224 protein-coding genes, 3 tRNA genes, 1 pseudogene and 1 other annotated feature (2 of these 229 only partly in view) are annotated in these 230,686 nt (G+C 49.8%); of the genes and pseudogenes, 109 read left to right on the top strand and 119 right to left on the bottom strand.

The annotated features are described in order from the left end of the window. The 3 genes from A7K98_RS09055 to dld all read left to right on the top strand — a co-directional run. Window positions 1-313, top strand: partial view of a trimeric intracellular cation channel family protein gene (locus A7K98_RS09055; RefSeq protein ID WP_087488255.1) — the 3' portion only. The gene continues 305 nt to the left of window position 1, outside the view; only the last 313 of its 618 coding nucleotides appear in the window; its start codon lies beyond the left edge, outside the window; it ends in the stop codon at window positions 311-313. A 129-nt stretch (window positions 314-442) separates the two neighbouring features. Next, window positions 443-1,087, top strand: coding sequence for an oxygen-insensitive NAD(P)H nitroreductase (nfsB, locus tag A7K98_RS09050; protein WP_087488254.1), 645 nt, complete (start codon window positions 443-445; stop codon window positions 1,085-1,087). Between the two features lie 331 nt (window positions 1,088-1,418). Next, a complete protein-coding gene (dld, locus tag A7K98_RS09045; RefSeq protein WP_087488253.1) occupies window positions 1,419-3,116 on the top strand; it encodes a D-lactate dehydrogenase in 1,698 nt (565 codons plus the stop codon). A 37-nt stretch (window positions 3,117-3,153) separates the two neighbouring features. Here the strand turns inward: dld and pqqF are convergent, their stop codons facing one another. From pqqF to A7K98_RS09005, 8 genes are all read right to left on the bottom strand, one after another. Beyond that, entirely contained in the window at window positions 3,154-5,511 is a 2,358-nt protein-coding gene (pqqF, locus tag A7K98_RS09040; protein ID WP_087488252.1) for a pyrroloquinoline quinone biosynthesis protein PqqF, read from the bottom strand. Window positions 5,512-5,514: 3 nt separating this feature from the next. Then, window positions 5,515-6,654, bottom strand: a complete 1,140-nt coding sequence (gene pqqE / locus A7K98_RS09035; RefSeq protein ID WP_087488251.1) for a pyrroloquinoline quinone biosynthesis protein PqqE — start codon at window positions 6,652-6,654, stop codon at window positions 5,515-5,517. Then, complete coding sequence (gene pqqD, locus A7K98_RS09030; RefSeq protein WP_087488250.1) at window positions 6,641-6,922, bottom strand: pyrroloquinoline quinone biosynthesis peptide chaperone PqqD; 282 nt, start codon at window positions 6,920-6,922, stop codon at window positions 6,641-6,643. Before pqqD ends, pqqE begins: the two co-directional genes overlap by 14 nt. Before the next feature lie 2 nt (window positions 6,923-6,924). Then, window positions 6,925-7,680, bottom strand: coding sequence for a pyrroloquinoline-quinone synthase PqqC (gene pqqC / locus A7K98_RS09025; RefSeq protein WP_087488249.1), 756 nt, complete (start codon window positions 7,678-7,680; stop codon window positions 6,925-6,927). 3 nt (window positions 7,681-7,683) lie between these two features. Next, a complete protein-coding gene (gene pqqB / locus A7K98_RS09020; RefSeq protein WP_087488248.1) occupies window positions 7,684-8,601 on the bottom strand; it encodes a pyrroloquinoline quinone biosynthesis protein PqqB in 918 nt (305 codons plus the stop codon). Between the two features lie 62 nt (window positions 8,602-8,663). Continuing rightward, window positions 8,664-8,735, bottom strand: coding sequence for a pyrroloquinoline quinone precursor peptide PqqA (gene pqqA, locus A7K98_RS09015; protein WP_072055929.1), 72 nt, complete (start codon window positions 8,733-8,735; stop codon window positions 8,664-8,666). A 153-nt stretch (window positions 8,736-8,888) separates the two neighbouring features. Then, window positions 8,889-9,902, bottom strand: coding sequence for a dipeptidase (locus A7K98_RS09010; protein WP_407703110.1), 1,014 nt, complete (start codon window positions 9,900-9,902; stop codon window positions 8,889-8,891). A gap of 64 nt (window positions 9,903-9,966) precedes the next feature. Further along, on the bottom strand, window positions 9,967-10,839 hold the full coding sequence (locus tag A7K98_RS09005; protein ID WP_087488245.1) for an NAD(P)-dependent oxidoreductase: 873 nt from the start codon (window positions 10,837-10,839) through the stop codon (window positions 9,967-9,969). A gap of 328 nt (window positions 10,840-11,167) precedes the next feature. Here A7K98_RS09005 and pqqU point away from each other — a divergent pair, with 328 nt between their 5' ends. Next, complete coding sequence (pqqU, locus tag A7K98_RS09000) at window positions 11,168-13,330, top strand: TonB-dependent receptor PqqU (protein ID WP_198361148.1); 2,163 nt, start codon at window positions 11,168-11,170, stop codon at window positions 13,328-13,330. 43 nt (window positions 13,331-13,373) lie between these two features. On the opposite strand, the gene A7K98_RS08995 is transcribed toward pqqU, so the two are convergent. The 3 genes from A7K98_RS08995 to A7K98_RS08985 form a co-directional block, all read right to left on the bottom strand. Beyond that, on the bottom strand, window positions 13,374-14,429 hold the full coding sequence (locus A7K98_RS08995) for an AbrB family transcriptional regulator (protein ID WP_087490435.1): 1,056 nt from the start codon (window positions 14,427-14,429) through the stop codon (window positions 13,374-13,376). A gap of 5 nt (window positions 14,430-14,434) precedes the next feature. Continuing rightward, window positions 14,435-14,986, bottom strand: a complete 552-nt coding sequence (locus tag A7K98_RS08990) for an isochorismatase family protein (RefSeq protein ID WP_087488244.1) — start codon at window positions 14,984-14,986, stop codon at window positions 14,435-14,437. A 98-nt stretch (window positions 14,987-15,084) separates the two neighbouring features. Then, window positions 15,085-15,654: a helix-turn-helix domain-containing protein gene (locus tag A7K98_RS08985; RefSeq protein ID WP_087488243.1), complete on the bottom strand. Its 570-nt coding sequence runs from the start codon at window positions 15,652-15,654 to the stop codon at window positions 15,085-15,087. A 94-nt stretch (window positions 15,655-15,748) separates the two neighbouring features. Between A7K98_RS08985 and A7K98_RS08980 the strand changes: the two genes are divergently transcribed. The 4 genes from A7K98_RS08980 (at window position 15,749) to A7K98_RS08965 (ending at window position 22,509) form a co-directional block, all read left to right on the top strand. Then, complete coding sequence (locus A7K98_RS08980; RefSeq protein ID WP_087488242.1) at window positions 15,749-16,924, top strand: benzoate/H(+) symporter BenE family transporter; 1,176 nt, start codon at window positions 15,749-15,751, stop codon at window positions 16,922-16,924. 206 nt (window positions 16,925-17,130) lie between these two features. Beyond that, entirely contained in the window at window positions 17,131-18,048 is a 918-nt protein-coding gene (locus A7K98_RS08975; RefSeq protein ID WP_087488241.1) for a DMT family transporter, read from the top strand. 238 nt (window positions 18,049-18,286) lie between these two features. Then, window positions 18,287-19,531 (top strand): SrfA family protein, encoded by a 1,245-nt coding sequence (locus A7K98_RS08970; RefSeq protein WP_087488240.1) that lies wholly within the window; start codon window positions 18,287-18,289, stop codon window positions 19,529-19,531. Then, window positions 19,531-22,509: a virulence factor SrfB gene (locus A7K98_RS08965; RefSeq protein WP_087488239.1), complete on the top strand. Its 2,979-nt coding sequence runs from the start codon at window positions 19,531-19,533 to the stop codon at window positions 22,507-22,509. The genes A7K98_RS08970 and A7K98_RS08965 overlap by 1 nt, the downstream gene beginning before the upstream one ends. Here A7K98_RS08965 and A7K98_RS08960 read toward each other — a convergent pair. The 5 genes from A7K98_RS08960 to A7K98_RS08940 form a co-directional block, all read right to left on the bottom strand. Then, on the bottom strand, window positions 22,427-22,756 hold the full coding sequence (locus A7K98_RS08960; RefSeq protein ID WP_087488238.1) for a barstar family protein: 330 nt from the start codon (window positions 22,754-22,756) through the stop codon (window positions 22,427-22,429). The two genes, A7K98_RS08965 and A7K98_RS08960, sit on opposite strands and share 83 nt — an antisense overlap. 1 nt (window position 22,757) lies before the next feature. Then, on the bottom strand, window positions 22,758-23,252 hold the full coding sequence (locus A7K98_RS08955) for a ribonuclease domain-containing protein (RefSeq protein WP_087488237.1): 495 nt from the start codon (window positions 23,250-23,252) through the stop codon (window positions 22,758-22,760). A 218-nt stretch (window positions 23,253-23,470) separates the two neighbouring features. After that, window positions 23,471-23,818 carry a helix-turn-helix domain-containing protein gene (locus A7K98_RS08950; RefSeq protein WP_087488236.1) on the bottom strand — a complete coding sequence of 116 codons (348 nt, stop codon included), beginning with the start codon at window positions 23,816-23,818 and terminating at the stop codon, window positions 23,471-23,473. A gap of 212 nt (window positions 23,819-24,030) precedes the next feature. Further along, on the bottom strand, window positions 24,031-24,528 hold the full coding sequence (locus A7K98_RS08945) for an RrF2 family transcriptional regulator (RefSeq protein ID WP_087488235.1): 498 nt from the start codon (window positions 24,526-24,528) through the stop codon (window positions 24,031-24,033). A 252-nt stretch (window positions 24,529-24,780) separates the two neighbouring features. Beyond that, window positions 24,781-25,710: an ROK family protein gene (locus tag A7K98_RS08940; RefSeq protein ID WP_087488234.1), complete on the bottom strand. Its 930-nt coding sequence runs from the start codon at window positions 25,708-25,710 to the stop codon at window positions 24,781-24,783. Between the two features lie 222 nt (window positions 25,711-25,932). Between A7K98_RS08940 and tus the strand changes: the two genes are divergently transcribed. Further along, a complete protein-coding gene (gene tus / locus A7K98_RS08935) occupies window positions 25,933-26,850 on the top strand; it encodes a DNA replication terminus site-binding protein (protein WP_087488233.1) in 918 nt (305 codons plus the stop codon). A gap of 28 nt (window positions 26,851-26,878) precedes the next feature. On the opposite strand, the gene fumC is transcribed toward tus, so the two are convergent. Then, window positions 26,879-28,276 (bottom strand): class II fumarate hydratase, encoded by a 1,398-nt coding sequence (gene fumC / locus A7K98_RS08930; protein ID WP_087488232.1) that lies wholly within the window; start codon window positions 28,274-28,276, stop codon window positions 26,879-26,881. A gap of 429 nt (window positions 28,277-28,705) precedes the next feature. Between fumC and A7K98_RS08925 the strand changes: the two genes are divergently transcribed. Beyond that, window positions 28,706-30,199 (top strand): YdgA family protein, encoded by a 1,494-nt coding sequence (locus A7K98_RS08925; RefSeq protein WP_087488231.1) that lies wholly within the window; start codon window positions 28,706-28,708, stop codon window positions 30,197-30,199. 232 nt (window positions 30,200-30,431) lie between these two features. Here the strand turns inward: A7K98_RS08925 and A7K98_RS08920 are convergent, their stop codons facing one another. Continuing rightward, complete coding sequence (locus A7K98_RS08920) at window positions 30,432-30,680, bottom strand: hypothetical protein (RefSeq protein WP_087488230.1); 249 nt, start codon at window positions 30,678-30,680, stop codon at window positions 30,432-30,434. A 230-nt stretch (window positions 30,681-30,910) separates the two neighbouring features. On the opposite strand from A7K98_RS08920, the gene add reads away from it, so the two are divergent. The 9 genes from add (at window position 30,911) to dtpA (ending at window position 40,809) form a co-directional block, all read left to right on the top strand. After that, a complete protein-coding gene (add, locus tag A7K98_RS08915; RefSeq protein ID WP_087488229.1) occupies window positions 30,911-31,909 on the top strand; it encodes an adenosine deaminase in 999 nt (332 codons plus the stop codon). Between the two features lie 187 nt (window positions 31,910-32,096). Then, a complete protein-coding gene (gene rsxA, locus A7K98_RS08910) occupies window positions 32,097-32,678 on the top strand; it encodes an electron transport complex subunit RsxA (RefSeq protein WP_087493479.1) in 582 nt (193 codons plus the stop codon). After that, window positions 32,678-33,256: an electron transport complex subunit RsxB gene (rsxB, locus tag A7K98_RS08905; protein WP_087488227.1), complete on the top strand. Its 579-nt coding sequence runs from the start codon at window positions 32,678-32,680 to the stop codon at window positions 33,254-33,256. Before rsxA ends, rsxB begins: the two co-directional genes overlap by 1 nt. Beyond that, window positions 33,249-35,726, top strand: coding sequence for an electron transport complex subunit RsxC (rsxC, locus tag A7K98_RS08900; protein WP_087488226.1), 2,478 nt, complete (start codon window positions 33,249-33,251; stop codon window positions 35,724-35,726). Before rsxB ends, rsxC begins: the two co-directional genes overlap by 8 nt. After that, on the top strand, window positions 35,727-36,785 hold the full coding sequence (gene rsxD, locus A7K98_RS08895) for an electron transport complex subunit RsxD (RefSeq protein ID WP_087488225.1): 1,059 nt from the start codon (window positions 35,727-35,729) through the stop codon (window positions 36,783-36,785). It abuts the gene before it with no gap. A 3-nt stretch (window positions 36,786-36,788) separates the two neighbouring features. Continuing rightward, entirely contained in the window at window positions 36,789-37,418 is a 630-nt protein-coding gene (rsxG, locus tag A7K98_RS08890) for an electron transport complex subunit RsxG (RefSeq protein WP_087488224.1), read from the top strand. Further along, window positions 37,415-38,152: an electron transport complex subunit E gene (locus A7K98_RS08885; protein WP_087488223.1), complete on the top strand. Its 738-nt coding sequence runs from the start codon at window positions 37,415-37,417 to the stop codon at window positions 38,150-38,152. Before rsxG ends, A7K98_RS08885 begins: the two co-directional genes overlap by 4 nt. Continuing rightward, window positions 38,149-38,781 carry an endonuclease III gene (gene nth, locus A7K98_RS08880; RefSeq protein ID WP_087488222.1) on the top strand — a complete coding sequence of 211 codons (633 nt, stop codon included), beginning with the start codon at window positions 38,149-38,151 and terminating at the stop codon, window positions 38,779-38,781. Before A7K98_RS08885 ends, nth begins: the two co-directional genes overlap by 4 nt. Before the next feature lie 564 nt (window positions 38,782-39,345). Further along, entirely contained in the window at window positions 39,346-40,809 is a 1,464-nt protein-coding gene (gene dtpA, locus A7K98_RS08875) for a dipeptide/tripeptide permease DtpA (RefSeq protein ID WP_087490434.1), read from the top strand. Window positions 40,810-40,880: 71 nt separating this feature from the next. On the opposite strand, the gene A7K98_RS08870 is transcribed toward dtpA, so the two are convergent. Next, complete coding sequence (locus A7K98_RS08870) at window positions 40,881-41,783, bottom strand: LysR family transcriptional regulator (RefSeq protein WP_087488221.1); 903 nt, start codon at window positions 41,781-41,783, stop codon at window positions 40,881-40,883. A 116-nt stretch (window positions 41,784-41,899) separates the two neighbouring features. Here A7K98_RS08870 and A7K98_RS08865 point away from each other — a divergent pair, with 116 nt between their 5' ends. Further along, window positions 41,900-42,658, top strand: a complete 759-nt coding sequence (locus A7K98_RS08865; RefSeq protein WP_087488220.1) for an SDR family NAD(P)-dependent oxidoreductase — start codon at window positions 41,900-41,902, stop codon at window positions 42,656-42,658. A gap of 117 nt (window positions 42,659-42,775) precedes the next feature. On the opposite strand, the gene A7K98_RS08860 is transcribed toward A7K98_RS08865, so the two are convergent. The 7 genes from A7K98_RS08860 to anmK all read right to left on the bottom strand — a co-directional run bounded on the left by A7K98_RS08860 (window position 42,776) and on the right by anmK (window position 51,370). Beyond that, the gene (locus A7K98_RS08860; protein ID WP_087488219.1) at window positions 42,776-44,086 is read right to left on the bottom strand and encodes a c-type cytochrome; all 1,311 of its coding nucleotides are present in this window, start codon (window positions 44,084-44,086) and stop codon (window positions 42,776-42,778) included. A 2-nt stretch (window positions 44,087-44,088) separates the two neighbouring features. Beyond that, complete coding sequence (locus tag A7K98_RS08855; RefSeq protein WP_087488218.1) at window positions 44,089-45,861, bottom strand: GMC family oxidoreductase; 1,773 nt, start codon at window positions 45,859-45,861, stop codon at window positions 44,089-44,091. A gap of 38 nt (window positions 45,862-45,899) precedes the next feature. Beyond that, window positions 45,900-46,619, bottom strand: a complete 720-nt coding sequence (locus tag A7K98_RS08850; RefSeq protein ID WP_087488217.1) for a gluconate 2-dehydrogenase subunit 3 family protein — start codon at window positions 46,617-46,619, stop codon at window positions 45,900-45,902. 545 nt (window positions 46,620-47,164) lie between these two features. Next, window positions 47,165-48,028 (bottom strand): pyridoxal kinase PdxY, encoded by an 864-nt coding sequence (gene pdxY / locus A7K98_RS08845; protein ID WP_087488216.1) that lies wholly within the window; start codon window positions 48,026-48,028, stop codon window positions 47,165-47,167. A 69-nt stretch (window positions 48,029-48,097) separates the two neighbouring features. After that, window positions 48,098-49,372 carry a tyrosine--tRNA ligase gene (gene tyrS, locus A7K98_RS08840; protein WP_087488215.1) on the bottom strand — a complete coding sequence of 425 codons (1,275 nt, stop codon included), beginning with the start codon at window positions 49,370-49,372 and terminating at the stop codon, window positions 48,098-48,100. A 131-nt stretch (window positions 49,373-49,503) separates the two neighbouring features. Then, complete coding sequence (gene pdxH / locus A7K98_RS08835) at window positions 49,504-50,163, bottom strand: pyridoxamine 5'-phosphate oxidase (protein ID WP_087488214.1); 660 nt, start codon at window positions 50,161-50,163, stop codon at window positions 49,504-49,506. An 85-nt stretch (window positions 50,164-50,248) separates the two neighbouring features. Beyond that, on the bottom strand, window positions 50,249-51,370 hold the full coding sequence (gene anmK, locus A7K98_RS08830; protein WP_087488213.1) for an anhydro-N-acetylmuramic acid kinase: 1,122 nt from the start codon (window positions 51,368-51,370) through the stop codon (window positions 50,249-50,251). Between the two features lie 255 nt (window positions 51,371-51,625). Between anmK and A7K98_RS08825 the strand changes: the two genes are divergently transcribed. Beyond that, entirely contained in the window at window positions 51,626-52,093 is a 468-nt protein-coding gene (locus tag A7K98_RS08825) for an outer membrane lipoprotein (protein WP_087488212.1), read from the top strand. A 98-nt stretch (window positions 52,094-52,191) separates the two neighbouring features. Here A7K98_RS08825 and slyA read toward each other — a convergent pair whose 3' ends face one another. Beyond that, the gene (slyA, locus tag A7K98_RS08820) at window positions 52,192-52,629 is read right to left on the bottom strand and encodes a transcriptional regulator SlyA (protein ID WP_087488211.1); all 438 of its coding nucleotides are present in this window, start codon (window positions 52,627-52,629) and stop codon (window positions 52,192-52,194) included. Between the two features lie 143 nt (window positions 52,630-52,772). On the opposite strand from slyA, the gene A7K98_RS08815 reads away from it, so the two are divergent. The 3 genes from A7K98_RS08815 to A7K98_RS08805 are packed head-to-tail and all read left to right on the top strand — an operon-like array spanning window position 52,773 to window position 55,878. Continuing rightward, a complete protein-coding gene (locus A7K98_RS08815) occupies window positions 52,773-53,009 on the top strand; it encodes a DUF1656 domain-containing protein (protein ID WP_087488210.1) in 237 nt (78 codons plus the stop codon). Window positions 53,010-53,015: 6 nt separating this feature from the next. Further along, window positions 53,016-53,870, top strand: coding sequence for an efflux RND transporter periplasmic adaptor subunit (locus tag A7K98_RS08810; protein WP_087488209.1), 855 nt, complete (start codon window positions 53,016-53,018; stop codon window positions 53,868-53,870). Between the two features lie 7 nt (window positions 53,871-53,877). Next, complete coding sequence (locus A7K98_RS08805) at window positions 53,878-55,878, top strand: FUSC family protein (RefSeq protein WP_087488208.1); 2,001 nt, start codon at window positions 53,878-53,880, stop codon at window positions 55,876-55,878. A gap of 19 nt (window positions 55,879-55,897) precedes the next feature. Here A7K98_RS08805 and A7K98_RS08800 read toward each other — a convergent pair whose 3' ends face one another. Then, window positions 55,898-56,137, bottom strand: coding sequence for a DUF1289 domain-containing protein (locus A7K98_RS08800; RefSeq protein ID WP_087488207.1), 240 nt, complete (start codon window positions 56,135-56,137; stop codon window positions 55,898-55,900). A 312-nt stretch (window positions 56,138-56,449) separates the two neighbouring features. Here A7K98_RS08800 and nemA point away from each other — a divergent pair, with 312 nt between their 5' ends. The 3 genes from nemA to rnt all read left to right on the top strand — a co-directional run bounded on the left by nemA (window position 56,450) and on the right by rnt (window position 58,861). Beyond that, on the top strand, window positions 56,450-57,556 hold the full coding sequence (gene nemA / locus A7K98_RS08795; protein WP_087488206.1) for an alkene reductase: 1,107 nt from the start codon (window positions 56,450-56,452) through the stop codon (window positions 57,554-57,556). A gap of 96 nt (window positions 57,557-57,652) precedes the next feature. Continuing rightward, window positions 57,653-58,060, top strand: coding sequence for a lactoylglutathione lyase (gene gloA / locus A7K98_RS08790; RefSeq protein WP_087488205.1), 408 nt, complete (start codon window positions 57,653-57,655; stop codon window positions 58,058-58,060). Between the two features lie 117 nt (window positions 58,061-58,177). Continuing rightward, on the top strand, window positions 58,178-58,861 hold the full coding sequence (gene rnt / locus A7K98_RS08785; RefSeq protein ID WP_087488204.1) for a ribonuclease T: 684 nt from the start codon (window positions 58,178-58,180) through the stop codon (window positions 58,859-58,861). 49 nt (window positions 58,862-58,910) lie between these two features. Here the strand turns inward: rnt and A7K98_RS08780 are convergent, their stop codons facing one another. Beyond that, window positions 58,911-59,243: a Grx4 family monothiol glutaredoxin gene (locus tag A7K98_RS08780; protein WP_087488203.1), complete on the bottom strand. Its 333-nt coding sequence runs from the start codon at window positions 59,241-59,243 to the stop codon at window positions 58,911-58,913. Between the two features lie 362 nt (window positions 59,244-59,605). Here A7K98_RS08780 and A7K98_RS08775 point away from each other — a divergent pair, with 362 nt between their 5' ends. Then, window positions 59,606-60,406, top strand: coding sequence for a C40 family peptidase (locus tag A7K98_RS08775; RefSeq protein ID WP_087490433.1), 801 nt, complete (start codon window positions 59,606-59,608; stop codon window positions 60,404-60,406). Between the two features lie 275 nt (window positions 60,407-60,681). On the opposite strand, the gene cydH is transcribed toward A7K98_RS08775, so the two are convergent. Next, the gene (gene cydH / locus A7K98_RS21310; protein ID WP_156994535.1) at window positions 60,682-60,771 is read right to left on the bottom strand and encodes a cytochrome bd-I oxidase subunit CydH; all 90 of its coding nucleotides are present in this window, start codon (window positions 60,769-60,771) and stop codon (window positions 60,682-60,684) included. 275 nt (window positions 60,772-61,046) lie between these two features. On the opposite strand from cydH, the gene purR reads away from it, so the two are divergent. After that, window positions 61,047-62,072 carry an HTH-type transcriptional repressor PurR gene (gene purR / locus A7K98_RS08770; RefSeq protein WP_087488202.1) on the top strand — a complete coding sequence of 342 codons (1,026 nt, stop codon included), beginning with the start codon at window positions 61,047-61,049 and terminating at the stop codon, window positions 62,070-62,072. A 9-nt stretch (window positions 62,073-62,081) separates the two neighbouring features. On the opposite strand, the gene punR is transcribed toward purR, so the two are convergent. Continuing rightward, window positions 62,082-62,984, bottom strand: a complete 903-nt coding sequence (punR, locus tag A7K98_RS08765; protein WP_087488201.1) for a DNA-binding transcriptional activator PunR — start codon at window positions 62,982-62,984, stop codon at window positions 62,082-62,084. A 104-nt stretch (window positions 62,985-63,088) separates the two neighbouring features. On the opposite strand from punR, the gene punC reads away from it, so the two are divergent. Both punC and cfa read left to right on the top strand, forming a co-directional pair. Further along, complete coding sequence (gene punC, locus A7K98_RS08760) at window positions 63,089-64,258, top strand: purine nucleoside transporter PunC (protein ID WP_087488200.1); 1,170 nt, start codon at window positions 63,089-63,091, stop codon at window positions 64,256-64,258. A gap of 305 nt (window positions 64,259-64,563) precedes the next feature. Next, a complete protein-coding gene (gene cfa / locus A7K98_RS08755) occupies window positions 64,564-65,712 on the top strand; it encodes a cyclopropane fatty acyl phospholipid synthase (protein ID WP_087488199.1) in 1,149 nt (382 codons plus the stop codon). Between the two features lie 111 nt (window positions 65,713-65,823). Here the strand turns inward: cfa and A7K98_RS08750 are convergent, their stop codons facing one another. Continuing rightward, window positions 65,824-66,459 (bottom strand): riboflavin synthase subunit alpha, encoded by a 636-nt coding sequence (locus A7K98_RS08750; RefSeq protein WP_087488198.1) that lies wholly within the window; start codon window positions 66,457-66,459, stop codon window positions 65,824-65,826. 187 nt (window positions 66,460-66,646) lie between these two features. Between A7K98_RS08750 and A7K98_RS08745 the strand changes: the two genes are divergently transcribed. From A7K98_RS08745 to A7K98_RS08685, 13 genes are all read left to right on the top strand, one after another. Further along, entirely contained in the window at window positions 66,647-68,020 is a 1,374-nt protein-coding gene (locus tag A7K98_RS08745) for an MATE family efflux transporter (RefSeq protein ID WP_087488197.1), read from the top strand. A gap of 159 nt (window positions 68,021-68,179) precedes the next feature. Next, a tRNA-Val gene (locus tag A7K98_RS08740) sits at window positions 68,180-68,256 on the top strand. Between the two features lie 2 nt (window positions 68,257-68,258). Continuing rightward, window positions 68,259-68,335, top strand: a tRNA-Val gene (locus tag A7K98_RS08735). A gap of 9 nt (window positions 68,336-68,344) precedes the next feature. Further along, window positions 68,345-68,421, top strand: a tRNA-Val gene (locus A7K98_RS08730). Between the two features lie 140 nt (window positions 68,422-68,561). Then, window positions 68,562-69,518 (top strand): trehalose operon repressor TreR, encoded by a 957-nt coding sequence (gene treR / locus A7K98_RS08725; RefSeq protein WP_087488196.1) that lies wholly within the window; start codon window positions 68,562-68,564, stop codon window positions 69,516-69,518. A 144-nt stretch (window positions 69,519-69,662) separates the two neighbouring features. Further along, window positions 69,663-71,105: a PTS trehalose transporter subunit IIBC gene (gene treB, locus A7K98_RS08720; protein ID WP_087488195.1), complete on the top strand. Its 1,443-nt coding sequence runs from the start codon at window positions 69,663-69,665 to the stop codon at window positions 71,103-71,105. Between the two features lie 31 nt (window positions 71,106-71,136). Then, window positions 71,137-72,810, top strand: a complete 1,674-nt coding sequence (locus A7K98_RS08715; protein ID WP_087488194.1) for an alpha,alpha-phosphotrehalase — start codon at window positions 71,137-71,139, stop codon at window positions 72,808-72,810. A gap of 483 nt (window positions 72,811-73,293) precedes the next feature. Beyond that, window positions 73,294-74,706: a pyruvate kinase PykF gene (pykF, locus tag A7K98_RS08710; RefSeq protein WP_087488193.1), complete on the top strand. Its 1,413-nt coding sequence runs from the start codon at window positions 73,294-73,296 to the stop codon at window positions 74,704-74,706. Between the two features lie 113 nt (window positions 74,707-74,819). Continuing rightward, window positions 74,820-76,142 (top strand): IS4 family transposase, encoded by a 1,323-nt coding sequence (locus A7K98_RS08705; protein ID WP_087488192.1) that lies wholly within the window; start codon window positions 74,820-74,822, stop codon window positions 76,140-76,142. 280 nt (window positions 76,143-76,422) lie between these two features. Beyond that, window positions 76,423-76,659, top strand: a complete 237-nt coding sequence (locus A7K98_RS08700; protein WP_025901922.1) for a major outer membrane lipoprotein — start codon at window positions 76,423-76,425, stop codon at window positions 76,657-76,659. A gap of 334 nt (window positions 76,660-76,993) precedes the next feature. Further along, window positions 76,994-78,082, top strand: coding sequence for an LLM class flavin-dependent oxidoreductase (locus tag A7K98_RS08695; RefSeq protein ID WP_087488191.1), 1,089 nt, complete (start codon window positions 76,994-76,996; stop codon window positions 78,080-78,082). Then, complete coding sequence (locus A7K98_RS08690) at window positions 78,082-79,026, top strand: ABC transporter substrate-binding protein (RefSeq protein WP_087488190.1); 945 nt, start codon at window positions 78,082-78,084, stop codon at window positions 79,024-79,026. The genes A7K98_RS08695 and A7K98_RS08690 overlap by 1 nt, the downstream gene beginning before the upstream one ends. Window positions 79,027-79,179: 153 nt before the next feature. Beyond that, window positions 79,180-79,584: a hypothetical protein gene (locus A7K98_RS08685; RefSeq protein ID WP_157665914.1), complete on the top strand. Its 405-nt coding sequence runs from the start codon at window positions 79,180-79,182 to the stop codon at window positions 79,582-79,584. Window positions 79,585-79,625: 41 nt separating this feature from the next. Here the strand turns inward: A7K98_RS08685 and ydiJ are convergent, their stop codons facing one another. Then, window positions 79,626-82,682 carry a D-2-hydroxyglutarate dehydrogenase YdiJ gene (ydiJ, locus tag A7K98_RS08680; RefSeq protein ID WP_087488188.1) on the bottom strand — a complete coding sequence of 1,019 codons (3,057 nt, stop codon included), beginning with the start codon at window positions 82,680-82,682 and terminating at the stop codon, window positions 79,626-79,628. 187 nt (window positions 82,683-82,869) lie between these two features. Here ydiJ and ydiK point away from each other — a divergent pair, with 187 nt between their 5' ends. Further along, window positions 82,870-84,021: an AI-2E family transporter YdiK gene (gene ydiK, locus A7K98_RS08675; protein ID WP_087488187.1), complete on the top strand. Its 1,152-nt coding sequence runs from the start codon at window positions 82,870-82,872 to the stop codon at window positions 84,019-84,021. 352 nt (window positions 84,022-84,373) lie between these two features. Further along, window positions 84,374-85,420: a 3-deoxy-7-phosphoheptulonate synthase gene (locus A7K98_RS08670; protein WP_087490432.1), complete on the top strand. Its 1,047-nt coding sequence runs from the start codon at window positions 84,374-84,376 to the stop codon at window positions 85,418-85,420. Window positions 85,421-85,436: 16 nt separating this feature from the next. On the opposite strand, the gene A7K98_RS08665 is transcribed toward A7K98_RS08670, so the two are convergent. The 13 genes from A7K98_RS08665 to A7K98_RS08610 form a co-directional block, all read right to left on the bottom strand. Further along, window positions 85,437-86,876, bottom strand: a complete 1,440-nt coding sequence (locus A7K98_RS08665) for a protein adenylyltransferase SelO (protein WP_087490431.1) — start codon at window positions 86,874-86,876, stop codon at window positions 85,437-85,439. A 148-nt stretch (window positions 86,877-87,024) separates the two neighbouring features. Continuing rightward, on the bottom strand, window positions 87,025-87,486 hold the full coding sequence (locus A7K98_RS08660; RefSeq protein ID WP_087488186.1) for a C40 family peptidase: 462 nt from the start codon (window positions 87,484-87,486) through the stop codon (window positions 87,025-87,027). A 264-nt stretch (window positions 87,487-87,750) separates the two neighbouring features. After that, entirely contained in the window at window positions 87,751-88,050 is a 300-nt protein-coding gene (ihfA, locus tag A7K98_RS08655) for an integration host factor subunit alpha (protein WP_038020529.1), read from the bottom strand. A gap of 4 nt (window positions 88,051-88,054) precedes the next feature. Further along, complete coding sequence (pheT, locus tag A7K98_RS08650) at window positions 88,055-90,442, bottom strand: phenylalanine--tRNA ligase subunit beta (RefSeq protein ID WP_087488185.1); 2,388 nt, start codon at window positions 90,440-90,442, stop codon at window positions 88,055-88,057. A 14-nt stretch (window positions 90,443-90,456) separates the two neighbouring features. Continuing rightward, window positions 90,457-91,440, bottom strand: coding sequence for a phenylalanine--tRNA ligase subunit alpha (gene pheS / locus A7K98_RS08645; RefSeq protein WP_087488184.1), 984 nt, complete (start codon window positions 91,438-91,440; stop codon window positions 90,457-90,459). A gap of 73 nt (window positions 91,441-91,513) precedes the next feature. Continuing rightward, window positions 91,514-91,638 (bottom strand) — a sequence feature (Phe leader region). Further along, entirely contained in the window at window positions 91,589-91,633 is a 45-nt protein-coding gene (gene pheM / locus A7K98_RS21305; protein ID WP_156994596.1) for a pheST operon leader peptide PheM, read from the bottom strand. (Overlaps the previous feature by 45 nt.) Window positions 91,639-91,756: 118 nt before the next feature. After that, window positions 91,757-92,113, bottom strand: a complete 357-nt coding sequence (gene rplT, locus A7K98_RS08635; protein ID WP_038020526.1) for a 50S ribosomal protein L20 — start codon at window positions 92,111-92,113, stop codon at window positions 91,757-91,759. A 42-nt stretch (window positions 92,114-92,155) separates the two neighbouring features. Continuing rightward, window positions 92,156-92,353 (bottom strand): 50S ribosomal protein L35, encoded by a 198-nt coding sequence (gene rpmI / locus A7K98_RS08630; protein ID WP_011146889.1) that lies wholly within the window; start codon window positions 92,351-92,353, stop codon window positions 92,156-92,158. 98 nt (window positions 92,354-92,451) lie between these two features. Further along, window positions 92,452-92,994 carry a translation initiation factor IF-3 gene (gene infC, locus A7K98_RS08625; RefSeq protein WP_087488182.1) on the bottom strand — a complete coding sequence of 181 codons (543 nt, stop codon included), beginning with the start codon at window positions 92,992-92,994 and terminating at the stop codon, window positions 92,452-92,454. Window positions 92,995-92,997: 3 nt separating this feature from the next. Continuing rightward, window positions 92,998-94,926, bottom strand: a complete 1,929-nt coding sequence (gene thrS, locus A7K98_RS08620) for a threonine--tRNA ligase (protein WP_087488181.1) — start codon at window positions 94,924-94,926, stop codon at window positions 92,998-93,000. Window positions 94,927-95,720: 794 nt separating this feature from the next. Beyond that, window positions 95,721-96,131, bottom strand: coding sequence for a hypothetical protein (locus A7K98_RS08615; protein ID WP_157665912.1), 411 nt, complete (start codon window positions 96,129-96,131; stop codon window positions 95,721-95,723). 245 nt (window positions 96,132-96,376) lie between these two features. Beyond that, window positions 96,377-96,565, bottom strand: a complete 189-nt coding sequence (locus tag A7K98_RS21300) for a hypothetical protein (protein WP_157665910.1) — start codon at window positions 96,563-96,565, stop codon at window positions 96,377-96,379. A 337-nt stretch (window positions 96,566-96,902) separates the two neighbouring features. Beyond that, on the bottom strand, window positions 96,903-97,592 hold the full coding sequence (locus tag A7K98_RS08610) for a GntR family transcriptional regulator (protein WP_087490430.1): 690 nt from the start codon (window positions 97,590-97,592) through the stop codon (window positions 96,903-96,905). Window positions 97,593-98,100: 508 nt separating this feature from the next. On the opposite strand from A7K98_RS08610, the gene A7K98_RS08605 reads away from it, so the two are divergent. Beyond that, on the top strand, window positions 98,101-98,340 hold the full coding sequence (locus A7K98_RS08605) for a hypothetical protein (RefSeq protein ID WP_087488179.1): 240 nt from the start codon (window positions 98,101-98,103) through the stop codon (window positions 98,338-98,340). Between the two features lie 327 nt (window positions 98,341-98,667). On the opposite strand, the gene A7K98_RS08600 is transcribed toward A7K98_RS08605, so the two are convergent. Continuing rightward, a complete protein-coding gene (locus A7K98_RS08600; protein WP_087488178.1) occupies window positions 98,668-99,429 on the bottom strand; it encodes a DUF481 domain-containing protein in 762 nt (253 codons plus the stop codon). Window positions 99,430-99,881: 452 nt separating this feature from the next. Between A7K98_RS08600 and A7K98_RS08595 the strand changes: the two genes are divergently transcribed. Continuing rightward, on the top strand, window positions 99,882-100,751 hold the full coding sequence (locus A7K98_RS08595; protein WP_087488177.1) for a fructosamine kinase family protein: 870 nt from the start codon (window positions 99,882-99,884) through the stop codon (window positions 100,749-100,751). A gap of 3 nt (window positions 100,752-100,754) precedes the next feature. Here the strand turns inward: A7K98_RS08595 and A7K98_RS08590 are convergent, their stop codons facing one another. Further along, a complete protein-coding gene (locus tag A7K98_RS08590) occupies window positions 100,755-101,297 on the bottom strand; it encodes a YniB family protein (RefSeq protein WP_087488176.1) in 543 nt (180 codons plus the stop codon). A gap of 165 nt (window positions 101,298-101,462) precedes the next feature. On the opposite strand from A7K98_RS08590, the gene hxpB reads away from it, so the two are divergent. The 3 genes from hxpB (at window position 101,463) to A7K98_RS08575 (ending at window position 103,491) form a co-directional block, all read left to right on the top strand. Then, window positions 101,463-102,143: a hexitol phosphatase HxpB gene (gene hxpB / locus A7K98_RS08585; RefSeq protein ID WP_087488175.1), complete on the top strand. Its 681-nt coding sequence runs from the start codon at window positions 101,463-101,465 to the stop codon at window positions 102,141-102,143. Between the two features lie 141 nt (window positions 102,144-102,284). Next, window positions 102,285-102,869 carry a metal-dependent hydrolase gene (locus tag A7K98_RS08580; protein WP_087488174.1) on the top strand — a complete coding sequence of 195 codons (585 nt, stop codon included), beginning with the start codon at window positions 102,285-102,287 and terminating at the stop codon, window positions 102,867-102,869. 226 nt (window positions 102,870-103,095) lie between these two features. Then, on the top strand, window positions 103,096-103,491 hold the full coding sequence (locus A7K98_RS08575; protein ID WP_087488173.1) for a DUF6515 family protein: 396 nt from the start codon (window positions 103,096-103,098) through the stop codon (window positions 103,489-103,491). A 55-nt stretch (window positions 103,492-103,546) separates the two neighbouring features. Here A7K98_RS08575 and osmE read toward each other — a convergent pair whose 3' ends face one another. After that, window positions 103,547-103,885: an osmotically-inducible lipoprotein OsmE gene (gene osmE, locus A7K98_RS08570; protein ID WP_087488172.1), complete on the bottom strand. Its 339-nt coding sequence runs from the start codon at window positions 103,883-103,885 to the stop codon at window positions 103,547-103,549. A 251-nt stretch (window positions 103,886-104,136) separates the two neighbouring features. On the opposite strand from osmE, the gene A7K98_RS08565 reads away from it, so the two are divergent. Both A7K98_RS08565 and nadE read left to right on the top strand, forming a co-directional pair. Further along, the gene (locus A7K98_RS08565; protein ID WP_087488171.1) at window positions 104,137-105,333 is read left to right on the top strand and encodes a multidrug effflux MFS transporter; all 1,197 of its coding nucleotides are present in this window, start codon (window positions 104,137-104,139) and stop codon (window positions 105,331-105,333) included. A 103-nt stretch (window positions 105,334-105,436) separates the two neighbouring features. Next, complete coding sequence (gene nadE, locus A7K98_RS08560) at window positions 105,437-106,267, top strand: ammonia-dependent NAD(+) synthetase (protein ID WP_087488170.1); 831 nt, start codon at window positions 105,437-105,439, stop codon at window positions 106,265-106,267. A 113-nt stretch (window positions 106,268-106,380) separates the two neighbouring features. On the opposite strand, the gene spy is transcribed toward nadE, so the two are convergent. From spy to A7K98_RS08520, 8 genes are all read right to left on the bottom strand, one after another. Beyond that, window positions 106,381-106,872, bottom strand: a complete 492-nt coding sequence (gene spy / locus A7K98_RS08555; protein WP_087488169.1) for an ATP-independent periplasmic protein-refolding chaperone Spy — start codon at window positions 106,870-106,872, stop codon at window positions 106,381-106,383. Between the two features lie 254 nt (window positions 106,873-107,126). Continuing rightward, window positions 107,127-108,107, bottom strand: a complete 981-nt coding sequence (gene astE / locus A7K98_RS08550; protein WP_087488168.1) for a succinylglutamate desuccinylase — start codon at window positions 108,105-108,107, stop codon at window positions 107,127-107,129. A 27-nt stretch (window positions 108,108-108,134) separates the two neighbouring features. After that, a complete protein-coding gene (gene astB, locus A7K98_RS08545) occupies window positions 108,135-109,463 on the bottom strand; it encodes an N-succinylarginine dihydrolase (RefSeq protein ID WP_087490429.1) in 1,329 nt (442 codons plus the stop codon). Window positions 109,464-109,482: 19 nt separating this feature from the next. Further along, window positions 109,483-110,946 (bottom strand): succinylglutamate-semialdehyde dehydrogenase, encoded by a 1,464-nt coding sequence (astD, locus tag A7K98_RS08540; RefSeq protein WP_087488167.1) that lies wholly within the window; start codon window positions 110,944-110,946, stop codon window positions 109,483-109,485. Next, the gene (gene astA / locus A7K98_RS08535; RefSeq protein WP_087488166.1) at window positions 110,930-111,973 is read right to left on the bottom strand and encodes an arginine N-succinyltransferase; all 1,044 of its coding nucleotides are present in this window, start codon (window positions 111,971-111,973) and stop codon (window positions 110,930-110,932) included. Before astA ends, astD begins: the two co-directional genes overlap by 17 nt. Then, window positions 111,973-113,190, bottom strand: a complete 1,218-nt coding sequence (locus A7K98_RS08530; protein ID WP_087488165.1) for an aspartate aminotransferase family protein — start codon at window positions 113,188-113,190, stop codon at window positions 111,973-111,975. The genes astA and A7K98_RS08530 overlap by 1 nt, the downstream gene beginning before the upstream one ends. Window positions 113,191-113,588: 398 nt before the next feature. Beyond that, window positions 113,589-115,016, bottom strand: a complete 1,428-nt coding sequence (locus A7K98_RS08525) for a YchO/YchP family invasin (protein ID WP_087488164.1) — start codon at window positions 115,014-115,016, stop codon at window positions 113,589-113,591. A 180-nt stretch (window positions 115,017-115,196) separates the two neighbouring features. Further along, window positions 115,197-115,865, bottom strand: coding sequence for a gamma-glutamylcyclotransferase (locus A7K98_RS08520; RefSeq protein ID WP_087488163.1), 669 nt, complete (start codon window positions 115,863-115,865; stop codon window positions 115,197-115,199). A gap of 483 nt (window positions 115,866-116,348) precedes the next feature. Between A7K98_RS08520 and chaA the strand changes: the two genes are divergently transcribed. The 4 genes from chaA to A7K98_RS08500 all read left to right on the top strand — a co-directional run bounded on the left by chaA (window position 116,349) and on the right by A7K98_RS08500 (window position 119,663). After that, window positions 116,349-117,440: a sodium-potassium/proton antiporter ChaA gene (chaA, locus tag A7K98_RS08515; protein WP_087488162.1), complete on the top strand. Its 1,092-nt coding sequence runs from the start codon at window positions 116,349-116,351 to the stop codon at window positions 117,438-117,440. 366 nt (window positions 117,441-117,806) lie between these two features. Continuing rightward, window positions 117,807-118,340 (top strand): NAD(P)H-dependent oxidoreductase, encoded by a 534-nt coding sequence (locus tag A7K98_RS08510; protein ID WP_087488161.1) that lies wholly within the window; start codon window positions 117,807-117,809, stop codon window positions 118,338-118,340. Window positions 118,341-118,360: 20 nt separating this feature from the next. Next, the gene (locus A7K98_RS08505) at window positions 118,361-118,897 is read left to right on the top strand and encodes a hypothetical protein (RefSeq protein ID WP_087488160.1); all 537 of its coding nucleotides are present in this window, start codon (window positions 118,361-118,363) and stop codon (window positions 118,895-118,897) included. A 25-nt stretch (window positions 118,898-118,922) separates the two neighbouring features. Beyond that, window positions 118,923-119,663: an SDR family NAD(P)-dependent oxidoreductase gene (locus A7K98_RS08500; RefSeq protein ID WP_087488159.1), complete on the top strand. Its 741-nt coding sequence runs from the start codon at window positions 118,923-118,925 to the stop codon at window positions 119,661-119,663. A gap of 16 nt (window positions 119,664-119,679) precedes the next feature. Here the strand turns inward: A7K98_RS08500 and A7K98_RS08495 are convergent, their stop codons facing one another. Next, window positions 119,680-120,603: a LysR family transcriptional regulator gene (locus A7K98_RS08495; protein ID WP_087490428.1), complete on the bottom strand. Its 924-nt coding sequence runs from the start codon at window positions 120,601-120,603 to the stop codon at window positions 119,680-119,682. Between the two features lie 597 nt (window positions 120,604-121,200). Between A7K98_RS08495 and A7K98_RS08490 the strand changes: the two genes are divergently transcribed. The 9 genes from A7K98_RS08490 to A7K98_RS08450 all read left to right on the top strand — a co-directional run bounded on the left by A7K98_RS08490 (window position 121,201) and on the right by A7K98_RS08450 (window position 129,319). Further along, on the top strand, window positions 121,201-121,980 hold the full coding sequence (locus A7K98_RS08490; RefSeq protein ID WP_087488158.1) for an amino acid ABC transporter ATP-binding protein: 780 nt from the start codon (window positions 121,201-121,203) through the stop codon (window positions 121,978-121,980). Between the two features lie 9 nt (window positions 121,981-121,989). After that, window positions 121,990-122,661 carry an amino acid ABC transporter permease gene (locus A7K98_RS08485; RefSeq protein WP_232461610.1) on the top strand — a complete coding sequence of 224 codons (672 nt, stop codon included), beginning with the start codon at window positions 121,990-121,992 and terminating at the stop codon, window positions 122,659-122,661. 9 nt (window positions 122,662-122,670) lie between these two features. Beyond that, entirely contained in the window at window positions 122,671-123,345 is a 675-nt protein-coding gene (locus A7K98_RS08480) for an amino acid ABC transporter permease (protein WP_087488157.1), read from the top strand. A 247-nt stretch (window positions 123,346-123,592) separates the two neighbouring features. Further along, a complete protein-coding gene (locus A7K98_RS08475; protein ID WP_087488156.1) occupies window positions 123,593-124,885 on the top strand; it encodes a flavin-containing monooxygenase in 1,293 nt (430 codons plus the stop codon). 9 nt (window positions 124,886-124,894) lie between these two features. Then, the gene (locus A7K98_RS08470; RefSeq protein ID WP_087488155.1) at window positions 124,895-125,596 is read left to right on the top strand and encodes an SDR family NAD(P)-dependent oxidoreductase; all 702 of its coding nucleotides are present in this window, start codon (window positions 124,895-124,897) and stop codon (window positions 125,594-125,596) included. A gap of 65 nt (window positions 125,597-125,661) precedes the next feature. Beyond that, a complete protein-coding gene (locus A7K98_RS08465) occupies window positions 125,662-126,447 on the top strand; it encodes an aspartate/glutamate racemase family protein (RefSeq protein ID WP_087488154.1) in 786 nt (261 codons plus the stop codon). Window positions 126,448-126,525: 78 nt separating this feature from the next. Then, on the top strand, window positions 126,526-127,827 hold the full coding sequence (locus A7K98_RS08460) for an NAD(P)/FAD-dependent oxidoreductase (RefSeq protein WP_087488153.1): 1,302 nt from the start codon (window positions 126,526-126,528) through the stop codon (window positions 127,825-127,827). 14 nt (window positions 127,828-127,841) lie between these two features. Then, window positions 127,842-128,372 (top strand): hypothetical protein, encoded by a 531-nt coding sequence (locus A7K98_RS08455; protein ID WP_087488152.1) that lies wholly within the window; start codon window positions 127,842-127,844, stop codon window positions 128,370-128,372. Window positions 128,373-128,485: 113 nt separating this feature from the next. Continuing rightward, window positions 128,486-129,319 carry a substrate-binding periplasmic protein gene (locus tag A7K98_RS08450; protein WP_087488151.1) on the top strand — a complete coding sequence of 278 codons (834 nt, stop codon included), beginning with the start codon at window positions 128,486-128,488 and terminating at the stop codon, window positions 129,317-129,319. Between the two features lie 233 nt (window positions 129,320-129,552). Here A7K98_RS08450 and kdsA read toward each other — a convergent pair whose 3' ends face one another. From kdsA to hemA, 6 genes are read right to left on the bottom strand one after another with little or no spacing between them, the layout of a single operon-like run. Continuing rightward, window positions 129,553-130,407 (bottom strand): 3-deoxy-8-phosphooctulonate synthase, encoded by an 855-nt coding sequence (kdsA, locus tag A7K98_RS08445; protein WP_087488150.1) that lies wholly within the window; start codon window positions 130,405-130,407, stop codon window positions 129,553-129,555. 35 nt (window positions 130,408-130,442) lie between these two features. Next, on the bottom strand, window positions 130,443-131,252 hold the full coding sequence (sirB1, locus tag A7K98_RS08440; protein WP_087488149.1) for an invasion regulator SirB1: 810 nt from the start codon (window positions 131,250-131,252) through the stop codon (window positions 130,443-130,445). Beyond that, window positions 131,249-131,647, bottom strand: a complete 399-nt coding sequence (locus A7K98_RS08435) for a SirB2 family protein (RefSeq protein ID WP_087488148.1) — start codon at window positions 131,645-131,647, stop codon at window positions 131,249-131,251. The genes sirB1 and A7K98_RS08435 overlap by 4 nt, the downstream gene beginning before the upstream one ends. Continuing rightward, window positions 131,648-132,496: a peptide chain release factor N(5)-glutamine methyltransferase gene (gene prmC / locus A7K98_RS08430; protein ID WP_087488147.1), complete on the bottom strand. Its 849-nt coding sequence runs from the start codon at window positions 132,494-132,496 to the stop codon at window positions 131,648-131,650. Next, entirely contained in the window at window positions 132,496-133,578 is a 1,083-nt protein-coding gene (prfA, locus tag A7K98_RS08425; protein WP_087488146.1) for a peptide chain release factor 1, read from the bottom strand. Before prfA ends, prmC begins: the two co-directional genes overlap by 1 nt. 42 nt (window positions 133,579-133,620) lie before the next feature. Then, a complete protein-coding gene (gene hemA / locus A7K98_RS08420) occupies window positions 133,621-134,877 on the bottom strand; it encodes a glutamyl-tRNA reductase (protein WP_087488145.1) in 1,257 nt (418 codons plus the stop codon). Between the two features lie 211 nt (window positions 134,878-135,088). Between hemA and lolB the strand changes: the two genes are divergently transcribed. The 4 genes from lolB (at window position 135,089) to A7K98_RS08400 (ending at window position 139,029) form a co-directional block, all read left to right on the top strand. Then, window positions 135,089-135,715, top strand: a complete 627-nt coding sequence (lolB, locus tag A7K98_RS08415; protein ID WP_087488144.1) for a lipoprotein insertase outer membrane protein LolB — start codon at window positions 135,089-135,091, stop codon at window positions 135,713-135,715. Continuing rightward, a complete protein-coding gene (gene ispE / locus A7K98_RS08410) occupies window positions 135,712-136,566 on the top strand; it encodes a 4-(cytidine 5'-diphospho)-2-C-methyl-D-erythritol kinase (RefSeq protein WP_087488143.1) in 855 nt (284 codons plus the stop codon). The genes lolB and ispE overlap by 4 nt, the downstream gene beginning before the upstream one ends. 126 nt (window positions 136,567-136,692) lie before the next feature. Further along, window positions 136,693-137,640: a ribose-phosphate diphosphokinase gene (gene prs / locus A7K98_RS08405; RefSeq protein WP_025901877.1), complete on the top strand. Its 948-nt coding sequence runs from the start codon at window positions 136,693-136,695 to the stop codon at window positions 137,638-137,640. A gap of 237 nt (window positions 137,641-137,877) precedes the next feature. After that, the gene (locus A7K98_RS08400; protein ID WP_087490426.1) at window positions 137,878-139,029 is read left to right on the top strand and encodes a GGDEF domain-containing protein; all 1,152 of its coding nucleotides are present in this window, start codon (window positions 137,878-137,880) and stop codon (window positions 139,027-139,029) included. Here the strand turns inward: A7K98_RS08400 and A7K98_RS08395 are convergent. Continuing rightward, window positions 139,009-139,275: a DUF2583 family protein gene (locus tag A7K98_RS08395; RefSeq protein ID WP_087488142.1), complete on the bottom strand. Its 267-nt coding sequence runs from the start codon at window positions 139,273-139,275 to the stop codon at window positions 139,009-139,011. The genes A7K98_RS08400 and A7K98_RS08395 overlap by 21 nt on opposite strands. Before the next feature lie 190 nt (window positions 139,276-139,465). On the opposite strand from A7K98_RS08395, the gene pth reads away from it, so the two are divergent. Then, window positions 139,466-140,053, top strand: coding sequence for an aminoacyl-tRNA hydrolase (gene pth / locus A7K98_RS08390; RefSeq protein WP_087488141.1), 588 nt, complete (start codon window positions 139,466-139,468; stop codon window positions 140,051-140,053). Window positions 140,054-140,168: 115 nt separating this feature from the next. Beyond that, entirely contained in the window at window positions 140,169-141,260 is a 1,092-nt protein-coding gene (gene ychF, locus A7K98_RS08385; RefSeq protein WP_087488140.1) for a redox-regulated ATPase YchF, read from the top strand. Between the two features lie 374 nt (window positions 141,261-141,634). Here ychF and A7K98_RS08380 read toward each other — a convergent pair whose 3' ends face one another. Beyond that, complete coding sequence (locus A7K98_RS08380; protein WP_087490425.1) at window positions 141,635-142,621, bottom strand: GlxA family transcriptional regulator; 987 nt, start codon at window positions 142,619-142,621, stop codon at window positions 141,635-141,637. A 267-nt stretch (window positions 142,622-142,888) separates the two neighbouring features. Here A7K98_RS08380 and A7K98_RS08375 point away from each other — a divergent pair, with 267 nt between their 5' ends. Together A7K98_RS08375 and A7K98_RS08370 are read left to right on the top strand one after the other, a co-directional pair. Then, complete coding sequence (locus tag A7K98_RS08375; protein ID WP_087490424.1) at window positions 142,889-143,725, top strand: alpha/beta fold hydrolase; 837 nt, start codon at window positions 142,889-142,891, stop codon at window positions 143,723-143,725. Window positions 143,726-143,949: 224 nt separating this feature from the next. Next, window positions 143,950-144,285 (top strand): annotated as a pseudogene (locus tag A7K98_RS08370) (alpha/beta hydrolase); the annotation flags it as partial. A 116-nt stretch (window positions 144,286-144,401) separates the two neighbouring features. Here A7K98_RS08370 and A7K98_RS08365 read toward each other — a convergent pair. Then, window positions 144,402-144,896 (bottom strand): GNAT family N-acetyltransferase, encoded by a 495-nt coding sequence (locus tag A7K98_RS08365; protein ID WP_157665908.1) that lies wholly within the window; start codon window positions 144,894-144,896, stop codon window positions 144,402-144,404. 212 nt (window positions 144,897-145,108) lie between these two features. Between A7K98_RS08365 and A7K98_RS08360 the strand changes: the two genes are divergently transcribed. The 3 genes from A7K98_RS08360 to A7K98_RS08350 are packed head-to-tail and all read left to right on the top strand — an operon-like array spanning window position 145,109 to window position 147,750. Beyond that, the gene (locus tag A7K98_RS08360) at window positions 145,109-145,960 is read left to right on the top strand and encodes an aldo/keto reductase (protein ID WP_087488138.1); all 852 of its coding nucleotides are present in this window, start codon (window positions 145,109-145,111) and stop codon (window positions 145,958-145,960) included. 26 nt (window positions 145,961-145,986) lie between these two features. Beyond that, window positions 145,987-146,976 carry an aldo/keto reductase gene (locus A7K98_RS08355; RefSeq protein ID WP_087488137.1) on the top strand — a complete coding sequence of 330 codons (990 nt, stop codon included), beginning with the start codon at window positions 145,987-145,989 and terminating at the stop codon, window positions 146,974-146,976. A 39-nt stretch (window positions 146,977-147,015) separates the two neighbouring features. Further along, window positions 147,016-147,750: an SDR family oxidoreductase gene (locus A7K98_RS08350; protein ID WP_087488136.1), complete on the top strand. Its 735-nt coding sequence runs from the start codon at window positions 147,016-147,018 to the stop codon at window positions 147,748-147,750. Window positions 147,751-147,843: 93 nt separating this feature from the next. On the opposite strand, the gene A7K98_RS08345 is transcribed toward A7K98_RS08350, so the two are convergent. Beyond that, entirely contained in the window at window positions 147,844-148,737 is an 894-nt protein-coding gene (locus tag A7K98_RS08345; protein WP_087488135.1) for a LysR family transcriptional regulator, read from the bottom strand. 148 nt (window positions 148,738-148,885) lie between these two features. On the opposite strand from A7K98_RS08345, the gene A7K98_RS08340 reads away from it, so the two are divergent. Beyond that, window positions 148,886-149,677, top strand: coding sequence for an SDR family oxidoreductase (locus A7K98_RS08340; protein ID WP_087488134.1), 792 nt, complete (start codon window positions 148,886-148,888; stop codon window positions 149,675-149,677). Between the two features lie 341 nt (window positions 149,678-150,018). Here A7K98_RS08340 and A7K98_RS08335 read toward each other — a convergent pair whose 3' ends face one another. The 4 genes from A7K98_RS08335 to A7K98_RS08315 form a co-directional block, all read right to left on the bottom strand. Beyond that, entirely contained in the window at window positions 150,019-150,447 is a 429-nt protein-coding gene (locus A7K98_RS08335) for a GNAT family N-acetyltransferase (RefSeq protein WP_087488133.1), read from the bottom strand. Between the two features lie 120 nt (window positions 150,448-150,567). Further along, window positions 150,568-151,134 carry a histidine phosphatase family protein gene (locus tag A7K98_RS08330; protein ID WP_232461609.1) on the bottom strand — a complete coding sequence of 189 codons (567 nt, stop codon included), beginning with the start codon at window positions 151,132-151,134 and terminating at the stop codon, window positions 150,568-150,570. 931 nt (window positions 151,135-152,065) lie between these two features. Continuing rightward, window positions 152,066-152,857, bottom strand: a complete 792-nt coding sequence (locus tag A7K98_RS08320; protein ID WP_087488130.1) for a PhzF family phenazine biosynthesis protein — start codon at window positions 152,855-152,857, stop codon at window positions 152,066-152,068. Window positions 152,858-152,913: 56 nt separating this feature from the next. Next, on the bottom strand, window positions 152,914-154,365 hold the full coding sequence (locus tag A7K98_RS08315; RefSeq protein ID WP_240004751.1) for an aminotransferase-like domain-containing protein: 1,452 nt from the start codon (window positions 154,363-154,365) through the stop codon (window positions 152,914-152,916). Window positions 154,366-154,455: 90 nt separating this feature from the next. On the opposite strand from A7K98_RS08315, the gene A7K98_RS08310 reads away from it, so the two are divergent. Both A7K98_RS08310 and A7K98_RS08305 read left to right on the top strand, forming a co-directional pair. Further along, window positions 154,456-155,223 (top strand): arylamine N-acetyltransferase family protein, encoded by a 768-nt coding sequence (locus A7K98_RS08310; protein WP_087488128.1) that lies wholly within the window; start codon window positions 154,456-154,458, stop codon window positions 155,221-155,223. A gap of 233 nt (window positions 155,224-155,456) precedes the next feature. Next, window positions 155,457-156,185 (top strand): MerR family transcriptional regulator, encoded by a 729-nt coding sequence (locus A7K98_RS08305; RefSeq protein WP_087488127.1) that lies wholly within the window; start codon window positions 155,457-155,459, stop codon window positions 156,183-156,185. 34 nt (window positions 156,186-156,219) lie between these two features. On the opposite strand, the gene A7K98_RS08300 is transcribed toward A7K98_RS08305, so the two are convergent. Then, entirely contained in the window at window positions 156,220-156,858 is a 639-nt protein-coding gene (locus tag A7K98_RS08300; protein ID WP_087488126.1) for a TetR/AcrR family transcriptional regulator, read from the bottom strand. Window positions 156,859-157,023: 165 nt separating this feature from the next. Here A7K98_RS08300 and A7K98_RS08295 point away from each other — a divergent pair, with 165 nt between their 5' ends. Next, complete coding sequence (locus A7K98_RS08295; protein WP_087488125.1) at window positions 157,024-158,514, top strand: MFS transporter; 1,491 nt, start codon at window positions 157,024-157,026, stop codon at window positions 158,512-158,514. Window positions 158,515-158,773: 259 nt separating this feature from the next. After that, window positions 158,774-159,949: an MFS transporter gene (locus tag A7K98_RS08290; protein WP_087488124.1), complete on the top strand. Its 1,176-nt coding sequence runs from the start codon at window positions 158,774-158,776 to the stop codon at window positions 159,947-159,949. Window positions 159,950-159,980: 31 nt separating this feature from the next. Here A7K98_RS08290 and A7K98_RS08285 read toward each other — a convergent pair whose 3' ends face one another. Beyond that, a complete protein-coding gene (locus A7K98_RS08285; RefSeq protein WP_087488123.1) occupies window positions 159,981-160,889 on the bottom strand; it encodes a LysR family transcriptional regulator in 909 nt (302 codons plus the stop codon). Between the two features lie 443 nt (window positions 160,890-161,332). Here A7K98_RS08285 and A7K98_RS08280 point away from each other — a divergent pair, with 443 nt between their 5' ends. Genes A7K98_RS08280 through A7K98_RS08270 form a run of 3 tightly spaced genes read left to right on the top strand, consistent with a single transcriptional unit; the run spans window position 161,333 to window position 165,179 of the window. Next, window positions 161,333-162,064, top strand: a complete 732-nt coding sequence (locus A7K98_RS08280) for a gluconate 2-dehydrogenase subunit 3 family protein (RefSeq protein ID WP_087488122.1) — start codon at window positions 161,333-161,335, stop codon at window positions 162,062-162,064. 24 nt (window positions 162,065-162,088) lie between these two features. Further along, entirely contained in the window at window positions 162,089-163,858 is a 1,770-nt protein-coding gene (locus tag A7K98_RS08275; RefSeq protein WP_087488121.1) for a GMC family oxidoreductase, read from the top strand. A gap of 10 nt (window positions 163,859-163,868) precedes the next feature. Continuing rightward, on the top strand, window positions 163,869-165,179 hold the full coding sequence (locus A7K98_RS08270; RefSeq protein ID WP_087488120.1) for a c-type cytochrome: 1,311 nt from the start codon (window positions 163,869-163,871) through the stop codon (window positions 165,177-165,179). Window positions 165,180-165,244: 65 nt separating this feature from the next. On the opposite strand, the gene ydfG is transcribed toward A7K98_RS08270, so the two are convergent. The 5 genes from ydfG to A7K98_RS08245 are packed head-to-tail and all read right to left on the bottom strand — an operon-like array spanning window position 165,245 to window position 167,722. Then, on the bottom strand, window positions 165,245-166,000 hold the full coding sequence (gene ydfG, locus A7K98_RS08265; RefSeq protein WP_087488119.1) for a bifunctional NADP-dependent 3-hydroxy acid dehydrogenase/3-hydroxypropionate dehydrogenase YdfG: 756 nt from the start codon (window positions 165,998-166,000) through the stop codon (window positions 165,245-165,247). A 15-nt stretch (window positions 166,001-166,015) separates the two neighbouring features. After that, window positions 166,016-166,201, bottom strand: a complete 186-nt coding sequence (locus A7K98_RS08260; RefSeq protein ID WP_087488118.1) for a tautomerase family protein — start codon at window positions 166,199-166,201, stop codon at window positions 166,016-166,018. 12 nt (window positions 166,202-166,213) lie between these two features. Beyond that, on the bottom strand, window positions 166,214-166,762 hold the full coding sequence (locus A7K98_RS08255) for a YbhB/YbcL family Raf kinase inhibitor-like protein (RefSeq protein WP_232461608.1): 549 nt from the start codon (window positions 166,760-166,762) through the stop codon (window positions 166,214-166,216). A 38-nt stretch (window positions 166,763-166,800) separates the two neighbouring features. After that, window positions 166,801-167,097, bottom strand: a complete 297-nt coding sequence (locus tag A7K98_RS08250) for a putative quinol monooxygenase (RefSeq protein WP_087488116.1) — start codon at window positions 167,095-167,097, stop codon at window positions 166,801-166,803. 40 nt (window positions 167,098-167,137) lie between these two features. Next, a complete protein-coding gene (locus tag A7K98_RS08245; RefSeq protein WP_087488115.1) occupies window positions 167,138-167,722 on the bottom strand; it encodes a cupin domain-containing protein in 585 nt (194 codons plus the stop codon). 123 nt (window positions 167,723-167,845) lie between these two features. On the opposite strand from A7K98_RS08245, the gene A7K98_RS08240 reads away from it, so the two are divergent. Further along, window positions 167,846-168,178 (top strand): PadR family transcriptional regulator, encoded by a 333-nt coding sequence (locus A7K98_RS08240; RefSeq protein ID WP_087488114.1) that lies wholly within the window; start codon window positions 167,846-167,848, stop codon window positions 168,176-168,178. 2 nt (window positions 168,179-168,180) lie between these two features. Continuing rightward, window positions 168,181-168,819 (top strand): hypothetical protein, encoded by a 639-nt coding sequence (locus A7K98_RS08235; RefSeq protein ID WP_087488113.1) that lies wholly within the window; start codon window positions 168,181-168,183, stop codon window positions 168,817-168,819. 21 nt (window positions 168,820-168,840) lie between these two features. On the opposite strand, the gene A7K98_RS08230 is transcribed toward A7K98_RS08235, so the two are convergent. From A7K98_RS08230 to A7K98_RS08190, 9 genes are all read right to left on the bottom strand, one after another. Then, entirely contained in the window at window positions 168,841-169,677 is an 837-nt protein-coding gene (locus A7K98_RS08230) for an aldo/keto reductase (protein WP_087488112.1), read from the bottom strand. Beyond that, entirely contained in the window at window positions 169,674-171,023 is a 1,350-nt protein-coding gene (locus tag A7K98_RS08225; protein WP_087488111.1) for an NTP/NDP exchange transporter, read from the bottom strand. Before A7K98_RS08225 ends, A7K98_RS08230 begins: the two co-directional genes overlap by 4 nt. Window positions 171,024-171,370: 347 nt before the next feature. Then, a complete protein-coding gene (gene lptG, locus A7K98_RS08220) occupies window positions 171,371-172,459 on the bottom strand; it encodes an LPS export ABC transporter permease LptG (protein WP_087488110.1) in 1,089 nt (362 codons plus the stop codon). Continuing rightward, a complete protein-coding gene (lptF, locus tag A7K98_RS08215; protein ID WP_407703109.1) occupies window positions 172,456-173,478 on the bottom strand; it encodes an LPS export ABC transporter permease LptF in 1,023 nt (340 codons plus the stop codon). Before lptF ends, lptG begins: the two co-directional genes overlap by 4 nt. A 123-nt stretch (window positions 173,479-173,601) precedes the next feature. Next, a complete protein-coding gene (locus tag A7K98_RS08210) occupies window positions 173,602-174,165 on the bottom strand; it encodes a YtfJ family protein (protein ID WP_087488108.1) in 564 nt (187 codons plus the stop codon). 25 nt (window positions 174,166-174,190) lie between these two features. Continuing rightward, on the bottom strand, window positions 174,191-175,021 hold the full coding sequence (locus A7K98_RS08205) for a hypothetical protein (RefSeq protein ID WP_087488107.1): 831 nt from the start codon (window positions 175,019-175,021) through the stop codon (window positions 174,191-174,193). A gap of 1 nt (window position 175,022) precedes the next feature. Then, window positions 175,023-176,357, bottom strand: a complete 1,335-nt coding sequence (locus A7K98_RS08200; protein ID WP_087488106.1) for a lipopolysaccharide biosynthesis protein — start codon at window positions 176,355-176,357, stop codon at window positions 175,023-175,025. Window positions 176,358-176,479: 122 nt separating this feature from the next. Beyond that, on the bottom strand, window positions 176,480-177,181 hold the full coding sequence (locus A7K98_RS08195; protein ID WP_087488105.1) for a nucleoside/nucleotide kinase family protein: 702 nt from the start codon (window positions 177,179-177,181) through the stop codon (window positions 176,480-176,482). A gap of 59 nt (window positions 177,182-177,240) precedes the next feature. Continuing rightward, window positions 177,241-177,966, bottom strand: a complete 726-nt coding sequence (locus tag A7K98_RS08190) for a nucleoside/nucleotide kinase family protein (RefSeq protein WP_087490423.1) — start codon at window positions 177,964-177,966, stop codon at window positions 177,241-177,243. 274 nt (window positions 177,967-178,240) lie between these two features. Here A7K98_RS08190 and A7K98_RS08185 point away from each other — a divergent pair, with 274 nt between their 5' ends. Then, window positions 178,241-178,972 (top strand): nucleoside/nucleotide kinase family protein, encoded by a 732-nt coding sequence (locus A7K98_RS08185; RefSeq protein WP_087490422.1) that lies wholly within the window; start codon window positions 178,241-178,243, stop codon window positions 178,970-178,972. A 53-nt stretch (window positions 178,973-179,025) separates the two neighbouring features. On the opposite strand, the gene spt is transcribed toward A7K98_RS08185, so the two are convergent. The 4 genes from spt to A7K98_RS08165 are packed head-to-tail and all read right to left on the bottom strand — an operon-like array spanning window position 179,026 to window position 183,123. Then, complete coding sequence (gene spt, locus A7K98_RS08180) at window positions 179,026-180,198, bottom strand: serine palmitoyltransferase (protein ID WP_087488104.1); 1,173 nt, start codon at window positions 180,196-180,198, stop codon at window positions 179,026-179,028. Beyond that, entirely contained in the window at window positions 180,185-180,445 is a 261-nt protein-coding gene (locus tag A7K98_RS08175) for an acyl carrier protein (protein ID WP_038020331.1), read from the bottom strand. The genes spt and A7K98_RS08175 overlap by 14 nt, the downstream gene beginning before the upstream one ends. 30 nt (window positions 180,446-180,475) lie before the next feature. Continuing rightward, on the bottom strand, window positions 180,476-181,390 hold the full coding sequence (locus A7K98_RS08170) for an NAD-dependent epimerase/dehydratase family protein (RefSeq protein WP_087488103.1): 915 nt from the start codon (window positions 181,388-181,390) through the stop codon (window positions 180,476-180,478). Further along, window positions 181,387-183,123, bottom strand: coding sequence for a fatty acyl-AMP ligase (locus tag A7K98_RS08165; RefSeq protein ID WP_198361147.1), 1,737 nt, complete (start codon window positions 183,121-183,123; stop codon window positions 181,387-181,389). The genes A7K98_RS08170 and A7K98_RS08165 overlap by 4 nt, the downstream gene beginning before the upstream one ends. Before the next feature lie 642 nt (window positions 183,124-183,765). On the opposite strand from A7K98_RS08165, the gene A7K98_RS08160 reads away from it, so the two are divergent. Both A7K98_RS08160 and A7K98_RS08155 read left to right on the top strand, forming a co-directional pair. Next, on the top strand, window positions 183,766-184,890 hold the full coding sequence (locus tag A7K98_RS08160; RefSeq protein WP_087488101.1) for an N-acetyltransferase: 1,125 nt from the start codon (window positions 183,766-183,768) through the stop codon (window positions 184,888-184,890). 198 nt (window positions 184,891-185,088) lie between these two features. After that, entirely contained in the window at window positions 185,089-185,454 is a 366-nt protein-coding gene (locus A7K98_RS08155; RefSeq protein WP_087488100.1) for a diacylglycerol kinase, read from the top strand. A gap of 110 nt (window positions 185,455-185,564) precedes the next feature. On the opposite strand, the gene A7K98_RS08150 is transcribed toward A7K98_RS08155, so the two are convergent. Continuing rightward, window positions 185,565-185,948 carry an EthD domain-containing protein gene (locus A7K98_RS08150; RefSeq protein WP_087488099.1) on the bottom strand — a complete coding sequence of 128 codons (384 nt, stop codon included), beginning with the start codon at window positions 185,946-185,948 and terminating at the stop codon, window positions 185,565-185,567. A 72-nt stretch (window positions 185,949-186,020) separates the two neighbouring features. On the opposite strand from A7K98_RS08150, the gene A7K98_RS08145 reads away from it, so the two are divergent. Then, window positions 186,021-186,392 carry a MerR family DNA-binding transcriptional regulator gene (locus A7K98_RS08145; RefSeq protein ID WP_087488098.1) on the top strand — a complete coding sequence of 124 codons (372 nt, stop codon included), beginning with the start codon at window positions 186,021-186,023 and terminating at the stop codon, window positions 186,390-186,392. A 180-nt stretch (window positions 186,393-186,572) separates the two neighbouring features. Here the strand turns inward: A7K98_RS08145 and A7K98_RS08140 are convergent, their stop codons facing one another. The 7 genes from A7K98_RS08140 to A7K98_RS08110 form a co-directional block, all read right to left on the bottom strand. Continuing rightward, window positions 186,573-187,805, bottom strand: a complete 1,233-nt coding sequence (locus tag A7K98_RS08140; protein ID WP_087488097.1) for a Zn-dependent hydrolase — start codon at window positions 187,803-187,805, stop codon at window positions 186,573-186,575. Further along, complete coding sequence (locus tag A7K98_RS08135) at window positions 187,802-188,293, bottom strand: L-2-amino-thiazoline-4-carboxylic acid hydrolase (protein WP_087488096.1); 492 nt, start codon at window positions 188,291-188,293, stop codon at window positions 187,802-187,804. Before A7K98_RS08135 ends, A7K98_RS08140 begins: the two co-directional genes overlap by 4 nt. A 22-nt stretch (window positions 188,294-188,315) precedes the next feature. Beyond that, the gene (locus A7K98_RS08130) at window positions 188,316-189,473 is read right to left on the bottom strand and encodes a branched-chain amino acid ABC transporter substrate-binding protein (protein ID WP_087488095.1); all 1,158 of its coding nucleotides are present in this window, start codon (window positions 189,471-189,473) and stop codon (window positions 188,316-188,318) included. Then, window positions 189,460-190,218, bottom strand: coding sequence for an ABC transporter ATP-binding protein (locus A7K98_RS08125; protein ID WP_087488094.1), 759 nt, complete (start codon window positions 190,216-190,218; stop codon window positions 189,460-189,462). Before A7K98_RS08125 ends, A7K98_RS08130 begins: the two co-directional genes overlap by 14 nt. Next, entirely contained in the window at window positions 190,211-190,978 is a 768-nt protein-coding gene (locus A7K98_RS08120) for an ABC transporter ATP-binding protein (RefSeq protein ID WP_087488093.1), read from the bottom strand. Before A7K98_RS08120 ends, A7K98_RS08125 begins: the two co-directional genes overlap by 8 nt. Next, window positions 190,975-192,006 carry a branched-chain amino acid ABC transporter permease gene (locus tag A7K98_RS08115; RefSeq protein WP_407703108.1) on the bottom strand — a complete coding sequence of 344 codons (1,032 nt, stop codon included), beginning with the start codon at window positions 192,004-192,006 and terminating at the stop codon, window positions 190,975-190,977. The genes A7K98_RS08120 and A7K98_RS08115 overlap by 4 nt, the downstream gene beginning before the upstream one ends. 69 nt (window positions 192,007-192,075) lie before the next feature. After that, a complete protein-coding gene (locus A7K98_RS08110; RefSeq protein ID WP_087488091.1) occupies window positions 192,076-193,026 on the bottom strand; it encodes a branched-chain amino acid ABC transporter permease in 951 nt (316 codons plus the stop codon). A gap of 166 nt (window positions 193,027-193,192) precedes the next feature. On the opposite strand from A7K98_RS08110, the gene A7K98_RS08105 reads away from it, so the two are divergent. Continuing rightward, a complete protein-coding gene (locus A7K98_RS08105) occupies window positions 193,193-194,125 on the top strand; it encodes a LysR substrate-binding domain-containing protein (protein ID WP_087488090.1) in 933 nt (310 codons plus the stop codon). A gap of 79 nt (window positions 194,126-194,204) precedes the next feature. Here the strand turns inward: A7K98_RS08105 and A7K98_RS08100 are convergent, their stop codons facing one another. After that, the gene (locus tag A7K98_RS08100; protein WP_087488089.1) at window positions 194,205-195,107 is read right to left on the bottom strand and encodes a LysR family transcriptional regulator; all 903 of its coding nucleotides are present in this window, start codon (window positions 195,105-195,107) and stop codon (window positions 194,205-194,207) included. 62 nt (window positions 195,108-195,169) lie between these two features. Next, complete coding sequence (locus A7K98_RS08095) at window positions 195,170-196,615, bottom strand: MFS transporter (protein WP_087488088.1); 1,446 nt, start codon at window positions 196,613-196,615, stop codon at window positions 195,170-195,172. A gap of 107 nt (window positions 196,616-196,722) precedes the next feature. Here A7K98_RS08095 and A7K98_RS08090 point away from each other — a divergent pair, with 107 nt between their 5' ends. After that, window positions 196,723-197,631, top strand: a complete 909-nt coding sequence (locus A7K98_RS08090; protein WP_087488087.1) for a helix-turn-helix transcriptional regulator — start codon at window positions 196,723-196,725, stop codon at window positions 197,629-197,631. 126 nt (window positions 197,632-197,757) lie between these two features. On the opposite strand, the gene A7K98_RS08085 is transcribed toward A7K98_RS08090, so the two are convergent. Genes A7K98_RS08085 through cbpA form a run of 3 tightly spaced genes read right to left on the bottom strand, consistent with a single transcriptional unit; the run spans window position 197,758 to window position 199,966 of the window. Next, a complete protein-coding gene (locus A7K98_RS08085; protein ID WP_087488086.1) occupies window positions 197,758-198,657 on the bottom strand; it encodes an SMP-30/gluconolactonase/LRE family protein in 900 nt (299 codons plus the stop codon). 59 nt (window positions 198,658-198,716) lie between these two features. Further along, entirely contained in the window at window positions 198,717-199,028 is a 312-nt protein-coding gene (cbpM, locus tag A7K98_RS08080; RefSeq protein ID WP_087488085.1) for a chaperone modulator CbpM, read from the bottom strand. Beyond that, window positions 199,028-199,966, bottom strand: coding sequence for a curved DNA-binding protein (gene cbpA, locus A7K98_RS08075; RefSeq protein WP_087490421.1), 939 nt, complete (start codon window positions 199,964-199,966; stop codon window positions 199,028-199,030). The genes cbpM and cbpA overlap by 1 nt, the downstream gene beginning before the upstream one ends. Before the next feature lie 586 nt (window positions 199,967-200,552). On the opposite strand from cbpA, the gene A7K98_RS08070 reads away from it, so the two are divergent. The 3 genes from A7K98_RS08070 (at window position 200,553) to gss (ending at window position 205,353) form a co-directional block, all read left to right on the top strand. Further along, window positions 200,553-201,488, top strand: a complete 936-nt coding sequence (locus A7K98_RS08070) for an AEC family transporter (RefSeq protein WP_232461607.1) — start codon at window positions 200,553-200,555, stop codon at window positions 201,486-201,488. A 47-nt stretch (window positions 201,489-201,535) separates the two neighbouring features. Further along, window positions 201,536-203,200, top strand: a complete 1,665-nt coding sequence (locus A7K98_RS08065) for an acetolactate synthase large subunit (protein WP_087488084.1) — start codon at window positions 201,536-201,538, stop codon at window positions 203,198-203,200. A gap of 275 nt (window positions 203,201-203,475) precedes the next feature. Continuing rightward, the gene (gene gss, locus A7K98_RS08060; RefSeq protein WP_087488083.1) at window positions 203,476-205,353 is read left to right on the top strand and encodes a bifunctional glutathionylspermidine amidase/synthase; all 1,878 of its coding nucleotides are present in this window, start codon (window positions 203,476-203,478) and stop codon (window positions 205,351-205,353) included. A 49-nt stretch (window positions 205,354-205,402) separates the two neighbouring features. Here gss and A7K98_RS08055 read toward each other — a convergent pair whose 3' ends face one another. After that, window positions 205,403-206,278 carry a LysR family transcriptional regulator gene (locus A7K98_RS08055; RefSeq protein ID WP_087488082.1) on the bottom strand — a complete coding sequence of 292 codons (876 nt, stop codon included), beginning with the start codon at window positions 206,276-206,278 and terminating at the stop codon, window positions 205,403-205,405. Between the two features lie 105 nt (window positions 206,279-206,383). Here A7K98_RS08055 and budA point away from each other — a divergent pair, with 105 nt between their 5' ends. From budA to A7K98_RS21295, 3 genes are all read left to right on the top strand, one after another. Further along, window positions 206,384-207,166 carry an acetolactate decarboxylase gene (budA, locus tag A7K98_RS08050; protein ID WP_087488081.1) on the top strand — a complete coding sequence of 261 codons (783 nt, stop codon included), beginning with the start codon at window positions 206,384-206,386 and terminating at the stop codon, window positions 207,164-207,166. A gap of 33 nt (window positions 207,167-207,199) precedes the next feature. Beyond that, window positions 207,200-208,876, top strand: a complete 1,677-nt coding sequence (gene alsS, locus A7K98_RS08045) for an acetolactate synthase AlsS (RefSeq protein ID WP_087488080.1) — start codon at window positions 207,200-207,202, stop codon at window positions 208,874-208,876. Between the two features lie 186 nt (window positions 208,877-209,062). Further along, window positions 209,063-209,233, top strand: a complete 171-nt coding sequence (locus tag A7K98_RS21295; protein ID WP_157665905.1) for a hypothetical protein — start codon at window positions 209,063-209,065, stop codon at window positions 209,231-209,233. Between the two features lie 2 nt (window positions 209,234-209,235). On the opposite strand, the gene A7K98_RS08040 is transcribed toward A7K98_RS21295, so the two are convergent. Next, entirely contained in the window at window positions 209,236-211,023 is a 1,788-nt protein-coding gene (locus A7K98_RS08040) for an SgrR family transcriptional regulator (protein WP_087488079.1), read from the bottom strand. Between the two features lie 153 nt (window positions 211,024-211,176). Here A7K98_RS08040 and A7K98_RS08035 point away from each other — a divergent pair, with 153 nt between their 5' ends. Together A7K98_RS08035 and A7K98_RS08030 are read left to right on the top strand one after the other, a co-directional pair. Further along, window positions 211,177-211,995 carry a shikimate 5-dehydrogenase gene (locus tag A7K98_RS08035; RefSeq protein WP_087488078.1) on the top strand — a complete coding sequence of 273 codons (819 nt, stop codon included), beginning with the start codon at window positions 211,177-211,179 and terminating at the stop codon, window positions 211,993-211,995. Window positions 211,996-212,073: 78 nt separating this feature from the next. Beyond that, window positions 212,074-213,453: a fructose-specific PTS transporter subunit EIIC gene (locus A7K98_RS08030; RefSeq protein ID WP_087488077.1), complete on the top strand. Its 1,380-nt coding sequence runs from the start codon at window positions 212,074-212,076 to the stop codon at window positions 213,451-213,453. A 38-nt stretch (window positions 213,454-213,491) separates the two neighbouring features. Here the strand turns inward: A7K98_RS08030 and eco are convergent, their stop codons facing one another. From eco to A7K98_RS08010, 4 genes are all read right to left on the bottom strand, one after another. Then, window positions 213,492-213,983, bottom strand: coding sequence for a serine protease inhibitor ecotin (eco, locus tag A7K98_RS08025; protein ID WP_087488076.1), 492 nt, complete (start codon window positions 213,981-213,983; stop codon window positions 213,492-213,494). Window positions 213,984-214,051: 68 nt separating this feature from the next. Continuing rightward, complete coding sequence (gene feoB / locus A7K98_RS08020) at window positions 214,052-216,361, bottom strand: Fe(2+) transporter permease subunit FeoB (protein ID WP_087488075.1); 2,310 nt, start codon at window positions 216,359-216,361, stop codon at window positions 214,052-214,054. Beyond that, entirely contained in the window at window positions 216,358-216,606 is a 249-nt protein-coding gene (locus A7K98_RS08015) for a FeoA domain-containing protein (RefSeq protein WP_087488074.1), read from the bottom strand. The genes feoB and A7K98_RS08015 overlap by 4 nt, the downstream gene beginning before the upstream one ends. Before the next feature lie 169 nt (window positions 216,607-216,775). Further along, window positions 216,776-217,723 (bottom strand): aminoimidazole riboside kinase, encoded by a 948-nt coding sequence (locus tag A7K98_RS08010; RefSeq protein WP_087488073.1) that lies wholly within the window; start codon window positions 217,721-217,723, stop codon window positions 216,776-216,778. Between the two features lie 337 nt (window positions 217,724-218,060). Between A7K98_RS08010 and A7K98_RS08005 the strand changes: the two genes are divergently transcribed. Next, complete coding sequence (locus A7K98_RS08005) at window positions 218,061-219,293, top strand: SLC5/6 family protein (protein WP_087488072.1); 1,233 nt, start codon at window positions 218,061-218,063, stop codon at window positions 219,291-219,293. Between the two features lie 38 nt (window positions 219,294-219,331). Here the strand turns inward: A7K98_RS08005 and A7K98_RS08000 are convergent, their stop codons facing one another. The 3 genes from A7K98_RS08000 to A7K98_RS07990 are packed head-to-tail and all read right to left on the bottom strand — an operon-like array spanning window position 219,332 to window position 221,903. Beyond that, entirely contained in the window at window positions 219,332-220,123 is a 792-nt protein-coding gene (locus tag A7K98_RS08000) for an ABC transporter ATP-binding protein (RefSeq protein WP_087488071.1), read from the bottom strand. Beyond that, the gene (locus A7K98_RS07995) at window positions 220,123-220,893 is read right to left on the bottom strand and encodes an ABC transporter permease (protein ID WP_087488070.1); all 771 of its coding nucleotides are present in this window, start codon (window positions 220,891-220,893) and stop codon (window positions 220,123-220,125) included. The genes A7K98_RS08000 and A7K98_RS07995 overlap by 1 nt, the downstream gene beginning before the upstream one ends. Further along, window positions 220,890-221,903, bottom strand: coding sequence for a taurine ABC transporter substrate-binding protein (locus A7K98_RS07990; RefSeq protein WP_087488069.1), 1,014 nt, complete (start codon window positions 221,901-221,903; stop codon window positions 220,890-220,892). Before A7K98_RS07990 ends, A7K98_RS07995 begins: the two co-directional genes overlap by 4 nt. Window positions 221,904-222,310: 407 nt before the next feature. On the opposite strand from A7K98_RS07990, the gene A7K98_RS07985 reads away from it, so the two are divergent. Next, the gene (locus A7K98_RS07985; protein WP_087488068.1) at window positions 222,311-222,877 is read left to right on the top strand and encodes a class I SAM-dependent methyltransferase; all 567 of its coding nucleotides are present in this window, start codon (window positions 222,311-222,313) and stop codon (window positions 222,875-222,877) included. A 53-nt stretch (window positions 222,878-222,930) separates the two neighbouring features. On the opposite strand, the gene A7K98_RS07980 is transcribed toward A7K98_RS07985, so the two are convergent. From A7K98_RS07980 to A7K98_RS07960, 4 genes are all read right to left on the bottom strand, one after another. Then, complete coding sequence (locus tag A7K98_RS07980; RefSeq protein WP_087488067.1) at window positions 222,931-223,518, bottom strand: TorD/DmsD family molecular chaperone; 588 nt, start codon at window positions 223,516-223,518, stop codon at window positions 222,931-222,933. 191 nt (window positions 223,519-223,709) lie between these two features. Further along, a complete protein-coding gene (locus A7K98_RS07975; protein ID WP_087488066.1) occupies window positions 223,710-224,450 on the bottom strand; it encodes a phosphatase in 741 nt (246 codons plus the stop codon). A 466-nt stretch (window positions 224,451-224,916) separates the two neighbouring features. Beyond that, window positions 224,917-225,165 (bottom strand): GlsB/YeaQ/YmgE family stress response membrane protein, encoded by a 249-nt coding sequence (locus A7K98_RS07965; protein WP_038020237.1) that lies wholly within the window; start codon window positions 225,163-225,165, stop codon window positions 224,917-224,919. 268 nt (window positions 225,166-225,433) lie between these two features. After that, the gene (locus A7K98_RS07960) at window positions 225,434-226,072 is read right to left on the bottom strand and encodes a transglycosylase SLT domain-containing protein (protein ID WP_087488064.1); all 639 of its coding nucleotides are present in this window, start codon (window positions 226,070-226,072) and stop codon (window positions 225,434-225,436) included. Window positions 226,073-226,235: 163 nt separating this feature from the next. On the opposite strand from A7K98_RS07960, the gene ldcA reads away from it, so the two are divergent. Further along, window positions 226,236-227,174 carry a muramoyltetrapeptide carboxypeptidase gene (gene ldcA, locus A7K98_RS07955; protein ID WP_087488063.1) on the top strand — a complete coding sequence of 313 codons (939 nt, stop codon included), beginning with the start codon at window positions 226,236-226,238 and terminating at the stop codon, window positions 227,172-227,174. Between the two features lie 11 nt (window positions 227,175-227,185). On the opposite strand, the gene A7K98_RS07950 is transcribed toward ldcA, so the two are convergent. Continuing rightward, window positions 227,186-227,605 (bottom strand): hypothetical protein, encoded by a 420-nt coding sequence (locus A7K98_RS07950; RefSeq protein WP_232461606.1) that lies wholly within the window; start codon window positions 227,603-227,605, stop codon window positions 227,186-227,188. Between the two features lie 139 nt (window positions 227,606-227,744). Between A7K98_RS07950 and A7K98_RS07945 the strand changes: the two genes are divergently transcribed. The 5 genes from A7K98_RS07945 to A7K98_RS07925 form a co-directional block, all read left to right on the top strand. Beyond that, window positions 227,745-228,128 (top strand): DUF4186 domain-containing protein, encoded by a 384-nt coding sequence (locus A7K98_RS07945; RefSeq protein WP_087488062.1) that lies wholly within the window; start codon window positions 227,745-227,747, stop codon window positions 228,126-228,128. A gap of 98 nt (window positions 228,129-228,226) precedes the next feature. After that, window positions 228,227-228,571, top strand: a complete 345-nt coding sequence (locus A7K98_RS07940; protein WP_087488061.1) for a hypothetical protein — start codon at window positions 228,227-228,229, stop codon at window positions 228,569-228,571. A gap of 88 nt (window positions 228,572-228,659) precedes the next feature. After that, window positions 228,660-229,679, top strand: a complete 1,020-nt coding sequence (locus A7K98_RS07935) for a Ppx/GppA phosphatase family protein (RefSeq protein WP_087488060.1) — start codon at window positions 228,660-228,662, stop codon at window positions 229,677-229,679. Window positions 229,680-229,803: 124 nt separating this feature from the next. Continuing rightward, complete coding sequence (locus A7K98_RS07930) at window positions 229,804-230,052, top strand: DUF883 family protein (protein ID WP_038020224.1); 249 nt, start codon at window positions 229,804-229,806, stop codon at window positions 230,050-230,052. A 178-nt stretch (window positions 230,053-230,230) separates the two neighbouring features. Continuing rightward, on the top strand, window positions 230,231-230,686 hold the 5' portion of the coding sequence (locus A7K98_RS07925) for a DUF523 domain-containing protein (RefSeq protein WP_087488059.1). The gene runs 51 nt beyond the window's last position; 456 of the gene's 507 nt are visible here — the first part of the coding sequence; the start codon lies at window positions 230,231-230,233; its stop codon lies beyond the right edge, outside the window.

Below are 230,686 nucleotides of genomic sequence, written 5' to 3'. Positions count from 1 at the left end.
TGCCGCCTTTGGTGCCAATAAAGCCTGGCTTTATACCGGAAATGTCGAATTCTCAATTCTGATGGGCTGTATTAGTGCCGTTGGCGGCGGTTGTTTGCGTGATGTGCTGGTCGGAAAAACTCCGGTGATTTTCACCAAAGAAATTTATGCCAGCGCTGCATTGATCGGGGCAGGAATCGAACTGCTGGGGTCTGCGGGAATTATCCCTGAGCAATACAGTATCTGGATCTCTATCGTGGTTTGTACTCTGATCAGACTACTGTCGCTTAAGTACAACATTACGCTAAAGACGATCGCCAATAAATATTTCTAGCCCGGGCGGCTGGCTTTAACCTTTAGTGCCGGAGCGGCTAATTAGACTGGTCGTCTTGTTTTGAAGTTGTTAGTTTAGCGCCACTATTTTTATCCCTTTCAGATATTTGAAATTTAAGAGGTGGTTCAGATGAATATTGTTGAGGTTGCTAAACAGCGTTTCACCACAAAAGCCTACGATTCAGAGAAAAAACTGACGGCAGAACAACACCAGCAACTGCTGGACCTGTTACGTTACAGCCCTTCATCACTGAATCTGCAACCCTGGCACTTTTTTGTCGTCACCAGCGATGAAGGTAAAGCGCAGATTTTACCAGGCATTCGTGAATTTAACGCGGCCAAAGTACAAAATGCCGCGATGGTCGTGGTGTTTGCGACAGTTGACCAGTTAGATGAGCAACACCTTGCTGCCGTTCACTCTCAGGAAACCAAAGATGGCCGGTTTAAAGACCAGGCCAGTGGCGATGCTAATGATAATGGTCGCCGTCAATATGTTGCTGCCTTTACCGGCAATGAACAGTACCAGCGCCACTGGCTGGAGCGCCAGGCGTATATTTCTCTTGGTTTTCTGCTGCTGGGTGCGGCCTCCCTTGGGCTGAATGCAACTCCGATTGAAGGTTTTGACCCTGAAAAAATGGATGAAGTGCTGGGACTGAAAGAGAAAGGTCTGCACAGCCTGGTCGTGGCTTCAGTAGGTTTTAACAGCGAAAAAGACTTCAATGCGTCACTGCCTAAATCTCGTTTCAGTGAGCAGGATGTGATTACTGAACTGTAATCCTGTTTCCCCTGCTTCCTGCAGGGGAATTCTGCCGCACTTCCTCTCCGGTTCTCCGCTCAGAAATGTAAACAAGTTGTTTTAATCTCCCCCCGTTGGCATCACCATTTGCACACTTTTGTGCTATCTCAGAGATATTCTGTCAGCCTGATAAGTTTTTTTTATTCCGCCCCTTTCTTCCCGGTGAAAAAAGCGCTTTCATATATTGGTGATCCATAACGCTATCGCACTGCATCCGCAGAAACGTTATGGGCCGCTGCTTTCCGCAGTATCACCTCAATCCGTCCACAGGCATCAAAGCAAAATGAAGAATAAAAGGCAGAAAGGATAGATGAATAACCGTCAGGAGCTGATCCGCAAGCTGCATGAAATCGCGGGAGAGAAACAGGTTTTAGTCAGTGAAGATGACAAAGCGTTTTACACCAAAGGATTCCGTATCGGCCAGGGCGAAGCACTGGCTGTCGCTCTTCCCCAGACATTATTACAACTCTGGCAGCTGCTGGAAATCTGCGTTGCAGAAGATGTAATTATTCTGATGCAGGCTTCTAATACCGGCGTTACCGGTGGTTCAACTCCGGACGGTAATGACTATGATCGTGATATTGTGATCATCAGCACCCGGTTGCTTAAAGGCGTCCAGATTATTGACAACCACCAGCAGGTGATTGCGTTCCCGGGCACCACGCTGACTGAACTTGAAGATGCCCTGAAACCCCTGCATCGTGAACCCCATTCGGTCATTGGTTCCTCATGTATCGGTGCATCGGTGATCGGTGGTTTGTGCAATAACTCAGGGGGTTCGCTGATCCGTCGTGGACCAGCCTTTACCGAAAAATCACTGTTTGCCCGCATTACTGAAGACGGCAGGCTGGAGCTGGTCAATCATCTGGGTATTCACCTGGGGGATACGCCGGAAAGAATGATTAATGCCCTGGAAACCCGCGAGTATACCACCGGCGATGCTGATGACTGGCAGGGTAAAATCTGGGCAGATGACTACGCCGAACAGCTGCGTGACACTGAATCGGCCTCTCCTGCACGGTTTAATGGTGACAAACGCTATCTGCATGACAGCGCCGGTTGCGCCGGAAAACTGGTGGTATTTGCAGCGCGTCTGCCCACGTTTGAAGCCAGTGAAGCTACCAAAACTTTCTATATCGGCAGTAATGATGAAACCGAGCTGGTTGCACTGCGTAAATTCCTGCTGGAAAAAATGGAAGAGTTACCTCTGCAGGCTGAATATATCCATGCCGGTGCTTTTGACCTGACACTGCGTTATGCCAAACATATGTTCCTGGCGATTCGTAAACTTGGACCGCAGGCTCTGCCGGGCTTGATGGCCAATAAGGCACGCTGGGATGTGCGGGTAAAACATGCCCGGGTACTGCCACATAATTTTGTCGACAAACTGATCCAGGGATTTAACCAGATTACTCCGGCTTTTGTCGCCCCACGAATTATGGCCTATCGCCAGCGTTTCGTTCATCACCTGATGATCAAGGTGGAAGAACGCCAGTCCGCGCAACTGACAGCCCTGCTGGAGGAGTTTTTCAGCCATCGTCCCGGTGAGTATTTCCTGTGTGATGAACGGGAAGCGGCGGATGCCTTCCTGGTCCGTTTTGCGGTCGGTGGCTGCACAGTCTCTTACTGTGATTATCTGGGTTATAACACCAATGAACGGCTGATTGCTTTCGATGTTGCTTTACGCCGGAATGACACTCGCTGGCGTATTGATCTGCCGCCACATCTTGCAGCCCAGGTTCAGGCTGACTCCTGCTGCGGCCATTTTTTCTGCTTCGTCAACCACCAGGACTATGTGCTTAAAGCGGGAGTTGATGCGAAGAAATTTAAACAGGACGTGATGGATTACCTGGAAAAGCGTGGTGCCCGCTACCCTGCAGAGCATAATGTTGGTCACCTTTATCATGCCTCCTGCGACCATGCACAGCACTGGCGTGAGCTGGACCCGACCAATACCTGCAACCCGGGCATTGGTAAAACCAGTCGTAAAAAATTCTGGGCAGAGTAAGTAAACACTCCGGGCACTCTGACGGGTGCCCGAATGTTTATTCCTGCGGCAATAAACCGCAACTCAGTTGAATTGCCTGGCCGGTATGCGCCATCCAGTAATTATGCAGTTCCAGAAGCCGGGTCAGCGCCGGAATTTCTGGCTGCTCCGGTTGCGCCGCACTGCGAATTTCCGGACAGAGTTGTTCCATTGCCTGCAGAATTAACGGCTCAGAGTGTAATGGCATGGGAACATTGACCTGAGGCGCCTTCTTAAGCGTGGCTAACGCTGAATTCATCCGGCTGAAAAATTGCTGGCACCACAAAGAAAGCTGGTGGCAATCGTACTCCGGAGACTGTAACGCACACAGAATCCCCGGAATATTGGCAAACTGCTGATACTGGCAGGAAACAACATAACCTACCGAACGTTCCTCACGTAGCCAGTGATAAAATGCCGGCTGATAAAGCGCGGCCAACGCTTTGGCTGCCACAATGTCACCCTCTGCTCCACCAGGCAATGGCAAAAAGAACAACAGGCCATTATCGCCCTGCGTGTCAGGCTGATGCTGGCAACGCCCGGTACTGACGGTTAACGGATATGTTTCGGCCAATGTCGATACCGGCAGACTTTGCTGTAAAATATCACTCAGCCGTAGAAACAGTTGCTGGTCGCTACACTGTATGACGCCGGACCAGTCCGGGTATTCAGCTGTGGATGCCAGCATCGCCGGAAACTCAGAAAGCAACCGGCGGATGAGAATCTGCTGTGGATCCGTACCGGTAGCAGAGAAAGCTGTCGGCCACAGTTTTGCCAGCCAGCAGCAAACGGTTTCGGCTTCAGTCGCATCAGCTAACGAGACGGTTAACCAGCACACTCCATGCAGGGTAATAACGGCAGCCTCACCCCCGGCATGGCGTACCAGGCTGAATACCGGTTGTAAGGCTTGTTCCAGCTGTGCTGTCTGCGCCGGAGTCAGAACAGTTCCCTGTGCCGGGCGCATAACGATTTGGATTTGAGGCCCCGGGGCACGAAGATATTGCCATCCATGTGGAGACTGCCTGGTGTTAAGTACGGCCGTAACAGGAGCCGCGGGAGTTTGCGGATAAAAGATAAAGTCGCTGTCCGCTAACCGGCCAGATTCACTGCCATTAGTCTGTAATTCTGTCACACAGGGAAAACCGCAGACACTGCGTGGCACGCTGTTTAGTTGCTCGCAGGTCTGTAATTCATTGGGTACCTGCGACAGTAACGCCAGAGCCAGCGCCCTGACGGGCTGTTCAGAGACTGCCTGGCCGCTGACAATCCTGCGAATTTGTTCCATCGGGCTTAGTAAACAGAACTGACGTTGTGCCAGTTGCCGGTAGTGAGCTACCCGTTCGGCAGATAATTCCGTCAGTTGCTGCAGCCATCGCTGCCAGGCGGCTGTCAGTAAACCGGCCGGCAGAGGAAGTGACGCCGGACGTATCAGATGGACCATCAGCCACAAGCTGCCAGCTGCGGCACTCACCAGCTCTAAGGACATCTCCCGGCAAAGCCCTTGCTTAGTCCAGTGATAGCGAAGAGAGCCGGGAGCGGCATCTTCTATAAACGCCCGCAGCAACGGAACCGCCGTCAGCAATTCACCATCAGGATCAGCGACGACGACCGCCAGGCAGTGGTGCACACCTCCGGACAGTTGCAGCAACTGTGCAGGGCAATCTGTCCGGGACAACACGGGTAAACGAACAGTAGTGACAGCACTGTCAGAACTACCCGGGGGTTCCGCCACCGCCAGTGGCAGCAGACGTTGCAGCATTTGTTGCATCACAGCGTGTGAGAGTGGCGCACGTATCGTCAGAGTCAGTTTATCCGCGCGGTAATGCTGCCGGAAGAAATCATTCAGTGCCTGCAACAGTGCCGGTAAATCCCCGGACAGGCTGTGACGATTACCGACAATAAATCTGCGATAAACTGCAGGTGAAATAACCAGATCATGAAAACTGGCAGTGATTAACGTGCGGGCTTGCTGGCTCAGTAACCGGTATTCTGCATCAATAACACCGATCTCACGTTCGGCGGTTTCCGTACTGAACAATGGCGAACTCACCATATCCAGTAAACGGGCCAGCCCCCCCTCTAAATCATCTGTCACACAGTCGAAATAGTACAGTGTCTGACAGAGTCCGGTGGTTGCATTGACTCTGCCCTGACGGGCAGAAATCCACGGCATCAGCCGCTGATCACCCTGAAATTCCTGGCCACACTGAAATAATAGGTGCTCCAGCAAATGGGCAAGTCCGGGCCAGCGGTCAGGTTCATCAAAGCTACCGGCACCGGTGCTCAGGCAGGCAGAGGCTGCAGACAATCCGGGGGATTCGATCAGGCGAACCGTCATTCCGTGACTGAGAACCTGTGTGATGCAATGCTCTGCCATCGGTTAACCCTGAGAAGTAAAAATCACTTTAGAGTTTCTCTGATTACGAAAACGCAGCTGGGAAACCTTAATATCACTGCAATCCGCTTCGCGGCGGGCCTGCAAAATTTTGTCATGATGGGCCGATTTACTGCATACCGGGTCTGCATTATCAGCATTACCGGTCAGCATAAATGCCTGGCAACGACATCCGCCAAAATCTTTCTCTTTTTCATCACAGGATCGGCAAGGTTCCGGCATCCAGTCATAGCCACGGTAGCGGTTAAAACCAAAGGAGTTATACCAGATATGCTGCAGACTATTATCCAGCACCGAAGGAAACTCAATCGGCAACTGTCGGGCACTGTGACATGGCAGCGCCATACCGTCCGGGGTGACATTCATAAAGATAGCCCCCCAGCCACCCATACAGCCTTTTGGCCGTTCTTCATAATAGTCTGGCGTGACAAACAGCAGATTGGTCAGATTCCCCTCTGCCCGCATCTTTTCACGGTAACGCGCGACCACGGCTTCGGCTCTGGCAATCTGTTCACGGGTTGGCAGCAGACCTTCACGGTTAAGCTGTGCCCAGCCATAAAACTGACAGGTTGCCAGTTCAACATCATCGGCTTCCAGCTGAATGCACAGTTCGATGATCCGGTCCATCTGGTCAATATTGTGACGGTGTAACACAAAATTGAGTACCATCGGATAGCCGTGCGCTTTGATAGCCTTTGCCATCTCAAGTTTCTGATGAAACGCCTTTTCTGAACCGGCGAGAGCCGCATTCAGGGTTTCATCACTGGCCTGGAAACTCACCTGAATATGGTCAAGTCCGGCTTCAGCAAAGGTATCCAGTTTTTCATGAGTCAGACCAATACCCGAAGTGATCAGGTTGGTATAGAAACCCAGTTCGCGCGCGCCGGCAATCAGCTCCGCCAAATCTTTACGTACCAGAGGCTCGCCGCCGGAGAAGCCCAGCTGCACACTGCCCATTTCTCTGGCCTGGCGGAAAACCGTCAGCCATTGTTCGGTGGTCAGTTCTTCTTTCTGTCTGGCAAAATCCAGCGGGTTTGAACAATACGGACATTGTAACGGACAACGGTAAGTCAGTTCTGCCAGCAACCACAAAGGGGCTTTAATGTCAGATTTACTCAGACTCATGCATCATTATCCATTTCTGTTTCACCGCAGCCTGCAGGAAATCGGTTACATCGTCGTCTACCCCACCGGCTTCAGGAAAACGCTGATTCAGTTCAGTAATTATCTGCAACACACTGCGCTGACCGTCCACCAGTTCGAGGATCATAGCCGCGGTTTCGTTGAGTTTCGCCATGCCTTCCGGGTAGAGGATCACATGACAGTCCTGTGCGGCTTCCCACTGTAACCGGTAGCCGCGCCGAAATTTAACCACCGAAGATTGAGTAGTCATTATTACACCAGACGGGTTGTGTGCCAGGCCTGTTGGTCTGTCACTGTGTGGTACGGAGGTCTGTCAAGCGCATAGGCCATTGTCATGGCATCCAGCATGGTCCAGAGAATATCCAGTTTGAACTGTAGTATTTCCAGCATTCGGTTCTGTTTTGCCGCAGTATCAAAGTAATCCAGTGCCAGTTCCAGGCCATGTTCTACGTCACGGCGAGCCTGACTAAGACGACTGCGGAAATAGAAATATCCCTGCTCTTTGATCCACGGATAATGTTGTGGCCAGCTGTCCAGCCGCGACTGGTGAATTTGCGGAGCAAACAATTCGGTCAGCGAGCTACAGGCAGCCTCTTCCCAGCTAGCCCGGCGGGCAAAATTCACATAAGCATCCACCGCAAACCTGACACCCGGTAATACGTGCTTATCAGACAACAGGTCTTCGCGGGATAACCCCACCGCTTCACCCAGTTGCATCCAGGCTTCAATACCGCCTTCATGTTCGGCATCACCGTCATGGTCAAGAATACGTTGTACCCATTTACGTCGCGTCGCCGGGTCCGGACAATTCGCCATGATGGCCGCATCTTTTAACGGGATATTGGTCTGGTAATAAAAGCGGTTAGCGACCCAGCCACGGATCTGTTGCGGCGTGGCTTCGCCGTTATGCATCGCAATATGATAAGGATGATGAATATGGTAGTACGCACCTTTATCACGCAGAGCCTGTTCAAACTGCTCACGATTCAGTGTTGATGTAATGATCATCGTTTAATCCTGCAGCTGGATAGCCATTCCGTCAAAGCTCACTTCAATTCCCTGTTGTTGCAGGAACCGGCGTTGAACTGAGTCCTCATTGAGGATTGGATTGGTGTTATTAATATGAATAAGAATTTTTCGGCTTGCCGGTAAGGTTGCCAGCAGGCTCATCAGCCCCTGTTCTTCAGAGAGCGCCAGATGCCCCATGGCACGACCGGTGTTTTTACCCACGCCGGTGCTTAGCAACTCATCATCCTGCCACACTGTGCCGTCAATCAGCAGGCAATCTGCTTTTTTCAGCCACGGCAAAATCACCTCATCCGGTTCACCCAGCCCCGGGGCATAAAACAGGGTTTTCCCATTGGCACTGTTTTCTACAAACAAAGCCACATTATGACCAGGCAGCGGTTTATCGCGATAAGGGGAATACGGTGGCGCATTACTGAGTATAGGTACAGCAGTAAACTGCAGACTGCTGCATACCGTAGTTCGAAACGGTTGCAACGGGCTGACCGGATGGTGTTGCAGGCCGCCGTTCCAGTGTTTCAGCATGGGGAAAACCGGAAAGCCGGTGCTTAAATCCTGATGGACTTCATCGGTACACCACACACGGTGCGGACAACCTTCACGCAGACTGAGTAAACCCGTGGTATGGTCTATCTGACTATCAGTCAGAATAATATCGCCAATAGCAGTCCCGCGCAGAACATCCCGTTTAATCAGCTCCGGGGTCTGGAAGATTTGTCGTGAAATATCAGGGGATGCGTTACATAACACCCAGTCTTCACCATTATCACTAATAATTATTGAAGACTGGGTGCGGGCATGGGCGTTCAGTGAACCGTCACGCAGCCCTTTGCAGTTGGTGCAATTACAGTTCCACTGCGGGAAACCACCGCCGGCAGCAGAGCCAAGCACTTTGATAAACATAGATTACTCTTTGACTTAACGATAACGGCCGCCCACAGGCGGCCATCGGGGAACCGAAATAATTAACGGTTAGAAATGTACAGAGTCACTTCCATGCCCAGACGCATATCGATAAATTCAGGTTTTTTCCACATAATGTTGACCTCAATGTTGCATAGTAAAAGATACAAAACCGGCTAAAATACCGGCTATCGGCAGCATAAGCCACCAGCCATTTGCATTTCAGCCAGACAAATGTTGCGCCAATGTCAAACCAAGGTCAATGAAAAGATGGCTGGTTTTACACATTACTGCAGAAAATGATTAAGAATTCGTAACCAGTTACCGTGGCATACTTTACCGACCACCGTTTCACTAACCCCTTCATCATAAAGGCTTTGTTCTATAAGGGTCATTCCGGTGACATCTTTAAGAGAGAACGGTACCGCAGTACCGTCGAAGTCGGAACCGAACCCGACGTGGTCTTCTCCGGCGATATCGATCAGATAGCATAAATGGCGGGTAATCTCTGTCAGAGGGGTACTTTCATCTCTGCGGCCATCTGCCCGAAGAAAGGCGTTGCCGAAATTCACGCCCACCATTCCACCGCTCTGTGCGATGACTTTTAACTGTTCATCGGTCAGGTTACGTGGTTGCGGACAAAGAGCATGGGCATTTGAATGGGTCGCCACCAGCGGCTGCTGACTGTAATGAGCAGTATCATAAAATGCCCGCTGATTCATATGTGATACATCAGTTAACATTTTCAGGGATTGCAACTGACGAATCAGCCTGATGCCATCAGCTGTCAGCCCCGGTCCGCTGTCCGGGGAACCCGGGAAACTTCCGGTAATACCTTCACCAAAAGCGTTCGGGGTATTCCAGAACGGGCCACAACTTCGCACTCCGGCTTGCTGAAAAGCCTGCAATAACTCACCATCAGTATCCAGCGCATCAGCCCCTTCGATATGCGCAATCATCCCGAAAACCCCATTCTGCAGGCACTGTTGCAGATCGGCTGCGGTCCGGCAGATCTTCGCCCTGCCCGCGGAAAAACGCTCCAACCGCTCAAGAATAGTCAGTTGTTGCCACATCACCTGCACTTTATCCTGCAAGGCAGGCAAGCGATGGGGAAAATGTTGTGCAACGTAGCTTTCGGGAGGAACAAAGATAGCAAATAACGCAGCGCCTAACCGGCCACGCATTATCCGCTGATAATCCAGATGCCCTTCACTATTGTGACCGAAAAAAAATGCTTCCGGTTGATCGGGATATTTCAGCCATAACTGCATCAGCAGATCATTGTGACCATCGATATACATATTCATTCGCTATTAAATTGCTGCTGGCACTGGCGAAGCCGTTACCGGCTTCGCCAGAGTGCTATTATTTACTGCGGTTAGCCAGAAACTGACTAATAACGGCCAGATCCTGCTCACCAAATCCGTCATCCACTGCCTGCTGCCACAGACTGGTGATATTGGTCAGGGCGGGCAATTGTTTCGCATTACCCGCTTCTACTGCCAGCTGTGCATCTTTTAGCGCCCAGATCAGCTGCATTTGAGGGGTAAAATCACCGCTACTGATCATCTGCAACTTCACTTTGGCATAACCCGGGGCCAGTGGTCCGCCCTCCAGCGCCTGCCAGAGGTCGTCCGGAGTAAAACCGAATGACTCAGCCAGTAACTCACTTTCGGCCAGGCTTTGCATTAAACCAATCAGCCAGCTGTTTACCACCAGTTTCATTTTAGACCCGGCGCCAGTGTCGCCCAGCCACAACGTCCCTTTACTGATAGCTGCAAAAACTGTTTCAGCCGCTGCGGCACGGCTGCGATCACCGCTGGCGAAGATAGTAATCTGTGCATTTTCCGCCGGAGCTTTGGTCCCTGAGACGGGTGCATCCAGCAGCAATACGTCCGGGCGGTGTTCAGCCAGATAATCCTGAATTTGTTGGGTCGCTTCCACCCCGATAGTTCCCATCTGGCAAAGCGTCGCTTTCGGTGGCAGAGCCGCTGCAGCCTGTTTAACCACCGCTAATGTCGTTTCACCGTCAGAAAGCATCGCAATGACTACCTCTGTATCACTGACTGCCTCGCTGACGGATGCCGCCTGCAGTAATCCACTGGCGACCAGATCATCACCCTTACCCGGGCTTCGGTTCCATCCGCGAACAGCAAAGCCTTTTTTCAGCAGGTTCGCGGCAAATGCATGCCCCATCGCGCCTAATCCCAGTACGGATACTTTCGGTTGTTGACTCATCTGACCCCCGTTAATGGATAATATTTCCCGATAATGTCCGGAAATGTTTATTACATGTTACCTGTGGGATATTTATCCGGCAAATACATATAATTAGTGTGTCTTAATATAACCATACATTTATTATTAATAAGAACTTTCTTTCTGAATCAGGTTGGTAAAATTTAATAATATTCAGCCAGATGCTGACAATCCTGTTTAGATGTTCGCCGTTTTTTTTAAATAAAACCGATTACACTTTAACAAGTGTAATAAAAAGAGGTAGCATTCCCTTTCTTTAGGGGGAATTTTTCCTGCTACGCATAAACTTTTTGCGAGCCTTTCAACAATGAAAATTATTAAATTACCACAGCTTAAAGCCACGCTGATGTTACCGGTATTATTACCGGCCAGCGTTATGGCGGCGACTACCACAACCACGACGTCAGTCAGCCAGACAAAACATGATAAGTCACCGACGATGATTGTCACGGCGATCCCCGGGTCGACCGGGTTGTCTGAACTGGACACTCCGGCGGCCGTCAGCGTGGCCTATGGCGACGAGATGCGCCAGGCAGCACCACAGGTGAATTTATCTGAAGGGCTTGCCGGCATTCCGGGTCTGCAAATCCTTAACCGGCAAAATTATGCACAGGATCTGCAACTATCGGTGCGCGGTTTTGGCGCCCGTTCGACGTTTGGTGTCCGCGGCTTGCGTATTTATGTCGATGGTATTCCTGCGACTATGCCGGATGGCCAGGGACAGACATCTAATATCGATATCACCACTATCGACCATGTTGATGTGTTGCGCGGCCCGTTCTCTGCCCTGTATGGCAACAGTTCCGGAGGAGTGATTAATGTTGTCACTCAGAAAGGAGAAAAACCGGATACCATCTCAGTAGGCAGTTGGTATGGCAGCTATGGTAGTTGGCGTAACAGTATGAAAGCCAGCGGTTCGGTAGGTGACGGAACCCATGCCGGGGATGTGGATTACACGGCTTCGGTTTCCCGCTTTACCACTCATGGTTATCGAAATCACAGCAGTGCATCGAAAAATCTGGCGAATGCCCGGCTGGGAGTCCGGATTGACGACGATAGCACCCTGACCCTGCTGTTTAATACTGTACATATCAACGCTTATGATCCGGGCGGACTGACCCCCGATATGTGGAAGGCTAATCCAAAACAGGTCGCCTCTAATGTGGACCTGTACAATGCCCGTAAGTCAGTTGACCAGACCCAGGCAGGGCTGCATTACGTACGATCCTTTGGTGATAATGATGATCTGAGTGTGATGACTTATGCGGGCATTCGTAGCACCGTACAGTATCAGTCTATTCCAAAGAGCACCAAAACCGACTATATAGGTTACCCAGGTAGCGTTATTGACCTAACCCGCCATTATCAGGGTATTGATACCCGCTGGACGCATCGCGATACATTATTCAGCATCCCGTTAAGTATTACTGGCGGGCTGGATTATGAAACCATGACAGAGTTACGCAAAGGTTATAACAACTACACCACTACATCCACCGGCATCCAGGATTACGGGGAAGAAGGTGATTTGCGGCGTAACGAAAATAACAAGATGTGGAACCTCGACCCTTATCTGCAAACAGCCTGGCAGCTTTCCAGTCAGTGGTCGCTGGATGCCGGATTGCGTTATAGCAGCGTCAGTTTCTCTTCTCATGACCATTATCTGTCGAATGGCGATGACAGTGGCAGTACCCGTTATCACCAATGGCTGCCGGCCGCTTCCCTGAAATACGCCATTGATGACAGCTGGAATACCTATCTGTCTGCCGGTAAAGGCTTCGAGACTCCGACTATCACCGAACTTTCTTATCGCCCTGACGGTAAGAGCGGTCTCAATCTCGGTCTTAAGCCCTCCACCAATAAAACGATTGAATGGGGAACCAAAAAACGGATTGGCTATGGTCTGTTAACCGCTGCGGTGTTCCAGACCGATACTAAAAATGAAATTGTGGCCGATACCAATACCGATGGTCGTTCCACTTATACGAATGCTGGTAAAACCAGGCGTCGTGGTCTGGAACTGGGCTTAGAACAGCAGCTTGCCGAAAACTGGCAGCTGAAAATGGCCTGGACCTTGCTGGATGCCCGTTACCTGAGTAACAGCTGTACTAAAGCAGACTGTACCGGTAACCGGATTCCGGGAATTGCCAAAAATATGGCTTATGCAGGTCTGGAATATGCGCCTGAATCGGGCTGGTATGCGGGTGCCGATATTCGCTATATGAGTCATATTGAAGCCAATGACCAGAACACAGTCAGTGCTCCGGCGTATACCATTACCTCACTGAACACCGGCTACAAGTGGCTGGTACAGAACTGGACCATCGATGTTTCCGGGACCGTCGATAACCTGTTTAATAAGAAATACGTAGGTTCAGTCATTGTCGATGAAAGTAATGGCCGTTACTACGAACCTGCACCCGGTCGTAATTACGGTGTCGGGATGAACGTCAGTTACGCATTTCGTTAATGCCACCTTCCCCCGGACGTGCTGTGTCGTCCGGGGGACTCTTCTACAGCCAGCGAACCACCAGCCGTGACATCGCGGGCCCCATAATCAACACCACAATAAAGCGCCCTGTCTGCATCGACATCACAAAAGGCTGATCGACATGCGTTGATGAGGCGATAATCGCCACCGAATCGGCTCCACCAGGGCTGGTTGCCAGGTAGGCGGTCAACGGATCGATACCGGCATAATGCACCAGCATCCAGGCAAAACCACAGCATATCGCCAGTAATGTACAGACTGACAATAAAATCCCCGGTAAAGCATGTACTGCGTAACGCAAAATATCCGCCGTAAAACGCAATCCAATACTCCAGCCAATGCCTGCATAGGCAAGCGCCAGGAACCATAACGGCAGTTCAATATGCAGGCCACAAAAGTTCTGCAATAAACAGCCAATCACCAGACTAATTAACATCGGCCCCGCCGGAATGCGGACCACTCTGGCCAGCAAGGTACAGGCCAGAATGACTCCCAACGTCATCAGGAAAGCCGGATAATTTATCGCCGGAAACAATATCAACGGAGGGGGTTTCTGACTGGATCCGACAGTAAAATAGTGGCTGACCAGTGTTGCCAGCAACGCCACCATCAGCACCCGCAGGTACTGCATAAACGCCACCAGCCGGGTATCAGCTCCAAAATCCCCGGCCATCAGCGTCATCACGGTGGCTGCCCCCGGTGACGATCCCCACAGAGCGGTACTGCCTGGCAACACATTTAGCTTTGCCAGCAGCCAGCCCAGTAAGGTACTGGCAGCAATAACACTCACCACACTCAGAATAAATAATGGCCAGTTATGCTGCATTTCAGTGAATACGCTGGCCGGCATCGCCCTGGCAATCATCGTTCCCACCACAGCCTGAGACAGCTGCTGGGTAATTTTGGGCAGCCGGACAGGATGGCGGGTTGCCGAAAATACGATGGCCGCAAACATGGGCCCCAACAGCAGTGCTGCCGGCAGATGGAAGTGTTCGAGAAATGCGACGGCCAGTACCGAGCAGACAATCAGTAACAGCCAGCGCGTCACGCCTGCAGGTTTAGGTTGGGTTTCCTGCATGCCGGTCATGCCAGCAACTGTAATAATTGACTGGTTGTCGCGGATTCACCGAGTCGTGGAAAAATTCGGGTCAGGCTGTTGTGATGCGCTTCTGCATTCAAATCCAGCATGGCATCCGTGGCCAGACAAACATTGTATCCCAGTTCGTAGGCCTGACGGGCAGTAGACTCCACGCCGATACTGGTGGCAATGCCACAGATCACTACCTGCGTGACACCTGCAGCGCGTAGCTGCTCATCCAGAGTGGTATGGGCAAAGGCTCCCCAGCTGCGTTTAGTGATTAACCAGTCTTCTGGCTGTGGCACCACTTCCGGAATAAAATCACTCCAGTCAGACGGTAGTGCGGCAGTGTGTTTTGGCAATTCATTCCGTCCCGGTGCTCCTCCGCGGACATTTACCAGCACGACGGGTTTCTGACGTTTACGGAAAGCACTGATCAGTTTTCCTGCCTGGTGAATTACCTGCTGTGGTTCGTCCATCAGTGGCAATGCAACAATGCCTTTCTGTAAATCAATCACAATCAACGCTACATTTTCATCAAGCGGGGTAACGGCCATTAATATCTCCTTAATTAACAAGCGGATTTTCAGTCACAACTATTCGGTGATGACACTATAATTCACGGTTTTAGGTACGTCGCATGTTGTCTGCAACATCACAGCAGTCCGGCCTGTTCAACAACAGGCTCCACCGGACGTGGATAATGTATCAGGCTATGAAAGCAGCAGAGTTCGGTGCCCGGGTTGATATAGCTATGAGGCTGGTCACCGGCAAACTGGTAAGCTTGTCCTGGTGCCAGTAATTGCCGGGAATTTTCACAGACCAGTAACAATGTACCAGAAATTACAATGACCTGTTCAGTCACTCCGGCGACATGCGGCGAAGAATGACTGGATACCCCACCCGGCAGAGTCACGAACAGCAAATCAAAAGCCAGTTGCGGATCATATGGCAGCAATGGCCTTGCCTGCATCTGTGAGGGCTCCTTTAACGCCTGCGACCTGTCCGGAATCTCTTCCCGGGGAATAAACCAGGAGAACGGTAATTTCAACCCACTGGCAATTTTCCACAATGTTGCCACCGTAGGGCTGGACTCACAGCGCTCTATCTGTCCGAGCATCGTTTTACTCACTCCGGTCTTTTCGGCGCATTGCGCCAGACTCAGCTGTCGCTGTTTACGAACCTCTTTCAATGCTGTCGCCAGAAAATCCTCGACAGTTTCCATACAAACTCCCTGATAAAGATGCTGTCTGCGTCTCTTGTGCGTTATAACGCACGATGCTATGTTGTGCGCCATTTGTTACAGCGGAGTTTAGCGGATGTCTTTTCGTTCCGACATACGGCAGATCACACTGCCAATGGTCATTTCCGGAATGGTGGCCGTTCTGGTCGGATATACCAGTTCTGCCGCCATTATTTTCCAGGCAGCGAGTGCAGCTGGTGCAGACACGCAACTCACCGGCAGCTGGCTGGGAATGCTGGGATTTGGTATGGGTATCACCTCTTTCTGGCTTTCAGTACGCTACCGTATGCCGATTCTGACAGCCTGGTCTACCCCGGGCGCTGCTATGCTGGCGACCAGCCTCTCCGGCGCGACTCTGCCCGAAACTATTGGTATTTTTGTTTTCACCAATCTGCTGATTGTTATTTGCGGTGTTACCGGGCTGTTTGCCCGACTGATGCGCTATATTCCGGTATCTATTGCTTCCGCTATGCTGGCAGGAATTCTGCTGCACTTTGGCTTACAGGCATTCAGTGGTCTGAGCCAGGATCTGCCATTATGCCTGACGATGTGTGTTTGCTACCTGGTGGCCAGACGCCTGCAACCGCGCTATGCAGTATTTTATACTCTGCTGGCAGGGTTAGTGATTGTCGCCTGGCAGGGAAACAGCCAGCTGTCAGAAGTCCACTGGACATGGTCGCCTCCGGTATTTATTACCCCGTCATTTAATCTGTCACTGTTACTTGGCGTAGGAATCCCCTATTTTCTGGTCAGCATGGCCTCGCAAAATGCTCCGGGGATAGCCACCCTGAAAGCTCATGGCTATGACGTCCCGGTCTCAAAGGTAACCACCGCTACCGGTGGCGTTGCACTGTTATTGTCGCCATTCGGTGGGTTTTCGGTGTGTATCGCAGCCATTACTGCAGCGATTTGTATGGGTGAGGACGTACATCCTCAGCCGGAGAAACGCTGGATGGCGGCGGCCATTGCCGGTATTTTTTATCTGATCACCGGGGTATTCGGTGCAGCCATTGCCTTGCTGTTCAGCGCCCTTCCACCAGTGTTTATTCACACAATTGCCGGTCTGGCATTACTGACCACACTGTCGGTCAGCCTGCAACGTAGTCTGGAGAATCCCGGTGAACGTGATACCGCTATCGTCACTTTCCTGATCACTGCGTCCGGAGTCTCTATCGCCGGAATAGGTTCTGCATTCTGGGGGATGGCTGGTGGCATTTTTTGCCATTTGCTGCTCAGCCGACGCAAAGTTTAGCCTGATTTCTGTCTTCGCCTGTCCGGTATTCCGTGGCAGGTCCGACAGACGGAGATATTCATTGGTCAGACGCTACAATCTGCCCCGCAAAAATCAGTAAATAAGTATGACAGTCAGCCACAACCTGGTATTATCGCAGACCAGTTTCAGCCTGACTGCCGTGGCACAGCGCCCGAAAATCTAACCTTACAGGTTTCTGTTTAACCATGAATAACTCTGAGCGCCGTTCACGCGGCATATTTAATATTTCCCGCCAGGAAATAGCCCTGATCATCGTCACAATGGTCTGGGGAGGAACATTCCTTACCGTACATCTTGCCGTTGAATATTCGCCGCCGTTCTTTTTTGTTGGATTTCGCTTTGTTACTGCGGGGCTTATCAGTGCGCTGGCGTTTCGCCGTTATTTGCCCGGGCTGACTTTACGGGAGTTAGCGGCCGGAATAGCCATAGGTGCGGCCATCAGCCTCGGGTATGGTCTACAGACCTGGGGTTTACAGACAATCCCTGGCAGTTTGTCCGGTTTTATCACCGCACTGTATGTACCGATGGTTCCGCTGCTGCAATGGCTGGTATTAAAGCGTGCACCGCATATTATGAGCTGGCTGGGGGTATTACTGGCCTTTAGCGGTCTGGTACTGTTATCAGGCGCGGGAACCGGTGCGGGCAGCCTTAGCCCCGGAGAAATTGCCACCCTGTTCAGTGCACTGGCCATTGCCAGTGAAATTATTCTGATCAGTAAATTTGCCGGTCAGGTAGATCTCCGGCGGGTGACCGTCGTGCAATTATTTGCGGCGGGTATTCTATCTCTCGCCGCCATGCCATTAACCGGAGAACAGTTACCTGCCTTCTCATGGTACTGGTTTATCTGTGGCGTATCTCTGGCGACAGCCAGTGCCATTATTCAGTTCACCATGAACTGGGCGCAGAAATCTGTCTCTCCCACCAAAGCTACAATTATTTATGCCGGTGAGCCTGTCTGGGCTGGTGTTTTTGGACGGATAGCCGGGGATGTGCTGCCAGGTCTGGCGATTGCCGGTGCAGCACTGATTGTCACCGGGGTGATTGTCAGTGAAATTCGCCCGGGGTTGCCCCGTCGCAAGCGTCCTGCCAGTTCATCACTGTAATCAGCACTGAAAGCCCCGGAGATGCTGCAGGTAAAGCCTGGCAGTTTCTCTGTGTGGTTTATTGCAGGGCAAAGTATTAATCTTACCTTTTCATTCTGTAACAGCACTCCGTCAGCCACTATTCACGGGTTAACCGCCAGTTTTGCCGGTTAATTTGCCGTTATCTGTCGTCTGCTCCTGAGTAACATCTGTTTCCGGTCGCCGGGATTTCTGCCGGCATTCGGTTTGAGGCTTTCAGATGATACAAACATTTCTCACCGGGCACCCCGTGGCTGGTTTGCGTGCTCAGGGGGTACGTGGATTACCGGTGACTGATTACAGCGAACAGATTCATGCGCTGTTATGCCTGCGTGGTATGCACAAAATTGCCGATTGTTTTGCGGTTCCTCTGCGCAGTCGCCCGCAACACGAGCTTCAGTGGTACAGCCCGCTGCGTGGCGTCGTTATCCGTTGGTCTGAGGCGGATATACAGCAAAAACAGCGGGCATTATTGATGCTGGAACAGGCATATGCCGCGATTGAACAGTTATCAGAACTTTGCCAGGCCGCGAAAACTCCCGCGGGTGTCTTTTTCGCCAGACTACTGGAGAAGATGGACAGTTTCCCGGGGGAAGAAGCGATTTACCTGGTCAACAATGATCCGGTCATTACTTTCTGGAGCTACCGCCAGACCGATCGTCCGCTTTCCGGGCGTGAGATTACAAAGAGGTTATCGGCAACCCTGCCACCACAGCCAGAACCCCCTGAAAAAAGCCAGTCTGTTCTGCAACCCGTATCGCTGTTTTTACCGGCTGAGGATAACGGACTGCCGGTGCCTGCAACAGATCAGACCATAAACCCACCACGATCAGCCGCCTGGCTGGCCACCGCTTTAATTGTCGGTGCAATGCTGGTGGCGGTCGGAGGTTACTTTTCAGGTGGTTTGCTGCAAACAGCTCACCAGCTCCCGGAGCCAGCCATCCCTGCACTCTCTCCGGAGATAGTTGTGACACCGTCACCTATTACATTGCCTGACATCCGGTTGCCTGTGCAGTTTTCTACCCTGCAAAAGCCAGTCACGCTCAGTCCATCCCCGGTGGTGATCAGGCCCATACCGCAGGTACCAGAACATCTTCTGCAACTGCCTGCCAGTGCAGTAAAAATGGGGGATATCAGTGTGATGGACGGAGACTGGCGGGCTGTTATCGCTGATCCGGCAGGAAATTCGCAGGTGCTGTTATTTCACTTTCAGCAAGGACGTGGTGAAGTCCGGACTAATATTACAGGCCACGGGCCGTGCAAAGCCGAAAGCCGAAGCGGTTTTTTGCCTTCAGGGACACTGGCAATCCGCAGCCGTTTCCGGGCTTCCTGTCACGATGGCAGCCGCACCCGTGTGCCACCGGTTAACTGTACTCTGACTGCCACAGGTACCCTGTGTAAAACCACTACAGATGCCGTTCCACCCGGCCAGACAGTGATACTTTCAGCTGCCGGGGGCCGGTAATGTATTCTGACCTGAAAAACCAACGCTATTCTCTGCTGGCTGACAGTGGCATCCAGTTTCTCGACTGGAGCATTCAGCAGACGGCAGATAATCCAATGCGCTATTTTGTCCGCAGCAAAGCCAGCGGGCCACTGGTTCATGCTGTTGCCGATCAACTGTCTGGTGCCTTTCATCTGCCTTCGGTTAACGGTGGTGATGATGAAGTTGTCAGACCTGAGTATCAGTATCCGCTTTATGACTGCCTTAATTTATATGCCGGAACCTGGCTACCGGTACCCTTTCTGCGATTGTCGCCAGAAGGCCGGTACGATAGCGGCCCCGATAACTGGGTACGGGTATTTATCTCAGCACCCACATCCGCTAACGAGTCACGGGCAATGACACTCGCTTTCGATACAACCACCGGAAGTGCTGCCACCAGACATTTACAACCCGACGATTGTGATTGCGATGACGGTCAAAGTTTTGTGGCTGGCTGGCAGGTCGGGCAAATTGCAGGGTTTCTGGAGCCCGGCTGGCTGAATGACTGGATTGCATCCGCATTTCTCCGGCAGGAAGAAGAGAATCTGACAAGTGCCACGCGCTTTACCTATCAGGCACACTATCTGAATTTGCTGGAGCTGATCGCCAACACGTTACCCTGTCACGAAATTACCCTACTCCCGGCTGACGAAACTATTCAGCCGGTGAATGTGGATCTGTTTCTCGACCTGGGTAACAGCCACAGCTGTGGCATCATCAGCGAGCAACACCAGAGCGACAATAATCCTCTGCTACACAGTCGCGAGTTAATGCTGCGTGATTTGTCGATGCCAGCAGAAAAAGGGAGCTTACTGTTCAGCAGCAATATCGCTTTCGCACCCTGTCCACTGGATATTCGTGACTGTTCGGTAGCCAGTGGCCGTTCTTCCGCGTTTCTCTGGCCATCGCTGGTCAGAACCGGTGATGAAGCTGTGCGGCTGACGCGAAAGCTTAACCGTAGCGAAGGAATGCAGGGAGTCAGCAGCCCGCGTCGTTATCTGTGGGATGACAATGCATCCGTTTCCCGCTGGTATTATCCGGCCGGTGATGGCGATGAACCGGTTCCGGCGGTTCTCTCGCCTTTTACCTTACTGATTAATGATCAGGCCGAATTACTACGCGAACTCACACAGGAACAGCAATTTCCGGTATTCCATGCCAGTTATCCACGCAGCAGCCTGCTGATGTTTATGATTTGTGAACTGATAAGCCAGGCATTCAGCCAGATGAACAGCCATCATCATCGACTGCTGATGCCCGAATACTCAGCCCCCCGGCAGCTTCATTCGGTGGTGATGACTTTACCGGCGGCCATGAGTGCCATAGAAAAGCAACGAGTGTTGCAGCTAACCCGCCAGGCACTGTCGCTTATCAGGCAATCAATGACCTACAGTACCGATGCATCAGGCAGACGCTCAGTGGCGGATTACTGGCGACAAATGCCGCAGGTTCGTGCTGATGTGGATGAAGCCAGTTGTGGCCAACTGACCTGGCTATACCAGCAGCTTTACGGGACTCTGGTGACTGGCGATCCCTGTAGCCGGCTACTAAGTCGCTGGCAACGGCCTGATCATAACTTCCCGCCCAACGGGTTAAGGATTGCCCTGATTGATATTGGCGGTGGCACGACTGATGTGTCGGTCACAGATTATCTGCCAGTAGCGTCGTCAACTCCGACGCCTGCAGCGCTGCGGCCCGGACTCGTATACCGTGCGGGTTATCCGTTGGCGGGAGAAGATCTGCTTTATGACATCATCAGGTTTTTCCTGCTACCGGCATTAGAGCTCCATCTGACATGCCAGGGCTTTGACCGGAGTCCGGCGATTATCCGCCAGTTGTTTGCCCCGGGAGCCAGTTGTGAGGGAGATACTCCCTGGCGACTGCAATTTACCCGGCAATTTTTCCGGCCGTTAGCAATAAGCCTGCTGGCGTTTTCACAGCAGGCGGCTTCCGGCAAGATGGAGCATAAAGAAGTAGCAGGAACGGCACGCGACTGGTTATCCACCCTCCCTGAATATCAGGTAATGAACTATTTTGCACTTCGGGTGGCTGAGATTTCCGGAAGCAGCGCTGAGTGCCGGTTGCTGGCGATGCCTCTGGCGGTTACCCGTGAAGAGATCGACGCTTTCTTTGCCTCAGAACATTTCAGGTCAGGTAAATTACTGCAAAACATATGTGACAACGTCACAGAAAAACATCCTGATATACTGCTAATTAGTGGCAAAACTGCAGCGCTTCCGGCTATCCGTCGTGTACTTACCCGTCATTCTGCCCTTCCCGACAGTCATATCATCACGCTGGGGGGGATGACTGCCAGTGAAAGTATCCCATTTTGTCGTGAAGGTGTACTGGCTGACGGAAAATGCAGTGCCATTACGGGTGCATTAATTCACCATTTAACCCGTACTCAACGGCTCTATCCACGCTATCTGGTCGCCGGACAACTGCGCCCGGCAAACATTATTTGCGAGCTGGGACGGCTAAATACAGATTTATCTCTGCCTGCCTCGCAGGTAGTTCTGCAACTGCCGGGAATTATCTCTGCAAATGCACTTTTCAGCTTCAGCGTATTTTTACAACTCAGGCTGTCACTGGGTTATCGCACCAGTCAGGATGAGCAACTGCCGGCCAGCCCGCTGTTTAACTTATTTATAGACCCGGAGTTAAGGAGTGAATATGAGTGTGATGACGGAGTCACCGTCACTCTGTGCTGGCAGGCAGATAGTGACGGCCAGTTCAGCACACTGCCGGTTGTAGAACAGGTCACGGGTAGCCGACAGGATAAACTGCCCACCCGGCTGATTGGCATCAGACTAAACAGTCTTGCCACTCACGGTGAGCAATTTCCGGCATACTGGACTGACGACGGGCGTATTACTGTGATGGAGGATGTTTATCTGCCAGCCATTGCTGCCAGTCAGAAGCAGGCTGAGGATTTCCGTCAAAACTCAGGATAATTTGTCCTGGTAACTCCGCCGCTGCCTGAACTAATACCGGCAAAATACGCTGTAGCATGTGATGTGGAAAAGCGGGCAACTGGTTAAGCTCCAGCACAACGGGCAACGCCATTCCGCCGGTTAACCAGTCCCACAGGGCATCCAGATTATGACCGAAACTGTCAGGCCCGTGTGTTTGTTTCAGCAGTTGCTGGTAAAACCGGGACTCCTGATGAATTTTCCGGAAATCAAAGACCGCAGTCAGCATATCAGGGGATCCTTGTGAAAGTCCGGTAATGGTCGGTAGTTACAAATACCAGGCCGTCTGAAGAGTAAAGTAAACGGTCAGCATTGCGGTGTCCGCACTGGTAGTTCACATCAGCCTCAAACCAGCGCCGACCACTGGCATCCGGCAGGCGTCCTTCACGGTTAGAAAAGTGATCGCCGCCAATCGCCTTACCTGGCAGGACATCACATAAATTGGCACTGGAGGGATCCCAGCCTTCTCTGCGCGCCTGCCCCTTGGTCAGATAATAGTCCGGCAGACGATGATGCTGGTGTATCCACGCAGCGACCTGATTCGGCGAGGTCAGTGCAGTAATATCAGACGCAGATTGCCCCGTTCCCGAAGAACGCGGTGCGTCAGAAGAAGAGTAACCGGAGGTGTGCCCGGAAGAGTGATGAGTACCAGTAAGCGAAGGTTTAATTCCAACCCAGCAGGCAATCAGAGCGATAATTAACGCGCCCCAAAGTTTTTTCGACATAATAAATTCCTTAGATAAGCGAATTTACTATACCTGTTTTTTGTCATTCTGGCAGTGTGAAACACTGTACAGGCTGATATTCAATACGGGTACTGGCAGGATCAATAACCGACCTGCAATGTTGCTGTGACAGGCACTGTTGCGCAATGTTCACTGTCTGACCGAAGGCCATAGGGTAAGTTATGGCCATCAGACAATTTACACTGAGAAAACAGTGATTAGTGCAGGGTCGGTTGTACCGGATCACCGGATGAACGACGCCAGGTTCCCGGAGCCATACCAAATTCACGTTTAAAGCTTCGGTTAAATGACTGCTGAGAATCAAAACCCATTGAAATGGCAACACTCAGGATAGGCTCATCTGTAGTTGTCAGGCGCGCCGCCGATTTTTCCAGTTTTTTCTTGCGGATGTATTCACCCAGCGCATAGCCGGTATGCTCTTTGAACATACGCTGTAAATGCCACTTGGAATACCCTGCCCGCTCAGCCACCAAATCCAGGTTCAGGCGACTTTCAATATGATTATCAATCCAGCTGATTAAATCATGGAAAAAGGCATTGTTCATTGGTCTCTCCATCCGGACTAAAAGAAATAGTATCTGTTGCAGTTGCATTTAATGTTGCGCCAATTTCGTATTAAATGCAAACATTATTGATACATTAAATGCCTTACAGGTTAAGGGGAATTACTCAGGCCAGACAGGCTGCGGAAAATCAGGGAAAGAAAAGCTTTACGGAGTATGCCGGTGCGATGGCACCAGCAATGATGATTGTTGAACTATGCGCGCCCGGTTTCTTCGGCAGGAACCTTGTCACAGACGTCATCGGTGCGTTCTGCAGAGGCGTGCGCTGCTCTGTCAGTTATTTCAGCCAGCGCGTCGGCAACTGAACGGGTTGCCAGAACATTCAGCGAAGCCTGTTCGGCCTCATCGGCCAGAGATTTAAAGTACCAACAGACATTAGCACTGACAACACAGCAGGGTTTTTTAACGTCCGGACGAGAGTTAAGCAATTTCTTCTCTTCGGTGACGGCTAAATAGATATCACGCAAAGAGATTTCAGCCGCCGGGCGACCAAGATGAACTGAGCCGGTGCGACCCAGAGTCGTTGCAATAATTCCGTCACGGGTCAGCGGTACCATCAGCTTACGGATTAAACTGGGATTAGATTCCAGGCCCTGAGCAAGGATTGCACTGGTGGAGCGTTTTCCCAGTTGCTCTGCCATAGCAACACTGAGAACCATCTGTAGTGCTGTAGGAAAGCGATAATCTAACATTTAAGTTCCTCTGCGAGGTAAAATCCGGTAACAAACAACATCTGACTCCGATATCCTAGCAAAAATTCCCCAGAGTGAGAAGCAAGCCCCGCCCTCTACCGCAACTAAGGTTAAGTCCGCCAGCCTTTACGGCCGTATCGACGCGCAGCAGCAACAGCCTGGTTTTGGCAACAGACCCTCCATTCGCGCTCAGTGTAAACAGAAGAACAGTGAGCAGTGCATTTACTGCGCTGCCAGACAACTTTCACCGGGTTAATTCAGACTTCGCCCGAGCATAGCAGCGCCCATCAACCCGCCCTGCTGATGTAAGGTGGCTGGCACAATCAACGGCTCATCACTGCGGCGCAGAATTTTGGCCCTCACTTCACTATCCAGCAGTGCTATCAGCGCAGCATCCGAAGCCAACCCGCCTCCGGCCACAACTTTGCCAGGCCCCAGTGTATTAACCACGACTGAAAGCACGTCACTCACCAACTGACTCCACAGCCAGACAACCTGCTTTGCCGCAGGATCTTCACCATGCCAGGCGTCGATAATGTAACGGCTATCTTTTTCCTCTGAAAAACAGTGTTGCCAGATTCTTTCCAGACCGCGGGCTGCTCCCAGAGTATCCAGGCAACCTTGCTGCCCGCAGCCACATTTGAGCCTTGGCAGATGAATCTGTTGCCCCTGATAACTGAATTCTGTCGCCGTGACCGGCCCGTGTCCCCACTCACCGGTCAGCCCCCCGGTCCCACGAATGATTTGTTGCTGAAATACCAGTCCGCCACCCACTCCGCTGCCGAGAATAATGCCCAGTACCAGCGGCGTTCCTTGTCCGCTGCCCAGCATGGCTTCCGCCAGCGTGAAGCAGTCAGCATCATTGGCAATCACCACCTGTCGGTTAAGTAGCGCGGCTAGTTCTGTGCTGACTAAATGGCCATTAAACGCAGGAATATTTCCGGCAAGAATTCGGTCAGTTTCGTTATCGACCACCCCTGCGGCAGAGATAGCAACCGGCGAATCACTATCCAGCAAGTGGGCAGCCCCGGTGATTAACTGTACCAACGCACGACAAAAAGCATCCCAGTCGCTGGCCGGCATTGGCAAGCTGCCGGTCATATGCAGCTGATCGACTGTCGTCATCACGGCACTTTTTATAAACGAACCACCAATATCAAAGCACATTACTGCTGATTTCATTGCCCAACTCCGTCGCCAGCCCTGTTTTATTACCAGGACAGTATAAAGCGATTTCCGACGCGGGAACATGCTGATTCGCTGAAGGATTAATACGTCCTTCTGGCAATCTGTTCGGCTTCCCTCGCCTTTGCTGCCTTACAAATCACCGCACTATTATCAAAGCTGGCTTTCTGTCGCAATAATAGAGTATGTTGTAACTAGTTTATCTGTCAGGAACACACCATGCGCTATACACTGGTCTCTGAGATGCGTGATTGTATTGACCGAATGGAATGGCTACTTGGCCAGTTATCACAGCAATTGCAGCAACTGCCGTTATTATCCGCCAGAGTTTTTGCTTTGCCTGCAGTGATGAAGGGCGATGAACAGCAGGCCGTGGAACGAATTTCGGTCCGACAAATCACTGGTGAAACGGCCCTGAAGCTGTCGGTCAAACATCTCAGCCGACTGTTTATGCAACAACAATCAGAGTCTGTCAGTACCCGTTCCGCCGTCAGGCTGCCCGGCATGTTGTGTGTGAAAGCAGATGCTGCCTGTTATCAGCAGTCAGAGCAGTGGGTAACGGAAATTAATCAGTTAAAAAAATTGCTGGAACAACTGATAACCCGCGATTCCGGGCTTTCTTCTGAAGCACGGTTTCCGTTTGTCCACCAGCACTTCCCCGGGCTGATTACACTCAATGCCTACCGTTCAGTGACATTGCTGCCGGCACCGGCATCGGTCCATTTTGGCTGGGCCAACAAACATATAATAAAGAATGTCAGTCGTGATGATATTTGTCGCCAGCTGGAGAAAAGCCTCAGTGCCGGGCGCGCCAGGGCACCCTGGACCCGGGAACAATGGGCTGAAAAGGTTACACAGGAACTGGAGATAATTACCGCATTACCGACGGATGCCGTATTGAAGATAAAACGGCCAGTGAAGGTTCAACCGGTTGCCAGGATCTGGGATGCGCAGCAGAAGAAACAGCGCCAGCTATCCTGCCCGACGCCATTAATATTTTTTAGTCCGGATAACCAGATTCCGGTTACCGGGGAACTGTCAGATTACGATCAGGAAAGCATAAACTATCGCTATAAACCCGAAGCCAGACCGATGAATCTGCTGATCCCACGTTTGTGGTTATGGCAGGCCTTATAAAACTGACAGCCTGCCCGGCAAACCCTAATTACTGCTTCATACTGCCAACCATATCTTCCGGCCGCACCCACAGGTCGAACTCTTCGGCAGTCAGATAGCCCAGTTTTAACGCTGCATCTTTCAGCGTTGTTCCCTGTTTATGGGCGGTTTTGGCAATTTCAGCGGCTTTATCGTAGCCAATATGGGTATTCAGCGCGGTTACCAGCATCAGCGACTCATTAAGCAGCTGACTGATGCGTTGGCGATTTGGCTCTATACCACTGGCACAATGGTGGTTAAAACTGTCCATACCATCAGCCAGCAGCCGGACTGATTGCAGGAAATTATCGATAATCATTGGCCGGTAGACATTCAGCTCAAAATTACCGGATGCGCCGCCAATGTTCACCGCCACATCGTTGCCTATCACCTGGCAGCACACCATGGTCAGAGCTTCACACTGAGTCGGATTCACTTTACCAGGCATGATTGAACTGCCCGGTTCATTTTCCGGAATCGAAAGTTCACCAATCCCGCAGCGCGGACCGGAAGCCAGCCAGCGAACGTCATTGGCAATTTTCATCAGCGATGCTGCCAGACCTTTCAGTGAACCATGAGCATGAACCAGAGCATCACAGCCAGACAGCGCTTCAAATTTGTTCGGGGCGGTAACAAAAGGCTGGCCGGTATAATCCGCCAGTTCAGCAGCAACCCGCACCGCGTATTCAGGGTGAGTGTTCAGCCCGGTACCCACCGCCGTACCGCCTAATGCCAGTTCTGCCAGATGAGGAATACTCTGTTCCAGGTGGCGCAGGTTATGTTGCAGCATGGCAACCCAGCCAGAAATCTCCTGGCCCAGTGTCAGCGGCGTGGCATCCTGCAAATGAGTACGTCCAATTTTAACAATATCGTTAAATTCCCGGGATTTGTCGCTCAGTACACCGCTCAGTGAGTTAAGTTGCGGAATCAGATGCTCACGCAGGGCTATCACAGCAGCGACATGCATGGCGGTCGGGAAAACATCATTGGAACTCTGGCTCTTGTTAACATCATCATTGGGATGCACCAGCCGTTCCATGCCGCGCTCTCCTCCCAGAATCTCACTGGCACGGTTGGCCAGCACTTCATTCATGTTCATATTGGTCTGAGTGCCGGACCCGGTTTGCCAGATGGCCAGCGGAAATTCTGTGGCATGTTTTCCGTCCAGCACTTCGTCTGCTGCCTTAATGATTGCCTGGCTACGTTGTTCCGGTAACAGCCCCAGTTGCTGGTTTACCACTGCGGCTGCTCGTTTAGTAATGGCTAATGCGTCGATCAGTGCCACCGGCATTTTTTCTGTTGAAATCCGAAAATGCTCCAGTGAACGTTGGGTCTGAGCCCCCCACAGTTTATCGGCCGGAACTTCAATCGGCCCCATAGAATCCTTTTCGATACGATGAACTGCCATTTCACTCTCTCCTGACGATTGTCGTGATAAACAGACCGGCAAATGCCACCTGCAAGGGTCAGTTGCCGACGGGTTGAAATGCTACAATATTTTAACATTATGCGCCGTGCGTAACTGGAATGCATTCTCATTTAGCATCATTTATTGTTTTTAATTGTTCCCGGATGTTGGGCATGCCATTTCCTGGCCCCTGAACAGTTTTTTCTGCGTAAATAATGGCAAATAGCTGACATCTTCTGTTCGGTTTATTGACAAAACAGTGTTATCTTTTGGGTGTTTAACGTTTTTTCCGCGAATACTGAACCGTCTGCAGACACAACAGGCGGCACAGACAATAATGACCGGCAAATGTTACCTCTGCCTTCGCCGGTGTCTGCGGCCCGAACAATGCCGGCGGTTACTGATAAGAGATAAAAGGACAACTCACAGATGAAAAAAGCCAATGTTGCCCTGGGTGTAGTTATTGCACTGGGTGTAGTCTGGACCGGCGCGTCATGGTTCACCGGTAAACAAGTGGAATCGAATATTGATCAACTGATTGATCAGGCGAACCAGCTCATTGCCAAAAATTACCCTGGTAGCCACCTGCAGCTAAGTAAACAAAATTACCAGCGCCATATCTTCAGTTCAGAGTTACAACTGGTGTTGCAGGGATCTTCTGATGCCACCGCGGACAGTCTGTTACCTCCGGGTAAATCAGTTATTCTGAATGAAACTATCGATCACGGTCCGTTCCCGCTGTCACAACTGAAGCAGTTTAACCTGCTGCCCGCAGCGGCCTCGGTACATTCCGAACTGGTGAATAACGATACCCTGAAAGGCCTGTTTGATCTTTCCGATGGTCAGTCACCGGTCACCGCCGACACCCGTCTGGGTTACGGTAAATCTACCGCTACCCGTCTGAACATCCGGCCTCTGCATTACTCGGATGATACCGGAAAAGTTGCTGCAGAGCCGTCAGTCATCGATATTGACGCTGATGGTGATCAGAACCACATTACGTTCAATGCGGTGATTGGTAATCTATTGCTGAATTTCACCAATGATCAAAAGCTTCCTGTCGAGATGGCACTTAACGGGCTGAATTTCTCTGGCAATACCCACCTGACCAGCGAAGGATTACGACTGGGTAGCCAGAAACTGACCCTGACATCACTGGATACCAAAGTTAATGCCCAGCCTGCAGTGTCCCTGAAAGGGGCAACTATCGACAGCAACTTTGATGACAAGCAAGGTAAAACTGATGGTAAACTGACCTATAACGTTGATGATTTACAGCTGAAACAGCAATCCATTGGCAGCGCTGCGCTGTCTGTCACGCTGAGCAATTTTGACACCCGGTCAGTGAAACAGTTTTATGACAATTACAACCAGGTGGTAAAACAGAATATTGCAGAAGTGGCGTCAGGTGGCCAGCAGAGCCCGCAACAAATGCAGCAGTCCGTCAATGCCGCTGTGTTGCAGAATCTGCCGCTGCTTCTGAAAGGTGCGCCTGTGGTCTCGGTCGATTCTCTGACACTGAAAAACAGCAAAGGCGAAAGCAGTTTTTCTCTGAAAGCTGATTTTAATGACCCGTCAACGGTGACTGCAGCTCCACAGTCTGATGGTCAGGTAGCTGACAGCTATATGAAAGATCTGAATGCTACCCTGTCAATCAATATGCCGATGGCTCAACAACTGGTATCAGTGATTGGTCAGACTCAGGGTTACAGTGCCGATGATGCGCAAAAATCTGCTGAGCAGCAGATTAAAGGCCTGGCGGCGATGGGGCAGATGTTCCGGCTGACGACGGTTAAAGACCAGAATATTGTCAGTGAAGTGCATTACGCTCAGGGTGAAGTGTCAGTCAACGGGGATAAAATCCCGCTCGACCAGTTCATCCAGCAATATATCCCGCTGCTGCAGGGTGGAGAGGCTCAGTAATATCTGGCCTCAGCACTCCGGGGGCGCTGCTTTGCAGCGCCCTTTTCTTTGGCAGCGGCAAAAAAAAACGAACCTGTTAAGGTTCGCTTATTCCGGCAACTGTGTCCTCCGGATTCCGACAATACACTGTAAAGGTTTATTGTTAATCTTCAGTATTGCGGCTTGTGACGATAACCGGACAACAGGCACAGAGACCCGGTGAATGCTGCACTCAGCAACAGGCTGAACAGAATTACAGAACGTCGGTTAAGCGGTCAACAACAATCCGGCCCTGCAGGTCACGCTGAGTAACCCGATAGTTCGCTGAGTAAGAACGACGGCAGTTGAGCTTATCGGAAAGATTTACCGTACCTTTATGCTGACCATCTTTCCCGACAATGATCCATTGATTCACTTCTTCCTGACCACGATTTTTATGCTGTACACGGTGAGCATGCTTAAGCTCATCACCTTCTTCAATTTTCAGATAATCTGTTAACATTTTGCTGACTCCCGATTGACTTCGCTCATCATATTGCGAAACATTTATCCATTCAATCGAATCTGTTAATCGAAATGACCTTACTAACATGATGGAATTAAAAAATAAAAAACCAGTCTATTCATTCACCTGGCCATTTATACTGCCCCACCAGAGGGTAAAATACTGGTGTTTTACCCCCGGATATTTTTATACTATTACGCACTTTTTTTAGAATTAATGAGTGCACGATGATAGATACCACTTTCCCCCTCACAGACCTCCACCGGCACCTCGACGGTAATATCCGTGCGCAGACCATTCTTGACCTGGGCAGAGAATTTAACATTGCCCTGCCGGCCAGTGATCTTTCTGCTCTGCTGCCTCACGTTCAGGTAATGAGTACTGAACCAGATCTGGTCAGTTTTCTGCAGAAACTGGACTGGGGCGTCAAGGTACTGGGATCGCTGGATGCCTGTCGCCGGGTCGCTCTGGAAAATGTGGCCGATCTTGCGGCAGCCGGCATTCATTATGCTGAGTTACGTTTTTCACCGGGATATATGGCAATGACCCACCAGCTACCCGTCGCCGGAGTAGTTGAAGCTGTGGTTGAAGGTGTCCGCCAGGGATGCGAGAAATACGATGTGCAAGTGAATCTGATAGGTATTATGAGCCGGACTTTTGGCGAAGCTGCCTGCCAGCAGGAACTGGATGCATTACTGGCCCATCGCGATCATATTACTGCTGTGGATCTGGCGGGCGACGAGCTCGGTTTTCCCGGCAGCCAGTTTCTGAACCATTTTAATAAAGCCCGTGATGCCGGTTTTCGTGTAACCGTCCATGCCGGTGAAGCTGCTGGTCCGGAAAGTATCTGGCAGGCGATTCGTGAACTGGGTGCTGAGCGCATTGGCCACGGCGTTAAAGCTATCGAAGACCCGGCTCTGATGGATTATATGGCTGAGTATGGCATTGGTATCGAATCCTGCCTTACCTCGAATATTCAGACCAGCACAGTGCCGTCACTGCAGGTCCATCCACTGAAGCGTTTCCTGCAACATGGCGTTATGGCTTGCCTGAACACTGATGATCCTGCGGTACAGGGCATTGAATTGCCACATGAATATCTGGTCGCCGCACCGGCAGCCGGCCTGACAGCAGATGAAATTCGTCAGGCCCAGGAAAACGGTTTGTATATGGCATTTCTGAGTCAGGCCGAAAAACAAGCCTTACGACAGAAAGTCAGCGGTTAAACGACGATTACCGGCCAAAGTCTCTGTAAAATGCACAGGCTGTCTGGCCGGTTTTCAACTATCCCGATTCATTTCTGCGCATTAAATTTAATTCTGAGTGCGAAACCCCGCGACAATAAAACCGGCATGGTTGTTATACAGGGTCTAATCCCTGATAATACTACCTTTCAACCCCCATGGCATGACAATGACTGACTATCTATTACTCTTTGTTGGCACCGTATTGGTAAATAACTTTGTGCTGGTAAAGTTTCTAGGCCTCTGCCCTTTCATGGGTGTTTCCAAAAAGCTGGAAACCGCTATCGGAATGGGTCTGGCGACAACATTTGTAATCACTCTGGCTTCGATCTGTGCGTGGCTGGTGAATCACCTTATTCTGGTTCCGCTGGATCTGGTCTACCTCAGAACCATGGCGTATATCCTGGTGATTGCCGTTACCGTTCAGTTTACCGAGATGGTGGTGCGCAAAACCAGTCCGTCTCTATACCGGTTGCTCGGTATCTTCCTGCCACTGATTACTACTAACTGTGCAGTGCTGGGTGTGCCATTACTCAGTGTTAACCTGAAACATACCTTTCTGCAGGCTGCTCTGTATGGTTTCAGTGCATCGCTCGGTTTTTCTCTGGTAATGGTGCTGTTTGCCGGAATCCGCGAACGTCTGGTGCTGGCGAATGTCCCGGCTCCATTTAAAGGTTCATCTATCGCACTGGTGACCGCTGGCCTGATGGCTCTGGCATTTATGGGCTTTACGGGGCTGGTGAAATTCTGATGACCGCTATCTGGATTGCTATTGTTTCACTAAGTATTCTCGGGTTAGTGTTTGGCGCCCTGCTGGGCTATGCTTCACGCCGTTTTAAAGTTGAAGAAGATCCGATTGTTGAACAGATAGATGAGTTACTGCCTCAAAGCCAGTGCGGGCAATGTGGTTACCCCGGTTGCCGTCCTTATGCGGATGCAGTGGGTAATCATGGCGAAATGATTAATAAATGTGCCCCTGGTGGTGAGCAGACCATGCTGAAACTGGCTGCACTGCTGAACGTTGAACCGCAACCTATCGACGGCGATGAAGAAGCTAAAACTCCTGAGCGCAAGGTTGCCTGGATCGACGAAGCTAACTGTATTGGCTGTACCAAGTGTATTCAGGCATGTCCGGTGGATGCGATTGTCGGTTCAACGCGGGCAATGCACACTGTGCTGACGGATTTGTGCACGGGTTGTGATTTATGTGTCGCCCCTTGCCCGACGGACTGTATAGAAATGCGCCCCGTGGCAACCACCACTGCTAACTGGAAATGGGATTTAAACACCATTCCTGTCCGTGTTATTCCGGTAGAACATCATGCTTAATCTGTTTTCTCGTTTTCGCAGCGAAAAGATTTGGGACTTCAAAGGGGGAATTCACCCGCCGGAAATGAAGACTCAGTCTAACGGCACACCGCTGGCAGAACTGCCGTTACCGGCACAGTTTATTATTCCGTTAAAGCAACACTTAGGTCAGGAAGGTGAAATCCTTGTCCAGCCAGGCGATAAAGTGCTGCGTGGCCAGCCACTGACCTTTGGCCGGGGCCGGATGTTACCGGTGCATGCGCCAACATCCGGTACAGTGACTGCAATTACCCCACATATTACCGCCCATCCTTCCGGGTTATCTGAAGCCTGTGTGTTTATTCGTCCTGATGGTGAAGACCGCTGGACAGAGCGCCAGCCAATAGCTGACTATCAGCAGCACGATCGTCGTGACATTATCCGTATTATCCATGAAGCAGGTGTTGCCGGACTCGGCGGCGCCGGATTCCCGACAGCCACCAAACTCAATGGCGGCCTGCAGGGAGTTAAAACCCTGATTATTAATGCGGCTGAATGCGAACCCTATATCACCGCCGATGACCGGCTGATGCAGGATTATGCTGATGAAATTCTCACCGGATGCCGGATACTGAGCTGGTTGCTACATGCCGACCAGGTGCTGATTGGTATTGAGGATAATAAGCCGGAAGCGATCCGCAGTCTGAAACAGGCTCTGGGAAAAAACACGGATCTGATAATCCGGGTGATTCCTACCAAATACCCTTCCGGGGGCGCCAAACAGCTGACCAAAATTCTTACCGGACTCGAAGTTCCTCACGGTGGACGCTCAGCAGATATCGGCGTTCTGATGCAAAACGTAGGTACAGCTTTTGCCGTAAAACGCGCGGTCATTAACGGTGAACCACTGACAGAGCGTGTTGTGACACTGACCGGTGAAGCCATGGCCCGGCCGCGTAATGTTTGGGGACGTATTGGTACTCCTGTCAGTCATCTGCTGCAGCAGGGTGGATTTTTAGCCAGTGATCAGCAACTGGTGATTATGGGCGGGCCTCTGATGGGCTTTACCCTGCCATCGCTTGATGTTCCGATGGTGAAAATCACCAACTGCCTGCTGGCACCTTCGGCCTCCGAAATGGGCAATAACGAATCAGAACAGTCCTGTATTCGTTGCAGCGCCTGTGCTGATGCTTGTCCGGCTGGATTGTTGCCACAGCAATTGTTCTGGTACTGCCAGGGCGCAGACCATGACAAAGCCCGTGCTTATAATCTGAATGACTGTATCGAATGCGGTGCGTGCGCGTATGTCTGCCCAAGCAATATTCCGCTGGTGCAGTATTATCGCCAGGAAAAGGCTGAATTACATCAAATTGACCTGGAAGCACAACGCACTGCCGAAGCGAAAGCCCGCTTTGAAGCTCGTCAGCAGCGACTGGAACGTGATAAACAGGCCCGTGAAGCTAAACATGCAGAAGCAAAACGCCGGGTCTCTTCCAGCGAGTCGAATGAAATTAATGCAGCAATCGCCAGAGTAAAAGCTAAATCAGCTGCTGCCGGTGAAGAAGTTGAAGTCAAAGCCGGTGCAGTACCTGACAACACTGCTGTTATTGCTCAACGGGAGGCCAGGAAAGCCCAGGCCAGAGCCCGCCAGGCTGAAAAGGCCGCTCAGGCAGAAGCAGTACCTGATAGTGTTGACGATCCTCGTAAGGCTGCTGTTGCCGCGGCGATAGCCCGTGCTAAAGCTAAGAAAGCAGATCATGCTGAACCGGTGGCTGAACCCGCGACGGTTGCTACTGATAGCGAAAATGATCCCCGTAAAGCGGCTGTCGCCGCGGCGATTGCCCGGGCGAAAGCCAAAAAAGCCGCTCAGGCTGAACCAGCGAGTGAGCCAGAACCGGTTGTCGCTGATACCGAAGTTGACCCGCGTAAAGCGGCTGTCGCTGCGGCGATTGCCCGGGCTAAAGCCAAAAAAGCCGCTCAGGCTGAGCCGGTGAATGAGCCAGAACCGGTTGTCGCTGAAACCGAAGTTGATCCCCGTAAAGCGGCTGTCGCTGCGGCGATTGCCCGTGCTAAAGCCGAAAAAGCCGCTCAGGCTGAACCGGTTGCCGCTGATACCGAAGTTGACCCGCGTAAAGCGGCTGTCGCTGCCGCGATTGCCCGGGCGAAAGCCAAAAAAGCCGCTCAGGCTGAACCGGTGAATGAACCTGAACCGGTTGTCGCTGATACCGAAGTTGATCCGCGTAAAGCGGCTGTCGCTGCGGCGATTGCCCGTGCTAAAGCCAAAAAAGCGGCCCAGGCTGAACAGCCTGACGAACCGGCTGTAGCGGAAGATGCTCCTGTCATCCGTGAACCAGAAGTTGACCCGCGTAAAGCCGCTATCGCCGCTGCCATTGCCCGTGCGAAAGCCAAAAAAGCAGGCCAGCAAGGCAATGCATTAGCGACCCCGGCAACACATTCAGAATCACAACACCCCGCGACGCCTGTGTTGCAGAATACGACATCTGAGGAATAAATGGCTTTTCGTATTGCAAGTTCTCCTTATACCCATAACCGGCGCAGTACCAACCGGATTATGACCCTTGTGCTGCTGGCGGCAATTCCGGGTCTGGCAGCACAATGGTATTTCTTCGGTTACGGAAACCTGATTCAGGTGGCCATTGCCGCGCTGACTGCATGGGTGGCTGAAGGATTAGTATTGCGTCTGCGTCGCCAACCGGTACTACCGGTGTTAGCAGATAACTCAGCCTTACTGACAGCGCTGTTACTTGGCGTCAGCCTGCCACCTCTTGCCCCCTGGTGGTTGATCGTACTGGGCACAGCATTTGCCATTATTATTGCCAAACAACTGTATGGCGGACTGGGTCAGAATCCGTTTAACCCTGCAATGGTGGGTTATGTCGTGTTGCTGATTTCATTCCCTGTACAGATGACCAGCTGGCTGCCACCGGAAACTCTGCAAACCGTTAAACCTGGTCTGCTCGACAGCCTGAGCATGATCTTTACGGCTCACACCAGTGGTGGCTTGTCGATGCAGGCACTGCAAATCGGTGTAGATGGTATCAGCCAGGCAACCCCGCTGGATGGCTTTAAAACCGGTCTGCGTGCCGGTCACACCGCCGCCCAGTTACTGGAACAGCCAATTTTCCACGGCATTATCGCCGGGCAAGGTTGGCAATGGGTGAATGTCGGCTTCCTGGCGGGTGGCTTGTTTATGTTAGCTACCGGCACAATTCGCTGGCAGATACCAGTCAGTTATCTGGTTGCTCTGGCCTTCTGTGCCTGTCTTGGATGGTGGCTATCCCCGGGCAGCCTGGCGTCGCCGATGATGCACCTGTTTTCCGGCGGCACAATGCTTGGCGCGTTTTTCATTGCTACTGACCCTATTTCTGCCTCTACCACCGATAAAGGGCGGCTGGTTTATGGTGCACTGATAGGCCTGTTGACCTGGCTTATCCGCAGTTTTGGTGGTTATCCGGATGGTGTAGCATTTGCCGTATTACTGGCAAATATTTGTGTTCCGTTAATTGATTATTACACTCAGCCTCGGGTGTATGGCCATCGTAAGGATTAACCGATGCTCGATGCTATCCGAAAAAATGGTGTGACTCTGGCAGTGTTTGCTGCGGTCACTACCGGCATGACCGCAGTGATTAATATGGTGACCAAACCCACCGTTGAACATCAGATGGCGCTGGAACAAAAAGCACTGTTCGACCAGGTCATTCCTCCGTCGTTGTATAATAATAAGCTGCAACAGGAATGTTATGTGGTTCGGGACAAAGCCCTTGGGAATATGGACCCGCACCACCTCTACCTGGCCCGTAAAGACGGTAAACCGGTCGCTGTCGCACTGGAAACCACTGCACCTGATGGCTATTCCGGTGCAATCCAGATGCTGGTCGGCGCCGATTTTCACGGTAAAGTGCTTGGTGTCAGGGTTGTTGAACAACACGAAACACCGGGCCTGGGTGATAAAATTGAATTGCGCATCTCGGACTGGATCACTCATTTTTCCGGAGTGGTATTACATGGCCCTGATGACACACATTTTGCGGTTAAAAAAGATGGTGGTGATTTTGATCAGTTCACCGGTGCGACTATTACACCCCGGGCGGTCGTGAATGCCACAAAACGTACTACCCTGTATATTGAAACACTGCCATCGCAGCTGTCATCGCTGCCTGATTGTGGAGAAACTCAATGAGTGAAGCAAAAAAACTACTGATTGGCGGCTTGTGGAAAAACAACTCCGCACTGGTACAGTTACTGGGATTATGCCCGTTACTGGCCGTCACATCGACAGCGACCAATGCTCTGGGGCTGGGTCTGGCGACCACACTGGTACTCACTATTACTAACAGTGCCATTTCGCTGTCCCGCCGCTGGATGCCTACGGAAATTCGTATCCCGATTTATGTCATGATCATTGCCTCAGTGGTCAGTTGTGTTCAGATGCTGATCAGTGCCTATGCTCACAGCCTGTACCAGTCACTCGGAATCTTTATCCCGTTGATTGTGACGAACTGTATTGTGGTGGGTCGTGCAGAAGCCGTTGCTTCCAAATCTAATGTGGCACTTTCTGCGCTGGACGGATTTTCTATCGGAATGGGTGCGACCTGTGCCATGGTAACACTGGGATCTATCCGTGAGATTATTGGTAACGGCACCATCTTTAACGGAGCCGATCAGCTGCTTGGTCCCTGGGCTAAAGTGTTACGGGTTCAGGTGTTCCACTTTGATTCTCCGATGTTACTGGCAATGTTGCCGCCAGGCGCCTTTATCGGCCTCGGTATGCTGCTGGCATTAAAGTATCTTATTGATCAGCGCACCCGGCAGCATGCGGAACGTAAAGCCGCTATCGCAGCCAGTGCTGCCAAAACTGTCCCTCAGAGCGCCTCAGTTGCGTCTGCCCCGCTGCCGGCCGGGAAAGTGTCGTGAATAAAGAGAAACGTTATCAGATTCTTAGCCGGTTGCGGGACAACAATCCGCATCCGACGACTGAATTAAATTTTTCTTCCCCGTTTGAACTGTTAATAGCGGTGCTGTTGTCTGCTCAGGCAACAGATGTGAGTGTAAATAAAGCCACTATAGGGTTATTCGCAAAAGCGCCTACACCGGAAAAAATGCTGGAACTCGGTGAAGACGGTGTCCGTGAATGTATAAAAACTATCGGTCTGTTTAACAGCAAAGCCGCAAATGTAATTAAGACCTGCCAGATCCTTGTCACTCAACACCAAAGCCAGGTTCCGGAAAACCGGGAAGCGTTAGAAGCGTTGCCAGGTGTTGGCCGGAAAACGGCGAATGTTGTCCTGAACACAGCCTTTGGCTGGCCGACTATCGCGGTAGATACTCATATTTTTCGGGTATCAAACAGAACAGGCTTCGCACCGGGTAAAAATGTCGACCTGGTTGAGCATAAATTACTGAAAGTTGTCCCTGCTGAGTTCAAAGTAGACTGCCACCACTGGCTAATTTTACATGGACGCTACACTTGCATTGCCCGTAAACCTCGTTGTGGTTCCTGTCTTATTGAAGATTTATGCGAATATCGCGAAAAAACTGACTAAATCTGCCAGAAAATTCTCTTTATTTCCCTCTTTTTATGCAGATGTACTTATCAGTGCATCTGACTTATTTTTTACATTAAATCATAAAGTTGCACCGCCACTTAATTTTAATCGTAAACTATCCCTGCTTTGTACGCTGATTTAATCAGCGAACAACGGTCTTTCCCCATGATGAAAAAAACCTCAAAAATATCCTGCCAACTAACCTTACAATAACTTTTAAATCCAAATAAAATCCAATCATGTAGTACATAGGACTATTTATAACTAATTTAATAGCAATTTATCCTAAACCACCCATCATTGCATTAACTGTCAACATTCATTATCCTTTGAGACAGGCAGTGAGAATTTTTCGATATATAATTATACGCATCACATCATTAACAAACTTAAAATCTATATAACGCACTTCGTCACATATTTTATGATGTCGTCGTTATATTGTTTTTGTTGTCTGCTTTTGTCGTCCCGCAGCCTGAAAAAATGACGATCATGCGCAACCAGACGCATGGCACACACTTAATTCCTGCCGTAAAACAGGGTAAAAACACCGAGGTACAAGTGTCTACTGCAAATAATCCGGAAAACCAGCCCAGCCTGAATGCTTTCAGGCAACCCAAAGCCTTCTATCTAATCTTCACCATCGAACTGTGGGAGCGTTTCGGCTATTACGGTTTACAAGCCATTATGGCTGTTTACCTGGTCAAACAACTGGGCATGTCAGAAGCTGATTCCGTCACCCTGTTCTCCTCATTTAGCGCCCTGGTCTACGGCCTTATCTCCATTGGCGGATGGCTCGGAGACAAAGTCCTCGGGACTAAGCGGGTGATAACACTTGGCGTGATTGTACTGGCGCTGGGCTATGCCATGATTGCCTACTCAGGACATAATGTCAGCATGGTCTATATCGGCATGGCGACCATTGCTGTTGGTAGCGGTCTGTTTAAAGCTAACCCTTCATCGTTATTATCTACCTGCTATCAGAAGGATGATCCGCGTATTGATGGTGCTTTCACCATGTTCTACATGTCGATTAATGTCGGCTCACTGTTCTCGATGATGCTTACCCCCTGGCTGGCAAGCAAATATGGCTGGAGTGTTGCTTTTTCACTCTCGGTTGTCGGACTCGCCATTACTCTGATTAACTTCCTGAGTATGCAATCCGTGGTTAAACAACAGGGCTCTGCTGCTGACTTCCGTCCACTGCATTTTGGTAAACTGCTGACCACTCTGGTTGGTATTGTAGTGCTGGTCGCCATCGCTACCTGGTTACTGCACTACCAGCACATCGCGCGTATCGCGTTACTGGTGATTGCTATTGCGATTGTGCTGCTATTTGCTAAAGAAACCTTTGCTCTGCAAGGCAATGAACGGCGCAAAATGATTGTTGCCTTTATCCTGATGCTTGAAGCGGTGGTGTTCTTTGTTCTGTATATGCAGATGCCGACTTCGCTGAATTTCTTTGCTATCCGTAACGTCGGACACCAGATTTTCGGCATCACCTTTGAACCTGAACAGTTCCAGGCCCTGAACCCTTTCTGGATTATGGTTGCCAGTCCGTTGCTGGCGATACTGTACAACAAAATGGGTGACCGGCTACCAATGCCGTTTAAATTTACTATTGGTATGTTCTTGTGTTCTGCCGCGTTCCTGGTGCTGCCACTGGGTGCAATGTATGCCAGTCAGCAAGGCATTGTATCGGTCAACTGGTTGATTTTGAGTTATGCACTGCAAAGTGTCGGTGAGCTGATGATCTCCGGACTTGGACTGGCGATGGTCGCGCAACTGGTTCCCCAGAGACTGATGGGCTTTATTATGGGTTCATGGTTCCTGACAACCGCAGGTGCGGCAGTAATCGCAGGGAAAATCGCTGCACTGATGGCAGTACCTGATAATGTAAATGACCCGCTGATGTCGTTGCAGGTATATGGTCATGTGTTTAAACAGATTGGCATCAGCACGCTGGTGATTGCCGTCATTATGCTGCTTTCAGCACCGTTGCTGAACAGAATGATCCGTAACTAACTTATCCGGATATCAAAAATCCTCGCCAGGCAACTGACGGGGATTTTTTTTACCCTGGTTATCCGGTGACCTCATGGCTGAAGATAATCAGCCACAGTACGACTTAGCCACTCCATAAACACCCTGACCCTGCGTGGTACGTTGCGCCGGTTTGGATAGAGCAATGAAACTGGCATCGGCTTTGCTGGCAACAGCGGAAGTATTTCCTGCAATTGCCCGCTCTTCAACAGTGGCCGGACGCCACTGGCAGGAACCTGGATAATCCCTAACCCTGCCAGGCAGGCAGCGCGATAGGTTTCCGTACTGTTGACGGTGACTGCACCTCCCACCGGGTAATAGTGATTCTGTTTACCATCAAAATATTCAAATCCCGGGGAAGGCTGTCCCAGATGCTGGCTATAGTGCACCATCGCATGCTGCGAAAGCTCCTCTGACTGCACAGGTATACCAAAACGCGCCAGATAACCCGGACTGGCACAGTTAATCATCTGATGAACGCCAAGTGGCCGGACTATCATGCCGGAATCTTTGAGTTCTCCGGCTCTGATAACACAGTCGAATCCTTCACCGACAATATCAACCTGACGATCACTGCTGCTGAGTTCGATCTCCACTCCCGGATATTGCTGCAGGAATTCTGGCAACCTCGGCAGAATAAATCCGGTCGCCATCGCTACTGACATATCAACCCGCAGTTTGCCACTGAGGGTGGCAGGCTCCATCTGAAACAGGCTGTCCATATCATCCAGCATCGACAACAGTTCAATACAACGTTCATAACAAACCTGCCCGTCATGGGTCAGTTGCACCTGACGCGTCGTGCGATGCAACAACCGGGTTCCCATCTGATTTTCCAGCGTCTGGATTTGCCGTGATACACTGGCTTTAGGCAACCCGAGGCTTTCGGCTGCCCGGGTAAAACTTCCCATCTCAGCCACCCGGACAAATACCTGCATTGCCTGAATTTTATCCATCGCCCACCCTTATTGTTGTCGTAAATGAAACACTGATATCCGCAGCAGCCGGTTTATTGTTTTATTATTGATGAATATCATCTGTCACGTCATGTTAATTAATCAGCGGAGTTATTATGAGCCAGAAAATTGCATTAATTACCGGTGGAAATCGTGGTCTTGGCAGGAATGGGGCCTTAAAACTGGCTGCCCGCGGTACAGATATCATTTTTACCTACCGCAGTCACCCCGAAGAAGCTCAGGCGGTTGTGAAAGAAATTGAAGCGCTGGGTGCCCGTGCAGCCGCATTACAGCTGGATGTCGGTGACAGTTCACAGTTTGCAGCCTTTACGCAGCAAGTTTCGAAATTGCTGAAAGATCACTGGCAACGTGACAACTTTGACTATTTAGTGAACAACGCCGGCCATGGTCATTACAAACTGTTTAGTGAGACAACTGAGCAGGAGTTTGACGCACTGGTGAATGTGCATTTTAAAGGCCCCTACTTTCTTACGCAGAAATTGCTGCCACTGATTATCGATGGCGGGCGGATTCTGAATATTTCCAGCGGGCTGACCCGAATGACCCATCCCGGATCATCTACTTATGCGGCAATGAAAGGTGCGATGGAAGTTCTGACCCGATACCAGGCAAAAGAACTGGGAGAGCGTCGTATCCGGGTTAATATTCTGGCACCAGGTGCTATAGAGACTGATTTCGGTGGCGGACGGGTTCGTGATACCCGCGACATCAACGATACGATTGCATCGCTGACCGCATTAGGCCGTGTTGGCTTACCCGATGATATCGGCGATGCCATCAGTGCCATACTGAGTGATGAAACAGGCTGGATTACTGCACAACGTATTGAAGCTTCAGGCGGCCAGTCTCTGTAATCACAGGCTCAGGGAAATCAGCCCGTGTTAGCGTCAAAGCTTTTATAAAAAACGGGTTTATACCAGAAGGTATAAACCCGTGATTTCATCTGACAGAGCGTTGTTATTTCACGATCATCAGTTTGCCGCTGGATTATGCAATGCCGGTGAACCTGACAGCAGTTTCCGTGCAGCCGCCGCCTGTGATGCGGTGACAGCTGGCGCCTTATTTCCCCAACTGTTACGGACATAAGTACTGACATCTGCCATTTGCTGGTCAGTCAGTTTCCAGCCAAACTCTGGCATCGCCGCGCTGGTAGGATTGCTGGCGGTGGCTGCGCCCTGTGCCCCAATCATCAGTACATGCAACACGTTGGTCGGTTCAAATGCCTGTAGCCCGTTGTTACCCCTTAACGCCGGCACCATATCCCGGACACCAGCACCATCCGACTGATGGCAGGCAGAGCAGTTCGCCTGATAAATACTCTGTCCGCGGGCCATCACATCATCCATTCCACTCAGAGCAACTGATTTGTCTTCACTGCCTGGCAAGCTTTTCAGGTAAGTTGCCATTGCCGTTAAGTCCTGATCGTTCAAATGTTGCAGTGAATTATGAACCGCTTCAGCCATTGGACCTGCAGCAACCGTTTTATCGTTTGCTCCGGTTTTCAGGTAATGCACTAATTCATCATCACTCCAGCCACCGATTCCCTGACGCGTGTTGCCGGTAATTTCCGGAGCCAGCCACCCTTCCAGCTCACCACCTTGCAGATGAACCCCCATTTTATCCGCACCCAGCATATTCTTTGGTGTGTGACAGGAAGTACAATGCCCGAGCCCTTCAACTAAGTAAGCGCCACGGTTCCACTGGGCAGATTGTGCAGGGTCAGCTTTGAACGCTGCGGTATTCAGGAACAGCAGGTTCCAGCCCATCATCATCAGCCGGATATTATACGGAAATGGTAAATCTGTTTTTGGTCCGGTGTAATGTACTGCCGGTACGCTGTCCAGATAGGCTTTAATATCTTTCAGATCCTGATCGCTGACCTGAGCATAAACATTATAAGGCATTGCCGGATAGAGATTCTCACCGTTAGCACCTTTACCGTTACGAACAGCGTTCATAAACTGCTGATCAGTCCAGCCGCCAATTCCGGTCTCTTTATCCGGGGTGATATTGGTCGCATAGATGGTACCAAACGGCGTATTGAGTCCCAGTCCACCCGCATAAGGCTTACCGCCAGGCGCAGTGTGACAGGCAACACAATCCCCGGCCGTGGCCAGATATTTACCACGTGCAATCGCCGTGCTGCCGGTATCCCCGGCAGATGCAGGGGCTACAAAACTGTGATCCTGATGAGCGTTATGCCAGCATTTCCAGCCAGTGAATCCGAGTCCGGCCACTACAGCCACTCCGACAACTGAAGCAATATATTTTTTAATCGTCATGGTCAGATCCTCACCAGCGGGCCGGGAGATTTGAGGTACTGATTTTTGATGGCTTCAGCAGCCCATAAAGTTAACGCGCCTACGGTACCGGTTGGGTTGTAACCGCCATTATTCGCGAAAGCAGAGGCACCACAGACAAAAACGTTATGCACATCCCAGCTTTGGAGGTAACGGTTAACCGCACTGGTCTTAGGATCATCTCCCATGCAGGCGCCTCCGGTGGTATGCGAAGAAAGATTGTCCATTGGCGAGAAATTACGGGCCGTAGGTTCCTGACGTACTACGGTTTTTGCTCCCATCGCATGGCCAATTTCTACCGAGCGATCGGCCATAAAGTGGCCTGAGCGCTTATCATTTTCGATCCAGTCGAAGGTAACCCGGAGCAGCGGTTGTCCGTGGCGGTCTTTATATTCGGGGTCGAGATCGAGGAAAACATCACGATGTGGATAGCTGTTGCCCATCACATAGACGGAGTTGTAATTCTGGTAACTCTGCTGAGCAGCCTGCTTCCATTTAGAACCCCATTTTGGTGTTCCCGGAGGCACCGCACCGGATAATGCAATCGGGCGACCATTGCTGGAGTGAACCAGGGCCACACCGCCTCCGATAAAGTCCAGGTTTGAGTGATCGAAGTTATCGCTGTTGTAATCATCCACTGCCTGAGCCAGTGCACCAGCACCAATAAATGGATTCAGATTTTCATTTTCAAAGAATACACCTGCACCAGAGATAGTCTGATAAGCGTAATTACGGCCAACCACACCAGTGCCGGTTTTATAGTTATAAGGCTCGCCAATTCCTGACAGTAACATCAGACGGACATTATCAAACTGGTAGGCAGAAATGATCACGATATCGGCAGGTTGTTCCCACTCAACACCATCGCTTCCGATAAAAGTGACACCGGTGGCGGTCTTGCCGTCTGCCGCTTTATTCACCCGTAACACTTCCGACTCGGTGATCACTGAGAAATTACTGCGTTGCATCACTGCTGGCAAAATACAGGCGTTCGGACTACTTTTCGACCAGTTACCACAACCGAAAAATTCACAGAACCCACAATAAGTACAAGGGGCCATATTAATGCCCAGAGTATTGGTATAAGCCCCTGAAGTATTTCCGGCAGGTACCGCAAACGGGTGTAGCCCCATTTCGCGGGTCGCTTTGTCAAATATCATCGATAACTGAGTGCGTTTCAGTGGTGGCAACGGATAGTCCCTGCTGCGCGGTCCTTCAAATACATTTCCGCCGTCGATTTTTTCGCCTTTAATATTTCCGGCTTTTCCTGAAGTTCCTGCAAAGCGCTCAAATTTATCATAAAAAGGTTCAAGGTCATCATAGGTCACGCCCCAGTCCTGAACCTGCATCCCTTCCAGGAATTTGTTTTTACCGTAACGTTCAACAGTATTGGTGTATGTCTGGAAGTCATTAGGTAAAAAGCGCCATGTCATGGCGTTCCAGTGTGTACCGGCACCGCCGACATTCATACCAAACTGATAGGTATTAAACTCACGCAGTGGAAGAGCCTGCTGCAGAGGATTATTCCTGAAGGTCATAGTTTCTACAGCAGTGGGCTGCATTATTGCTCTGCGGCTGACGAAACGTAATTCGTCAGTATCAATTGAGGTTGGGAAATCGGTACTGGTGTCACGCCATGACCCCCTTTCAATGGCAACAACATTTAACCCGGCCTGGGTCAGTTCATTTGCCATTAACGATCCTGCCCATCCCAGGCCCACAATCACTGCGTCGGCCTTTGGCCTGATTTTGCTCATAATTATCTCCAATAAATAGTGCGTACTGCGGTCTGGTATTAAGATTGATCGTTGTTAGTTACCATGCTGACCGGCTTGATATTCAATTCTTCGCCTCGTTTATCAATCACATCACGGAAATCATATTGCGCGCCGGGAAAACCGAGCATTTTCCAGCCAGCCATATCTTTATTTCCGCCATATAATGGATCGGCAAAAAATCCTTCACGCATATTTATGACCAACTGATCAAAAAATAACTTACCGTCGACTCCGGTGAGTGGTAATACTCCCGATTCGATTTTACCCAGTAAATCATCCTGTTGTTCTTCACTGATTTCATTGAACTTTTTACCATTGTATTTGGCCTGGCTGATTTCATTTACTGACGCCAGACCCAACCGGTAACGTTCTGCAGGGACATCTTTATATTGCGGGCCCGCCTCCGGTAAACCATTCTGAATAAACGGTCCAAGACGATATATACTGACTGCTTTGCCGTAATCTCCCGCTAACTGGCGGTCGAGAAATAATGCGCAACCCGCTTCTTTTCCGCCAATACTCAGTTCATCCTGAGGGATTATCCGGTCAGCAATAGCTTCAATTATCGCCACTTCTTCTGGTGTAAAAAACTGCCATTCCCCCGCGACTACTGGTTGCGGTGGCTTAACAGCATGCACGACCCACGGCATACCGCCGGAAATAATCTTTGCTTTAACTTTCAGAGCAGTGCTGATAAGCAATACTCCGAGAGAAGCCAAAAAACGCCTGCGCTTCACTCTATATTTCTCCTGGATATCTGAAAAAGACGAATATATAAACAAACCAATACCCGCCCAAGAAGTGGGGCATTATACGAGTATGTTTAAATAAAGTAACCAGGCAGTGAATTTTAATAACAAATTAATTACTTCACCAAAATCAATATCTTACATATTAATGATACGTTATTTTATTGTTAATAACATTGAATTACATTTAGTCATTAATTAACAAGATCATTTTAGGGGTGCTGAATTTAAATTTAACTGATTTATAAACAACCAATAATCACCTATTTAATTTCGAATAATGAGAATAATAATCAATCGGGTTCGATGACAATATGTAAGTAAATACCTGGTGATTGTTATTAATATTTATTTTTTACGGCATTGCTATTCATAGAACGATGAATAATAGTTATTAATGGACGCTGGCAATTTGACTGATAAAATTATTAATGTGGATTGCAGGAAGTGAAGTGAAGTGAAAAGCAGTGGCAGTAGATTTTTCGTTGCCGGACAGAGCCTCACTGAGGCAACTGCCCGGCGATTAAGGTCGCTTAACTGAGTCGTTCAGCGACAAAGTGATGCTCAGGACGAGCAATCTGATCCTGAGCGGCCACCAGTTGTAGCTCGTATTCACCCATTTCATGAGTTTTAATCATCACTTCATAGACTGCCGCAGTCACATGCTCAAGAGCATCCTGAAGTGATTTTCCGTGCAGCAGGTCCACCAGCAGCAACCCGCTGGTTAAATCACCCACGCCCACCGGCTGACGGACACCAAAATCGACCAACGGACGACTGATATGCCAGGCTTCTGTGGCAGTCACCAGCAACATTTCGAACTGATCACTGCGCCTGCCTGCCCGGGAGAGATGCTTAACCAGAACAATGCGTGGCCCGCGGGCAATCAACTGACGACTGGCATCGACACATTCATCGATATTGCTCAACTGGCGTTCACTGAGCATTTCCAGTTCCAGCAAATTTGGGGCAATGATATCGCTGGCAGGCAGTGCCAGACGGCAATGGAATTCCGCGACGCCCGGAGCAACGATACAACCTTTTTCCGGATGTCCCATCACCGGATCACAAAAATACCAGGCCTTTGGATTGGCTTCCTTCACCTGACGGACGATTTCGAGTATTTTCTCACCCTGCTCCGCAGATCCCAGATAACCGCTCAGTACTGCATCACAGGTTTTCAGCCGATCAATTTCTGCAATACCTTTGACGATATCGGTCAGGTGAGATGCCGGCATAACAGTGCCGGTCCAGTGCCCGTACTGGGTATGGTTAGAAAACTGGACGGTATTAAGAGGCCAGACATTAGCCCCCATTCGCCGCATCGGAAATTCTGCGGCAGCGTTACCTGCATGTCCGTAAACGACATGGGATTGAATTGCGAGAATATTTTTCATTATTGAACGACGTCTTTGCTGTAATTTGACCTAAAAAAAAGGCCGGAGACCGGCCTTTTCATCTGTTGTTTATTGCCAGTTAATCAGGCAGTAATGTTTTTTACCCCGACGCAACACGGTGTAACGACCGAACAGCTTATCCGCATCACTGAAATGATATTCAGCATCGAACTGTTTTTCGCCATTTATCGCTACTGCATTTGAAGAGATTAAAGTACGAGCCTGACCACGGGAAGGTACCAGTTCTGCAGCAACCAGAGCTTGTTGCAGATCATCCCCTTGTGAAAGAGTGACTGCCGGCATACCATCCTGCGCCAACTGAGCGAAATCTTCTTCAGTCAGTGAACTCAGTGCACCTGAGAACAGGCTTTCTGTGATACGTCTTGCAGCAGCCAGACCTTCTTCACCATGCACCAGCTGTGTTACCTGTTCGGCCAACACATACTGAGCACGTGGAGCTTTACCACTCTGCTGGTCTTCTTCCTGTAGCGCATTGATCTCATCAATACTCATAAAGGTGAAAAACTTCAGGAAGCGATAAACATCTGCGTCCGCGGTGTTAATCCAGAACTGATAAAATTTATACGGGCTGGTTTTCTTCGCATCCAGCCACACTGCTCCACCTTCGGTTTTACCGAATTTGGTGCCATCCGACTTGGTGATTAACGGTACTGTCAGACCAAAGACCTGGTTCTGATGCAAACGGCGGGTCAAATCGATACCAGAGGTAATATTTCCCCACTGGTCAGAGCCACCAATTTGCAGACAAACATCATGTAATTTGTTCAGACAGGCAAAATCATAACCCTGTAACAGGTTATAGGAAAATTCGGTGAACGAAATTCCCTGGTCATCACGGTTCAGACGTTGTTTGACGGCTTCTTTGTTGATCATCTGATTAACCGAGAAGTGCTTACCTATATCCCGCAGGAAGGTGAGCACATTCATGCTGCCAAACCAGTCGTAGTTATTCGCCGCAACTGCGCTGTTAGCACCGCAGTCAAAGTTCAGGAACGGGGACACCTGATGACGAATTTTTTCCACCCACTCACCGACAGTTTCGGAAGTATTAAGCTTACGCTCACTGGCTTTAAAACTCGGGTCACCGATTAAGCCTGTGGCACCGCCGACCAGTGCAACTGGTTTATGGCCAGCATCCTGAAAACGTTTCAGGCAAAGTAACGGTACCAGATGGCCCAGATGGAGGCTGTCTGCGGTAGGATCAAAGCCGCAATACAGTGCAACGGGACCTTTGGCCAGTCGCTCTGATAACGCATCTTCATCCGTTACCTGGGCGATCAGGCCCCTTTCCTGCAATTGTTGTATCAGGTTACTGCTGGTCATTAACGACTCCAAATTGAACAGACTGCACCTTCGCTGGTACACAGCTTTTCGCCAACGGCGAAAAAATAAGGTGCATAGAATAAAACGCACGGGCCAACTGTTCCAGTAGAGAAACAGCTTATTTCACAAAATCAGGGTGCCAGACGATCAATTTTCCAGCAGTTATCTTCTAACTGGTAAATAAAACGATCATGCAGACGCCGGGCACCACCCTGCCAGAATTCCATAGTATGGAATCTGACCCGATAGCCGCCCCAAAAATCAGGCAACGGAACTTCACCGCGCATAAATTTCTGGCTGATTTCGAGGAATTTACCCTCCAGAATACCGCGGGCTGAAATCCGGCTCGACTGCTTAGAAACCCAGGCCCCTATCTGACTGTCACGCGGACGGCTGTGAAAATATTTAATCACCTCACCCGGACTGAGTTTTTCGGCTTCTCCCAGCACCATTACCTGCCGCTCCAGCATATGCCACGGAAAATGCAGCGAGATTTTAGGATTGTGGGCCAGATGCTGAGCCTTGCGACTGCCAAGGTTGGTATAAAAAATCATGCTGTTATCGTCGTATTGTTTCAGCAATACAATCCGCTGATATGGCTGTCCCTGTTCATCGACCGTAGCGACGCACATCGCTGTCGGATCAGGTAACCTGGCTTCGCAGGCCTGATTCAGCCACTGACCGAACAACGCCATAGGATGTTCCGGTAAATCCTTGCGCCTCAGTCCACCCTGGGTATACTCCCGCCGCAGATCAGCTATATTTTGTAAAAGATCATTCTCATTCGCCATTTTTTCAGACTCATTAACTATACAATCTATACTACTGATGACCGTCGCCGCCCTGTTATTCAGGTTATTGCGACTACGGGCCTGACTACTTACTGGCTGCCAGATTCGCAGGGAAAATGGCTCCCAGTGTAGTGAAATCACGGGCTCCGGTAACCGCCGGTAAGTTGCCTGGTAATCCGGACAACGTGCGGAATGCCAGCCAGGCAAAGGCCAGCGCTTCCATATCGTCGCTACTGATACCGACATCGTCGGTTTTACCCACTTCGGTACCCGGCAATAAAGCCGAGATACGCTGCATTAATTCAACATTATGATTACCGCCGCCACACACCAGCAAACGGTCACAGTTGCCGTTAAGCTGGATTTGCTGAACGATACTGACTGCAGTAAGTTCCAATAATGTCGCCTGAATATCCTGTGCTGCCAGACCCGGAAACTGCATTAGCTGTTTTTCTATCCAGGAGAGATTAAAATATTCACGCCCGGTACTTTTCGGGGTCGGTAGTGCAAACCAGGGGTCATCCAGCATCTGCTTCAACAGCACCGGAATCACCTGCCCGCTTCGGGCCCAGCGCCCGTCTCTGTCAAAACGTTGCTGCCGGTTGCGCCACACCCAGGCATCCATCAGAATATTTCCCGGCCCGGTATCAAACCCACGTATTGTCTGACCTGGAAACAGCAGGGATAAATTGGCGATACCACCAATATTCAGGACTATCCGCCGCTCTCCCGGATGCATCAGAATGGCACGGTGAAACGCCGGGACCAAAGGAGCCCCTTGTCCGCCCAGAGCCATATCACGACGACGGAAATCACCGACCACGGTCACCCCGGTGCGGGCAGCAATCTGGTTATTATCACCCAGTTGCATACTGAACGGTGCATCACTGTCCGGTTCATGCCAGACCGTTTGCCCGTGGCAGCCAATCCCGACAATGTCCCGGGCAGTCAGTGACTCCCTGCGCATCAGGGTTTCTATAGCCTCACTAAACAAGCGACCCAGTCGTGAGTCAAGGCGGCCCAGTTGTGACAACGTCACTGGCTGTCCCTGACACACATCCAGTATTTGCTGTCGGATGTCGAGTGGCATCGGATGGCAATAGCTGGCTTGCTGCGCCACGATATGTTCATCTATGGCAGCCAGTACCACATCCACCCCGTCAAGGCTGGTGCCTGACATCACTCCGATATAGCGTCCCGACTTCATATTGACCTCAATTTTGCGGCTTCGCAGACTGTCAGTAGTCTGCTTAAGTGGCTAATACTATGAATAGGATAACAATTGATCATCAATTAAATGAATACATTTTATGGCTGATTGAATTATCGTTTATTACTGTAGTCCCACAATGGCGCTTAGGTGTTTGCAAAAATCGCCTCAATATGCACAAATTGCTTTATAATAGGATGATAACGTTGTCAAGAGTGCGCACATTGCGCCGGTTTTTGAAAGGAGTTTCTGATGATTAAACGTTTAACTGCTGTCGCAGCAATCGCGCTGGCACTGACCGGATGTGTTAACAATAACGATCTGTCGGGCGATACATACAGCGCCAGCGAAGCCAAACAAATCCAGAGCGTTTCTTACGGGACACTGGTTTCTGTTCGTGCGGTTAAAATCCAGGGCGACGATAACAGTAACGTTGTTGGTGCCATTGGTGGTGCTGTACTCGGTGGTTTCCTCGGAAATACTGTCGGTGGTGGTGCGGGTCGTAGCCTGGCAACTGCCGGTGGTGCAGTACTGGGTGGTCTGGCCGGACAACAGGTTCAGAGCGGCCTGAACACCTCACAGGGTGTTGAGCTGGAAATCCGTAAAGATGACGGCAACACTATTTTAGTGGTCCAGAAACAAGCTGCTACCCGTTATTCTGTAGGTATGCGCGTTGCCATCGCCAGCAATGGCAGCCAGGTGACCGTTTCTCCACGCTGATCATCCTCTCAGTATAAAAAACCCGTCCTGAGACGGGTTTTTTATTATTTATAATACTGTGTTCATTCAACCCCTAAAACCAGCCAGTAAACTCCCGGCTAACTCTCTTTTCCTTGCAGTTCGACAATGTTTTTTTCCAGCCTGCTGATAAGCTTTATCAGTGTGCCGATTTCTTCTGCGGACAAACCGCTAAGAATATCTTCACGACTACGGTCAATAACACCTTCCAGCTCAGAAATGACCGGTGCCGCGGCATCTGTCAGAGTGATGCGTTTTGCACGCCGATCATCTGCGCACGGGATCCTGCTGATAAGCCCCTTATGTTCCAGCTGATCAAGTGTTCTGACCAGCGAAGGCTGTTCGATACCTATCGCTTTAGCCAACTGAATCTGCGACTGTTCCGGAGGTAACTGATGTATATTGTGTAGTGTCACCCAAAGAGTCTGGGTCAGGCCAAGGGGTTTCAGTCTGTTATCAATGACTGCCCGCCACATACGCACCAACCTGGCAAGATCGGTGCCTAATGAAGATTCCATATAACCTCCTTATAATTAGCTTGCTAAGCATCATTGTCGATCTTACACTATTTTGCGGCTTTCAGGCAGTAAATACAAATGCCTGATGCAGAAATCATTTTCATAATTCTCACTGTGGATATTACTGACAAGGAATGCCGGACATGGATATAAGTAACCATCCCCCGTTATCCTCACTGACCGAGCTGGTGTTCGGCGATTCACTTTTCTTCCCGCCAATGTTTAAGCCCGTGTTGCTGGGTTTTTTTCTGTGGTTGGTGATTCATCCGTTGATTCGGACAAGGATGTACTCAGGGGTTTTCTGGCATCCGACCCTGATGGACCTGTCACTGTTTATTCTGTGCGTTGTTGCCTCATTTGGCCTGCTCAGTCTGGGATAATGAATAATGAAAGTAAATCTTCTGAAGTACTTCACCACGTTGTTTGTCTTCGCTATTGCCCTGATTGCCGGTTGGTGGATGTGGAACTATTACATGCAGTCGCCCTGGACCAGAGACGGCAAAATCAGAGCCGAAATTGTCAATATTACCCCTGAGGTATCTGGTCGGGTCGTCACGGTTCACATCAGTGATAACCAGTTTGTTCATAAAGGTGATCTGCTGGTAAATCTGGATACTGTGCCACTGCAAATCGCAGAAGATAATGCTCAGGCGTTACTGGCAAAAGCGCAGGCCGATTTATTAAAAGCACAGCATGAACAACAGCGCCGCGCGAAATTGCCACGCACCGTCATTTCCGCCGAAGATATGGATATTGCGAGCCAGACTGCGGCGGCGATGGTAGCCAGCGTAAAAGCCGCTCAGGCTACCCTGGATAAAACACGCTGGGATTTGCAGCATGCAAATATCTATGCCCCAACGGATGGCTGGATCACAAACCTTTCACTCCGTACCGGTGACTATGCCACTGAAGGCACTCCTTTGTTTGCGCTGCTCGACAGCCATTCTTACTACGTCATGGGATATTTCGAAGAAACCAAATTACGCCATATTCATGAAGGAGCACCGGCCAAAATTGTGCTGTACAGCAACAACACCCCTCTTACCGGTAAAGTACTGAGCATCGGGCGGGCTATCTATGACCAGAATGTGGAATCTGAGGGCCTGATCCCGGAGATTAAACCTACTGTTCCCTGGGTCAGACTGGCACAGAGGGTTCCGGTAAGAATCCAGCTGGATGCTCTGCCGGCCGGAATTCCTCTGGTTGCAGGCACCACCTGTACCATTATCATCAGCCAGTGAGTCGCTAATGAATCTTAACTGGCTGGAATGGCAGCAGTTGCCATGGATAAAAGCAGACAATCAACAGTGGCGTTATGCATTACGTAATAGCCTGGCCATGTGCCTCGCCCTGAGTTTTGCTTACTCTTTTCAACTGGACCAACCCTACTGGGCGATGACCTCTGCCGCTGTGGTCAGTTTTCCGACCATTGGCGGCGCCATCAGCAAAAGCCTCGGCAGAATCTGTGGCAGCCTGATAGGCGCGACTGCCGCATTGATTGTGGCGGGACATACGCTGAACGACCCCTGGCTGTTCGTGTTTACCATTGCTGGTTGGCTGGCTTTCTTTACCTGGATCTCCAGCCATTACCAGAACAATGTCGCTTACGCCTTCTGCTTATCCGGATACACAGCAGCCATTATTGCTTTCAGCACCGTCAATGTGACCGATGTTAATCAGGTCTGGGATATTGCACAGGCCAGGGTTTGTGAAGTTATCACAGGTATTCTTTGCGCCGGACTGATGATGATGATCCTGCCCAGTACCTCAGATGGCGACAAGCTGATGGTGTCATTACGCCAGTTGCACCATGAATTGTACAATCATGCAGCATCTCTGTTAAACCGTGACAGCGCTGCTAACGCCAGCACTGCTCATGAGCGGGTGATCTCGCAGATTCTGACGATGAACCTGTTGCGGGTTCAGGCCTTCTGGAGCCATTACCGGTTTCGGCGGCAAAATAATGTGCTGAATTATGTACTGCACCAGCAACTGAGGCTGACCAGTGTATTATCAGGACTGCGCAGGATGTTACTGAACTGGCCGGAAGCCCCTGACAGTCTGTATCAGGGAATTGAGCAGATGTTCGATGAACTGGCCCGTCCTGACGCAGATAAATACCGGCTGGCAGTGATTCTCCGGCAGATGATGGTGGATGGTGGTAGAGATTATCGCCAACAGGCATTTTGTGACCGGTTACGTTATTTTTGCTGGCTGTATCTTAATGTCAGTCGCTGGATTCATCTGCTGGAAACAGCAGATGCAGATACCCGGTTCCAGCCGCCACGAGTGCCCTCTCTCGCCCGCGAAAATGACAGCACGGAAGCGGCATTAAGTGCTCTGAGGACCTTTACGGCCATTGTTATCGGCGGCACTTTCTGGATTAACAGTCACTGGGAAAACGGCGCAGCAGCGCTGACTCTGACATCCATTGCCTGCGTCCTCTATTCGTCGTCTCCTTCTCCGGCAGGGACAATTCTCGGACTTCTGAAAACCCTCTTGGTGCTGGCATTCTTTAGCCTGGCACTGAAATTTGGTCTGATGATTCAGATTAGTGCTCTGTGGCAGTTTATGCTGTTCCTGTTCCCTTTACTGATTACCTGCCACTTGCTGAAACTTCAACAGCCCGCCAATGCGGGTTTCTGGGGACAATCGGTCGTATTTATGGGCTCGTTTATTTCGGTAACCAATCCGCCAGAATGGGATTACAGTGATTTTCTTAATGACAATGTGGCGAAGATTTGCGGAGTGTTGCTGGCATGGCTGGCTTTTCAGATGCTGCGCCCCACCTCTGATGACCGCAAAGCTCACAGAAACATCCGCGCATTACGCCATGTGTTTCTGGATCAGTTACGTTTACGTCCGGCGCTCAAAGAAAGCGTATTTGAATCCCGGGTTTATCACCTGGTCAGCCAGTTAAAAAGTAGCAATAATCAGCAGGCCCGGCTATGGCTGTTACGCTGGGGTGTGGTGTTACTGAACTGTTCACATATCGTCTGGCAGTTGCGAAGCTGGCGTTCAGACTCCGCCAGTCTGACTTTAGTCAGAGATCAATGTTTTCATTCCCTGCATGATGTGATGAGCCTGCATGGAGTGAGGCATAATGCACTGAGTACTACCCTGGCTGAGCTGGAAGAGATGATAAAACAGTTGCTAAGTGTCGGTGAGCCCGATGCCAGACAACTGGCAGGCATATTGTGGCGTTTACAATGTTCTCTGGCACAACTGAGTGCAGCCGTGCCGGAATAATGCTATATCGCTGCGGGTTTCAGAACAGAGACGGTTGTTGCGGGTCTTCACTTTCCGGAGTTTTTTGTACCCGTTGCATTCGTAATCGCCGTTGATGGCATATTCGAATCACATCCCGTTTTTGCCCGTCACTTAGTGACATCCAGTTAAATCGCTCTTCACGGCTTCGCAGGCAGCCAAGGCAATAGCCCCGGCTGTCTGTCCGGCAAATCCCCCTACAGGGATTCGGAACAGGGAAAAACTCCAGTTGCTCGGCCATAATCCCCTCAGTGCGCTCTCCTGATCCACCAGCCCGTTTGGCGGTAACTCCACGGTACTGGCCTTGTTTATTGAATAAACTTTAGCCTCTCACTCTGTAACTGGCAATCCCTCAGTCTGCCGGGCGGAATCCGGTTACCCGTTTGTGCGTTGATGCCGTTGTTGCATTGTCATCCGCAGGACAGGTCATTACTCTGCATTGCATGAGTGTTTCGTTACATTCCGGGTTTAACTTCCGCTATGGTCAGGTAAAAACCCTGACATGACACTTTTCGTCCGGGTTATCCCGGTCACCTTTTTCCAGGAGAATATTATGACTGACAGCACGCTTTTTACTCCGTTAACCGTCGGTGCCATTACTGTTCCAAACCGCATTTTTATGGCTCCCCTGACCCGTCTGCGCAGTATTGAGCCGGGAGATATCCCTACTGAACTAATGGCAACCTATTATCGCCAGCGTGCCAGTGCCGGTTTGATTATCTCTGAAGCCACTCAGGTCTCATTTCAGGCAAAAGGCTATGCCGGAGCCCCGGGACTGCATACTCCGGAACAAATTGCCGGCTGGAAAGCGATAACCTCTGAAGTCCACGCTGCCGGTGGCCATATTGCCGTACAACTGTGGCATACCGGACGTATTTCCCATACCTCCCTGCAGCCGGGAGAACTGGCGCCGCTGGCACCTTCTGCATTAGCCTCCGGGACCCGTACTTCACTGAAAAATGCTGAAGGTAAAGTCTACCGTGAAGATACCTCACTGCCCCGTGAAATGAGTCTTAGCGATATCCGCCAGGTCGTTGCAGATTATCGCCAGGCTGCAGTTAATGCTGCAGAAGCAGGTCTGGACTTAGCGGAAATTCATGGTGCTCATGGCTATCTGATTCATCAGTTTCTGTCTGCACAGTCAAATAAACGTACCGACGAGTACGGTGGCAGTCTGGAAAATCGTGCCCGGCTGGTTCTGGAAATTGTCGATGCTATGGGAGAGGCCTGGGCGCAAAACCGGATCGCTATCCGACTGTCGCCGGTAGGTGAATTTCAGGCTCTGGGCAATGGCCCTGATGAAGAATCAGAAGCACTGTGGCTTATCAGTGAACTGGCGAAACGTAACATTGCTTACCTGCATTTGTCTGAACCAGACTGGGCCGGTGGTGCTCCGTACAGTGATGAATTCCGCCGTAAAGTTCGCGCAGTATTCCCGGGAGTCATTATCGGTGCCGGAGCCTACACCAGGGAGAAAGCCGAAGATTTAATTAAACGCCGGTTGATTGATGCCGTAGCGTTCGGCCGTGATTATATTGCTAATCCGGATTTGGTAGAACGTTTGCAGACGAATGCCCCGCTTAACCCGCAGCATCCGGAGACATTTTACGGTGGTGCTGCTCAGGGATACACCGATTACCCTTTCCTGAACGATAACTAAGCACACCCACATCAATTTCCCTGTTACACTAATGGCCGGTTAACTTTCCGGCCATTGGTGTTTTATTGATGGCTGACCTGAATTATAGAGGATGATATGCGTCTACTTCATACCATGCTGCGTGTTGGCTCTCTGCAACGCTCTGTTGATTTCTATACCCGTATTTTCGGCATGCGCCTGTTACGTCAAAGTGAAAACACTGAATACAAATACACTTTAGCCTTTGTCGGTTACACAGAAGAAAGCGAAGGTGCAGTGCTTGAACTGACCTATAACTGGGGCGTCGATAGCTATGACCTGGGAAATGCTTACGGGCATATCGCCATTGAAGTGGATAATGCAGCGGAAGCCTGTGAACGTATTCGCCAGGACGGTGGTAAGGTATCCCGTGAAGCCGGTCCGGTTAAAGGCGGCACCACAGTGATTGCCTTTGTTGAAGACCCGGATGGCTATAAAATTGAATTAATCGAAAAAAAACATGCAGGTCAGGGACTCGGTAACTGACAGGCGATGTCTGCCTGCAACAGGCAGACTTTTCCTGCGGGAGTGATATTTTCCGCTATTGTTTCACGGTAGTTTTAGTCACACTACCGACTGCTCTTTTTGTCCAATGAGATACTGATGTCCGAAACTTCTTCGCTCAATGCACTGAATCAACGTTTCCGGGGCTTTTACCCTGTCGTGATTGATGTCGAAACCGCAGGTTTTAATGCCGGCACTGATGCGTTACTGGAAATTGCTGCAATAACCCTGAAAATGGATGAGGATGGCTGGCTGCAGCCTGACCAGACCCTGCATTTCAATGTTACGCCGTTTGAAGGAGCCCTGTTGCACCCGGAAGCACTGGCTTTTACCGGTATCGATCCCAATGATCCTGAGCGGAATGCGGTCAGTGAACACGATGCTCTGCACGCTATTTTCAAGATGGTACGCAAAGGCATGAAAGGCAGTGACTGTGCCAGAGCGGTTATCGTGGCGCACAATGCCCATTTTGACCAAAGTTTTGTCATGGCAGCAGCTCAGCGCAGCCTCCTGAAACGCAACCCTTTCCATCCGTTTGCGACTTTCGATACCGCCGCGCTCAGCGGGCTGGTTTTGGGTCAGACGGTGCTTGCGAAAGCCTGTAAAGCGGCAGGCATGACCTTCGATAGCCACCAGGCCCATTCCGCACTGTATGATACCCAACAGACGGCAACCCTGTTCTGTGAGCTGGTTAACCGCTGGAAAAGACTGGGAGGCTGGCCGCTGCCTGTCGGCGCAGATGACGAAGCCGGGGAATCTGCCGGTTCTGAGGAACACGCATAAAAAAATGCCCGCGTAATTACGCGGGCATCAGAATCACCATCCGTGACAGTTATTCTGCCGCAGGGAATTTCTCTGCAGTTTCTTTAATCAGCTGCTGCAATTCGCCGCGCTGATACATTTCAATAATGATATCGCAACCACCTACCAGCTCCCCGTCAACCCAAAGTTGTGGGAAGGTTGGCCAGTTTGCATATTTTGGTAATTCGGCACGAATGTCCGGATTCTGCAGAATATCCACATAGGCAAAACGTTGCCCGCAGGCAGAAAGCGCCTGAACTGCCTGAGCTGAGAAACCACAGCTTGGTAATTTAGGAGAACCTTTCATGTACAGCAGAATAGGGTTTTCAGAAATCTGAGTCTGAATTTTTTCGAGAGTGCTCATAGTACTTCCTTCGGGACAAAACGACATGTTTTGTTATTGTAGCGATATCAACCCGCCAGTGAAAACGACATTTTTCATCTGCTACATAAAAGTTCAGTTATATGGCATTTAGCGTTAAACCAGTAACAACTGCGGGATGAAAAAAACAGTCGCCTGAAACTTCATCAGTAAAATGTGACTTAATTAACTGTTTACGCTCAATTTTACGTCAAAAAACTTCTCGTAACAGATTCCGGAAAAAAGACCTTAACATTTCATAAATTTCTGGATTAGAATGATTTTGGGGCTGACTGAAAGGTCAGATGTTATTTTTTTATTTTGTCCGTATTTTTTCAGGACATTTAACCTGTAACCTGACAACTATGCGTCTACTGATCACGCTTTTTATTTTGGCTTTAGCACAGCTTTTTTTCAATGTCGCAGAGGCTTCGCCTCGAACTGCGGTTAATGCCACTTTTCATAAAACCACCCGTAAAGCAGTGACTGAAGAAGATGCCCGCCGTAAACGAAGGCCTATTAAGACGACCAGTACCCGACATAAAGCCCGCCAGCCCCTGATTCACCGGGTTAAACACTTCACCAGTCAGCGTAAAGTTAAAAACAGTCGTACGGCTAAAGAATCCCGTCATCTGGCAAAGAATCACACGCCGGAAACTAAAAAATATGGTCGTCATCGCCCCGCAGCTAAAAAGACGACACGCCACCCTTCTGCCACACTGGCCGCTATCCGGATGAGCAAACAGCACCGTCTGCGTTATCAGAAAGCGCGTGCAACAGCGATGGTGAAACTGATGGATCAGTTAGGGAAGCCTTATCAGTGGGGAGGAACTTCTCCAAAATCCGGATTTGACTGCAGTGGTCTGGTTTATTATGCCTACAAAGACCTGGTAAATTTCAAAATACCCCGTACCGCCAACGAAATGTACCATCTGCGTGATGCTGCACCGGTAAAACGTGATGAGCTGGAAAAAGGTGATCTGGTATTCTTCCGTATCCACCGCCATGGCGCTGCAGACCATGTAGGCGTTTATCTGGGTGATGGCAAATTTATTCAGTCACCACGTACCGGTAAAGACATCCAGATTACGGCTCTGAGCAATGAATACTGGCAACGTCACTACATTGGCGCGCGCCGCATGGTAACCCCGAGTACCGTCCGTTAATTAGTCATCCTGCTCGGTACAGACTGCACCCCAAACGCTGGTTATCCTGCGAACTAAGGTGCAGTTTTTTTATGCTGACAGATATCTGTCATGCCACTGCCCTTATTCTGCTGGCTTACCCAAAAAATCGTAAATCTCTCCTGGTCCTCACACGTATCCGTTAATTGCATTTTTTGTAGCTTAAAAGCAAAAACCGGCGCGGGAAGTATCCGGTACCGGTTTTGATAACAGCATATGGCTGACCGGGCGCGGTCAGTCGGGCCAGCAGGCTAACATTAATGCAGGATGGCGGTAAAACTGAAGGCCATAATCATCAGCAACGCTACAACTGTAGTGGTCAGTGCAAGCTTAAGATCGGTATCCATCAGAACTCCTTTAGGCACACTAATTGTGGGGTAATAGTTATATTCCCATACTGCTGCGCAAAAATCTCGTTTTATTGCAGCAGCCTTGTTAGAATTGCCGGTCTTTGTTGCGCAACCTCCTCAGCTGCTGGTTTTATATCCGGCTTTCTTCGCAGGACTCTCCTCTGGCCTTCGGGTTCATTTTAATGACGAGACAGTGAAACGCTGAGCTGACGCAAACGATTAACCTATAAAAAATCAATATCTTATTTTTTTAAACCAGGAGTACTCACTGAATGGCAACTATTAAAGACGTGGCAAAACGCGCCGGTGTTTCAACCACCACCGTGTCCCATGTCATTAATCAGACCCGTTTTGTTGCGGAAAACACACGGAAAGCGGTCTGGGAAGCAATAAACGAGTTGCACTACTCCCCCAGTGCAGTCGCCAGAAGCCTTAAGGTCAATAACACCAAGACGCTGGGCTTACTCTCGACAACACTCGAAGCGCCTTACTTTGCTGAAATCATTGAAGCTATCGAAAAAAAATGTTTTGACCATGGCTACACACTGATTCTGGGTAATGCTCATAACGATTTGCAAAAGCAACGCGCATATTTAGCCATGATGGCGCGCAAACGTGTTGATGGATTACTGGTGATGTGTGCCGAATATCCGCAGGAGTTGCTGGATATGCTGGAAGAAAACCGCAATATCCCGATGGTCGTGCTGGACTGGGGAGTTTCACAGGGTGACTTTACCGACACCGTGCTGGATAACGCTTTTCATGGTGGATATATGGCCGGTCGCTACCTGATTGAGCGCGGTCATCGTGATATTGGTTGTATTCCGGGACAAATGGAAAGAAACACCGGTGGTGGCCGGTTGGCAGGCTTTCTGAAAGCTCTGGAAGAGGCTGGAATCTCACATCGTGAGGAGTGGACTGTTCAGGGGAATTTCGAACCAGAGTCCGGTTATCAGGCGATGCAGAAAATACTTGCGCAACCGCAACTCCCGACAGCCGTTTTTTGTGGCGGGGATATTATGGCCATGGGAGCCATTTGCGCCGCCGATGAACAGGGACTGCGCGTTCCCCAGGATATTTCTATTATTGGTTATGATAACGTGCGCAACTCGCGTTATTTCACCCCGGCACTGACTACAGTTCACCAGCCAAAGAGTGAGTTAGGCGAAAAAGCGCTGGAGATGTTACTGGATCGTATAGTGAATAAACGTGAAGATCCGCAAACCCTTGAAATCCATCCGACCCTGATTGAACGTCGTTCGGTCGGCGACGGTCCGTTCCGTGACTATCGCCGGTAAGTCCCCGGTTCACTCCCTGAGCCATTCATGGTTCAGGGTGGCAGTGTCCCCCAGGTAATCAAGTAACCATCGCAATGCCGGAGAAATACGCTGTTCTGCCCAGCTTACACAGCAGGGACTTTCCGGAAACGGCGCCGGCAGTTTTAGTTCTTTTACTTTTTCGCTCTCTAGTAACGGCCGTGCCAGATGCCCTGGCACCATTGCCACGCATAATCCTGCCCGAACGCAATCCAGACCGGTTTGCCAGTCCGGCACAGTCATTCGCCGTTGATTATCCAGTGTCCAGGTCATCCTTCGTGGCAGTTCCCTGGAGGTATCTTCCAGCACCAGTGATGGCCATGCCCGAAGCTGCTCCTCTCCCGGATGGGTTTCAGCTGCCAGTGGATGATCAGCACTGACAATACACCGCCAGTTCAGACGCCCCATATCCTGGAAAGCGAAACGTCCGGCGACCGGGATTGCCTGGGTCGCACCAATCGCCATATCAACGCGTCCTGCGGCCAGTGCGTCCCAGACACCGTTAAACACCTCTTCGCGAATATGCAGCTCTACATCGGGAAAGTGGCGATAAAAATCGATGGTCAGTTGCTGCATCCTGGAACGTTTTACAATACAGTCCACCGCAATACTCAGTTCACCGCGCCAGCCATTTGCCAGTTGTTGGCACTGACGTCGGGTTTCCTGCATTTTTTTGATAATCCCCCGACCTTCACGAACAAAATGTTCACCTGCGGCCGTCAGTATCACATCGCGGTGTTGTCGTTCGAATAACTCAACTGCCAGCCACTCCTCCTGTTGTCGGACGGTATAACTGATCGCAGATGGCACCCGGTGCAACTCCCTGGCTGCTGCACTAAAGCTGCCATTTCTTGCCACTGCATCCACGACTTCCAGTGCATATTCTGACCACATAGCGACCTTTCAATTTTTTTCACAGTTGATTGCAAATATTAACGGTTCACAACTCCCGGTGCACCCTTTTAAACTCTTTGCGCACATTTTCACAGGGAGGAGCAATGCGTCATCCGGTCATTTTTTTAGTTTATCTGTCACTACTGAGTATGCTGGGATTCCTGGCTACAGACATGTATCTGCCCGCTTTTGAAGCGATGAAACAGGATCTGAATACTGACGCAGGAGTCATCAGCGCCAGTCTTAGCCTGTTCCTGGCTGGCTTTGCCTGCGCACAACTGTTCTGGGGACCGTTGTCGGATAAGATTGGCAGAAAACCAGTGCTGGTCAGTGGTCTGGCGATATTTGCCATCAGCTGTCTGGCGATGTTGTGGGTAACCACGCCACACGCACTGCTGGCTCTGAGATTTATTCAGGCCGCCGGAGTCTGTGCCGCCGCAGTCAGCTGGCAGTCTCTGGTGCTGGATTACTATCCGGCTTCGCGTAGCCAGAAGATTTTCGCCACGATTATGCCAATGGTTGCTCTGTCTCCGGCGCTAGCTCCGTTGCTGGGTTCATGGTTGCTGGCTCATTTCCACTGGCATTCAATATTTTTGGTACTTGCTGCACTCACCTGCGGATTAATTGTGGCTACCCTGGGTTTACCGGCCAGACCACCACAAGTTCCCCTGTCAGCGAGCACCGTTCCCCCGGGATTTTTGCAGTTACTGTCTGAGCGCCAGTACAGCGGTAATGTACTGATCTATTCTGCCTGTTCCGCAAGTTTCTTTGCCTGGCTGACCGGTTCTCCCTTTATTCTTTCCGGCCTGGGGCTTTCTGCCGGAGATATCGGACTGAGCTATATTCCGCAAACTTTGACGTTCCTTGCTGGCGGCTTTGGCTGTCGTGCTCTGCTGAACAAATTTAGTGGTCGTCAACTGCTGCCCTGGTTATTAGTGCTTTATACGTTGAGTATTGGTGGCGTTGTTGTGGTGAGTTTCCTGGGGCAGCCCGGATTATTTAGTTTATTACTGCCCTTCTGTGGCATGGCGATGGCTAACGGGGCTATTTATCCAATTGTGGTCTCTGCAGCGCTCCGGATGTTTCCGGCTGCCAGTGGCAAAGCCGCAGCTCTGCAGAATGCATTGCAGCTGGGGTTATGCTTCGTATTCAGCTTACTGGTGTCTTATCACCTGTCCCAGCCACTACTGACAACTGCGACCGCGATGGGAATAACAGTTCTGCTCGCTCTCGCCGGTTTTTGTCTCCAGCATCGCAAACATTCCTGTCAGTAATTTCACCCGCTGTTAAACCGGCGGGTTAATTATATCTGCACAATTAGCGACCTAACCATCAGTCATTGAACATTCAGATTGTCAGGCATATAATCACTCTGGTGACAAATTTTTTATTATAAGTCACCACGTATGCTGACTAATTTGGTTTGTGCTTTCTCTGCAGAACCGCATTTTTCGATATTTACTAGCACCTCTGTTTTGTCTTTACTTATAAATGCACGTTTTTTGTGAGTTTACTCACGAACCAACGAAAGTTGTCTATTCTTTCTTCAGGTTCAAATAGAACAGGTGATAAGAAGCGTATGAGTTCATCATGTGTAGCAGAAGTTAGCCTTAAGGAAAATCATTGGTACCGTATTGCCAATGAAATGCTGTCGATGGCCGATATTGCTATCAATGGTGATCGCCCTTGGGATATTCAGGTTAAAAATCCTGATTTTTTTAAACGGGTTTTGCAGGAAGGCTCTCTGGGATTAGGTGAGAGTTATATGGATGGCTGGTGGGAATGTGAACGGCTTGACCAGTTTTTTTATCGGGTGCTGAAAAATAAACTTGATAAACAATTGCCGCATCATTTTAAAGATACCCTTCGTATTGCTACTGCCCGCCTTAAAAATCTGCAATCTAAAAAACGCGCCTGGATAGTCGGTAAAGAGCATTACGATCTGGGTAATGATCTGTTCAGCCTGATGCTTGATCCTTTTATGCAGTATTCCTGTGGTTACTGGAAAGACGCAACCACTCTGGAAGCTGCACAGGAAGCAAAACTGGATATGATCTGCCGTAAGCTGCAACTGGAGCCAGGCATGACCCTGCTGGATATCGGTTGTGGTTGGGGTGGATTATCTGAGTTTGCAGCCCGTCGTTATGGTGTCAGTGTTCACGGAGTTACCATCTCTGCAGAACAACAGAAAATGGCCCAGGAACGGTGTAAAGGTCTGGATGTCACTATCCTGCTACAGGATTACCGTGACCTGAATCTGAGCTTTGACCGGATTGTTTCTGTCGGAATGTTTGAACATGTCGGTCCAAAAAATTACGCAACCTATTTTGATGTGGTTGCCCGTAATCTGAAACCGGACGGTATATTTTTACTGCATACCATTGGTTCAAATCATACTGATTTAAATGTCGATCCGTGGATTGATAAATATATTTTCCCAAATGGTTGTCTGCCGTCTGTGACCCATATTGCACAAACCAGCGAACCTCATTTTGTGATGGAAGACTGGCATAATATTGGTGTTGATTACGACAGAACACTCATGGCCTGGTATGAGCGTTTCCTCGCCAGCTGGCCACAGCTGGAACATAATTATAATGAACGCTTTAAACGCATGTTTACCTATTATCTGAATGCGTGTGCCGGAGCTTTCCGCGCTCGTGACATTCAGCTATGGCAGGTTGTGTTTACCCGTGGGGTAGATGGCGGTTTACGGGTCGCCCGTTAACCGTAACAGGATGGTGTAATACTGCATATCTGACCCGGAGCTTTTGCCTGCAAAACTCCGGGTTTGTTTTTGGAAAAAGGGTTATTAACAGCCTGCAGTCACAATGCTGTTTTACGCCTCTTCTGTCCCCTTCGCCACTTCACGTGCAGCCAGTACCCGCTCAACGGTATCCACTACCGCCTGAGTCTGAGGGTCAATTTCGATATTCACCCTGGCACCAATTTTTTTCTCACCAAGTAATGTCCGTTGCAGGGTTTCCGGAATCAGGTGCACACAGAACTTACTTCCGACGACATCACCGACGGTCAGGCTACAACCATCAATTCCGACAAAGCCTTTATGCAAAATATATTTAATTAATGAACTGTCCTGCAAACGAAACCAGACTTCGCGGTTATTTTCTGACTGAATTATCTTTGATATTTCCGCCGTCGTCATAATGTGGCCTGACATCAGATGCCCGCCAATTTCATCAGAAAATTTAGCTGCACGTTCAATATTGACCCGACTGCCCGGAGTAATATCATTCAGATTGGTAACCCGTAATGTTTCTTTAATCAGATCAAAGCTGACCAGCTCATCACGGATTGCGGTGACTGTCAGACAACAACCGTTATGAGCTACAGATGCACCAATCTCAAGACCTTCGAGCCACTGCGGAGGAAACTTCAGTGTATGGGTGCGAAACAGTGGTTTTTCTTCAACAGCAACCACTTCTGCCGTCCCCTGCACAATACCTGTAAACATAATTAAACTCCCTGAGCATTTAGCCGCAGATTACCACAACCGCTGACGGCTGTTTATCGATTAATGTGGCTTGATAATCGCAAAAATAGTTTGTTTTGCCGGGTTGCTAACTTTTTATACCTCGTTACACTAGGCGCAGATAAGGATTTATCTCCTCCCACTTTCCCGTTCTTAAACAGGTGTATTTGTGCAGAAGTATTTTACTGAGGCGCGTCAGCTTCTCGGGCTTGCTATTCCGGTTATTCTGGCTCAGGTCGCTCAGACTGCTATGGGATTTGTTGACACCATTATGGCTGGTTCTGTCAGTGCAACTGATATGGCCGCTGTAGCTATTGGTACCTCAATCTGGCTACCCGTGATCCTGTTTGGACAAGGATTATTACTGGCACTGACTCCTACGGTCGCACAGCTTAATGGCTCTGGCCGCCGGGATAAAATTATCTACCAGGTCCACCAGGCATTGTGGCTGGGTGTATTTTTATCGGTATTTACAATAATTCTGTTATGGAATGCCGGGGTACTTATTCGCTATATGCCTGCCATTAATCCGGAACTGGCAGATAAAGCAGAACGCTATCTGCATGCATTAATGTGGGGAGCCCCGGGCTATCTGCTGTTCCAGACCCTGCGTAACCAGTGTGAGGGGTTATCGAAAACCAAACCAGGAATGGTGCTGGGTTTTATCGGGTTGTTATGTAACATCCCGCTTAATTATATTTTCATCTATGGCCATTTTGGCATGCCGGCGCTCGGCGGAGTCGGCTGTGGTGTGGCTACCGCCACAGTGTACTGGGTGATGTTCCTGATTATGCGTTTCTGGGTGAACCGGATGCCCGTGATGAGAGATATTCACCACATTACTCACCGCTCTGCCCCTGATTTACAGATACTCAAACGACTGGTGGGCCTTGGTTTACCGGTTGCACTGGCGTTATTTTTTGAAGTCACGCTGTTTGCTGTTGTCGCATTACTGGTATCACCGTTGGGTATTGTGGATGTTGCCGGTCATCAGATTGCGCTCAATTTCAGTTCAATGATGTTTGTACTGCCGATGTCTATGGGCGTGGCAGCCACCATCCGTGTCGGCTACCGTTTAGGCCAGGGAGATGCTGATGCAGCTAAAGTTGCGGCATGGACCTCACAGGGGGTCGGGTTATCGCTGGCCAGTATAACCGCTTTATGCACCGTGGTTTTTCGTCATAAAATCGCCCTGTTATACAACGATGATCCGCAGGTAGTAATGCTGGCAGCTCATCTGATGCTACTGGCTGCCATCTATCAGTTTTCCGACAGCGTTCAGGTTATTGGCAGTGGCATCCTGCGTGGCTATAAAGATACCCGGGCTATCTTCTTTATCACTCTGGTCTCGTACTGGGTACTTGGATTACCGTTTGGCTATACCCTGGCGCTGACCAATATTCTGGTCCCTGCTATGGGGCCGGCGGGGTTCTGGTGTGGCTTTATTATGGGGCTCAGCGCTGCTGCAATAATGATGAGCTGGCGAATCCTTCGGGTACAGCGCATGCCGCAGGGTGTAATTTTACAACGGGCGGCCAGATAAGGGCTGATGGCGGGGGGTTCACCCCCTCCCCTGATTAAAATTAGCGCGCTTAGCGCAGTTGCTGCTCAGTTAGTCATAAAAAACAATTATTCTCCTTGCCAGTAACAGTTTGTGCCGTTAATATTCGTCCCCGCTGTCAGGCACTCACTGACAGCAAAAGCGTTCTTAGCTCAGTTGGTTAGAGCACCACCTTGACATGGTGGGGGTCGGTGGTTCGAGTCCACTAGAACGCACCAGTGCGTCCGTAGCTCAGTTGGTTAGAGCACCACCTTGACATGGTGGGGGTCGGTGGTTCGAGTCCACTCGGACGCACCATTTCGTTATGCGTTCTTAGCTCAGTTGGTTAGAGCACCACCTTGACATGGTGGGGGTCGGTGGTTCGAGTCCACTAGAACGCACCATTCAGTTTCAGTTCCTTCTGCAATGCCTTCCCGCTTAACAAGCTGATGTACAGTCCCTTTTAAGCACAATATCGGTTACTATAAGCCATTATGTTTCAGGCCACCGCAAGGTTGCTCCGGACAGCTTATGGAAAACATCTATGCCGAAACGTCTGACCATTAAAGATATTGCCCGCCTGAGCGGTACGGGTAAATCTACTGTTTCGCGGGTTCTTAACCAGCAAGGTGATGTGCATCCGCAAACCCGTGAACGGATTGAGGCTGTGATCAAGGAGCATCAGTTTGTGCCGTCACGCTCGGCACGTTCCATGAGGGTTAACGAAAGCCGGGTGATTGGAGTTATCCTTGCCAGGCTGGATTCAGCTGCCGAGAACCAGGCTGTCAGTGCCATGCTGCCTCTCCTGTATCAGCATGGTTATGACGCCATCGTGCTCGAGAGTCGTTTCAGTACCGATAAAGTCTCGGAACATTTACGGGTATTACAACGGCGTGAGGTCGATGGAGTCATTCTGTTTAGCTTCACAGGATTAACCGCCGATATGCTCAGTGGCTGGGAAAATAAAATGGTCCTGATGGTCCACCCCTGTGAAGGGTTCTCATCAGTCTGTTATGACGATGCCGGGGCTGTCAATCTGCTGGCCAGCCACCTTTATCAGCTCGGCCATCGTACTATCAGTTACCTGGGGGTAACCGAAGACGATAAAACGACCGGGGGCGATCGTTACCGGGCCTACCTTGATGCCTGCGACAAACTGGCCCTGACTCCTCACTATGCACTTGGCAGCCTGGATTACCACAGCGGCTACACCCTGGCCTCGAAGGTATGCACCCCGGAAACCAGTGCCGTGATTTGTGCAACCGATACCCTTGCCCTTGGGGTCTATAAATATCTGCGCCAGAATCCCGACATTACTATGCAGGTTGCCGCAATCGGTAATACCCCGTTGCTGGGTTTCTTATTCCCGGATGTGGTGATGCTGGAGTTTGGTTATGCCACCGCCGGCAAACTGGCTGCCAGACAGCTGCTATCCCACCTGTCACGGGCAGTCCCCGGCCAAAACTTTCTGCTGAAAGGTAAACTTATCTCCGATTCCTGAAGATAAAATGCGGCGAATTTGTGATCAACATTCAGTTCCGGGAACGTTCCCGACACTTTTTGCTACAATTTGAATTATTATTTTTCATGGCGAGGCCAGTCGGCCTGAAAATGTTTCGTCAGGGACAACCATTAAGGATTTGCCATGAGCAAAGTGCAACAGCAGGATATTGATAATCTGATTGAATTCCTGGGTGGCCGTGACAATATTGTCAGCGCCACCCACTGTATAACTCGTCTGAGATTAGTGCTTAACGATCCCTCAAAGGCCAGTACTCCTGACCTGGAATCGCTGCCAATGGTGAAAGGCTGTTTCACCAATGCCGGCCAGTTCCAGGTGGTAATTGGTCCTGAAGTTGATGACTACTATAAGGCGATGATGTCCACTATCGGCCTGCAGGGTGCTGATCGTAGCCAGCAACGCGAGGCTGCACGCAAAAATATGTCCTTTGGCGAGCGCGCCTTATCACATATTGCCGATATCTTCTTTCCGTTACTCCCTGCCCTGATTAGTGGTGGTTTGATCCTGGGCTTTCGTAATGTCATTGGTGATATTCCGTTTGGCGATGGCAAGACACTCGCCCAATCCTCGCAGGTGTGGCAAACCATCTATGACCTGTTATGGTTGCCAGGTGAAGCTATCTTTATGTTCTTACCGGTGGCCGTTTGCTGGTCTACCATGGTGAAGATGGGCGGCACCCCGGTGTTAGGTATTATTCTCGGGATTACCCTGGTTTCTCCACAACTGATGAACTCTTATCAGTTAGGACAACACGCCGCTGAGGTCTGGAATTTTGGCTGGTTTACGGTCGAAAAAGTCGGTTATCAGGCCCAGGTGATTCCTTCCATACTGGCCGGAATGGCGCTGGCAATTCTTGAACGCCAGCTAAAACGAATTGTTCCCGCTTCACTCACTCTGGTGATTGTTCCGGTCACTTCATTGTTAATCGCAATTCCACTGGCTCATGGCCTGATTGGACCGTTTGGCCGTTTACTGGGTGACGGTGTTGCGCATGCCGTACAACTGGCGATGACCGGTAGCTTTGCTCCTATTGGTTCAGCACTGTTCGGCTTCCTGTATGCACCGCTGGTAATTACCGGTATCCACCAGACCACCCTCGCGATAGATATGCAGATGATTCAGAGTATGGGCGGTACCCCGGTGTGGCCGTTGATTGCGCTGTCGAATATCGCTCAGGCATCTGCCGTACTGGCGATGATCATTATCCATCGCTCCCCTAAAGAACGCTCTGTTTCGGTTCCTGCCGCCATTGCTGCCTACCTCGGAGTTACCGAGCCGGCCATGTATGGTGTGAATCTTAAATTCCGCTATCCGATGCTGTGCGCAATGATTGGATCTGCGCTGGCAGCCCTGTTCTGTGGCCTGAATCATGTGCTGGCTAACGGAATTGGTGTCGGTGGTCTGCCAGGCATTCTCTCTATTCAACCTAAATTCTGGAGCGTCTACGCCATCGCAATGATGATTGCGATCGCCGTCCCGCTGATTCTGACCATGATTATGGCCCGGATTCATGCACGTAAAGAAAGCAAAGTACAGGCGTCTGTTGCAACGCCGGTAGCTGACTGATCATTTTGATATTACAAGGCAGGTTGCAGTCATGGAAAAACCATGGACACAGGACAAAGTCGTTTATCAGATTTACCCAAAAAGTTTCCAGGACACTACCGGCAATGGCATCGGAGACATTCCCGGCATTATCAGCCGCCTGGATTACCTGCAGTTTCTTGGGGTTGATATTCTCTGGCTGACACCGGTGTACCCTTCACCTCAGGTCGACAATGGATACGATGTTGCCGATTACTGTGCAATTGAGCCAGGCTACGGAACCATGGAAGATTTCGAACGCCTGGTCAGTGAAGCCAGAGCGCGTGGAATGTCAATTATGATGGACATGGTGTTTAACCATACCTCCACGCAGCACCCCTGGTTTATTCAGGCGTGTGACCCTGACAGCCCTTACCATCCCTATTATATCTGGCGGGACTCCCCGCCGGATCAACCACCCACTAACTGGTTATCCAAATTTGGTGGTCCGGCTTGGCAATGGCAACCGGAATGTGGTCAGCATTATTTGCATCTGTTTAGTCGTGAGCAGGCTGATCTCAACTGGGAACATCCCCCGGTAAGAGAGGCGCTGAAAGAGGTTTGTCGTTTCTGGGCTGCTAAAGGGGTGGAGGCTTTGCGGTTAGATGTCGTAAATCTTATTTCCAAACCAGAGCAGTTTATCGACGATCCTGACGGCGACGGAAGGAAATATTATACCGACGGGCCCCGGGTACATGAGTTTCTGCGGGAAATGAACCGGGATGTATTTACTCCACTTAAACTGATTACTGTCGGGGAAATGTCGTCAACTACCCTGCAACACTGTCTGCAGTACGCATCACTGGATAATGCTGAACTGTCGATGGCGTTTAACTTTCATCACCTGAAAGTCGATTACATCAATGGTGAAAAATGGACGCTGGCGAAACCCGATTTTGTGGCACTAAAAAAGCTGTTTACTGACTGGCAACAGGGCATGCACCAACGGGCTAACGGCGCATTATTCTGGGGAAATCACGATCAGCCGCGGGTAGTGTCACGCTTCGGGAATGATTCCGCGCAATACCGCGAAATCTCAGCCAAAATGCTTGCTCTGGTGCTCTACGGAATGCAGGGTACTCCTTATCTCTATCAGGGAGAAGAAATCGGCATGACCAATGCCGGGTTTACCGACATTCATCAGTACCGGGACGTCGAAAGCCTGACAATGTTCGATCTGTTACTGAGTGGCGGTAAATCTCTGCAGGAAACCCTTGCCATTCTGGCATCGAAGTCCCGTGATAACAGCCGGACGCCAATGCAATGGGATAACAGCCAGCATGCCGGATTTACCCGGGGTACTCCGTGGATCAGTTGTGTGGCTAACAGTCACGAAATTAACGTTGCTGATGCTCTGGCGGACCCGCAATCCATTGTTTACACCTATCGCGAGCTCATTCGTCTGCGTAAACAACTGCCGGTACTTCAGTTTGGTGATTACCAGGACCTGTGCCCTGCTGATCCTGAACTGTGGTGCTATTCCCGTCAGTGGCAAGGCCAGCTGTTACTGGTTGTTGCTAACCTCAGTGACCAGGTTATTGACTGGCAGCCACCTGCCGCTCCGGGTGCCGGTGAGTATCAACTGATTATCACCAATTCCGACAGCACGCCAGCATCCCCGGAGCACCTTCAGCTCAGCCCTTATCAGGCAGCATGGTGGTTATTTACACCGCAAAAGAGCCACTAACCGGCATCCGGCACCACCGGTAGCCTGTTGCTGTAACAGGTTGCCGGCGGTTTCCGGTCGCTGAGCAAGGAAACGAAAAAAGGTTGTTTGCCATCATCAGTTTATCCCCGGAGCCCGCGCCCGTAGTACAACATGAAATATGACTGTCTGTTGCGCAATATCATTCTTTAACCGTTCAGTCAGCCCCCCCACCGATTTCTGTTTGGTTTCCGCTCACTTAGTGACTATAATAACCTCGTTGTCCACTTGAACGGTGTCCGCGAATAACGTGATAAGAGTATTAACGGCTGAAGTTTGCGCAACATCCTTTTCTGATCTGCCTGTGTGTAATGCAGTCTGTTACGCATTACCCCCCTTTTATCCGTCTTATTATCGTATTCGCCCCTGTGAGTTTGTGCTGTCCAGGACCAAATTTCGTGCCGCTGGCGAGCCTCGCCGGCGGTCTCTGTATTCTCATCCATTACAACTTATAGATAACCCGTCATGAAAAAAACCAAAATCGTCTGTACCATCGGTCCAAAAACTGAATCTGAAGAGATGCTGACCCGCCTGCTGGATGCAGGTATGAATGTGATGCGTCTGAATTTCTCTCACGGTGATTACGCTGAACATGGACAGCGTATTGCCAACCTGCGCGCTGTCGTAGCTAAAACCAAACACAGTGCTGCTATTCTGCTGGATACCAAAGGCCCTGAAATCCGCACCATGAAACTGGAAGGCGGAAATGACGTGTCCTTACAGGCTGGCCAGACATTCACTTTCACCACTGATCAGACAGTGATTGGTAATAATCAACAGGTTGCTGTTACCTATCCTGGTTTTGCTGCTGACCTGGCTGTCGGAAATACCGTGCTGGTTGACGACGGTTTGTTGGGCATGGAAGTAGTTTCAGTGACTGAGCAGACTGTTGTCTGTAAAGTCCTGAATAACGGAGACCTGGGTGAAAATAAAGGGGTTAACCTGCCTGGCGTTTCTATCCAGTTACCGGCGCTGGCCGAAAAAGATAAACGCGACCTGATTTTTGGTTGTGAGCAGGGAGTAGACTTTGTTGCTGCCTCATTCATCCGTAAACGCTCTGATGTTCTGGAAATTCGCGAGCATCTGAAACAGCATGGCGGCGAACATATCCAGATCATTTCTAAAATTGAAAACCAGGAAGGCCTGAATAACTTCGATGAAATCCTCGAAGCTTCTGATGGCATCATGGTAGCCAGGGGCGACCTTGGGGTAGAAATTCCGGTTGAAGAAGTTATCTTCGCCCAGAAAATGATGATCAAAAAATGTAATAAAGCACGCAAAGTGGTTATCACTGCCACTCAGATGCTGGATTCCATGATTAAGAACCCTCGCCCTACCCGTGCTGAAGCCGGTGACGTGGCGAACGCCATCCTCGACGGAACTGATGCGGTAATGTTATCCGGTGAAAGCGCCAAAGGTAAATATCCTCTGGAAGCCGTCACCATTATGGCCACCATTTGTGACCGTACCGACCGTGTAATGGGCAGCCGTATTGATACTCTGCACGATAGTCACAAGTTGCGTATTACTGAAGCCGTCTGTCGCGGTGCAGTAGAAACGGCCGAGAAACTGGAATCCTCACTGATTATTGTTGCCACTCAGGGCGGTAAATCAGCTAAATCTATCCGCAAATATTTCCCTGCGGCCAGGATTCTGGCGCTGACTACCAACGAAACTACTGCCCGTCAGCTGTTAGTGACTAAAGGTGTCGAAACACATCTGGTGAAAGAAATTGCTTCAACCGATGACTTTTACCGTATCGGTAAAGAAATTGCCCTGAGTTCAGGATTTGCTCAGGAAGGTGATGTTGTGGTGATGGTTTCCGGTGCATTAGTACCAAGCGGAACAACAAACACCGCTTCAGTTCACCGTATTTAATCTATTTGCGTTAAAAGGCGTCCTGCGGGGTAATGCCGATCGTTTAAGGATCATTTGACCGATCCGGTGGTTGGTGTAAAAAGGGTTCATGTGCAGACATGGACCCTTTTTAAATGGAACTTTCGCAAGCTCTCGGCATTATTAATCTCACTGCTCCCGAAGAAGTACAGAGCCTCTCTGACCTGCTCTCTCCTGACCTCATCCTACAGGCGTTTTCCCTCACTGATACCGTCACGCTGCGTAAGCGTAAACTTCCCCTTGAGTCGATGGTCTGGCTGGTTATCGGTATGGCCATATTCAACAATAAGCCCATGAGCCATATCGTGAATTTGATGGATATTGTTGACCGGACCGGACGGTCATTTACCGCACCCAGCTCTGTGATTGCCCGCCGAAAAACACTGGGCGAAGATGCCATCCGGGTCCTGTTTGATCTCACTCAACAACACTGGCACGAAGAAGCCAGACATCCTCTCTGGCACGGGTTGACGCTTAATGCTGTTGATGGCGTTGTCTGGCATACCCGGGACACTCCTGAAAATGCAGAGGCCTTCGGCAAAGCATCTAATCAGCATGGTGAACGCGGTTATCCTCAGGTTCGTATGGTGTGTCTGATGGAACTCAGCAGCCATCTGCTGCGTGCAAGTGTGTCAGGTCGCTACGATATCAACGAAATGCGGCTGGCCGCTCAGCTGGCAGAAAATGCACCGGATAACAGTATTACGCTGTTTGATAAGGGCTTTTACTCTTTAGGGTTGTTACATGACTGGCATAATGCAGGTGAAAATCGCCACTGGCTAACGCCGCTGAAAAAGAACACTCAGTATGAAGTGGTACGAAAGCTCGGCAGGCAGGACGAACTGATACGACTGAAAACCACGCCTCAGGCCAGAAAGCAATGGAAAGGCCTGCCGGAAGAACTCATAGTGAGGCTAATCAGGCGGAAAGTGAACGGGACGGAACGGCAGGTAGTCACTTCCATGACAGATGCGATGCGTTATCCGGCGACTGACGTGGCAGAACTTTATAAGCATCGCTGGGAAATCGAGCTGGGATATCGTGAGGCAAAGCAGTTTTTACTGGGAAACCGCTGGACGCTGAGAAGCCGGTTGCCCGATCTGGTGAAGCAGGAGTTATGGGGAATACTGCTGACGTATAACCTGGTGCGTTACCAGATGATTAAAATGGCGTTCAGCCTGAAAGGAAATTACCTGCCTTACCAGTTGAGCTTCAGCGGTGCAGTATCAGAGATATTACGGCTACTGATCGGTCTGCCGTGGGCTTCACCGGGAGCCATCCCGGGTCACCTTAAACACTTTTACAGTAATGCCGGGATGCTGAAACTGCCACCACGACGAGAACGGGAATATGTGAGAGAAGTGAGGGAGAAAAGGTCGAAATATCCCTTTAAAAACAATGCCGGTCACCTTAAGTGACCGGCATTATCCTGCGGGGCGCCTTTTTTATTCCTTTTTATTTTAATTCAGAGCTAAAAAAAATAAAAATCTACTAAAAATGCGATTTTAGATTAAGGAAAATCCGATTAAAACCTAATGTTTTTACTAAAAAATTTATCATAATTTTTTAATCGCTGTTTCTTTGACCGAATAAGCAAAATTAAGCATGTTCTCATAAAAAATATATTCTCAACTCAAAAAGCTTTGTGTAATACTTATCGGGCTACATGGAGATTAACTCAATCTAGAGGGTAAAATAATGAATCGTACTAAACTGGTACTGGGCGCGGTAATTCTGGGTTCAACTCTGCTGGCTGGTTGTTCTAGCAATGCTAAAATCGACCAACTGTCAAGCGATGTTCAGACTCTGAACACCAAAGTTGACCAGCTGAGCAACGACGTGAACGCAGTGCGTTCTGACGTTCAGGCTGCTAAAGACGACGCAGCTCGCGCTAACCAGCGTCTGGATAACCAGGCTCACGCATACCGTAAGTAAGCGTCCTGGTAATGAAAATGGCGCCCCAGGGGCGCCATTTTTTTTGTTCCGGCTTCCGGTTCAGATTTTCCTGCGCCCTATTTTATCTGCCATCTTCTTCCTGGTACCTCCCTGATTGCTTACCGCTGTCTCTGTCTGACCTGACTTTTCCCGAATGCCTGCCATGTACCTGCTGCACTGAGTTCAACACCCTGCCACCATTAAATCACATTTTCGCATATTCATTATCCTTATAATGAATTTAATGAATATTACCAGTTGCGTTATAGTCTGCCCCACTTACTAACCCCGGTCAGCGGGTTACCTGTCAGAAGATGATTTGTCGGGAGTTTTCATGAGTGCGGAAATCATTGGTATGGTGACAGCCACACCATCCACAGAAGTTGATCAGCCCATCGCCGGGGCGGTAGATCCGGAGTATGTCAGCCGCTTTGCCAAAGCACACGAGGCTGCAGGATTTGACAAAGTTCTGGTCGGTTATTTTTCAAATGGTGCCGAAGGCGCAGTAGTGAGTTCATTTATTGCAGCTGCCACCGAGAAGCTGGGCATTTTACTGGCCTACCGCCCGGGAGTTATCGCTCCGCCACTGGCCGCTCGTCAGTTAGCGACCTTGGATCATTTCAGTCGTGGTCGTTTATCTCTGAACGTTATTACTGGCGGTAGCGACACCGACCAGCAACGGGACGGTGATTTTCTGAATCATGACCAACGCTATCAGCGTACCCGCGAGTATCTTGAAATCCTGAAAACGATCTGGACTTCATCGACCCCGGTCGATTATCACGGAGAGTTTTACCGCTTTGTCGGCGCACTGACAGACGTGAAACCTCTGCAGCACCCCCATATTCCTGTGTACTTCAGTGGCGCCTCAGCTGCCGCTGTTGAAGTAGCCGCTGACCATGCTGATACCTATATGCTGTGGGGAGAGCCACTGGCCGATTTTACCAGACATACGCAGCAGGTACGTCAGGCTGCCAGAGCAAGAGGCCGTGATCCGCGCTTCTCAGTCTCTTTCCGGCCGATAGTTGCAGATACCGAACAACAGGCATGGGCACGGGCCCACGAAATTCTCGAACGAATGCGCGAAAATCGCCAGCGACTAGGCCTTCCGGTCAGTAACCATGCCCCTGCCAACGCTGGTTCGCAACGGCTGCTTGCCGCGGCAAAACGCGGGGAAGTTCTGGACGAGCGCTTATGGATGGGAATAGCTCAACTGACCGGTGCCCAGTGGAACTCTACCGCACTGGTCGGCACACCGGAACAGGTTGCCACAGCACTGGGTAAATATTATCAACAGGGAGCCTCTGCCTTCTTACTGCGCGGTTTTGACCCATTAGAGGACACTATCCGTTACGGTACCGGGCTTATTCCTGCATTACGCGATCACCTTTCCAGCCTTACACCTCTTGCGGAGCAGCACTGATGAAACTGAATGTTATATGGCGCAGCCTGTTGTTAGCATCTCTTGCGGCAGTTGCCGCTCAGGCCAGCGCACAGACCACCCTGAATATTGGTGATCAGAATTACTATAATGTAGAAGCCTCTGTGGAAGCGTCCGGCGTACTGAAGGGAGCGCCCTATACCGTATCATGGAAACACTTCCAGTCGGCAGCCCCGCTGGCAGAAGCGCTGGATGCCGGGGCGCTGGATATCGGATTTCTGGGTGATTCAGGGTTTACTTTTCTGGCCGCCAAAAATGCCCCGGTACGGTTAATCGGTGTTTCACGTCAGAATCCGGACACCATTGCACTACTGGTGGCTAAAAATTCACCGGCAAAAAGTATTCGTGACCTCAAAGGAAAAAAAGTGGCGTACTGGCCAGGTGCCTGGAGCCAGCAATTGATCCTGCGGGCACTGGCGCAGGCCGGGTTGCCGGATGACTATGTCAAATTCGTTAAGCTGATGCCGCTGGATGCTTCTTCGGCACTGATTAACGGCAGTATCGATGCTTTTCCGGTCTGGGAACCTTATGTCTCTCAGCAGATTGTATTTTCCGGGGCAAAAACGCTGCTTACTGCCCGGGGACTCATGCCGGGAATTTCAGCGATTGCGGCCAGCAATCAGGCTATCGATAATCACCGGGCGGAAATCAGCGACTTCCTGAAACGGCTGGTTCTGGCCCGTCAGTGGGTAGCAACCCACAAAACTGAATACGCGGCTATCTGGGCGAAAAAGGCAAACCTGGATCCCACAGTGTCACTGCACTGGATCAGCAATGCCAATATGACCGTCGGGCCTGTTGACCCTCAGGCAGCGCGCGATTTCCAGCAAACCGCCGATTTTTTACATCAGACCGGGACCCTGCCGTCAGCCTTTGATATTCAAAAGGTCACTGACCCTTCCTTTGCGGCAGCATTTACCCAATAGCCTGCCGGCAGTCGAACTGATTAATCACCTGACCCGTAGCCTGCCACTCAGGAACAGAACGCCCCGGATAAAATGATTATCCGGGCATTTTATACTTGCAATAGCCCCGACAAAGATATGATAATGATTATCATTATTGTTAAAGGGTTTGTTATGATGATCTCATTTTCCGGTTGGATAAATCAGCACCTTGAAGAATATCATCAGACACTCAGAAATATGTGCAGGGAGTTTCACACCAGTAAAGCCGAATTAAAAGCCGCAGACAGTTCACTGGCGGTATTACGCGGGTTTAATGATCTCTGCCTGAGTATGGCTGATAAATGTCAGATGCAAGGGGATGATGCGCGTTATACCTCAATACTGCTGGATCTCCACCAGCAATTAATTCATGAAATGGCCGATGAGCAACGTGAGACACTGTTTCGTTTACAGGCATTGCAACTGGCACGCTATTCACTTAGCAGGCTGAGCCATCTGCTGATGCAGGAAGGGGAATGGGAGCAGGTGTGTAGTTTGCAGGAACAGTTCTTTTGTTACTCCGAACAACTTCCCTGAACAGTAGCAGAGGGACGCAGCGGTCCCTCTGATACCAGGGTTTAGCGGACGATTTCCAGTAACGCCTGTACCGGATGACGTACGGCCTCGCCTTCAATCCTTTTCACCTGACTACGGCACGAATAGCCGGTTGCCAGACAGCGGTTGCGTGAACGTTTCTCCATATGTGGCTGCCAGGACAACTGATAAATACCCAGCGAATTCTCCAGGTTTTTGGTTTCATGACCATAGGTCCCTGCCATACCACAACAACCGGCATTCACGGTTTCCAGATTCGCACCAAAACGACTAAAAATAGATTTCCAGCGCGGTGCTGCCATCGGTAGCGCGGTGTTTTCAGTACAGTGCGGGAACAGATACCAGGCGTCGCCGTCCGGTTGCTGCTCGGCCCTGTCAGCAGTCACCTGATCCAGCCATTCATGGGCCAGCAGAACCTTAAAGTCGCCCCGCTTATCCCCCAGTACCTGCTGATACTCATCGCGATAACAGAGAACCAGTGCCGGATCAGTGCCCACCATGGGGATGCCCAGCTCCGCGATCTCATTCAGAAAGTCGGCACTTTTTTGTGCAGTTTTGGCGAAACGCTGCAGGAATCCTTTAACGTGCTGTGCCTTACCGTTAGGGGTAAAGGGTAACAATACCGGCTTAAAGCCCAGCTTGCTAATCAGCCGGATTAAATCGTTTACCAGACTGGCTTCGTAATAGCTGGTAAACGGATCCTGCACCACCAGCACATGTTCCTGCCGTTGAGCCGCAGTCATACCCCGTAAATCCTGAGGTGTTGTCTGTAACGCCTGATGACCTGCCAACTGCTGTTTCAGGGTTGGCGAGGACAATGCCGGCAGATCCACCATCCCGATATGTTTCCTGCTTAACGCCTGCACCTGAGGATTGGTCAGGAAGAAGTTAAACAGACGCGGCGCTTTAGCCATTAATGGCGTATAACTCTCTACCGCTGCAACCAGATGGTCACTGACCGGACGCAGATAACGGCTATGATAAAGTTGCAGAAAGCGTGAGCGGAATGACGGCACATCAATTTTAATCGGGCACTGGGTCGAACAGGCTTTACATCCCAGACAGCCGGACATTGCCTCTTTCACCTCATGCGAGAAATCATAGCTACCTTTCGCAGCCTGACGGGTATTTTTAAGCTTGCTGATAAAGCCCCGCAGACTCAGTACATTTTGCGGTAAGGTTTGTTCCAGTTGTTGTGGATTAATTCCCTGGTCAGCCAGCAAACGCAGCCATTCACGCGTCAGAGTTGCACGCCCTTTAGGGGAATGGAGACGGTTACGGGTGATTTTCATCGACGGACACATCGGGCTGTTTACATCAAAGTTAAAACATAACCCGTTACCATTACACTCCATCGCCCCGCGCCACTCGTCACGCACAGTCACCGGAATCTGCCGGTCAAAGCTGCCCCGGGTCGGACTTTCTATCGGTTTCAGCTGTTCATTACTGCCCAGCGGCGTACAAATTTTTCCGGGATTTAGTCGGTTCCGCGGGTCAAATGCCCGTTTGATACGACGGACCTGGTGAAACAGTTCAGGACCAAAGAAATCTGCCGTATAAGCGCCACGATACCCTTTTCCGTGCTCCCCCCATAACAGGCCGCCGTAGCTGGCCGTCAGAGCAACCACCTGGTCAGAAATACGTTTCATCAACACTTCCTGCTGCGGATCGCACATATCGAGCGCCGGACGAACATGCAATACCCCGGCATCCACATGGCCAAACATTCCGTAACTGAGCCCATGGCCATCCAGCAACGCCCGGAAATCGGTAATGTAGTCTGCCAGGTGCTCCGGAGGTACGGCAGTGTCTTCTACAAACGGGATAGGCTTGGCATGCCCTTTGGCATTGCCCAACAGTCCGACCGCTTTTTTACGCATCGCATAGATGCGTTCCACTTCATCCAGCTGCGTACATAACTGATAGCCAATAATACCGGCCTGTTTGTCAGCCATCAGTTGGTCAAGACGCTCACACAAGTCACTAACCTGGCGGTTGGCCAGTTCAATATCATCACCGGCAAACTCAACCAGATTCAGACCGAGCATCTCCTCACCGGGAACATCGGTAATCAACTCACTCACTGAATGCCAGACAATATCTTCACGGGCGAGATTCAGCACTTTCGAGTCGACCGTCTCAACCGATAACGCTTTCGCCTGAACCAGGAACGGTGCATTGCGCAGCGCTGAGTCAAAACTGTCATACTTGATATTGACCAGCTGGCGGATTTTCGGGATTCGTGTGATATCCAGCCGGGCTTCAGTAATAAAAGCCAGCGTTCCTTCTGATCCACAGAGTATTCTGGTCAGATCAAAGGTCTGTAAATCATCACTCAGCACATGCCGCAGGTCGTAACCGGTAAGAAAGCGGTTTAGCTTAGGGAATTTATCAATAATCAGCTGCCGGTTATCGCGACAGGCACTCAGTACTTCGCTATAAATATTGCCTTCACGGGTCTGCTCTGCAGCAATATTTTCCGCCAGACTCACCGGCATAGCACGGGTATCAATCAGCTCCCCGCCTTCAAGAACTGCCCTTAACCCCAGGACATGATCTGAAGTTTTACCGTAAACCAGCGACCCCTGTCCGGAAGCATCGGTATTAATCATGCCACCAATGGTGGCACGGTTGCTGGTGGATAATTCCGGTGAAAAGAAGAAACCATAAGGCTTCAGCCACTGATTAAGTTGATCTTTAACCACTCCGGCCTGAACCTTAACCCAGCCTTCTTCGGTATTGATTTCGAGGATATGGTTCATATGCCGGGATAAATCGACAATCACCCCCTGATTCAGCGACTGACCATTTGTACCGGTTCCCCCGCCACGGGCAGTAAAAGTCAGCCCGGCAAACTCTGCCTGACCCGCAATCCGGCTGACCAGTGTGACATCAGCCACAGATCGCGGAAATACAATGGCATCAGGCAGGCACTGATAAATACTGTTGTCGACAGACATGCTCAAACGTGCGCCGTAATCGGTCGCAATATCACCGGTAAAACCCTGCTTTGTGAGTGTCTCAATAAATGACAGCACCTGAGGACTCAGCCCCGGTGCCTGGCTTATTTGTGGGATCATGTATTAAAAACCAGGATGTTGTGTTGTTGTAATAGTTACCATAATTGGTTTTACCATATTTTCGCCGTAGCTGCTTTTGTTACTGTGTGAAAAAGTTTAGCGACTACCTCTGTTGTAATGGAGCGAAATACCGCATCATTAGCGTGATCCCCGATGTCGGGTGAATTAATTGAGGTAAAAGGTTGTTATGAGAGCACTGCCGCAGGACAGGGACTTACCGCAAAAGTTATTTACACTGATGTTTTTTATTCTGATGACTGCTGCCAGCTTTTGGGTGGTAGAGCCATTTATTCTCGGTTTTGCATGGGCCGGCATGGTGGTGATAGCAACCTGGGGATTAATGCTGCGTATCCAGAAATATCTTTGGGGACGTCGGTCACTGGCAGTTCTGGTAATGACACTGATTATATTGCTGGTATTTATTCTGCCCATCGCCCTGCTGATAAGCAGCGTCATCGATAACATCGGACCGGTGGTTTCCTGGGCGACTTCGGGACATATCGAAATCCCAAAACTGGAGTGGTTAAGCAATATCCCGCTGATTGGCGATAAGCTCGCAGAGTACTACCAGAAAATGGTCGCCGGTGGTGGCAGCGCTATGATGGCAAAAATACAGCCCTATGTCGGACAAACCACCAGCTTCTTTGTTGCCCAGGCCGGGCATTTTGGCCGTATTGTGGTTCACCTGGCTCTGATGTTGTTGTTCAGCGCCCTGCTTTACTGGCGAGGAGAGCGGGTCGGCCAGGGCATCCGTCATTTTGCATACCGGCTTGCGGGTCGACGCGGTGATGCGGTGGTTCTGTTGGCCAGTCAGGCTATCCGGGCCGTGGCACTGGGCGTGGTAGTTACCGCGCTGTTACAGGGCGTGGTGGGCGGTGTGGGTCTTGCCATATCCGGCATCCCTTACGCGACCATCCTGACTGTGGTGATGATCTTCTGTTGTCTGATTCAGATTGGTCCGTTGCTGGTGCTGATTCCGGCAATTATCTGGCTTTACTGGAGCGGAGATACTACCTGGGGTACCGTGTTGCTGGTATGGAGTTGCGTGGTGGGTACGATGGACAGTTTTGTCCGGCCGATGCTGATTCGCCTTGGAGCTGATTTGCCAATGCTGATTATCCTCTCGGGAGTTATCGGTGGATTAATCTCTTTCGGGATGATTGGCTTGTTTATTGGTCCGGTCGTGCTGGCAGTATCTTACCGTCTGGTATCCGTCTGGATGCATGAAGCGCCTGAGCCGCATGATGATCCTCATCTGGTGGTAGAAGAACTGATAGAAGATGCCCGTAGAACCGCCGAAGAAGCGCGGAACGCCCGTTCCCCGTCGGCCTCTGAATAAGCGTTGTTTCTGCCCCTGAAATCGTTCAGGGGCATTGTTGCTTCCTCTCTGCAATATCCCCTGTCCGGTAATGGGATGATTCCTACAGACCATTAATACAAATAACCATATGATAACAATTAACATTTTCACTACGGCACCCTATTGTGCTGGGTCCCTGAATTGCTGTGTGTAGTCTTTGCCCTTCTCCGAATGGGCATTTTTTTTATCTTCTACTCTCTGAACCCTGCCTTTCAGTCAATAACTCGTATCTTTTTGCTTCTTTCAGTTGAAATCATCCACTGTTCGGTTATCTTTTGTCCCATATCTTCCCGGTATTCTGCCGATGAGAAGCAAAAATTTTGAGACCGAAATGAATAAAACAGATGAACTACGAACTGCTCCGGTGGCGCAGTTAATTACTCCGGCGGAACTAACCAGCCGCTTTCCGTTACCCCCGTCTGTCACTGAAAATATTCTGGCTACCCGCCAGCGGATTAGCCGTATATTACAGGGCAATGACCACCGACTGCTGGTGGTTATCGGCCCCTGTTCACTTCACCATCCGCAGGCTGCTACTGACTATGCGCAGCGCCTGATGGCATTGCGTGAGCGTTACAGTGATCAGTTAGAAATCGTCATGCGTGCTTATTTTGAAAAGCCCCGTACCGTAACCGGCTGGAAAGGACTGATTAATGATCCTGGCCTTGACGGCAGCTATGACATCAATCGGGGCCTGGCTATCGCCCGAAAACTGCTGGTGGACATCAACACTCTTGGAATGCCAACCGCAACAGAATTCCTTGATATGGTGAACGGACAGTTTATTGCTGACCTCATCAGCTGGGGTGCAATTGGTGCACGGACGACGGAAAGCCAAATCCATCGTGAAATGGCTTCAGCACTCTCCTGTCCTGTCGGCTTCAAGAATGGTACCGACGGCAATGTACGCATTGCTATTGATGCTATCCGCGCTGCCCGTGCCAGCCATATGTTTCTTTCTCCGGATAAACAAGGGCAGATGACGATTTACCAGACCAGCGGCAATCCCGACGGTCACATCATCCTGCGGGGAGGTAAGCAGCCTAATTACACCAGCGAGCATATTGCGGCAACACGTCAGTCACTGGAAGAGTTTCATCTGACCCCCAGGCTGGTGGTTGATTTCAGTCACGGTAACTGCCTGAAACAACACCAGCGTCAGTTACTGGTTGCTGAAGATGTAGCACAACAGCTAAAAAGCGGGGAAACGGCCATCGCCGGGGTAATGATTGAAAGCTTTATTGAAGAAGGACAACAAAGTGTAGTGCCAGGCCAACCGCTGGTCTATGGCAAGTCGATCACCGACCCTTGTATTGGCTGGTCAGATACCGAAAGCGTATTAGCACTACTGGCAGACGCAGTGGCTGCCAGCAGGTAACATCACTGACCGGAAGTTAGCTTGAACAGCTGACTTCCAGGGTTTTACCCCATTCCGGTGGACGGTTAAACAGGGCCAACTGATGGTCCTGCAGCTGAAAGGGATTTTGCAAAGCCTGATGCAATGCAGCCAGTGCACTGCTTTCTCCCTTCTCAGTCTCTTCTATCACCTGTTGCGCCAGGTAGTTGCGCAGAATAACCGCCGGGTTAGCCTGCAGCATCGCTTCACGGCGCTGCTGATCACTGATTTGATCGTCAGCCAGACGCTGGCGGTACTTAGCAAACCAATGGTCAAACGAAGCTCGATCAATAAACTCATCACGCAACGGAGAATAAGACTGAAGTTGTTCCGTTTCAGAAAGCAGGCGGAAAGTCCGGCTGTAATCACTTCCCTCGCCCGCCATCAGTGCCAGAAGCTCACTGAGCAGGTCATTATCCAGTGACTGTTGACTGAACAACCCGAGCTTACCGCGCATCAGAGTACCCCAGGTTGACATCAGAGCCCCTTCATAGCCCGCCAGTGCCTGTTTAAGCTGCTCAGCACTCATCAGTGGGGATAAGGCATGGGCCAGTCGGTTGAGGTTCCATAATGCGGCCATAGGCTGATTTTCAAAGCTGTAGCGTCCCTGATAATCGCTATGGTTGCAGATAAACTCCGGGTTGTAGTCATCCATAAAGCCGTAGGGACCATAATCCAGCGTCAGTCCCAGTAACGACATATTATCGGTATTCATTACCCCGTGAGAAAAGCCCACCGCCTGCCAGTGAGCGATCATTACTGCGGTTCGTTTCACCACATCGCTAAACCATAACAGGTAGCGATCCGCCTCATTTACCAGCGACGGCCAGTGATGGCGGATAGCATAGTCTGCCAGTGCCCTGACCTTCTCCGGCTGATTACGATAGAAAAAATGTTCGAAATGACCAAACCGCAGATGGCTTTCAGCAATACGTACCAGCATAGCGCCACGTTCAGTCTGTTCGCGATAGACCGGCTCGTCACTGATTGCCAGACTGAGCGCGCGACTGGTGGGTATTCCCAGCCCCTGCATTGCTTCTGAGGCCAGAAACTCTCTGACCGTAGAACGGATCACCGCCCGTCCGTCACCACTGCGGGAATAAGGAGTCAGCCCGGCACCTTTCAGATGCCAGTCATATTTCTGACCATTAGCCAGCTGTTGTTCACCCAGAAGTAATCCGCGCCCGTCACCTAATTGCCCGGCCCAGACACCAAACTGATGACCGCTGTACACCTGTGCCAACGGCGCCATACCTTCAGCCAGCCCTGCACCATAAAACAGCGGGTGACCGTCACCGGCAAACAACTGCGGGTCGAGTTGCAAGGCTTGAGCCAGCGGCTGATTATGATAGAGCAGACGGCCTTTTTGCAGCGGCGTCGGGGTGACTGCACTGAAAAAATCAGGCAACTCATTGAACCAGGTATTATTAAACTGCATAGCAACTCCGCAGGTCATCCGGTGAAAAATCAGCATCTGTAGTGCTGTCGGGCGGGCATTTTACCCTGTCAGTTAAGAGTATGACAGCGGCAACAGATTGTCCCGCACACAGGGCTACTTCTGTACCGGAATGCAGTGCCTCAGGCGATTAAATCCGTCTCGCCTGCCAGAACACCTTTCGCCAGTAAACATTGTTGAGAGAAGAACGCATCACTCCCCGACTGGTCGAGGCATGAATAAATAAATTGTTATGATCGTAAATACCGACATGCAACCCGTCTTCTCCCCAGCCGGTTTTGAAAAATACCAAATCACCGGGTTTAAGATCTTTTTTACTGATGCGGGTGCCGATTCGGCTTTGCTGACTGGTGGTACGGGGAAGCTGGATATCAAAACGGTTACGGAAGGTCAAAAGAACAAAACCAGAACAATCAATGCCACGACGACTCATTCCCCCCAGACGATAAGGGGTACCATGCCATTCGCTCAACTGAGCATTAAGCTGTGTCATCACCCTGCCAGGGTCAGATAAGCGTGCATCGGGGGAAGGCGCATGGCTACTACAACCGGCCAGTATTAATACCAATAAAGCAACTGCAATACGTATCATACCCGGGGCTCCGAATAAGCAATCCAGCGAACACAGACGCCGCTTTGTGGCCTGCTCTGGCCAGCTACAGTGCCTGTCGGTTAACGGTCATTTCCCCCTGACGGATAACCATATCCGATTACCGGGGATTAATCGTGTCATTCAACTCCGGGGGTGTTTTCAGCAGCTGGTTTTAGCCATCGTTAGTTGCTTAAACCTGCCCGATATTCCCGGAAAAAAAAAGGCCGCAATTGCGGCCTTTTTCACATTGCCTCGTAAAAGAAATTAACCTTTCTTCGGAGCGGCGTTTTCTACACGGCTTTTCAATTTCTGCCCCGGACGGAAAGTCACAACACGACGGGCCGTAATCGGGATATCTTCCCCGGTTTTCGGATTTCTTCCCGGACGTTGGTTCTTATCACGTAAGTCAAAATTGCCAAAGCCTGACAGTTTAACCTGCTCACCATTCTCTAATGCCCTGCGGACTTCTTCAAAAAACAGTTCAACAAGATCTTTCGCATCACGCTTGCTCAGACCAAGTTTTTCAAACAGGTACTCTGACATTTCAGCTTTTGTAAGCGCCATAAGTTCAATCCCTCAAGGTTGCCTGGAATCGCTCTTTTAATGCCGCAACACAGTTAGCAACAGTCGCGGCGATTTCGTCTTCTTCGAGTGTCCGGCTGGTATCCTGCAAAACCAGGCTGATCGCAAGGCTCTTATAACCCTCGCTCACACCCTTACCGCGGTACACGTCAAACAAGTTTACGCCAACTATCTGATTTACGCCAACTTTCCTGCACTCTGCAATTATATCGGCTGCAGGCACGTTTTCGGCCACTACAACAGCGATATCACGACGGTTTGCCGGGAAGCGAGAAATCTCCTTCGCAGCAGGCAGGACGCGGTCTGCGAGGCGATCCCACTCAACTTCAAACACGACTGTCCGGCCATTGAGTGAAAGCTTACGTTCCAGCTCCGGATGCACTACTCCGATAAAACCAATGTATTGATCCTGCAAATAAATCGCAGCACTTTGTCCCGGATGCAGTGCCGGATGTGCTTCAGCCCGGAACTCAGTTTGTGCCAGTTTGCCGGTCAGTTCTAAAACTGACTCAAGGTCGCCTTTCAGATCGAAGAAATCGACCGTTGCACGTTCCTGATCCCAGTGCTCTTCATTACGGGCTCCGGTGATCACTCCAGCCAGCATTGTTTGCTGTTTAATTCCAAGATCAGCACTGCTGTCCGGCACAAAACGCAGACCGCTTTCAAACAACCGGACCCGGCTCTGTTGGCGGTTTTGGTTATACACCACCGCGCCCAGCAGACCTGTCAACAATGACAGACGCATTGCTGACATTTCACTGGAAATCGGGTTAGGCAGAATCAGAGCTTCCTGTCCCGGGTGAACCTGTCCCTGCAGTTTCGGGTCAACAAAACTATAAGTAATGGCTTCCTGATAGCCTTTATCTACCAGCATCGCTTTAACACGTTTAAGTGGCAGGTTGGCTTCACGGTGAACCGGCATTACCAGATCGGCTTTCACCGGCACATCAGGGATGTTGTTGTAGCCGTAAACACGGGCAACTTCTTCTACCAGATCTTCTTCGATTTCCATATCGAAACGCCATCCTGGTGCTACTGCGGTCCACTGATCCTGGCCGACAGTCACATCACAACCCAGACGTTGCAGGATATCTGTGACCTGCTGGTCAGCAATATGATGGCCAATCAGCCGATCCAGTTTTTCACGGCGCAGAGTGATGGTTGCCGGGACAGGTAATGCATCCTTGTGGGTGCGATCAATGACCGGACCAGCTTCACCGCCACAGATATCCAGCAGTAAACGGGTCGCTCTTTCAATCGCAGTGTGTTGCAGAGTCGGATCGACACCACGCTCATAACGGTGGGAAGCATCAGTATGCAGTCCCTGACGGCGGGCACGACCGGTGATAGCCAGCGGATTAAACCAGGCGCTTTCCAACAGCACATTTTGTGTCTGCTCGTTAACGCCAGAATCAGCACCACCGAAAATACCCGCCATCGCCAGCGCTTTTTGTTGATCTGCAATCACCAGAGTATCACTACTCAGTGTTGCTTCACTGCCATCCAGCAGGGTTAGCTTCTCACCTTCAGTCGCCTGGCGAACCACAATCCCGCCCTGCAGACGATCCAGATCGAAGGCGTGCATTGGCTGGCCAAGTTCCAGTAATACGTAGTTAGTGATATCAACGACTGCATCGATAGAACGGATGCCACAACGACGTAATTTTTCAGTCATCCATAACGGGGTTGCAGCAGCAACGTTAATCCCGGTGATCACACGGCCCAGATAGCGTGGGCAGGCATCTGTCGCCTGAATTTCAATCGGGAAACTGCGGTCAGTAGTTGCGGCTACAGGTTCAATGACCGGCTGATTGAGTGCTAAATCATTCAGTACCGCCACATCACGGGCAATCCCGATAATACCCAGACAATCTGCACGGTTCGGGGTAACACTGATTTCAATGGTAGTGTCGTCCAGTTTCAGGTATTCACGGAAGTTAGTGCCAGGAATAGCATCGGCTGGCAGTTCCATAATGCCGTCAGACTCAACGTTGATACCTAATTCAGAATAGGAACACAGCATCCCTTCTGAAGGCTCACCACGCAGTTTTGCTGCCTTAATTTTAAAATCACCTGGCAGTACCGCACCAACCGTTGCTACCGCAACTTTCAACCCCTGACGGCAATTTGGCGCACCACAAACGATGTCCAGCAGGCGATCGCCACCGACATTAATTTTAGTGACGCGTAATTTATCAGCGTTAGGATGTTGACCACATTCGACCACTTCGCCCACGACCACACCGTGGAAAGCTCCGGCAACCGGTGCGACACCGTCAACTTCCAAACCAGCCATAGTAATCTGACCAGACAGCTGCTCACTGCTCAGGGCCGGATTTACCCATTCACGTAACCAAAGCTCACTGAATTTCATTGGATAACCTGCCCTTATTTAAACTGTTTGAGAAAACGCAGATCGTTTTCGAAGAATGCACGTAAATCTGAAACGCCATAGCGCAGCATGGTCAGACGCTCCATACCCATACCGAAGGCAAATCCGGAATAAACTTCAGGATCAATACCTACGTTACGTAATACGTTCGGGTGAACCATCCCGCAGCCCAACACTTCCAGCCATTTACCATTTTTACCCATAACATCGACTTCTGCTGAAGGTTCAGTAAACGGGAAATAAGAAGGACGGAAACGGATCTGCAAATCTTCTTCAAAGAAGTTGTTCAGGAAATCGTGCAGCGTGCCTTTCAGGTTAGTAAAGCTGATGTTCTTATCGACCAGCAGCCCTTCCATCTGATGGAACATTGGAGTGTGTGTCTGGTCGTAATCATTACGATAAACACGTCCAGGCACGATGATACGAATTGGCGGTGCGCTCTTTTCCATGGTGCGGATCTGCATACCGGAAGTCTGGGTACGCAACAAACGCTGAGCATCAAACCAGAAAGTATCGTGATCAGCACGGGCCGGGTGATGGGCCGGAATATTCAGCGCATCGAAGTTGTAATAGGCATCTTCGATTTCCGGACCAGTGACAGTGCTAAAGCCCAGCTCACCAAAAAAGCTTTCAATACGGTCAATGGTACGGGTGACAGGATGTAACCCGCCGTTCTCAATCCGACGGCCTGGCAGAGAGACATCAATCGTCTCTGCAGACAGCCGCGCATTCAGCGCCGCGGATTCAAGGGTCTGTTTACGGGTGTTTAACAGTTCCTGAACCTGCTGTTTGGCTTCATTGATTACAGCACCGGCTGCAGGACGGTCTTCAGCAGGTAACTCACGGAGTGTCGTCATCTGCAGAGTCAGATGGCCTTTTTTACCCAGGTATTCGACGCGTACAGCATCCAGGGTGGCGATATCCGTCGCCTCGTCTATAGCGGCCCGGGCGCGGGCAACTAAATCTGCGAGTTGGGACATGTTTTCCTCTTCTTCTCAGTTAGTCTGGTGTTCTGTTCTTGTGTGGACCGGAGCCCTGATAGTGTTCGCCAGAAACAACAAAGCCTCCACCAGGGAGGCTTTCAGCGCGATTTTTCGTTTCTTTTCTGCTGCGCAAAAGCCCCCGGGATCAGGTGCTAAAGTAAAAAAAGAAACGGAAAATAGCAGGGTTCATTCTTGCGTTACCTTTGTTTTGTCAGAATTAATCACTGGAACGCTATAATAGCAGATTGAAGTCAAATAGTTAGTATTTATCAGAGATAATAAAAAAGGGAGCAAGCTCCCTTTTTTATCTGACTTATGCCAGAACTGATTTCGCTTTTTCAACTAAAGCAGCAAATGCTACTTTGTCGAATACTGCGATGTCAGCCAGAATCTTACGGTCGATTTCAATTGAGGCTTTTTTCAGGCCATTGATGAAACGGCTGTAAGACAGACCATTCTGACGGGCTGCAGCGTTGATACGTGCAATCCACAGCTGGCGGAACTGACGCTTACGTTGACGACGGTCGCGGTATGCGTACTGACCAGCTTTGATAACGGCCTGGAAGGCAACACGATAAACACGTGAACGTGCACCGTAGTAACCTTTAGCTTGTTTTAAGATTTTTTTGTGACGTGCGCGGGCAATTACACCACGTTTTACACGAGCCATAATAGCTCTCCTGTTTTATATTCTGTGAAAAAAAAAGTTAACTTATGCGTACGGCAGGCAGGCAACAACCAGACCCAGATCGCCTTTAGAAACCATGCCTTTAGGGCGCAGGTGACGTTTACGCTTAGTAGACTTTTTAGTCAGAATATGACGCAGGTTAGCGCGTTTACGCTTGAAGCCGCCAGAAGCGGTCTTCTTGAAGCGTTTAGCCGCTCCACGTACAGTTTTAATCTTTGGCATTTTTTAAAATATCCACTTCGCATTGTTAATAAAATGAATCAGCAGGCGCATCCTTCCGCCCTGCCATTACCGGCCGGACAGAAGGATGACTTGAAAGCCTACTGCTTCTTCTTAGGTGCGAGCACCATGATCATCTGGCGGCCTTCGATCCTTGTTGGAAAGGATTCTACAACTGCCAGTTCAGCCAGATCGTCTTTCACGCGGTTAAGCACTTCCATACCGATCTGTTGGTGCGCCATCTCACGTCCACGAAAACGCAGAGTGATTTTAGCTTTATCGCCCTCTTCGAGAAAACGAACCAGGTTGCGTAGTTTGACCTGATAGTCGCCTTCATCTGTACCAGGACGGAATTTAATTTCCTTAACCTGGACAATTTTTTGCTTTTTCTTCTGTTCCTTAGAAGATTTGCTTTTTTCATAGAGGAATTTGCCGTAATCCATAATTCGGCAAACCGGCGGCTCGGCGTTAGGGCTGATTTCAACTAAATCCACGCCTGCTTCTTCAGATTTTTCTAAAGCTTCACGCAGACTGACAATGCCTAACTGCTCACCGTCAACACCCGTCAGACGTACTTCAGTGGCACGGATTTCGCCGTTGATACGATTCGGACGCGTTGGTTGTACTCGTTTTCCGCCTTTAATACCTTACTCCTCCAATTGATGAAGATGTCTGCTGCGTATTTCTTGCTGCAGCTTATCTATAAATACATCGACGTCCATAGAACCTAAGTCAACGCCACGGCGGGTACGCACAGCAACTTTGCCGGCTTCCACTTCTTTTTCACCGCAGACTAACATATAGGGGACACGACGTAATGTGTGTTCGCGGATTTTAAAGCCTATCTTCTCGTTTCTCAAGTCTGCTTTTACACGAATGCCCGCTTTTTGTAATTTTTGGGTTAATTCGTTGACATAATCTGCCTGGCTGTCGGTGATATTCATTAATACCACTTGTAATGGTGCCAGCCAGCTTGGGAAGAAGCCCGCATATTCTTCAGTCAGTATACCAATAAAGCGTTCCATCGAACCCAGAATTGCCCGGTGAATCATTACCGGAGTCTGGCGATCGTTGTTTTCGCCCACATAAGTGGCATCAAGACGTGATGGCAGAGAAAAATCGAGCTGTACTGTACCACACTGCCACGCACGATCCAGACAATCATATAAAGTAAATTCAATTTTCGGGCCATAAAATGCCCCTTCACCTGGCTGATATTCAAATTCGATGTTATTTGAATTCAAAGCTTCGGCCAGATTTTGCTCAGCGCGATCCCATAAATCTTCGCTGCCGATACGTTTTTCCGGACGGGTAGATAATTTAACCACGATTTTTTCGAAGCCAAATGTACCATACATATCGTAGATCATCCGGATACAGCTGTTCACTTCATCCAGAATTTGCTCTTCAGTACAGAAGATATGCGCGTCATCCTGAGTAAAGCCACGCACACGCATCAGCCCGTGCAACGCACCAGACGGCTCATTACGGTGACAGCTACCAAATTCAGCCATTCGCAGTGGCAAATCACGGTATGATTTCAGACCCTGATTAAAGATCTGTACATGGCCCGGACAGTTCATCGGCTTGATGCAATATTCACGGTTTTCCGAGGAAGTGGTGAACATCGCTTCTTTGTAGTTTTCCCAGTGCCCTGTTTTTTCCCACAGAACACGGTCCATCATAAACGGACCTTTCACTTCCTGGTACTGGTACTCTTTCAGCTTGGTACGAACAAAGACTTCCAGTTCACGGAAGATAGTCCAGCCATCGTTATGCCAGAACACCATACCAGGAGCTTCTTCCTGCATATGGTACAGGTCGAGCTGTTTTCCGATTTTGCGGTGGTCACGTTTAGCCGCTTCTTCCAGACGCTTCAGATAGGCTGCCAGCTGCTTTTTATCAGCCCATGCAGTACCGTAGATACGTTGCAGCATTTTATTATTGCTGTCACCACGCCAGTAAGCACCCGAAGTTTTCTGCAGTTTGAAATGGTGACAGAAACGCATATTCGGCACGTGCGGTCCACGGCACATGTCGATATATTCTTCATGATGGTACAGGCCTGGCCGGTCATCATGGCTGATATTTTCATCGAGAATCGCTATCTTGTAGCCTTCTCCGCGTGATTCGAAAGTGTCACGCGCTTCCTGCCAGCTGACTTTCTTTTTAATCACGTCGTAATTGGTTTCTGCCAGTTGATGCATCCGCTTTTCAAGCAGTTCCAGATCTTCCTGGGTCAGGGTATGATCCATATCGACATCATAATAGAAACCGTGGTCAATCACCGGACCGATAGCCATTTTGGTATCTGGCCACAGTTGCTTGATTGCATGACCTAACAGGTGAGCACAGGAGTGGCGAATAATTTCGATACCCGCTTCATCTTTGGCGGTAATAATGGCAACAGTTGCATCGTCGGTAATCGGATCGACGGCGTCAACCAGTTCACCATTCACCCGACCTGCGATACAGGCTTTCGCCAGACCAGGACCAATATCCTGCGCAATATCCATTACACTGACCGCATGGTCATAAGAACGCTGACTTCCATCAGGAAGAGTAATAACTGGCATTTCATATCCTTAATTGCAGTGGTAACCCACACGAAAGGCTACATACAAAGATTGATTTTAATTTAAATTCAAAAACTTACATCACTTTCCGATTGATGTTTTTAGGATTTGGTACACCAACGGGTACACAAAACATTATCCCTGTTACCTTAAAACGGAAGCAACAGCAGTAATGTTACATGTTAATGGCTGGTACGAAAAGGGAGAGATTCGCTTTAAAATCATTTCAGCAAACGGAGATAACTCTTTGGAAGTCAAAAGCTCTTCTGTACCAACTTAACCACATCCTTCACCTGAGCGGGGGTCCTGATACTGCCACGGACTCACCGGTCCACCGGCAGTGTAATCCTGTTTCGCAAACTTTTCCGCCACAAGTAGCGGGTTCAGTTATCCGGTTACTATTCGGTTTTTTTCGATTTAACCGGCCGGTTTTACGGTGATATGCCATTTTGGGGGAAGAAAAAAAGTCGTTTTTTAGGTCTGATATTTAAATCCCCGGGGATAAAATTAAATGTCAGGAACAGGAAAAATGTTCAATCAAGAAAACGAATCCCCCGGAGAACAAAACAACCTCAAAAATTATTTTCAGGAAATTTAAATAATTAAGGTTTCGCTCACAATTTCAGAAAAAAGTGATCAGCCGATACCCTTCAGACAGTAATGATTAAAAGGCTGAAATAGAACCAGCCCCAAAAAATCAAATGAGGACTCTTTCTTTATTCATTTGGCTGACAAACTGCCCGATGACTAATGACATTTTTATCAGATACTCTTCAGCCTTAGTGACAGGAAATTCAAAAACCACACAATTTTCGACACCTAAAGAGACAAAAAAAGTCATCTGACTCTTTAAATATTTCCACCTTAACACCAAAAAAATCGAGCTTATCATGCACCGTTTTATGGGCCGTGATAATGTTGAAGTGCAAATGCCTGTCGGCACCGACCGGCAAGCCATACAGGTTTACAGACTCGTAGTCGTCGTATCTAAAATCGCTGATGAAAGCTGAATAATTAACAGCTTCGGAAGGAGAGGTTAAAAGGCTTTCATATGAAACAAAAATTTTGTTCCCGAGGTCAACGAGTTCTAAAATATGATTATTTCTTTCAGAATGACTTTTCCTTTTCTCCTGCAATTTTGACGCGATATATCTATATAAATTAGCTATCGCAATTTCCATTTGTCGGGGAATGCCATTCATCATAAGCGCCATAAAGGTTAATTGATAGCTTTTTATAATAAAATTTCTGACAAAAATACAAATTGCAGTCTCACAGGAAAATGGCGCCTGTTATGCTGTCAGAGTTACTGTCTTTTTCGGGAAAATCACAACAGATATTTTTTAAAATTCGACCTTACATCACCAGATTTATCAAATTACGGTAAATCAATTCACAAATATGAAAAAGCCCTCGCACCTTACGAGGACTTATTCCAATAGACTATTTTTCAGCGTTTAGCTACCAACTCTGGTACTTTCTCACTGATGTGTTCATCCGCACGTTCTGAAGTATCAATTATCCGGTAATGAGCCATCGCTCCCTTGTCATTCTTTAGCGGCTGAGGATGAATACCCTCTGCAATTCCGCTGAATGAAACCACCAGCAATAACCCGGCAATTGCCATTCTGTTTAGCACAGTTTATCTTCTCTCTTCAGCTACAGGAGTTGCTATGGTAGAGGGCATTACGTAATGAAATGTCCGTTGAGTCTAAAGTTGGCGGCGAGTTTGTTTCCACTGTCTGCGATGTTGCTGAATCAGCGTTAAAGTACTGCGAAAGATGAAACAGCTAACAGTAAATTCAGCTACCTAATCCATAGGAGAGATAGTGCAGTTTGTTTGCTGACAACCGGAGTTTGCAAGACTCTGCCTGCCGTGTTCATCAGGATGTGAAGATTGAACTCACCGAAAAGTCTGAGGAAATCACCCAACAGAAAACAAACCAGCGGTCGAAACCACTGGCAGATGACAGAAATTAGCTGACTTCATCATCAAAGCCGGTAAACCCCGGAAGATGAGCGTAGAGATCGCGACAGACACCAATAATGTGCTGTTTCATCAGTTCAACAGCCTTATCTGCATCCCTGTGTTTGCAGGCTGCCAGAATTGCACGGTGCTCAATATCAGCATTTGTCAGACCTTCAGCTACCGTCAATTGCAGACGCATATAACGCTCAATTTTATCGTGGATTGAACGTAGCATGTCCATCATAAAAGGACGATTAGCTGCTGCATAGAAGGCTGCATGGATATCCCAGTTTAGTTCAGCCCAACGACTGGGGTCCTGTTCTGCAATAAAGCGGTCACAGGCATCACTGATTCGGACAATGTGACCATCTGTCATTTGTGCTACAGCAAGCTGCATCAGCTTAGATTCCAGTAACACCCTGACTTCAAACATCTGCGCCAGTTCAGGTTCAGTAATGGTCGCCACCACCGCCCCCCGGTTACGATAGAAAATTACCAGCCCTTCCGCCTCAAGCAGTTTTAGCGCTTCACGAACCGGTATTTTGCTGACATTAAATAATCCGGCAATGACATCCTGGCGGATAGGTTCATTTTCACTCATCTCTCCGGAGATGATGGCTTCCCGTAAATATTTAGCAATAATGACTGACGCGGAAGGCGTTGAACCAATATCAGGAATATCTGCTTTCAATTTCAACTCTGTTTGCCTCTGAATCTGACGTAATTTATTGTTCCGCAAACCAGGTGATAACTCACCTGGTCACATTTCCCTGTGGCAGTCCGGACAGGCGGGAAAATGGTCACATTATCCCCTGCCGGTTCCCTGCAACAACCTTTCTGCACATCAGCTTTGAATAACAGACTGTGCGGTAACAAACCAAAAATCACCAGGTTGCTGCAACCGATAGCAGGCAGCTAATCGCCACCCATCGTATACGTTATCCAGATTAGTGGATGGCCGCTGAAATAACAACCTCCGCCTGAACAAAAGGTTAACACAACGAGCGGTCTTCCACGCCAGCCTACAACAGCACCAGCATAACCGAATCAATGATGCAGAATGATTACAGTTTCGCAACAGAGTTATCTGCAGGTTACAAAGTTTCCGTTCTGAAACAATTACTCTATGAAATTAATAAAAACTGTCATAGCAATCGTCAAGGCTGGTGCTACTCTTTGATCAGTTATTGCAGGAGAGTTTTTTAATGAAAAAGTACGTAGTTACACTGGCTCTGGCCAGCGCATTAGTGATGTCTCAGGCTGCTATGGCAGCCGGTTGTATTAAAGGTGCAGTTGTAGGCGGCGTGGCTGGTCATATGGCCCACCACCATGCAGTGCTTGGCGCAGTATCTGGCTGTGTTATCGGCCATCATATGGCGAAAAAAGCGGCAGCCGAGAAAGCAGCTCAACAAAAACAGCAACAGCAACAACAGGCAAACGGTTAATTTTTGCCGCTCTGCGGTCTGAAAATTACTGCCCTTCTGTATAAGAACGGTTGTCGGAAAATCATCCGGCAACCGTATTCAATGCTTTACTCCCATACTGCCCGGCTTACTCTTCCACGCTTGCTCTGTTGCAGCTTAAATACTGTCCTCCTTAACTCCGGAACTTAATCTTTTTACTGCGCGTTGATTTGTGCAAGGTGAATTAGCCGGAAAAAAAAACAGGCCCCCTTTCTGTACGGCCTGTGCGAGATGAAGTTCGCTGGCGACTAAGGGAGCCTGTTTCTGTTAACCATGACACTGCTATGCAGCGCTGCGGTTAGTCCGTTATTACATATTGTAGCTCAGCATAACGGTAGTTTTGGTATCGGTATGATCCGGTGCACTGGCTGGCGGAGTATTGTTCCAGGTCACGTCATACGCCACTTTCAGAGAAAAATCAGTATTGATAGCCACCTGGATCCCGGTTTCGGAGTTCAGAGTAGTATCATCACCTAAGGTACTCAGCGCAGAGACACCCTGAATAAATTTGGTCGTGTCAGTCAGTTGGTACTGATAACTCATAGCACCATAAGCCAGGGCTTTGGTCGCATGGCCTCCGCCCTGGTACTCGTCATAACGTACACCCGGACCGAATTCAACACGCAGTGAATGCACAGGCCCGTTAAGAATCTGACGACCATAACCGGTAGCCAGTGTGTCACGACTTCTGTAACCGTTAAAACGGTCGCTTAACCAGCTGGCCTGACCAAACAGGTAATCACTGCTGTTCAGGTTATAACGGGTACGTCCACCAATGGTATATGTCTCGGATGAACGTTGATCATCAGAAGAGGTGTTAGACGCATTACCCCAAAGACTGTACGCCATATCAGACTTATACCAGGTCATATTAGTCTGAGCAGTCAGTGAGGAACTGGTGGTGTTCCCTGTCTGAGCCAGGTAACCTGCCGCCGCGGTTCCGACAAACGGTTTTTTAGCGGTTGAAGGATCATCCATGGACGTAAAAACGGAGTTATCTGCAAAAGCCTGATGCCCCAAAACCCCTGCAGTCAGCAGTAATGCTGTAGAAATTTTATTGAAAACTTTCATTAATAAGACCTGTAGCGACGACGTTGTTAAAAGCTAAGCCCGAATACTTCCAAACAGCATTAAATGCTTTAAGCCTGCCTTTTGTAAAAAACCATTAGTTGACATTGATTGTCAAAAAAAAGTGACAGGCCTTAACGTTATTCAGATCAATCTGAACAACGCTGCGTATCATATGCCCGAAAAAAAAAATAGGAAGAAAAATTACATAAAACAGCCAGCGGAATGTTTCTAAATATTTCATCGGTAAGGGCTTTGTTAATTTCAGTCGTAATGCTTATCTTTTAGCCGGAATTAATGAGTTTTAATCATAGCCGGCGAATGATTTCAGGTGGCCGCAATGCAATAAAATCCCTGTTACCTACGGTAGATCGCAAATCAGGTTATTACGGCTGGAATTCATTGCCTGACACAGGTTACAATTTGACCACACAGCGAAAAGTGAGGACAACTCCATGTGGTCAGCCATTACTCGACTGTTAGAACAGCAACAACAGGATTTTGCAGGAATATCCCACTATCATCAGTGTCATGGTGGCGAAGTTAACCAGTCCTGGCAGCTGATATGCGGTGATAAACATTACTTTGTGAAATCGAATCACGAGGCGATGCTCACCGCTTTTATCGAAGAAGCTGACCAGCTGGAGCTCCTGCAACGAACCGATTGTGTCAGGGTACCCAAAGTGTATGGTACCGGCACTTCCAGGCACCAGAGCTTCCTGATCCTTGAATATCTTCCCCCCGCCCCCTTATCAGTCAACTCCGCTGTGCTGCTGGGTAAGCAACTTTCTCAGCTGCATCAATGGAGTGAACAGCCCAAATTCGGTCTGGATTTTGACAACTCTGTGACACTGTCACCTCAGCCAAATAACTGGCAGCAACGCTGGGCATCGTTCTTTTCTGAACAGCGTATTGGCTGGCAGTTACAGATTGCCGCAGAGAAAGGACTTCATTTTGGGGATACGGAGAAAATCGTCGCCTGTATTGAGCGCTGTCTGGAGAATCACCACCCTGCGCCTTCATTGCTCCACGGAGATTTGTGGCCAGGGCACTGCGCCGAAGCACATAGCAGTCCGTGGTTGTTTAATCCGGCCTGTTACTGGGGAGACAGAGAGTGTGATCTGGCATTGTGGGAACCCGATAATTTGCTGACTCAGGAACTGATTAGCAGTTATCAGGCGGAAACGCCTTTTCCGGAAGGCTATCAGCAGCGACAACCTGCCTATCGCCTTTACTACCTTTTGAACCGGGCCTGTGCCTTTGGTGACCCCTGGCGGGAAGCTGCACAACAGACGATCAATGCTCTGTTGCGCAGATACGTATAAGGCTTAAACGTAGAGCAAGCCTGTGATTCGCAGGATAAAATAGCCAATCACAATAATAATGATCGGCAGCACATACAACGGGAAATACTGACGGAAAATGGAGTGGTTATGAGCCTGATACTTTTCAGTCAATTGTTGACGCGTCAGGCCGCCAGTCTCCTTAGCCTGTTCAATGATTAACTGATCTTCAATATTCTCCTTCAGGAAACGCGACTGACGCCACATCCGTGCTCCGGATGCCTGCAATGCCAGACCAATAAAAATCACCGCATAAATTATCCAGAACATCACATTTGGCTGGGTATGGAACTCCGGTACCGGAGAGTTGTTCCAGAACATATCCAGGAAATGAGTATTAAATTTAATCATATCAATCATGACATGCAGGAAATCGGATAGTACGGCATCAATACCCGGCTGCTTGTCACTGTGAATGAACAGAAAATTAAGCACCGATACCACGGTGGATATTACAGCCGGAATAAAGAGTACCCAGCCGGCAATTTTTTTGGCTATCGCTATCCGGCCTGTCTGTTGGTAATTCATGCTCTCTCCTGAAGCGGGTTTTATGGTACAAGTCTACCTGTGCCTTGACTATTTTTCCTGTTTTATCCTGTTACAATAGCTGTCGCTGACGAATTTTTCCTCAACCCGGACACTTATAATAGGGTGTCGCGGCCTCACGTGCTGATTTAATCTAATGGAGGATATATGGCTTATCAACGCCCGGTAAAAGCAGCAATATTTGATATGGACGGACTGCTGATTGATACCGAGCCGTTCTGGCAGCAAGCTGAATTAGAGATTTTTTCTACCGCCGGACTGGATATCAGCCTGCGGGACAGTTTTCCTGAAACCACCGGACTTCGTATCGATCAGGTTGTCAGCATGTGGTTCGAAGCCTGCCAGGTGACCCATCTTTCGGAGCAACAGGTCGCGGATCAAATTTTTGCACGGGTTGCAGAGCTTATCGAACAGCAAAAGCCACTGATGCCGGGAGTTCGTGAAGCGCTTACGCTTTGCCATTCCCTGGGCCTGAAAATAGGTCTGGCGTCCGCTTCGCCCTTATCTCTGATTGAAATGGTGCTGGAGTTGTTCTCAATCCGTCACTTTTTCAACGTGGTGGTATCTGCTGAAGACTTACCTTACAGCAAACCTCATCCTCAGGTTTACCTAAATGCCGCCAGCGAACTCAACGTCAACCCGTTGCACTGTGTCGCACTGGAGGATTCTCTGAATGGGATGGTCGCTGCTAAAGCGGCCAGAATGCGGGTACTGGTAGTGCCTGCCGCCAGTGAAGCTGCACTGCCGGTATGGAGCCTGGCTACAGCTCGTCTCGATTCGCTTAACAATTTGACCCCTGCCTTACTTGGAGTTCCGACTCAGCCATAATCCCCGGGCGGGAAGATAGCTCTTCCCGCTGCATTCCTCTGCCTGTCTGCGATAATAATTGTTACAGCGTCACATATACTTTAACTGTATAAATACCTATACTGTATGCATTGACAGTTTATGGGTAGTTGCAGGTATATCATGACGGCCGAAGGCCACATCCTTTTCGCGTTTGCCAGCGCAATCATCGCCAAACGTAGCGCATTAACTCCGGTGATCGCTGCGGCTGACTGGTGGCATCTGATTCCGGCCACATTACTGACCTGTCTGCTGCCGGATATCGATCACCCGGGTTCTTTGCTCGGCCAACGATTACGCTGGATTTCTAAACCGATTGCCAGAGCATTTGGCCATCGGGGATTTACCCATAGCCTGATTGCGATTGTTGGTGGCATCTGGCTGCTGCGGATTAAATTTCCGGAAGTATTGTGGCTACCGGCCGATGTGATGCAAGGGATGATTCTCGGCTACCTGAGTCATATTGTGGCCGATATGCTGACGCCAGCCGGTGTGCCCTTGCTATGGCCTTGTCGCTGGCGCTTCTGCCTGCCGCTGCTCTACTCTCAAAAAAATAACCAACTGGAACGGCTATTCTGCATATCACTGGTAATGTGCGCAGTTTGCTTACCAGGTCAGCTGACTAAACAGTTTATCAATACTACCGGCAGGCAACTCTATACGACGGCCGTATCATGGCAAAAACAAATCAGTCTGTCCTTGCAGTAACCGTAGTCTGGCGTCTCTGACTGACCAGTCTCCAGCCTGCCGAAAGCAAGTACAGGCGTTATTCATCGCTGTTTAAACCAGCAGTTATAAGTTCAGCTTTAACAGAGCGTGACGGGCCGTTAAGAAAGCGTTAAGTAGTGTAATTGGAGGAAAATTCAGAGCCCCGGCACTTGAGTTTTTACACGGCAACGCTATAACTTCACCATGCAATAGTTGGAGATGAAAGATGAAAAAAGTTATCGCGCCTTTGCTGGCATTAAGCCTGGTTCTTCCCGGTGTTGCCATGGCCCATCCGGGCTGGGGTGGCGGTGGTCCGGGCTGGGGTGGCGGTGGTCCGGGTTGGGGTGGTGGTGGCCCGGGATGGGGTGGTCGCGGTAGTTTCCTGCCTGACCTTGCCACGGGTGTTCTGATTGGTGGCCTCACCTATTACCTGCTGAACGGGCAGTACTACCAGCGTCAGGGGAACGAATATGTGGCAGTGAATCCGCCTCCACAGAGCTCACCACAAAGTACCCGGGTACTGGATTACGGCGGCAAACGTTATTATGTGCAGGCCGGTCATTACTATCAGCGCGATATTAATGGCGAATACATTGAGGTTCCGCGCCCTGCCGGACTGTAAAACAGAAAAGGCCAGCAATGCTGGCCTTTTTGTTACGCGCATTTGTTACAGATAATCAGCTCTGAGGGGCCTGTGGGTCTGTATCATATTCGGCGCAGCTCTGGAAACCGTAGTTCATAACGTGTCCGGTATCATTAAAGCTGACAAAATAAGTCAGTGGCTTGCCGTTACTTTCACCAATAATGTAGGTATCACAGGTACCACGGGCATGGATCATCGTGATCTGAGACGCCGGACGGCCGCCTATCTGACGAACCTGTTCACGGGTCATGCCTTTTTTTACATCTTTTACGACAGGCTGGGTGACATAACTTTCTGCCTGGTGATAGGTAGTACAGCCAGAAAGCACCGCCAGAGCCAGACCGGCAGCCAGAAATCCGGTGATTTTATGCATTATTTACCTCACTGTAATTGTAATACACAAGAAATATCCTCTGTAATCTTCAGTGGATATCCTTTAAGTGTAGCCGCTAATCATGATAAAACAAATGGTTAGAATGGACGGATGATTTATAAACCGATATTCTCACAGCCTGTAAAGCCCGGTGGTGAAGGCTCCGGTGCTACAAAAAAGAATAAACATATTAGTTTTCAACCTTATAACTTTCTCACGTTATTATTAGCGGGTTTACTTTCAGAGGAAAAATGTCCAAAGCTCCCCCCCATCGCATCGCATTTGCTATTACCCTCGGCCTGATGGCTGGTCTGGGTCCACTGTGCATTGATTTGTATCTTCCGGCTTTACCACAGCTCGCAGGATCCTTACATATCAGCACCGCTATCGCTCAGCTAAGCCTCACTGCCGGTCTGCTCGGGCTCGGCCTCGGACAATTACTGTTCGGTCCGATGAGCGATAAATATGGACGTACCGGTCCGCTTGCCCTGTCACTGCTGGTACTTTTTCTGGCTTCCATTGGCTGCTCACTGGCACAGAATATCGATCAGTTACTGGTGGCAAGGCTGCTGCAGGGGCTGGGAGGTGCTGGTGGTGCCGTGTTATCGCGCGCCATTGCCCGTGACATGTATCAGGGACATGAACTGACAAAATTCTTTGCACTGCTGATGCTGGTGAATGGTGTAGCGCCAATCGCAGCGCCGGTAATTGGTGGCTCACTGATGAGCATCATGAACTGGAGAGGTATTTTTATGGTGCTGGCAGGTGTTTCGGTACTGCTGTTCATTCTTTCCCGGTTACGAATTCATGAATCTCTGGCCCACGAGCGCCGCAGCCAGGGGTCTATACTCTCAGCCTGGGCGGCGTTAGGTCAGGTCATTACCCATCGGTCATTTATGGGTTTCTGTCTTACCCAGGGCTTTATGATGGCGGGTATGTTTGCCTATATCGGGTCCTCACCTTTTGTTCTGCAACAGCTCTACGGAATGACTCCACAAACATTCAGCCTGTGTTTTGCGCTTAATGGTCTTGGACTGATTATTGCATCACAAACCAGTGCCCGGCTAAGCCGCCATTTTGGGGAATACTCCGTTCTGAAAGGTGGTCTGATACTGGCTTTTGTGGCATCTCTGTGCCTGTTTATTGCCGGGCTTAGCCACGCGCCTTTAGCGATTGTCCTGCTGGCCCTGTTCTTTAGTATTGCCAGTAACGCAGTTATCTCTACCACTGCATCATCGCTGGCCATGCAAAGCCAGGGGAAACGGGCCGGGAGTGCTTCTGCCGTGATTGGTGTAACTATGTTTACCTTAGGATCGCTAAGTGTTCCGGTAACCGGTATTGGCGGAACATCGGTGTTTAGTATGACCGCCACTATCTTTGGTTGTTTTGTGCTGGCCATACTGATGTTTATCTTTGTGGCTAAGAGACCTGTACCGCAGACAAAATAATTGCCGTTGCTGCGTCGGCCAGCCTGGCAGAGTAAACTTATCTGAATTTTTGATGTTGTGACACGGCGGTCTGAAAGGCCGCTTTTGAGCTGAGGAAACTTGTATGGCATTACAACAGGAAATTATCCGGGCACTGGGTGTCAAACCGGTGATTGATGTTCAGCAGGAAATCCGCACCAGTGTAGATTTCCTCAAAGCCTATATGAAAACCTATCCGGGACTAAAAAGTCTGGTGTTAGGCATTAGCGGCGGGCAGGACTCAACACTGACAGGTAAACTCTGCCAGACTGCAATTTCTGAATTGCGCGCAGAGACAGGTAATAACCATTACTGTTTTATCGCTGTGCGCCTGCCCTACGGTAATCAGGCTGATGAACAGGATTGTCAGGATGCACTGGCGTTCATTCAACCCGACCGGTCTCTGACAGTGAATATTCGTCAGGCGGTATTAGCCAGCGAAGCGGCGTTAAAAGATGCCGGTATTGTGTTGTCTGATTTTGTGCGGGGTAATGATAAAGCCCGCGAACGAATGAAAACCCAATACAGCATTGCCGGCATGACAGCCGGAGTTGTGGTGGGAACCGATCACGCTGCTGAGGCCGTCACCGGATTCTTTACCAAATACGGGGATGGTGGTACGGATATCAATCCCATTTTCCGTCTGAATAAACGTCAGGGTAAACAATTACTCAAGGCTATGGGCTGTCCGGAACATCTGTATCTGAAACACCCTACCGCCGATCTGGAAGATGGCCGTCCGGGATTACAGGATGAAGTTGCACTGGGCGTCACCTACCAGCAGATTGATGATTATCTTGAAGGTCAGAGTATCGACCCGGCAGCCGCTAAGATTATCGAAGGATGGTACCTGAAGACGGAACATAAACGTCAGCCACCTATCACTGTTTTTGATGATTTCTGGAAAAAGGCCTGACCGAAATAGCGGCGACAAAATGCCTGTAAGGTAAAACCGCCGGAGCGGCTGACGGGTACTATCACTCGTCAGCCGCAACGGCGGTCTCAATAGGTTTAACGCAGAATTAAAACTTAGTCAGCGTTACGAGGCTGATGATGCTCGCCCTTACCTGGTTTGTCTGTCAGATGCTTCTCAAAATTGGCGTTATATTGCTTTTTCTGATCGGCAGTCAACACGTTATACAGTTTGTTTTCCGTTTCCAGTCTCTGCAGCGCTCTGTCTTTCGCATTTGCGGTCATCTGAGCTGCTTCAGCTTCGGCTTTACTACGGTCAAAGCTGTCTGATGCAATAATCGCATGTGCAGCACGGCGTTGTTCAACGGTCGGACGATGCATCTGATCATGGCTGGCTTTCATAATTTCACGAATCTGCTGTTTCTGAGCCTCTGTCAGGTTCAGACCTTTAAACATCATTGGCCCGTGGTGGCCTTTTTCATGATGAGGATGTTTGTGTTGCTCCGCGGCTGCCGGTAGTGGTGTTAAATTGTCGGCTTCGGCATGAACAACAGACGCGGCTCCGAAAGCCAGAGATGAAGCCAGAATCAGTGAAGTGAGTTTACGCATATCTTTATCCTTACTGTTTTTAATTGTCTGACGACACTGTCGCCGTTGAGATAAAGTCTACCCGCAACAACGTCAATTACTCAGTAACTGCGTAAATGACTGAAAACGAAAAAGCTAAAATCACAGCGATCATGGAGAAATCATGGATGAAGTCACACTGAGGTGATAAGAGCGGTTACCTGTAGTCAGATAATGTACGCAATGTGAAGACGACGTTCCGGCCTGGCAGCAGGAACGTCATGATAATACGCTTATTACTGTTCGACCAGCATCAGCCCCGCACGCAGGCCGTGGGCCACCCGCGGATTAGGGAACAACACCCTTTCTCCACCGGGGTTTTCCACCAGGTATTGTTGTTCACCGTCTTCTGCCAGTAGGGTTCCGGCAGCAAACTCAGTGAAGTTCAGAGTACTGTCAGCCATATGCAACCGGAACTCATCACTAAGCCGTGTGATTTGTTGCGCAACCCGGAAATGTTTAGCCGGCACCGCCGGTGCATCTGGCAGTGCGGTATCACCGCAAATCAATGCCAACAGCGCCTGTTGCGTGCTGGTGAAGTCCGACAAGCTATTACGACCAAATGGCAGTGCCTTGCCGAGCTCCAGCGTGCAGCTTTCTGCCTGCAGCGTATTGCAGCTGAAATGCGTAAATGTACCGCCAGGTGAACGGTGAAAAACCAGAGCCCCGGCACCGGCACGATTCAGCCAGTCAATAAATGGTTCACTCCAGGGACGCGGGCTGACCGGCAGCATTCCAAATTTCTGATACAACGATCCACGAATTGCTGTATGCAAATCAAGATGCCAGCAAATGCCGCTCTCTGTGGCCCCGTCCATAAAACGTTGCACAGCCTGTTCTAACTCACTGGCACGCCGTGACTCGTAGCAAGGCGCTATGGTCTTCCAGCCACTGGAAAACAACCGGTTAAGATCATAGTCGGTGAAACGACTGCCCGCCCGCAGAGCTGCAGGATTACCATAAATTATCAGTAACCGGCTGGTCAGCGGGCGTTCTCCTGCCAGTAGCTGGCTGACAATCGGATTAATAATTTCTACCGGGGCGGTTTCGTTACCATGAATCCCTGCCGAAATAACTAATGAATTACCTGCAACAGGGCCGGACGGCGTCAGTTCCAGAATACCCTCGCCGGTTTCGCGCCAGCTGAGAAACTTGTTTTTACCCTCTGATAAATCCGACGACTGGCCGGACAAAACATGTTGCAGATAATCATTCATAATTTGGCTGTTTCCATTCCAAGAGACTTAGCGCTGAAACTCATAGACACTGCCAAGATTTAACAGTTTCGTTAAATCATCCAGTGCATGGTTATTTTCGCTCAGTAGCTGAGGATCCGCCAGATCTTCCACCGTCAGCCGATCACGATAATACTTTTCGGCCCACTGGTTTAGCCGTGTAAACAGCTGGTCGTTCATCAGTACCGCAGGGTTAACCGCCTGCAACTCCTGCGCATTAAGCGCCACTCTTAAACGCAGGCAGGCAGGACCACCACCGTTGCGCATACTTTCCCGCAGGTCAAATACCTGCAACTCTGCTATCGGGTTATCTTCGGCCAGAACCTGCTGCAGATAACGCCAGACTTCCGGATGCTGCTCTGTTTCCTGAGGTAAAATCAGTGTCATGCTGCCATCGCTGCGGCTCAGTAACTGGCTGTTAAACAGGTAGGTATTTACTGCATCACTTACAGAGACACGATTATCCGGAACCACCACCGGAACAAAATCCGCTAATCGTTCACGAATTTTCCCGAACAACTGTTGCTGGTCAACAAATGCCAGTTCATGACAAAACAGCACCTGACGATGACTGACCGCTATCACATCATTATGAAACACTCCCTGGTCGATCACAGCCGGGGTCTGTTGCACAAACAGTGTTCTGTCCTCCTCCAACTGATGCAGACGGGCCACTGCCTGGCTGGCCTGTAATGTCTGTCTGGCCGGATAACGAACCGGTCCCTGTCCCGGATAACGCTCATCACGGCCGTAAACAAACAGTTCCAGTGGTGAAGTACCGTCCCTGGCACACAACCGGTTATGGTTCGCCGCACCTTCATCACCGAAACAGGCAATCTGCGGTAACGCCTCATGAACGGTAAAGTGCTGAGGGTCAGAGAAAATTGCCCGCAGCAGCCGGGTGGTTCCGTCGGCTTCGCTCATCCGGTGCAGTTTATTGTTCAGATTGGCAACCGTGAAATGTACCTTTCCGTCCGCCGTATCTGTTGAAGGGCTGACAGTGGAAGAGTTTGCCACCCACATTGACGACGCCGAGCAGGCAGCAGACAGTAAATCCGGCGCCTGTTGTAATGCTTTTTGTAGTACCTGTTGGTCGTTACCGGAAAAACCGAGTTGCCGCAATAATCCGACATTCGGCCGGGAAAGTGGCGGGATCACTCCCTGAACAAATCCCTGGTCCGCCAGCGCTTTCATTTTTGCCAGCCCCTGTTTCACCGCTTTAAGCGGGTTCGAGGGCTGAAACTGATTGCGTGCCGAGGCTTCATTACCAAACGAGAGCCCGGCGTAATGGTGAGTCAGGCCAACCAGACCATCAAAATTCGCTTCTGCTTTCTGAATATCCATACTGATACAGGTCTCATTCATCTGACGTGGAGAAATCAAGGCCGGGAGAGAGTTGTTCCGGCAGAACCAGTTGCTCGCTTTCCATCGAGGCCATAGGCCAGGCGCAATAGTCAGCTGCATACCAGGCGCCCGGGCGGTGGTTTCCGGAAGCACCCACGCCACCAAACGGCGCGTTACTGGCCGCCCCGGTCAGGGGTTTATTCCAGTTAACGATTCCTGCATGAGCTTCATTCAGTAGTTGATCGAATTTCTGACGATCACGGGAGATCAACCCGCAGGACAGGCCGTAACGGGTCTGATTTGCCATAACAATCGCCTGATCAAAATCGTCATAACGAATCACGTTCAGCAATGGGCCAAAGACTTCCTCGTCAGGCTGAGGTGGCAGATCTGTAATATCAATAATTCCGGGAGTAAGCAGCGCAGATGACTTGTCCGGCCAGCGCATTTCCAGCAGTACTTTCGCTCCCTCCGCGGTTAATTTGTTCCAGTGCTGCCAGATAAGCTCAGCAGCATGCGGAGAAATCACTCCCCCCATAAATGGCGCCGGAGTAGCATCCCACGGCGCAGGGACAATTTTCCCCGCCACTTCGGCCAGCCGTTCCAGGAATCTGTCACCGGCTTCTCCGCGTCTGACCAGTAAACGGCGTGCACAGGTACAACGCTGCCCCGCACTAATAAAGGCCGACTGGATGGTCAGATTTACGGCCGCGTCCGTTTGTTCTTGATCGTCAACAATCAATGCATTGTTACCACCCATTTCCAGTGCCAGCATCACTTCCGGACGACCGGCAAACTGGCGATGAATGTGGTAGCCCGTGGCTGCACTGCCGGTAAATAACACCCCTGCCAGTAAAGGATCTGCCAGTAATGCCTGACCAGTCTCCTTTCCTCCCTGTAGCAGGTTAATGACCCCGGCAGGCAGGCCCGCTTTCTGCCACAACTCTGTGGTCAGCTGTGCTGTCGCCGGGGTGAGTTCGCTGGGTTTAAATACCACGGTATTTCCGGCCAGCAGCGCAGGGACAATATGCCCGTTCGGCAAATGTCCGGGAAAATTATATGGCCCAAAAACTGCCATAACACCGTGAGGCCGGTGACGCAGGCTGTTATCCCCTTGTTGCGAGTTGCCGGTACGCTGATGCCATGACTGCTCAGAAATAGTGATCTTATTGATCATTGAGGTCACTTCGGTGAGTGATTCCCACAGAGGTTTTCCCGTTTCACGGCTAATCACTTCTGCCAGAGCAGCTTTGTTTTCTGTCAGTTGTCGGCCAAACTCTGTCACCAGTACCAGACGGTCAGAAAAACTGCGGCGCGACCAGTCACGAAGCGCAGCCGTGGCTGCCTGACAAGCGGCAGTCACATCCTGTTGCAGGGCAGTCGTTCCTTGCCAGACAGGTTGCCCGCTGACAGGGTCATTCTTGCTCAGCAGCGGTCCATGTCCTTCCTGCCACTGACCATTAATTAATAGTGTCATCACTGTTTTCCTTTGCACTGAGGCTGACAATACGCAACGGTTCACCAGCGCCTGTCTGTAAATATTCGGCCTGAGCCGTGGTAAGTGAGACGGACTCAGCCGTTGGATCAGCCGGTATCAGCATCGCCCTGAAATTCTGATAATCCTGATTTGCAACCAGGCACAATGGCCCGTCAGTATTGGCTTTATCAAGAGTGGTGGTAACTAACCGGCTGTCGCGGACCGAACGGATCTCATTAAGATCGCATTCCAGCGTCGGCCCGCCGTCAAAAATATCGACATAATTACGATAGCGAAAACCTTCCGCTTCCAGCATCGCCCGGGCGGGTGCAGTATTAGGATGTACCTGGCCGATAACCGCACGGGCTTCCGGTGACAGGTAATGAACATATAGCGGATGTTTTGGCATCAGCTCGGCGATAAATGCCTTGTGACCAGTGCCGCTAAGAAAATCAGCACGGCTAAATTCCATTGAGAAAAAATGTCTGCCTACACTGTCCCAGAAGGGAGAGTGTTCCTGTTCGTCGCTCACTCCACGCATCTCGGCAACTACACGGGGTGAGAACAGTTTTGGAAAATTCGCCATAAATAACAGCCGCGATTTTGACAGCAACTGGCCATTTTTATTTTCTCTGCGGTCGGGATCGAGGAACAAGGTGCATAGCTCACTGGCACCGGTATGGTCATTACTTAGTGACAGCGTAGCCAGATGGTTATAGACCTCTAACTGGCGGGAAGCATGAACCTGTGAACCCACCCGATAATTGTACCAGGGCTCTTCCAGACCCACCGCAACCTCAATCGCACAAATACCCGCGATTTGGTGGCTGCCTGGCTGCTCCAGTACAAAAACGTAACCCTGATGTGCTGGCGGGCACTCCCCGCGCCAGGTTTTCAGTGAACGCTCTATCCGCTCCGATAAAGTACGCTCATCCTGCGGCAGAGATGTCAGACCGCCGCCGGTTTTTCCGGCAAGCGCCATCAGCCCCGGCAGGTCATCATGGCTCACCGGACGAATCACTGACATTATCCGGCCTCCTGAACAAATGCCCACAGGGCGCGTTGCAACCGGTTCAGCCCTTCATCAATATCAGCAAACGGGATATTCAGTGCCGGTGCAAAACGCAGCACGCTGGCTCCGGCAATCAGGATCATCACCCCTTCCCGGGCTGCAGCCTGACTTATCGCTTTGGCTTTCCCCTGAAAACGCTCTGTCAGCTGGCAACCCATTAGCAGACCTTCACCACGGATATCAGAAAATATCTCCAGCTCACCGGTGATTTCCTGCAAACGCTGACGAAAATAGTCATGCCGCTGGCTGACACCCTCCAGCAATTCAGGGGTATTAATCAGGGAAAATGCTTTGTCCGCCACTGCCGCGGCCAGTGGATTGCCACCATAAGTGGTGCCGTGAGTCCCTACTGTCATCACTTTTGCACAACGTTCTGTAGCCAGCATCGCGCCAACCGGAAAGCCACCACCGAGTGCTTTCGCAGTGGTCATCACATCCGGAACCACGCCGTATTTCATATAAGCATACAAAGCACCGGTACGCCCGACACCGGTCTGAACCTCATCAAAAATCAGTAATGCGCCGTGTTTATCGCATAATTCCCTTAAGCCCTGCAGAAAACTTCGGCTGGCCGGAATCACACCGCCCTCTCCCTGGATAGGTTCTACAATGACTGCGCAGGTATCATCGTTAATCGCTGCGGTTGCCGAGCTCAGATCATTAAATTCTGCGTGACTGATTTGTGGTGGCAGTGGTGCAAAATCTGCGGAATAAGATGGCTGCCCCCCGGCGGTCACCGTAAACAACGTACGGCCATGGAAGGCATTATTAAATGCAACAATACCGCGCTTGCCCGGATTCCCCTGGTCATGAGCATATTTTCTCGCCAACTTTAGCGCAGCCTCATTAGCTTCTGCCCCCGAATTACAGAAAAATACCCGGTCAGCGAATGTGGCATCAATCAACTGTTTTGCCAGCCGTAATACCGGTTCATTGGTATATCCGTTACCGGTATGCCAGACCTTAGCGGCCTGTTCAGTCAGTGCCTGCTGCAACTGTGGATGACAATGTCCCAGTGCGTTAACTGCAATGCCGCCCGCAAAATCAACGTACTCTTTCTGCTGCTGATCCCATAACCGTGAACCTGCGGCCCGCACAGGGATAAAATCTGCAGGGGCATAAACCGGCAGGATCCACTGGTCGAAGTTCTGGCGGGTGATCGGTGCTTGCATAACAACCTCGGTTTTGTGTGTTGTGTTGTGATGTGAATATTATTTTTAAAATAGGCATGCACAGCAGTGCTGGCAGCTACTGTAGATTGCAGACAACGTGCCAGCCAAGAAAAATATTGCATAAAAAAATGCATAGCAAAATAAATCAATAGGTTACATCTTTACACTATTCACTTATTTTGCATAAGTAGTGAATGGCACTCTAAGGTGGGCTGGCGAGGGAGGGTGCAGAAGAGAACAATTATGCAGAAACAGATAAATATTTTATTTTTGTGATAACTCACAAATCTGTTCCGTTCATCAAACACAAAAAGCACCATAAAGGTGCTTAATGTCACATCATGGTGCAACACGCGCCCTGAAACAGGGCGAGGTTATTAAAGGCCGTGAATCAGAGCTCAGGGTGCCATCAGATCAAACTGCGGGGTATCAGAGATTTCAGGCAGAATAAACGGCTGGTCTATTTTCAGGGTGATCCAGTTTGAAGTGGCCTGGTGCTGACTGTTTTCTACAGTGACCGCCAGATGGTATTCGTTCGATGCCTGAGGATCGTTATCCCACGCTGGCAAAATGATACTCCAGCCCTGTAAATCAGTAGGATTCGCCGGGGCTGTCAGGCTCAGTTCACGGGTATCCCCCAGCCAGTGAACACTGCGGATATCGCCCGACGGACTCACCTGTAATTTTAACATGAGTGTTTCCCCGCCGGTTAACTGCCACGGCGGCGTTGCCAGGAACACGCTGAGCTGTGTTTTGGTTCGTCTGGCTAATACCGGAGTACTGCTGCGGGTTACCGCGTCATAACGGCTGCCGCGAAGCGAGTGAGCAGATGCCACTTCATCCGGAGAGAGTTGTTTTGCCAGTGACTCACCAAAATGGTAATTAAAATTCAGACCAAACAGATCCTGGCTTTCACCCCCGGTCCCGGTTTTATGGCTGGCAGAGAGTGTGATTAACGGTATCGGGGTATAAGTGAACCCCAGTGAGAGTGCTGAAGGGTTGTGGTAATAATTCCCGCTGTTAAACGCATCAATATTGTCACCCAGGTACTGCTCCCAACTGACCGTAACTCCCAGCTGACGATAAAATGGCAAATAGCCCTGACTGGTAATGTCATAACCATGGGCCATCCGCGTCATCGTCGTGCTGTCGCTGTCTCTCCAGCCGGAGACCGGCAGATAATAGTTGGCGGAAAAACGCAGAAAATCACCCCACGCTTCAGTACCAAAGGAAGCACGGTCCAGATGCTGTTCAAACAGATGGTCAAGAAACGAGTTATAACCGAACATCCAGCTACCGGCATTCCAGCGTTGTCCCAGACCAAAGCTGCCGGTGGTGCCGGGAACGCTACGACTGATACCTACCTGGCTGAATAACAGATAACGCTTATTATCTTCCAGTGGGCTCAGGAGCCTGGCTGAAGTTCCGTCGAAATTGCCATCGACATCCACATCCAGGTTAACGTTAGCCCTGCCATAAGGTGACAGCAGGCTCTGACTTTCCTGATTGAGTTTATCGGATAATTTATCCCGGAAGTGGTTGAATGCCCATAAACCGGCGCTGTGCCCGAGGCTGGTGTCGGTATCGGTGTCGTTTTGTTCTGCGATAGATTTCGCTATCTCTGCTAACTGCTGGGAGAAATTACTCTGACTGGCAGAACTGCCAAGATCAGGCAATTCACTGTCATCAGAAACAGACTGCCCGGCATCAGTGAACGGAGTTTGCGAAATTGTGTCGGTGATATCCGCCAGTGCTGAAGGCAGCCACCAGCAAGCAGAAATCAACAACGCAGAACAACAGTAAAGACGGGAGCGGTTTAAAGGCATAAGTTCAGTTTAACCGTTTCAGTGCAATTTTATACGACGTCAGGGGCCTGTAGTTAAATGGAAACACGTGTCACTCAGTATAGCATGTCCGGAACTAAATCGCAGACCAGGTGACGATAGCAGAAGTATTCACTAAATGTATGTTAATGGATGGGACAAATCACATCAGAGATCAACAGATTACTTCTGAGGCGATTGTTGTAGTTGTCTGACCTGGCTTGCCAGTGACAGCAGTTTTTCATCCTGTTCGCCCAGCGCGGCCAGGCTTTTGACCAGTTCGAACAAATACTGAGCATTAGACCCGAGCGGCCCCTGAGCCGCAGCAATCAGAGGAGCGACTACTGTCGGGCATTCATCGGCTTCAAATAACGGATGTAGCGTATTAATGGTGAATACCAGTGCAATGATCTGTTGCCCGCAGTCCAGAGTCACCTGTTGCCAGCGAGGGCAGTAACAGCCGGTGAGCATTTCTCTTTTCCACAGCAACTCAAGCTCTTCAGCTTTATTAGCTTCGCTCAGACGAAAGACCAGCCCGCGGGTTTTACCACCCGCCTGCAATGCCAGCATCCTGCCAGGCCGACACTCCGTACCGCGCCCCGCTACCAGACGAATGCAAAATGCCCGATGCCAGCCATCGAGGATCGCCGGCTGTACATCGCTGTAATCAAGCGCAGGGTTCCACATCAGTGAGCCATAGCCAAACACCCAGACAGGTAAGCCTGCGGGCAGTAACGCCAGAAACTCAGTCAGGTTTGCCTTACGTTGTTCCGGAGTTAATAACAGCTCATGATCGATTCGGCCAAACGATGACTGGCAGTCCGCATTAATTAAAAAATCCCGTGTCAGCACACCGCCCTCCTCAACCGCTAAGCAATACTGATGGTGAACACTGCTATCATTACAGCAAACAGTTAATTATGTGAAGAGCCTCACAATCCCAAAAATTGATAATCTTTTACTGCATCCAACGATGACCAGCGAAAACGAATATCTGATAACCCTCAGAAAAACAATGAACTGTAACGATAAAAATCGCAAATAGGTTAAAACAATAGAAATCAGGATTTCATCGTTAAAATTGCATGATAAATAACGATAACGCCACGACAACGCCAGGATTGTTAGCATAAATGAATCATGAAAATCACAATAAAACAGAGTGATAGGTGGGAAGATGCTTAATTAACGGCATTACAATTCTGTGGTAAATGAAAGTAAATAAATGTATCAAAATCAGAATTTAATGATACAGTGTCAACTGTATTGTGTATCTCTATCCTGAGGCAGAACAAAACCGCAAGCAGCCCATTATATAACGCGTGAGGAAGCAGAATGCCAGCGCATGAAAAAACCCGTCATACGGAATACTCGCTCATTTTCCCGATCGTTGCTCTGATCGTCTTATGGTTTTTCAGCCATCAGACCTCAATGCCCGTCGTTATTGCCATTAATATTCTTACGCTGGTCGCCATTTTGTGCAGTGCGTTCAGTGTCGTACGCCATGCCGATGTGTTGGCTCACCGGTTGGGTGAGCCCTTCGGATCACTGATACTGACACTGTCGGTAGTGATTCTGGAAGTCAGCCTGATTTCTGCGCTGATGGCCACCGGCAACGCCACCCCCGGACTTATGCGTGACACCCTGTATTCGATCATTATGATTGTGACCGGCGGTCTGGTCGGTTTTGCCTTGCTGCTGGGAGGCCGAAAATTTGCCACTCAGTACGTCAACCTGGCTGGGGTCAAACAATATCTGATTGCTATTTTCCCGTTAGCGATTCTGGTTCTGGTGTTCCCGGATGCATTACCCGGCGGCAATTTTACCACCGGGCAGGCATTGTTAATCGCCGCGGTCTCTGCTGCCATGTATGGGGTATTTCTGCTTATTCAGACCAAAACCCATCAGAGTCTGTTTATCTACGAGCACGAGGATGAAAGCGATGACGGTGACCCGCATCATGGTAAGCCTTCGGCCCACAGTAGTGGCTGGCATGCCGTCTGGCTGATCATTCACCTGCTGGCAGTTATCAGCGTGACCAAAATGAATGCCCCGGTGCTGGAACAATTGCTGGGAGACCTGAATGCACCAGAGCAGTTTACTGGTTTCCTGATTGCGCTGTTAATTTTATCCCCTGAAGGGTTAGGTGCGATAAAGGCGGTGCTGGCCAACCAGGTCCAACGGGCAATGAATCTGTTCTTTGGCTCAGTACTGGCGACGATTTCATTAACTGTCCCGGTGGTAACACTGATTGCGGTCTTTACCGGACAGCCACTTATTTTCGGGCTGGAAGCGCCTCAGATGGTGATCATGGGCAGCGTGTTATTACTGTGCCAAATCTCCTTCTCAACCGGCCGTACCAATGTACTCAATGGCGCGGCACACCTGGCATTGTTTGTCGGCTATCTGATTACTATCATGCTGTAAAACCGATTTCAGCCCGGAACCCCGCCGGGCTGAACACTTCCTGCCACATATTTTTCATCGTTCCTCAGTCGCGGACTCACCATAGCCCCACACCAGATCACCGTTGATTGCGGTTGGATATCTCTCTGAATTATTGCTGAGTCTGCATTCCCCTATAGGGACAACCTATCTTCGCTATAGCGCATCGGTTATTCATCCTTTTGGCATGAATGTGCAGAATAACTTTATCTCCGGTAAGGAAGATGCCTTTCAGCACAACCGAACCGCGGGCCATTACACAGTAAATATACCGGCCTGAAACGACCGGGGTCAGCATTCCTGTTTCACAGAGCACAGAGTTTAACTGCAATTTAACTAAGGTGTCAGATGAAAAAATTAATTCTGATTGCGCACCCCCGACCCGATGAATCGGTAGTGCATAAACAATGGATGGCCGAAGCAGCTAAACAACCTGAAAATTATACGCTGCATAATATCTGCACAGCCTACCCCGATGGCAATATCGATATCCTCAGTGAGCAGCAACTGATCGAAAATCACGATGAGCTGATTATCCAGTTTCCCTGCTTCTGGTTCAGTACTCCCCCTCTCCTCAAACAATGGCAGGATGATGTTATCCGCAGAGGCTGGGCATTTGGTGGCGGGACAGCAATGCGCGGTAAACGAGTCCGTCTGGCGGTATCCGCCGGGATGAGGGAACAGTCCTATTCAGTTCAGGGCCGGATGGCCTGCACTCTGGCCGGGCTGCTGCTCCCTTTTGAATGCGTATGCAAGTTTATTGATGCGCACTACGACGGATTCCACGCGTTTTACGGCACTCAGGACGATGCTGATGATCCTGAATATCAGGACAAAATCGCATTGAACACCCGGCAATATATGGAATTTCTTAGAAATTAATTTTCTGTGAGGAGACATTTATGGAAATCACGATTCTGGAAACAATCAATGTTGGCGGAATTGAATACAGCATTGTCCCTGCAGAAAGCTGTGTCGACATTGGCCGGCACCTGCACAACAGCCAGTGCAACTGGCATATTCATGTGCTGTCACCAGGCTGTCAGTACAATCCGTATGGCGATCTGTTCTGTATGGTGGTCGAAGATAACACCCACGGAGTTGCATATCTTGGCAAGTCCGCAGCATTTCCTGAAGCAGATAAAGTCCTGGTAAAACTGCTGCATGGTGACGATATTCTGGACGCTTCCTGCGATTGCCATGAGTCATCAGAGGCAGACAGCAGTGCAGTGGCTGTAGTTCAGCAGCTTCATAATCACCATCACGCCTGGCACCATCATATGCATTTCCCTGACTGCCTGCTTAACCCGCAACCCGGACAGTGGGCAATTAGCGTGGAATCGGCTTCAACCCGGCTCTGTGAAGTCTATGAAGCGGAACCCGTAAGTCAGTTATCGGTGATCGAGTCACTCTATTTTTCGGCGCCGGAACACCAGTAAACTACAGACAGGAGTATTGGCGGAAATGAAAAGAGTGCTTGTGACCGGGGCCAGCGGACTTGGGCTGGAGATTGCCAGACGTTATCTTAATGCCGGAGACCAGGTCTGCCTGCTTAGCCAGAGTGAAGCCTCGATACAGAGCGCGCTTGAATCTACAGGGCCCGCGGCTATCGGGGTCACGGGTTCCGTGACCCGAAGTGAAGATATTGAGCATGCAATACAGAGAATGTGTGATGCTTTTGGCGGCATCGATTGCGCAATCTCCTGCGCGGGAATTAATGTTGTTGGCCCTTCTCTTGAGGTCAGTGCACAGACTTTCAGTCATATTCTGGAGGTCAATGTGTTAGGGAGTTTTCTCGTCGCTCAGGCCGCAGGCAGGCAAATGGCCACCCACGGCGGTGGGAGTATTACTTTTATCAGTTCTGTATATGGAGAGTCCGGAGCGCCACAAAGGGCCGCATACTGCGCCTCGAAGGGAGCATTGCATACGCTCACCGAGAGTCTGTCCGTTGAATGGGGCAGATATGGTATCCGGGTGAATGCTGTGGCCCCGACCGGTATCCGCAGCCGGATGGTGCAGTCACTCATCGAACAAGGCCAGTATAATCTGCGTGGTGTCGAAGCCAGAACCCCGTTAGGCAGGCTGGCTGAGCCTGAAGAAGTAGCGAATGCCTGTTATTTTCTTTCCAGTGATCAGGCGGCAATGATTACCGGACATATATTACCGGTTGACGGTGGATGGCTGGCGAACGGATATATTATCTAGTCAGTCAGTCGACATATTACTGTTCAATATGATCGTAAATAGACTGTATTTTTGCCAGGTATTTTCTCATCATGGATATTATTTCCCGGGTACCGCTGGATATTGCAGTATCTGAGCGATAAATAAAGCCAAATACTTCATACACCGGTGGTGTTATTGGCACCCATTTTAATTTCTTTTCGTAGCCTAACTGATGCATTATAGGCCGGGTGGCAATGACATCGCCTATTCCTCTGGCGGCAAGTTCAAATGCGGTCTGCTGATATTCAACTTCAATAATAGGTTCGAGCTGTTTACCGATACTGCTGGCACGTTTTGCCAGTAGTTTTCTGATGGGATCAGTATTTCGCCATTTAACTTCACTCAGAATAAGCGGAGCATCCAGCAGTGCTTCAATAGTTTTCTCCCCTTCCAGGCGTTTTTCACTGGCACTGATATAACCGACCTGTGACGACCAGACCGGTTCACTGGCAATTAAGCTTTTATTATTCACCGGTAACATTACTAATCCGGCCTCTATTTGGCCATCCATCACAGCATCCGCCACTTCACTGGAATTAAGACCGGCAACTTTAAGTTTTACATCAGGGAACGCCTGGTGAAATTCTTCAATCAGGTCTGTCAGAAAATAGAGATAAGAGCTACCAAAAGTCCCAAAACTAACGGCTCCGCCTTTTAACTTTCGTACCGACTGCACCACATTGTGCGCTTCCTGAGCCGCATTCACCGAAATTCTGGCATGTGGCAGCAGACAATGCCCCGCCTCAGTCAGAATCAGTTTACGGTTAGTACGAATAAACAGATGTGTTCCTAAAGAGTTTTCGAGTCGCAGAATCTGATCAGATAATGAAGGCTGAGCAATATTGAGATGCTCTGCTGCTTTCGATAATGTGCCGTACTCTACGGCAGAAAGAAAATATTGCAGTTGCTGTAAAGTCATAGAACCAACATCTCCGAATAGATGAAAACCCTTATTCAACCGGGTGCCGTTAGCGCACAGAACATTTATCATGTTATTTCATAAAATAATCTGACAGGCACCGTCTTTTACTACGGTGCTGCGATTAAACTTAGCATCTGATATTTCCATAGGGTTGTCATATAGGAAATATGAATGATGAGTGGTAAGGCATAGTGTGTATAGGCTGTTTCTGTTCATTTCCTGCCTGCAGTAAAAATACATACCTATGATTCCTAATGAATATTAAGTAATGGCACATATTAAAATGAGGGTTAAACGCCCTTTTTTGCCATAGGAATGTCTGATAAAGCTTTGCAGGTATAGCCAGATCCTGTAAAAAGGAAAGGCATCACCTGCTTCATTGTTTTCCTGATAAACCCTATTAATGTAATTGTATTGTGAAGCACTGGTTATTCGGGGAAATGACCTGGCAGGGTATTCTTAACCATTAATTCCCGCAATATCGGATAACTGCATTCTTTCTGCCAGTTATATACCGGGTGATACCCGTTTATTCGCTGGCGTAAGTATTACGTGCCCGTTTCCGGGAATAACAATGAATTCTGGAGAGTGCTGATGACATCGTCATTTCTGTCTGTACAAAACTTAGTTAAATCTTTTAACAACGGCGTATTACCGATACTGAATGGAATGAATTTTCACATGGAACCCGGTGAGCGGGTGGTGGTTATCGGTCCCAGCGGTAGCGGCAAAAGTACCCTGTTGCGGTGTATTATGGGACTGGAAAAAATCGACTCCGGCACTATCGACTTTTCCGGTCAGCGCTATATCTCTGCAGACGTCAATCTGCAAATGCCGAACAAAATCCACAAAGAATCCCAGCGGAAAATCGGTATGGTTTTCCAGCATTACACTCTGTTTCCTCATCTGACGGTACTCGGAAACCTGATCCTTACCCCGGTGAGATCCCGTGGCGAAAATAAGGCACTGGCGACTCAGCGTGCAATGCAGCTACTGGCGCGTCTTGGCCTGCAAAATCGCGCAGAAGCCTATCCGGGAATGTTGTCCGGAGGCCAGAAACAGCGGGTCGCCATTGCCAGAGCTTTAATGCTAGACCCCGGAATTATTCTGTTCGATGAGGTCACCTCGGCACTGGACCCGGAACTGGTTTCTGAAGTTGAAGGAGTGATGATGGAGCTGGCGGCACAAAATATGTCAATGATGATAGTCACTCATGACATGGGGTTTGCCAAACGTATCGCTACCCGGGTGGTATTTTGCGCTGACGGTCAGGTGGTGGAAGACGCACCTCCTGAGGTAATTTTTACCCGCCCGGCAGAACCCCGAACCGCAAATTTCCTGAAAAAAATACTCCATGTTGAATCAATATCCTGAGGCCCGGTTATGACATCATTTTCATGGGATATGAGCGTTATTATCAACGGCTGGCCGCAGTTACTCAGCGGTCTTATCATGACAATTAAACTGACCCTGATTTCTGCCTCCATCGGCATCGTTGCAGGCTTTTTACTGTGCCTGCTGACGCTGTGTCGCTGGCGGATCGTCCGCTGGCCGGCGGTGGTTTTTATCGAGATATTTCGTTGTACCCCTGCTCTGGTGCAGATTGTCTGGATATTTTACTGCGTGCCTATCTTTTTCAATGTTTACTGGGATGCCTTTACCATGGCAATTCTGGCACTGAGCATGAATGTATCAGCGTTTAATGCTGAGGCTTACCGGGCGGCAATTCAAACTATCCCGCAGTCGCATCATGATGCCTGTGTTGCTCTCGGTCTCAGTCCACTGAAAAAGACGTTGTACGTTATTTTTCCACAAGCATTTATGATTGCGATTCCGGTGCTGCTCACTAATACCATTGGTTTATTACAGCAGACATCCCTGGTGGCTATCGTGGCGATTGCCGATCTGATGTATCAGGGGAAAACTCTGGCGACACAATATTATCGTCCGATAGAGGTCTACACCACCGTCGCTATTATTTACTTTGTGGTGTCATTGCCATTATCACAAATTGTCGGAATGTTTGAAAAACGTCTGCGTAAAATGAGCAGGTAGGAGAGCATAATGGTCGATTTCTCAACCGCATTCAGTTTTATCTTTGCCTATAAAAACGCACTGCTTTCAGGATTATTAAATACCCTCTATTATACCGCAATTAGTCTGGTTCTCGGCCTGGCATTAGGCTTTATTGTCAGCATGCTGCGCCAGTCTGGAAATATATTACTCAAAACAATCTCCGGCACTTATGTGGAAGTATTTCGCGGCACCCCTATTCTGGTCCAGCTGTTCTGGTTCTTTTTTTGTCTCCCGGCGATTTTGGGTATTAATCTGGGGAATCAGGTATCGACCATTCTGACCATGACCTTATATATGGGAGCTATCTCCAGTGAAAGTTTCCGTTCAGCCCTTAAGTCGGTGGGAGAAGAACAAAAAGATGCCTGTGTCTCACTGGGAATGTCACTTCCGGTCATGTTGTTATTTGTTTTCCTGCCACAAATGCTGATTCGCTCAGTACCAACATTGCTTTCCAACAGCGTCACTCTGTTTAAAGAGAGCGCGTTGATATCAGCGGTTGGTATGGGCGATCTGATGTATCAGGGACAAATGATTGCTGATTCCACCGCCCGACCGGTTGAGATACTGACCACCGTAGCACTGATCTATTTTATTATTGCCTTCACGCTCACCCGCGCGGTGACTTATTATGAAAAAATTTTATTAAACAAAATAAAACTATAACCCATGCCGGATTAAATATTATTTACGGCGAGTTATATATATCTGAAAACTTTTCAGTGATTCTGATTAACCACAAAATAAACACACCCGCACAGGCGGCGGAATGGGTATTATCACGTCAATAAAACAGGCATAGGCAACAGCTATACAACGCAATAGTTTTTCGCTCTTCACCACAGAAAATAATCAGCTTATTTATATAAGCACAGCTTGGTGAATATTAAGTTTTATATCAGGAGAAATTACTATGGTATTGCAATATTGTATTATTGGTGCCGGCGCTGCAGGGCTTGCAGCCCTGAAAACACTGCGGGACCAGAATATTGAAGCTGTCTGTTTCGAAAAATCACAACAGGTTGGCGGACACTGGCACGATGACTATCAGGCACTGCATTTAATTACGCCAAAAAGTACTTCCTGTTTTGACGGTTTTCCAATGCCTGATGATTATCCGCTCTATCCGGGCCGGGATCAGGTCAAAGCCTATATTGAAAGTTATGCCACTCATTTTAATTTATATCCGCTGATTCGCTTTAATTCCTGTGTCGAACAGATAGTGCCGGCAGGCAAACAGGGAGAAGATGGCTGGACGGTAACGGTGAATGGCGAAAGCCATCACTTTGCCGGAGTTATCGTTGCCAACGGCCATTTATGGGACCCTGCTTTTCCGGACGGTGCTGAAAATTACACCGGTATTTCATTACACTCCTGCCAGTACAACAATACCGGACAGCTGGCAGGTAAAGTGCTGGTTGTGGGATGTGGAAATTCAGGCTGTGACCTGGCTGTGGATGCTGCACAACACCGGTTTGAGACCGATGTTGTTATCCGTCGTGGTCAGGTATTTCAGCCCAAAGCCTTGTTTGGCCTGCCACGGGCCGAACTTCCGTTTATTAATCAACTGCCGCCGGAATTGCAAAACTCACTGGCTCAGGCTCTGACCCTGGTGTCATTGGGTAACTGGAAGAATTATCCGGGCATGCCGGAACCGGAAACCTGGGATCTTGAAAAGCAACCACCGGTAGTGAACAACCTGCTGCTCTACTGGATTCAGCATGGGCGCATCAAAGTACGGCCCGGCATCGCTGATATTTGCGGTAAGGTCGTGACCTTCACCGATGGCAGCACTGCCGAATATAACTCAGTCCTGTGGGCTACCGGCTTTAATGTCAGCCTGCCATTTCTCGATCAGTCGCAGCTTGACTGGCAGGAAGGCGTTCCTTTACGCACCGCTGCAATGACTCTGCCTACCCGCAGTGAAAATCTCTATTTTGTCGGACTGGCAGCGCCACGCGGTGCACAGTGGCCGGTCTACTGCCAGCAGACCACGTTAATTGCGCGAATGATTAAGTTACAGCAGCGGGGCGTGAGCAATATTGCCGCGCTGATGGCAGAGCACCAACAACCGGACACTCGAATCGATATTGTACGCCGCCTCTGGCAACAAAATTTTGATGACACGGTAAAAACCCTGGATTTGCTGGAAAAAGTGCATCCCGGGTTAGCTGCAGTCCCCTCTTCTGATTTCGCTTCTTTATAAGGAACCATCATGACTGAACGTACTCATCCTGTAGCACTGGTTACCGGCACCGCATCGGGCATGGGCAAGGCCGTAGCCACCCATTTTATGCACTCAGGCTGGCAGGTTATCGGGGTCGATCTGACGGTGCAGGAGAGCAGCGAATATTTTACTGCGGTTCAGGCTGACATTACCGATCAGGAAGCACTGAACGCCGCAATTGCTGATGCGCTGGCAGGTAGAAAATTATCGGCAGTGATCAACGCAGCGGGGATTTTCCCCGTATCCAGTCTCGAAAGCTATACCAGTGCTATTTATCGCCGCATTTTCGATATCAATGTGCTTGGCACCTTAAATGTGGCCCGCACCGGCCGTGATTTCATGGCGGAGTCTGGCGGTTGCATGCTGTTTTTTGCCTCAGTCGATGCCTTTGCGGTATCACGCAATCAGTTACTGTACTGCGCCTCGAAAGCCGCCGTGGTCGCACTGACTAAATCTCTGGCGATTGAGCTGGTTGACCGGGGAATCGTAGTGAATGCCATTGCACCCGGCTGGGTGGAAACCGAAGGCACACTGGCGGGTGGCAGGCTGGAAGCTGGTGTCATGGAAGTACCGATGAAACGAGCAGCCAGAGTTGAAGAGATTGCACAGTGGGTCTGGAAATTGTGTGAAGCCCCGGGGTATGTCACCGGTGAGACCCTGGTGATTTCCGGTGGTGTCTGCATGCGCTAAGCGGTGGTGGCCGACAGACGGCCACCGTGTCACTACACATACTTATTGTTCCGTTCAGGGGTTATATGAAAATTTGCTGGATTCACCCGACTGCCCGCTCAGAATCGCTTAATGATTTATGGCCCACACTGGAACAAAGTATCCGTTCGGTGATGGCCCCGGGCACCACTGTTGACTTCCGCTTTCCGGCATCAAGTGTCGGGTTTACCCGTTCTTTGTATGCCGAACATATGAATTCGGTACTGATACTTGAAGAAGCCCTGCAGGCACGGGATGCAGGCTATGACGGCATTTTTCTCGGTTGCTGGAATGATGCGCTCTGGGAAGCCAGGGAAATTCTCGATATTCCTGTTGCATCAGTCGGGGAGCAATCTCTGCTGGCCTCGCTGGCCATGGCCCGCAAATTTGCCGTGATCACCGTCTCTGATAAAACCCGTGTAGCCATCGAACGCGACATCATGGCTTACGGCTTATCCGCCCGGGGTATTGAGGATCCGGTCCGGACTATTAACCCCTTCTCCACCGCCGACATGCTGAAAAGCGCAGTGACGTCACCCCATCAGCAGTTTATCCCACTGTTTGAAGAGGCCGCCCGTGAGTGTATTGCCGATGGCGCTGAAATCATTCTGGTGGGATGTGCCTACTACGGCCCGTTACTACGTAAAGCAGGTTATCAGTTGGTCTCCGGGACGACGGTTCCTGTGATGGACTCGTCGGCAGTCGCCATCAAGTATCTGGAAGCCATGATTGGCATCCATCAGAACATTGGGCTGGCAAAAAGTCAGGCGCTGACCTTTGCCCCGCCTCCGGGCGAATATCTGAATAAAATTCGCAGCTTATTCAGCAGTTAACCCGTTTCCTGCCGGAAGTTAAATTCCGGGAGTACAGCCCGTAGCTAATGTAAATTTTAATGGTTTCCGGAGTTTACTATGTTCAGCCGACGTGATGGTGACATAAACGACGTTTACTGGTCGGTAGTCAGTAAAGAGAGAATACAACCCACTGACCGGGCGAGCCGTGATAGCTACGACCTGGTAGTGATCGGTGCCGGTTACTGTGGGCTGTCTGTCGCACTTCACGCGGCAAATCAGGGAATGTCGGTATTACTTCTGGAAGCGGCCACCGTTGGCTCAGGCGCCTCCGGAAGAAATGGTGGCGCGGTGGTACCCACGTTTCCGGGCGCCCTGACCGCAGATGATATTAAGCTGCGTATTGGCAATGCCAAAGGTGAACAGTATGCAGCTCAGGTGGTGGCAGCGCCTGAATATCTGTTCCGCTTAATTGAACAGCATCAGATTCAGTGCCATCCGGTTCAGCGGGGATTTATCCAGCCGGGACACTCAGAAAAATCACTGGCCAGAGTGAAACGTGTTTATCAGTCATGGCAGCAACGCGGAATTGATATTCAATGGCTGTCAGGCGACGAGGTTAAACAATCTACCGGCGCTCATGGCTATCTCGGTGGCTGGTTTCAGAAAACCGGTGGCACGGTCGAGCCATTTGCATTAGCCCAGGGGCTGGCCAGGGCAGCTCTGACTGCCGGCTGCGAAATTCTGGAAAATCATCAGGTGACTGCCATAGACAAACAGCAGGCCCAGTACAGGGTGACCACCGAACGCGGTCAGTTCAATGCCACTAAAGTACTGATTGCTACTAATGCCTATACCCGCCATCTGGCAGCGCCTTTGGGCAAGTCAGTCATTCCTGTCCGCCTCTATCACACCATGACCCGCCCGCTAACAGAACAGGAGCGGCGCACAGTGTTACCCGAAGGGATTACCTTTACCGACCTGAGGAAATCTGGCGGTTTTGGCCGGCTCGACTCTTTAGGACGCTTACAGTCAGGTGGCGCAGTTTTTACTCCCGGTGGCAAAAATTACGGTATGGAGCACGCAAAGCTGCGGATGAAAACTCTGTTTCCGTCACTGGCCGGAATTGAGCTGGAATATTACTGGGAAGGCTATTGCGCCATTGCAGATGAATGGATCCCGTCGTTGCAGATTCATGATCAGGGTTTTTATTCCTGTATCGGTTTTTCTACCCGCGGTGTGGCGATGAGTGTCGCTGCCGGAAAAATTATTGCTGACATCCTCAGTGAGCAGATCACTGCGGCAGAATCTCCGCTGTTCGTGAAACAACAACGGGACATCCTTTTCCAGTCAGTTAAACAGTACGCCAGCGGGCTGATTTTCCCGTTATACAAAGCGAAAGACCGGCTGAAACTCTCCTGAGAATAAGGAATACCATGCCTAAGATCATTAGCCACTCATTACTGACGTACCATGAAATTGAAATGGACGAAGTTATTCCGCTGGCAATGTCATTTATTGCTGACGGAAGGCCGTGGCATTCCCATGCCATCTCACCAGGCTGCCATTTCAATCCCTACCCGGATTTGTATGCCGTGGTTGTCGAAGATAACCAGCACAATATTGCGTATATATCCCCCTCGGTCAGTTTTCCTGAGGCTGATAAGCAGCTGGTCAGGCTGCTGCATGGTGACGACATTCTTAACCCGGATATCCGCTTTACGCAGAGTGAACAGGACATCGAGTCAGAATTGTTACAACGAGTCCGTCAACTCAACGAACAGGGTGTTGCCTGGCATCACCATATGAATTTCCCGCACTGTTTAATGACCCGGCAGACGCAGCAATGGATGATCACTGTTGAATCTGATGCGGGAGTATTTCAGGAAGAGTATCCGGGGGAACCTAAAGAGATTCTCAGACAGCTGGAGGTGCTCTATTTCCGCAATCTGGAACAAAGCACCTGACATTTTCACACTACAGAGATTGTGCCGACGAAAGCCTGCTGCCAGCGCGCTGACTCAGCAAACATAGCCCGAAAAACTATCATCCGTCATCACGTTAACGCCGAGGAAAAACAATGAAAACTCATTTCACCCGCATTCTGAAGTACGGTTCACTGCTATGCACTACTTTGATGGCCGGTTATCTGATTGCTGCTCCGGCACAGGCGCAGGGTAACTATGATTTATGGAAGGAGGTAAAAGCGCGCGGGGTACTGAAATGTGCCACAGCCGTAACACCACCGTATATCATTCATGACCCGCTGACGCAGCAATGGGGCGGCCCTTTTGTTCAGCTTTGTCAGGAATTTGCCACTAACGTGTTGCATGTAAAGGCTGAGATGGTCAACACCACCTGGGATACCATGGTCGCGGGTATTCAGGCCAATCGCTGGGATATGGGGATGTCTCTGTCGCAGACCCCTGAACGTGAGAAAAGTATCGAATTCTCTTCTCCGGTTATCTATTCCAGCGTCACCTTCTCGTATGACAAACATAATTCAAAATTATCGAAGCCCGATAGCGTCGCAGATTTTGACCGCCCTGATCTGACAGTTGCAGTAATGTCAGGGTCGATTGCCGACTCAACTGTCACTCAGACATTGAAAAAAGCACATATTATGCGTTTGCCAGGAGCCCAGGAAGCCACAATGGCACTTCTGTCGCACCGTGCTGATGTTTATGCCGATGATATAGGCACCAATATGATTGTAGTGGCGGCGCATCCGGCAAATCTGGCTGTCTATGAACCTAAACCGGCGCTGTCTCCGTTACCAGCTGGCTTTGGTCTGCGCAAAGATATCTCTGCTGCCGACCTGGCATTACTGGATAAATTTGTCGACCAGCAACGGACTTCCGGCAATATCGATAAACTAGTCAAAGAGGCGGCGGCTAAATCCATCGGTCATTAGTCAGTAATGGTTAACGCAGTTGCCCTCCCTCAGCCGTCATTGCTCAAATGCTGTGCTAATGATTGAAGACTGAATACGGGAATCTGCCTGACATTTTCAGGACGATGTGAACAAAGATCAGCGAAGAGGCTCAGAAAAGACTACAGCGACAGACAGGCTGTCGCTGTAGTTAAACAATATAGTTAAACAATTGAGTTGAACAATTTAACTATAAAATCAGTCAGCCAGCGAAATTAGCGGCTGGTATCCAGAGCAGGGAATGATTTCACCAGTTCATCAATGGCTTTCATCTGCACCAGGAATGGTTCCAGCTTATCCAGCGGCAGTGCAGAAGGACCGTCACATTTAGCGTGATCCGGATCCGGGTGAGCTTCAATAAACAAACCAGCAATACCAACTGCCATCCCGGCACGCGCCAGTTCAGCTACCTGAGCACGACGCCCACCCGATGCAGCACCAAACGGGTCACGGGTCTGCAATGCATGAGTGACATCGAAAATAACCGGTGAATTATTGGTCACTTTCTTCATCACATTAAAGCCCAGCATATCCACGACCAGATTATCGTAACCAAAGTTGCTGCCACGGTCGCAAAGGATCACTTTGTCATTGCCGCCTTCGGCAAATTTATCGACGATATTACCCATCTGTCCCGGGCTCACGAACTGTGGCTTTTTAACGTTAATCACGGCACCGGTTTTAGCCATAGCTTCTACCAGGTCAGTCTGACGGGCGAGAAACGCCGGCAACTGAATCACATCCACCACTTCTGAAACTGGCTGAGCCTGTGCAGCTTCATGCACATCAGTAATGATTTTCACGCCAAAAGTACTTTTCAGCTCAGCAAAAATCTTCATTCCCTCTTCCAGGCCCGGGCCACGATAAGAATGGATAGAGGAACGGTTTGCTTTATCGAAAGACGCTTTAAATACGTATGGGATGCCAAGCTTATCGGTGACTTTGACATAGTGTTCGCAGATACGCATGGCAAGTTCGCGGGATTCGAGAACATTCATACCACCGAACAACACAAATGGCAGATCATTTGCTACCCGGATGTCACCAATAGAGACTACTTTCTCTGTCATACCGTTGTTCCTTTAGTTACTGATATCAACACGGCTTAGTGCAGCGTGATTTGTTTATTTTCAATGGCGTGGATCTGCACCTTAATCATTTCACTGACAGGATCTTCAGGACACTGTTCAATAAAATAATTCAAATCACTCAGTGCGATATGTTCACACTCAAGCTGTGCGTAAATCAGTCCACGGTCACGTATTTCGTAAGGGTCTTCGGGGTCCAGTTGCAGTAACACTCCACTGACATTTAACGCCAGTTCAAGCTGCTGCTCATCCATCAGGGAGGCCTTCAGGGTATCGAGCATTTTACGGATCACCAGAGAGACTTCCGATTCATCGAGATCCTCGTCATACAACGCGGAGGTCGGCCCCATACTGCCTTTGACCCAGACATCCAGAGTATGTTCATCCAGAGTATCGCCGTTGAATGGATTGATTAACCACATCTCACCGTCCACCCAGTCTGCGCGCACAATCAGTTGCGTCGGAAAAATCACCGGTAACAACGGCAGTGATAATTCACCGGCAATATAGAGCAACAATGCACCCAGCGACACTGCCGTGCCCTGACGGGTTTTTAGCACATTATCCAGCCACAGCACATCAGATAACCGGTAAATCCCGCTGGCGCCGCCAAAGCCCCACGGCCCGTAGAACAGTTCCATCAGTTGTTCGAGCTGTTTTTCTGCGTCGGTTTCCTGCGCCAGATGAACACGGGCTTCATCCACCATCTGCGCCAGCTGCTGCCGCACGCTTTCTGACGGAAAATCAGTGCGTATCTGCTGCATCACCCTGATCATCGCTTCACACAGTGAGCAGTCGGTAAAATCAAAATCGGTTGCGGAACTCATAACATCCCCAGTAGCGGCACTCTGTTTATCGCCAGCCAGAGAATGATCCCCAGCATTAACAGAGCGGCGCAAAATGCAATTCCGCGGGTAAACTGCGAAAAATCACGACCGCCAAAGGCGATAAATCCTAAGCCGATATACAGAACTACCGCAAATATTTTTTCGGTCAGCCAGCCACCATCTTCAGTAAACGGAAAATAGTGGGTGATAAAAATCAGTGACACCCCGCTCAGCAGCAGCAACGTATCATTAATATGTGGGGTGATTTTCACCCAGCGACGCTGCATCATCGCAGAATTGACGGTTTTCCAGTAAAAACGGCTGACGAACAAAATCACCGTCAGAAAAACGGTGATCATATGCAATGTCAGTACCGGCGTATAAAGAGAGCTCATTTATCCTGCCATCGGTTCGGAAATAAACTGACCATAGCTAACCCTCGGGTTACCTGCATAATCATTACGGGTTGCGACCTGCCGGTAGCCACTGTGCTGCAACAACTGGCGCACTGCCTCACCTTGCTGCCAGCCATGCTCAAGGACCAGCCAGCCGTCAGAGTGCAGCCAGTCGCGGCTTTGTTCAATAATGTGTCGTAAATCTGCCAGCCCCCCTTCTTCAGCCACCAGCGCACTCAGGGGTTCAAAACGCACATCGCCCTGTTGCAGGTGGTAATCATCAGCGTCGATATAGGGAGGGTTGCTGACAATCAGCTGATAGCGGCTGGCGGGTAGTTGGCTGAACCAGTTACTTTGCCTGAAATGGCAATGGTTTAATGCCAGCTGTGCCGCATTTTGTTGTGCCAGTTCCACCGCCTCTGCGACCCGGTCCACACCGGTAACCACACAGTCCGGACGTTCTGAACCGAGCGCCAGAGCAATCGCGCCGCTGCCGGTCCCCAGGTCCAGCACTTCACAGGGTGTTTCCGGCAGTAATTCCAGCGCGACTTCGACCAGTACTTCGGTATCCGGACGAGGGATCAGGGTGCTGTTATTGACCTTTAACGGCAGTGACCAGAATTCACGCTCACCTAATAAATGAGCCACCGGCTCGCCCTGCTGCCGGCGGTTCAACAGCTCATCCAGCTGCGCCAACTGGGAGGCGGTTAAGATGGTATCATCAAACGCGATTAGCCAGCTGCGGGACTTTTCCAGCACATAACCGAGCAGGATTTCGCCATCCCGTTTCGGGCTTTCACTGTGTTGCAAAACCACACGGCTGTGTGCCAGCCAGTCGCGAATGCGCATTAATCCTGGCCTGCCAGTGCAGCTAACTGATCCGCCTGATACTCCTGAACAATAGGTTCAATCAGGCTGTCCAGTTTGCCTTCCATCGTTTCATCCAGACGATAAATCGTCAGGTTAATCCGGTGATCGGTTACACGGCCCTGTGGGAAGTTATAAGTACGAATGCGGTCAGAACGGTCGCCGCTGCCCAGCAGGTTACGTCGTGCTGAAGCTTCTGCTTCGTGACGGCGTGCCATTTCAGCGGCATGGATACGCGCCCCTAACACTGACAGTGCTTTGGCCTTGTTCTTATGCTGCGAGCGTTCATCCTGACATTCCACCACAATGCCGGTTGGCAGGTGGGTAATACGGATGGCTGAATCGGTGGTGTTAACGTGCTGACCACCCGCTCCTGAAGAACGGAAAGTATCAATTTTCAGGTCTGACGGGTTAATTTCCGGCAGTTCTGCTTCCGGAATCTCCGGCATAACCGCGACAGTACAAGCCGAGGTGTGAATTCGCCCCTGTGACTCGGTTTCCGGGACACGTTGTACGCGATGTCCGCCAGACTCAAATTTCAGCCGGCCATAGGCACCATCACCGGCAATTTTGGCAATCACCTCTTTATAACCGCCATGCTCACCTTCGTTGGCGCTGACAATTTCAACCCGCCAGCGGTTGGTTTCGGCATAACGGCTGTACATGCGGAACAGATCACCGGCAAACAGCGCGGCTTCGTCACCACCGGTACCGGCACGAACTTCTACGAAACAAGGACGTTCATCGTCCGGGTCTTTTGGCAGCAACAGAACCTGTAATTCCTGTTCCAGGCTCTCACTGCGACTTTTGGCTTCCTGCAGTTCATCATGCGCCATATCGCGCATTTCCGGGTCATCGAGCATCAGTGTTGCGGTTTCAATATCTTCCTGAACCTGCTGCCAGTGGCGAAAGCATTGGGTCACGTCGGTTAACTGAGCGTACTCACGGGACAGTGCCCGAAAACGCTCCTGGTCGGCAATAACCCCGGCATCCCCCAATAACGCTTCTACTTCTTCATGGCGTTCCTGCAGCGCTTCGAGTTTGGCAACAATTGATGTCTTCATGTATTTGAGGTTTATCCATTCACAGAAAAGGGCGGCCCGGCATTATTCAATGCCGAGACCGTCACGTAAAATTTGCAGACGTTCATCGTCCCCGTCGCGGGCAGCCTGCTGAAGGGATTTCGTCGGGGCGTGAATCAGGCGATTGGTCAGTTTATGGGCCAGATCCTGCAGGACTTTTTTAGCGTCCTGTCCTTGTTCCAGAGCCAGCATCGCGCGTGATTCCAGTTCTTCACGGATTTGATCCGCATGAGAACGATAATCACGAATGGTAGTTACCGCTGACTGCGCGCGCAGCCAGGACATAAACTCACCACTTTCGTAGACCACAATACTTTCGGCTTCAACGGCCGCAGCTTCACGCTGGGCCATATTCTGCTGAATAATCGCCTGTAAGTCATCTACGGTATATAAATAGGCATTCGCCAGCTTACCCGCTTCCGGTTCCACATCGCGTGGTACCGCAATATCCACCAGCAGCATCGGCTGGTTGCGCCGGGCTTTCAGTGCGCTTTCCACCATGCCTTTACCGATGATAGGCAGCGGGCTGGCGGTGGAAGAAATAATAATATCGGCATCCTGTAAGCGTGACGTAATGTCGCCGATTTCGATCACCTCGGCATCCACTTCTTCTGCCAGCCGTTGCGCACGCTCACGGGTGCGGTTAGCAATAATCAGTTTTTTAACCTGGTGCTCACGCAGATGACGAGCCACCAGCTCAATTGTTTCCCCTGCCCCAACCAGTAATACCGTAACTTTAGACAGTGATTCGAAAATCTGCCGCGCCAGCGTACAGGCAGCAAACGCCACTGACACTGCACTGGCACCGATCTCAGTTTCAGTACGAACCCGCTTGGCTACCGAGAAAGTTTTCTGGAACATCCGTTCCAGTTCGCTGTTCAGCACATGGCCGCGTTGTGACTCAGCAAAGGCTTTTTTAACCTGCCCGAGGATTTGCGGCTCACCTAACACCAGCGAATCGAGGCCACTGGCCACCCGCATAAGATGGCTGACTGCGGCATTATTTTCATGCCAGTACAGGCTCTGCCTGACATCTTCCTCTTTCAGCTGATGATAACTGCACAGCCAGCGCACCAGCTGTTCCTGAATATCATCATTTTCATCCACACTCAGGTATAACTCAGTGCGGTTGCAGGTTGAGAGTACCACGCCACTTTGTACTTTTGGCTGTGATAACAGGCTGTCCAGCGCTTTATCAAGTGTGTCCGGCCCAAAAGATACCCGTTCGCGCAACGCGACAGGTGCCGTTTTGTGATTGATTCCGAGTGCTAGAAGCGTCATGGCGATTGTGGTTGGGTTGTCCCAATAATGTCAGGGTTATACAACCATTCTACAAGATGAGTCAGATCAAGAAAAGCCATACAAAAGCTATGACTGTAATAAGATTAACCTGATGCCACACAATAATCCCTGAATAGCATTGACGGTTAAATGCCGGGACGGTAGCGTTTAGCCCATCTGCAGTAAAATCCGGGTCTGAGGAGATGACTACGTGAGATTAACTAATACCCGCCGGTTGGTTCGGCTGTTACCTTTTGCCAGCCTGCTGTTAACCGCCTGTGTAACAACCGCCCCGCAGGGCCCTGGTAAAAGCCCGGATTCCGCACAATGGAAGCAACATGTCAGTGAAGTCAGACAGGTAACCGCGTTCCAGACCAGAGGCGCATTTGCTTATCTGTCTGCACAGCAAAAAGTCTATGCCCGTTATAACTGGCAGCAAACCGCCGGTGATCGCTACCGCTTGCTGTTAACTAACCCGCTGGGCAGTACCGAAATGCAGCTGGATACTCAGGGCGGGACCGTACAACTGGTGGATAACACCGGTAAACGCTATTTCAGCCATGATGCGACCAAAATGATTTCTGAGCTGACCGGGATGAAAATCCCACTGGAGAACCTGCGTCAGTGGATGCTGGGTCTGCCAGGTTCAGCCAGCAGCTATACCCTGAACGATAATTACCAGCTGCGCACTGCCACTTATACTCAGGACGGTCAGACCTGGAATGTGACGATAAATGCGTATCGTCAGGATGTGAAACCAGCTCTGCCAGCAGATCTGGAAGTCACCACCGGAGATTTAACCATCAAACTGCGTATGGATAGCTGGAAATTGCCATGATGACGACCTGGCCCAGCCCGGCAAAACTTAATCTGTTCCTTTATATTACCGGGCAACGCAGTGATGGCTACCACAACCTGCAAACTCTGTTTCAGTTTCTGGATTATGGTGACAGCCTTGAGATTGAAGTTACCAGCAACGGTCAGTTGGTAATGGCACAACCGGTTGACTCGGTGGCCGATGAGGATAATTTAATTATTCGTGCAGCACGTTTACTCAAAGCTGCTGCGCTGTCGGAAAACCGGGTGGCCGAAAGTGCCGGTGCTGTATTTGCGGTGCAGAAAAAAATTCCGATGGGCGGTGGTCTGGGGGGGGGGTCATCGAATGCGGCCACGGTGCTGGTAGCACTCAACCACCTATGGCAATGCGGATACTCCGCGGAATTTCTGGCAAAACTGGGGCTGCAGCTCGGCGCCGATGTGCCGGTGTTTGTCCACGGATTTGCCGCTTTTGCCGAAGGTGTCGGTGAACAACTTCACCCGGCGACTCCTCCGGAGAAATGGTATCTGGTTGCACATCCCGGGGTAAGTATCCCTACCCCGCTGGTATTTGGTGATCCACAGCTGACCCGTGACAGCCCGCACCGGACATTAAACCAGCTAATGAATAGCAACTGGCTGAATGATTGTGAGCCAGTCGTAAGAAAACGTTTTCGTAAGGTTGATGAATTGCTCGTCTGGCTGTTAGAATACGCGCCATCACGCCTGACCGGGACCGGCGCCTGTGTGTTTGCCGAGTTCGACACCGAGGAAGCTGCCCGGCAGGTTCTTGAACTCGCTCCTGAGTGGATAACGGCTTTTGTTGCGCGTGGAGTGAATACTTCACCGCTACAAACAATGTTATCTGAGTGATCAGCGTGTGCGTGACAGTATCAACCTGTTCCAGATACTGCGCGTATCGCATTTATACACCTGTGTGAACCTGCTCTGCGACACCGCGCAGAGGGGTCTCTGGACGTAAAGCCTGAGGTTTTTCTCGTGCCCGATATGAAGCTTTTTGCTGGTAACGCCACCCCGGAACTAGCGCAACGCATAGCCAACCGTCTTTACACTAACCTCGGGGACGCCGCTGTCGGCCGTTTCAGTGATGGTGAAGTCAGTGTTCAGATTAATGAAAACGTACGTGGTGGTGATATTTTTATCATTCAGTCCACCTGTGCGCCAACTAACGATAACCTGATGGAACTGGTGGTCATGGTTGACGCGTTGCGTCGTGCCTCTGCCGGTCGTATTACCGCAGTTATCCCTTACTTTGGTTATGCCCGCCAGGATCGTCGCGTTCGTTCTGCGCGTGTCCCCATTACAGCAAAAGTAGTCGCCGACTTCCTGTCCAGCGTTGGTGTTGACCGTGTTCTGACGGTAGACCTGCATGCCGAGCAGATTCAGGGCTTCTTTGATGTACCGGTAGACAACGTTTTCGGCAGCCCGATTCTGCTGGAAGATATGCTGCAGTTAAATCTGGAAAATCCAATTGTGGTTTCTCCGGATATCGGCGGTGTAGTGCGCGCCCGTGCAGTCGCTAAGCTGCTGAACGATGCGGATATGGCCATTATCGATAAACGTCGTCCACGGGCAAACGTTTCTCAGGTCATGCACATTATTGGTGATGTTGCCGGCCGTGACTGTGTTCTGGTCGATGATATGATCGATACCGGAGGCACGCTGTGCAAAGCGGCTGAAGCACTGAAAGACCGTGGTGCCAAGCGTGTATTTGCTTATGCGACTCACCCTATCTTCTCCGGAAACGCGCTGGAAAACCTGCGTAACTCAGTGATTGATGAAGTCGTGGTCTGTGACACGATTCCACTGTCTCCGGAAATTAAAGCACTGCCGAATGTTCGTACTCTGACATTATCCGGTATGCTGGCTGAAGCGATTCGTCGTATCAGCAATGAAGAATCTATTTCGGCGATGTTTGAGCACTAATTACTGCTTATTCATTGACGAGTAAAGGACCGGGCTTCGTGCCCGGTCTTTTTGATTGCAAATGACTGTGTTACCTGTCTGTTAATAATAAAAAATCTCTTCCGATGCATATATTTTAATATTCTATTGTAATGTCTTGCCGGGAATAACTAAAGAATCCATCTGTCAGATATTAAGTCAGATGATTTACTTATATTAGCGTACGGTTTTATTTAGCGCTTTATTCGGGGAATGTATATGTTACTCGATATTTATACACTGTTTGTTTGTGAATTATATATTCTGGGCTTTCTGACTATTATTTATATTTTTGCCTGGCTTGGCGGAAAACGCCAACGAGAGCTGGGACATATGGCATTAATTCTGGCTATTACTATGAGTGCAGTATTTCTCAGCAGCCTGCGCAACAAAGGTTACCATTTTCTGCCAGTAGTTGTTTCCAACAGCTTACTGTTACTAAGCTATGGCCTGATGGTTAACATCCTGCGTTCGCTGGGGGAACGCCCGGTCGGCTATTTGTGGCTAAGCAGTTGCCTGCTCTGGCCGGTATTCTGTCTGTACCCCGCTTTTTATCATAATTTGCCGTCACGCATTGTCACTATTACACTGCTTTGCGGTCTGTACAGTGCTGCCTTCTTTTTTGAGCTGTGCCGCCTGAGGCAGATAATTAAAACCACTTTCTGGCCAGCGATTATACTGGTCTCTATTCATCTGTTATTTCAGTTCGCCCGTCTGTTGTTTGATCAGTTCGCGCCAGACAACCGTAACGGAGCTATTGCCGGCAGCCATTTTTCTTTATACGTTATTCTTGAGTCTATTTTATTTATTATCGGGTTATCCTTTACTCTGCTGGCAATGGTGAATGAACGCAGCCAGTTGAAACTGGATCGGATGTCGCAGATTGATCCGTTGACTAATACTTTAAACCGGCGAGGGTTATATCTGGTGGCTGCTGAAATTATCAGACGCAGCCAGCAACGGCCCTGCACTGCCATTATTTTTGACCTGGACCATTTTAAATCAATTAATGACACCCACGGTCATTTCAAAGGCGACGAAATACTGCTGGATTTTTGTCAGCGAGTCAGTGAGAAAATCCCTCCGCACCTGTGCTTTGCACGTCTCGGTGGCGAGGAATTTGCGGCAATCGGGTTACTCAGCCAGGAACAGGCTGGTGAGCTATGTGAACAAATTCGTCAGGCGGCAGAACAGTCACTCAGTAGCCAGATCCCATATACAGTAAGTATTGGATTTACCACCGGTTCGATCGTCGATCATCAGAAACCTGCAGTCAACAGCCTGCTGGAAACCGCTGATTTTGCTCTGTACAAGGCGAAAACCAGCGGACGTAACCGTGTGTGTTTCCAATTATTTATGGCGAGGATGTAACTTACAGCCGTTGTAGCGTAACAGAAAATAGCGGTCGCAGACTTTTTCGCGACCGCCTAACTGTGCACCGGTCAGCCACAACAAAGCCCCAAGGAAAATAGCAAAAATAGCCAGTCCTACCACCAAATCCGGCAAGTGAATGGATGGCAGCTGATTCAGTACCGCCACCACGATTCCGGCAAGAATGACCACCAGTCCTGCACCCATTAATGTATTTCCGTACATCAGACACTGTTTATGTTTCATGATGTCTCTCCCCACACTGCGAAACAGTTGAACAATTAAATAAAATTTTAATTAACAACTTTACAACACACTGCTACACAGATCACAAACCGGGAAGTTAATGAACATTTCATGCGATCGTCACAGCCCTTTGTGCTTCTGACAGTCACACAGTAAAATAGCGTTTTGTAATCACGGCAGGAACGACATAGTGAGCAGCATTAAACTGATTGTGGGACTGGCAAACCCTGGTGCGGAATATGCCGCTACACGGCACAATGCAGGGGCCTGGTACCTGGATCTTTTGGCAGAACGGCATAATCAGTCATTAAAGGAAGAGCCTAAATTTTATGGCTATACCGCGCGGCTGAACCTGGCCGGTAATGACGTCCGTCTGCTGGTACCCACCACCTTTATGAACCTGAGTGGTAAAGCTGTTGCTGCGATGGCTACCTTTTATCGTATTGCCCCCGAAGAGATTCTGGTGGCTCATGATGAACTGGATATGCCACCAGGCGTCGCAAAATTTAAGCTGGGTGGCGGACACGGTGGCCATAACGGGCTGAAAGATATCATCAGTAAACTGGGCAACAACCCTAACTTTCACCGCCTGCGCATCGGTATTGGTCATCCGGGCGATCGTAATAAAGTCACCGGTTTTGTCCTCGGCAAGCCACCGCAGAGTGAACAGAAACTCATTGATGAGGCGATTGATGAAGCGGCACGTTGTACCGAAGTGTGGCTAAAACACGATCTCCTGAAAGCGATGAATCGCCTGCACGCATTTAAAGCCGGCTGAACCCTGCCGGAAATCCGCGCCTTCATGGCCGGTTGTGTGTATAATGCGGCGAAATTTTACAGATCCGACGGCTGCCTGATATGCAGCCGCCAAAACGTTATAAGGTAACTCAAGCATGGGATTTAAATGCGGTATCGTGGGCCTGCCAAATGTTGGTAAATCCACCCTGTTTAACGCGCTGACCAAAGCAGGTATCGAGGCGGCTAACTTTCCGTTCTGTACCATCGAACCCAATACCGGTGTGGTTCCCATGCCTGACCCGCGTCTGGACAAGCTGGCAGAAATCGTAAAACCGCAGCGCACCATCGCCACCACCATGGAATTTGTCGATATCGCCGGTCTGGTGAAAGGCGCTTCCAAAGGTGAAGGCCTGGGTAACCAGTTCCTGACCAACATCCGTGAAACCGAAGCTATCGGTCACGTGGTTCGTTGTTTTGAAGATGACAATATCATTCACGTTGCCGGCAAAGTCAGCCCTGCCGACGATATCGAAGTGATTAACACCGAACTCGCCCTGTCTGACCTGGACACTTGTGAGCGTGCGATTCACCGTTTACAGAAGAAAGCTAAAGGCGGCGATAAAGACGCTAAAGCTGAGCTGGAAGTTCTGGAAAAATGTCTGCCACAACTGGAAAACGCCGGTATGCTGCGTTCCCTGGGCCTGGATGAAGACGAAAAAGCGCTGATTCGCTACCTGAGTTTCCTGACCCTGAAACCGACCATGTACATTGCCAACGTCACCGAAGATGGTTTCGAGAACAACCCGTTCCTCGATAAAGTACGTGAGATTGCCGATCAGGAAGGTTCTGTAGTCGTTCCGGTATGTGCGGCGGTTGAATCTGATATCGCTGAACTGGACGACGCTGACCGTGAAGAGTTTATGGCCGAACTGGGTCTGGAAGAACCTGGTCTGAACCGCGTCATCCGCGCCGGTTATGCCCTGCTTAACCTGCAGACCTACTTCACTGCCGGTGTTAAAGAAGTCCGTGCCTGGACCATCCCTGTCGGCGCTACCGCCCCACAGGCTGCCGGTAAAATCCACACCGACTTCGAAAAAGGCTTTATCCGCGCCCAGACCATCGCCTTTGATGACTTTGTAGCCTGCAAAGGTGAACAAGGTGCCAAAGAAGCCGGCAAAATGCGCGCCGAAGGAAAAGAGTATATCGTCAAAGACGGCGATATTATGAACTTCCTGTTTAATGTCTGATTTCCAAAGCTGCGCGAAAGGATAGCTTTTTGCGCAGTCAGGCTGAATTACGAAAATCCACGCTCAGGCGTGGATTTTTTGTTGGGTGTTGCATAGAAAACCGGCACGCGAAGGCTGAATACAACCAAAACTGGAAAGTACACCGGGGACAAAACGGATTCCTTAGCGTCCGCTATGTGCCATGAGCCGACATCACTCAAAGGTGAAGCTTACAACGTGAGCGTTTTGGGTAGTCATAAGAACAGGCGATTCTGAACTAGCGCAATATTACAGTGCTTTGCACACAGGATGGCTGGGAAACCCCGATAAACGATAAGCGCTCCTCGCCTAACCTTATCAGGCTGGCCACCCTGGTTTAAAACAATAGCAACAAATCAATCAGTGCTAAAACGTTGCCGATGCTGGCCAGGCGTCACGCCCACAATTTTGCGGAAGATCTTGCGGAAGGCTGAAGAGTCGGTGTATCCCACTTCCCACGCAATCACATCAACAGGACGCCCTGTAAGCTCCAGCGCGTCCCGCGCTTTCATTATCCTGACCTGTTGTAAATAATCCGTCGGCCTTAATCCCGTCGCTTTCTGGAAATGGCGGAGAAAGGTCCGGGGTGACAAGGACACCCGTGCGGCTAGCGTTTCAATGCTGTGCTGCTCGGAATAGCAGGCATGTAAGTGATGCTGGACAAGCAAAATCTTGCTGTCGCCATGCTCAAAATTAGGGATAAATACGCTATAAGGACTTTGTTCACGTCTTGGGGGATCGACCAGCAAAAATCGGGCAGTGGCAATCATTGTGCTGGTTCCTGATATTTTCTCAATCAACGTTAGCCCCAGATCTATCCAGGCAAGAATGCCGCCAGCGGTAATTATATCGCCATCGTCGATAACCATTTTCTCCGCAACAACGTCTATCGCTGGAAAACGGTCGGCTAATGTTTGCGCAAAGGCCCAGTGCGTTGTTGCCCGGCGGTGATTAATTAACCCGGTTTCTGCCAGAACAAATGCACCTGCACAAACGGAACACAGAACAACACCTTGATCATAGAGTATGCTCATCCAGTCAGCAGGCACCTTCATTGATGTCATCCGCGCGGGCATCACCAGACTTGGCGGTACAACCAGATAGCTTATGCGGTGAGGTTCATCCGGATGGCTGTCCCAGACACATTCCACCGTATCAATCCCTTCATTTACCTGCCAATGCGAAACGCGTATCGCCAGTTTGCGATCCTCTCCAGAAATGCTCTCAGCCCACTCAGCGGCTATCCTGAACATGTCGGTTAGTCCGTACACGGCTGCGAGCTGACAGTCCCGGTAAATTAACAGCCCAATTTCGGCGACTACCGTACTTTTTACAGAATTCATTTTTGTCACTTTTAACACTTATAATGTCATATATGACAAGTGTATCCGCTTACGTATTGCCTGACAATGTGTTCAACAAGCCATCACTAAGATGACCTTAAAAATAGTAAAGGAGCGCATATGTCAGGCGCAGAAATTGAAAAGTTACCTATATCAAGGCGTGAACTGTTGATCCTTGGCAGCACACTGTCGGCAAGTATTGGGCTCTCTCACACATCCCTCGCCCAGGGTATAACCTTATTATCATTAACTTCAGGAGATATTCCTATGAGTAACGGCATCATTACTACCAAAGATGGCACCCGTATTTTTTACAAAGACTGGGGTCCAAAAAGTGCACAGCCTGTCGTCTTCCACCATGGCTGGCCGTTAAGTGCTGACGACTGGGACAATCAGATGCTGTTCTTTTTATCTGAAGGTTATCGCGTTATTGCCCATGACCGCCGCGGTCACGGACGTTCCGATCAAACAGATACCGGTAACGATATGACGACTTATGCGGCGGACGTGGCCGAACTTGCCAGAGTGCTGAATTTGAAGAACGCCATTCACATTGGCCACTCTACCGGCGGTGGCGAAGTGGCGCGTTATGTCGCTCATGCTGAGAAAGGCAGGGTCGCTAAGGCTGTTTTAATGGGTGCAGTACCCCCAATAATGCTTAAAACCCCCGCCAATCCGCAAGGCTTACCGCTGACAGTATTTGACGGTTTCCGTTCTGCTTTGGCAACTAATCGTGCGCAGTTTTATATCGACGTGCCAGCAGGACCATTTTATGGCTTCAACCGCCCTGGCGCAAAAGTCATCCAGGGATTGATAAACAACTGGTGGCGTCAGGGAATGGCTGGCGGTGCTAAAGCGCAGTACGACTGTATTGCTGCATTCTCAGAAACTGACTTTACTGAAGACCTGAAAGCTATCACTGTGCCGGTATTGGTGATGCATGGCGAAGATGATCAGATAGTGCCAATTGACGACTCCGCCCATAAATCAGTCAAATTATTGAAGCATGGCACCCTAAAAACCTATCCGGGTTTGCCGCATGGAATGTTCGCGACCAATCCTGAAAAAATTAACCCTGATTTACTGTCTTTCGCCAGGAGTTAAAGATCAGCCCGGGGCAATGACCTGATATAAAAATAAAGGTAATTCAGCTTTTACCAGTCATAAGAAATGCAGCAGTACTGTTCGTTACCCTGCCATTAAAAGGAAATAGCGTATCTGAGTATGTCAGGGCTGCAACTGCAGCCCTGTGCCAGGAGTGGACATTGTGAAAGTAAAGGCACGTCAGATATCTAAAAGCCCCTGGTTAGTCTGGTTGGGGATTACCTCCCGCTCCTATGCCCGGCGCATTTGATACGCTGGAGGGTGAACCTGTTGGGATAAAGCAGTTTATGGCGCTGACCAAAATCCCGATTCTGATTATATACGGCGATAACATACCAGATAAACCTGTCACCATGCCTGCGCAGGACAGTTGGCGGGGGCGCCTGGCGATGGCTCGTCAATGGCTTGATGTAGCCAATAAACATGGTGGGGATGTCACAGTAACGCATCTGCCTGAGGTTGGGATCAAAGGTAATACCCACTTTCCGTTCTCTGATTTAAATAATGTGCAGATTGCTGATTTAGTGACGCAGTTCCTGAAAGAGAAAAATTTGGAGTAGGAATAGCGAGTATTGAGCCTTCATCAGTAAAGGCACAAGACAACCATCAGTTTTATCAAAAAAAATAAAATGGGGGTGTGATGGTCTGTTTAAAGCAAAAAGCGGACATTAGCCCTCTATGAGTCACGTCTCATCAGAAATTCGTCATAAAACTCCCCATCAACACATAGCGCAGAAATATCAGTCCCCCACTTTGTGAATCCGAAGGAACGATAAAGCGCATATGCAGCCCGGTTAGTTGTAACTACTGACAGTTTTATTGTTTTAGCTGAACTGGCTGCTTCCAGCGCCGTATCCATGAGTCTGGCTGCAAGGCCAGAACCTCTCTTCCCGGCACGAACATACATCCCCCAGATATTCGCGATATGACTCATCTTTGGTAGTGGGCTCCTGTTCACGCCAATCATACCCTGCAAGGTGTTGTGAACATCAAAACCGCCGAAGATATGACTGGTTCGTAGTTGTTCGGCAAAGAACTGCAGTGGTTTCTGGTTGCATTCTTCATAAGATGCGCCAAAGGCATCAGGATGAAGCCGTAAAGCCTCCAACCTCAATTTCCTGAAATCGTCCAGATCACTCTCAACTAAGTGCCGTACTGTAAATGTTTCCACCCATGACTCCTTGCAGTCCCAGATTTATCGTGTCAGAACCTGATTAATCTAGCATAAGAGTTCATATTAAACGTCCGCTCCCGGCACAAAGCCGACCATCCCCCACCCTCTATTAATGAACCCCTTTAATAAACCCTAGCTAATTACCCCGTCTAATCAACTAAATCCCTGTGCGTTATGCTTTTCCTACACAACAGCTAAAGGATAACGCCATGCAAACGGTAACACTGAATAACGGTATTGAAATGCCCCTGTTGGGCTTTGGTGTGTTTCAGATGTCTGATGCCGCTGAATGCGAAAAAGCAGTGACTGATGCCATCGAAACGGGATACCGCCTGATTGATACTGCCGCTTCTTACCAGAACGAAACTCAGGTCGGAAACGCGCTGAAACAGGCCGGTATAGCACGTAACGAACTGTTTATCACCACCAAGCTCTGGTTGCAGGATACCAGTTACGAAGGCGCGAAGGCGCAGTTCGAACGATCTCTGAACCGCCTGCAACTTGACTACGTTGACCTGTACCTGATTCACCAACCCTATGGTGATGTACATGGTGCATGGCGGGCTATGGAAGAACTGCATCAGGCCGGAAAAATCCGTGCTATTGGCGTCAGTAATTTCCATCCTGACCGACTGGCTGATCTTATTGCTTTTAACAAAGTGGCTCCGGCGGTAAACCAGATTGAAGTCAATCCCTTCAACCAGCAGTTGCAGGCCGCTCCCTGGATGCAAAGCCACGGCATTCAGCCGGAAGCATGGGCACCGTTTGCTGAGGGTAAAAATGGCCTGTTCCAGCATCCCGTTCTGACTGCAATTGGTCAGAAGTACGGAAAAAGCGTAGGCCAGGTCGTACTGCGATGGATTTTCCAGCGAGGCATCATTTCGCTGGCGAAATCGGTTCGTAAAGAGCGCATGGAAGAGAACATCAACATCCTCGATTTTGAACTCAGTTCCGAAGATATGTTGCAGATTACCGCTCTCGATACAGCTGCCAGCGCCTTTTTCTCTCACCGTGATCCGGCAATGGTGGAATGGCTGACTGGCCGCAAACTCGATGTTTAATCCACGATAAATGAGGTGTTCATTCAATGAAAAAACGTTATCTGGGTAATTCTGGTCTGGAAGTTTCTGCTTTAGGTCTCGGTTGTATGGGACTTAGCCACGGCTACGGCCCGGCTACTGATACGCGGCAGGCTATTGAGCTTATCCGTTCAGCGGTGGAGCGTGGTGTCACGCTGTTCGATACCGCTGAAGTGTATGGCCCTTTTCTTAATGAAGAAGTGGTCGGTGAAGCCTTAAAACCGTATCGCGACCAGGTGGTTATCGCAACAAAATTTGGTTTTACCTTTGGTGCGGACAACAAACAGCAGATTTTAAACAGCCGTCCGGAGTCCATCCGTAAAGCTGTTGAAGGGTCATTAAGCCGTCTTAAGACTGATGTTATAGACCTGTTGTATCAACACCGCGTCGATCCGGATGTTCCGATTGAAGATGTTGCGGGTACGGTGAAAGACCTGATCGCTGAAGGTAAAGTTAAGCATTTTGGTCTTTCTGAAGCTGGTGCGAAAACTATTCGTCGTGCGCATGACGTACAACCAGTCACTGCACTGCAAAGTGAATACTCTATGTGGTGGCGCGAGCCTGAGCAGGAAATTCTGCCGTTGCTGGAAGAGCTGGGGATTGGTTTTGTTCCCTTCAGCCCATTGGGTAAAGGCTTCCTGACCGGTTCGATTAAGCCAGGAACGATATTTGGTAAGGATGATTACCGCAGCACCGTGCCGCGTATTGCCGAACAGGCCATTGAAGCCAATGAAAAGCTGGTCACATTGTTGGGTGAACTGGCCACAGAGAAAGGCGTGACATCTGCACAAATCGCACTGGCATGGTTGCTGGCTCAAAAATCGTGGATTGTTCCCATACCGGGCACCACTAAACTACACCGGTTAGAGGAAAATCTGGCGGCTGTTGAAATTACTCTTTCGCAGGATGATTCACGGCAGATAACCAAGGCACTCGAAACGATTAAAATCGTCGGGGAACGTTACTCGCCTGAGCATCAGGCTCGCGTAGGCCGTTAATCACTGGCAGCGGTTCCCCGGAATGATAAGGTGACAAAGATGAAAATGCAGGATTTGACAGGCAAGGTTGCATTAATCACCGGTGCTTCCAGTGGGATTGGTGCTGCAACAGCGAGTCTACTGGCAAGTGAAGGCGTTCAGGTAATACTTGCTGCGCGTCGGATTGACGCGATTGAAATGCTTGCTTCTGAGTTAGGCAATGGTTCAATCGCGATAGCCTGCGATATCACTGACCGTTCGCAGGTTGCTGCCCTGTTTTCTGAGATAAAAAACCGTTTCGGCGGTTTGGACCTGCTGTTTAATAATGCGGGTCTGGGTATCTTTAGTCCGTTTGTGGAAAGTCAGCCTGATGACTGGCGTACCATGGTGGAAACCAACGTACTTGGCCTGATGGATTGTACCGCTGCTGCACTCCCCTTAATGAGCGGTCGTACCGGGGCGATGATTGCCTCTGTCTCGAGTACCGGTGGCCGTTATGGTGTTGAGGGCTGGTCTGTTTACTGCGCTACCAAATATGCGGTCGTCGGTTTTCATGAAGCATTACGTAAAGAAGTCGGGGCTGAGGGAATCCGCATCACGCTGATAGAGCCTGGTGCTGTATGGACTGAGTTTGGCCATAATGTGTCCAAAACAGATCTGGATTCCCGTCGGGAAAGTCTGGATGCTCTGACACCAGAAGATGTTGCTCAGTCGTTAGTTTATGCTTTTGCACAGCATCCGCGGGTTCTGGTGCAGGAAATACTGGTCCGCCCTGTGAAACAGCTGGCTCCTTAAGATTTCAGTTATCACTTAACCATCCGTCAAATTAATCCGGCCTTTCTGGTAAAACGGAAAGGCCTTTTTATCCTGAGAGTCAGTTAAGTGTTTTTATTCAGAATGTCTCAGGGCATCAATCATTAATGCAAAAGCAGGAGGATGTTGTTTACGGCTGGGGTAATAAAGATAATATCCGGGGAAAGAAGGACACCAGTCCTGCAAAACCTGAATCAACTCACCCGAATTGATATAATCCTGCACCCTGTCCGCAGGTATACACGCGATGCCAAAACCGGATAAGGCGGCATCAATCCTTTCTGTCAGTAAATTGAAGGTCACCTGCCCTACAACTCTGACCCGTAACGCTTTCCCTTCTTTCTCAAATTCCCAGTGGTAAAGCCCACCAGCAGTTGGCAAGCGCATATTGATACAGCGATGATTTTGTAGTTCGTGTGGTGTTTCAGGGACAGGATTGGTAGCAAAATAGGACGGAGCACCGACCACCGCCATGTGCATATCCGGTCCAATCCGGACAGCTATCATGTACTTATCCACGCTTTCACCCAGCCGGATCCCTGCATCAAAACGTCCCTCAACAATATCGACGAAACCGTTATCCACCAACAGTTCAACATTGATTTCCGGGTATTCCCGCAGAAATGGTTTTAACTTCGGCCAGACCACACTTCGGGCTGCATGCTCCCCGGCAGATAAACGAATATTTCCGGATGCAATACCATTCAACTGAACCAGTGATTCCAGTTCCTGTTCAAGGTCTGCAATACGCGGTTCAAGGCAGGCAATAATTCTCTCACCGGCTTCTGTCGGTGCAACGCTACGGGTGGTACGGGTTAACAGGCGAATATTTAGCCTTTCCTCCAGTGCCTTTATCGCATGACTCAGTGCTGACTGCGAGACACCAAGTTTACCTGCAGCTTTAGTAAAACTTCGCTCTCTTGCCACCACAAGAAAGATTTGTAACTCGTTGAAGTTTTCTTTGAGCATCGGCAATTTCCTTAACAGAGGTTTTCCCTGCGGGGATCATTTATGAAGGGCGTTAATAGGCACAATTATTTTATCCCTATTACTCATAATAATGTTAATTGATATTCTTATTTTTTAGAAATAAGTTCAGACCATCTAAAGGTTTTTTATGAAAATACTCATTGCCGGAGCGACAGGAAGCATTGGCCTTCATGTCGTGAGAATTGCGACTGAAATGGGACACCAGCCGATGGCCCTGGTAAGAAATCGGCGAAAAATAAAATTACTCCCTCGTGGAACTGATATTTTCCACGGGGATGTTTCAATGCTGGAAACACTCACTGGTTTACCGAAAGATATTGATGCCGTTATTTTCACTCTGGGTTCCGATGGTCAGGGTCGTATTGGTGCCAGAGCGATAGATTACGGTGGTGTACGAAACATTTTACGAATTTTCAGAGACAGTTCTGTTCGCATCAGCCTCATGACCACCATTGGCGTGACAGAACGGCTCAGTTCCTGGAACCAAAACACTGAAGTCCATGACTGGAAAAGACGTGCCGAACGTCTGGTCCGTGCAAGTGGTCTGCCTTATACCATCGTCAGGCCTGGCTGGTTCGATTACAACAATCAGGATGAGCAGAAAATCGTTATGCTCCAGGGAGACAAACGCCATACCGGCACACCGGAAGATGGAGTGATATCACGACAGCAAATCGCCCGGGTGCTGGTTGATGCTCTGAGTAACGATGCGGCAAAAAATAAAACCTTTGAGCTGATAGCAATCCGCGGTGAAGCACAACAGGACCTTACCCCACTGTTTTCGGCCCTGCAGAGTGACAGTCCTGACAAAAATGACGGAATTTTAGATATAGATAATATGCCCTTCAGCAAAGAACCAGAGAGCATTATTAATGAACTAAACCTCTATGCAGGAGTAGCCAGCCATCAAAACTCCTGACAATTTTGTTATTTAACAGCCAGAATTTTAATCCCCTAACCCGGATTATTTAAATATATCCGAGGGGATGATTATTTTTAAACACAGCCCGACCCTTGAAAAATTCAGATATAAATACAGTTCGTGCCAGTGACTTGAACAGCGTCAAAGGCACTGAATATGATATTTATCACGCCGAATTTTGGTCCCACAGAATAAGGAGAATAATAAGGGTGTCCTGAATCTAAAATATTGTTCCCCGGCTATAAACCTGAGTTTTTTTGCCGAAAAGCTTGAACGAACCTTTAACCCGCTTACCGTTCTCCGGGCGGTTAGCGCATACCGGTTTTTTTCACACCCGGTCAAACCGACGCTGCGGTGCCCTGCAGCTGATTGATCATCCGGATATACATCAGTCCTTTACGGATAAAGGGTGAGCCTTCGGTGATAAAGCCTGCACGAAGATAGAAAGACAGCGCAGTCTGTCGGGCATCAAGAAATACCTGATCCACACCTTCCTGCTGCAACATGCTTAACACCCCGGTCAATAGCAGCGTTCCAATCCCCTGGCCCTGCAGTGCCTGTCTGGTGGCAAACTTTCTGATTTGCACCCGATCTTTACCGTCCGGGAAAACCGACAGGCAGCTAATCACGATGCCATCTCTGATGATGCCTAAATGGCGGGCAGTTTCATCGCCTGCAACCCGACTTTCATCGCGGGGTAAATCTGGCCATAAAACCTGATGCCGGAGATCCAGACAGTCTTCAATCGATAACTCTGTTATTTTCATCAGTAGCTTCCTTACAGCAGGTAGTAATAACTCAACTATGCAGGCACCGTATCGCGGGAATAACTGACTTAAACAGTTCGCTGGGTAAATAATGCCAGCAGATCAACAAAGTATGGTCAGCTACTTGTCTGCAGGAGACTCAAAAATTCCCACACCCCAGTAGCCTTTAGCTGGCCGGGAACTCTCAGTCCAGCCTTGTGATATCAGCTCTCTGGCAATCAACCGGTTGATAATACCGTGCCCTGCCAGCAGCACTGACTGGTTGTGCTCTGCCGCAGATTGCATCAGCAACTTAGCAGCCTGCCGTGCACGCAACTTTGCCATAGCCAATGATTCAGTCTTCGGAGATAAGCCACAAAGCCAGAGCACACGGAAGAGTGCCGCCCACTGGAAGGGAGATAATCTAAGCATTGGGACATGAAAAACGGGTAACTCAGCCTCCCTGAACAGTTCATCTGTTATTTCAGGTACCAGTTTTAACGCAGCGACAGAGGAAAGCGCCCGGGGTAACGGACTGCTAAAAATCTTTAGTGGCCTGTTCACCCTTTGCCGGCAGGATTCCGTAGGCTTATCATCACCAGTATCTGAAAGATCGTACTGTTTTATCCATTCCGTCATCGCTGATACAGAGATTGTTTTTGCACCGGTTAATGCCGGTTTTCCGTGACGCATCAAAATAATCTTCAAAAGCTAGTTTGTCCCCTGGTTGTTTGTGGTTTGTTAAGCTCGTAAAAGAAGATAACAGACCCTCTCATATTATAACGTTTTAATCCCGCCACTATATTCTTTCGCATATATTCCAACTACGGGTATGTATTATTGAGTATGGTACAGAAGTCATCTGATTTAGATTTAAACTCGTTAGAGGGTGGAACATAGGTATTGAGTTTTTTGCTTATATAGTATATCTCCCAGACGCGGAAAGCCATCCAAAAACAGGCCATGAAAGCAAATATGAAGAGACTCAACGACATCCAGAATTTTATAATATTATGCTGTACATATCCTCTGTATATTTCAGAGCCTGTGAAGAAAAACAAAAAAACCGATAACATGGTGATAAACCAACCATTATTCCTACGAGGGTATATATTCCCGTCGGCTAGTCTGTACAAGCCCTGATAACGTAACACTGTTTTCAGGAATGGTATTAATGATTGCGGGTGAACTGATTGAAAGCAAATTATTTTAAATGAAAAATAAAAATCTCTGTGTAAACCGAACGATTGTAGCCTTAGCTGTTGCTCAACCCTGGCTAACAAATCGGGCGTCGACGCGGTAGTTTCTTTGATCCATTTGACTGCTTTAATCTGCTCAGAAGATGAGCGTGAAAAAAAGTCCCAGCGTTGAAACTGGGCATACTTTTTTACAAGGGGTCCAATGATGCTAATAATAAGTGTCGAAAATAGTGGAATACCAATTATGTATTTTATCAATTCCATCTTGTATTGCCTCCTTTTCATCTGAGAACATAAAAAATACACGCTTATCTAATAATAACTGATAAGAATATTACTAATAACAAGTGTAACTATGCAAAAGCTTAGTTTTAACATTAGCTGTGGGCCCTTCCCTGTATAAATATCGCGGCTGGTTACCACCGCCATTCCCTCTCCCCTCACTCCAGCCACACCTTCCCTACCAGATAGGTTTTTGCCTGACCGCCGATCAGTACACGGTCGCCGCTAAGCTGACAACGAAGCTCACCTCCGCGTTCTGATTTCTGATAAGCCAGTAGTTTTGTTTTACCCAGTTTTTCGGCCCAGAACGGAATAAGCATACTGTGGGCGGAACCAGTGACCGGGTCTTCCGGTACGCCTTCGCCCGGGCAAAAGAAACGGCTGACAAAATCATATTCACCGTCTCCCGGGGCTGTAACGCAGACCATTTTCCCCAGCGGTTTCATGGCAAAAATATCCGGGCGGATAGCTTCCACTTGCTGCTGATTTTCCAGCACTACCATATAGTCCCGCGCTGCCCGCACTTCCTGATAACCGGTGATGCCTAAGCACTCTGTCAGTAGTGCCGGTGGCTGTACCGGTTCACTGAGCCAAGCCGGGAAATCCAGAGTCAGCCACGAATTATCACGGGTCACCTTCAGCGGGCCGACAAACCGCGTGGCAAAGTTAATAGTGTCGTGGGGGTAATTCAGATATTCGAAAATCACATGTGCCGCCGCCAGAGTGGCATGCCCGCAAAGGTTGATTTCACTCTGAGTAGTAAACCAGCGCAGTTCAAAACCATCGTCACTGGCGACAAAAAATGCTGTCTCTGACTGGTTGTGTTGTTTTGCCATCTTCAGCATCAGTTCATCGGGCAGCCATTGGTCAAGCGGGCAAACCGCAGCCGGATTGCCGCCAAAGGTCGCGGAAGTAAAAGCATCTATCATATAAAAATCAATTTGCTGCATCTGGTTATCCTCTGTGTTACTTCGGCTGTGGTCTTTTTAATAAACTACTTCACCGGTTAGCGACTTTCTGGTGTCAATGCTGCCAGTTGGCAGCAGATTTCACCAATCTGAGCTACGGCTTCCAGTAATTGCGGTGTCGGTTCATTGGCACAATTGAGTCTCAGATAGTTATGCAATTCAGCCCCGGGCGAAAACAGCGGGCCGGGGCTAACGCCGATGCCCAGCAGCAGTGCCTGACGGTGAACTTCCAGTGCACTGACCTGCGACGGCAGTTCTACCCATAACAGGAAGCCAGCGGTGGGTATATTCATCCGCGTAGCTGGCGGGAAACTGGTTTTGATCTGACGGATTACCGCCTGAATCCCCTTATGGATCCGTTGTTTAAGACGTTTCAGGTGTCGTTCATAGTCGCCACTGCCAAGAATATCACTGGTAGCAGCTTCCAGCAGTGGTATCCCAGCCCAGTCACCGGCCATTCGCGCCTGTAATACCCGGTCAAAATAACGGCCGGCGACAATCCAGCCGATGCGCCAGCCCGGAGCGAGAGTTTTTGATAGCGAGCTGCAATAAATGACATTACCGGAGTGGTCGAATGCCTTACAGGCCGGAGGTCGTTGCCCTTCACCGGCCAGATCACCATAGACATCATCTTCTATCAGTGGAATACCGGCACTTTCAGCCACTGCCACCAGTTGTTGCTTATGAGCTAGTGGCATACTGGCCCCCAGCGGGTTTTGTACGCAGGGTGAAATCAGTATTGCCGCAGGGCGGTAGCGCTGAATCGCCCCGGTTAGCGCTTCCGGCAGCATCCCCTGTTCCGGATCCGTCGGGATTTGCAAAGCCTGCAGCCCCAAATCCTCCAGCAATAGCAAACTGCCAAAATAGGCGGGTTGCTCAACAGCTACCACATCTCCGGGCTGACAAACGGCTCTCAGGGCCAGCCGCAGTCCCTGAGTTGCCCCGGCGGTAATAATCACTTCATCAGCGCTAAAGCTCGCCCCCCACTGCGCCGCACGCACGGCAATCCTGTTGCGCAGATCGGCACGGCCCGGAGGCAGGCTGTAGCTCTGCCCGTGGGCTTCCAGTCGTCTTGATGCTGATTGCAACGCTCGCTGTAGCAGGTCTGTCGGCAACCAGTCAGGATCAGGCAGTGCTGCACCTAAAGGCACCAGCCGCGCTTCAGAACTGCTGAACAGCGAGCGGGCCACCGCCGAAAGTGTTACCGGCACAGGGCCGTCAGAATGCCGCGTCTGAGTAAGTTGGGTGCGAGGACTCTGCTGGCTGACAAAGTAACCGGAACGAGGCCGGGCTTCGATAAGCCCGTCGGCTTCCAGACAACGCAGCGCTTCCAGCGCTGTCGGCAGGCTGACCTGTTCGCGCTCCGCCAGTTTACGGGCAGAGATCATCCGGTCTCCGGCCCTTAAAGCACCCGAGGACAACGTCTGGCGCAACATATCCGCAATCCGGCGATACTGCGGAGGTAAATGAGTCACAACTGACATAACCATCTGTACAGGTTAATTTTCGATAAATCTGACTATACAGCCAATCTGTAGAGCCATCTATAGTGATGAACATCAACCAGATAAGGAGGCATTATGCATAGCAATAACTTTGATCTTTCAGCTTATTTTCGACGTATTCACTACACCGGCCCGGCCGCTGCGGATACCGCGACCCTGCATGCACTGATGCGCCATCAACTGTTTGCCATTCCGTTTGAAAATCTGGATGTACAGGCCGGTAAAATAGTGTCACTGGTTCCGGAAGAGATCACCGAAAAACTTCTCTATCAACGTCGCGGCGGATATTGTTATGAACTGAACGGACTGTTCGCCATGGCATTACAGGCAACAGGTATCCGTTACCAGTTTGTGGCCGCACGGCCGATGTTCTACCCTGCCCGTCGTCCTAAAACTCATATGGCGCTGGTTGCGGAAACCGAAGGTCGCCAGTGGCTGTGTGACCTTGGATTTGGCAGCTACGGTATCCGGGCCCCACTGGCACTGGATATGACTGACTGCGAAATTAGTCAGGACTTCGATACCTTCAGGCTAACCAGGGATGATCAGGGAGTTTATCTGTTACAGGCAAAGGCGGAAGGAGTATGGGCGAACCAGTACAGTTTTGATCTGTCCCCGACAGAATGGATTGATTTTTTGCCCGCGAATTATCTGAACTCCACCCATCCGGAGACCATTTTCGTACAGAAGCGATTAATCATGATGCATAACCTTTCACAGCGGCTGATTTTACTGGGTAATACCCTAAAAACCATTACCGCCGAAGGTTCTGAAAAACAGCAGATTGATGAGCAGGATATTGCTGCCGTGATGAAAAATCACTTTGCATTATCAGCAGGCTGATTATCCTGCAAGGCTGTAAATCGCCCGAACCCGCTCTGCGCCCCGGAATTTATAACAAACCAGGCGGGTTCATAATACTCTGCAACCATTCCCCCCGGCTCACCGTTATTTTCCGCTTATCCCCTAAAAATACACTTATCTGCTGCCTGTTTCCTGAATAACCCTGAGTTGCATTTCCTCCGTCGGATACAGACGTAGTATATTAGCGTCACTTTAAATTTCAGGCGTATGGCATGGCTTATCCGATTGGTGAATTTTCTAAACGTTGCGGTATCAATGCGACGACTCTGCGTGCCTGGCAGCGGCGTTACGGGCTGTTAACTCCGCAGCGCACCGAAGGAGGCCATCGTCTGTACAGTGATGACGATGTTGAGCTGGCGCTGAAAATTCTCGACTGGATAAGAAAAGGGGTACCGGTTAGCCAGGTCAGACCGTTGCTTGAGCGGCCGGAACACGGCCAGTCCAATAACTGGTTACAGTTACAGGAGAATTTGCTGGAACTGCTGAAAGCGGGCAAAACCGATGCATTGCGTCAGCAAATTTTTGCTGCGGGGCGGGATTATCCACGTTCAGAACTGGTCACTGAACTATTGCGCCCGTTGCGCAGTAAATTTTCAGCCCGGCTCCCGGCAATGATGATGCTGCGCGAAATTCTTGATGGAATTATCATCGGTTATACCACGTTCTGTCTGGATAAAGACCGCAAGAGCCGTGGCGAGAATTATCTGATCTGTGGCTGGCAACTGGCCGACTCCTGTGAAATATGGCTGGAAGCGCTAAAACGCAGCGGCGGGGGTTGTCGGCTGGATGTACTGCCGGGGATACCGGATATGCTGGCGCCGGAGGTGATCTCCGCACGACGCTGGCTACTGGTCACCCACGGTGCACCGACTCAGAGCATGGCCCGGCAGGCCGGACAATGGCAGCAACAGGGCATAATGCTGGAGATTATTACCTTATAAGTTAGCCGTCAGAACACCGGTTGGCCCGCTGGCACTAACTGACAGACACATTAATGGCCTGGTCCGGCTGGCAACTGAGCAACTGCATAAACTGACGTGTCAGCGCTTCACCCAGTCGTTCTGCTTGTAACGGGTCACTCACCACAATATTATCCACCGCACCATGCATACCGTGATACATCAGTATGGCGGTCAGTTGCAGGTCATCAGATTTCCAGCTTCCCGCCTCCTGCCCGGCGCTAAGGATTGCCAGAATCTGACTGAGCACGGCATCGCGATCCCGGTTACCACGGGTATGATAATGGTGGTCGTGATACAACATGTCGTGCAGATCCATTCCTTGCAGATAGGCAGCAACTCCCGCATGGCACCAGGCCCGCAGCCGTCCGATACTGTCTCCGGCCGCGCAGCTATCCACGGCCTGCTGGATCGTGGCAATAAACTGGCGGGTAAAACGTTCACGTAACGCATCCAGCATTTCGTTCTTCGAGGCAAAATAGTGATAAAAGGTGCCTTTGGCAACGCCTGCATCACGCACAATGTCACTCACTGTGGTGGCTTCAAATCCTTTACTGACAAATAACTGTTGTGCCGCATCCATCAGCTCATCCAGCCGGACCTCGGCGGGCTTAGTTCTGGGCTGAGGGTGTTCAGGTAATGCGGTGTTTTTCATGTCATCTTCCCGGGACAAGCAGTTCGCGGTCATCGTAGCGGATGTTACAGAGATTGACCAGCCGCCCTGCTTTCACTCCACAGTTAAAATTCCATTGACCGACGGTCAGTCATAATCTATGTTGATAATCATTCTCACTAACTTTTGATAATCAGGTCATCCGTTATGCAACAGTTTCAGCGTCCGGCGCTGGTGATTGCCGTTTGCCTCGGCACTTTTATGGCTTCACTGGATATCAGTATTGTCAATGTAGCACTCGATACAATGCAGTCCTCTCTGAACACCAACATGGCGGGATTACAGTGGGTGGTCGATGCTTATGCGTTATGTCTGTCCGCACTGATCCTCTCCTCCGGCCCACTGGGGGACCGTTACGGACGTAAACGTATCTGGATGGCAGGTATTGCATTGTTTACCATTGGGTCTGCGGTCTGTGCTCTGTCCGGTTCATTGCCGGTTCTGCTGACAGGTCGGGTGATACAGGGCATTGCCGGGGCGGCAGTGATTCCGGGGGCACTGACATTGCTGGCGCATGCGTTTCCTGAACAGAAAGCCCGGTTAAAGGTGATTGGAATTTGGTCCTCCGTCAGTGCTGTTTCACTGGCTCTGGGACCACTACTCGGCGGCTGGCTGGTCAACAGCTCAGGATGGCCGTCGATCTTTGTGATCAACCTTCCGCTGGGGATAATTGCTCTGTTGCTGGGTGCCTGGGGTTTACAGGAAGACTCACATCCGGAGCATGCTGCACTTGACCCGCTGGGACAATTACTGAGCATTTTGGGCCTGGGAAGCCTGACCTACGGACTGATTGTGGCTGGCGAATATGGCTGGTTAAGCATTGCGGCCTGTGGCTCATTACTGTTGTCTGCGCTGATGTTTGTCGCCCTGATTTGGACTGAACAGCGGGTTGCCCGCCCCCTGCTACCACTCAGTCTGTTCCGTAATATTCATTTCTCGGGTTATACCCTGGCATCGGCAGTTCTCGGGTTTTCCACCTACAGCAGCATTTTTTTAGTTTCTCTGTTTCTGCAACAGGCTCAGGGACAGACTGCCTATGATACCGGCTGGAAAATGGCTCCTCAGTTTATTGCAATGGCGCTCGCTTCATCGCTATTTAGCCGAATTTCTGCCTGGTTTCGTAGTGAATCGCTGGCGATCAGCGGTTTTATTCTGACGGGCGCAGGTTTATTACTGCTGTCACTGTTACAGGCTGACAGTCATTACAGCAGCATGGCCCTGTGGCTGATGATTCTGGGAGCCGGTATGGGCGTGGCTATCCCTGCAGTCAGTGGGCTGGTAATGCGGAGTGCCGATGCCCCCCGGGCCGGAATGGCATCTGCAACCATGAATGCGGTACGTCAGGCAGGAATGACTCTCGGCATTGCATTACTCGGCAGTGTGATGAGTTTACATGCCAGGCACCTGCTGACCGCTCCCCCCATTTATCAGCAGCCTCTGAACATCAGCGTGAGTTCCCGTCCGGTAATAACTGATCACGACGGGCTGGTGACTCTGACACGTCACGCCTATGCCAGCGGGTTTTCACTGGCAGTATTTTGCGCGGGTCTGGTTAGCCTGCTGATGGCGGCTGGTTTGGTGCTGCTCTGCTCCCGACTCTTCCGCGCTGCAAATCCTGCGGACGTTTCCGCCGGATAATATGTTTCAGCCCCGGTGATGCGCTGCTGCGTTTCTGTCAGGCGGCGCATCGCTGACAGCGATACTGGCTGAATTGTTGCATTTTCTTGCAATTAATCAGTTTGGCAAATGGTGTTGCCCGGCTAGTCTTCTTGTATACGTAACGGTCTTTCCGTTACGCGTAAGCGTTAACGTTACCCAACGCACGGCTTCCACAGAGATTTTTCGGTGGAAGAATGTCGCGTACCTGTAGTGCCTCCCCGGCACAGTGAGTAATGTAATGTCATCTGAAACTACCACTCTTCCGCCAACGACTGCCAGCAGCCGCCATTTGTTACCTATTTCTGTTTCACTGTTTCTCTCATATCTGTGTGTCGGGCTGCCGTTACCGGTGGTCCCGCTGTATGTCCACCACCAGCTTGGTCTGAGTAATACCATGGTTGGTATTGCAGTAGGCATTCAGTTTCTGGCGACCGTGTTGACCCGTGCGTATGCCGGTCGTCTGGCCGACAGCCGCGGAGGAAAACGTTCTAATCTCCAGGGAATCAGTGCCTGCATTCTGGCCGGAGCCACTTATATCATTGCCGACCTGCTACCGGTGGATAACATGGTTAAATTCGGGATTCTGGTGGCCGGGCGACTGGTACTCGGGTTTGGTGAGAGTCAGCTGATTACCGGTCACCTGACCTGGGGGCTGGGTCTGGTCAGCAAGCAACAATCCGGAAAAGTCATGTCACTGGCCGGTATGGCGATGTACGGAGCACTGGCAGTTGGTGCACCTCTGGGTATGGCCATCAGCCAGCATTGGGGCTTTCTGGCGCTCGGGGCATCGGTGATTATTTTACCGCTGCTGGGGTTACTGAATAATCTGCGGATTCCGGGGGTCGCCCCGCATCACGGACAACCGGTATCAATGTGGAAAATGCTCGGTCATATCTGGCCACTGGGCATTGCGCTATTTTTGCAGGGCGTCGGGTTTGCGGTGATCGGTACTTTTGTTTCGCTGCTCTTTACCTCTCAGGGCTGGCCGCATGCCGGGCTGGCACTCACCTGTTTTGGCGGTGCCTTTGTCTGTATGCGAATTTTCTTTGGTCACCTGCCAGATAAAATGGGTGGATTACCGGTGGCGCTGGTTTCGTTTGTGATTGAAACGCTGGGTCTGTTGTTAATCTTTTTTGCCTCGCAACCTGCACTGGCGCTGGCAGGAACAGCACTGACTGGTTTCGGTTGTTCGCTGATCTTCCCGGCATTAGGGGTCGAAGTGGTAAAACGTGTCGAACCACAGGTCAGAGGGACCGCAATGGGGACTTTCGCCGCGTTTCAGGATGTCTCATATGCGGCAACCGGACCGCTGACCGGGGTCCTGGCGACTCAGCTGGGTTACTCTTCGGTGTTTGCGGTGGGTGCTGCCTGTTGTGTGGTGGGCCTGGGGCTTATTACCAGGTTACGTCGCTAAGCCTGTAGCTGCAGGGTCGTGAACCCTGCAGCTACAAATCTTTTATCAGTGACTGGATATGTTCTTCCAGCAATTGCAAAAAATCGTTAAGATTATAATCTTCATTCCCTTTCATCCATGCCACGCTCAGTGGCAAACCTACGATATTTTGGGATAGCTCTAATCTGATGTAGGTGACGCCAGGGAAGTGCTGTTGCCTGAGATAAGCGGGCACAACGGCTATCCCTAATCCGGCAGAAACCAGGTTAACAATCGTATATTTCTCGTCTGCGTACTGGGATATTCGCGGCTGATAACCAGCACTACGGAAAATACTCATTGACAAATCATGGCTATGAGGCCGTAACCTCCTTTCAGGCAGGATAAGTGACTGCTGAGCAATTTCATCAACAGTGACTGATTCTCTGGTGGCCAGCGGATGAGATACCGGAACCGCCAGGACAAAGTTTTCGAAGGTAAGATGCCTGAATTCTATTGCTGAATCATACCGTTCCGGTGGCCTGACAAATATAATATCCAACCAGCCTGATTTAAGCCGGGGAATAAGATTAATACTTTTATCTTCCTGTAAATGGATATCCAGATCAGGGTGAAATTTCCTGTAAATATTTAGAATATTTGGTAACAACCCTGCAGCTGCACTGTCAATAGCGCCGATACGCATCGGGTGGTTTATATTGTTCCCGATAGTTTTAAACCGAAGAGTTAGCTGATCTGCCAATGAGACTATTTTAATTGCCTCTTCAAGAAAGATAATTCCGTTCTGTGTCAGCGAAACATTCCGGGTTGAGCGATTAAGTAACCTCTGGCCGAACTCTTTTTCCAACAGCTTAATAAACCGACCAAAAGACGCCGGCATCATATTCATTTTTGCAGCAGCTTTCCCGAAATGCAATTCTTCCGCTACTGCAATAAAACATCTTAGCTGGTTTAACTCCATACAACCTCTGTTCAGCAACAACGCTACTTTCCGACAGCCGTAACATGATTTTAATCAGTTCATCCGAAAAAAACATGCTAATTACTCTACTAAGTCAATTAATGAGCCTGTGGCTGACCATTAATTTAACCCGGTGATCCTTTTGTATTTTTTGGTACAGAATGCTATCTGATGTGCCAGATTTGATTATATCATTTATTTATATAAAAAATCCATATTGAAGGACAATAACAACCTGAAATATCATAAAAGCTCACAAAAAAACAACATTGGGTTGAAATTATAAACATTCCCCCTCTGTGCTCAGTACTGTCAAACCCCGGTGTATTCGTATTCATCAGTAGTGCCGACAGAATAATTTGTGACCAAAGAACCATCAAAAAAACAGGTTAACCAACCCCTGCCAATTGATAAATATAAAACACATGTATAGGTAATACATAATGAAACAAAGTGGTATCGGGAGGCGTCCGTTTATTATCGGATCTCTGATTGGTATTGCTTCATTAGGCATGAAGTGTGGTGTAAGTAGTGTTTTTGCAGCTGTCACCTCCCCACTGGATGAACTTAACAGTTATCAGCCCGTTTTTTTTAAACCCGAAGAGTGGCAATTCATCATGGCTGCCTGCGATCGTCTCATCCCACAGGATGAGGAAGGGCCTGGCGCACTTGAAACACATGTACCTGTTTTTATTGATAAACAGATGCTAACACCTTACGGGAAAGGTGAGGACTGGTATATGGAAGGCCCTTTTAATGCGCATGCCAGCACATTATTTGGCTACCAGTTACCTTTTCCATTGCAGGTTATGTATCAAAGAGGAATTAAAGCCACCAACAGCTATACCCGCCTCCATTTCAATCAGGATTTTGCAGCATTAACTGCGGCACAGCAGGATGCTGTCTTATCAGCACTGGAAGAAAATAAGATCACTTTCTCAGAGTTTTCAGAGCCTGACTTATCAGCCTCATATTTCTTTACCCGGTTGCTGGAAAATACCAAAGAAGGTTATCTGTCTGATCCTAAATATGGTGGAAATAAAGGCATGGCAGCCTGGGTAATGATCAACTTCCCTGGTGCCCGCGCCAGTTTCCCTACATGGATAAAAATTCACAACGTCAAATATCCATTAGGACCGGTAGCTTTGAATGGTGATGTTGCCCAATCCTCTTAATTATCTTTTTTAAGCAGAAAAATAATGAAAATTACCAATGAACCTGTTGATGTGGTCATCGTCGGTCTGGGTTGGACCGGTGCTATTCAGGGTATTGAGTTAGCCAGGACAGGATTAAAGATACGAGCACTTGAGCGTGGGGCCGATCGTACCAGCGCCGAATTTGCATACCCGGTTCCGGCAGATGAACTGGCTTACACCAAGCGCCACAAAATAATGCAAAGCCCGGCGGTTGCCGCATTCACCACACGACATAATCTGAATGAAGTTGCGTTGCCAATGCGAGAACTGGGTTCTTTTAGGCTTGGAGATGGTGTCGGAGGCGCAGGTTTACACTGGACAGCCATGATTACCCGGCCAACTCCGGTTGACCTGAAACTGGCAACCTATGCCCGAGAAAAATTTGAAAAATCTCAGCTGGATAAAGAACTGAGGATTTATGACTTTCCGGTAAGTTGGTCTGAGATTGAACCTCATATGGACTTTTTTGATCAGGTTTGCGGATCATCAGGTCAGGCAGGCAATGTCCGCGGCCAAATCCTGCCAGGGGGTGACCCTTTTGAAGGTCCTCGCTCCAGTCCATTTCCAAATCCACCACTGATCGATACACTGAATAGCAGTATGTTTCGCCAGGCGGCCACTGAAATGGGATATCATCCCTATTCAATCCCTTCCGCTGCCGTTTCTCAGGCATTCACTAACCCCTATGGCCAGCAGATTGCTCCTTGTAACTACTGTGGTTACTGTCAGTTTTATTCCTGCCTTAATTACTCAAAGGCCTCACCTCAGACGGCAATTCTGGATCGCCTGAAGCAGTATGATAATTTTGACTACAAAACTCATGCCAACGTTATCCGTGTAGAAAAACATGCAGATGGCAAAACTGCAACAGGGGTAACCTATATCGATGAAAACGATAATGAAGTTTTTCAGCCAGCAAAAATCGTCATTCTGGCCAGTTTTGGGCTGAACAACGTACGTTTGCTGCTAAATTCTAAAATTGGTCAGCCGTACAATCCAGTGACCGAAGAAGGGGTGGTTGGACGTAACTATACCCACCAGTATGGTGGTGGTATCACGCTTTACTTTAATCAACTTGAATTTAATCCATTTGCAACTGCAGGACCGACCGGAGTCGTTATTACCGATTTTGGTACCGGAAACATCAATACTGCAGACCTTGGTTTTATCGGTGGTGCCAAAATCTATAGTTCGCAGCCGACGGGAACCCCGATGGGCGCGCCGGTGATTGATTCCGCCGCTAAGTGGGGAAGTCGCTGGAAGAAAGGCCTGAAACAAAGCTACGGACATTCAATGGCCATTAAGCTGGAAGGCTCCAATATGGCCACTCAGACCAATTATCTTGATCTGGATCCTAACTATAAAGATAAATTCGGTATGCCTTTGCTACGCGTCACTTATGACTATGTGCAAAATGATTTACGCATGCTGCAATTTATGCGCGAGAAAATGGTTGGTATCGCTGAACATCTAAAACCAGACCATTATTCCGTTGGAATGCTAAAAATGGATAGCCATTTTGCCAGTTCTCCGGCTTATGCTAATACCCATAATGCAGGTGGTGCAATCATGGGAGATAACCCGAAAACCTCAGTCGTAAATCGCTATTTGCAAAGCTGGGATGTGCATAACGTATTTGTCATGGGTGCCTGTGTGTTTCCACAAAATGTCTATGCTAATCCGACAGCATTGGTTGCAGGGCTGACTTACTGGTCAGCTAAGGCCATTCGTGAAACGTATCTAAATAACCCCGGTCCGCTGGTTCAGGCATAAGGCAGAGAAGATGAAAACAATTTTTGTGAAACTTCTGCCTCTTGCCATAATGTCAGTTATTGGCGTTATCGGGCTGAAGCAGGCTTATGCTGACAGCAATGATAGTGCAGACCTGATAAAACAAGGTGCATACCTGGCTCGCGCCGGAGACTGTACAGCCTGCCATACTGAAGCTGGCGGCAAACCCTTTGCCGGTGGTCTGGCTATCAGGAGTCCGATGGGAGTCATTTACTCAACTAATATCACTCCGGATAAAAATGCCGGAATCGGCAGTTACACCGAACAACAGTTTGCAGAGGCGGTTCGTAAAGGAGTCCGTCGGGATGGCAGTAATCTGTACCCGGCAATGCCTTATCCTGACTATAGCGGTATTACCGATAAAGACATTCATGCCCTGTATGTGTACTTTATGCACGGTGTAGCCCCGGTGAGTGTAAAAGCACCACAAACCTCCCTGACTTTCCCGTTCAGCCTGCGGTGGGGAATGAAATTCTGGAATATTGCCTTCGCGTCCGGAAACAGCTATCCACCAGCTCCAACAACTCAGTCAGACAGTGCTGATGCTCAGGCATTAAGCCGGGGCAGATATCTGGTCGATACTTTAGGTCACTGTAGCAGTTGTCATACTCCACGAGGTATCGGGATGCAGGAAAAAGCGTTGAACGACAGTGATAGTCGCTTTCTGTCTAGCGGCATGCTTAATGACTGGACAGTGCCTTCGTTGAGAAATCCTGACGGATGGTCTGTGAATGATATTGCAGAATACCTGTCTACAGGGCGCAATGACTTCGCCAGTGTCGGTGGTGAAATGACGGGCGTGGTGCAACACAGCATGCAACATATGAACCAGGCCGATTTACATGCCATTGCTCTGTACCTTAAATCATTACCTGCCAGTACTAAACAGCAGCATAATGTGAAACCCGATCTGCAGAATGACACTCAGAAAACGGTGGATACTCTGACGCTCGGCAAAAATCTCAACTCTGGTCAGATGCTTTACCTGAACAACTGTGAAGCATGTCACCTGACCGATGGCGGAGGAGCTAAAAAGATTTTCCCACGTCTGAATGGGGCCAGTATAGTGCTTGCTGATAACCCGACAGGGCTGATATCGGTGATGCTTAAAGGTGCGCAGACCCCTTCTACGGCAAATGCACCGTCAGTACAGTTTATGCCCGGATTTGAGCAACGGCTCAATGATCAGCAAATTGCTGAGCTCGCCAGTTTTGTCCGCAGCGGCTGGGGAAATAATGCGCCACCAGTATCAGCAGCAGATGTGGCTAAGGTCCGTGCCAGTCTTAATACCAGTCAGAAATAATAGCGATAAATATTGCTGAACAGGAAACCACTCTGTCCACAGAGTGGTTTTTTACTTTCCGCTAATCAGGCTTTTTGTTTATTAACCGTTAACCCGCCATAAGTCTGGCAGACTGGCATCATTTCCAGCGTATTAATGTTGACATGCGCTGGCAGGTTCGCCACCCACCATATTGCTTCGGTTACATCTTCTGCCGTTAATGGCTCGGTGCCATCATATGTCTGACCAACTTTACCTGCGTCGTGATTAAACCTGACACTAGAGAACTCCGTTCCTCCTACCAGTCCGGGTTCAATGTTAGTAACCCTTACTGCGGTACCGTTTAAATCGGTACGCAGATTTAAACTAAACTGCCGGACAAACGCCTTAGTGGCACCATAGACATTACCCCCTTTATAAGGCCAGCTACCCGCTGTTGAACCAAGGTTTATGATATGACCACGGTTACGGGAGACCATTCCCGGCAGAATGGCATGGGTCAGATACATTAACCCTTTAATATTAGTATCAACCATCGTCTCCCAGTCGCTGAGTTTTGCTTGCTGGGCAGGGTCCAGACCGAGAGCCAGACCGGCATTATTTACCAGGATATCAACCGCCTGCAATTCTGCCGGTAATTCATCGACAAATTTCCCGACTTCGTCTGCCTTAGACACATCAAAACAGAAACAGCTAATATTCTCTCCGCCTTCAACCTGTTTCAGCTCATCCAGCTTATTCTGGCGCCGGCCGGTAGCAATCACTTTGTGACCCTGCCTGGCAAAACGTAGTGCCGTTTCACGACCAAACCCGGCTGTCGCGCCCGTAATTAATATAATCATTTTAATACCCTGCAGTTACAGCTTATCATAAGGGATACCGCCACGGGTTTTGTGCTGCTTAGGCACTTCCACCAATGAAACGACGATAAATTCATCAGCAACACCTAGTGTCTGCCTGACGACCTGATAAATTCCTTGCATCAGTTGCTCTTTTTGCTCAGGCGTCCGGCCTTCCGCAAGGTTAACCACTACTTCAGGCATAATCCCCCCTCGTTATTTTGTATTCAGATTGTATTGTGCGACGATGCCTGCAGAGCCCAAAGCGTGTCCTTTGAGTTTTGCAACCAGACTGTTTTTATCCAGACCTTTTGGCAACGCATGAACATCAAGATTGGTTGCAACAACAGTGAAATTATAGTTGTGTATATCTGCATTTTTTGGCGGGCAGGGACCAGAGTATCCCAGCACACCTTTGAGATTAATTCCCGCAGTATAGAGGGCTGAATCAGCCAGTTCTCCACTCGCAAACTGGTGGCGTGAAGCTTCAATCCCATAACCAATAAAGTGCATTACGCCTAATCCGTTTGCACCCTGCGGATCTTCAATCATCAACACAAAGCTTTTGGTTCCAGCAGGGGCATTGTGCCAGCTAAGTTGTGGTGAAATGTTGGAGCCGGGGCACTGGCCTCCTCCGCCCATATTCAGTGGTGCATTCCCGCCATTTTTAAAGTTGTCTGACGTCAGTTGAAAAGGAGCAGCAGCAGCTACTGAAGAAATAGCCAGTAACCCTCCACAAATAAACCATGATATTGAGCGCTTCACGAAAGATCTCCTGAATATTATAAATGTGAGCATACACATTAAGACAGAGTGACAGACTGGATTTGTGGTTCAGATTTCAGCAACGGCTTGCTGTCTGCAATTAACCGCAAAAAGTGTGGCTGCTTAAAATGAAACTCTATTGCCTCATCCCCTTTCCATTGTTCATGAATGAGAAAGATGTCGTTATCTTCAGTACTACGGTAAAGATCATAATGCTGGTTGCCTTCCTCGTCACGACTAGGTTTTACACAGGCACTGATCACCTTAAACAACGCTTCCGCCTGGCCGGGGTTTGCAATAAATTTCGCAATAATAAGTTTGTCTGGCTGACTCATAATATCCCTCCCGGGAAATAGTTTATGCTGAAATTATCCGTCAGACTGGCAGCTGAACGAACACAGTTGAACTACCAGAGGGTAGCGGTATCTGCGAAAGGCGTTTTAACGCAGTTTGTGAAAGAGTACTGCGACAAATATCCCAGCACTGTCCTTCAGGATAGGCTGCCAGTACTTCAAAGTTACCACTGCTGTTCATCAAACGCTGACCGGTCCCTGCCGGCAGAAAATAGATATCACCTGTTTGCAATGACACAATCTCTCCCCTGTCGCCTCCCAGTTGCATTCTGCCCCGCCCTTTCAATACAGTCAGCAACACATGGCTGGTGCTGTGAAAATGCTGATAGGAATAGAGCGGTGCCTGCCATTGAGTCACCCACCCTGCCTGTTTAAGCATAGCTGTCATTGCGCCAGAGTCAGCTGAAATACCTTCAGCCATAGCGAATTTAATCACAGGGTGCTGCGAATTATTGGGTACCCAGTCGTCCGGCGTTAAATACCAGTGAGTAATAATTTTCAGCGCCGGGGTGCTGTGGTCATCTGCGAATGCTATCGGGGCAAACGGTAATGAGATACCAAGCAAACCGAACATTTGAATAAAGCTTCTGCGGGAAAACTGGCCCATTGATGATCCCCTGCTTTTTTGTTTAGGCTGACAATTTATACCTAGATAAACTAGGCATAAGACTTCTGCATGTCAAGATGCTATAGTCTGTTTTATATAACCAGGCAGTAACAGAGAATTACAATGAGATCCAGTCCCGACGATAACCTTAAAAGCCATGTCGAAATGGTGATCCTTGCCGCACTTGAGCGAGGTCCTTGCCATGGCTATTCTCTGATAGAACTGATTCGACAACTCAGCGGCGGGGTTCTTTCTTTTCAGGAAGGTACCGTTTACCCGTTACTGCACCGCATGGAAATGAAAGGGTCCATTCAATCTGAATGGGAGATTCCGACGACAGGCCGGAAGCGTAAAGTTTATCAGTTGACCCCCGCAGGAAGCCAACAGCTAACCAGACAACGTAACGCCTGGTCACACTATTCAAGCGCTGTATCAACCCTGCTGCAGAGAACATGACTATGTCTGAAATGACCGATCTTCCGGAAGCTGTGCGTAACTACCTCGACTCTCTCTCCTATGAGCTTCGATTTGAACGTAAATACGCGGCTGAAATCTGTGATGAGATTGGCAATCATTTTTATGATGCCCTTGCCTGTTCAACTGCCCCGGACAGTGATAACACCGCAAGGCAGCTCACCAGGGAGTTTGGTTCCCCGCAGTTTCTGGCTGCCGATTTTGCTGCAATCCTGATGACTCGTAAGCTGCGTAACTCCCTGTTTATCGATCTATCCATTATGGTCGCTATCGGACTGGCAGTCATCAATTGCCTGTCTGCCAGCAAGGAAGGACTGGCTGTGCTTTTTGCCTGCATTTCAGGTGCAGTTACCTGGGGTGCACTACTCTGGATTCAGATTAAAGGCCTGAATGGCAGTAAACTCTACCACTGGCTATGTACACCGATGATTGCCAGCCATATAACCTCACTGTTTTTGGCACTCGCCCTGCTCCGGGACTGCTGCTTCACTGTCCACACTTCAATTATCTATGCCAGTTTCGAAGTTGCGGCGACTTTCGTGCTGGCAGGACGTTTCATTTACATTAGAAAACGTAGCAAAATAATGTGTCAGCTATGGCAGAAAGTCGCCACAAATGACTGAAGCCGGCAGGTCAGCTTAATCCTAGCGCGTTTCTAAGGACACCTTTTCTGTTGGGGGAGGAAAGGCGTGATCTATCGCCTGAAGATCCTCTGGCTGCAAAGTAAACGAAAATACCTCAGCATTTTGCCGGATATGTGCCGCTTCTCCAGACTCAGGAATAGCAATTGTTTTTCCGTTACGAACAGACCATGCCAAAAGCACTGTTGCAGGGCTGGTTTGACGTTTTGCAGCAATCTGCGTAATCACAGGGTGTGCCATTAGATGTGCCCCACTGCCGCCCAGTGGTGAATACGCCATGACAGGTATATTGTGCTGGTTGCACCAGGGTACCAGGTCAAACTCTATTCCCCGGCTGGCAACGTTATAAAATACCTGATTTGTAACGCAGTTCTTGCCATTTTCCACCGCTATCAGATCTTCCATATCGCTGGTATCAAAGTTAGAAACCCCCCAGGCTTTGATTTTCCCTTCGGCTCTCAGTTTTTCGAACCCTTCAACAGCTTCACTCAGAATACTACCCGTGCGCCAGTGCAGCAGGTAAAGATCGAGTGAATCAGTTTGTAATCGCTTAAGGCTGTTATTACAACTGCGCTCCATCAAAAGCCGGTTAGCATTCCATGGATAAATTTTCGAGACCAGAAATACCTGGTCCCTGATACCTCGCAAGGCCTGACCAATTAAACTCTCAGAACGCCCACCACCATACATTTCGGCGGTATCAATCACGTCCATTCCCAGCGACACTCCGGTACGTAGTGCATCGATTTCTTCCGCCTGGCTATGCCGCCCCTGCCCCAGGTGCCAGCTCCCCATGCCTAATGGTGCAACAGACTGACCATTAATCGTCACTTTTTTCATGATTTTTTGCTCTCAATTGCTGATTGGTTAAACTCTCTCATAAAACGTTGCCTGCGGCCTAGCCAGACACTGTTAATCCACCATATAACCGACAGCGGAACCGCTACCCAGGCCAGCATGCCCGCAGCCAGGCCTACCGCCCCCATCGCTGCCCAGCTCCAGGCGCCAACCTGATCACCGGCCCGGTATACTGCAGTATCAATAAAACTTTTAGCCTTATACTTATCTTCTCGTTGCAGTACAGTAAACAACACCTCACGGGCGGGCCGGGCTAAAGCAAAATTACCCGCACGACGAAGTATGCTAAACAACATAACCGTCCACAAAGCCGGCCAGACTGAAAGTGCCATAAACCCGGCAATAGTCAGAACAGGCAAAAAGCACAATACCAACGCAATGCCATAGCGGTTTAACAACCGGCTGGTAATAAACACCTGAGTGATCAGTGTCAGGATATTTACGGCTAAATCAGTGGTGGCGAAAAAAGTCGTGCGTGAGTCTTCGCTGCTAAAGGCGTGTCTGACAAGTTCAGCCTGACGGAAATACAACAGCGTAGAAGTTACTGAAAACAACAACATATACAGACAAATATTACGTAAATAGGCAGAGCGGAAGGTATGGGTAATTCCGGAGAACACACTGCCACCCAGTGGCTTATCCTCCTCAACCTCGTGTGTAGAATGCGATTCGGAAAACCCACTGAGTCCAGCTGAGTGGCGTATCAGGCGACCGACACAGAACACGGCGCACTCCAGCAAAATAGCTGAAAAAAGAATCAATCCTGTCGTGTTGAGTAACCGGGCAAATACAGTGGTTAGCAACGAACCACCTATAGCACCTGCAGTGGCTCCTGCTGCCATCAAAGCAAATAAGCGTCTGGCTCGTTCTGTACTGAAAATGTCCGCAACTAATACCCAGAACACCGACACCACATACAAATTAAATACTGATACCCAGACAAAAAATACCCGCCCCACCCAGACCCGTTCACCTGACGGCAACCACGCCATTAATCCGGCGAAGATAAGCAAGTTAGACAGAAAAAAACGATAGGTAATCGGGATAAGTCGTTGTCGTGGTATTGACTGAGATAATGCCGAAAAGGGTAAATTCAGAACCAGCATGCAAATAAGCGTGGCAGTGAACAGCCATTGCAAATTATGCACCCCGCCTTCAATACCCAAAGTATCTCTTACCGGCCGTAGTATGTAATAGGCACACAACAGGAAAAAAATGTAGGCAATACACCACAACAATGGTCGCCATTCTTCGGGTCTGATATTAAGAAACTTTAAAAAACTCACCTTCTGTTCGGACTCTGGCCGCTGATCGTTTGTATTTTCCATACCCACTCACTCTTTCATCACGGTGTTCACCAGCCTGTTCAGGGTAGCGTTACTGGCCATGTCTGCAGTAAAATTATAACTAATACCTATATAATCTAGGTATCATTTATACAACTGTCAATGAATCAGGGATTGAAGAAATGTTTAATATTGTAATTCTGGCAGTAATCATTCTGGCCCTGGTGGGGTGTCACAGAGACGAAACCAGACCCTCTGTGGCAGGTAACAGAAAATTGTTGTGACTGAAGAATGATCGTGAGAACAGCACTGTCAGGGAATAAAACTGCGGGAAAAGGACGTGATATCAGAAATCAGCCTGCCACCCATGAGGGTGGCAGATACGAATACTAACTCGATTGCTGCTGTTTATCAAAGCGCGAAACCAATACCAGCGCGGCTATCAATATTAACAACGGGGGTCCCACTGCCGTCAGTGCGGGATTAAACGACAGCAATAATCCAAGGTTCAGGATTATCTGATAAACAATATAGGTGAGCAGACCCACAATTACGCCCAGGGCCAGCCTGGCCCCGGCCCCGGTGGAACGAGGGGCACTGAAGGTAAAGGGAACAGCCAGCAATATCATTGCAATGATCAATAGCGGCTGCCCCGCCTTTTTCCATAAAGCAATCCGGAACTCATTGTCCGGTTGTCCGGTATTCTGTAAATAGCGGATATAGTGACGCAACTGACTCACGGAGAAGCTGTCAGACGGCTGGGTCAGGTCTTTCAGACGGACATCGGTAAAAATAGATTTCCATTGCAGTTCATCGGAATTATTTACCGTTTCCGAGCCGTTATCCCACTGCTTTTCGGTGACATTATGTAATGTCCAGATTCCCTTGCTACCGATAGTGGCAGTCTGCGCATAAATATAGGAATGCAGGGTCAGATCGGGGTTGTAATCAAAAATCTCGATATCCACCGGCTGATTATCAGAATTCAGATATCTGACAGTAATAAACTCGTTATTATTTCTGGCCCACAGATTGTTACCTGAGTTTTCACCCTCTCCGCCCTGTGCCTGGGCGGTACTTTTGATTTCCTGAGCCCGTTGCTGCAGAGGAGATGCCACCCATTGATCAAAAGCGCCGGATAACAGGGCTGCACACAAGCCAGCCCCAAGAATGACCAGCGCAATATTTCGTACTGAAACCCCGGCACCACGAATAGCCGTGAGTTCGAGGGTTTTGGAAAGCTGTCCCAGCCCGACAATCCCCCCCAATAACGCAATAAATGGCCCCAGATCAATCAGGCTTCTCGGGATTGTCATCACAACCACCAGCAGTGCCTGGGTCCAGTGATAGCCTGTCGGAGTGACATCTTCCAGTTCATTAATCAGGTTGAAGGTAGTAAACAGCGGGATCAGTAGTCCTGCTGCAGCGGCAAAACCTGCCAGCAAATTTCGAATCAGATAACGGTTAATGATGCTCATCGGGCTTTTTTCCGCAGCAACGAAAAATCTCTGACAATAAAACCCAGTAACCCGAGCGCCATCAGAATGGTAACCAGCCAGCCGCCTGGCATTGCCGGCAGTGAGCCATTCGCCACCAGAGTCCGGCTGACATTACCGCCATAGAAGATGGCAATAAACAGTAAGGTCAACGGTAATAATGTGGCATAGCGGCCCTGACGGGGACGGGTACGGCTTAGCGGAATAGCCAACAACACCATCAGCAATGTATTAATGCCACGACTTTCACGCCACTGAAGTTCTGCGGTGTTCGCGGGCGTCGGGTTGTGCATTAACTGACTGAGCGGTGCCGATTTACGCATAATATCGGTGGTATCAGCAGCCGGCTTAAGAGCAATATTCAGATTGTTGTAATTCTGCATATTGTCATCTTTGCCCTGCCTGTCCAGACTGTAAGCGGTGCCGCCTTTTAGCAATACCGTCGGAGTCTCCGGCGATGGATTAGTGACTACCACCGAGTGCGACCGGTACAGATTGGTCTTATTATCTGAACGGGAATAGATCAATGCATCATCCAGCTGATGTGCAGAAGGCTCAATACGCTTAGCCAGTACCATCCTCCCGCTGCCATTGACATTAAATTTGTTAGCCTGCAGATGGGACACATCCAGCGCTGACAGCGATTGTTGCTGCAAGCGGTAGATATTGGCGTAAGCCCAGGGCCTGCCATAGAGTGACAACAGTGCCACCAGAATCGCCAGTGGCACCGCCAGAAACAGCACCGCCTTATACAGCCTCAACGGGCTGGCGCCTGCAGCAAAGATGGCGGTAATTTCCGAATCGGTATATAACTGCCCCAGAGAAACCGCTGTGGCGACATACAATCCCACAGGCAGTAACATCTCCAGGGCAATCAGCACTTTATAGCAGACGACATCGAACACAACCTGCAACGCCAGCGTGCCATTTGCCGCATCTGTCAGATAGCGCTGTGCGGAATAACTGGCGAACATAAAGATCAGAAATCCGACAATAATCATCACCAGCCGGTTGATCCCCAGCATTACGTAACGTTCAATCAGAGACATTGCATTTTCCCGCCAACAACATTTTTCCGGGGGTGATTGTCCGCCGTAAATAGTCCGGAGATCTGTACATAACCATTACTCTTTGGTGGTCAGTGTTTTTACCATGCCGATAACCTGAACAACTTCGCCAGGTGTCAGTGCGCCGTCTTTTGCCCATTGAACCCGGCCAGTACTGTCCAGCACTATAATTGTGGAGCTGTGAGGCAGTAACTGCCAGCGGCTGCGACCTACCCCATTGCTGTCAACAATAAACTGCGCCCAGGGATACTCCCTGAGGTTCTTCTCAATTTTATTGCGGACAAAAAAACCTGTTCCGGGAATGGCATCATCAGTATTGACGATGGTCGTTGCCTGAAATTTACTCCGGGGAAATGCTGCATTTCTTACCGCTGTGATCAGTGCATTATTCAAATCTTTGGCCGAAGTTCGCCCGGCGATATATTGAATAATCCGCACCCGGCCAGGAAGCTGGCTGCTATCCCAACGATGATAACGGACTTCATCGTTAACCAGTGACAGCTCGCCACGATCGCTGATGGACAGCAACGGGACCGGCTGGCCATTGACAAGATTATGCGCAAAAGCCATCGACGGTAGTAATACCGTGACTAACACTATCAGTAACCGGTAAATGTTCATTTCATCTCTCCCTTAGGGTGAGTCGCTATGCCGGAAATATTGCCAGCAGTTGTTCCAGACGGTGACGAATATCACTGTCCAGTGGCGCAGGACGATCATACGAACTCCCCCCGGCCAGTTTGTCGGCAACCATCACATCGTGCCTGTCCCCCATTAAACCGTTAATAGCCGCCATAAAACGTGAAATTTTACGCGCTTCGCTATTATCTGGCTCCAGAGAACGCAGGGTGTCATAGAAGGATACCTGCTGACTGACAATTTTGCGTACATCATGAAACTGTTTACCTGTCAGTTGCGGGTTGGCAATCAGTTGCTGAAGTTTCTGAATCTGGTGGCGACGGTATTCCACAAAGCCTTGTTCAGAATCCATATTGATATGGTGCAGTGAGAAACGCACTTTTGACCAGACAGGTTTACTCAGAAACAGCCGCAGGATATTGCCGTAGAAGCGCAGCTTTTGCTGATTGCCGTTACGGAAAGCATCCTGAAAATGGCCGAGTAATACCGTGGTCATATTAAACAAAGCACCGGACTGATGTTTTTTGCTATACAGTCGTTGAGCAAACCGTAAATGTTTATAGCGCGCGCGGATATATTTATAGCGCATTTTAACCGCCAGCGGTTTATCGCTGTCCTGCAGAAAATCATTAACCAGTCCGAGCAATTCTTCACGGGTGAATCCGTCTTCCCAGAATTGCAGACAAAGGGCATAATTTTTTTGCATTATCTGTTGCGAACAAAACAGATCAATATGCTCCGGCAGTGCATATTCGGCATCAACCACATCGTCTTCATCCACGGCGCTAAATAATAATTCAGTCGATTCTGTGGAAAATTTTTGCCAGTTATTACTCATATTAATGACTCTCCGGGGCCATAGTAAAACGTAGTCCGCTACGCCGCCGGTAAGCACGTAGTGTCGGGATAAATGTCAGCACTACATCCAGACATTGTCCGGCAAAATAGGCATATGCTGCCCCTTGTACGCCATACAGATACGAAATGCTGATTAGCAGGCTCAGATAGCAGACACAACCCAGCATTTGTACTATCAGAAATGCCCGCTGTTTTCCTGCCATAAACAGCAGTGATTCCTGCGGGAAGCCCATCATTGCAACAATGGTGGCACCCAGCATGATTTTAATTAGATCATAGGCTTCAAGATATTCGTGACCAAACACCACCGAGATCAGTGGTTTACCCACCACAAATACCAGTAAAGCAACCGCAACCCCGATTGCGCCGGCAATTAACGCCGAGCGTAAGCCAAGTAACCAGGGCTTCGTTGTCCGGGGATCAAGACGCATAATTTCCGGGTAAAAACTTTTTTCCAGCAATTGTGCGGGAGTACCGGTCGCATCAAAAAATGTCATGGCAATTTTAAACAAACCTGCCGCTGCCGGGCCAAGCACAATCCCGACTAATACCGTACTGCAGGAGTTTCTTGCCGCCCAGATGGTATGCGCAATATTCGTGGTCCAGACAAAATCCCATGCTCCCTGTAACCGACGACCGCTGCTAAATAATGCGGGTTTCAGTGCATTATGGATATCACGACGTTTTAATTCCTGGCCCGCAAACCACCAGAAGAGTGTCCCGCCTACCAGATTAGATAAATACCAGGTAATAATAAAACCGGCAAAGCCAAGGTGGCAGAAATAAGAAATCACGCTACCAATGGCTTGTAAAAAAGGTCTGACGGCCTGCTGAATCGCAATTAAGTCGAAACGATCAAATGCCCGTAAAATACCGGTCGGTGTTGAGGAAGTCATCGACGGAATTAAAGTACAATAGAGTATCGCCAGCCAGAAACTTTCACGATCCAGTCCCAGCGAATGCGCCAGAAATGGCAGCACAGCCATCCCGCCTAATATCGCAATAACACTACTGGCGATATCCAGACCGAATGAAAATGAGATCACTTCACGGAAGCGGGGAATATTTTTTGCTTCAAGTGCCGGGGTGCCGAATTGCACAACAAACTGCCAGGTCTGGAATTTGATCAGATCACTGACAGCTTTAGCATAAGCCTGTATTACCACCAGCACACCGAACAGCTGCGGGGTCATCCCCTTGCCTGCACAGGAGAGTGCCAACAGCCCAAGCAGTGCACTTGCCACACTGCCCGAGCCTAAATAGGCGGCATTCCGCAACATCGAGCGGAACGCACCGTCTGAAAACCAATGCTTCATTGTCTGTTACCTGTCATCGTCACGGCGGGCGACTGAAACCACCCTTAATTTTGGTGCGGTACGGTGCTGACTGCTGTTTTATTTATACTGAGTTGACCGCCCTCGCCTGCAAAATTTCTGCTTTACTGCTGCCGGCTTTCCCGTGCCGCGATGGCCTGTAATGCCTGACTCAACACCTGGTCATAAGCTGCCCGGGCATCCAGTTCGGCAATATTCGCCCCGTTGTACTCAATGCGTACCATCTGCGAAATCTTATCTTTCAGTTCTTCATAACTGTGGTCCGGCTTACGTGACAATGCGGTATCCACATCAATATCCAGCCTGAGAATCAGCTCCGGCCGTATCTTTGCCATTTCGCGATAGAGCTGACGTTCTTTCTCGGCCAGCCGGGTTTTCAGCCGGCCGGTTACCCGCTCAACTCCGATTCCCGGACCATCATAATAAAATCCCGAGATTTCGGCTTGCGGATAACGATCGCTGATCACCAGCACACCACTTTGCGCCAGCTGTACCGCTTTACGCAGATTCGATGCCCGCCATAACGAAAAACCGTACATGATGACCGCAGCCCAGAGCGCCGGACCACCATTACTCATACGCTGAGTTTTATCGGATTTGGCAGCCAGTCGGCGCTCCAGCCAGACTCCGATCACCGGCAATTTCTTGATTTTATCGCCATCTTCACCGGAAATAAGCCCCAGATAACGACGTTCTGTTGGCTGCTGTTGTTGTAATCTTTTTACAATATCATTGGTCAGGGTCGATTTTCCGGTGCCGTCACTTCCGACTACCGCAATCAGTCCCTTTATATAATCTGCCGACAAACTTTACTCCGTTTGTGATTGTTCTGTGTTAACTGGAATTTGGTTCTCAGGTCCGCGGCTCACCGGCCGGACTCTGATAACACCTGATCAATCGCCTGCAAAGACTGGCTTAATATCTGAGCTGCAGGGTCTCTGCCGTCCAGGTCCAGAATCCGGGCCCCGTTAAAATTCAGCTGTGGGATCACCGCTATTTTTTCCCGCAGTGCCGACAAATCATGATCAGGTTTCCGGGCATAAGCGGTCTGTTCATCAACATCGAGCCGAATCAGCAACAACGGTGGATAAGAGGCCATCCAGCGATAAAGTTGTTGTTCTTTACGACGTAACCAGCTTACCCAACGGTTTCCGCCACTGGTTTTTGCCAGCTGAGCTCCGTCAAAACGAAAACCAGCCACTTCAGCCTGTGGGTAACGGTCGGTAATCAGTAACTGGCCCTGGCGACCTTTGGTTAGCATTTTCCTGAACTTATAGCTTCGCCAGCAGGACAGCAGAAAAATAACCAGCGCAGTAGCATTGCCTGGCGGCTGCGACGGACGTTCATGAACCTTGTCGGATTTGGACATCAGAAAACGCCCGAGCACACCACCAATCAGCGGCAGATCACTGATCCATTTACCAATAAACCCGGAGGACTGGCCAAGGTAAAGTAATTCTGTAGGTTCCTGCGAAGAAAAGTGACTAACCAGACTGGCAGCAAGTGTTGATTTTCCGGACCCGTCACAGCCAGTGATCGCGATAACGCGGCCTGCCGTATGAGTTTTTCCGGCGTTTCTCTGTTCTGACACCACTAGAAATCCAATAGCAAAAAACCCATTTTATTCTAATTATTTACAGGTTCAAGAAATTTATCCGACCAGTGACAAATAAAGCCATGACGGTCAAAAAATGGAATATTAGCCTTGTTATTTTTGGTTTTTTCTTAATATTTTGTGCGCAGCCAGACTAATATTTATTGCACTTTTTAACAAGCGGATAAATATCAAATCCCTGCCAGTTGCTGGCGACATTTTACCGACAAAATGGTATATTGGTGACCTTGTGTTATAAGAGCTTATGATCATGAATTCCAGACTCCCACCGCTTATTGCGGTCATTGGCAGCGATGGCTCAGGAAAGTCTACTGTCTGTGAACAACTTATTACCGATATGAACAATTATGGCCCTGCCATCAGGGTTCACTTAGGAAAGCAGGCGGGTAATGTCGGCCGTGCAGTGGCTCAGTGGCCGGTGATCGGCCGTTTTCTGGACAAAGCCATTACGCGTAATACTAAAAAAGTAAAAACCGGAAAGTCTAAGGTTAAGTTTTTACCTTCACTGGTCATTATGGCATTTGTACTGCGTCGGGTATTACGTTTTCGCCGCATGATGAAATATCGTCGTGAAGGGTTAATTGTTTTGACGGACCGTTTTCCGCAGGCACAAATTCCCGGCGCTTATGATGGCCCGGTATTCCCGGTAAATATAAAAGGCAATCCTTTTATTCGCTGGATGGCTGGCCGTGAACGCAAAGCGTTTAAATGGATGGCTGCACAGAAACCCGATTTAGTGATTAAACTGAATGTGGATCTGGAGGTTGCCTGCCAACGTAAACCGGATCATCCAAGAGAGCAGTTGGAAAAGAAAATCGCCACTACCCCGTTGCTGACTTTTGAAGGGGCGCGAATTATTAATATTGATGCTAATCAGCCGATCGCTGACGTTATTTCTGATGCTGAATCAGCTATTCGCCAGTTTATGGATACTCACGGATATCAGCTTCAGACCGCAGAAAATATATCCCAGAACGCCTGACCGATTGTTCGCCGGACAAAAAAAAGGCTCCCGGTTTCGGGAGCCTTTTTTTATTAAGCTTTCAGTTCAGCGAAGGCCTGAATAATTTTATCAATTTCTTCGTCGCTGTGAGCTGAGTTAACACTACAACGCAACAACGTCACCCCGGCCGGAGCTGCCGGTGGTAATACCAGGTTCACATAAACCCCTTTATCGATCAGGGCGCGCCATAATTCCAGACCCGCTTCTTTGGAACCGATAATTACCGGTACCACCGGGCTAATACGTGGCCCTAATTCATAACCGGTTTTCGCCAGTCCCTGATATAAACGGTGGGCATTTTTCCACAGTTTTTCTCTTAATTCCGGCTGGCGGGCAATTTTTGCCAAAGATGCACGCACTGATGCAATACTTGCCGGAGAAGGAGATGCGGTGAAAATATAAGGACGGCTGCTGTAACGTAATACATCCATCGCTTTACTGCCGACGGCAAAACCACCGATGGATGCCAGGCTCTTACTAAAGGTACCAAGGATAATATCAACATCATCCTCAACGCCTAAATCTTCTGCCAGGCCGCGACCTTTGTTGCCCATCACACCAAAAGAGTGCGCTTCATCAACCAGCAGATAGCCACCGAGACGTTTTTTGATCTCTACGATCTCAACCAGTGGAGCCACATCGCCAAGCATACTGTAAATGCCTTCGACAATGATCAGCGCATCTTTAGCACGTTCACCAAGACGTAACATCCGCTTTTCGAGGTCCGCTGCATCGTTATGGCGGAAACGGATAATCTCTGCACCGCCCAGAGCACAGGCATCATAGATACTGGCATGACTGTCGGCATCAATTAATACCACTGAACCGGGGCCCGCCAGGGTGCTGATCACTGCCAGGTTCGCCGTATAACCGGTTGAAAAAACGATGGCCGTCGGACGGTCAAAGAATTCTGCCAGTTCCTGTTCCAGTGCCAGGTGAGAACCGTAGCTGCCGTTTGCCATCCGTGAACCTGTGGTGCCGGTCCCCTGATGCGCCAGCGCTGCCTGACCCGCGGCAACTGCCTCTGAGTCAAAGGTCATTCCCAGGTAGTTATTGGTACCTGCCAGAATAATTTTATGCTCGCCAATCCGCCCTTCTGTCGCTGAATAAATTTCATCGATACAGGTGCCGAAAGGATTAAGACCGGAAGTACTGAATTGTTCGCGTTCAGTCATCAAACGGGAAAATTTATCATAAAGACCCATTTGATTTCTCCAGATAAGGTTGCAGGGCATTCAACAGCTGCTCGGGAGTTCTGACATCCAGCAGAATATTAATCGGGATAGAAATATCCAGTTTATCTTCCAACATCATCAGCAAATCCAATACTCTGATGGATTCAAGGCCCAGATCGTTGACAAGATCGCTATCTGGTTTAATTTCTAATCCGCCTTCGACAATACCTTGCAGACAAGTCAGAATATAATTCATCACAGCGTCGCGATTTAGCATAAGAGCTTTGTACAACCTCTACTCAGTTAATTAAAATAGACCTTCACGCAGCGCGCGTTCCAGACTCACCTCAGGAACCCATCCAACGGCCTTGGTTAGCTGTTGGTTACTGGCAGTCCAGTCCGGGTGGGTTAATTCCCGGATTTTACTCTGTGTCAGCATCGGCTCGGTATTTACCAGCCGGTTCCACATCATACTTAAAGTGGCAATCAGTTTCAGCAGTGACAACGGAACAGGGATTAACCTGACCGGACCCTGTCGTATTGCGGCACCAATCTGCTGCATCCGCGTCCAGCTATAGCCGCCCTCTACTCCATCACAAAGCTCATAGATACCGGCCTGCGAGTTATCGGCCAATACCCACTGCGTTACCGCGGCAGCCATATCAGACACATGGATAAAGGTCAGAATAGCATCCCGGCTTCCCAGTTGCGGAAGCACGCCACGTAACAGGCCATTCAACAAGGGCTTAAGCTCTTTATCCCCCGGGCCATAGACAGCCGTAGGGCGGAAAATGCCCAAAGTCATATCACCCGCTAACTTGTGGAGTTGTTGTTCGGCAACGTATTTAGAGTTTGCGTACCAGGACAATTCAGGATGGCGTGCAGCCAGAGAGGAGATAAATAAAAACTTTTTACAACTACCAGACGCTTGCGCAGCCTGCATGACCGACACACTCCCGGTCACATTACACTCAGTAAACACCGCTTCACTGCTGCCCCTGACCTGCCCGGCACAATGTATCACAGCATCAGCCCCGGTCATCAGTCCAGTCAGTGCCTGCGGATTTTCCAGCGAACCACGTACCCAGATGAGATTTTCACCGGTATTTTGTTTTGCTGCTCTGGTCAGTGCCCGGACCCGGCATCCACGGGCCAGCAGATCTTTAGTGATCTGCCTGCCGATGAAGCCGGTTGCCCCGGTAATGGCAACCGTTAATGTCATTGAACAAAACCAGGCATCTGTACCGGAGTGTAGAGTGAAGAGGTCATCCAGCGCTTTTTAGCTTCTGCACGGGCCGGTTTTCCTGAAGAGGTCCGTGGAATACTGTGCGGAGGCAACAACTCAATATCTACCGCAATCCCGAATTCGCTCTGAATACTGGCAGATAATGAGTGAACCAACTGCTTACGGCGTTCTTCAGAACTGACCCGGCACTGAATTTGCAGAATGATTCTTGCTGATTCACCGTGTTCTTCAGTAACAAAAGCAATGGCATCACCGGCATGAATTTCTGGTTCAGACTCAGCCACATATTCAATATCCTGTGGCCAGATATTACGACCACGAATAATGATTAAGTCCTTCTTACGGCCAGTGACATAGAGATAACCCTCAGACTGGTAGCCGAGGTCACCGGTATCCATCCAGCCGGTAGACTGAATCTGCTTCTGGGTCACCGGATCACGGAAATAACCACTCATCAGGCTCGGTCCGGAAATACAGATATGACCAACCTGCTGTTCAGGCAATGCTTCTCCTGTTTCACTCCGGATTTCGATACGATGCCCTGGCAGCGGTTTTCCGCAATTCACAAATGAAGATACCGCACGGGATTTGCTGGTCGGTGCAACCGCACGACCTTCATATTCCAGAATGTCACGGTCAACTTCATTAACCTGAGCACCTTTGTTCTCATCAGAGAAGCTGACCGCCAGGGTATTTTCTGCCAGACCGTAGCAAGGCATAAAGGCATTGCGGTTAAAACCAATGGCAGCAAAATGCTCACTGAACTGGTTAAGCAGTTCAACAGGAATCGGTTCAGCACCGACACCAGCAACCCGCAGACAGGACAGATCCAGCCCGGCAGTTTCTTTTTCGCTGCTGCGACGCAGTGATAAATCATAACCAAATGGCGGTGCAACAGTGACGCTGCCACGGTTTTTATCGATAAGTTTCAGCCATTGCAGAGGGCGCATGGCGAAATCCTGAGTACGCAGATAGTCGACCGAAAGCTGTGTTGCTACCGGAGTCAGCAGGAAACCTACCAGACCCATATCATGATAAAACGGCAGCCAGGAAACACAGCGGTCACCGGCACGTAATTTAATGCCGTCATGACTGATCACCTGCAAATTCGCCATCACTGAACGCTGGGTAATAATGACACCACGCGGGAAACGGGTACTGCCGGAGGTATATTGCAGATACGCAATGTCATCCGGAGCAGGCTTTTGCAGTTCGACATCAGCTTCCGGCAACGCATGAAAATCGTCATTGCTGAGGATATGCGTCGGCGGAGCATCTTCGGTTGCTGAGGTAATCAACGGTACCCATTCTTCGCTGCTGATTATCGCTGCGGGGGCACAACTGTTGATCAGTCCCTGCAATTTTGTAATGTAGGATGCGCGCTGGCCAATCCCCATCGGGATGGCTAAAGGAACAGCGACCAGACCCGCATACTGACAGGCAAAAAACGATTCAACAAATCCGACGCTGGTTTCAGCAATCAGAGCAACGCGATCGCCTTTATTCAGGCCAAGAGAGAGCAATCGTTTTGCTCCGGCAACCGCATGGTCCCTGAGTTTCCGGTATTCCAGCACGTCGGTCAGCTGATTACGCCGGTCGTAAAAATTCATGCCAGTTTCGCCCCGGGATGCGTAATCTAACGCCTCTACCAGGGATGGGAAATCTGCATAACGCATGGGAAGAGAATGGGTAGAGCTTGTTTCTGACATAGACAAATTAGCCATAAATTCAATTCACCAACCGTGAACCACACCATTGGTGAAAAAGTTGATATTCTATTTTTAAGACGCTCTTTGAATAATCCCTTATTCGGCCCTGTCCATCGCCCGGGTAGGCCAGCTGCCGGGGTCCGGCGATTTATAGTTTCAGGGCTGAAACGTGTAAACCACCATTGACATTCGTCATAAGATCATCACCACGTAAAAATAATTTATTACAGGTTTATGACTCAACTTAAACACATCCTAAACATTAACCGGAAGTTCTGTAAAAGTGAACTACTGATTTACCGTGTTTTAGTTAAAAGCATTAAGTGGTAAAAGAAAGTTCCATTCCGGGACAGAAATATTCTTATACGAAAAGTAAATTGCATTAAATAATAGTTACGTCTTACTTTTAATAAAAGCATCAATTGCTTAACGTTCGATCATATGCTCTGGCATTACTTTGCAGCCCGGGAAGGTTCACGTCAGTACCCCGTCATTAAGTATCGTTTGTTGCTCATTGATATCGCCCTGTGACATTCTCCGCGTACCGGGATGACGTCCCCATAATTATTTGCACGCTACACAGGAATGCCATTTTGTAAAAATGTATTTCTTTAAGCCGGTGCTTAACAATAAAGGTTTTTTATGATTCAGATTGAAAAAGTACAGGGTAAACAAGGTTTTAAAGAATTCATTGCCTTCCCTTCTTCACTTTACGCTAATGACCCTAACTGGATTGACCCATTATTCCTTGAGCGTGAAGAACACCTGTCTAAAAAGAACCCTGCTTCTGAACATGTAGAGTGGCAAGCCTGGATTGCAAAAAAAGACGGTAAGATTGCCGGACGTATCACCGCTCAGATTGATTCGCTGCACCGCGAACTTTATGGCCAGGATACCGGACACTTCGGCATGATTGATGCCATCGACGATAAAGAAGTTTTCGATGCTTTGTTTGCCGCTGCCGAAGAGTGGTTAAAATCTAAAGGCGCATTTAAAATTACCGGCCCGTTCAGCCTGAATATCAATCAGGAAAGTGGTTTATTAATTGACGGTTTTGATACCCCTCCTTCTGCGCTGATGATTCATGGTAAACCTTATTACGCTAAATATCTGGAGCAACAAGGTTATCAGCAGGGTATCGACTTGCTGGCCTACTGGATGAAACGTACTGACCTGCACTTTTCTGAATCATTAAGCAAACTGATGGCGCGGGTACGGAAAAAAGTGACTATTCGTCCTTTGAACCGTAAAAAATTCGCTGAAGAGATGCAGGTATTACGCGAAATTTTCAACTCCGGATGGCAGAACAACTGGGGCTTTGTACCTTTCACTGAACATGAGTTCGCCACCATGGGTGATCAGCTGAAATATCTGGTGCCGGACGATATGATCTATATTGCCGAAGCAGATGGTGTGCCTTGTGCATTTATCGTCGGCCTGCCAAATATCAACGAGGCTATCAGTGATCTTAACGGCAGCCTGTTCCCGTTTGGCTGGGCGAAACTGTTGTGGCGCCTGAAAGTCAGTGGTGTACGAACCGCCCGTGTCCCGTTAATGGGTGTTCGTCATGATTACCAGTTCAGCAGCATGGGTCCGGTAATGGCACTGTTACTGATTGAAGCGCTGCGTGACCCGTTTGCCCGTCGCAAAATTGACGCTCTGGAAATGTCATGGATTCTCGAATCAAATACCGGTATGCGTACCATTCTGGAAAAAATTGGTGCGGTGCCCTATAAACGCTATCGTCTGTATGAGAAACAGCTGTAATTACTGACTGACAGCACCACGCCCCTGCCCGCCGGTATTTGCTGGCCCGAAAAGCTTCTCTGCAACAGAGAAGCTTTTCAGGTACTGCTTTATCAGCCCGGGGGCTTTTTTATGTTACTAATTCATCTGCGCCTGATATCCTGTTATGTGTAACCCATTACTCATGCTGTCAGCAGGCAAAATAATAAGAGTGTTCTCATGCCCCAGGAAAAGAAAAAAGGAATCAGTCGTCTGACCTACAGTATTAATAATTCGCTGGCGGGTTTTATTGATGCCCTGAAGACCGAAGATGCATTCCGGCAATTGTTTTTTATTAATATTGTTCTGTTTGTTATCATATTTTTTCTGCATGCAAGCCTGCTTGAAAAATTAATGTTAATTGGTTGTAGCTTCCTGCTACTGGTTGTCGAGTTGCTGAATACCGCCATTGAAACTGTGGTTGACAGGATTTCAGACGAAATTCATCCGTTATCTAAACGCGCCAAAGATATTGGCGGTGCCGCGCAATTAGTTGCTGTAGTGATGACAGTCATCGTCTGGTTCGGGGTATTGTTCCACCACTAATTCTTGCTTTGCCACTGGCGAATTACCATTTGTGGTGCTGTCGGCCGTCATTCTAATGACGGCACTCATTTAGTGGATCATATTGTTTTTCAGCAGTCAGGTGACCCCGGTTATTCTGTGACAGGGATAATCAACCGCTCTTCTCCATACCAGAGTTGTGATGCGGATAAATCGACAAATCTTTTTTCATCCTCAATCAGTGCCTGTAATGCTTTTAGCCCCTCATTCGTTTTTCGGGCTGCCAGATGAGCCTCCATGCTGTCCCACCATAATTCAGCACAACCGTCGAAATTCACCGCATCCGTTCCCCTAATCTTTTCTAACCCCAGTTGTGCTGCTTCATTGCCGAAGGGAACCGTCTGAACGTACTTTCTTATGCCTAACAATTCAGCGTAACCGGTGACCAGCGGCGCATGTATATTCCGCCAGTGATGATCAAATTCCTGCCGCGTTAATTGCGGCAGCCTTTTTACACACATAATTAATTTCAGCATGATTTCTCTCCTGTATAAGCAACGGGTGTTAGCTTACACTCTGACACTACTGTCAGAGTCAAGGAGCGGGAAATGCAGATAGGTAAGCTGGCCACACTGACCGGAATCAGTATCCGGATGCTGCGCTATTACGAACAACAAGGGTTGCTGCGCCCGGAAAGAACACCGGCAGGGTACCGCCGTTATTCCATCTCTGATATCAATACGGTGAAACAAATAGAGCTGCTGAACCGTGCGGGCCTGACACTCAACACCATCAGCCATCTGACAGATTGTCTGGGTTCAACCCCGGAGCCGGTGCAACTCTGTAGCGCGCTGACTGATAAAATTCGCCAGCAACTGACGCTGGTTGACGAACAAATCGATATGCTGAATCAAAGCAGGCAATTGCTGGTCCGGCTTAGCGAACTAAACAAAGCTGAACCGACAGCGGTCAGTCGATAAACCACGGCTTTCCGTTGTCTGGTCGGGTCATCTTGCCGCCCCGGCTGTTGACCCGACATTTCCAACATGTACTCAGTCTGTATAAGCCCGTCAGTTAGCTGTTACCACTGGCTCCGTACTGCAACAAAGAAACGCTGTACCAGCGTGGTGCACAGACTGTTCTGCCGGGCAGTTCTTCTGTTATTGATTCGCCGACCTGAGCACGGTGTGTAGCAATACATTCGCGCCTTTTGTTGCCCAGCCAGGAGTTATTGCTTCCGCCTCGTTATGACTGATGCCCTTAACACAAGGGATAAAAATCATAGCCGTTGGAGCAACCCTGCTAACAAAACACGCATCATGCCCTGCACCCGACACCATAGGTCTCGACGAATATCCAAGCTCTTCCGTCGCCTGTTGAACGCAGGCAATACAATCTGAATCGAAATGTACCGGTGAGTAATCTGATAATTTTTCAATCTCTGCAGCTAAGCGCCTCTTACTGAGGTCCCTGACGGCCTGGTGTAATTTAGCTTCCATAAGATTCAGCGTTTCGAACTCAGGATGCCGGAGTTCTACACTACAGATAACCTGACCGGCAACCACGTTAGGAGAATCCGGCACTATTTTTGCCCTTCCCACCGTCGCCCTTCCGTCCGGAGAAAAACTGTGGCCAGTTTGTTCCACAGCCAACACCAGTTCTGCAAAACCCGCAACGGCATCCTGGCGAAGATCCATAGGTGTGGTACCGGCGTGCGCCGGAAATCCGTTGATCGTTACCGAAAACCATCGTTGGCCCATTGCTGCGTGTACAACCCCGATGTCAGCCTGTTCGGCTTCGAGGACCGGCCCCTGTTCAATATGCAATTCATAGCAGGCATGCAGTGGTCTGCTTTTTGCCGGAAGATGCCCGCGCCAGCCACTTCGGTCCAGAGCTTCACCAAATGTGACGCCATGGCAATCGGTACGCGAACGGGCATAGTCAGTATTGTAAATGCCACACCAGACTCCGGAGCCCAGCATTGCCGGAGAAAATCGTGCCCCTTCTTCGTTTGTCCAGTTTACCAGCAGAATATCTCTTTCTGTTTCAATCTGAAGATCGTTCAGAGTCCTTAATATTTCCAGACCGGCCAGCACGCCATAAATTCCGTCGTAATTTCCCCCCAATGGCTGCGAGTCGGCATGTGAACCGGTGAGAACCGGCGGTAACGATGAATCTCTGCCGCGCCTGAGAATAAACATATTTCCTGCGTCATCAGACTGGCAGAGGAATCCCGCTTGTTCGGACCAGTTGCGTAATTGTTCTCTGCCCTGCTGATCCTCATTACTGAGCGTCAGACGGCTGACTCCTCCGCCATCTGTCTGCCCAAAACTTGCGAAGGTATTCAGCGTCTCCCACAGACGTGCTCCGTTAATCCTGGCTGTCGTCGTCACACCGTCCCCTTATCGGTCCTGACCTGATAGCGAAAATCACAACAGGCAGCACCTGACATGATGGTGGTCGTTCGGGTTAATTCGACATCCGGTGCATATCCGACAATGAATTTTTCATCACGTGCACAGGATAACAAGTGGCCTATCTCTCCAAGCCCCATCTCCTGATACATTTCGGCATAGCGACAACGTGTCACATCGTAATAATATTTTTGGTCATCATTCTCAATAACCCTGACTTCCAGCGCGTTGTCCTTTTCCCATAAATATTGCAGATTAACAAAACTCCGCAGATCAGCTTCCCCGGCTTCGCCTGCGGCAAATTCAGCACCAGCCTGAACTGCGGCCTGTTCAATGGCTTCTCCGATATACTTTTTAGCCAGCTCACTCCCCAGCTCTCTTTTGAGTATGTCGTAGACCGGTTTAATGATTTCCGCCTCTATTTTTCGACGGGCCAGGATCCCTAACTCTTGTTTTTGACAGCTCATAACATTGCTCTCCCGTTTGTTCTCAGGATTTCTTTCCGCCAACCACATCCACAGGTACCCACTGATTATTAATATCTTTGTAGACAGTGAATGAAGGATTTTTCAGGTTACCTTGTGCATCGAAACTAATTTCACCGGTGACTCCCTGATAATCAATATGGTGTAAGACTGGCAAATATTTGTCCGGATCCACCGAGTTGGCTTTTTCCATGGCATCGATCAATACCCGCGTCGCGTCGTATGAAAATGGGGCATGGAGTTCTATCGGATGGTGATACCGGGCACGGTACTGCTGGTCAAAAGCTTTTCCACCAGGCATTTTATCCAGTGGCAGTCCGGGTTCGAGAGCCACAACCCCATCCCCTTGTTTCTGTGCCAGCGTAAGGAAAGTCTGACTGACAAATCCACCCGCCCCCATCAGTGTTGCTTTAATATCCAGCTGTTTAATTCGCCGCGCCAACAAGGCCGCCTGACTATCCACTCCGCCAAAAAAGATCAGATCAGCATTTTTACTCCGGATAGCGGTCAGTACAGGGCTAAAATCCAGTGTTTTATCGTCAATGTATTCCCGGTCAACAATAGTCACTCCCTGTGCCTTCAGTGATTTAATAAATGCATCAGCCAGTCCCTGGCCGAAGGCAGTTCCGTCATCCAGTACGGCAATCCTTTTTGCCTGCAAATTTTTCACCGCATACAACGCTGCATAATTACCACCATCATCGTCATGCCCCATAACCCGAAAACTGGTATCAAACCCTTGCTCGGTATAAGCATGCCCGGTAGCCACTGGTGCGACCTGAGCAATACCCGCATCATGATAAATCCGTGCTGCCGGAATGCTGGTCCCGGTATTCCAGTGACCGACAACACCCGCAACCCCGCTATCCACTAAACGTTGCGCCACAGTAACAGCGACTTTAGGATCAGACTGATCATCCTCTGACAGCAACTTAAAAGTCACAGCTTTGCCATCGATGACCGGATGTGTTTTGTTAACATCATCAATGGCTAGCTGAGCGCCATTCTCCAGGTCTTTACCGATTCGCGCGGAAGGACCGGTCAACGGGCCTGCCAGCCCGATTAATACACTCTGATCGGCCATAGCGTTACTGACAACCAATGACAATACCCCAGCTCCCAGAATCCGGCGAACCAGAACCGCAACATTACCTTGCTTCATAAATTTCCCCTTGTGTTGACTCATCCACAGGCATCTCGCCCAGATATATTTGTTGTACGATTTCACTTTTTAGTAATTCACTGGATTTGCCCTGCAGGGCTATATTCCCACTGTCCATGACCCAGGCTTGATCAGTCACTTCCAGCGCCAGACGGGCATTTTGTTCAATAAGCAGGACACTGATTCCTGAATCACGTAATCCTGCAATGGTCCGAAAAATATCTTTTACCATCAGGGGAGCCAGCCCCATTGATGGCTCATCGAGGATTAACAGTTTCGGCTGACTTAACATCGCCCTGCTCAGTGCCAGAAGCTGTTGCTCACCACCGGATAACCAACCGGCCAGCTGATTTTTACGTTGTAAAAGCCGTGGATAACGCGCAAATATGGCCTCAGTCTCTTGCCTGACTCTGGCGTGGTCTTTACGCAGCCATGCACCCATTTGCAGATTTTCCAGTACGGTCATATGGCTGAATATTCCCCGGCCTTCAGGCACCATGACGATACCTTTTTTCAGTAATACCTCTGGCCGACAATGAATCAGCGACTCTCCGCTCCAGCGGATATCACCTGTGAACTTTTGCTGCCCGGTTATCGCACGCACTGTTGAGCTTTTACCGGCGCCGTTAGCGCCAATCAGTGTGCCCTGCTGACCGGGCTCCAGCCGAAAACTCACACCCCTGACAGCCTTAATGCCTCCATAAGAAACCTCCAGATTTTCTACTTCCAGCAGATACTCAGGCATGATCATCCCCTCCGAGATAAGCGCGGATCACCCCGGCATGCTGGCGTATCGTTTCCGGGGTTCCCGTTGCAATAACTTTTCCATAGTCGAGAACCGACATTCGGTCACACAGGCTCATAATTAATTTCACATCATGTTCAATAATCAGCAGTGTTTTACCGTCGTCTCTGATTTTTCTTAATAATTCAGACAAAGCGAGTTTCTCCGCTGCATTCATCCCCGCGGCTGGCTCATCCAGTGCCAGCAACAGGGGCTCCGTCGCCAGTGCCCGGGCTATTTCCAGCCGCCGCTGATGGCCATAAGCCAGGTCGCAGGCGCGATAATCAGCAAACCGTGCAATATCGGTGTATTCCAGCCAGTATCTTGCCTGGCGGAGTGTTTCCTGTTCTTCCTGTCGGGAACGCCGGTGCCTGATCAATGCGGCCCACACACCATTGCGGGTACGGACATGCCGGCCAATCATTACGTTCTCCAGCACAGTCATTTCATTAAACAGACGCAGGTTCTGAAAAGTTCTGGCAATACCCGCCAGGGTTACCTTTTCAATGGCATGGGGCGACCAGGGCTGGTCATTGAGAATAAACTGGCCCTTATCTGCAGGTATTAGTCCGGTAATCAGGTTAAAGCAGGTGGTTTTTCCTGCTCCGTTAGGGCCGATAAGTCCGTAAATTTCGCCACGATTGATGGTCAGACTGACATCATCGACAGCCTGGATACCGCCAAACTGTTTAGACAGATGTGATACAGATAACAACGTCATTTCACGCTCCTTGTGTTGCCGGCAGGCCATAAACCATGAGGTCTGAAAATCATGACCAGCAACAATGCCAGCCCGTAAAACAACTGACGTAACACTTCCGGATCGATCACTACCGAGCCAAAAAGAGCTTGCTGCAAAGGAACAGCGACACTGCGTAAGATTTCCGGTAATACCGACAGCAGCACGGCACCCAGAATGACTCCTGGCACATGCCCAATACCTCCCAGTACAACCATTGCCAGCACACTGATCGATTCCTGAAGTGAGAAAGATTCCGGCGATACAAATCCCTGAAATGACGCAAACATCACCCCGGCAACGCCACCAAAGGAAGCTCCCATGGCAAAAGCCAGTAGTTTAAAGTTACGGGTATTGATCCCCATCGCTCGTGCAACGTCTTCGTCTTCACGGATGGCATGCCAGGCACGACCTACTCTCGAAGAACGTAATCTGACACAGATAAAAATGATGCAGACAATCAAGGCTGCCAGCAGGTAGTACCAGAGGTAGAGACTTGTCAGACGATGACCTGCCAGGTGGAAAAATCCAGTGAAGCGAACATCACCCACTCCAAAACTATCGATATTACTGATACCTTTGGCGCCGTTGGTAATATTGACTGGCCTGTCCATATTACGCATCAGGATGCGGATAATTTCACCAAACCCCAGAGTCACTATCGCCAGATAATCCCCTCTTAACCGCAGCGTCGGTGCACCCAGCAAAATGCCACAAACTGCGGCAACCGCGGCAGCCAATGGGATCAGAACTAAAAATGAGGTATGCATCCCGTGAGGGAACAAGGCCATCAGTGCCGGAAACACTGTCAGCAACTGGGGAGATGCCAGCAATGCAGTCAGATAGGCGCCCACGGCGTAAAACGCAATAAACCCCATATCCAGTAATCCGGTAAAGCCAACAACAATATTCAGCCCCAATGCCAGCATGATATAAAGCAGGGTGTTATCCAGAACCCTTAGCCAGTAATTACCACCAGGCAGCGCAATCAGCCAGGGTACAATCACCATGCCGGACAACAGCACCACCAAACGTACTGTCTTATGGTATTTCAGATTAAACAGTTTCATTGTTTCTCCTCAGGCGCGATGAGCAACACGCTCACCCAACAAGCCAGAAGGACGAAATACCAGCACAGTAATCAGTACCAGAAAGGAAAAAATATCCTGGTAATTGCTGCCAATAACACCGTCTGTCAGATCAGAAAGATATCCGGAACCCAGTGACTCAATCAGTCCAAGCAGCAATCCACCTAGCATTGCCCCACGAATATTTCCGATCCCGCCAAGCACTGCGGCAGTAAAAGCTTTGATTCCGGGAACAAAACCCATAGAAAAATCTGCACTCCCGAAATTACTGGCCATCATCACTCCGGCCAGAGCAGCAAAGGCTCCGCCAATGGCAAACGTACGGCGGATAATGGTGTCAGTATTGACCCCCATCAATTGCGCCACTGACGGATTTTCTGAGACGGCGCGCATTCCACGCCCAAGTCGCGTCGTTTCGACTAACAGCCACAACCCGCCCATAGCCATCAGTGCGACTACCAGGGTAACAATGCCGGTTTCAGTGATAATTACCGGTGCCTGAGTGGCGCTGCCGACAGTCAGAGCTATCGGGTCCATAGACAAGATCTGCGGGAACATTTTAGGGTCACGGTTCCAGATGATCATCGCCAACGTCTCCAACACTACCGAGATACCGATACCACTGATTAGCGGAGCCAGCCGGGAAGAATGACGCAGGCGGCGATATGCAAATCGCTCAACTGAAATAGCCAGCAGCATGCAGACAGCCATCGCTGACAGCAACGCAATAACCAACATAAGCAAAGGATTCATTGTAGGGAAATGCAGACTCAGAAACTGAAGAACTGAATAAGCGCTCAGGGTGCCCACCATTAAAATATCGCCATGGGCGAAATTGATGATCCTGAGTATTCCGTAGACCATGCTGTAGCCAAGGGCGATCAGTCCGTAGATACTGCCAGATATCAGGCCATTTATTATTTGCTGAAGAAAAGTGCTCATTGCTCATTCCGGGGGACTCGTCATGGGCATAACATCGTTTAATTGAAATTAATTGTGAAATACGGATATATTATTTCTTATTAGAAAATAGAATCCAAGCAAGTCATTGTATTTATTACTTTTTTAAAAATGTTATTTAATTTCCCGGTAAAAAATAAATAATCATATGAAAAAAACAGAACAATCAGCATTGAGTGACTCTGAGCCCACCACCGCGATGCCCCACGATCCACCTTTGCGGGCGGTCAGAGTATTTGAAGCCATTGCCCGGCTCGGCGGCATTAATGTGGCCGCCAGAGAATTACAAATTTCTCCGTCAGCCGTCAGCCATCAGCTAAAAGTTCTGGAAAATTATCTCAGCAAACCTCTGACAGCTCGTCAGGGTCGCAGGCTCATCTTAAGTACCGAAGGTCGTGAATATTATCGTTCAATCCGCTCGGCCTTCTCGGTGCTGCGTCAGGCCACAGAATCCATATCAGAACAGGGCCGGCATCGCCAGGTGACTATCAGCCTCATCCCTTTATTTGGTATGGGTTGGTTTATTCCACGTTTACCGGGCTTTATGGCGCGATGTGCCGGTACTGAAATTAATGTGGTCTATGCAAATCATCGTAACTACCTCAGTGATGCTTCAGATATGTCTATTCGTTTTGGCAGCGGTCACTGGAAGGGCTATCAGGCCGAAAAGTTAATTTCCGGAAAAATGATTCCTGTTTGCAGTAAACAATTTCTTCATTTACACGGAGACATCGACAGCCCACAACGTCTTGCACAGATGCCGTTACTGCATGACGAAGAGCGCGATACCTGGGCCCGGTGGTTTACTCTTCAGGGAGTGAAGTTCATCCGTCATGGTGGCCCGCTATTTGAGGATGGTTTACTGACTTTGGCGGCAGTACAGGCGGGAATGGGTTGTGCCTTAATGCGTGAACCTATGATTAGTCATCTGCTGGAACAGGGAGTACTGGTCAAAATATTCGATTTACCCATAGATGATGGTCGTGATTATTATCTGTGCACCAGAGAAGATACTGAGCTCAGCAGCGATGCACAATTGTTACAGCAATGGGTCAGAGAGAAAGCTCTGCAGACAAGCTGATTGCAGGTTACACCCGCTCCATTCAGGGAGCGGTTATAGCCTGTAAATATGTTTCTGAATCGCTATTATGATCTGCCGTTTAGCCAGTAACAGGCTGCCAGCGCAGTTCCTCTATCAGCAGGCTGAACGCAGGGGGATGTTGTCGGCGGCTGGGATAGTAGAGGTAGTAGCCGGGAAACGTCGGGCACCAGTTTTCAAGCGCCAGTTCCAGGCGGCCGTCATTCAGTTGTTCTGTAACCATATCTTCCGGAACAAATGCCAGTCCAAGCCCTGAAACAGCTGCATCAATCCGCTCACTCAGCGAATTCAGGATAAGCTGCCCTTCTGTTTTTACCCGCATAAGTTTGCCCTCTACGGCAAACTCCCAGTGATACACTCCACCGACGCTGGGTAACCGCATATTCAGGCAGATATGTTGCTGTAAATCCTGTGGGATCTGAGGAATACCGTGGCTGGCAAAATAGTCAGGGGCTCCGACCACCACCATGCGAAAGTCAGGACCGATACGTACAGCAACCATATCTTTTTCGATGCTTTCTCCGAGCCTGATCCCTGCATCAAAACGACCCTCGACAATATCCACAAAACTGTTATCGGCCACCAGCTCCAGATTAATTTGCGGGTACTTCTGCAGGAAGGGTTTCACTTTCGGCCACAGCAAGGTACGTAAGGCATGATCACTGACGGACAAGCGCAGGCTTCCCGAGGGTTTTCCGCTGACATGCAACAGCATATCCAGCTCACGTTCCAGCTCATCCAGCCGCGGTTGCAGACAGGCAATCAGTTTTTCTCCGGCTTCCGTCGGTGCCACACTGCGGGTCGTTCTGGTCAGTAACCGCAGATTAAGCCGGGATTCAAGGGCTTTCATCGCATGGCTCAGAGCAGACTGCGACACCCCAAGCCGTGCAGCCGCACGGGTAAAACTACGCTCACTGGCCACCACCAGGAACTGCTGAAGTTCGTTAAAATTCTCTTTAAGCATCCACTGTTTCCTTTGAACATCCCGCCGCCAGCTGACGGCGGGATGATAATCCCTTGTTCAGGTCAGTCTGCAGGTACCACCACGGCCTCAGGTACATGTTCTGTTTCATGCAGCAGTTTGCGGTTATACATCGTAGCTGCTGCCAGCAAAAACATCATCAGCATTTCTGCCACCAGAAAACCTGACATTGCCAGTGCATAATTACCGTGATTGTTATGGTGCAGGTGCAGATAAATGGCCCCGGCAGCTGCCGGGCCCAGACCCAGCATCGCCTGCTGCAGCGTACTCAGGATAGCACTGCCTGCCCCTGCATCACTGGTCTGGATTTCCCGCATCCCGATACGATAGAAGCTGTTTACAATTATCGCCTGACCACACCCCATCAACAGTGTCCCGGGGGCAATATCCAGCCCTGTCAGGTTGTTACCGCACCAGTGCAGTGTGGCAATCAGCACCAGAATCGCTATCACCTGAACCGCAATGCCTCCTAATAATACCGGGACAATGGAGTGACGGCGGATCAGTTTTGGCGCCACTAACGCTGCCAGGAAATAAGAAATCCCCAGGATAATAAAACTATTTCCCGACTGCATAGGCCCCAGACCTGCACCGGCCTGCAATGTCAGCGCCATACAGAACATAAAGCCTGACCAGCAGGTAAAAAACAGCAATGCAATCAGTAACGAGAAACGAACCGTCGGCAATTTCAGTAACCGGGGAGGCAGTAATGGTTGTTGTCCGCGAAGTTGCTGTCTGACTGCCCCCTGACGCATCAACAACGCCAGCGGTATCGTCACCAGCAATGCCAGCTGCATCTGCCAGGGCCAGTGCAGTGAAGGGCCCAGTGCCAGGGGAAACAGTAAACAGCAAAGGATCACTGCCAGAAAACCGCTGCCCTGCCAGTCAATACGCGATGGATGCTCATTACGTGTTTCCGGGATATAGCGATGACTTAACAGCAATACCACCAGGCAGATCGGCACATTAATAAAAAAAGCGTTTCGCCAGCCCAGTCCGGCAAAATCAGCAGATACCAGCCAGCCTCCCCCGACCTGGCCGATGATAAAGGCAATACCCCCAATGCCACTGTACAGACTGATAGCACGGGCGTGGGCAGTACCTTTCAGGGTGACATGCAGCGTTGCCAGTATCTGCGGAAGTATCATTGCCGCGCCAATTCCCTGCAAGGTCCGTGACAACAGCAGCAAATGTACATTGCCGGCCAGGCCACAAAACAGTGACGCCAGACCAAACAGCAGCACTCCTGTAGTAAGTACCCGGCGGCGTCCGTAGTTATCACCCAGTTTGCTGCCGACCGCCAGGCATACCGCAAATGCCACCCCGTACAAGGCGACAATCAGTTCCAGGTCTGTCGCCGTGGTGGATAGTGAACGGGTAATTGAATCCAGCGCGACATTAGTAATCGATGTGTCAATCATCGGTAACATTTGTGCAGTAAGCAGTAAAATAAGCCCCGCTCTGCCGGGGGATGCGGGTGAATTGCTCATAGGTGCTCCATTGCTTTATTTATTTTCTGACCGTAGTATTTATGATTATTTAACAGGGTACCAGTACCTGCTTATACTGGTACTGGCACTACTATGCAGGACTCTCTATGACTCTGATTACTGCTCCGTCTGATATAAGAACTCCGCCCAAAAACAGCCGTCAGCTTCTGGCCAGTTTTCTGCGTACCCGCAGAGAAAGTCTGGACCCACAACGACTGGGTCTGCCGCGCAGTGGTCGCCGCCGCACTCCGGGCCTGCGACGTGAGGAAGTCGCGATGCTGGCGGATGTCGGAGTGACCTGGTACACCTGGCTGGAACAGGGACGGGAGATGAAACCTTCTGCTAACGTACTGGCCTCAGTCAGCGAGGCATTACAATGTACCCCGGCAGAAACCCGGCATCTGTTTATCCTGGCAGGTTTACCGGTTCCGGAAACACCAGCACAGGCGGGCTGTCAGCAGGCAGGTCCGGCTTCACAACGGCTGTTACGTTCGCTGATGCCTAATCCCGCGGCGATGCAAAAACCTAATTTCGATATCCTTGGCTATAACCACAGTTTCTGCCAGTTGATGGGAGTGCCGCTGGACGATATCGATCCGGAAGATCGAAACTGTCTGTATCTGTTTCTGACCGATCCTCGCTGGCGCAGTCGCTTTAGTGCTGACGATGAGCAGATGTTGTCGTTCTTTGTTTCTTACTATCGGGCGGGAATGGCCGAACATGGCAGTGATCCGCGCTGGCAGATATTACTGGAACGTTTTTTCTCAGTGTCTGCCTGCTTTCAACGTTTATGGCATCAGAATTACGAAATTCGCAGTATTGAAAACCATATCAAGCAATTTATTCATCCGGCACTGGGGCCAATTACCTTACAGCAAATGAACTGGTTTTCTGCCCCACGTGACGGCTCCCGTCTGCTAGTCTATCTGCCCACGGATGACGCAGGTGAGGCTCAGCTGGAAGCACTGTCAGCAGTTCCACCGGAACCACTGGACGGGCAGCAACTGGCAGGGTAACACGCTGACCCGAAACCCTGCGATTCAGGTCAGTTTCATTTTTGCCGGGTACCACGGCAGGCACAGACAGCCATCTGCCAACAGTGCTGCGCAGAACCCGCCATTTTGCTCTGACACCGGCCGGGATTAGCCGTAAGTAATGCCCGTCAGTGGGCCCAGTTTGAGGATATGTTTTAACGGGCCACCACGGGTCAGCGAGTATTCCCAGACATTACCGCCCAGATCGGTCAGCCACATTCTGCCACTCTCTGCGTCACTGACCAGGGCAATTCCCTCTTCCAGCCCGTCTGCCAGAATCTGATGATCGGTGAACCGGCCATCCACCAGCCGGGCGCAGTTCAGCGAATTTCCACCCTTCGCATCATCGCCACGGTCTGTCCAGTACATCACTCCGGCCGCCGCATCAAATTCCAGATCAATTGGCTCAGGGAGATCCGCCATCACGACTTCAATATCCGGGCGGTTATCCGCTTCGGCACCCTTCGGTAATGTCAGTCCGGCACGCAGAATACGGCCTTTACCACCTTTCGACGGACCTTTCTGTGTCCAGTAAATATGACCATGTTGATGATCGAGTGCGACTCCGACACACTGACGAGTGTAATCACGGGATTGGGCTGGGAATAAACCGGCCTGCACCAGCACCGTAAGTTCACTGCCATCTTCTCTGGCCCGGAATACCCGCATACCTTCGCGGTCACACCAGTAGAGCCAGTGGTTTTCCGCGTCATGTACCAGTTGTTTGCCAGTGACAAACAGCCCGTTGCCTGCCAGCAACCTCCGGTCAGTACCTTCGGTTGTCATCGATTCCAGTCGGCCATCGGCCTGGAAAAATTCCAGCGAGTCAGGGCTGATTTCAGCCCCCATATAGCTGACATACAACCTGTTGGCAGACCGGTCGAGAGCGATACCGTCCGGGTGGGTTTTTAGTCCGTCTACCAGCGTACGCAGCTCACCATTATCCGGATCCAGCTCAAGAATTTTTCCTTCCGGCTGAACCTGCAACAAATACAATTTTTTGGTCATGAAGCATTCCGTGTGGCAATAGTTTCCGGCTCTGCAGACTGCAGGCCGGATAAGTCTCGTTACTGCTCAGCAATAAACCGCAACAACCGCTGATTAAGCTGGCGATTTTCAGTGTTCAGCCGATCAATTTCGTCGAGTAAAGACAATGCCACAGCAATACCGGGCCAGTCCAGTTCCAGTTCCCGGCGTAACCGTTGCGCACGCAGACAGATAGCCAGGGCATCCTCATCAAACAACCACTCTGTAGCCTGAGGCTGTTGGGCGGCAGGCTCCAGGACTCCCAGGCCAATAATTTCGTTCAGCTCGGCGGCTGAAACCCCGGTGTGCAGACAAAACTCAGTGACCGTAAAACGGATATTCACAGTTGCCATTATTTTTTCCCCCAGCCCTGGCGCGGATCATAGCCGGTTTGGGCTTCCGCCAGTTTTTGCCACAACTCACGACTGGCCGCATCGCCAGCCGGTGGCACGACAATCCTGATGATGGCGTACAAATCCCCCTGATGTTTTTTGCCACTCAATCCTTTACCTTTTACCCGCAACCGCTGTCCGGCCTGAGTTCCTGCCGGGATGGTCAGTAAAATACTGTCCTGCAGAGTGGGTAATGATACTTTAGTGCCGAGTACTGCTTCCCAGGGGGCCAGCGGCAGAACCACTTCCAGATCATTTCCCACCACATCAAATAGCGGATGCGGAGCAATACGAATCACCAGATAAAGGTCTCCGGCAGGTCCGCCATCACTTCCCGGAACGCCCTGGCCTTTAAGGCGAATACGTTCACCGTCCCCGACTCCTGCCGGGATTTTCACATTCAGGGTTTTCGGGATTTCCTGAACAACCTGACCAAACAGGTTGTAGACCGGCAGACTATAACGGACAGTTCGTGTTTCCCCGTGTTGAGCTTCTTCAAGGAACACCGCGACCTCAGTCTCTATATCCTGGCCGCGCTCAGGTCGTGGCTGACGGTTCTGTTGTCTCTGCCTCTGCTGGCCAAACATCGAATTAAAGAAGTCTGAAAAATCGGCGTGTTCACCAGCATCACCGGCGGAGTATGATTCTCCGGCAGACTGCTGTGAATTAAAACGAGGGTCATTGCGGTGTTGCCAAAGCGTGTCATATTCTTCGCGGCGCTGGTCATCTTTCAGCACCTCATAAGCTTCAGCAACCTCTTTGAACTGTGCTTCAGCATCTTTTTCACTACTCACATCCGGGTGGTATTTGCGTGCCAGACGACGATAGGCAGTTTTAATTGCCTTCAGGTCTGCACCACGCTCTACTCCCAGGATGGCGTAATAATCCTTTAATTCCATAGTATTATCGTCCGGGTCAGTGATCAGAAAATACGGGATTTGGAGCGGTATCATCAATACCTACTGTAAATATAGCCCCCGGCAATTTTATTTGCAGCATGGAATTCATCCGCAGGTACAAAGTTTTCAGCCTGCCCGGAGCAACCGGTAGTCATTCTCCGCCCAGAGAAAATTATCAATATTATTTATATGGGCAGCATAAAATATCATTAACCACAGCCCATATATATTGAGTAACATAAATTACGTCAGCTATCTGCTACTGAGATTCCGGGGACTCATATTTGTCAGCACATGGCCCTTCCCCGGGAAAAGCACGCAATTTACACAACCCTGCCACATCACAATAAATTTCAATAAAACAATGGTTTAATTTCAACCAGGTAACTATTTTCAAAATTATCTACGTTTATTAAAAGCAGCATAATAATCGACAACAATCTGTTACCGTAAGACATATAACCCCGGTTATCGCTTTTAACAACCATTAACCGTATATACATAATGGTTAATTATGGCTACTGTATACTTCACCTTCAGTCCTGGTCTGAGTGCCAGCGATTTCGCCTGAAAATAGCAGGGAGAAATGGTGATTACGTTAATTATTGCAGCACTGTTACCGATCGTTGTGACGTTGCTACTGGGGTTCCTGGCCGGCTGGCACCATGATTTTGATTCCGGTCAGGGGACAATACTTAACCGGATGGTGATGCTTTATGCTCTGCCACTGACATTATTCGCCGGAATGATGGGACTTTCCCGAACCGTACTGCTCTCTCAGGGTACCATTGCGCTGATATTAATGGCAGGCATGATCGGTGGTTACCTGCTGGTATTTGTGCTGGTGCGTTATGTTTTTCGGCAACCTTCAGGCCTGGCGGCTTTGCTGGCGCTGGCAATAGCCGGTCCGGCGGTTCCTTTCGTTGGGGTGCCGGTGATGGGGCATTTGTATGGCACTATCAGCACCCTGCCCATCGCCTTATGCAGCATTATCATGAACCTGTTCCAGGTCCCGGTAACGTTACTGATCCTCTCCGCAGGTTCTCCGGACAGAAAAGATGCAGGATTTATGCAGCATATTCTGCATACGTTAAAGGAGCCGGTGGTCTGGGCTCCACTGCTGGCCTTAATCTTATTACTGCTCAATCTGCATATTCCTGAACAAATTCGCAGTGCTCTGCAACTGCTTGGGGGAACTACCGGCGGGGTTGCATTGTTTGCCTCCGGAATCATCCTCTACTCCTACCACGTCGTTATTAACCGTACGGTTGTTCTGGCAGTACTCGCAAAAAATATTCTGTTACCACTGGCAATTCTGGCTCTGGCTCTTTGGCTGCATACAGACCGTCAGACACTGCACTTATCGGTGGTCAGCATGGCGATCCCTACCGCGTCGGTATGCGTCATTCTGGCGGTGCAGTACAACACTGCAGAACAGGAGATTGCCTCAATTCTGTTTTTTAGCACCTTATTTTCCATCATCACTATGGGCGGATTGTTGTACTACCTGGGGGGTAATTAATTTCCGTTGCCTGGTGTTATTTCAAAACCGTTTTTTGGAGAAAATGTATGACTCATCAGACGAGAAATGTCGCAGAATTTTTGGTTTCCTGCCTTGAAGCTGAAGGGGTGGAATATGTTTTTGGTATTCCGGGTGAGGAAAATATCAAATTTGTCAGGGCGATCACTGCCTCTGATAAAATACGTTTTATTCTGGTACGCCACGAACAGGCAGCCTCGTTTATGGCCGATATTTATGGCCGTCTGACCGGCAAGGCCGGGGTCTGTACTGCCACGCTTGGGCCGGGTGCTATCAACCTGCTGCTCGGCACCGCGGATGCACAAACTGATTCCAGTCCGCTGGTCGCCATTTCTGCTCAGGTAGGATTAAACCGTATTTATAAAGAATCTCACCAGATAGTTGATCTGCCGGCCATGTTTCGGCCGGTGTCTCAGTGGGCGGAGACGATTTTCACCCCACAATCCAGCGCCGAAATGGTACGCAAAGCCTTTCGTATCGCACAGCAGGAACGCCCCGGAGCGACCTACCTTGCTGTACCACAGGATATCGAAGCCATGCCGGTTCCGGATTCTTTGCAACCCTTGCTGCCGGTAAAATCGCTTCCTTCAGCGCCGGACAGCCAGGCGATTAGTGCCGCTGCTGCAATATTGCGCAACAGCAGGTTTCCCGTCATCCTGGCGGGCCACGGTGTTGCACGTCAGAAGGCATCGGACGCATTGAACCAGTTTGTTGAACAGTTTCAGATACCAACCGCAACAACCTTCATGGGCAAAGGAGTAATCAGCGACCGCAGCAAGCATTCGCTGGGAGTGATGGGTTTCATGCGCCATGATTATGAAAACTTTGCCTTCGATAAGGCGGATGTGATTCTGGCGATAGGTTATGAATTACAGGAGTTTGCCCCGGAACGAATGAACCCTGAAGGCGATAAGCGGATCATTCACATCAATAGCTTTTTGCCGGATACCGACAGCCACTATACGGCCGAAATCAGTGTCATTGCCGATATTTCTCAGAGCCTGCAGGCACTATCTGTCGCCCTCGGAAGTTCGCCACTGCATCAACAACCTGCTGAGAGCAAAATCCGCCAGCTACGTCTGGAAGAGCTGGAAAATGGTCGCCAGGACAATAGTTTCCCTCTGAAACCTCAACGTATTGTTGCTGATATGCGTGCCGCTATGGGGGATAAGGATATTGTGCTGGCAGATACCGGCGCGATTAAAATGTGGGTATCGCGTCTGTATCCGGCATGGCAGCCACTGACCTGTCTGACGTCTAACGGATTATCAACGATGGCTTTTTCACTGCCCGGAGCGTTAGCCGCTAAACTGGCCTGTCCTGAGCGCAAGGTATTAGCGGTGATGGGCGACGGTAGTTTTATGATGAATTCTCAGGAAATTGAAACCGCAGTCCGCGAAAAAATCCCACTGGTGGTGCTTATCTGGGTTGACGGCAGTTACGGACTGATAAAGTGGAAAATGGATATCGAAGAAGGGGCACATGATTCAGTGGACTTTGGTAACCCTGATTTTGTGAAATATGCTGAAAGCTTCGGTGCTACCGGCTGCCTGATTAACCATGCAGAGCAGTTATTGCCAGCGCTGAATCAGGCACTGGATGGCAACGGTGTCACTGTAATCGCCTGCCCGGTCGATTATAGAGAAAATATGGCACTGGTGAATAAACTGGGAGAATTGACCATATCATTGTAAATCTTCCGTAGCCCTTCTCCCGCCGGATCGGGAAAGGTGCTGAAAGCGAAGCGAAAAATTAGTGACAATGTCACTTTACTGCAATCCCCGCCTGCACCAACATCCGGGTAAAACAGTGCTATGATAGTGACACCCGCCCCATCTGCTGAGCGTTCTGCTCAGCATTTTGCTCCGGGCCAATGTTGCAACGAACAGCGGCCATTGGGTCGCTGCGTGCAACCTTCAGCAACAGACAGCCCGTTGGCTGTTATTCTGTATGGCATAAGGCAAAAAGTATGACTGTGGATCTCACCAGTAAACATGCACCGTTTGGCACCCTGCTGGGGTATGCCCCCGGTGGCGTCGCTATCTATTCTTCCGATTATGATTCATTAGACAGTGAAGAATATCCCGATGATGCCTCGATGCGCAGTTTTCTGGGCAGCGAATTTATGGGTTACAAATGGCAGTGTGTGGAATTTGCCCGGCGTTTTCTTTATCTCAACTACGGCATGGTGTTTACCGATGTCAGAATGGCCTATGAAATTTTCTCATTGCGCTTTCTGCGTCAGGTCATCAACGACGAAATATTGCCTTTGCAGGCGTTCGCAAACGGCAGTCAGCGCCCACCGGTATCGGGAGCCTTGTTAATCTGGCAACAGGGAGGCGAATTTGACGAAACCGGGCATGTGGCCATTATTACCAGGGTATTTGCGGACAGAGTGCAAATCGTTGAACAAAACGTGATTCACAGCCCGTTACCCGCCGGTCAGCAATGGACCCGTGAACTCGAGTTACGCCGTGAAAATGGCGGTTTTTATATCAAAGATACTTTCGATGATACCGAAATTCTTGGCTGGATGGTGCAGACCTGCGACAGCAACGACAGCCTGCCACGCCCGCAAACCGATGCTGCACTACTCGATATTCATGCACAACAAGTCAGCCAGCAAGGACAATTTTCGGGGCCGTGGCTGGATGAAAGTGATCCGGTTCAGCACGCCTATATCGTTGCCAACCATGGTCATGTCATCAACGCTGACCCTTATCAGTATTTTACTATTTCACGCAGTGCTGAGCAGGAACTGATCAGTGCTACCAACGAACTTCACCTGATGTATCTGCATGCCACCGAAAAAGTGTTGCGCGATGACTCATTACTGAGGTTGTTTGATATTCCGGAGATTCTCTGGCCACGACTGAGATTGTCCTGGCAACGGCGGCGTCATCATATGGTGACCGGACGGCTGGATTTCTGCCTGGACCACCGGGGCCTTAAAGTTTACGAATACAACGCAGACTCAGCCTCATGTCATACCGAAGCCGGTGTTATCCTCGGGCACTGGGCCCGTCAAGCTGGAGTCACGGAGGGCAAAGACCCCTGCCGTCGGCTGGTAGAGAACCTGGCAGCGGCCTGGAAGCACAGCGATGCGTTGCCGTTTGTCCACATCCTTCAGGATAACGATGTCGAAGAGAACTACCATGCATTACTGATGCAGCAGGCGCTTCGCGAGGCTGGTTTTGACAGTAAGATTCTGCATGGCCTTAGTGAACTGCACTGGAGTGCAACCGGACGTTTAATAGACGCTGATCAGCGGGAAGTGAATTGTGTCTGGAAAACCTGGGCCTGGGAAACAGTACTGGAGCAGTTACGCCAGGAAAGTGAAGCTGACAGCGCTGCGGCCTTACCTATCCGCACCGGCGAAGCAGACCAGGTAAGGCTGATGGATGTACTACTGCGCCCGGAAGTGATGGTATTCGAACCACTCTGGACGGTTATCCCGGGCAATAAAGCGATTCTGCCGATCCTCTGGTCACTGTTCCCTCATCATCAGTATCTGCTGGATACCGATTTTACGGTGAATGATGAACTCAAACAGACCGGTTATGCAATTAAACCGGTGGGAGGAAGATGCGGGAATAATATCGGACTGGTCAGCCATCAGCAGCAGTTACTGGATGAGACCGCCGGTAAATTCGCCCATCAGACCAATATTTATCAGCAATTATGGTGCCTGCCACAGGTGGCCGGTCGTTATATTCAGGTCTGCACCTTCACTGTCGGAGGACATTACGGCGGCGCCTGTCTGCGATCTGATCCGACGCTGGTCATTAAAAAAGAGAGTGACATCGAACCACTAAGAATTGTTAAAGACCGCAATTTCAGGGACTGATGCTATAACGGCTGGCGGCGTATTTTTTCGCCGCCAGCCCCTCAGCTCACTACAACAACGCCAGAAAATGCTCCCCCGCCTTACTCAGATTATGGCGGCGCCATGCCAGTGCCACCTGAGCGGTTAGCGGTGTTCCGTTAATCGGCAGATAACGCACATTCGCCTGATCAATTTTGCCCAGCGAAGCAGGCACCACTGTATAGCCAAATCCTGTCGCCACCATACTGATAGCCGAAGTTGTCTGTGGAGCCTGAGCCACGGTCGGCGGATTAAACCCAGCCCGGGTACAGGCGGTGATGACTGAGTCATATAAACCCGGAGAAATTTCCCGGGGGAAGATAATCAGTGTTTCATCGGCTAATTCAGCCAGTGACGCGAGTTCTGCCTTACCGGCCAGCGGGTGATTCGCCGGCAGAGCCACGACCATTTGTTCGGTATCCATGACCCGGTACTCCAGTTCATGGCTGCGGGCACAGGGTAAACGGATAAAACCCAGGTCGATGCTGCCTTTCAACAGTTCATTCACCAGAGCAGCCATATGCAACTCTCCGGGATACAGATTAATCATCGGATAGTGTTCGCGGAAGCTGTGCAGCAGCGAAAATACCTGAGGGTTGAGCGCGGTGGAGGAAGCAAATCCAATGCGTAATGAACCGCTCAGACCGCGGCCAACGCTCCGCGCTTTTTCGAAGGCGGCATCAGACATTTTCAGTATTTTGATAGCATCTTCATATAGCACCTGACCTGCCGGAGTCAGTTCCACCGTGCGGGTCAGACGACGAAACAGCGGGCTACCTAATTCATGCTCCAGCCGCTGTATCTGCTGGCTTAACGGAGGTTGTGAGATCCCCAGAGTCTCTGCTGCACGGGTAAAGTTACCAGCTTCTGCAACCGCAACAAAATAGCGTAAATGGCGCAATTCCATATCAAAAACGTCTTAAAGTGGACACCCCATCATATTGGTATTGTTAAAGGCTTCCTGTCAACCTGTAGTCCTCAAGGTGATGAACAACATATACAGGAAACCATCATGGAAACAGCCAGTTGCGGTTGTACATGTCTCAGTGATATTACGCGGGCCGCCCTGAAACTACAGCACCAGCGCGGTGAAAATGTTATCTACCAGGCATCATTGATGAGTGCATTACTGAGTGGTGTCTATGAAGGTGATACCACCATCCGTCAGTTACTCGATCACGGCGATTTCGGCCTGGGGACCTTTAACCATCTCGACGGTGAAATGATCGCCTTTAACAGTAACGTGTTCCAGCTTCGCAGTGACGGTACTGCCCGCCCTGCCCGCGCAGAACAGAAAACACCGTTTGCTGTGATGACATTTTTCAACCCCACCCACGAATACACCATTACAACACCGCATACCCGGCAGCAAATTCATCAGATCATTGATGAGAATATCGCCAGCAAAAATCTGTTTTGTGCCCTGCGTATCGACGGGCATTTTGAAAAAGCCGATACGCGGACCGTCCCGCAACAGCACCGCCCTTACAAACCCATGATGCAGGCCGTAGAAGAACAGCCGGTATTTCATTTTGAGCATCAGGACGGCGTACTGGTGGGCTTCCTGACGCCTGAATATATGCAGGGGGTTAATGTGGCGGGCTATCACGAACATTTTATCAACCAGCAACGTAGCAGCGGAGGCCATCTGCTGGATTATGTTATCGGTGAAGGCCGCCTGACCTTTGGAACTATCGATAAACTGGTGATCGATTTTCCTGCCGACAACGATTTCCGTAATGCCGATCTCAATCCCGATGACCTGAGTGCTGCCATTCAGTCTGTCGAAGGTTAAGCCACGCCATACCGGAAAAGTAAGGAGTATATTTTGCAAAATTCAGACAAAAAAACAGCGTGGAAATGTGGCGCAGATTTAGTAGTCGCCCAGTTAGAACAGCAGCAGGTTAAGTATGTATTCGGGATCCCCGGAGCAAAAATCGACCGGGTGTTTGACTCACTGGAAGACTCACCGATTATTACAATACCGGTCCGGCTGGAGGCTAATGCAGGGTTTATGGCCGGAGCCATTGGACGCCTGACAGGCAAAGCCGGAGTAGCACTGGTCACTTCAGGTCCCGGTTGTTCTAACCTGATAACCAGTGCCGCAACAGCCACCTCCGAAGGCGATCCGTTTGTTGCTATCGGTGGTGCCGTCAGCCGGATGGACCACCTGAAACAGGTCCACCAGACGATGGATACCGTGTCAATGTTCCGGCCGGTGACTAAGTACGCAGCTGAAGTCACATCGTCATCGGCGATAGCCGAAGTGTTAGCCAATGGCTTCCGCGCTGCTGAATTCGGACGGCCCGGAGCCTCTTTTATCAGTCTGCCAATGGATATTATTAATGAACCTGCCAGCGGCCAGGTTCTCCCGGCACGTTTACCTTCTGCAGGCAGCGCACCGCGAAAAGCGATTGCTGAGGTAGCTGAACTTATCCGCCATGCTAAAGATCCGGTCCTGCTGCTGGGTTTGATGGCCAGCCAGCCGAAAAATGCTGATGCTGTACGCCGCTTGCTGAATAACAGCCAAATCCCGGTGACCAGTACCTATCAGGCGGCCGGTGTTATTGACCAGAACAATTTTTCACGCTTTGCCGGCAGGGTTGGCCTGTTTAATAACCAGGCCGGTGATCAGTTACTGCGCAACGCAGATTTGATCATCACCGTTGGCTACAGCCCGGTAGAGTATGAACCGGCAAAATGGAATCCCGGTACTGCAAAACTGGTACATATTGATGTGCTGCCAGCCGAAAGTGACAGCCACTATACACCGGATACTGAACTGGTCGGCGATATCGCTGAAACCCTCGATTTACTGACTGAGCAGGTCAGTCAACGCTACGTGCTTAGCAGTGGTGCTACCCGAATCCTGCAGGAACGCCAACAGCAAAGAGAACTGCTGGCGCAAAAAGGCCACAGCCTGCAGCAGTTTGCTATTCACCCGTTGCGCCTGGTCCGGGCGATGCAGGATATCGTAAATAATGACGTCACACTGTGCGTAGATATGGGGAGCTTTCACATCTGGATTGCCCGTTACCTGTACAGCTTCCGTGCCCGTCAGCTGTTAATTTCCAACGGCCAGCAAACCATGGGAGTTGCCCTGCCCTGGGCGATTGGTGCAGCACTGGTTGATCCCGGCCGCAAAGTTGTTTCAGTCTCCGGTGATGGCGGGTTTATGCAGTCGAGCATGGAGCTGGAAACGGCGGTCAGACTGGGTGTCAACATTCTGCATATTATCTGGGTGGATAACTGCTATAACATGGTGGCCATTCAGGAAGATAAAAAATATGCCAGGACTTCCGGGGTTGATTTCGGTCCTATCGACTTCAAAGCTTATGCCGAGGCTTTTGGTGCTAAAGGTTTTGCGGTGACCTCGTCTGACACCCTGGAAAGCACCCTGCGTGCTGCGATGGATGTCCAGGGACCGGCGGTGGTAGCTATTCCTGTGGATTACAGCGCTAATTCACTGCTAATGAGCCAGCTGGATCTTGCTCAGATGTTTTAGCCGGAGATGTCAGCGAGATAGGTCTGACTTTCCCACTGGTGCTCCCCGCCACAACCCGTTTTAGGATTACTCTGAAACGGGTTGTTACCCGCGTTAGCCATTCAAAACACATTACTGACCGAAATATCCCTGGCTTCGGCTACACTGAACTACGCTGATTAATCACAACTTTACCGGAGGTTTCAGATGATAGCCGGATTTGTCGCTTTGATGCTTGCTCACTCCCGGGTCATGCCTGTGTCTGTCGCATTGTATTCTACCGAATCCCGTTGCCAGGCTGCCATCAGCCAGCGGCAGAAGAAGTACCCAAAAAATCTGCTGTTTTGCGGAGAAGTGATGCGTAGCCGCCTGATGTAATGTTATTGCTCCGGTTCTGGCGGTATCATCCAGGCCCGTGTAAAGTCAAACCAGCCAAGATTATTCAGATGGATGCCCTGGGCATGACCGGGGCTTTTCAGCCGCATCCAGTGATGAAACAGCGGCTGTAACCATCCATTACGCAGTACCTCACGGGCAAGTTGTTTGCCGTTCAGTGACTGATCGCGCCAGCCCTGCTGCCATCCAGCGAATTGCCCCATATCGCCACCGGACACCGAGTGTTTCAGTAACGGCATACCTAATAACCAGGCACCTACATTCCAGCTTTCCGGCACTGCAAAGTTCACGGTACCCAGCCACAGATCCGCTTCTGCTTCACCCCGCGCCCACTGTTCATATTCGAGTTCCAGCAGCCGCAGAGTAATATTTTGCTGTTGCAAAATATGTTGCATTTCACAGGCCAGCATCGTGAATTCCGGGTGCTGCCGGTGATATGCAAGAGTCAGAGTGGCTTCGCCGGATGGAAGGCTCAGCAGTGGAGGTCGTTCGGTCGGGCCGTCATCCATCGTATGAAGCCAGTCCGGCAACAGGCTACCGGCAGGTACCCAAAACGGACGGATCGGCGCAATAAAGCGCTGAATTAATGCGTAAGGATTCAGAAGTTCACGGATCCAGCGTCGATATTCCATCTGTTGCCAGTAAGCGGAGCGGCTGTCACACAGCAGAAAATAACCCCCTTTCTCCGGAAACATTTCACCGGAAACATCTGCGGGAGTTCCGCTGAGCCCGGCGGCCATACCTGAGGTATATTCAATATCACTCAGGCTGGAACTGAGCCAGGCCGCTGGTGTAGCCGCGGGGGAAGCAACGGTTTGCCCCTCAGCAGGCAGTTCATCAATGTTCCCGGACAATGGCCAGACAATAACCTCAATTTCATCCAACAGGCCACGATAACCAAAATAATCGTCAAAGGCCTGCATCCTTAAATGCCACTGATCATTTTCGGCCACCAGGTAAGGCCCGGTACCCACCGGTTGCGAAGCAAAATTCTGCCGTGATGCGTAATCAAAAGGCAGAATCAGCGCTGCAATATCACTCAGTAACAGGGGTAACTGAGGGTCCGGCTGGCTGAGCTCAATCCTGACCGTCAGATTGCCCCCGGCAGTTACCCGCCTGATATGGGAGAACAGTGGCATCGCAGCGCTACGAGTCAATGATGCCACCACATCTTTGCTGGTCAGCTCTTTACCGTCATGAAACCGTATGGCAGGACGCAGATGAAACGACCAGTTGAGCTCATCCTGTTGTGACCAGAAATGCGCCAAATCTGGCTGCGGAGCCCCGGTATCTGGGTCAGCGCGAGTCAGGCCACTAAAAATTTGTTTGACCAGATGCGCTTCTGAACGACGTAACGGAGTGCCGGGAAAAAGGTTTGGCATTGTCCGGTAGTAAGGAATACGCAGGGACTGGTGATCCTGGCGAACGTTGTAGCCCAGTTTTTTTCTTAACAGAGAAGCCACCAGTGGTTGTTCATGATCCAGCAACTGCACGGCACTGCCGATATCCCCGCCATCCAGTAACTGTTCCGCTTTTGACAGTAACAACTGTTGTTCACTGCTACGCAGAGTCAGCAGTGAATGATGCCCTCGCCCGGCTGAGGGCTGCCATTCCAGCCAGCCTGCGTCCTGCATTCGCAACAGCAGACCCCGCATATGGCGTTTACTGCAACACAGCTGATCCGCCAGACTGCCCAGGGTCAGGCTGGCCTGACGTGACGGGAATAATTTAAGTAAACGCCGGTAATGTTGCTCAAGTCGTGTTTCAGGCATAAAAGCGGAACTCCTACGGTAAAAACTCAGCCGTTTTTAACTTCCTCTTTTTAGTTCATTATGAGTCATACAGCAAGTATTCACTTTGTTGAATCGCGTTCTGGCCCCACCACCGTCAGTTACCGCGATCACCGACCGCACAAGGAGTCACTAATGACCCGTCATCTGAATAAAGACACCACCATTTGTATGTCACTGGCCGCGCGCCCGAGTAATTTTGGTACCCGTTTTCACAACTTTCTCTACGACGCACTGGATCTGGATTATCTGTATAAGGCCTTCACCACCAAAGATCTGCCGGGAGCGATTGGCGGAGTCCGGGCGTTAGGTATCCGTGGCTGCGCAATTTCGATGCCATTTAAAGAGCAATGTATCCCACTGGTGGATGAGCTGGATATATCAGCATCATCGATTCATTCGGTGAACACTATTGTAAATACCGATGGCTATCTGAAAGCCTATAACACCGATTACATGGCGATTGCTGCCTTACTGAAACAGTACCAGGTGAATAACCAGCTGAGTTTTGTATTACTCGGCAGCGGCGGTATGGCTAAAGCCGTTGCCTGTGCACTTAAAGACGCAGGATTCCGTGACGGACGAATCATCAGTCGCAATACAGAAAGTGCCGAGCAACTGGCAGAGTTTTGCGGTTTTCAGACGGCCACTGAGTTAGGTTCACTCCAGCCACAGTTACTGATTAATGCCACACCTGTAGGAATGGCGGGTGGCAGCGAAGAACACTCTCTGGCCTTCAGTGAAGACAAAATTGGTGCAGCGCAGATTATTTTTGATGTGGTCGCTCTGCCGGAAACCACCCCGTTGATTAACTGCGCCCGTGAACTCAATAAAACAGTGATCACTGGTTCAGAAGTTTTCGCCATTCAGGCGGTAGAGCAATTTGCACTGTACACCGGTATTCGCCCGTCGGATGAACTGTTTAAGCAGGCAGCCGCCTACTCCAGACAATAACATGACGGACTCTGTACCCTGCAACCTACAGGCACCTGTTTACCCAATAACAATTAACGTAATGATAAGGTGTATCCTATGAACCAACGCATCGTGGCTGTCACCGCATGCCCTACCGGTGTCGCACATACCTTTATGGCCGCAGAAGCTCTGAAAACTGCTGCGGAGAAACTCGGCTTCCCCATTCATGTTGAAACCCGCGGCTCGGTGGGAGCACGTAATACTCTCAGTGACGACGATATCCAACAGGCAGACGTTGTTATCGTTGCGGCGGATATTGAACTGGATTTGGCCCGGTTCAACGGCAAACGACTCTACCGGACCAGCACCAGTATGACACTGAAAAAGCCGGAACAGACGCTGACCGAAGCGCTTGAATCCGCCACGCTCTACGGCAGCAAAGTTGACGCCGGTTCCTCTGCGACGAAAACCGAATTACCCTCAGTGTATAAACATCTGATGACCGGCGTGTCTCATATGTTACCGCTGGTGGTGGCCGGGGGGTTGTGTATAGCGCTTTCTTTTGTGTTTGGTATTCAGGCCTTCAAACAGCCGGGAACACTGGCCGCTGCGTTAATGGAAATTGGTGGTAAAGCAGCATTTGCCCTGATGGTGCCGGTGCTTGCCGGATATATCTCTTATTCGATTGCTGACCGTCCTGGCCTGGCGCCCGGGCTTATCGGCGGTATGCTGGCTGCCACCGGAGGCGCAGGATTTTTAGGCGGGATTGTGGCAGGTTTCCTTGCCGGATATACCGCTCGTTTCCTGGCACAAAAAATCCATCTGCCCACTTCAATGGAAGCCCTGAAGCCGGTACTGGTGATCCCGTTACTGGCAACGCTGGTGACCGGCCTGGTAATGATTTTTGTGGTTGGCGGACCGGTGGCACGCGTCATGGAAGGACTGACACATTTCCTCGCCAGTATGACTACCGCGAATGCCGTTCTGCTCGGAGTATTGCTTGGGGCTATGCAGTGTTTCGACCTGGGTGGACCTGTGAATAAAGCTGCCTATACCTTCGGGGTAGGTTTACTGGCATCACAGTCCTACGGCCCGATGGCAGCGATTATGGCGGCCGGGATGGTACCTGCGTTGGGGATGGGTATTGCCTGCTGGCTGGCAAAATCTAAATTTAATACCCAGGAACTGCAGGCAGGTAAGGCATCATTTGTGTTGGGATTGTGTTTTATCTCAGAAGGAGCAATACCCTTTGCCGCACGTGATCCAATGCGGGTGATCCCTTCCACCATGACCGGAGGTGCGCTGGCTGGTGGATTATCCATGTACTTTGGCTGTACTCTGATGGCTCCACATGGTGGTCTGTTTGTACTGGCAATCCCTCATGCAGTCGGCCATGTGGGCATGTATCTGCTGTCAATTATCATCGGCAGCCTGGTGACCGGTGGAATGTATGCCCTTCTGAAACCCGGACTGGCCCTCAATCTGGCGAAATCCTGAATCCCGGGGGCACCGGAAGAACTCCGGTGCCCTTCTGATTAACGAACCTGTGACGGGACAATCTGCTGAGCGGCCTGCCAGACCCGATACCCGACTTCAACATCTGTCGGTGCGTACACCACCAGAGGCAAATTACTGTTATAACGGATTAACTGCTGTGCAGCAGCAGGCAGTGTCACCAGGATGGTTTTTTTCGCGCTGTCGGTACAGGCCATCCGGGTGGAAATCGCGTCTGGCTGTACTGTCGCCGTATAATAACTGTAGCCCCAACCTTTCGCGGTTTCTTCGGTTAACCGGCCAGCCAGTCGGTAATGGTTGCAGTCTGTTTCCATCTTGCGGCCAATCACCAGTTCGACCCGATACTGTTGTTCATTATTCAGAGGGGGTAAAACCATCACATGCCGTTGCATCCCTTCCGAAGCTGCAGGATAAGGTTTTAACTGTGCATCAGTTATCTCCGTTGCCGCCAGAGAAGCAGTACTGGCCATAGTGGCAGACAGCAGGATAAGAGTGGCAGATACTTTGTTCATCAAAATTCCCGGGTTAAGTTGTAGCAAAAAAACCTGCCGGACATTTCCGGCAGAGAAGAAAAAACAATTCAGTGACAAGCCGATTCCGAATCACAGCCACTGCATTTAGCGACAGAGTTCACCGCTTTCAGCGGGGATGGCCGACAACGAGACAAAACAGCAATCAGCAACAGGTTGTACAGTAACACGGCAGCGATTATCAGTGCCGCACTGAGTGGCTGCTGGCTAAAACTGCACAGTTGCCAGCCAAGCGTCGCCACGGACCAGGCAATACTGAGCCCCCACAACACCGAAAACCACATCCAGCGCTTTTGGCTTTCACGGCTGATAGCCCCTATTACCGATGCGCAGGGTACATACAGCAACACAAACAACAAGTAGCAAAATGCGCCACTGCTTCCGGCAAATTTTTGCTGCATCAGTACAGCAGCACCGCTGTCTGCTTCTGCATCCCCCTGGCTGGCCAGAAACAGATTTGCCAGTGCACCGACACTAAAGGTCGATGACAGACTGTCCAGAGTTTCCTGCCAGCCCTCACGCAGTTCATTAAGCGGGTCAAAATCCTGAGGGTTAAAATCTTTCTGTTCAGAAGTATAGAGTGTATTCAGGGTGCCAATAACTACCTCTTTCGCCATAGCCCCCGTAATCAGCCCGACGGTCGCCTGCCAGTTATCAGGTTTCACTCCCATTGGCCCCAGCAATGGTGTCAGAAAACGGCCAACGGTTTGTAATGCGGGGGGATTGCCGGGCCCTGCCAGCTCGCCGTTCAGGGTGAAATTGTTCAGCCCGCTGATTAACAAACTAAACAACACGATAACTCTTCCTGCCCGCCAGATAAATTGCCGTAAGCGTTGCCAGCTTTGCTGCACCAGACTTTTGAGGTGAGGTAAATGATAGAGCGGCAGCTCCATGACAAAGGGGCGCGATTCCCCGCGCAGCAAAGTATGTTTCAACAACAGGCCGGTCAGTATCGCCACTACAATGCCGGTCAGATACAGCAAAAACACCGCCAGTGCACCCTGCTGTTTAAAAAACAATGACGAAAACACTGCAAAAATGGCCAGTCTGGCACCGCAGGACATAAACGGAGCCATCAACATAGTTATCAGTCTCTCGCGGGGAGAATCCAGAGTACGGGTGCCGGTTACCGCTGGCACATTGCAGCCAAAGCCGGTAATCAGCGGGACAAAAGCTTTGCCGGGAAGCCCCAGCCATTGCATCAGCCTGTCCATCACAAAGGCCGCCCGGGCCATATAGCCACTGTCTTCCATAAAAGTCATCAGCAGGTACATGATGCCAATCTGCGGCACCAGTGGCAGAACAGTATTGATCCCACCACCCAGCCCGTAGGCGATAAACTCAGTAACCTGAACCGGGAATGGCAGAAACTGCCCGAGCCATAAAATACCGTGGATGAATATCGTGACCGTTCCCTGGTCGATCACCGGCTGTAATGCTCCACCCACATTAATCGCCAGAAAGAACATCAGGTACATCATCAGCAGAAACAGCGGCAATCCCAGAAAGCGATCCATGGCGATGCGGTCAACAAACTGTGTCAGACGGTGCGGTCTGGCCTGATCTGCCGCGATAACCTGACTGGTAATCCGTGCTCCGGCCTGATGGCGCAAAGCTGCCAGTTGCAACGCCACTGCGTCAGTCGCGAATTCGGCAGCGGATACCTGTTCACTTTCCTGGTTTTGCAGGCAGTCGCGGGCAACAATATCACCTTCCAGAATCTGCATTGCCAGCCAGTCCCGCAAGGGAGGCTTAAACTCCGGCTTAATCTCTGCAGCCAACTGCAACACCTGACGCTGAATCTCCGGAGGCACCGGCATCAGTTCTGGTGGCAGGGGCTGCTCAGCGCCGCGCTGCAAATGATCAATAGCAGACTTAAGCTGGTCTGTTCCCTCACTCCGGGTGGAAATCATGGGAATGACCGGACAGCCCAATAGTTGAGAGAGTAATACTGCATCAGGTGCCATTGCTCGTTGCCCGGCAACATCCATCATATTCAGGACCATAATGCAGGGAATCCCGGTTGCCCTTAACTGCAGCGTCAGCCACAAATCACGTTGCAAACAGCTGGCATCCGTCACATTGATCACTACATCTGCCTGCTGGCTGACAATAAATTGTGCCGCAATTTGTTCATCAACGGCAGCTTCTGACACGCTGATAGTCAACGAATACAGGCCAGGCAAATCCACCAGATGTACCAGTGCATTTGAAGTAACAAAAAAGCCTTCTTTACGCTCAACAGTCACCCCAGCCCAGTTGCCCACCCGTTGGCTGGACCCGGTCAGTTGGTTAAACAGGGTAGTTTTTCCGGTATTTGGATTACCTGCCAGCGCAATGGTTAACGGTTCTCTGATCATGTCCTGTTTTCTCCGGAAAAACCGGCACAGGGTTCCAGAATCAGCAGATTTAAATCACGTTGCCGCAACATCAATGTCAGGCTGGCAGTATGGATTTCCAGAGGATCGCCCAGTGGCGCAATCCGGCCAGCCTGAAAGCGAGTCCCCGGCAACAGACCCAGGGATAATAGTTTTTGCCGGAAAGCCGGAGGCATATGTGGATCAAAAGCACGGATAAGATAATGCTGTCCGGGGAGTACTGGCATAGAAACAGTCCTTATTCAGCCATCAACGTTTAATAGCAGAACTATAATGAGAACTGTTCTCAGCATGTTTGACACAGAACAAGACTTCGGCAGATTGTAGTGTAATACACTACTCTGCCGATTCTTACCGGTATAATCCCCTGAGACGGGTGATTAGTGTTCTGTCCGGTCAGGCACTGGCAGCGGAGAGCAGACCAGCGTCATTTAAAAAATGGTTCAGTTGTACCGGAGTCGGCAATGCCGGGATTGCCCCTTTGCGGGTTGTCGCCAGTGCTCCACAGGCGCTGGCCTGGGAAATCATTGGACTGAGCTTTGAGAATTCAGGCATACCATGTCGCGCCAGCCAGGCAAGCAATCCTGCCATAAAGGCATCCCCGGCACCGGTAGTATCAATACTCTCCACAATGTAGCCCGGGAAAGTGACCGTTTTATCCTGATAAATCACGACACCGCCCTGTTTGCCACGGGTAATAATTTTCAGTGGTGCGGGAAAACGCTGCAACGCTTTCAGTGCCTGTTGCCACGGTTTACTGTCATCATCCGCCAGCCATAACAACTCTTCATCCGACAATTTTAAGATATCGGCATTCATACATTGTTGTTCAATGATTGTACGCATCTGTTGCTTGTCTGCCCACATCTGCTCTCGCAGATTGAGATCAAAACTGACCCATCCGCCTTTGGCTTTTATCCGTGCGACCGCCAGTTGGGTAGTTTCACGGCAGGATGGAGCCGCCAGCGCCAGCGAGCAGAAGTGCAGAATATCGCGGCCAAAAACCGGCAGGTCATCAGTAGTCAGAAACTGATCAGCCGAGGGATTCACCAGGAACGAAAAACTGCGTTCACCGTTTTCAGCTAACTCAACCATTACTGTACTGGTGCGATGGCTGGCATCACGGACAATATGTCCGGCATCCACGCCCTGTTCTTCCAGTGTTTTTTGCAGAAAACGACCAAACTGATCGTCCCCGACACGGCCGATAAAAGCGGTGTCGCAGGCCAGACGCGCAGCACCGACGGCCACATTAAAAGGCGCACCACCAGCACAGGCCTGATAACGCATATCTCCGACAGGAAGCAGATCGACTACGGCGTCACCCAGAGCCCAGATTTTCATGTCATTTCCTCTTCAAATTATGCCAGCTGCACTTTGCTGCCACAGACAGGCCGTTTACTCAGTATCAATTTAAGGCAGGTGCCCGGCTGGCAATTATAGCGGAAATTAAAATAATGGCGTGCCACGACTGGATTTTTTATTTGCCACCATTAATCAATCACTGCCAACAAAAGGCCAGCGTCCGGATAAGTTCATAAAATAACCAACAGAGACCGAATAACAGGAGGAACAGCCATTTTTCTTACATTGTTAGCAGGCCTCTCGGGCTAACATATCAGTTTTTATTATGATAGATTAAGCCACTTTTTTTTACTTACCTGGTGGAAATTACCGCACAATGATTAAATGTTGGTCGAAAGAAGAGACTTTGTGGAGTTTTGCACTATATGGAACTGCCGTTGGCGCCGGTACGTTATTTTTGCCTATTCAGCTAGGCTCAGCAGGAGCAATAGTATTATTTCTGACGGCAATACTGGCCTGGCCTTTAACCTACTGGCCGCATAAAGCATTGTGTCAGTTTATTCTGGCCTCCAAATCCGATCCCCATCAGGATGGTATTACCGCAGCAGTCCGGCAGTTTTTTGGTCAGAAAGTGGGTAATTTAATCTCAGGACTCTATTTCATTGCATTTTTTGTGGTTATCCTGATTTATGCCGTAGCTATTACCAACTCGCTGGCTGAGCAACTGGCAAGGCATATGCAGGTCGGGCAAGGTACCCGGATGTTATTAAGTCTGGGAGTTGTGGCAGCACTGAACCTGATATTCCTGACCGGTCGCAAAGTGACTATCAGGGTCATGGGTCTTTTGGTCTTTCCGTTAATTGCCTGGTTTCTGTTCCTGTCAGTTTATCTCAGTAGCCACTGGCAACCTTCACTCCTTAGCTCCGGTCTGACATATACCCCGACCACGCTGCATGATATCTGGTTCTCTATCCCCGTGATGGTATTTGCGTTTAGCCATACACCGATCATTTCAACGTTTGCCGTGGCGCAACGCGAGAAATATGCCGGTCAGGCTATGGCTAAATGCAAAAAGATCATGAAAGTCGCCTACCTGATTATTGCTTTCAGCGTGATGTTTTTTGTATTCAGCTGTTTTATGTCGATTCCGGCAGCAAATGTGCTGGTCGCTAAACAACAGGGTCTGACCATTCTTTCTGCACTGGCAATGATGCCCTCTTCTGCGGGTTGGCTGAGCGTTGCGGGGATTGTGGTGGCGGTGGTTGCGATGTCAAAATCTTTCCTTGGCACCTATTTTGGTGTTATTGAAGGCGCCAGCCAACTGGTCACTTCTGCGGCTCAGCAAGCCGGATTTACCCCGGGAGCAAAACTAAGCCGCGGTCTGTCAGTCGCTATTGTCTCTGCAATCACATTTATTGTTTGCTGCATGAACCCGAATGCGTTGTCGATGATTTACGCGATCAGCGGACCATTGATTGCGCTGATCCTGTTTATAATGCCGACACTCTCCTGCTGGCTGGTGCCGGCTTTACGCCCTTACCGGTCGGTGGCTAATCTGCTGGTTATGATCGTCGGTATTCTGTGTGTCTCGGTGATGTTTTTTAAATAAGCTCCCCGTCGCCGGTCCAGCCTGTGCTGAACCGGCATTTATTTATTCAACGGATTCAGGTGCTTTCTGACCTCAGTCCGGACCTGATGCAATATCTGGTGACGAATACGCCGGTATTCCTCAGTTTCTGCCAGCGTCTCTATATCCCGCTGACGACCAAAAGGAAGCCGGATATCACTGACAATTTCGCCAGGCCGTGCTGACATAATCAACACTCTGTCTGCCAGAAAAATCGCTTCATCGACATCATGCGTGACAAACAGCAAGGTGGTTTCCGTATCAAGCCAGGCATCACGCAACAGTTCCTGCATCATCAGCCGCGTCTGAGCATCCAGAGCCCCAAAGGGTTCGTCCAGTAACAAAACCTCAGGTTGTGCTACCCATGCCCTGGCCAGGGCAACGCGCTGCTTCATGCCACCGGAAAGCTGCCAGGGATAGTGCTGTGCAAAACCGTTGAGACCGACCTTGTCGAGCCATTCTTCGGCTTTCTGTTTAACCTGCTGGCTGTTGTAGCGGGTTAACCGTAACCCGAAAGTCACATTGTCCAGTACCGTCAGCCAGGGGAACAGGTTGGGTTGCTGAAAAATCATGCCCCGCTCAGGACCAGGTTTTCGTACTGGTTCTCCCCGGTAGAGAATTTCTCCCTGATCAGGCTGGATAAAGCCCGCCAGCAAATTAAGAATGGTGGACTTCCCACAGCCAGAGGGTCCAAGCAGCACCACCAGCTCCCCCTTTTCCACCGACAGGCTCACATCTTTCAATACTGTCAGCGACCGGGCCTGAGTACTGTACTGCAGTGACACGCTGTTAATTTCAATTTGTTTAGTCATTACTCTTTTCCAGCCCACGGCACCATAAACTGTTGCAGTTTCTGTAACAGCAGATCCAGTCCATATCCCACGCCCCCCAGCAATAATATGCCTATCATGACAATATCGGTGCGAAGGTAAGAACTGGCATTAATCACCATCCAGCCAAGACCGGAATCTGCAGCAACCATCTCCGCCGCAATTAGTGATGTCCAGCCAATTCCTATTGATAAACGTACCGTTGTAAACAAATCCGGCAACGTTTCAGGCAGTATCACCCGCATAAAAATTTGCCGGCGCGAGGCCCCAAGCGTCCTGGCGACCCTGATATGTGCCGGGCTGATTTTTTCTACCGCCGAAACGGCGCCCACGATAATACTGAGGACCGTAGCTATAAAAATCAGAAAGAATTTAGAAGCTTCCCCAATCCCCAGCCAGACCACCGCCAACGGTATCAGCGCTATCTTGGGCAAAGGCCTTAGAAACTGAACAAACGGATTAAGAATGGCCGATAACAACGGAGAGATACCCATCATCAGCCCAAGCGGAATGCCAATAACCACCGATGCGGCAAAGGCACTCAACGCTCTGGCAAGACTCACGGTAATGCTCTGCCACAGCGACACCTGCCGGTATCCTTCTGTGGCCAGTTCCCCCGCAGTAATAGCAATATCTTTCAGTGACGGCAGCAGCAGCGGATCTACCCATCCTCTGACAGCTGCCAGTTGCCAAACCGCAAAAAAGACAATCACGGTGGCCAGGCTGATCAGCCGGTAACTGCCAGGTTTCATTGACTGTTCGCTTCCGCTGCCTGACGAATAAATGACGAGTTAATTGCACTGTCCCAGTTCTTCGGAATATCCCGTTGACGGATATCCCCGGTTGTTGACAGGAAATTCGCCGTTTTAGTCAGAGCTTTACCTATTCCGCTGTCTGAAGTATCAGTGCCGTTACCCAGCCATGCAGCAGTGCCCTGCTGTTTTAGCGAAGGATATTCCAGCCCGCCCAGGGTATTTTTGGCCGTAGTAAGTGGTGCACCAACTACCTGAGCAACAATCGCAGCGGCTTTGTCCGGGTCCGCCCGGAATTCATCAACTTTCTGCTGGTGAATCTTTAAAAAGGCGACCACTTCCTGTGGGTATTTTTCTGCGAAGGCTTTGCTCACCACGTAGTTGTTATAGATCAGATACCCTGCTTTCTGAAGGTCTTTGGTCTCATAGACCTGATGACCGCCGGAAGCTTCCAGTTCCTGGGCAAAAGGTGCCCATACATAACCAGCATCAATATCACCACGTTTCCATGCCGCGACCATCTCTGCAGGCCTGAGAGGAATCAGGGTGATTTTACTGCGATCGAGATGACTGACTTTAATCGCAGCCTCCAGCGCATACTGTGATGTCGAATTGGGCGGATAAGCCACACGCTTACCAATCAGATCATTCAGGCTTTTCACATCGGCTTTGCCAATCAGGCGTTCATAACTGGCAATCACACCTGAAACCCCGACAATCTCAACCGGCAGTTTCTGTACGATTCCGGCAGTCGCCGGACTGGAACCAAAATTCGCAATATCAATCGAATGGCTGGCAAAGTAGTTTAAGGCATCGGCTCCTGAGGCAAACTGGACCCATTTCACTTTACTGTGGAGAGCTTTATCCAGTGAACCATCGGCTTTCGCCAGCAGAATAACCTGAGAGCCGCCGCTGTAGGCAACCCTGACTTCTGACGGATAATTATCAGCAGCCTGTGCGACACCCCATGTCCCGCTAAGTATTAATAATGCCGTCAATGTTTTCTTCATCAATTAACCCCTATTCTGTCCGTACTTATCGGCCATCGTTCCGTGTATTTCGTTTCAGGAACCGAAAAAATAACACCAGTAACATGTCGTATAACCGACTGATACTGATGCAGTTAGCCTGGGATTATGCGGGGAGTGACTGGCAAGCCCAACCAAGAAATAAGCAAAACTTATGCATAAAAAGGAATAAAAACTGTCTCCTTTTATCCGGAGATCCAGGCGCAACTACCTCGCGTAAGACGCAATTATTCAGTTTTAAAATAAATAGCAGTACAGATAACAACTAACATCGCAGTCTGAGAAGATGCAGACTATTCTGATAATGTTCTGTTTCCGGATGAAGGCAGGCACTTTATCGACGAATCGGGTACATAGTAATAGTGGTTAACTTGGTCATGGAGGTCTGCATGCTAGCATCTGCCATTAGTCTGGTTCGTTCAAAGGCAGGTTTTGTTCAGCAGTTTATTCGTAACCCACGAAAAGTGGGCAGCATTACCCCGTCTTCAATCGCATTGTGTGAAACCATGGCTTCTGCTGCCAACTGGCAGGATGTACGTCGTGTGGCTGAACTGGGGGCCGGAGATGGCGTGCTCACCAAAGTTTTGCTTAAGCATATGTCTGCGGATGCAGAAATTGATGTGTTCGAAATAAGCCCGCCGCTGGTCAGAACATTACGCATGATTAATGACCCGCGGGTCAGTGTTCATGCGAAATCAGCCGAACGGTTATACGGTCAGTATGATGTGATTTTTTCCGGCCTGCCACTTCTGTCGCTGGACCCACCGGTGCGTCATGCCGTTCTTTCCGCCGTCCATAAAACGCTGGCACCCGGTGGTGTGTTTGTGCAGTTTCAATACACTTCACTTACTCAGTCAGAACTTTCACGGTACTTTACCTGGGAACGCCAGCGGGTACTTAAAAACGTCCCACCGGCCTGGGTTTATCGCTGCACCCATCACTGGACACAACGATAGCCATCTGATCTGGCTCAGGACGGTGCCTCACTATCCTGAGCCGGTTCCCGCAGTTACGGCTGTTCAGTATTTTCCTGTTCGTCCTGCTGCCCACTGGCTTGTTCAGACAACTCTTCATACATCGCCTGAATTGCTCCACGAGTCAGTCCTGCCAGGCTGCGGTAGAATGGGGTACGTGCATTGGCTTCCACCTTCCCCAGAAACGTGCCACACCACGGAAGCAGATATTCTTCAAATAACGTGACCTGAGCCAGGAATTCATCCTGTTGTGACTGATCTTCAAGCCAGGATGTTGCCAGCAGCAATACACCAAACTGATTTGCAGGAGTTTCGCTAAGTGGCATACCGCGCTGTTGCAGGAAGGTTCTGACCTCATGTTCATCCGGGCCGTCTTCCCATTCAGATCCAATCAGTGACGCCGCCGGATGTTCGCCGGTAAACAGTGCACGATAGTCCTCTTCCAGCGCCGGTAAATCACAACTTTTCTGTAAAACAGCCAGCTGTTCGTCCTGCTCCAGTGGCCATTGCTGTTGCAGTTTTCCTTCGCTTATCAGACTCAACAGAGGCTGCATCACCGGATCAGCCGGCGCCCGGTTATATAAAGAGCCGAGAATACGGCAAATCAGCGAAAATTCATTCATCAGACGAGCTTCCTGTGGGAGATGAAATTTACATCCGGCGCTATCAGGAGAGACAGCATGGCAGCGGCGGATGGCAGAGGTTATGGCGCGGTATTTAAAGTCGCTCACTGGTGATTGTCAACCGGACAATCAAAAACAGGCTCCGGCGGCTTTGCCGGATTCACTGTTCTCAGTGGAATCAGCTTACGCGGTCAGCGCAAATCTGCCAGCTCGTCGATACGTTTTCCGCCACGCATTTCCAGGAAATCCAGTAGTTTACGCGGCGAGGTATTGAGAATCTGTTGCTCAGGGAAATTCACCTGTTTCAGAATCCGTAAACTCTGATCAAAGTTGCCCAGAGTAAAAGAAGTGTGTGAATCAGAACCCAGCGCCACCATTCCGCCAGCGTTGCCAACCGCTTCAGCAATCGCCAGACACTGAGGTTCACTGCCTGGCCGTGAGTGAATAAAAGAAGAGTTATTGATTTCCAGAGCCACATTACTGGCTGCTGCCGCTTTTGCTACTTCAGCAATATCGATGGGATATTTCGGGTTGCCCGGATGGCTGATAATATGCACATCCCCGGCAGAGATAGTCGCTATCATGGCATCGGTATGCGTTGTTTTATCAGACGGTGCCATCACTGGCTCATGAAAACCGGCCAGAATCAGATCCAGCGCATCCAGCATCGGGCCTGTGCAGTCAATCTCGCCCTGGCGATTTTTAATGTTCGCCTCAATCCCGCGCAGAATCCCTACCCCGTCAACCATCCTCGGCCAAATTCGCATGTTCATAAAGTGCCAGTAGTGAGGCGCATCTGCCATATCCGGCCCATGATCAGTAATACCAAACAGGCGGATACCGCGCAATTTCGCCTCGTGGATATAATCATGAAGGGTACTGTAAGCGTGGGTACTGGCAACAGTATGCATGTGAAGATCAACAGGGTACATGGCTCACTCCTTTATCAGCACCGGGCATGGCCCGGAAAATAGGTAAAACTCCATAGTCCGGTTGTCCGGAGATATTTCCTTGTCATTGCTATTGTTCACTCCCCCCACCCTGACCACAGAGTTCTGAAATGGCATGCAACACAGCAGATCTGTTCCGGGTGGCGGTCACCGTTACCCGCAGACTAAGACATAACAATGACAGGGAGATTTCATAATGTCCGGACCTCTGTCAGCGACAGCAATACCCTGACCGGCACTAAGGCTATCAGTTATTGTGTTAATTTTCAGCAATAACCGGCGATTATCCCGCCAGAAGGGTAATGAGCGGTGGTGTCCGGCGTAGGAAAGCGGATAAAACAAAGGGGCCTGTGCTTTTGCACAGGCCCCTGATACCTGAGTGACCATAATCCCGGCAAACTCAGCCGTGGCTTTTATGCCTCGTTACGGTATCTTCTCTGGTCAGTGGTTAGTCTCTTACTTTCTTGTAAATCCACAGCACTACCAGAGCACCGATGACGGCAACCACAAAACTGCCGAAATTAAAGCCATCGACTTTGCCGAAACCAAACAGCGTACTGATCCAGCCACCGACTACCGCACCAATAATCCCTAAAATCACTGTCATGATGAAACCGCCGCCATCTTTACCTGGCATAATCCATTTAGCCAAAATACCGGCGATCAGTCCAAAAATGATCCATGAAATAATACCCATAACTGCTCCTTACATTTGATGACGTTAAGTAAATCCGGATAACGTAAAACAGATCAACGTCTGGTGGTTAAACCAGCGAGACAACCTTGAGACTGTCTGTGATTTAGCGTAGTACATTTTTACACACTGTCAGCTTTTTAAGGTAAAAAGCCTGGGAAAAACCTTTAATTCAGGATTTTACTGATCTGGAAACTACTCTACAGACGGGAAAAAAAGGATGGCAGAAGAAAGATGCTACCGGCTGACAGATGTCAGCCGGAGGCTGAAATTAGCTGTCCTGGTAGGCAGTGGTTACTTTCCAGAGATAACGCGGTGCTTGAGTTGCCGGATGTTTGCGTTCGATAAAACGGTAGAATTGCTGAGGGGTCATATCATTAATCATGGCTATTGCTCTGTCACGGTTCGACGAGAACGTTCGTAACAATGCCCCTGCGCCATTAGAATAAGAAACAATGGTCGCGTATCGCAATGTCACCGGATTATGAATTCCGGAAAGGATAGTGTCTTGCAGAATCTTGATATAAGCCGTGCCGATTTCAATATTCACCGCCGGATCACGCAGCTGACTGCGGGACGGTTGTCCTCGCTTCCCCTGCACCCGGTAGACTTCACGTCCTGCAGTTGACGCTTTAATCTGCATTAAACCTATGGCATCAGAATGGCTGATTGCATTTGGATTTCCACCGGACTCGACACTAATAATGGCGCTGATTAAACGTTGATCAACACCATAATGACTGGCAGCGTCTTCGGTGAAAAGTGACCAATCATCATTATTATTGGTCAGTACTTTGGAAGGTGGAGCTTCAATTAAAGGCGTATACTTTTGCTGAACAACCTGCTTCGGCGGCTCACTGGCACACCCTGCCAAAAACAAGGCAGAAAGCACAAGGAATTTTATTTTCACGTTATCTTTATCCTGATAATTTTGCGTCGCCTATGATACAGAACTCTCCTGCCGGTAAAATTACCGTTTGTCTGAATTCGCTGTTCACTGAAAGGCGTGACTTCCGCCGCTGTTTTCGCCATGATTAGTCTACTGTTTTGCTATCTCCTGCAGAGTTAATGTTATGTCTGCCAGCCATACGATTCGACTGATCGCTCCTTCGGGATACTGCATTAACCAACCGGCCGCTGAGCGCGGTGTACAGTTTTTACTGGATGCCGGTCACCGGCTGGAAAACGAATCTGTTATTCGTCGCCGTTTTCAGCGTTTCGCCGGAACAGATGAACAACGACTGTCAGATATTAATCAGCTGGCACACTGCCCGGAATTACCGGATATTGTCCTGGCTGTGCGTGGTGGCTACGGCGCCAGCCGACTACTGTCAAAAATAGATTACCCTGCGCTGGCTGAGAGTCTGGCCGGTCAACCCGTGGCACTGTGTGGCCACAGCGATTTCACTGCAATTCAGCTGGCGCTGTTATCACAATGCGGGTTAGTAACATTCAGTTCACCGATGCTGGCAGGCAATTTTGGTGCCAGTCCGCCGTCGGAATTTACTGTGCAGCACTTTTGGAAAATTCTCGGGCAAAAAAGTTATACCATCCACTGGTCAGGAAATACACAAAAAGATTTCAGTGCTGAAGGCGTACTGTGGGGCGGAAATCTGGCAATGCTGGCATCGCTTATCGGTACCCAATGGATGCCACAAGTCGATAATGGAATTTTGCTGATCGAGGACATTAATGAACATCCTTTCAGAATTGAAAGAATGTTGTTGCAGTTGTGGCATGCGGGAATTTTGCAACGCCAGCAGGCAGTCATTACCGGCAGCTTCAGTGGTGGTTCATTATCTGACTATGATAATGGTTTTAACCTGGACTCTGTCTGGCAATATATGCAGGAAATCAGCGGAGTGCCGTTTATTGATGGTCTGCAATTCGGCCATGAGCAGGAAACAGTCACTCTGCCAATTGGTGCAAACGCCCGGCTGGAAAGCACTGGCCAGCAACGTTCACTGAAACTCAGCGGTTATCCGGTATTACGCCCAGGAACCGGAGAGTAACAGGTACGGCTTCAGCCAGTGGCAGACTGAGCTGATGCCATATCGTTGCTCCAGGGAGTCAGGGTCACCAACGGATCCGGACGCGTGTAAGTTCGCTCGCATGGCACCAGTTCCGAAGTCCCCGCATAGACAAAAAAGGTATTCTGCGTAGCCTTATCTACCATAAGCTGGTCACCATTGCGAAATAAGGTAATGGTCACCGGCTGACCATCCTGCAACCGGGTACGGTCCTCTCCCGCGGCAATCTGAAAATTATCTACGCCCCACATAAGTGTAGATATTCCGTATTCTGCACGGTCAATCGTCATGGTTGGACGCCCGGCACAGGTAATCTGAAATTCATCCCCGTCGTCTGGCGCCGCATAAGCTGCAGCAGTCTGTGAATAAACAATACCGGCTGTGATAGCAATCATGGCAATGAGTGTTTTCATTCCTCATCCTGAGATTTAAATAATGTCGTCTGGTGATAACCGATACTATCCAGGATAATTCACAGAAACTATCGTTGCACGTTACAACATAATAAAATTGATGACTGGTTATACACACAATTCGCAGGGATACCTTCCGATGAACACTCATCAGCAACTGTTCCGCCGACTGGCAGGTTCAGCGTTTCGCAGCCGCTTTCATCTGGGTGATAAAGAGAGGCAATACTGCATGGATAAGGGTGCAGAAGTGATAATGCAACACGCTGCTGACTTTGTCCGCCTGAGGCTGTCAGATGCTGAACCGGTGAATGATGGTAAACAGACACCGATGCGCGGCCATCCGGTTTTTATTGCGCAGCATGCTACGGCCACCTGCTGCCGGGGATGCCTGAAAAAATGGCATAATATCCCGGCCCACCAGCCTCTGGACTCAGCCAGCCAGCAATATATTTGTGGCGTGATTTTTTACTGGTTACAACGCGAGATTACCAGTCCACCGACACCGGGGATGGTAAAAAAATAACTTCAGGTAGCGACAATCTCTCACAAGCCATCCGGCAACAATGCTATGCTTAGCCTTTGTGATGGCCGAAATTACCCGCAATGGATTAAGGTGATGTTATGCGTTATCTGCTGATTGCTGCGCTTCTGGTTCTGATGAATGGCTGTGCGTCGCGCCCGCAGGGACGGCTGTGTGACGGTGAAGTGGCCAGCCTGTACGGAAAAAGCCTGGGTAAAACCAATGCATGGATTTTTGATCAGGTAACCCACTTTACTATCAGTAAACAGTCTGTCCGGATTGACAGTGGTCTGCTCTCATCCAGCGATAATCAACGTTACATCCCCTCCTCCGTGACCACTCAGGGATATTATGCTCAACGGTTAGGCAATAACCGCTTCCGGTTAATCAATGCACCGCAAAACCTGATGATTACCTGGACCTGTCCTGCACCTGGCACTGAATAAATATGGCAACATGGCATTGTGCTCCCATGCAATGCCTGACATATTTTGTAGTAAAATTTTCTGTCTGTGACTCTTCCCGGATAATCAAATGCCAGTACACCGTTGCCGTTCTCTGTTTTTCATTAGCACCCTGATGAGCCTGTTCACTTTTCCGGCACATGCCGGCTGTCTGCAAACCCGTGCTGCACTTGATATAGGTTCAGGTTCCAGCAAAATTGCCGTCGCCGATGTCGATACCTGCCAGCATCAGATTGTGAAGATGCGCTATCAGCAACAAATTGCCGTACCTTATAACGATGCCCTGATGCATTCGCCCGATAATCGTTTGCCGCAGACTGTGATTCAGCAAGGATTATCAGCCCTGCAAACCGAACTGAAAAATATTCGCCGCTTCCATCCGGCATCTGTTTCTGGTGTCGCGACAGCTGTGTTCCGGACAGCAACCAACGGACCGCAGGTCATTGACTGGCTTAATCAGCAGACCGGTGCGGGAATCAAAATTATCAGCCAGCAACAGGAAGCGCTGCTCGGCTTCTCTTCAGCCAAAGCATCTTTACATCAACCAGATCTACGGGATGAAGATATTGTGGTCTGGGATATCGGTGGCGCATCGATGCAGATGACAACCTGGTCGGATGAGCAGGGCAAGAAAATTCCGCATATTTATCAGGGGAAACTGGCTTCAGTCACCTTAAAAAACTATATCGTCAGCCTGCTGAAGAATCAGCCATTAACCGCTGACAGTTCGCCCAATCCTGTCGGAAATTATGCCGACAGTGCCCTGAAATTTGTTCGTTTTTATGCCAGTAATGATGTGGATTCGGCAATGAAGCGGACCATTTCCGGGAAAAAAGTGCTGGGGATTGGTGGTGTCCATGATTATTCAATACGTGATCAACTCCCCGGGAAACCGGGCAGCTATAATCTGCAACAACTTACTGCTCTGGCTAAGCAGCAGGTCAGTAAAACCGACAGCCAGCTTAAAGGTGATTACCGCGCAACCGATGTAAGTAACTTATTACTGGTGCAGGGCTATATGCAGGCTTTACAGATACCCGCGGTGACTATAGTCAGAGCCAGTCTTGTCGAAGGTGAACTTGTGCGCTGAAATCAGCCTGCAGCCCTGTCGTTACAGAGGATGATTCAGAAAAATCTGGTTCCGCACTCACTTAAAAATCCTCTGCTATACTTAAAAACATCTGATAAAACAGTCAATCAAAGGAGAGTTGTGCATGAGTGGTAAAATTCAGGATAAAGCTGAAGAACTGGCAGGTGCAGCACAGGAAGCTTACGGTGATATCACCGATTCGCCTGAGCATTCTTTGAAAGGAGCCGCACGTAAGTACGCATCTCACGCCAGCTATGCGGTACGTGATGCAGCGGATACCATTAAGACGCAGGTCTCTGACAAACCTTACACCGGCGTGGCAATTGCTGCTGCTATTGGTGTCGTGTTTGGTTATCTGTTGGGCCGCAAGTAATTTATCTTGCGCTGCTTAAGATAACATCTTAATACAGCATCTGTTTTATACCTAAACCCCGCAGGTTATCCCGCGGGGTTTTTATTTTGTTCCCCTGTCATCATTAAAAATGGCCTGCCGTTTCCCTGCAAAGCACGGCATAATTCCTTTCCGTTTCGCAAATTGTTACCCGATACTAATGAAGAGTAAAATACTGGTAAGTGCCTGTCTGATGGGCTTCAGGGTCCGTTATAACGGCAGCGATAAGCCGGCGGTCCTCGATGCACTGGAACAATTCAGACGAGAAGACCGACTGGTGGTTTGTTGCCCGGAGCAAGCCGCTGGTCTTCCGACGCCACGCCTTCCGGCAGAAATCTGTGGAGGCAACGGCGATAATGTGCTGGCAGAGAGTGCTGTTATTCTGGAAAGTGGCGGGAATGATGTGACGGCAATCTACCTTCACGGCGCCCGTCTGGCGCTTCAGGTAGCACAACAATCGGGATGTCGTTTTGCCTTACTGACAGATGGCAGCCCAACCTGCGGCAGTCAGACAATCTATCGGGGTGATTTTTCAGGAAAACAAATCAGCGGCAGCGGAGTTGCAGCAGCATTATTGCGTCGCCACGGTATTGAAGTATTTTCTGAGCAACAAGTT

The sequence above is a fragment of the Tatumella citrea genome, from assembly GCF_002163585.1.
GTDB lineage: Bacteria > Pseudomonadota > Gammaproteobacteria > Enterobacterales > Enterobacteriaceae > Tatumella > Tatumella citrea.
The sequence above is the reverse complement of the archived record's forward strand: the minus strand, read 5'-3'. Positions and strand labels throughout refer to the sequence as shown.

What these genes read in the sequence shown, in the direction of transcription:
- nfsB (WP_087488254.1), top strand. Translation starts at nt 443, where the DNA reads ATGAATATTGTTGAGGTTGCTAAACAGCGTTTCACCACAAAAGCCTAC.
- dld (WP_087488253.1), top strand. Translation starts at nt 1,419, where the DNA reads ATGAATAACCGTCAGGAGCTGATCCGCAAGCTGCATGAAATCGCGGGA.
- pqqF (WP_087488252.1), bottom strand. Translation starts at nt 5,511, where the DNA reads ATGGCAGAGCATTGCATCACACAGGTTCTCAGTCACGGAATGACGGTT.
- pqqE (WP_087488251.1), bottom strand. Translation starts at nt 6,654, where the DNA reads ATGAGTCTGAGTAAATCTGACATTAAAGCCCCTTTGTGGTTGCTGGCA.
- pqqD (WP_087488250.1), bottom strand. Translation starts at nt 6,922, where the DNA reads ATGACTACTCAATCTTCGGTGGTTAAATTTCGGCGCGGCTACCGGTTA.
- pqqC (WP_087488249.1), bottom strand. Translation starts at nt 7,680, where the DNA reads ATGATCATTACATCAACACTGAATCGTGAGCAGTTTGAACAGGCTCTG.
- pqqB (WP_087488248.1), bottom strand. Translation starts at nt 8,601, where the DNA reads ATGTTTATCAAAGTGCTTGGCTCTGCTGCCGGCGGTGGTTTCCCGCAG.
- A7K98_RS09010 (WP_407703110.1), bottom strand. Translation starts at nt 9,902, where the DNA reads ATGTATATCGATGGTCACAATGATCTGCTGATGCAGTTATGGCTGAAA.
- A7K98_RS09005 (WP_087488245.1), bottom strand. Translation starts at nt 10,839, where the DNA reads ATGAGTCAACAACCGAAAGTATCCGTACTGGGATTAGGCGCGATGGGG.
- pqqU (WP_198361148.1), top strand. Translation starts at nt 11,168, where the DNA reads ATGAAAATTATTAAATTACCACAGCTTAAAGCCACGCTGATGTTACCG.
- A7K98_RS08995 (WP_087490435.1), bottom strand. Translation starts at nt 14,429, where the DNA reads ATGCAGGAAACCCAACCTAAACCTGCAGGCGTGACGCGCTGGCTGTTA.
- A7K98_RS08990 (WP_087488244.1), bottom strand. Translation starts at nt 14,986, where the DNA reads ATGGCCGTTACCCCGCTTGATGAAAATGTAGCGTTGATTGTGATTGAT.
- A7K98_RS08985 (WP_087488243.1), bottom strand. Translation starts at nt 15,654, where the DNA reads ATGGAAACTGTCGAGGATTTTCTGGCGACAGCATTGAAAGAGGTTCGT.
- A7K98_RS08980 (WP_087488242.1), top strand. Translation starts at nt 15,749, where the DNA reads ATGTCTTTTCGTTCCGACATACGGCAGATCACACTGCCAATGGTCATT.
- A7K98_RS08975 (WP_087488241.1), top strand. Translation starts at nt 17,131, where the DNA reads ATGAATAACTCTGAGCGCCGTTCACGCGGCATATTTAATATTTCCCGC.
- A7K98_RS08970 (WP_087488240.1), top strand. Translation starts at nt 18,287, where the DNA reads ATGATACAAACATTTCTCACCGGGCACCCCGTGGCTGGTTTGCGTGCT.
- A7K98_RS08965 (WP_087488239.1), top strand. Translation starts at nt 19,531, where the DNA reads ATGTATTCTGACCTGAAAAACCAACGCTATTCTCTGCTGGCTGACAGT.
- A7K98_RS08960 (WP_087488238.1), bottom strand. Translation starts at nt 22,756, where the DNA reads ATGCTGACTGCGGTCTTTGATTTCCGGAAAATTCATCAGGAGTCCCGG.
- A7K98_RS08955 (WP_087488237.1), bottom strand. Translation starts at nt 23,252, where the DNA reads ATGTCGAAAAAACTTTGGGGCGCGTTAATTATCGCTCTGATTGCCTGC.
- A7K98_RS08950 (WP_087488236.1), bottom strand. Translation starts at nt 23,818, where the DNA reads ATGAACAATGCCTTTTTCCATGATTTAATCAGCTGGATTGATAATCAT.
- A7K98_RS08945 (WP_087488235.1), bottom strand. Translation starts at nt 24,528, where the DNA reads ATGTTAGATTATCGCTTTCCTACAGCACTACAGATGGTTCTCAGTGTT.
- A7K98_RS08940 (WP_087488234.1), bottom strand. Translation starts at nt 25,710, where the DNA reads ATGAAATCAGCAGTAATGTGCTTTGATATTGGTGGTTCGTTTATAAAA.
- tus (WP_087488233.1), top strand. Translation starts at nt 25,933, where the DNA reads ATGCGCTATACACTGGTCTCTGAGATGCGTGATTGTATTGACCGAATG.
- fumC (WP_087488232.1), bottom strand. Translation starts at nt 28,276, where the DNA reads ATGGCAGTTCATCGTATCGAAAAGGATTCTATGGGGCCGATTGAAGTT.
- A7K98_RS08925 (WP_087488231.1), top strand. Translation starts at nt 28,706, where the DNA reads ATGAAAAAAGCCAATGTTGCCCTGGGTGTAGTTATTGCACTGGGTGTA.
- A7K98_RS08920 (WP_087488230.1), bottom strand. Translation starts at nt 30,680, where the DNA reads ATGTTAACAGATTATCTGAAAATTGAAGAAGGTGATGAGCTTAAGCAT.
- add (WP_087488229.1), top strand. Translation starts at nt 30,911, where the DNA reads ATGATAGATACCACTTTCCCCCTCACAGACCTCCACCGGCACCTCGAC.
- rsxA (WP_087493479.1), top strand. Translation starts at nt 32,097, where the DNA reads ATGACTGACTATCTATTACTCTTTGTTGGCACCGTATTGGTAAATAAC.
- rsxB (WP_087488227.1), top strand. Translation starts at nt 32,678, where the DNA reads ATGACCGCTATCTGGATTGCTATTGTTTCACTAAGTATTCTCGGGTTA.
- rsxC (WP_087488226.1), top strand. Translation starts at nt 33,249, where the DNA reads ATGCTTAATCTGTTTTCTCGTTTTCGCAGCGAAAAGATTTGGGACTTC.
- rsxD (WP_087488225.1), top strand. Translation starts at nt 35,727, where the DNA reads ATGGCTTTTCGTATTGCAAGTTCTCCTTATACCCATAACCGGCGCAGT.
- rsxG (WP_087488224.1), top strand. Translation starts at nt 36,789, where the DNA reads ATGCTCGATGCTATCCGAAAAAATGGTGTGACTCTGGCAGTGTTTGCT.
- A7K98_RS08885 (WP_087488223.1), top strand. Translation starts at nt 37,415, where the DNA reads ATGAGTGAAGCAAAAAAACTACTGATTGGCGGCTTGTGGAAAAACAAC.
- A7K98_RS08870 (WP_087488221.1), bottom strand. Translation starts at nt 41,783, where the DNA reads ATGGATAAAATTCAGGCAATGCAGGTATTTGTCCGGGTGGCTGAGATG.
- A7K98_RS08865 (WP_087488220.1), top strand. Translation starts at nt 41,900, where the DNA reads ATGAGCCAGAAAATTGCATTAATTACCGGTGGAAATCGTGGTCTTGGC.
- A7K98_RS08860 (WP_087488219.1), bottom strand. Translation starts at nt 44,086, where the DNA reads ATGACGATTAAAAAATATATTGCTTCAGTTGTCGGAGTGGCTGTAGTG.
- A7K98_RS08855 (WP_087488218.1), bottom strand. Translation starts at nt 45,861, where the DNA reads ATGAGCAAAATCAGGCCAAAGGCCGACGCAGTGATTGTGGGCCTGGGA.
- pdxY (WP_087488216.1), bottom strand. Translation starts at nt 48,028, where the DNA reads ATGAAAAATATTCTCGCAATTCAATCCCATGTCGTTTACGGACATGCA.
- tyrS (WP_087488215.1), bottom strand. Translation starts at nt 49,372, where the DNA reads ATGACCAGCAGTAACCTGATACAACAATTGCAGGAAAGGGGCCTGATC.
- pdxH (WP_087488214.1), bottom strand. Translation starts at nt 50,163, where the DNA reads ATGGCGAATGAGAATGATCTTTTACAAAATATAGCTGATCTGCGGCGG.
- anmK (WP_087488213.1), bottom strand. Translation starts at nt 51,370, where the DNA reads ATGAAGTCGGGACGCTATATCGGAGTGATGTCAGGCACCAGCCTTGAC.
- A7K98_RS08825 (WP_087488212.1), top strand. Translation starts at nt 51,626, where the DNA reads ATGATTAAACGTTTAACTGCTGTCGCAGCAATCGCGCTGGCACTGACC.
- slyA (WP_087488211.1), bottom strand. Translation starts at nt 52,629, where the DNA reads ATGGAATCTTCATTAGGCACCGATCTTGCCAGGTTGGTGCGTATGTGG.
- A7K98_RS08815 (WP_087488210.1), top strand. Translation starts at nt 52,773, where the DNA reads ATGGATATAAGTAACCATCCCCCGTTATCCTCACTGACCGAGCTGGTG.
- A7K98_RS08810 (WP_087488209.1), top strand. Translation starts at nt 53,016, where the DNA reads ATGAAAGTAAATCTTCTGAAGTACTTCACCACGTTGTTTGTCTTCGCT.
- A7K98_RS08805 (WP_087488208.1), top strand. Translation starts at nt 53,878, where the DNA reads ATGAATCTTAACTGGCTGGAATGGCAGCAGTTGCCATGGATAAAAGCA.
- A7K98_RS08800 (WP_087488207.1), bottom strand. Translation starts at nt 56,137, where the DNA reads ATGGCCGAGCAACTGGAGTTTTTCCCTGTTCCGAATCCCTGTAGGGGG.
- nemA (WP_087488206.1), top strand. Translation starts at nt 56,450, where the DNA reads ATGACTGACAGCACGCTTTTTACTCCGTTAACCGTCGGTGCCATTACT.
- gloA (WP_087488205.1), top strand. Translation starts at nt 57,653, where the DNA reads ATGCGTCTACTTCATACCATGCTGCGTGTTGGCTCTCTGCAACGCTCT.
- rnt (WP_087488204.1), top strand. Translation starts at nt 58,178, where the DNA reads ATGTCCGAAACTTCTTCGCTCAATGCACTGAATCAACGTTTCCGGGGC.
- A7K98_RS08780 (WP_087488203.1), bottom strand. Translation starts at nt 59,243, where the DNA reads ATGAGCACTCTCGAAAAAATTCAGACTCAGATTTCTGAAAACCCTATT.
- A7K98_RS08775 (WP_087490433.1), top strand. Translation starts at nt 59,606, where the DNA reads ATGCGTCTACTGATCACGCTTTTTATTTTGGCTTTAGCACAGCTTTTT.
- cydH (WP_156994535.1), bottom strand. Translation starts at nt 60,771, where the DNA reads ATGGATACCGATCTTAAGCTTGCACTGACCACTACAGTTGTAGCGTTG.
- purR (WP_087488202.1), top strand. Translation starts at nt 61,047, where the DNA reads ATGGCAACTATTAAAGACGTGGCAAAACGCGCCGGTGTTTCAACCACC.
- punR (WP_087488201.1), bottom strand. Translation starts at nt 62,984, where the DNA reads ATGTGGTCAGAATATGCACTGGAAGTCGTGGATGCAGTGGCAAGAAAT.
- punC (WP_087488200.1), top strand. Translation starts at nt 63,089, where the DNA reads ATGCGTCATCCGGTCATTTTTTTAGTTTATCTGTCACTACTGAGTATG.
- cfa (WP_087488199.1), top strand. Translation starts at nt 64,564, where the DNA reads ATGAGTTCATCATGTGTAGCAGAAGTTAGCCTTAAGGAAAATCATTGG.
- A7K98_RS08750 (WP_087488198.1), bottom strand. Translation starts at nt 66,459, where the DNA reads ATGTTTACAGGTATTGTGCAGGGGACGGCAGAAGTGGTTGCTGTTGAA.
- treR (WP_087488196.1), top strand. Translation starts at nt 68,562, where the DNA reads ATGCCGAAACGTCTGACCATTAAAGATATTGCCCGCCTGAGCGGTACG.
- treB (WP_087488195.1), top strand. Translation starts at nt 69,663, where the DNA reads ATGAGCAAAGTGCAACAGCAGGATATTGATAATCTGATTGAATTCCTG.
- A7K98_RS08715 (WP_087488194.1), top strand. Translation starts at nt 71,137, where the DNA reads ATGGAAAAACCATGGACACAGGACAAAGTCGTTTATCAGATTTACCCA.
- pykF (WP_087488193.1), top strand. Translation starts at nt 73,294, where the DNA reads ATGAAAAAAACCAAAATCGTCTGTACCATCGGTCCAAAAACTGAATCT.
- A7K98_RS08705 (WP_087488192.1), top strand. Translation starts at nt 74,820, where the DNA reads ATGGAACTTTCGCAAGCTCTCGGCATTATTAATCTCACTGCTCCCGAA.
- A7K98_RS08700 (WP_025901922.1), top strand. Translation starts at nt 76,423, where the DNA reads ATGAATCGTACTAAACTGGTACTGGGCGCGGTAATTCTGGGTTCAACT.
- A7K98_RS08695 (WP_087488191.1), top strand. Translation starts at nt 76,994, where the DNA reads ATGAGTGCGGAAATCATTGGTATGGTGACAGCCACACCATCCACAGAA.
- A7K98_RS08690 (WP_087488190.1), top strand. Translation starts at nt 78,082, where the DNA reads ATGAAACTGAATGTTATATGGCGCAGCCTGTTGTTAGCATCTCTTGCG.
- A7K98_RS08685 (WP_157665914.1), top strand. Translation starts at nt 79,180, where the DNA reads ATGATGATCTCATTTTCCGGTTGGATAAATCAGCACCTTGAAGAATAT.
- ydiJ (WP_087488188.1), bottom strand. Translation starts at nt 82,682, where the DNA reads ATGATCCCACAAATAAGCCAGGCACCGGGGCTGAGTCCTCAGGTGCTG.
- ydiK (WP_087488187.1), top strand. Translation starts at nt 82,870, where the DNA reads ATGAGAGCACTGCCGCAGGACAGGGACTTACCGCAAAAGTTATTTACA.
- A7K98_RS08670 (WP_087490432.1), top strand. Translation starts at nt 84,374, where the DNA reads ATGAATAAAACAGATGAACTACGAACTGCTCCGGTGGCGCAGTTAATT.
- A7K98_RS08665 (WP_087490431.1), bottom strand. Translation starts at nt 86,876, where the DNA reads ATGCAGTTTAATAATACCTGGTTCAATGAGTTGCCTGATTTTTTCAGT.
- A7K98_RS08660 (WP_087488186.1), bottom strand. Translation starts at nt 87,486, where the DNA reads ATGATACGTATTGCAGTTGCTTTATTGGTATTAATACTGGCCGGTTGT.
- ihfA (WP_038020529.1), bottom strand. Translation starts at nt 88,050, where the DNA reads ATGGCGCTTACAAAAGCTGAAATGTCAGAGTACCTGTTTGAAAAACTT.
- pheT (WP_087488185.1), bottom strand. Translation starts at nt 90,442, where the DNA reads ATGAAATTCAGTGAGCTTTGGTTACGTGAATGGGTAAATCCGGCCCTG.
- pheS (WP_087488184.1), bottom strand. Translation starts at nt 91,440, where the DNA reads ATGTCCCAACTCGCAGATTTAGTTGCCCGCGCCCGGGCCGCTATAGAC.
- rplT (WP_038020526.1), bottom strand. Translation starts at nt 92,113, where the DNA reads ATGGCTCGTGTAAAACGTGGTGTAATTGCCCGCGCACGTCACAAAAAA.
- rpmI (WP_011146889.1), bottom strand. Translation starts at nt 92,353, where the DNA reads ATGCCAAAGATTAAAACTGTACGTGGAGCGGCTAAACGCTTCAAGAAG.
- thrS (WP_087488181.1), bottom strand. Translation starts at nt 94,926, where the DNA reads ATGCCAGTTATTACTCTTCCTGATGGAAGTCAGCGTTCTTATGACCAT.
- A7K98_RS08615 (WP_157665912.1), bottom strand. Translation starts at nt 96,131, where the DNA reads ATGATGAATGGCATTCCCCGACAAATGGAAATTGCGATAGCTAATTTA.
- A7K98_RS08605 (WP_087488179.1), top strand. Translation starts at nt 98,101, where the DNA reads ATGAAAAAGTACGTAGTTACACTGGCTCTGGCCAGCGCATTAGTGATG.
- A7K98_RS08600 (WP_087488178.1), bottom strand. Translation starts at nt 99,429, where the DNA reads ATGAAAGTTTTCAATAAAATTTCTACAGCATTACTGCTGACTGCAGGG.
- A7K98_RS08595 (WP_087488177.1), top strand. Translation starts at nt 99,882, where the DNA reads ATGTGGTCAGCCATTACTCGACTGTTAGAACAGCAACAACAGGATTTT.
- A7K98_RS08590 (WP_087488176.1), bottom strand. Translation starts at nt 101,297, where the DNA reads ATGAATTACCAACAGACAGGCCGGATAGCGATAGCCAAAAAAATTGCC.
- hxpB (WP_087488175.1), top strand. Translation starts at nt 101,463, where the DNA reads ATGGCTTATCAACGCCCGGTAAAAGCAGCAATATTTGATATGGACGGA.
- A7K98_RS08580 (WP_087488174.1), top strand. Translation starts at nt 102,285, where the DNA reads ATGACGGCCGAAGGCCACATCCTTTTCGCGTTTGCCAGCGCAATCATC.
- A7K98_RS08575 (WP_087488173.1), top strand. Translation starts at nt 103,096, where the DNA reads ATGAAAAAAGTTATCGCGCCTTTGCTGGCATTAAGCCTGGTTCTTCCC.
- osmE (WP_087488172.1), bottom strand. Translation starts at nt 103,885, where the DNA reads ATGCATAAAATCACCGGATTTCTGGCTGCCGGTCTGGCTCTGGCGGTG.
- A7K98_RS08565 (WP_087488171.1), top strand. Translation starts at nt 104,137, where the DNA reads ATGTCCAAAGCTCCCCCCCATCGCATCGCATTTGCTATTACCCTCGGC.
- nadE (WP_087488170.1), top strand. Translation starts at nt 105,437, where the DNA reads ATGGCATTACAACAGGAAATTATCCGGGCACTGGGTGTCAAACCGGTG.
- spy (WP_087488169.1), bottom strand. Translation starts at nt 106,872, where the DNA reads ATGCGTAAACTCACTTCACTGATTCTGGCTTCATCTCTGGCTTTCGGA.
- astE (WP_087488168.1), bottom strand. Translation starts at nt 108,107, where the DNA reads ATGAATGATTATCTGCAACATGTTTTGTCCGGCCAGTCGTCGGATTTA.
- astD (WP_087488167.1), bottom strand. Translation starts at nt 110,946, where the DNA reads ATGACACTATTAATTAATGGTCAGTGGCAGGAAGGACATGGACCGCTG.
- astA (WP_087488166.1), bottom strand. Translation starts at nt 111,973, where the DNA reads ATGTCAGTGATTCGTCCGGTGAGCCATGATGACCTGCCGGGGCTGATG.
- A7K98_RS08530 (WP_087488165.1), bottom strand. Translation starts at nt 113,190, where the DNA reads ATGCAAGCACCGATCACCCGCCAGAACTTCGACCAGTGGATCCTGCCG.
- A7K98_RS08525 (WP_087488164.1), bottom strand. Translation starts at nt 115,016, where the DNA reads ATGCCTTTAAACCGCTCCCGTCTTTACTGTTGTTCTGCGTTGTTGATT.
- chaA (WP_087488162.1), top strand. Translation starts at nt 116,349, where the DNA reads ATGCCAGCGCATGAAAAAACCCGTCATACGGAATACTCGCTCATTTTC.
- A7K98_RS08510 (WP_087488161.1), top strand. Translation starts at nt 117,807, where the DNA reads ATGAAAAAATTAATTCTGATTGCGCACCCCCGACCCGATGAATCGGTA.
- A7K98_RS08505 (WP_087488160.1), top strand. Translation starts at nt 118,361, where the DNA reads ATGGAAATCACGATTCTGGAAACAATCAATGTTGGCGGAATTGAATAC.
- A7K98_RS08500 (WP_087488159.1), top strand. Translation starts at nt 118,923, where the DNA reads ATGAAAAGAGTGCTTGTGACCGGGGCCAGCGGACTTGGGCTGGAGATT.
- A7K98_RS08495 (WP_087490428.1), bottom strand. Translation starts at nt 120,603, where the DNA reads ATGACTTTACAGCAACTGCAATATTTTCTTTCTGCCGTAGAGTACGGC.
- A7K98_RS08490 (WP_087488158.1), top strand. Translation starts at nt 121,201, where the DNA reads ATGACATCGTCATTTCTGTCTGTACAAAACTTAGTTAAATCTTTTAAC.
- A7K98_RS08485 (WP_232461610.1), top strand. Translation starts at nt 121,990, where the DNA reads ATGACATCATTTTCATGGGATATGAGCGTTATTATCAACGGCTGGCCG.
- A7K98_RS08480 (WP_087488157.1), top strand. Translation starts at nt 122,671, where the DNA reads ATGGTCGATTTCTCAACCGCATTCAGTTTTATCTTTGCCTATAAAAAC.
- A7K98_RS08475 (WP_087488156.1), top strand. Translation starts at nt 123,593, where the DNA reads ATGGTATTGCAATATTGTATTATTGGTGCCGGCGCTGCAGGGCTTGCA.
- A7K98_RS08470 (WP_087488155.1), top strand. Translation starts at nt 124,895, where the DNA reads ATGACTGAACGTACTCATCCTGTAGCACTGGTTACCGGCACCGCATCG.
- A7K98_RS08465 (WP_087488154.1), top strand. Translation starts at nt 125,662, where the DNA reads ATGAAAATTTGCTGGATTCACCCGACTGCCCGCTCAGAATCGCTTAAT.
- A7K98_RS08460 (WP_087488153.1), top strand. Translation starts at nt 126,526, where the DNA reads ATGTTCAGCCGACGTGATGGTGACATAAACGACGTTTACTGGTCGGTA.
- A7K98_RS08455 (WP_087488152.1), top strand. Translation starts at nt 127,842, where the DNA reads ATGCCTAAGATCATTAGCCACTCATTACTGACGTACCATGAAATTGAA.
- A7K98_RS08450 (WP_087488151.1), top strand. Translation starts at nt 128,486, where the DNA reads ATGAAAACTCATTTCACCCGCATTCTGAAGTACGGTTCACTGCTATGC.
- kdsA (WP_087488150.1), bottom strand. Translation starts at nt 130,407, where the DNA reads ATGACAGAGAAAGTAGTCTCTATTGGTGACATCCGGGTAGCAAATGAT.
- sirB1 (WP_087488149.1), bottom strand. Translation starts at nt 131,252, where the DNA reads ATGAGTTCCGCAACCGATTTTGATTTTACCGACTGCTCACTGTGTGAA.
- A7K98_RS08435 (WP_087488148.1), bottom strand. Translation starts at nt 131,647, where the DNA reads ATGAGCTCTCTTTATACGCCGGTACTGACATTGCATATGATCACCGTT.
- prmC (WP_087488147.1), bottom strand. Translation starts at nt 132,496, where the DNA reads ATGCGCATTCGCGACTGGCTGGCACACAGCCGTGTGGTTTTGCAACAC.
- prfA (WP_087488146.1), bottom strand. Translation starts at nt 133,578, where the DNA reads ATGAAGACATCAATTGTTGCCAAACTCGAAGCGCTGCAGGAACGCCAT.
- hemA (WP_087488145.1), bottom strand. Translation starts at nt 134,877, where the DNA reads ATGACGCTTCTAGCACTCGGAATCAATCACAAAACGGCACCTGTCGCG.
- ispE (WP_087488143.1), top strand. Translation starts at nt 135,712, where the DNA reads ATGATGACGACCTGGCCCAGCCCGGCAAAACTTAATCTGTTCCTTTAT.
- A7K98_RS08400 (WP_087490426.1), top strand. Translation starts at nt 137,878, where the DNA reads ATGTTACTCGATATTTATACACTGTTTGTTTGTGAATTATATATTCTG.
- A7K98_RS08395 (WP_087488142.1), bottom strand. Translation starts at nt 139,275, where the DNA reads ATGAAACATAAACAGTGTCTGATGTACGGAAATACATTAATGGGTGCA.
- ychF (WP_087488140.1), top strand. Translation starts at nt 140,169, where the DNA reads ATGGGATTTAAATGCGGTATCGTGGGCCTGCCAAATGTTGGTAAATCC.
- A7K98_RS08380 (WP_087490425.1), bottom strand. Translation starts at nt 142,621, where the DNA reads ATGAATTCTGTAAAAAGTACGGTAGTCGCCGAAATTGGGCTGTTAATT.
- A7K98_RS08375 (WP_087490424.1), top strand. Translation starts at nt 142,889, where the DNA reads ATGAGTAACGGCATCATTACTACCAAAGATGGCACCCGTATTTTTTAC.
- A7K98_RS08360 (WP_087488138.1), top strand. Translation starts at nt 145,109, where the DNA reads ATGCAAACGGTAACACTGAATAACGGTATTGAAATGCCCCTGTTGGGC.
- A7K98_RS08355 (WP_087488137.1), top strand. Translation starts at nt 145,987, where the DNA reads ATGAAAAAACGTTATCTGGGTAATTCTGGTCTGGAAGTTTCTGCTTTA.
- A7K98_RS08350 (WP_087488136.1), top strand. Translation starts at nt 147,016, where the DNA reads ATGAAAATGCAGGATTTGACAGGCAAGGTTGCATTAATCACCGGTGCT.
- A7K98_RS08345 (WP_087488135.1), bottom strand. Translation starts at nt 148,737, where the DNA reads ATGCTCAAAGAAAACTTCAACGAGTTACAAATCTTTCTTGTGGTGGCA.
- A7K98_RS08340 (WP_087488134.1), top strand. Translation starts at nt 148,886, where the DNA reads ATGAAAATACTCATTGCCGGAGCGACAGGAAGCATTGGCCTTCATGTC.
- A7K98_RS08335 (WP_087488133.1), bottom strand. Translation starts at nt 150,447, where the DNA reads ATGAAAATAACAGAGTTATCGATTGAAGACTGTCTGGATCTCCGGCAT.
- A7K98_RS08320 (WP_087488130.1), bottom strand. Translation starts at nt 152,857, where the DNA reads ATGCAGCAAATTGATTTTTATATGATAGATGCTTTTACTTCCGCGACC.
- A7K98_RS08315 (WP_240004751.1), bottom strand. Translation starts at nt 154,365, where the DNA reads ATGGTTATGTCAGTTGTGACTCATTTACCTCCGCAGTATCGCCGGATT.
- A7K98_RS08310 (WP_087488128.1), top strand. Translation starts at nt 154,456, where the DNA reads ATGCATAGCAATAACTTTGATCTTTCAGCTTATTTTCGACGTATTCAC.
- A7K98_RS08305 (WP_087488127.1), top strand. Translation starts at nt 155,457, where the DNA reads ATGGCTTATCCGATTGGTGAATTTTCTAAACGTTGCGGTATCAATGCG.
- A7K98_RS08300 (WP_087488126.1), bottom strand. Translation starts at nt 156,858, where the DNA reads ATGAAAAACACCGCATTACCTGAACACCCTCAGCCCAGAACTAAGCCC.
- A7K98_RS08295 (WP_087488125.1), top strand. Translation starts at nt 157,024, where the DNA reads ATGCAACAGTTTCAGCGTCCGGCGCTGGTGATTGCCGTTTGCCTCGGC.
- A7K98_RS08290 (WP_087488124.1), top strand. Translation starts at nt 158,774, where the DNA reads ATGTCATCTGAAACTACCACTCTTCCGCCAACGACTGCCAGCAGCCGC.
- A7K98_RS08285 (WP_087488123.1), bottom strand. Translation starts at nt 160,889, where the DNA reads ATGGAGTTAAACCAGCTAAGATGTTTTATTGCAGTAGCGGAAGAATTG.
- A7K98_RS08280 (WP_087488122.1), top strand. Translation starts at nt 161,333, where the DNA reads ATGAAACAAAGTGGTATCGGGAGGCGTCCGTTTATTATCGGATCTCTG.
- A7K98_RS08275 (WP_087488121.1), top strand. Translation starts at nt 162,089, where the DNA reads ATGAAAATTACCAATGAACCTGTTGATGTGGTCATCGTCGGTCTGGGT.
- A7K98_RS08270 (WP_087488120.1), top strand. Translation starts at nt 163,869, where the DNA reads ATGAAAACAATTTTTGTGAAACTTCTGCCTCTTGCCATAATGTCAGTT.
- ydfG (WP_087488119.1), bottom strand. Translation starts at nt 166,000, where the DNA reads ATGATTATATTAATTACGGGCGCGACAGCCGGGTTTGGTCGTGAAACG.
- A7K98_RS08260 (WP_087488118.1), bottom strand. Translation starts at nt 166,201, where the DNA reads ATGCCTGAAGTAGTGGTTAACCTTGCGGAAGGCCGGACGCCTGAGCAA.
- A7K98_RS08250 (WP_087488116.1), bottom strand. Translation starts at nt 167,097, where the DNA reads ATGAGTCAGCCAGACAAACTTATTATTGCGAAATTTATTGCAAACCCC.
- A7K98_RS08245 (WP_087488115.1), bottom strand. Translation starts at nt 167,722, where the DNA reads ATGGGCCAGTTTTCCCGCAGAAGCTTTATTCAAATGTTCGGTTTGCTT.
- A7K98_RS08240 (WP_087488114.1), top strand. Translation starts at nt 167,846, where the DNA reads ATGAGATCCAGTCCCGACGATAACCTTAAAAGCCATGTCGAAATGGTG.
- A7K98_RS08235 (WP_087488113.1), top strand. Translation starts at nt 168,181, where the DNA reads ATGTCTGAAATGACCGATCTTCCGGAAGCTGTGCGTAACTACCTCGAC.
- A7K98_RS08230 (WP_087488112.1), bottom strand. Translation starts at nt 169,677, where the DNA reads ATGAAAAAAGTGACGATTAATGGTCAGTCTGTTGCACCATTAGGCATG.
- A7K98_RS08225 (WP_087488111.1), bottom strand. Translation starts at nt 171,023, where the DNA reads ATGGAAAATACAAACGATCAGCGGCCAGAGTCCGAACAGAAGGTGAGT.
- lptG (WP_087488110.1), bottom strand. Translation starts at nt 172,459, where the DNA reads ATGAGCATCATTAACCGTTATCTGATTCGAAATTTGCTGGCAGGTTTT.
- lptF (WP_407703109.1), bottom strand. Translation starts at nt 173,478, where the DNA reads ATGATTATTGTCGGATTTCTGATCTTTATGTTCGCCAGTTATTCCGCA.
- A7K98_RS08210 (WP_087488108.1), bottom strand. Translation starts at nt 174,165, where the DNA reads ATGAACATTTACCGGTTACTGATAGTGTTAGTCACGGTATTACTACCG.
- A7K98_RS08205 (WP_087488107.1), bottom strand. Translation starts at nt 175,021, where the DNA reads ATGAGTAATAACTGGCAAAAATTTTCCACAGAATCGACTGAATTATTA.
- A7K98_RS08200 (WP_087488106.1), bottom strand. Translation starts at nt 176,357, where the DNA reads ATGAAGCATTGGTTTTCAGACGGTGCGTTCCGCTCGATGTTGCGGAAT.
- A7K98_RS08185 (WP_087490422.1), top strand. Translation starts at nt 178,241, where the DNA reads ATGAATTCCAGACTCCCACCGCTTATTGCGGTCATTGGCAGCGATGGC.
- spt (WP_087488104.1), bottom strand. Translation starts at nt 180,198, where the DNA reads ATGGGTCTTTATGATAAATTTTCCCGTTTGATGACTGAACGCGAACAA.
- A7K98_RS08175 (WP_038020331.1), bottom strand. Translation starts at nt 180,445, where the DNA reads ATGCTAAATCGCGACGCTGTGATGAATTATATTCTGACTTGTCTGCAA.
- A7K98_RS08170 (WP_087488103.1), bottom strand. Translation starts at nt 181,390, where the DNA reads ATGACATTAACGGTTGCCATTACCGGGGCAACCGGCTTCATCGGCAGG.
- A7K98_RS08165 (WP_198361147.1), bottom strand. Translation starts at nt 183,123, where the DNA reads ATGTCAGAAACAAGCTCTACCCATTCTCTTCCCATGCGTTATGCAGAT.
- A7K98_RS08160 (WP_087488101.1), top strand. Translation starts at nt 183,766, where the DNA reads ATGATTCAGATTGAAAAAGTACAGGGTAAACAAGGTTTTAAAGAATTC.
- A7K98_RS08155 (WP_087488100.1), top strand. Translation starts at nt 185,089, where the DNA reads ATGCCCCAGGAAAAGAAAAAAGGAATCAGTCGTCTGACCTACAGTATT.
- A7K98_RS08150 (WP_087488099.1), bottom strand. Translation starts at nt 185,948, where the DNA reads ATGCTGAAATTAATTATGTGTGTAAAAAGGCTGCCGCAATTAACGCGG.
- A7K98_RS08145 (WP_087488098.1), top strand. Translation starts at nt 186,021, where the DNA reads ATGCAGATAGGTAAGCTGGCCACACTGACCGGAATCAGTATCCGGATG.
- A7K98_RS08135 (WP_087488096.1), bottom strand. Translation starts at nt 188,293, where the DNA reads ATGAGCTGTCAAAAACAAGAGTTAGGGATCCTGGCCCGTCGAAAAATA.
- A7K98_RS08130 (WP_087488095.1), bottom strand. Translation starts at nt 189,473, where the DNA reads ATGAAGCAAGGTAATGTTGCGGTTCTGGTTCGCCGGATTCTGGGAGCT.
- A7K98_RS08125 (WP_087488094.1), bottom strand. Translation starts at nt 190,218, where the DNA reads ATGCCTGAGTATCTGCTGGAAGTAGAAAATCTGGAGGTTTCTTATGGA.
- A7K98_RS08120 (WP_087488093.1), bottom strand. Translation starts at nt 190,978, where the DNA reads ATGACGTTGTTATCTGTATCACATCTGTCTAAACAGTTTGGCGGTATC.
- A7K98_RS08115 (WP_407703108.1), bottom strand. Translation starts at nt 192,006, where the DNA reads ATGGTGATTGTACCCTGGCTGATTGCGCTGCCTGGTGGTAATTACTGG.
- A7K98_RS08110 (WP_087488091.1), bottom strand. Translation starts at nt 193,026, where the DNA reads ATGAGCACTTTTCTTCAGCAAATAATAAATGGCCTGATATCTGGCAGT.
- A7K98_RS08105 (WP_087488090.1), top strand. Translation starts at nt 193,193, where the DNA reads ATGAAAAAAACAGAACAATCAGCATTGAGTGACTCTGAGCCCACCACC.
- A7K98_RS08100 (WP_087488089.1), bottom strand. Translation starts at nt 195,107, where the DNA reads ATGCTTAAAGAGAATTTTAACGAACTTCAGCAGTTCCTGGTGGTGGCC.
- A7K98_RS08095 (WP_087488088.1), bottom strand. Translation starts at nt 196,615, where the DNA reads ATGAGCAATTCACCCGCATCCCCCGGCAGAGCGGGGCTTATTTTACTG.
- A7K98_RS08090 (WP_087488087.1), top strand. Translation starts at nt 196,723, where the DNA reads ATGACTCTGATTACTGCTCCGTCTGATATAAGAACTCCGCCCAAAAAC.
- A7K98_RS08085 (WP_087488086.1), bottom strand. Translation starts at nt 198,657, where the DNA reads ATGACCAAAAAATTGTATTTGTTGCAGGTTCAGCCGGAAGGAAAAATT.
- cbpM (WP_087488085.1), bottom strand. Translation starts at nt 199,028, where the DNA reads ATGGCAACTGTGAATATCCGTTTTACGGTCACTGAGTTTTGTCTGCAC.
- cbpA (WP_087490421.1), bottom strand. Translation starts at nt 199,966, where the DNA reads ATGGAATTAAAGGATTATTACGCCATCCTGGGAGTAGAGCGTGGTGCA.
- A7K98_RS08070 (WP_232461607.1), top strand. Translation starts at nt 200,553, where the DNA reads ATGGTGATTACGTTAATTATTGCAGCACTGTTACCGATCGTTGTGACG.
- A7K98_RS08065 (WP_087488084.1), top strand. Translation starts at nt 201,536, where the DNA reads ATGACTCATCAGACGAGAAATGTCGCAGAATTTTTGGTTTCCTGCCTT.
- gss (WP_087488083.1), top strand. Translation starts at nt 203,476, where the DNA reads ATGACTGTGGATCTCACCAGTAAACATGCACCGTTTGGCACCCTGCTG.
- A7K98_RS08055 (WP_087488082.1), bottom strand. Translation starts at nt 206,278, where the DNA reads ATGGAATTGCGCCATTTACGCTATTTTGTTGCGGTTGCAGAAGCTGGT.
- budA (WP_087488081.1), top strand. Translation starts at nt 206,384, where the DNA reads ATGGAAACAGCCAGTTGCGGTTGTACATGTCTCAGTGATATTACGCGG.
- A7K98_RS21295 (WP_157665905.1), top strand. Translation starts at nt 209,063, where the DNA reads ATGATAGCCGGATTTGTCGCTTTGATGCTTGCTCACTCCCGGGTCATG.
- A7K98_RS08040 (WP_087488079.1), bottom strand. Translation starts at nt 211,023, where the DNA reads ATGCCTGAAACACGACTTGAGCAACATTACCGGCGTTTACTTAAATTA.
- A7K98_RS08035 (WP_087488078.1), top strand. Translation starts at nt 211,177, where the DNA reads ATGACCCGTCATCTGAATAAAGACACCACCATTTGTATGTCACTGGCC.
- A7K98_RS08030 (WP_087488077.1), top strand. Translation starts at nt 212,074, where the DNA reads ATGAACCAACGCATCGTGGCTGTCACCGCATGCCCTACCGGTGTCGCA.
- eco (WP_087488076.1), bottom strand. Translation starts at nt 213,983, where the DNA reads ATGAACAAAGTATCTGCCACTCTTATCCTGCTGTCTGCCACTATGGCC.
- feoB (WP_087488075.1), bottom strand. Translation starts at nt 216,361, where the DNA reads ATGATCAGAGAACCGTTAACCATTGCGCTGGCAGGTAATCCAAATACC.
- A7K98_RS08015 (WP_087488074.1), bottom strand. Translation starts at nt 216,606, where the DNA reads ATGCCAGTACTCCCCGGACAGCATTATCTTATCCGTGCTTTTGATCCA.
- A7K98_RS08010 (WP_087488073.1), bottom strand. Translation starts at nt 217,723, where the DNA reads ATGAAAATCTGGGCTCTGGGTGACGCCGTAGTCGATCTGCTTCCTGTC.
- A7K98_RS08005 (WP_087488072.1), top strand. Translation starts at nt 218,061, where the DNA reads ATGATTAAATGTTGGTCGAAAGAAGAGACTTTGTGGAGTTTTGCACTA.
- A7K98_RS08000 (WP_087488071.1), bottom strand. Translation starts at nt 220,123, where the DNA reads ATGACTAAACAAATTGAAATTAACAGCGTGTCACTGCAGTACAGTACT.
- A7K98_RS07995 (WP_087488070.1), bottom strand. Translation starts at nt 220,893, where the DNA reads ATGAAACCTGGCAGTTACCGGCTGATCAGCCTGGCCACCGTGATTGTC.
- A7K98_RS07990 (WP_087488069.1), bottom strand. Translation starts at nt 221,903, where the DNA reads ATGAAGAAAACATTGACGGCATTATTAATACTTAGCGGGACATGGGGT.
- A7K98_RS07985 (WP_087488068.1), top strand. Translation starts at nt 222,311, where the DNA reads ATGCTAGCATCTGCCATTAGTCTGGTTCGTTCAAAGGCAGGTTTTGTT.
- A7K98_RS07980 (WP_087488067.1), bottom strand. Translation starts at nt 223,518, where the DNA reads ATGAATGAATTTTCGCTGATTTGCCGTATTCTCGGCTCTTTATATAAC.
- A7K98_RS07975 (WP_087488066.1), bottom strand. Translation starts at nt 224,450, where the DNA reads ATGTACCCTGTTGATCTTCACATGCATACTGTTGCCAGTACCCACGCT.
- A7K98_RS07965 (WP_038020237.1), bottom strand. Translation starts at nt 225,165, where the DNA reads ATGGGTATTATTTCATGGATCATTTTTGGACTGATCGCCGGTATTTTG.
- ldcA (WP_087488063.1), top strand. Translation starts at nt 226,236, where the DNA reads ATGTCTGCCAGCCATACGATTCGACTGATCGCTCCTTCGGGATACTGC.
- A7K98_RS07950 (WP_232461606.1), bottom strand. Translation starts at nt 227,605, where the DNA reads ATGAAAACACTCATTGCCATGATTGCTATCACAGCCGGTATTGTTTAT.
- A7K98_RS07945 (WP_087488062.1), top strand. Translation starts at nt 227,745, where the DNA reads ATGAACACTCATCAGCAACTGTTCCGCCGACTGGCAGGTTCAGCGTTT.
- A7K98_RS07940 (WP_087488061.1), top strand. Translation starts at nt 228,227, where the DNA reads ATGCGTTATCTGCTGATTGCTGCGCTTCTGGTTCTGATGAATGGCTGT.
- A7K98_RS07935 (WP_087488060.1), top strand. Translation starts at nt 228,660, where the DNA reads ATGCCAGTACACCGTTGCCGTTCTCTGTTTTTCATTAGCACCCTGATG.
- A7K98_RS07930 (WP_038020224.1), top strand. Translation starts at nt 229,804, where the DNA reads ATGAGTGGTAAAATTCAGGATAAAGCTGAAGAACTGGCAGGTGCAGCA.